This is a genomic window from Cytobacillus oceanisediminis 2691, from assembly GCF_000294775.2.
Taxonomy (GTDB): Bacteria; Bacillota; Bacilli; order Bacillales; family Cytobacillaceae; genus Cytobacillus; species Cytobacillus pseudoceanisediminis.
The window spans coordinates 2,341,501-2,572,186 of sequence record NZ_CP015506.1 but is presented as its reverse complement, the minus strand read 5'-3'; the positions used below and the strand labels follow the sequence as shown (position 1 = coordinate 2,572,186).

At 40.9% G+C, this 230,686-nt stretch carries 233 protein-coding genes, 3 pseudogenes and 1 riboswitch (2 of these 237 running past the window's edge); of the genes and pseudogenes, 116 read left to right on the top strand and 120 right to left on the bottom strand.

Features of this window, described 5'->3' with window-relative positions:
• The 3 genes from sucA to A361_RS31250 all read left to right on the top strand — a co-directional run.
• Positions 1–2,076, top strand: partial view of a 2-oxoglutarate dehydrogenase E1 component gene (gene sucA, locus A361_RS13065; protein WP_019379836.1) — the 3' portion only. 768 nt of this gene lie to the left of the window's left edge; the window shows 2,076 of its 2,844 coding nt (coding positions 769–2,844); its start codon lies beyond the left edge, outside the window; its stop codon occupies positions 2,074–2,076.
• A 1-nt stretch (position 2,077) separates the two neighbouring features.
• A complete protein-coding gene (odhB, locus tag A361_RS13060; protein ID WP_009334544.1) occupies positions 2,078–3,331 on the top strand; it encodes a 2-oxoglutarate dehydrogenase complex dihydrolipoyllysine-residue succinyltransferase in 1,254 nt (417 codons plus the stop codon).
• Positions 3,332–3,450: 119 nt separating this feature from the next.
• Complete coding sequence (locus A361_RS31250; RefSeq protein ID WP_257781262.1) at positions 3,451–3,579, top strand: hypothetical protein; 129 nt, start codon at positions 3,451–3,453, stop codon at positions 3,577–3,579.
• Positions 3,580–3,648: 69 nt separating this feature from the next.
• Here A361_RS31250 and sda read toward each other — a convergent pair whose 3' ends face one another.
• Complete coding sequence (gene sda, locus A361_RS13055; protein ID WP_009334545.1) at positions 3,649–3,780, bottom strand: sporulation histidine kinase inhibitor Sda; 132 nt, start codon at positions 3,778–3,780, stop codon at positions 3,649–3,651.
• 208 nt (positions 3,781–3,988) lie between these two features.
• Between sda and A361_RS13050 the strand changes: the two genes are divergently transcribed.
• From A361_RS13050 to A361_RS13020, 8 genes are all read left to right on the top strand, one after another.
• The gene (locus A361_RS13050) at positions 3,989–4,783 is read left to right on the top strand and encodes a VOC family protein (RefSeq protein WP_019379837.1); all 795 of its coding nucleotides are present in this window, start codon (positions 3,989–3,991) and stop codon (positions 4,781–4,783) included.
• Between the two features lie 13 nt (positions 4,784–4,796).
• Positions 4,797–5,189, top strand: a complete 393-nt coding sequence (locus A361_RS13045) for a secondary thiamine-phosphate synthase enzyme YjbQ (RefSeq protein ID WP_019379838.1) — start codon at positions 4,797–4,799, stop codon at positions 5,187–5,189.
• A gap of 240 nt (positions 5,190–5,429) precedes the next feature.
• Entirely contained in the window at positions 5,430–7,082 is a 1,653-nt protein-coding gene (locus A361_RS13040) for an AMP-binding protein (protein ID WP_019379839.1), read from the top strand.
• Positions 7,083–7,242: 160 nt separating this feature from the next.
• A complete protein-coding gene (locus A361_RS30485) occupies positions 7,243–7,401 on the top strand; it encodes a hypothetical protein (RefSeq protein WP_009334549.1) in 159 nt (52 codons plus the stop codon).
• A gap of 96 nt (positions 7,402–7,497) precedes the next feature.
• On the top strand, positions 7,498–8,367 hold the full coding sequence (locus A361_RS13035) for a gamma-glutamylcyclotransferase (protein WP_019379840.1): 870 nt from the start codon (positions 7,498–7,500) through the stop codon (positions 8,365–8,367).
• Between the two features lie 107 nt (positions 8,368–8,474).
• Positions 8,475–8,723 carry a hypothetical protein gene (locus tag A361_RS29710; RefSeq protein WP_064328215.1) on the top strand — a complete coding sequence of 83 codons (249 nt, stop codon included), beginning with the start codon at positions 8,475–8,477 and terminating at the stop codon, positions 8,721–8,723.
• Between the two features lie 67 nt (positions 8,724–8,790).
• Complete coding sequence (locus A361_RS30865; protein WP_019379841.1) at positions 8,791–9,246, top strand: hypothetical protein; 456 nt, start codon at positions 8,791–8,793, stop codon at positions 9,244–9,246.
• A 46-nt stretch (positions 9,247–9,292) separates the two neighbouring features.
• The gene (locus tag A361_RS13020) at positions 9,293–9,496 is read left to right on the top strand and encodes a DUF6501 family protein (protein ID WP_019379842.1); all 204 of its coding nucleotides are present in this window, start codon (positions 9,293–9,295) and stop codon (positions 9,494–9,496) included.
• A 41-nt stretch (positions 9,497–9,537) separates the two neighbouring features.
• Here the strand turns inward: A361_RS13020 and A361_RS13015 are convergent, their stop codons facing one another.
• Together A361_RS13015 and yidC are read right to left on the bottom strand one after the other, a co-directional pair.
• On the bottom strand, positions 9,538–10,092 hold the full coding sequence (locus A361_RS13015; protein ID WP_019379843.1) for a YhcN/YlaJ family sporulation lipoprotein: 555 nt from the start codon (positions 10,090–10,092) through the stop codon (positions 9,538–9,540).
• A 115-nt stretch (positions 10,093–10,207) separates the two neighbouring features.
• Complete coding sequence (gene yidC / locus A361_RS13010) at positions 10,208–10,996, bottom strand: membrane protein insertase YidC (protein WP_019379844.1); 789 nt, start codon at positions 10,994–10,996, stop codon at positions 10,208–10,210.
• Positions 10,997–11,536: 540 nt separating this feature from the next.
• Here yidC and A361_RS13005 point away from each other — a divergent pair.
• Positions 11,537–12,466 carry a lysylphosphatidylglycerol synthase domain-containing protein gene (locus A361_RS13005; RefSeq protein ID WP_226280724.1) on the top strand — a complete coding sequence of 310 codons (930 nt, stop codon included), beginning with the start codon at positions 11,537–11,539 and terminating at the stop codon, positions 12,464–12,466.
• A 246-nt stretch (positions 12,467–12,712) separates the two neighbouring features.
• On the opposite strand, the gene A361_RS13000 is transcribed toward A361_RS13005, so the two are convergent.
• Positions 12,713–13,789 (bottom strand): glycoside hydrolase domain-containing protein, encoded by a 1,077-nt coding sequence (locus A361_RS13000; RefSeq protein ID WP_019379845.1) that lies wholly within the window; start codon positions 13,787–13,789, stop codon positions 12,713–12,715.
• A gap of 415 nt (positions 13,790–14,204) precedes the next feature.
• Here A361_RS13000 and A361_RS12995 point away from each other — a divergent pair, with 415 nt between their 5' ends.
• Positions 14,205–15,662, top strand: coding sequence for a nicotinate phosphoribosyltransferase (locus A361_RS12995; protein WP_019379846.1), 1,458 nt, complete (start codon positions 14,205–14,207; stop codon positions 15,660–15,662).
• A gap of 27 nt (positions 15,663–15,689) precedes the next feature.
• Complete coding sequence (gene nadE / locus A361_RS12990) at positions 15,690–16,511, top strand: ammonia-dependent NAD(+) synthetase (protein ID WP_019379847.1); 822 nt, start codon at positions 15,690–15,692, stop codon at positions 16,509–16,511.
• Between the two features lie 39 nt (positions 16,512–16,550).
• Here nadE and A361_RS12985 read toward each other — a convergent pair whose 3' ends face one another.
• Positions 16,551–17,612: a hypothetical protein gene (locus A361_RS12985; protein ID WP_019379848.1), complete on the bottom strand. Its 1,062-nt coding sequence runs from the start codon at positions 17,610–17,612 to the stop codon at positions 16,551–16,553.
• A gap of 533 nt (positions 17,613–18,145) precedes the next feature.
• Positions 18,146–18,386 (bottom strand): annotated as a pseudogene (locus A361_RS31460) (pyruvate formate-lyase 1-activating enzyme); the annotation flags it as partial.
• Between the two features lie 76 nt (positions 18,387–18,462).
• On the opposite strand from A361_RS31460, the gene safA reads away from it, so the two are divergent.
• Entirely contained in the window at positions 18,463–19,089 is a 627-nt protein-coding gene (safA, locus tag A361_RS12975; RefSeq protein WP_157380239.1) for a SafA/ExsA family spore coat assembly protein, read from the top strand.
• Between the two features lie 236 nt (positions 19,090–19,325).
• Here the strand turns inward: safA and A361_RS12970 are convergent, their stop codons facing one another.
• A complete protein-coding gene (locus A361_RS12970) occupies positions 19,326–19,778 on the bottom strand; it encodes a hypothetical protein (protein ID WP_019379850.1) in 453 nt (150 codons plus the stop codon).
• 148 nt (positions 19,779–19,926) lie between these two features.
• Between A361_RS12970 and A361_RS12965 the strand changes: the two genes are divergently transcribed.
• The 8 genes from A361_RS12965 to A361_RS12930 all read left to right on the top strand — a co-directional run bounded on the left by A361_RS12965 (position 19,927) and on the right by A361_RS12930 (position 30,844).
• Entirely contained in the window at positions 19,927–21,411 is a 1,485-nt protein-coding gene (locus A361_RS12965; protein WP_019379851.1) for a response regulator transcription factor, read from the top strand.
• 171 nt (positions 21,412–21,582) lie between these two features.
• Complete coding sequence (gene hutU / locus A361_RS12960; protein ID WP_009334564.1) at positions 21,583–23,244, top strand: urocanate hydratase; 1,662 nt, start codon at positions 21,583–21,585, stop codon at positions 23,242–23,244.
• A 221-nt stretch (positions 23,245–23,465) separates the two neighbouring features.
• A complete protein-coding gene (hutI, locus tag A361_RS12955; protein WP_026041560.1) occupies positions 23,466–24,752 on the top strand; it encodes an imidazolonepropionase in 1,287 nt (428 codons plus the stop codon).
• Positions 24,737–25,717, top strand: a complete 981-nt coding sequence (locus tag A361_RS12950; RefSeq protein ID WP_019379853.1) for an agmatinase family protein — start codon at positions 24,737–24,739, stop codon at positions 25,715–25,717. Before hutI ends, A361_RS12950 begins: the two co-directional genes overlap by 16 nt.
• 46 nt (positions 25,718–25,763) lie before the next feature.
• Positions 25,764–27,107: a YjiH family protein gene (locus A361_RS12945; RefSeq protein ID WP_019379854.1), complete on the top strand. Its 1,344-nt coding sequence runs from the start codon at positions 25,764–25,766 to the stop codon at positions 27,105–27,107.
• Between the two features lie 102 nt (positions 27,108–27,209).
• Positions 27,210–28,400: a DHH family phosphoesterase gene (locus A361_RS12940; protein ID WP_019379855.1), complete on the top strand. Its 1,191-nt coding sequence runs from the start codon at positions 27,210–27,212 to the stop codon at positions 28,398–28,400.
• Between the two features lie 101 nt (positions 28,401–28,501).
• A complete protein-coding gene (locus A361_RS12935) occupies positions 28,502–29,458 on the top strand; it encodes a hypothetical protein (RefSeq protein ID WP_019379856.1) in 957 nt (318 codons plus the stop codon).
• 216 nt (positions 29,459–29,674) lie between these two features.
• A complete protein-coding gene (locus A361_RS12930) occupies positions 29,675–30,844 on the top strand; it encodes a D-alanyl-D-alanine carboxypeptidase family protein (RefSeq protein WP_019379857.1) in 1,170 nt (389 codons plus the stop codon).
• A 60-nt stretch (positions 30,845–30,904) separates the two neighbouring features.
• Here A361_RS12930 and A361_RS12925 read toward each other — a convergent pair whose 3' ends face one another.
• Positions 30,905–31,150 carry a YkuS family protein gene (locus A361_RS12925; RefSeq protein WP_009334572.1) on the bottom strand — a complete coding sequence of 82 codons (246 nt, stop codon included), beginning with the start codon at positions 31,148–31,150 and terminating at the stop codon, positions 30,905–30,907.
• A gap of 103 nt (positions 31,151–31,253) precedes the next feature.
• On the opposite strand from A361_RS12925, the gene A361_RS29395 reads away from it, so the two are divergent.
• The gene (locus tag A361_RS29395; protein ID WP_019379858.1) at positions 31,254–31,391 is read left to right on the top strand and encodes a YuzL family protein; all 138 of its coding nucleotides are present in this window, start codon (positions 31,254–31,256) and stop codon (positions 31,389–31,391) included.
• A gap of 42 nt (positions 31,392–31,433) precedes the next feature.
• Here the strand turns inward: A361_RS29395 and A361_RS12920 are convergent, their stop codons facing one another.
• Positions 31,434–33,053 (bottom strand): ABC-F family ATP-binding cassette domain-containing protein, encoded by a 1,620-nt coding sequence (locus tag A361_RS12920; RefSeq protein ID WP_019379859.1) that lies wholly within the window; start codon positions 33,051–33,053, stop codon positions 31,434–31,436.
• A 180-nt stretch (positions 33,054–33,233) separates the two neighbouring features.
• On the opposite strand from A361_RS12920, the gene A361_RS12915 reads away from it, so the two are divergent.
• From A361_RS12915 to A361_RS31245, 4 genes are all read left to right on the top strand, one after another.
• Positions 33,234–33,680, top strand: a complete 447-nt coding sequence (locus A361_RS12915; RefSeq protein ID WP_009334574.1) for an FAS1-like dehydratase domain-containing protein — start codon at positions 33,234–33,236, stop codon at positions 33,678–33,680.
• Positions 33,680–34,063: a MaoC/PaaZ C-terminal domain-containing protein gene (locus A361_RS12910; RefSeq protein WP_009334575.1), complete on the top strand. Its 384-nt coding sequence runs from the start codon at positions 33,680–33,682 to the stop codon at positions 34,061–34,063. The genes A361_RS12915 and A361_RS12910 overlap by 1 nt, the downstream gene beginning before the upstream one ends.
• Before the next feature lie 30 nt (positions 34,064–34,093).
• Entirely contained in the window at positions 34,094–36,451 is a 2,358-nt protein-coding gene (locus A361_RS12905) for a penicillin acylase family protein (RefSeq protein ID WP_026041561.1), read from the top strand.
• Between the two features lie 104 nt (positions 36,452–36,555).
• A complete protein-coding gene (locus tag A361_RS31245; protein WP_256816508.1) occupies positions 36,556–36,690 on the top strand; it encodes a hypothetical protein in 135 nt (44 codons plus the stop codon).
• Positions 36,691–36,729: 39 nt separating this feature from the next.
• On the opposite strand, the gene A361_RS12895 is transcribed toward A361_RS31245, so the two are convergent.
• From A361_RS12895 to A361_RS12885, 3 genes are all read right to left on the bottom strand, one after another.
• On the bottom strand, positions 36,730–37,329 hold the full coding sequence (locus tag A361_RS12895) for an SCO family protein (RefSeq protein WP_019379862.1): 600 nt from the start codon (positions 37,327–37,329) through the stop codon (positions 36,730–36,732).
• A gap of 142 nt (positions 37,330–37,471) precedes the next feature.
• A complete protein-coding gene (locus A361_RS12890; protein ID WP_019379863.1) occupies positions 37,472–38,956 on the bottom strand; it encodes an aldehyde dehydrogenase family protein in 1,485 nt (494 codons plus the stop codon).
• Positions 38,957–39,175: 219 nt separating this feature from the next.
• On the bottom strand, positions 39,176–40,393 hold the full coding sequence (locus A361_RS12885) for a NupC/NupG family nucleoside CNT transporter (RefSeq protein WP_019379864.1): 1,218 nt from the start codon (positions 40,391–40,393) through the stop codon (positions 39,176–39,178).
• Between the two features lie 372 nt (positions 40,394–40,765).
• Here A361_RS12885 and A361_RS29390 point away from each other — a divergent pair, with 372 nt between their 5' ends.
• The 3 genes from A361_RS29390 to A361_RS30475 all read left to right on the top strand — a co-directional run bounded on the left by A361_RS29390 (position 40,766) and on the right by A361_RS30475 (position 41,408).
• The gene (locus tag A361_RS29390; protein WP_019379865.1) at positions 40,766–40,867 is read left to right on the top strand and encodes a YjcZ family sporulation protein; all 102 of its coding nucleotides are present in this window, start codon (positions 40,766–40,768) and stop codon (positions 40,865–40,867) included.
• A gap of 146 nt (positions 40,868–41,013) precedes the next feature.
• The gene (locus tag A361_RS12880; RefSeq protein WP_009334580.1) at positions 41,014–41,223 is read left to right on the top strand and encodes a YozQ family protein; all 210 of its coding nucleotides are present in this window, start codon (positions 41,014–41,016) and stop codon (positions 41,221–41,223) included.
• Between the two features lie 23 nt (positions 41,224–41,246).
• On the top strand, positions 41,247–41,408 hold the full coding sequence (locus A361_RS30475; protein WP_019379866.1) for a hypothetical protein: 162 nt from the start codon (positions 41,247–41,249) through the stop codon (positions 41,406–41,408).
• 128 nt (positions 41,409–41,536) lie between these two features.
• Here the strand turns inward: A361_RS30475 and A361_RS12875 are convergent, their stop codons facing one another.
• A complete protein-coding gene (locus A361_RS12875) occupies positions 41,537–42,595 on the bottom strand; it encodes a sulfite oxidase (RefSeq protein ID WP_019379867.1) in 1,059 nt (352 codons plus the stop codon).
• Between the two features lie 143 nt (positions 42,596–42,738).
• Here A361_RS12875 and A361_RS12870 point away from each other — a divergent pair, with 143 nt between their 5' ends.
• On the top strand, positions 42,739–43,488 hold the full coding sequence (locus tag A361_RS12870; protein ID WP_019379868.1) for a YqjF family protein: 750 nt from the start codon (positions 42,739–42,741) through the stop codon (positions 43,486–43,488).
• A 41-nt stretch (positions 43,489–43,529) separates the two neighbouring features.
• On the opposite strand, the gene A361_RS30470 is transcribed toward A361_RS12870, so the two are convergent.
• Positions 43,530–43,667: a hypothetical protein gene (locus A361_RS30470; RefSeq protein WP_019379869.1), complete on the bottom strand. Its 138-nt coding sequence runs from the start codon at positions 43,665–43,667 to the stop codon at positions 43,530–43,532.
• A gap of 55 nt (positions 43,668–43,722) precedes the next feature.
• Between A361_RS30470 and A361_RS12865 the strand changes: the two genes are divergently transcribed.
• Positions 43,723–43,938, top strand: coding sequence for a cold-inducible protein YdjO-related protein (locus tag A361_RS12865; protein ID WP_236888036.1), 216 nt, complete (start codon positions 43,723–43,725; stop codon positions 43,936–43,938).
• A gap of 56 nt (positions 43,939–43,994) precedes the next feature.
• On the opposite strand, the gene A361_RS12860 is transcribed toward A361_RS12865, so the two are convergent.
• A complete protein-coding gene (locus A361_RS12860; protein WP_009334586.1) occupies positions 43,995–44,237 on the bottom strand; it encodes a transcriptional regulator SplA domain-containing protein in 243 nt (80 codons plus the stop codon).
• A gap of 17 nt (positions 44,238–44,254) precedes the next feature.
• Positions 44,255–44,443, bottom strand: coding sequence for a hypothetical protein (locus A361_RS12855; RefSeq protein ID WP_019379871.1), 189 nt, complete (start codon positions 44,441–44,443; stop codon positions 44,255–44,257).
• Positions 44,444–44,572: 129 nt separating this feature from the next.
• On the opposite strand from A361_RS12855, the gene A361_RS12850 reads away from it, so the two are divergent.
• Positions 44,573–45,850 (top strand): erythromycin esterase family protein, encoded by a 1,278-nt coding sequence (locus tag A361_RS12850; RefSeq protein ID WP_019379872.1) that lies wholly within the window; start codon positions 44,573–44,575, stop codon positions 45,848–45,850.
• Positions 45,851–46,036: 186 nt separating this feature from the next.
• Here A361_RS12850 and pepF (A361_RS12845) read toward each other — a convergent pair whose 3' ends face one another.
• On the bottom strand, positions 46,037–47,851 hold the full coding sequence (pepF, locus tag A361_RS12845) for an oligoendopeptidase F (protein WP_019379873.1): 1,815 nt from the start codon (positions 47,849–47,851) through the stop codon (positions 46,037–46,039).
• Positions 47,852–48,042: 191 nt separating this feature from the next.
• A complete protein-coding gene (gene yhfH / locus A361_RS29385; protein WP_009334590.1) occupies positions 48,043–48,177 on the bottom strand; it encodes a protein YhfH in 135 nt (44 codons plus the stop codon).
• 332 nt (positions 48,178–48,509) lie between these two features.
• Here yhfH and A361_RS12840 point away from each other — a divergent pair, with 332 nt between their 5' ends.
• The 3 genes from A361_RS12840 to A361_RS12830 all read left to right on the top strand — a co-directional run bounded on the left by A361_RS12840 (position 48,510) and on the right by A361_RS12830 (position 52,229).
• Positions 48,510–48,707, top strand: coding sequence for a hypothetical protein (locus A361_RS12840; RefSeq protein WP_019379875.1), 198 nt, complete (start codon positions 48,510–48,512; stop codon positions 48,705–48,707).
• 129 nt (positions 48,708–48,836) lie between these two features.
• Entirely contained in the window at positions 48,837–50,993 is a 2,157-nt protein-coding gene (locus A361_RS12835; protein ID WP_019379876.1) for a PAS domain-containing protein, read from the top strand.
• Between the two features lie 285 nt (positions 50,994–51,278).
• On the top strand, positions 51,279–52,229 hold the full coding sequence (locus A361_RS12830) for a LysM peptidoglycan-binding and 3D domain-containing protein (RefSeq protein ID WP_019379877.1): 951 nt from the start codon (positions 51,279–51,281) through the stop codon (positions 52,227–52,229).
• Between the two features lie 40 nt (positions 52,230–52,269).
• Here the strand turns inward: A361_RS12830 and A361_RS12825 are convergent, their stop codons facing one another.
• Entirely contained in the window at positions 52,270–53,307 is a 1,038-nt protein-coding gene (locus A361_RS12825; RefSeq protein WP_019379878.1) for a hypothetical protein, read from the bottom strand.
• A gap of 292 nt (positions 53,308–53,599) precedes the next feature.
• Here A361_RS12825 and A361_RS12820 point away from each other — a divergent pair, with 292 nt between their 5' ends.
• Positions 53,600–54,088 carry a hypothetical protein gene (locus A361_RS12820; protein ID WP_019379879.1) on the top strand — a complete coding sequence of 163 codons (489 nt, stop codon included), beginning with the start codon at positions 53,600–53,602 and terminating at the stop codon, positions 54,086–54,088.
• 50 nt (positions 54,089–54,138) lie between these two features.
• On the opposite strand, the gene A361_RS12815 is transcribed toward A361_RS12820, so the two are convergent.
• Positions 54,139–55,041, bottom strand: coding sequence for an aldo/keto reductase (locus A361_RS12815; protein WP_019379880.1), 903 nt, complete (start codon positions 55,039–55,041; stop codon positions 54,139–54,141).
• Between the two features lie 150 nt (positions 55,042–55,191).
• Entirely contained in the window at positions 55,192–56,121 is a 930-nt protein-coding gene (locus tag A361_RS12810; protein WP_009334596.1) for a 3'-5' exonuclease, read from the bottom strand.
• 246 nt (positions 56,122–56,367) lie between these two features.
• On the opposite strand from A361_RS12810, the gene A361_RS12805 reads away from it, so the two are divergent.
• The 4 genes from A361_RS12805 to A361_RS12790 all read left to right on the top strand — a co-directional run bounded on the left by A361_RS12805 (position 56,368) and on the right by A361_RS12790 (position 59,969).
• Positions 56,368–56,949 carry a TerD family protein gene (locus A361_RS12805; protein ID WP_009334597.1) on the top strand — a complete coding sequence of 194 codons (582 nt, stop codon included), beginning with the start codon at positions 56,368–56,370 and terminating at the stop codon, positions 56,947–56,949.
• Positions 56,950–57,065: 116 nt separating this feature from the next.
• The gene (locus A361_RS12800; RefSeq protein WP_009334598.1) at positions 57,066–57,644 is read left to right on the top strand and encodes a TerD family protein; all 579 of its coding nucleotides are present in this window, start codon (positions 57,066–57,068) and stop codon (positions 57,642–57,644) included.
• Between the two features lie 152 nt (positions 57,645–57,796).
• Positions 57,797–58,483 (top strand): hypothetical protein, encoded by a 687-nt coding sequence (locus A361_RS12795; RefSeq protein WP_009334599.1) that lies wholly within the window; start codon positions 57,797–57,799, stop codon positions 58,481–58,483.
• Positions 58,484–58,706: 223 nt separating this feature from the next.
• Positions 58,707–59,969, top strand: a complete 1,263-nt coding sequence (locus A361_RS12790; RefSeq protein WP_019379881.1) for a glycosyl hydrolase family 18 protein — start codon at positions 58,707–58,709, stop codon at positions 59,967–59,969.
• A 6-nt stretch (positions 59,970–59,975) separates the two neighbouring features.
• Here the strand turns inward: A361_RS12790 and A361_RS30465 are convergent, their stop codons facing one another.
• Positions 59,976–60,149 (bottom strand): hypothetical protein, encoded by a 174-nt coding sequence (locus tag A361_RS30465; RefSeq protein WP_019379882.1) that lies wholly within the window; start codon positions 60,147–60,149, stop codon positions 59,976–59,978.
• A 180-nt stretch (positions 60,150–60,329) separates the two neighbouring features.
• On the opposite strand from A361_RS30465, the gene A361_RS12780 reads away from it, so the two are divergent.
• From A361_RS12780 to A361_RS12750, 6 genes are all read left to right on the top strand, one after another.
• Positions 60,330–62,567: an AAA domain-containing protein gene (locus tag A361_RS12780; RefSeq protein WP_019379883.1), complete on the top strand. Its 2,238-nt coding sequence runs from the start codon at positions 60,330–60,332 to the stop codon at positions 62,565–62,567.
• Positions 62,568–62,798: 231 nt separating this feature from the next.
• Positions 62,799–63,773: a ring-cleaving dioxygenase gene (locus A361_RS12775; protein ID WP_019379884.1), complete on the top strand. Its 975-nt coding sequence runs from the start codon at positions 62,799–62,801 to the stop codon at positions 63,771–63,773.
• A gap of 131 nt (positions 63,774–63,904) precedes the next feature.
• Entirely contained in the window at positions 63,905–65,983 is a 2,079-nt protein-coding gene (locus A361_RS12770) for a transglycosylase domain-containing protein (RefSeq protein WP_019379885.1), read from the top strand.
• A gap of 107 nt (positions 65,984–66,090) precedes the next feature.
• A protein-coding gene (locus tag A361_RS12760) for an IS3 family transposase (protein ID WP_099049166.1) occupies positions 66,091–67,253 on the top strand; the annotation gives its coding sequence in 2 pieces (ribosomal slippage) (positions 66,091–66,349 and positions 66,349–67,253; 1,164 coding nt in all).
• A gap of 197 nt (positions 67,254–67,450) precedes the next feature.
• Complete coding sequence (locus A361_RS12755; protein WP_019379933.1) at positions 67,451–67,645, top strand: hypothetical protein; 195 nt, start codon at positions 67,451–67,453, stop codon at positions 67,643–67,645.
• Between the two features lie 21 nt (positions 67,646–67,666).
• Positions 67,667–68,191: an HD domain-containing protein gene (locus A361_RS12750; protein WP_009334606.1), complete on the top strand. Its 525-nt coding sequence runs from the start codon at positions 67,667–67,669 to the stop codon at positions 68,189–68,191.
• A 346-nt stretch (positions 68,192–68,537) separates the two neighbouring features.
• Here A361_RS12750 and A361_RS12745 read toward each other — a convergent pair whose 3' ends face one another.
• A complete protein-coding gene (locus A361_RS12745; RefSeq protein ID WP_009334607.1) occupies positions 68,538–69,194 on the bottom strand; it encodes an MtnX-like HAD-IB family phosphatase in 657 nt (218 codons plus the stop codon).
• Between the two features lie 164 nt (positions 69,195–69,358).
• Here A361_RS12745 and A361_RS12740 point away from each other — a divergent pair, with 164 nt between their 5' ends.
• The 5 genes from A361_RS12740 to A361_RS12720 all read left to right on the top strand — a co-directional run bounded on the left by A361_RS12740 (position 69,359) and on the right by A361_RS12720 (position 72,764).
• The gene (locus A361_RS12740; RefSeq protein ID WP_019379934.1) at positions 69,359–69,796 is read left to right on the top strand and encodes a peptidylprolyl isomerase; all 438 of its coding nucleotides are present in this window, start codon (positions 69,359–69,361) and stop codon (positions 69,794–69,796) included.
• Positions 69,797–69,896: 100 nt separating this feature from the next.
• On the top strand, positions 69,897–70,409 hold the full coding sequence (locus tag A361_RS12735; protein ID WP_019379935.1) for a mismatch-specific DNA-glycosylase: 513 nt from the start codon (positions 69,897–69,899) through the stop codon (positions 70,407–70,409).
• A gap of 199 nt (positions 70,410–70,608) precedes the next feature.
• On the top strand, positions 70,609–71,574 hold the full coding sequence (locus A361_RS12730) for a S8 family peptidase (RefSeq protein ID WP_019379936.1): 966 nt from the start codon (positions 70,609–70,611) through the stop codon (positions 71,572–71,574).
• On the top strand, positions 71,571–72,380 hold the full coding sequence (locus tag A361_RS12725; protein WP_019379937.1) for an endonuclease I family protein: 810 nt from the start codon (positions 71,571–71,573) through the stop codon (positions 72,378–72,380). Before A361_RS12730 ends, A361_RS12725 begins: the two co-directional genes overlap by 4 nt.
• A 66-nt stretch (positions 72,381–72,446) precedes the next feature.
• The gene (locus A361_RS12720; protein ID WP_019379938.1) at positions 72,447–72,764 is read left to right on the top strand and encodes an MGMT family protein; all 318 of its coding nucleotides are present in this window, start codon (positions 72,447–72,449) and stop codon (positions 72,762–72,764) included.
• Positions 72,765–72,813: 49 nt separating this feature from the next.
• Here the strand turns inward: A361_RS12720 and A361_RS12715 are convergent, their stop codons facing one another.
• Positions 72,814–73,071: a YpbS family protein gene (locus A361_RS12715; protein ID WP_009334613.1), complete on the bottom strand. Its 258-nt coding sequence runs from the start codon at positions 73,069–73,071 to the stop codon at positions 72,814–72,816.
• 261 nt (positions 73,072–73,332) lie between these two features.
• Here A361_RS12715 and dacB point away from each other — a divergent pair, with 261 nt between their 5' ends.
• Positions 73,333–74,817: a D-alanyl-D-alanine carboxypeptidase/D-alanyl-D-alanine-endopeptidase gene (gene dacB, locus A361_RS12710; RefSeq protein WP_019379939.1), complete on the top strand. Its 1,485-nt coding sequence runs from the start codon at positions 73,333–73,335 to the stop codon at positions 74,815–74,817.
• A gap of 185 nt (positions 74,818–75,002) precedes the next feature.
• On the opposite strand, the gene A361_RS12705 is transcribed toward dacB, so the two are convergent.
• Positions 75,003–75,536 carry a YceI family protein gene (locus A361_RS12705; protein ID WP_019379940.1) on the bottom strand — a complete coding sequence of 178 codons (534 nt, stop codon included), beginning with the start codon at positions 75,534–75,536 and terminating at the stop codon, positions 75,003–75,005.
• 207 nt (positions 75,537–75,743) lie between these two features.
• On the opposite strand from A361_RS12705, the gene A361_RS12700 reads away from it, so the two are divergent.
• Positions 75,744–78,320, top strand: coding sequence for a DEAD/DEAH box helicase (locus A361_RS12700; RefSeq protein WP_019379941.1), 2,577 nt, complete (start codon positions 75,744–75,746; stop codon positions 78,318–78,320).
• Between the two features lie 3 nt (positions 78,321–78,323).
• Positions 78,324–79,181 (top strand): deoxyribonuclease IV, encoded by an 858-nt coding sequence (locus tag A361_RS12695; protein ID WP_009334617.1) that lies wholly within the window; start codon positions 78,324–78,326, stop codon positions 79,179–79,181.
• Between the two features lie 45 nt (positions 79,182–79,226).
• Here the strand turns inward: A361_RS12695 and A361_RS12690 are convergent, their stop codons facing one another.
• The gene (locus tag A361_RS12690; protein ID WP_009334618.1) at positions 79,227–80,360 is read right to left on the bottom strand and encodes a zinc-dependent alcohol dehydrogenase; all 1,134 of its coding nucleotides are present in this window, start codon (positions 80,358–80,360) and stop codon (positions 79,227–79,229) included.
• Between the two features lie 209 nt (positions 80,361–80,569).
• Here A361_RS12690 and A361_RS12685 point away from each other — a divergent pair, with 209 nt between their 5' ends.
• Entirely contained in the window at positions 80,570–81,562 is a 993-nt protein-coding gene (locus A361_RS12685; RefSeq protein WP_019379942.1) for an LLM class flavin-dependent oxidoreductase, read from the top strand.
• An 86-nt stretch (positions 81,563–81,648) separates the two neighbouring features.
• On the top strand, positions 81,649–82,110 hold the full coding sequence (locus A361_RS12680; protein WP_009334620.1) for a CoxG family protein: 462 nt from the start codon (positions 81,649–81,651) through the stop codon (positions 82,108–82,110).
• A 46-nt stretch (positions 82,111–82,156) separates the two neighbouring features.
• Here A361_RS12680 and A361_RS12675 read toward each other — a convergent pair whose 3' ends face one another.
• Positions 82,157–82,681 carry a ribonuclease H-like YkuK family protein gene (locus tag A361_RS12675; RefSeq protein WP_009334621.1) on the bottom strand — a complete coding sequence of 175 codons (525 nt, stop codon included), beginning with the start codon at positions 82,679–82,681 and terminating at the stop codon, positions 82,157–82,159.
• Between the two features lie 206 nt (positions 82,682–82,887).
• Here A361_RS12675 and A361_RS12670 point away from each other — a divergent pair, with 206 nt between their 5' ends.
• The 4 genes from A361_RS12670 (at position 82,888) to A361_RS12655 (ending at position 86,273) form a co-directional block, all read left to right on the top strand.
• A complete protein-coding gene (locus tag A361_RS12670; RefSeq protein ID WP_009334622.1) occupies positions 82,888–83,331 on the top strand; it encodes a YndM family protein in 444 nt (147 codons plus the stop codon).
• Between the two features lie 176 nt (positions 83,332–83,507).
• Positions 83,508–84,899 carry a DEAD/DEAH box helicase gene (locus tag A361_RS12665; protein ID WP_009334623.1) on the top strand — a complete coding sequence of 464 codons (1,392 nt, stop codon included), beginning with the start codon at positions 83,508–83,510 and terminating at the stop codon, positions 84,897–84,899.
• A gap of 22 nt (positions 84,900–84,921) precedes the next feature.
• Entirely contained in the window at positions 84,922–85,503 is a 582-nt protein-coding gene (locus A361_RS12660) for a hypothetical protein (protein ID WP_009334624.1), read from the top strand.
• A gap of 113 nt (positions 85,504–85,616) precedes the next feature.
• Positions 85,617–86,273 carry a spore coat protein gene (locus tag A361_RS12655; protein WP_019379943.1) on the top strand — a complete coding sequence of 219 codons (657 nt, stop codon included), beginning with the start codon at positions 85,617–85,619 and terminating at the stop codon, positions 86,271–86,273.
• A gap of 55 nt (positions 86,274–86,328) precedes the next feature.
• Here the strand turns inward: A361_RS12655 and A361_RS12650 are convergent, their stop codons facing one another.
• The gene (locus A361_RS12650) at positions 86,329–86,613 is read right to left on the bottom strand and encodes a hypothetical protein (protein ID WP_009334626.1); all 285 of its coding nucleotides are present in this window, start codon (positions 86,611–86,613) and stop codon (positions 86,329–86,331) included.
• A 259-nt stretch (positions 86,614–86,872) separates the two neighbouring features.
• Here A361_RS12650 and A361_RS12645 point away from each other — a divergent pair, with 259 nt between their 5' ends.
• From A361_RS12645 to A361_RS12635, 3 genes are all read left to right on the top strand, one after another.
• The gene (locus tag A361_RS12645) at positions 86,873–87,916 is read left to right on the top strand and encodes a fatty acid desaturase (RefSeq protein WP_019379944.1); all 1,044 of its coding nucleotides are present in this window, start codon (positions 86,873–86,875) and stop codon (positions 87,914–87,916) included.
• A 95-nt stretch (positions 87,917–88,011) separates the two neighbouring features.
• The gene (locus A361_RS12640; RefSeq protein WP_019379945.1) at positions 88,012–89,148 is read left to right on the top strand and encodes a sensor histidine kinase; all 1,137 of its coding nucleotides are present in this window, start codon (positions 88,012–88,014) and stop codon (positions 89,146–89,148) included.
• Complete coding sequence (locus tag A361_RS12635) at positions 89,145–89,744, top strand: response regulator transcription factor (RefSeq protein ID WP_009334629.1); 600 nt, start codon at positions 89,145–89,147, stop codon at positions 89,742–89,744. Before A361_RS12640 ends, A361_RS12635 begins: the two co-directional genes overlap by 4 nt.
• A gap of 37 nt (positions 89,745–89,781) precedes the next feature.
• On the opposite strand, the gene A361_RS12630 is transcribed toward A361_RS12635, so the two are convergent.
• Positions 89,782–90,087, bottom strand: coding sequence for a hypothetical protein (locus tag A361_RS12630; RefSeq protein ID WP_019379946.1), 306 nt, complete (start codon positions 90,085–90,087; stop codon positions 89,782–89,784).
• 434 nt (positions 90,088–90,521) lie between these two features.
• On the opposite strand from A361_RS12630, the gene A361_RS12625 reads away from it, so the two are divergent.
• The 3 genes from A361_RS12625 (at position 90,522) to A361_RS12615 (ending at position 93,041) form a co-directional block, all read left to right on the top strand.
• Entirely contained in the window at positions 90,522–91,619 is a 1,098-nt protein-coding gene (locus A361_RS12625; protein ID WP_019379947.1) for a branched-chain amino acid aminotransferase, read from the top strand.
• Between the two features lie 115 nt (positions 91,620–91,734).
• Entirely contained in the window at positions 91,735–92,001 is a 267-nt protein-coding gene (locus A361_RS12620; protein ID WP_019379948.1) for a DUF1292 domain-containing protein, read from the top strand.
• A 128-nt stretch (positions 92,002–92,129) separates the two neighbouring features.
• Complete coding sequence (locus A361_RS12615; RefSeq protein WP_019379949.1) at positions 92,130–93,041, top strand: CBASS cGAMP-activated phospholipase; 912 nt, start codon at positions 92,130–92,132, stop codon at positions 93,039–93,041.
• Positions 93,042–93,088: 47 nt separating this feature from the next.
• Here the strand turns inward: A361_RS12615 and A361_RS12610 are convergent, their stop codons facing one another.
• Positions 93,089–94,252, bottom strand: a complete 1,164-nt coding sequence (locus tag A361_RS12610; RefSeq protein WP_026041566.1) for a glycosyl hydrolase family 18 protein — start codon at positions 94,250–94,252, stop codon at positions 93,089–93,091.
• A 209-nt stretch (positions 94,253–94,461) separates the two neighbouring features.
• Here A361_RS12610 and A361_RS12605 point away from each other — a divergent pair, with 209 nt between their 5' ends.
• On the top strand, positions 94,462–95,493 hold the full coding sequence (locus A361_RS12605) for a DUF438 domain-containing protein (protein WP_019379951.1): 1,032 nt from the start codon (positions 94,462–94,464) through the stop codon (positions 95,491–95,493).
• 27 nt (positions 95,494–95,520) lie between these two features.
• Here the strand turns inward: A361_RS12605 and A361_RS12600 are convergent, their stop codons facing one another.
• Positions 95,521–96,327 carry a hypothetical protein gene (locus tag A361_RS12600; RefSeq protein WP_386850103.1) on the bottom strand — a complete coding sequence of 269 codons (807 nt, stop codon included), beginning with the start codon at positions 96,325–96,327 and terminating at the stop codon, positions 95,521–95,523.
• Positions 96,328–96,450: 123 nt separating this feature from the next.
• Here A361_RS12600 and pepF (A361_RS12595) point away from each other — a divergent pair, with 123 nt between their 5' ends.
• The 9 genes and pseudogenes from pepF (A361_RS12595) to htpG all read left to right on the top strand — a co-directional run bounded on the left by pepF (A361_RS12595) (position 96,451) and on the right by htpG (position 106,983).
• Complete coding sequence (gene pepF, locus A361_RS12595; protein WP_009334637.1) at positions 96,451–98,238, top strand: oligoendopeptidase F; 1,788 nt, start codon at positions 96,451–96,453, stop codon at positions 98,236–98,238.
• A 169-nt stretch (positions 98,239–98,407) separates the two neighbouring features.
• Positions 98,408–99,361, top strand: a pseudogene (locus A361_RS30855) (glycosyltransferase); the annotation flags it as partial.
• 78 nt (positions 99,362–99,439) lie between these two features.
• Entirely contained in the window at positions 99,440–100,489 is a 1,050-nt protein-coding gene (gene selD / locus A361_RS12585) for a selenide, water dikinase SelD (RefSeq protein WP_226280773.1), read from the top strand.
• A gap of 344 nt (positions 100,490–100,833) precedes the next feature.
• Positions 100,834–101,736, top strand: a complete 903-nt coding sequence (gene phnD / locus A361_RS12580; RefSeq protein WP_009334640.1) for a phosphate/phosphite/phosphonate ABC transporter substrate-binding protein — start codon at positions 100,834–100,836, stop codon at positions 101,734–101,736.
• 11 nt (positions 101,737–101,747) lie between these two features.
• Positions 101,748–102,503, top strand: coding sequence for a phosphonate ABC transporter, permease protein PhnE (phnE, locus tag A361_RS12575; protein WP_019379953.1), 756 nt, complete (start codon positions 101,748–101,750; stop codon positions 102,501–102,503).
• Between the two features lie 12 nt (positions 102,504–102,515).
• Positions 102,516–103,289: a phosphonate ABC transporter ATP-binding protein gene (gene phnC, locus A361_RS12570; protein WP_009334642.1), complete on the top strand. Its 774-nt coding sequence runs from the start codon at positions 102,516–102,518 to the stop codon at positions 103,287–103,289.
• Positions 103,290–103,327: 38 nt separating this feature from the next.
• Positions 103,328–103,939: a polysaccharide deacetylase family protein gene (locus A361_RS12565; RefSeq protein ID WP_019379954.1), complete on the top strand. Its 612-nt coding sequence runs from the start codon at positions 103,328–103,330 to the stop codon at positions 103,937–103,939.
• Between the two features lie 112 nt (positions 103,940–104,051).
• Positions 104,052–104,987: a phosphotransferase gene (locus A361_RS12560; protein ID WP_019379955.1), complete on the top strand. Its 936-nt coding sequence runs from the start codon at positions 104,052–104,054 to the stop codon at positions 104,985–104,987.
• A gap of 118 nt (positions 104,988–105,105) precedes the next feature.
• Positions 105,106–106,983, top strand: coding sequence for a molecular chaperone HtpG (htpG, locus tag A361_RS12555; protein WP_009334645.1), 1,878 nt, complete (start codon positions 105,106–105,108; stop codon positions 106,981–106,983).
• 49 nt (positions 106,984–107,032) lie between these two features.
• Here the strand turns inward: htpG and A361_RS12550 are convergent, their stop codons facing one another.
• Complete coding sequence (locus A361_RS12550; protein ID WP_019379956.1) at positions 107,033–107,413, bottom strand: hypothetical protein; 381 nt, start codon at positions 107,411–107,413, stop codon at positions 107,033–107,035.
• Positions 107,414–107,597: 184 nt separating this feature from the next.
• On the opposite strand from A361_RS12550, the gene A361_RS12545 reads away from it, so the two are divergent.
• The 3 genes from A361_RS12545 (at position 107,598) to A361_RS12535 (ending at position 109,913) form a co-directional block, all read left to right on the top strand.
• On the top strand, positions 107,598–108,050 hold the full coding sequence (locus tag A361_RS12545; protein WP_019379957.1) for a YndM family protein: 453 nt from the start codon (positions 107,598–107,600) through the stop codon (positions 108,048–108,050).
• A gap of 33 nt (positions 108,051–108,083) precedes the next feature.
• Positions 108,084–108,425, top strand: coding sequence for a hypothetical protein (locus A361_RS12540; protein ID WP_019379958.1), 342 nt, complete (start codon positions 108,084–108,086; stop codon positions 108,423–108,425).
• 123 nt (positions 108,426–108,548) lie between these two features.
• Positions 108,549–109,913 (top strand): amino acid permease, encoded by a 1,365-nt coding sequence (locus A361_RS12535; RefSeq protein ID WP_019379959.1) that lies wholly within the window; start codon positions 108,549–108,551, stop codon positions 109,911–109,913.
• A 218-nt stretch (positions 109,914–110,131) separates the two neighbouring features.
• On the opposite strand, the gene A361_RS12530 is transcribed toward A361_RS12535, so the two are convergent.
• The 3 genes from A361_RS12530 to A361_RS12520 form a co-directional block, all read right to left on the bottom strand.
• Entirely contained in the window at positions 110,132–110,989 is an 858-nt protein-coding gene (locus A361_RS12530) for a DUF421 domain-containing protein (protein ID WP_019379960.1), read from the bottom strand.
• A 20-nt stretch (positions 110,990–111,009) separates the two neighbouring features.
• Positions 111,010–111,216, bottom strand: coding sequence for a DUF1657 domain-containing protein (locus A361_RS12525; RefSeq protein ID WP_009334652.1), 207 nt, complete (start codon positions 111,214–111,216; stop codon positions 111,010–111,012).
• Positions 111,217–111,284: 68 nt separating this feature from the next.
• Positions 111,285–111,488: a DUF1657 domain-containing protein gene (locus A361_RS12520; RefSeq protein ID WP_009334653.1), complete on the bottom strand. Its 204-nt coding sequence runs from the start codon at positions 111,486–111,488 to the stop codon at positions 111,285–111,287.
• Positions 111,489–111,692: 204 nt separating this feature from the next.
• On the opposite strand from A361_RS12520, the gene A361_RS31455 reads away from it, so the two are divergent.
• The 3 genes from A361_RS31455 (at position 111,693) to A361_RS12505 (ending at position 113,805) form a co-directional block, all read left to right on the top strand.
• Positions 111,693–112,298, top strand: coding sequence for a YkoP family protein (locus A361_RS31455; RefSeq protein ID WP_420480834.1), 606 nt, complete (start codon positions 111,693–111,695; stop codon positions 112,296–112,298).
• Positions 112,299–112,375: 77 nt separating this feature from the next.
• Positions 112,376–113,197, top strand: coding sequence for a metallophosphoesterase (locus A361_RS12510; protein WP_009334655.1), 822 nt, complete (start codon positions 112,376–112,378; stop codon positions 113,195–113,197).
• Between the two features lie 206 nt (positions 113,198–113,403).
• Positions 113,404–113,805 carry a hypothetical protein gene (locus A361_RS12505; RefSeq protein ID WP_019379963.1) on the top strand — a complete coding sequence of 134 codons (402 nt, stop codon included), beginning with the start codon at positions 113,404–113,406 and terminating at the stop codon, positions 113,803–113,805.
• Positions 113,806–113,875: 70 nt separating this feature from the next.
• Here A361_RS12505 and A361_RS12500 read toward each other — a convergent pair whose 3' ends face one another.
• Complete coding sequence (locus A361_RS12500; RefSeq protein ID WP_009334657.1) at positions 113,876–114,508, bottom strand: TVP38/TMEM64 family protein; 633 nt, start codon at positions 114,506–114,508, stop codon at positions 113,876–113,878.
• Between the two features lie 169 nt (positions 114,509–114,677).
• On the opposite strand from A361_RS12500, the gene A361_RS12495 reads away from it, so the two are divergent.
• Complete coding sequence (locus A361_RS12495; RefSeq protein ID WP_236888035.1) at positions 114,678–114,896, top strand: hypothetical protein; 219 nt, start codon at positions 114,678–114,680, stop codon at positions 114,894–114,896.
• Positions 114,897–114,989: 93 nt separating this feature from the next.
• Here A361_RS12495 and A361_RS12490 read toward each other — a convergent pair whose 3' ends face one another.
• From A361_RS12490 to A361_RS12370, 26 genes are all read right to left on the bottom strand, one after another.
• Positions 114,990–116,555: an alkaline phosphatase family protein gene (locus A361_RS12490; protein ID WP_019379965.1), complete on the bottom strand. Its 1,566-nt coding sequence runs from the start codon at positions 116,553–116,555 to the stop codon at positions 114,990–114,992.
• A gap of 743 nt (positions 116,556–117,298) precedes the next feature.
• On the bottom strand, positions 117,299–117,505 hold the full coding sequence (locus A361_RS30230) for a hypothetical protein (protein WP_162271988.1): 207 nt from the start codon (positions 117,503–117,505) through the stop codon (positions 117,299–117,301).
• 42 nt (positions 117,506–117,547) lie between these two features.
• Positions 117,548–118,021 (bottom strand): staygreen family protein, encoded by a 474-nt coding sequence (locus A361_RS12485; RefSeq protein ID WP_019379967.1) that lies wholly within the window; start codon positions 118,019–118,021, stop codon positions 117,548–117,550.
• Positions 118,022–118,099: 78 nt separating this feature from the next.
• Positions 118,100–118,861 carry a hypothetical protein gene (locus A361_RS12480; RefSeq protein ID WP_019379968.1) on the bottom strand — a complete coding sequence of 254 codons (762 nt, stop codon included), beginning with the start codon at positions 118,859–118,861 and terminating at the stop codon, positions 118,100–118,102.
• Positions 118,862–118,967: 106 nt separating this feature from the next.
• The gene (locus A361_RS12475) at positions 118,968–120,401 is read right to left on the bottom strand and encodes an alanine/glycine:cation symporter family protein (RefSeq protein ID WP_009334666.1); all 1,434 of its coding nucleotides are present in this window, start codon (positions 120,399–120,401) and stop codon (positions 118,968–118,970) included.
• A gap of 382 nt (positions 120,402–120,783) precedes the next feature.
• The gene (gene parC, locus A361_RS12470; protein ID WP_019379969.1) at positions 120,784–123,234 is read right to left on the bottom strand and encodes a DNA topoisomerase IV subunit A; all 2,451 of its coding nucleotides are present in this window, start codon (positions 123,232–123,234) and stop codon (positions 120,784–120,786) included.
• On the bottom strand, positions 123,231–125,213 hold the full coding sequence (gene parE, locus A361_RS12465) for a DNA topoisomerase IV subunit B (RefSeq protein ID WP_009334671.1): 1,983 nt from the start codon (positions 125,211–125,213) through the stop codon (positions 123,231–123,233). Before parE ends, parC begins: the two co-directional genes overlap by 4 nt.
• A gap of 314 nt (positions 125,214–125,527) precedes the next feature.
• On the bottom strand, positions 125,528–125,881 hold the full coding sequence (locus A361_RS12460; protein WP_236888066.1) for a CoA-binding protein: 354 nt from the start codon (positions 125,879–125,881) through the stop codon (positions 125,528–125,530).
• Between the two features lie 131 nt (positions 125,882–126,012).
• The gene (locus tag A361_RS12455; RefSeq protein ID WP_019379971.1) at positions 126,013–126,873 is read right to left on the bottom strand and encodes a GNAT family N-acetyltransferase; all 861 of its coding nucleotides are present in this window, start codon (positions 126,871–126,873) and stop codon (positions 126,013–126,015) included.
• 70 nt (positions 126,874–126,943) lie between these two features.
• The gene (locus A361_RS12450; RefSeq protein WP_009334677.1) at positions 126,944–128,281 is read right to left on the bottom strand and encodes a 5'-deoxyadenosine deaminase; all 1,338 of its coding nucleotides are present in this window, start codon (positions 128,279–128,281) and stop codon (positions 126,944–126,946) included.
• The gene (locus A361_RS12445; RefSeq protein WP_019379972.1) at positions 128,278–129,450 is read right to left on the bottom strand and encodes a M20 family metallopeptidase; all 1,173 of its coding nucleotides are present in this window, start codon (positions 129,448–129,450) and stop codon (positions 128,278–128,280) included. Before A361_RS12445 ends, A361_RS12450 begins: the two co-directional genes overlap by 4 nt.
• Entirely contained in the window at positions 129,450–130,073 is a 624-nt protein-coding gene (locus A361_RS12440) for a DUF1989 domain-containing protein (RefSeq protein WP_019379973.1), read from the bottom strand. Before A361_RS12440 ends, A361_RS12445 begins: the two co-directional genes overlap by 1 nt.
• A gap of 20 nt (positions 130,074–130,093) precedes the next feature.
• Complete coding sequence (locus A361_RS12435) at positions 130,094–130,777, bottom strand: cyclase family protein (protein ID WP_019379974.1); 684 nt, start codon at positions 130,775–130,777, stop codon at positions 130,094–130,096.
• A gap of 67 nt (positions 130,778–130,844) precedes the next feature.
• Entirely contained in the window at positions 130,845–132,656 is a 1,812-nt protein-coding gene (gene ade / locus A361_RS12430; protein WP_019379975.1) for an adenine deaminase, read from the bottom strand.
• A 3-nt stretch (positions 132,657–132,659) separates the two neighbouring features.
• Entirely contained in the window at positions 132,660–132,935 is a 276-nt protein-coding gene (locus A361_RS12425) for a EutN/CcmL family microcompartment protein (protein WP_019379976.1), read from the bottom strand.
• Positions 132,936–132,948: 13 nt separating this feature from the next.
• Positions 132,949–133,680, bottom strand: a complete 732-nt coding sequence (locus tag A361_RS12420) for a hypothetical protein (RefSeq protein ID WP_019379977.1) — start codon at positions 133,678–133,680, stop codon at positions 132,949–132,951.
• Positions 133,681–133,682: 2 nt separating this feature from the next.
• Positions 133,683–133,967, bottom strand: a complete 285-nt coding sequence (locus A361_RS12415) for a BMC domain-containing protein (protein WP_009334686.1) — start codon at positions 133,965–133,967, stop codon at positions 133,683–133,685.
• A 23-nt stretch (positions 133,968–133,990) separates the two neighbouring features.
• Positions 133,991–134,404 (bottom strand): BMC domain-containing protein, encoded by a 414-nt coding sequence (locus A361_RS12410; RefSeq protein ID WP_009334687.1) that lies wholly within the window; start codon positions 134,402–134,404, stop codon positions 133,991–133,993.
• Positions 134,405–134,509: 105 nt separating this feature from the next.
• On the bottom strand, positions 134,510–135,469 hold the full coding sequence (locus A361_RS12405; protein ID WP_019379978.1) for a hypothetical protein: 960 nt from the start codon (positions 135,467–135,469) through the stop codon (positions 134,510–134,512).
• A gap of 16 nt (positions 135,470–135,485) precedes the next feature.
• Positions 135,486–135,749, bottom strand: a complete 264-nt coding sequence (locus A361_RS12400) for a BMC domain-containing protein (protein WP_009334689.1) — start codon at positions 135,747–135,749, stop codon at positions 135,486–135,488.
• Between the two features lie 25 nt (positions 135,750–135,774).
• A complete protein-coding gene (locus tag A361_RS12395; protein ID WP_019379979.1) occupies positions 135,775–137,112 on the bottom strand; it encodes a UbiD family decarboxylase in 1,338 nt (445 codons plus the stop codon).
• On the bottom strand, positions 137,109–137,654 hold the full coding sequence (locus A361_RS12390; RefSeq protein ID WP_009334691.1) for a UbiX family flavin prenyltransferase: 546 nt from the start codon (positions 137,652–137,654) through the stop codon (positions 137,109–137,111). Before A361_RS12390 ends, A361_RS12395 begins: the two co-directional genes overlap by 4 nt.
• A gap of 34 nt (positions 137,655–137,688) precedes the next feature.
• Complete coding sequence (locus A361_RS12385) at positions 137,689–138,279, bottom strand: cysteine hydrolase family protein (protein ID WP_019379980.1); 591 nt, start codon at positions 138,277–138,279, stop codon at positions 137,689–137,691.
• 27 nt (positions 138,280–138,306) lie between these two features.
• Positions 138,307–139,767, bottom strand: a complete 1,461-nt coding sequence (gene allB, locus A361_RS12380; protein WP_019379981.1) for an allantoinase AllB — start codon at positions 139,765–139,767, stop codon at positions 138,307–138,309.
• Between the two features lie 71 nt (positions 139,768–139,838).
• Positions 139,839–141,167, bottom strand: coding sequence for a nucleobase:cation symporter-2 family protein (locus A361_RS12375; RefSeq protein ID WP_009334694.1), 1,329 nt, complete (start codon positions 141,165–141,167; stop codon positions 139,839–139,841).
• 254 nt (positions 141,168–141,421) lie between these two features.
• Positions 141,422–141,772, bottom strand: coding sequence for a Na-translocating system protein MpsC family protein (locus A361_RS12370; protein WP_009334695.1), 351 nt, complete (start codon positions 141,770–141,772; stop codon positions 141,422–141,424).
• A 164-nt stretch (positions 141,773–141,936) separates the two neighbouring features.
• A riboswitch (purine riboswitch) is annotated at positions 141,937–142,034 on the top strand.
• Between the two features lie 179 nt (positions 142,035–142,213).
• On the opposite strand from A361_RS12370, the gene A361_RS12365 reads away from it, so the two are divergent.
• The 8 genes from A361_RS12365 (at position 142,214) to ade (A361_RS12330) (ending at position 150,836) form a co-directional block, all read left to right on the top strand.
• Entirely contained in the window at positions 142,214–142,702 is a 489-nt protein-coding gene (locus tag A361_RS12365; RefSeq protein ID WP_019379983.1) for a (2Fe-2S)-binding protein, read from the top strand.
• 3 nt (positions 142,703–142,705) lie between these two features.
• Positions 142,706–143,290 carry a nucleotidyltransferase family protein gene (locus A361_RS12360; protein WP_019379984.1) on the top strand — a complete coding sequence of 195 codons (585 nt, stop codon included), beginning with the start codon at positions 142,706–142,708 and terminating at the stop codon, positions 143,288–143,290.
• A gap of 16 nt (positions 143,291–143,306) precedes the next feature.
• A complete protein-coding gene (locus tag A361_RS12355; protein ID WP_019379985.1) occupies positions 143,307–144,182 on the top strand; it encodes an FAD binding domain-containing protein in 876 nt (291 codons plus the stop codon).
• Positions 144,179–146,467 (top strand): xanthine dehydrogenase family protein molybdopterin-binding subunit, encoded by a 2,289-nt coding sequence (locus A361_RS12350; RefSeq protein WP_019379986.1) that lies wholly within the window; start codon positions 144,179–144,181, stop codon positions 146,465–146,467. Before A361_RS12355 ends, A361_RS12350 begins: the two co-directional genes overlap by 4 nt.
• A gap of 8 nt (positions 146,468–146,475) precedes the next feature.
• Positions 146,476–147,309, top strand: a complete 834-nt coding sequence (locus tag A361_RS12345; RefSeq protein ID WP_019379987.1) for an XdhC family protein — start codon at positions 146,476–146,478, stop codon at positions 147,307–147,309.
• Complete coding sequence (locus A361_RS12340; RefSeq protein ID WP_019379988.1) at positions 147,288–147,602, top strand: XdhC family protein; 315 nt, start codon at positions 147,288–147,290, stop codon at positions 147,600–147,602. The genes A361_RS12345 and A361_RS12340 overlap by 22 nt, the downstream gene beginning before the upstream one ends.
• A 90-nt stretch (positions 147,603–147,692) precedes the next feature.
• Positions 147,693–149,060: an NCS2 family permease gene (locus A361_RS12335; RefSeq protein WP_019379989.1), complete on the top strand. Its 1,368-nt coding sequence runs from the start codon at positions 147,693–147,695 to the stop codon at positions 149,058–149,060.
• Between the two features lie 39 nt (positions 149,061–149,099).
• Positions 149,100–150,836: an adenine deaminase gene (gene ade / locus A361_RS12330; RefSeq protein ID WP_019379990.1), complete on the top strand. Its 1,737-nt coding sequence runs from the start codon at positions 149,100–149,102 to the stop codon at positions 150,834–150,836.
• A 475-nt stretch (positions 150,837–151,311) separates the two neighbouring features.
• Here the strand turns inward: ade (A361_RS12330) and A361_RS12325 are convergent.
• The 3 genes and pseudogenes from A361_RS12325 to A361_RS12315 all read right to left on the bottom strand — a co-directional run bounded on the left by A361_RS12325 (position 151,312) and on the right by A361_RS12315 (position 155,060).
• Positions 151,312–152,865, bottom strand: a pseudogene (locus A361_RS12325) (glycosyl hydrolase family 18 protein).
• Positions 152,866–153,162: 297 nt separating this feature from the next.
• Positions 153,163–154,605 (bottom strand): phospholipase D family protein, encoded by a 1,443-nt coding sequence (locus A361_RS12320; RefSeq protein ID WP_019379993.1) that lies wholly within the window; start codon positions 154,603–154,605, stop codon positions 153,163–153,165.
• A 131-nt stretch (positions 154,606–154,736) separates the two neighbouring features.
• A complete protein-coding gene (locus tag A361_RS12315; protein ID WP_019379994.1) occupies positions 154,737–155,060 on the bottom strand; it encodes a DUF3243 domain-containing protein in 324 nt (107 codons plus the stop codon).
• A 196-nt stretch (positions 155,061–155,256) separates the two neighbouring features.
• On the opposite strand from A361_RS12315, the gene plsY reads away from it, so the two are divergent.
• From plsY to A361_RS12295, 4 genes are all read left to right on the top strand, one after another.
• Complete coding sequence (gene plsY, locus A361_RS12310) at positions 155,257–155,841, top strand: glycerol-3-phosphate 1-O-acyltransferase PlsY (protein ID WP_009334708.1); 585 nt, start codon at positions 155,257–155,259, stop codon at positions 155,839–155,841.
• Between the two features lie 272 nt (positions 155,842–156,113).
• Positions 156,114–157,190, top strand: a complete 1,077-nt coding sequence (locus A361_RS12305; RefSeq protein WP_019379995.1) for a sensor histidine kinase — start codon at positions 156,114–156,116, stop codon at positions 157,188–157,190.
• Between the two features lie 143 nt (positions 157,191–157,333).
• Positions 157,334–158,491 carry a CapA family protein gene (locus A361_RS12300; protein WP_019379996.1) on the top strand — a complete coding sequence of 386 codons (1,158 nt, stop codon included), beginning with the start codon at positions 157,334–157,336 and terminating at the stop codon, positions 158,489–158,491.
• A 67-nt stretch (positions 158,492–158,558) separates the two neighbouring features.
• The gene (locus tag A361_RS12295; protein ID WP_019379997.1) at positions 158,559–159,371 is read left to right on the top strand and encodes a CPBP family intramembrane glutamic endopeptidase; all 813 of its coding nucleotides are present in this window, start codon (positions 158,559–158,561) and stop codon (positions 159,369–159,371) included.
• 95 nt (positions 159,372–159,466) lie between these two features.
• Here the strand turns inward: A361_RS12295 and A361_RS12290 are convergent, their stop codons facing one another.
• Positions 159,467–159,727, bottom strand: a complete 261-nt coding sequence (locus tag A361_RS12290; protein WP_019379998.1) for a hypothetical protein — start codon at positions 159,725–159,727, stop codon at positions 159,467–159,469.
• A 98-nt stretch (positions 159,728–159,825) separates the two neighbouring features.
• Between A361_RS12290 and A361_RS12285 the strand changes: the two genes are divergently transcribed.
• A complete protein-coding gene (locus A361_RS12285; RefSeq protein WP_009334713.1) occupies positions 159,826–160,119 on the top strand; it encodes a HesB/YadR/YfhF family protein in 294 nt (97 codons plus the stop codon).
• A gap of 27 nt (positions 160,120–160,146) precedes the next feature.
• Here A361_RS12285 and A361_RS12280 read toward each other — a convergent pair whose 3' ends face one another.
• The 9 genes from A361_RS12280 to acnA form a co-directional block, all read right to left on the bottom strand.
• Positions 160,147–160,446 carry a hypothetical protein gene (locus tag A361_RS12280; RefSeq protein WP_019379999.1) on the bottom strand — a complete coding sequence of 100 codons (300 nt, stop codon included), beginning with the start codon at positions 160,444–160,446 and terminating at the stop codon, positions 160,147–160,149.
• A gap of 33 nt (positions 160,447–160,479) precedes the next feature.
• On the bottom strand, positions 160,480–160,917 hold the full coding sequence (locus A361_RS12275; RefSeq protein WP_019380000.1) for an acyl-CoA thioesterase: 438 nt from the start codon (positions 160,915–160,917) through the stop codon (positions 160,480–160,482).
• Positions 160,918–160,919: 2 nt separating this feature from the next.
• Positions 160,920–163,232, bottom strand: coding sequence for an AAA family ATPase (locus A361_RS12270; RefSeq protein WP_009334716.1), 2,313 nt, complete (start codon positions 163,230–163,232; stop codon positions 160,920–160,922).
• Between the two features lie 143 nt (positions 163,233–163,375).
• Complete coding sequence (tlp, locus tag A361_RS12265) at positions 163,376–163,618, bottom strand: small acid-soluble spore protein Tlp (protein ID WP_019380001.1); 243 nt, start codon at positions 163,616–163,618, stop codon at positions 163,376–163,378.
• A gap of 153 nt (positions 163,619–163,771) precedes the next feature.
• A complete protein-coding gene (locus tag A361_RS12260) occupies positions 163,772–163,915 on the bottom strand; it encodes an acid-soluble spore protein N (RefSeq protein WP_009334718.1) in 144 nt (47 codons plus the stop codon).
• Between the two features lie 62 nt (positions 163,916–163,977).
• Positions 163,978–164,109, bottom strand: a complete 132-nt coding sequence (locus tag A361_RS12255; RefSeq protein ID WP_026041570.1) for an FbpB family small basic protein — start codon at positions 164,107–164,109, stop codon at positions 163,978–163,980.
• A gap of 233 nt (positions 164,110–164,342) precedes the next feature.
• Positions 164,343–164,864, bottom strand: coding sequence for a peroxiredoxin family protein (locus A361_RS12250; RefSeq protein WP_009334720.1), 522 nt, complete (start codon positions 164,862–164,864; stop codon positions 164,343–164,345).
• Positions 164,865–164,919: 55 nt separating this feature from the next.
• Complete coding sequence (locus A361_RS12245) at positions 164,920–165,336, bottom strand: hypothetical protein (RefSeq protein ID WP_019380002.1); 417 nt, start codon at positions 165,334–165,336, stop codon at positions 164,920–164,922.
• A 100-nt stretch (positions 165,337–165,436) separates the two neighbouring features.
• Positions 165,437–168,145: an aconitate hydratase AcnA gene (gene acnA / locus A361_RS12240; protein WP_019380003.1), complete on the bottom strand. Its 2,709-nt coding sequence runs from the start codon at positions 168,143–168,145 to the stop codon at positions 165,437–165,439.
• A gap of 353 nt (positions 168,146–168,498) precedes the next feature.
• Between acnA and sspO the strand changes: the two genes are divergently transcribed.
• Positions 168,499–168,648 carry a small acid-soluble spore protein O gene (gene sspO / locus A361_RS12235; protein WP_009334723.1) on the top strand — a complete coding sequence of 50 codons (150 nt, stop codon included), beginning with the start codon at positions 168,499–168,501 and terminating at the stop codon, positions 168,646–168,648.
• 157 nt (positions 168,649–168,805) lie between these two features.
• On the opposite strand, the gene A361_RS12230 is transcribed toward sspO, so the two are convergent.
• Entirely contained in the window at positions 168,806–169,063 is a 258-nt protein-coding gene (locus tag A361_RS12230) for a hypothetical protein (protein ID WP_009334724.1), read from the bottom strand.
• Between the two features lie 264 nt (positions 169,064–169,327).
• On the opposite strand from A361_RS12230, the gene A361_RS12225 reads away from it, so the two are divergent.
• Positions 169,328–169,474 (top strand): small acid-soluble spore protein P, encoded by a 147-nt coding sequence (locus tag A361_RS12225; RefSeq protein WP_019380004.1) that lies wholly within the window; start codon positions 169,328–169,330, stop codon positions 169,472–169,474.
• Between the two features lie 46 nt (positions 169,475–169,520).
• On the opposite strand, the gene selA is transcribed toward A361_RS12225, so the two are convergent.
• The gene (selA, locus tag A361_RS12220; protein ID WP_019380005.1) at positions 169,521–170,924 is read right to left on the bottom strand and encodes an L-seryl-tRNA(Sec) selenium transferase; all 1,404 of its coding nucleotides are present in this window, start codon (positions 170,922–170,924) and stop codon (positions 169,521–169,523) included.
• Between the two features lie 93 nt (positions 170,925–171,017).
• Here selA and A361_RS12215 point away from each other — a divergent pair, with 93 nt between their 5' ends.
• Positions 171,018–171,419, top strand: coding sequence for an Hsp20/alpha crystallin family protein (locus A361_RS12215; RefSeq protein ID WP_009334727.1), 402 nt, complete (start codon positions 171,018–171,020; stop codon positions 171,417–171,419).
• A 241-nt stretch (positions 171,420–171,660) separates the two neighbouring features.
• On the opposite strand, the gene A361_RS29380 is transcribed toward A361_RS12215, so the two are convergent.
• Positions 171,661–171,894: an Rdx family protein gene (locus A361_RS29380; protein ID WP_341002335.1), complete on the bottom strand. Its 234-nt coding sequence runs from the start codon at positions 171,892–171,894 to the stop codon at positions 171,661–171,663.
• A gap of 131 nt (positions 171,895–172,025) precedes the next feature.
• On the opposite strand from A361_RS29380, the gene A361_RS12210 reads away from it, so the two are divergent.
• Positions 172,026–172,769, top strand: coding sequence for an arylamine N-acetyltransferase family protein (locus A361_RS12210; RefSeq protein ID WP_019380006.1), 744 nt, complete (start codon positions 172,026–172,028; stop codon positions 172,767–172,769).
• A gap of 33 nt (positions 172,770–172,802) precedes the next feature.
• On the opposite strand, the gene A361_RS12205 is transcribed toward A361_RS12210, so the two are convergent.
• Positions 172,803–173,747 carry an L-threonine 3-dehydrogenase gene (locus tag A361_RS12205; RefSeq protein WP_009334730.1) on the bottom strand — a complete coding sequence of 315 codons (945 nt, stop codon included), beginning with the start codon at positions 173,745–173,747 and terminating at the stop codon, positions 172,803–172,805.
• Positions 173,748–173,801: 54 nt separating this feature from the next.
• A complete protein-coding gene (locus A361_RS12200; RefSeq protein WP_019380007.1) occupies positions 173,802–174,992 on the bottom strand; it encodes a glycine C-acetyltransferase in 1,191 nt (396 codons plus the stop codon).
• A gap of 348 nt (positions 174,993–175,340) precedes the next feature.
• On the opposite strand from A361_RS12200, the gene arcA reads away from it, so the two are divergent.
• The 6 genes from arcA to A361_RS12170 all read left to right on the top strand — a co-directional run bounded on the left by arcA (position 175,341) and on the right by A361_RS12170 (position 183,272).
• Positions 175,341–176,576 carry an arginine deiminase gene (arcA, locus tag A361_RS12195; protein ID WP_019380008.1) on the top strand — a complete coding sequence of 412 codons (1,236 nt, stop codon included), beginning with the start codon at positions 175,341–175,343 and terminating at the stop codon, positions 176,574–176,576.
• A 121-nt stretch (positions 176,577–176,697) separates the two neighbouring features.
• Positions 176,698–178,056 carry an IS1182 family transposase gene (locus tag A361_RS12190; RefSeq protein ID WP_009336809.1) on the top strand — a complete coding sequence of 453 codons (1,359 nt, stop codon included), beginning with the start codon at positions 176,698–176,700 and terminating at the stop codon, positions 178,054–178,056.
• Between the two features lie 404 nt (positions 178,057–178,460).
• Entirely contained in the window at positions 178,461–179,918 is a 1,458-nt protein-coding gene (katA, locus tag A361_RS12185) for a catalase KatA (protein WP_019382982.1), read from the top strand.
• Between the two features lie 204 nt (positions 179,919–180,122).
• On the top strand, positions 180,123–180,329 hold the full coding sequence (locus tag A361_RS12180) for a hypothetical protein (RefSeq protein WP_019382981.1): 207 nt from the start codon (positions 180,123–180,125) through the stop codon (positions 180,327–180,329).
• Positions 180,330–180,555: 226 nt separating this feature from the next.
• Entirely contained in the window at positions 180,556–182,109 is a 1,554-nt protein-coding gene (locus tag A361_RS12175; RefSeq protein ID WP_009334734.1) for an ABC-F family ATP-binding cassette domain-containing protein, read from the top strand.
• A 308-nt stretch (positions 182,110–182,417) separates the two neighbouring features.
• Positions 182,418–183,272 (top strand): DegV family protein, encoded by an 855-nt coding sequence (locus A361_RS12170; RefSeq protein ID WP_019382980.1) that lies wholly within the window; start codon positions 182,418–182,420, stop codon positions 183,270–183,272.
• 42 nt (positions 183,273–183,314) lie between these two features.
• Here A361_RS12170 and A361_RS12165 read toward each other — a convergent pair whose 3' ends face one another.
• The 29 genes from A361_RS12165 to A361_RS12025 form a co-directional block, all read right to left on the bottom strand.
• The gene (locus A361_RS12165) at positions 183,315–184,469 is read right to left on the bottom strand and encodes a homogentisate 1,2-dioxygenase (protein WP_019382979.1); all 1,155 of its coding nucleotides are present in this window, start codon (positions 184,467–184,469) and stop codon (positions 183,315–183,317) included.
• A gap of 10 nt (positions 184,470–184,479) precedes the next feature.
• Positions 184,480–185,403 (bottom strand): fumarylacetoacetate hydrolase family protein, encoded by a 924-nt coding sequence (locus A361_RS12160; protein WP_019382978.1) that lies wholly within the window; start codon positions 185,401–185,403, stop codon positions 184,480–184,482.
• A 4-nt stretch (positions 185,404–185,407) separates the two neighbouring features.
• Positions 185,408–186,028 (bottom strand): flavin reductase family protein, encoded by a 621-nt coding sequence (locus A361_RS12155; protein ID WP_019382977.1) that lies wholly within the window; start codon positions 186,026–186,028, stop codon positions 185,408–185,410.
• Positions 186,029–186,033: 5 nt separating this feature from the next.
• Complete coding sequence (gene hisC, locus A361_RS12150) at positions 186,034–187,128, bottom strand: histidinol-phosphate transaminase (protein ID WP_019382976.1); 1,095 nt, start codon at positions 187,126–187,128, stop codon at positions 186,034–186,036.
• Between the two features lie 149 nt (positions 187,129–187,277).
• A complete protein-coding gene (gene hppD, locus A361_RS12145; RefSeq protein WP_009334741.1) occupies positions 187,278–188,393 on the bottom strand; it encodes a 4-hydroxyphenylpyruvate dioxygenase in 1,116 nt (371 codons plus the stop codon).
• Positions 188,394–188,507: 114 nt separating this feature from the next.
• Positions 188,508–189,950, bottom strand: a complete 1,443-nt coding sequence (gene lpdA / locus A361_RS12140; RefSeq protein ID WP_019382975.1) for a dihydrolipoyl dehydrogenase — start codon at positions 189,948–189,950, stop codon at positions 188,508–188,510.
• Complete coding sequence (locus tag A361_RS12135) at positions 189,951–191,174, bottom strand: dihydrolipoamide acetyltransferase family protein (protein ID WP_019382974.1); 1,224 nt, start codon at positions 191,172–191,174, stop codon at positions 189,951–189,953.
• Between the two features lie 11 nt (positions 191,175–191,185).
• Positions 191,186–192,181 carry an alpha-ketoacid dehydrogenase subunit beta gene (locus A361_RS12130; RefSeq protein WP_009334744.1) on the bottom strand — a complete coding sequence of 332 codons (996 nt, stop codon included), beginning with the start codon at positions 192,179–192,181 and terminating at the stop codon, positions 191,186–191,188.
• Positions 192,181–193,248, bottom strand: a complete 1,068-nt coding sequence (pdhA, locus tag A361_RS12125) for a pyruvate dehydrogenase (acetyl-transferring) E1 component subunit alpha (protein ID WP_019382973.1) — start codon at positions 193,246–193,248, stop codon at positions 192,181–192,183. Before pdhA ends, A361_RS12130 begins: the two co-directional genes overlap by 1 nt.
• Positions 193,249–193,322: 74 nt before the next feature.
• A complete protein-coding gene (locus A361_RS12120; protein ID WP_009334746.1) occupies positions 193,323–194,432 on the bottom strand; it encodes a Leu/Phe/Val dehydrogenase in 1,110 nt (369 codons plus the stop codon).
• 87 nt (positions 194,433–194,519) lie between these two features.
• Positions 194,520–194,909 (bottom strand): thioesterase family protein, encoded by a 390-nt coding sequence (locus A361_RS12115; RefSeq protein ID WP_009334747.1) that lies wholly within the window; start codon positions 194,907–194,909, stop codon positions 194,520–194,522.
• A gap of 166 nt (positions 194,910–195,075) precedes the next feature.
• Positions 195,076–195,870, bottom strand: coding sequence for an ABC transporter ATP-binding protein (locus A361_RS12110; RefSeq protein WP_009334748.1), 795 nt, complete (start codon positions 195,868–195,870; stop codon positions 195,076–195,078).
• Positions 195,845–196,876, bottom strand: coding sequence for an ABC transporter permease (locus A361_RS12105; RefSeq protein WP_019382972.1), 1,032 nt, complete (start codon positions 196,874–196,876; stop codon positions 195,845–195,847). The genes A361_RS12110 and A361_RS12105 overlap by 26 nt, the downstream gene beginning before the upstream one ends.
• 194 nt (positions 196,877–197,070) lie before the next feature.
• Complete coding sequence (locus tag A361_RS12100) at positions 197,071–198,081, bottom strand: ABC transporter substrate-binding protein (protein WP_009334750.1); 1,011 nt, start codon at positions 198,079–198,081, stop codon at positions 197,071–197,073.
• Positions 198,082–198,342: 261 nt separating this feature from the next.
• Positions 198,343–199,293 carry an NAD(P)H-dependent flavin oxidoreductase gene (locus tag A361_RS12095; protein WP_009334751.1) on the bottom strand — a complete coding sequence of 317 codons (951 nt, stop codon included), beginning with the start codon at positions 199,291–199,293 and terminating at the stop codon, positions 198,343–198,345.
• 144 nt (positions 199,294–199,437) lie between these two features.
• Entirely contained in the window at positions 199,438–199,938 is a 501-nt protein-coding gene (locus tag A361_RS12090; protein WP_009334752.1) for a hypothetical protein, read from the bottom strand.
• The gene (locus A361_RS12085) at positions 199,922–200,404 is read right to left on the bottom strand and encodes a hypothetical protein (protein WP_019382971.1); all 483 of its coding nucleotides are present in this window, start codon (positions 200,402–200,404) and stop codon (positions 199,922–199,924) included. The genes A361_RS12090 and A361_RS12085 overlap by 17 nt, the downstream gene beginning before the upstream one ends.
• A gap of 130 nt (positions 200,405–200,534) precedes the next feature.
• Positions 200,535–201,410 (bottom strand): phenylacetic acid degradation operon negative regulatory protein PaaX, encoded by an 876-nt coding sequence (gene paaX / locus A361_RS12080; protein ID WP_009334754.1) that lies wholly within the window; start codon positions 201,408–201,410, stop codon positions 200,535–200,537.
• Positions 201,411–201,599: 189 nt separating this feature from the next.
• The gene (locus A361_RS12075; protein ID WP_009334755.1) at positions 201,600–202,796 is read right to left on the bottom strand and encodes a thiolase family protein; all 1,197 of its coding nucleotides are present in this window, start codon (positions 202,794–202,796) and stop codon (positions 201,600–201,602) included.
• Entirely contained in the window at positions 202,793–203,659 is an 867-nt protein-coding gene (locus A361_RS12070) for a 3-hydroxyacyl-CoA dehydrogenase (protein WP_019382969.1), read from the bottom strand. The genes A361_RS12075 and A361_RS12070 overlap by 4 nt, the downstream gene beginning before the upstream one ends.
• 114 nt (positions 203,660–203,773) lie before the next feature.
• A complete protein-coding gene (locus A361_RS12065) occupies positions 203,774–204,547 on the bottom strand; it encodes an enoyl-CoA hydratase-related protein (RefSeq protein ID WP_019382968.1) in 774 nt (257 codons plus the stop codon).
• Between the two features lie 18 nt (positions 204,548–204,565).
• A complete protein-coding gene (locus A361_RS12060) occupies positions 204,566–205,345 on the bottom strand; it encodes an enoyl-CoA hydratase-related protein (protein ID WP_019382967.1) in 780 nt (259 codons plus the stop codon).
• Positions 205,338–205,646, bottom strand: coding sequence for an EthD family reductase (locus A361_RS12055; protein ID WP_009334759.1), 309 nt, complete (start codon positions 205,644–205,646; stop codon positions 205,338–205,340). The genes A361_RS12060 and A361_RS12055 overlap by 8 nt, the downstream gene beginning before the upstream one ends.
• A 184-nt stretch (positions 205,647–205,830) precedes the next feature.
• Positions 205,831–206,328, bottom strand: coding sequence for a 1,2-phenylacetyl-CoA epoxidase subunit PaaD (gene paaD / locus A361_RS12050; RefSeq protein ID WP_019382966.1), 498 nt, complete (start codon positions 206,326–206,328; stop codon positions 205,831–205,833).
• 21 nt (positions 206,329–206,349) lie between these two features.
• Positions 206,350–207,171 (bottom strand): 1,2-phenylacetyl-CoA epoxidase subunit PaaC, encoded by an 822-nt coding sequence (gene paaC / locus A361_RS12045; protein ID WP_019382965.1) that lies wholly within the window; start codon positions 207,169–207,171, stop codon positions 206,350–206,352.
• Positions 207,164–207,514: a 1,2-phenylacetyl-CoA epoxidase subunit PaaB gene (paaB, locus tag A361_RS12040; RefSeq protein ID WP_009334762.1), complete on the bottom strand. Its 351-nt coding sequence runs from the start codon at positions 207,512–207,514 to the stop codon at positions 207,164–207,166. Before paaB ends, paaC begins: the two co-directional genes overlap by 8 nt.
• A 25-nt stretch (positions 207,515–207,539) precedes the next feature.
• The gene (paaA, locus tag A361_RS12035) at positions 207,540–208,499 is read right to left on the bottom strand and encodes a 1,2-phenylacetyl-CoA epoxidase subunit PaaA (protein WP_009334763.1); all 960 of its coding nucleotides are present in this window, start codon (positions 208,497–208,499) and stop codon (positions 207,540–207,542) included.
• 34 nt (positions 208,500–208,533) lie between these two features.
• Positions 208,534–209,841, bottom strand: a complete 1,308-nt coding sequence (locus A361_RS12030) for a phenylacetate--CoA ligase family protein (RefSeq protein ID WP_019382964.1) — start codon at positions 209,839–209,841, stop codon at positions 208,534–208,536.
• A 344-nt stretch (positions 209,842–210,185) separates the two neighbouring features.
• Complete coding sequence (locus A361_RS12025) at positions 210,186–213,581, bottom strand: DUF2157 domain-containing protein (protein ID WP_236888033.1); 3,396 nt, start codon at positions 213,579–213,581, stop codon at positions 210,186–210,188.
• 351 nt (positions 213,582–213,932) lie between these two features.
• Between A361_RS12025 and A361_RS12020 the strand changes: the two genes are divergently transcribed.
• Both A361_RS12020 and A361_RS12015 read left to right on the top strand, forming a co-directional pair.
• Entirely contained in the window at positions 213,933–215,117 is a 1,185-nt protein-coding gene (locus A361_RS12020; protein ID WP_009334766.1) for a processed acidic surface protein, read from the top strand.
• The gene (locus A361_RS12015) at positions 215,114–215,710 is read left to right on the top strand and encodes a class D sortase (protein ID WP_009334767.1); all 597 of its coding nucleotides are present in this window, start codon (positions 215,114–215,116) and stop codon (positions 215,708–215,710) included. The genes A361_RS12020 and A361_RS12015 overlap by 4 nt, the downstream gene beginning before the upstream one ends.
• A gap of 53 nt (positions 215,711–215,763) precedes the next feature.
• Here the strand turns inward: A361_RS12015 and A361_RS12010 are convergent, their stop codons facing one another.
• The 3 genes from A361_RS12010 to A361_RS12000 form a co-directional block, all read right to left on the bottom strand.
• A complete protein-coding gene (locus A361_RS12010) occupies positions 215,764–215,955 on the bottom strand; it encodes a hypothetical protein (protein WP_009334768.1) in 192 nt (63 codons plus the stop codon).
• A gap of 350 nt (positions 215,956–216,305) precedes the next feature.
• Positions 216,306–217,025: a YebC/PmpR family DNA-binding transcriptional regulator gene (locus A361_RS12005; RefSeq protein WP_009334770.1), complete on the bottom strand. Its 720-nt coding sequence runs from the start codon at positions 217,023–217,025 to the stop codon at positions 216,306–216,308.
• Positions 217,026–217,216: 191 nt separating this feature from the next.
• Positions 217,217–218,170, bottom strand: a complete 954-nt coding sequence (locus A361_RS12000; protein WP_009334771.1) for a Gfo/Idh/MocA family protein — start codon at positions 218,168–218,170, stop codon at positions 217,217–217,219.
• A 168-nt stretch (positions 218,171–218,338) separates the two neighbouring features.
• Between A361_RS12000 and A361_RS11995 the strand changes: the two genes are divergently transcribed.
• Positions 218,339–218,569: a hypothetical protein gene (locus A361_RS11995; protein WP_009334772.1), complete on the top strand. Its 231-nt coding sequence runs from the start codon at positions 218,339–218,341 to the stop codon at positions 218,567–218,569.
• Positions 218,570–218,837: 268 nt separating this feature from the next.
• On the top strand, positions 218,838–220,091 hold the full coding sequence (locus A361_RS11990) for a cytochrome P450 (RefSeq protein ID WP_019382961.1): 1,254 nt from the start codon (positions 218,838–218,840) through the stop codon (positions 220,089–220,091).
• A 116-nt stretch (positions 220,092–220,207) separates the two neighbouring features.
• Here the strand turns inward: A361_RS11990 and A361_RS11985 are convergent, their stop codons facing one another.
• From A361_RS11985 to A361_RS11965, 5 genes are all read right to left on the bottom strand, one after another.
• Positions 220,208–221,323, bottom strand: a complete 1,116-nt coding sequence (locus A361_RS11985) for a thermonuclease family protein (protein ID WP_019382960.1) — start codon at positions 221,321–221,323, stop codon at positions 220,208–220,210.
• Positions 221,324–221,436: 113 nt separating this feature from the next.
• Positions 221,437–222,312, bottom strand: a complete 876-nt coding sequence (gene sdaAA, locus A361_RS11980; protein WP_026041810.1) for an L-serine ammonia-lyase, iron-sulfur-dependent, subunit alpha — start codon at positions 222,310–222,312, stop codon at positions 221,437–221,439.
• Between the two features lie 34 nt (positions 222,313–222,346).
• A complete protein-coding gene (gene sdaAB / locus A361_RS11975; protein WP_019382958.1) occupies positions 222,347–223,009 on the bottom strand; it encodes an L-serine ammonia-lyase, iron-sulfur-dependent subunit beta in 663 nt (220 codons plus the stop codon).
• Between the two features lie 85 nt (positions 223,010–223,094).
• Positions 223,095–223,775, bottom strand: coding sequence for a helix-turn-helix transcriptional regulator (locus A361_RS11970; RefSeq protein WP_226280769.1), 681 nt, complete (start codon positions 223,773–223,775; stop codon positions 223,095–223,097).
• Positions 223,776–223,941: 166 nt separating this feature from the next.
• The gene (locus A361_RS11965) at positions 223,942–224,175 is read right to left on the bottom strand and encodes a hypothetical protein (RefSeq protein ID WP_009334778.1); all 234 of its coding nucleotides are present in this window, start codon (positions 224,173–224,175) and stop codon (positions 223,942–223,944) included.
• A 161-nt stretch (positions 224,176–224,336) separates the two neighbouring features.
• On the opposite strand from A361_RS11965, the gene A361_RS11960 reads away from it, so the two are divergent.
• From A361_RS11960 to A361_RS11950, 3 genes are read left to right on the top strand one after another with little or no spacing between them, the layout of a single operon-like run.
• Positions 224,337–225,731, top strand: coding sequence for a sensor histidine kinase (locus tag A361_RS11960; protein WP_019382957.1), 1,395 nt, complete (start codon positions 224,337–224,339; stop codon positions 225,729–225,731).
• The gene (locus tag A361_RS11955; RefSeq protein WP_019382956.1) at positions 225,709–226,386 is read left to right on the top strand and encodes a response regulator transcription factor; all 678 of its coding nucleotides are present in this window, start codon (positions 225,709–225,711) and stop codon (positions 226,384–226,386) included. Before A361_RS11960 ends, A361_RS11955 begins: the two co-directional genes overlap by 23 nt.
• 3 nt (positions 226,387–226,389) lie before the next feature.
• On the top strand, positions 226,390–226,950 hold the full coding sequence (locus A361_RS11950; protein WP_019382955.1) for a TVP38/TMEM64 family protein: 561 nt from the start codon (positions 226,390–226,392) through the stop codon (positions 226,948–226,950).
• Positions 226,951–226,990: 40 nt separating this feature from the next.
• Here the strand turns inward: A361_RS11950 and A361_RS11945 are convergent, their stop codons facing one another.
• From A361_RS11945 to A361_RS11935, 3 genes are all read right to left on the bottom strand, one after another.
• Positions 226,991–227,590 carry a YdhK family protein gene (locus A361_RS11945; RefSeq protein WP_019382954.1) on the bottom strand — a complete coding sequence of 200 codons (600 nt, stop codon included), beginning with the start codon at positions 227,588–227,590 and terminating at the stop codon, positions 226,991–226,993.
• A gap of 189 nt (positions 227,591–227,779) precedes the next feature.
• Positions 227,780–228,109: a four-helix bundle copper-binding protein gene (locus A361_RS11940; RefSeq protein WP_019382953.1), complete on the bottom strand. Its 330-nt coding sequence runs from the start codon at positions 228,107–228,109 to the stop codon at positions 227,780–227,782.
• Positions 228,110–228,238: 129 nt separating this feature from the next.
• Positions 228,239–230,206 carry an LTA synthase family protein gene (locus A361_RS11935; RefSeq protein ID WP_019382952.1) on the bottom strand — a complete coding sequence of 656 codons (1,968 nt, stop codon included), beginning with the start codon at positions 230,204–230,206 and terminating at the stop codon, positions 228,239–228,241.
• Between the two features lie 329 nt (positions 230,207–230,535).
• Between A361_RS11935 and A361_RS11930 the strand changes: the two genes are divergently transcribed.
• A protein-coding gene (locus A361_RS11930; protein ID WP_009334785.1) for a YczE/YyaS/YitT family protein crosses the window boundary here: on the top strand, positions 230,536–230,686 show its 5' end (the start). The gene runs 476 nt beyond the window's last position; only the first 151 of its 627 coding nucleotides appear in the window; its start codon is at positions 230,536–230,538; its stop codon lies beyond the right edge, outside the window.

The window sequence follows — 230,686 nt, the reverse complement described above, 5'->3', positions numbered from 1 at the left end:
GCCCATGTGCTTGGAAAGCCGTATGAAATGATCTTCGCGGAATTCCAGCATGCGCCAAATAAAGAACTGGTTCCTTCCGAAGGATCTATCGGAATCAATTACGGCTGGACAGGCGACGTTAAATATCACCTTGGTCTTGATAAACAGATCAAAGATGAGAATACGACCATAGCCAGACTGACATTAGCTAACAATCCGAGCCATCTTGAATTTGTAGGTTCACTGGTTGAGGGCTATACCAGAGCTTCACAGGATAATAGAACAAAGGCCGGTTATCCTGAAGTAGATCCAAAAGCTGCTTTAGCCATTATCATTCATGGAGACGCAGCATTCCCAGGACAGGGAATTGTAGCAGAAACACTGAACCTTGGACAGCTGACTGGCTACAATACGGGCGGTTCGATCCATATCATTGCCAATAATACAATTGGTTTCACAACAGAATCACATGATTCACGTTCTACCAGATATGCAAGTGATCTTGCCAAAGGTTATGAAATGCCAATTCTGCATGTGAATGCAGATGAACCTGAAGCAGTAGTTGCAGCGGCAAGAATTGCTTGTGAATATCGTGCGAAATTCCAAAAGGATATCCTTATCGACTTAATCGGATACCGCAGATTTGGGCACAACGAGATGGACGAGCCTATGACGACTAATCCTATTATGTATAACATTATTCGCAAGCGTCCAACCGTGAAAGCGCTGTATGCTGATAAGCTTCTAAATGAAAAGATCATTTCCAAAGAGGAAGCAGAGGGCATTCATCATGAAGTACTGGAAAAAATGAAGGCTGCCTATGAAAAGGTTCCAAAAGAAAAGAAAGAGGCGGAGTTAACCAATCCACCTGAAACAGTCGAAAAGGGTCTGCCAAAAATTAAAACAGCTGTGTCTGTCGATAAATTAAAGCAAATTAACGAAGAATTATTAAAATGGCCAGAGGATTTCAAAGTGTTTGATAAACTCGGCAAAATCCTGCAGCGCAGATTGGAAGCGCTTGAAGGAGACGGCAAGATTGATTGGGGACTTGCTGAAACACTGGCTTTTGCAACCATTTTATCTGATGGTACCCCTGTCAGACTGACTGGCCAGGATTCCGAGAGAGGTACATTTGCACAAAGAAACGTTGTTCTGCACGATCATACAACTGGAAAAGCGTATTCACCTTTGCACAAGCTTTCAACGGCTAAAGCATCATTCGCTGTCCATAATAGCCCATTATCTGAAGCTGCTGTCGTAGGCTTTGAATATGGATATAATGTATTCGCTCCGGAAACGCTTGTTCTATGGGAAGCTCAGTATGGTGATTTTGCCAATGCGGCACAGGTAATGTTTGACCAGTTTATTGCTGCTGGCCGTGCGAAATGGGGCCAAAAATCAGGTCTTGTCATGCTTCTTCCACATGGCTATGAAGGACAGGGACCTGAACATTCAAGTGCCCGCCTGGAAAGATTCCTGACTCTTGCAGCAGAAAACAACTGGACAGTTGCTAATCTATCTTCTTCAGCACAGTACTTCCATATCTTAAGAAGACAGGCTGCCATTCTCGGAAAAGAGGAAGTTCGCCCGTTGGTGATCATGTCTCCTAAGAGTCTGCTGCGCAATCCGAATGTCGCTTCAAATGGACTCGAATTGAGCGAAGGAGAATTCAAGTCTGTTATTGAACAGCCTGGCTTAGGCCAAAATCACGAAAAAGTGAAACGCATCATTCTTGGAACAGGTAAGATCACAATTGATTTATCCGAAAACCTGAAAAACTACCAGGATCAGGATTGGTTCCATATTTTACGAGTGGAAGAAATCTATCCGTTCCCAATGAATCAAATTAAAGAAATTTTAACCCGCTATCCTAATGTAGAAGAAATCGTTTGGATTCAGGAAGAACCAAAAAATATGGGTGCATGGAATTTCGTTGAACCTAGACTGAAAGAAATCGCAGGCAGCGATATCGATGTCAGCTACATTGGAAGAAGACGCCGTTCAAGCCCGGCTGAAGGTGACCCGACTGTTCATAAGAAAGAACAAGCACGTATAATAGATGAGACCCTAACACGGAAGCAAGAAGGAGGAAATTAAGGTGGCAGAAATCAAAGTTCCAGAATTGGCGGAATCCATTACAGAAGGTACGGTGGCACAGTGGCTAAAACAGCCTGGTGATACAGTAAATAAAGGGGATTATGTTGTAGAACTTGAAACAGATAAAGTAAATGTTGAAATCATTTCTGAACATAGCGGTGTTTTACAGGAAATTAAAGCACAGGAAGGCGACACGGTTAATGTTGGTGAAACCATTGCTATCGTTAATGAAAGCGGACAAGCTGCACCTGCTCCAGAAAAAACGGAAGAAAAACCTGAGGCTCCTAAAGCTGAACAGCCTAAAGCAGAGGATCAGCCCGAACAGCCAGCAGCTGAAGAAAAAGCTGGCGGACAGCGTCCGATCGCTTCTCCGGCAGCACGCAAGCTGGCAAGAGAAAAAGGGATTGACCTAAGCCAGGTGCCGACAGCTGATCCACTGGGAAGAATCAGAACCCAGGATGTTGAATCCTTCAATCCAAATCAAGCAAAACAGCAAGCTCAGGCACCAAAACCGGCAGCAGCTTCTAAACCTGCTGAACAGCCAGCCGCCGGAAAAGAAGTGGAACGAATCAAAATGTCACGCCGCCGCCAGACCATTGCAAACCGCCTTGTAGAAGTTCAGCAAACTGCAGCGATGCTGACAACGTTCAATGAAGTGGACATGACAAATGTGATGAACCTTCGTAAGAACCGCAAAGATAAATTCTTTGAAGAAAATGATGTTAAGCTTGGCTTCATGTCATTTTTCACAAAAGCGGTAGTAGCAGCCCTTAAGAAAAATCCTTATTTAAATGCTGAAATTCAAGGCAATGAAATTGTCCTTAAGAAATTCTATGACATTGGTATTGCCGTGTCAGCACCAGAAGGTCTTGTCGTGCCGGTTGTACGTGATGCAGACCGCAAAAACTTTGCTGAAATCGAAAAGGATATCATGGACCTTGCGGTTAAGGCGAGAGACAATAAACTTGCTTTATCAGATCTGCAGGGTGGAAGCTTCACTATCACTAATGGCGGTGTATTTGGCTCCATGATGTCTACTCCAATCCTGAACGGACCACAGGTTGGTATTCTTGGAATGCATTCCATCCAATTGCGCCCGGTTGCAATTGATGCTGAAAGAATGGAAAACCGCCCAATGATGTATATCGCACTTTCCTATGACCACAGAATTGTTGACGGTAAAGAAGCTGTCACATTCCTGAAACGCGTCAAGGAACTGATCGAAGATCCTGAAAGCCTTCTTTTTGAAGCATAATAAAATAGAAACCAGAGCGGAATCGGCTCTGGTTTTATTTTTTTCTTTATTGAAAATTATTTGCATTAAGGAAACATTGTACTTGTTATGCATAATATATTAAAAAGCAGGTGATGAGCTTGAGACGAAGACAAATGAAGATACTGCAATACAGTACGGTTTTAAAGAAACTCGGTGTTCTCAGTGAACAGGAATATGAAAATATTAAAAAGGCTAATAATCTTTCAGCATACTTGCGGAAATATTAAAAAAAGCGGGAATAGCTCCCGCTCCTACATATTTACTAAGTATTTGGCAAATTACTATTAAGTTGAAACTTACTCTTTAAACGGCTTCAATCCCCGTTTTTGAATTTCAGTTTTTAATATCCTAATCCATTCCTTTTCAGACCCTGACTTCAATGCATCACGATACGAGACGACCAGCTGTTCATTACTCATAATTTTCATTATGCATACCTCCTGGTTAAATGGATTGAATATTCTATTTTTAATTATTGTAAAGGTTTTTTAAGTTTTTGTGAACCCTTTATAAAGAAAAGATTTATTTCATTATGATGACATTTTTTGCGGCGCATTTCAGCAGCTGATAGTGGACTCGAATACAAACCGAAGGTAAGATTTATATAAATAGATTGCTGAAAGGAGGAAGCCGCTAATGAATCTGGCACTAGACCATCTCGTACACTTTATTAAAGCTGAACCATCTGAACCAGTGAAGAAATGGGGGAATGTGGGATATAAAGCAGTATTGGGAGGAAGCCATGAGAACTGGGGGACATATAACAGCCTTTTATATATCGGGCAGTCATACATTGAATTTTTATCAATTGAATCAAATCATATTGCCGCTGCTGCTGAAAACCCGCTCATTAAACAGCTGACAGATGAACTCCCGTCAGGGGAAGGCATCGGGCAGCTCTGCTTCCGAACCAGTAATATTGAAGAGCTAAAGGCTGAATTAAAGAGGAAAGGCTTTGAGTCCCTTCCAATTTTTGAAGGAAGCAGAAAGAGGCAGGATGGAAGCTTGCTTTCGTGGAAGATGCTGTTCTTTAAAGAAAACCCACATTATAAATATCCTTTCTTTATTGACTGGGGCGTGGAAGACGATAGAAGATTTGAAGAACTGCGACATCTTGGCTTTATTGATGAAAACCTTGAAAATAAAAAAATCGAAGAAGTGTTTATAGCCTCCAATGACTGTGAAAAGTCTGCGGAGTCATGGAAGGCGATTATGCCGAATTTCATGGCTGATGTTTACATAAACAGCAATGGAAAAGAGAAGAGAGCATCCATTGGAATTGGATCAGTAAAACTCACCTTTTGCCAGCCATTACTGGATGAAGGAAGGGTTTTGGAAGTTCTGAAAAAAAGAGGAGAGAAGCCCTTTGCTGTTCAGCTATCGCCTGGCCTTGAAAAAGAAATAACCCTATTTGAAGCTGTTTATTTTTAAAGGAGGAAGCCCATTGTTAAGGAAATTCACTGTAAACACTTCTGAACGAGACCAGTTTCTCGAAATAACTTCAGAAGTACAGGCATACATTAACCAGTGCGGAATCGCTGAAGGAGCAGCAATCGTCTATTGCCCGCATACAACTGCCGGCATCACCATAAATGAGAATGCAGATCCGGATGTTAAGACAGATTTGATCCGCCGATTCGATGAAATATATCCTTGGGATCAGCAAAAAGACCTTCATATGGAAGGGAATACCGCAGCGCATATGAAAGCGGTCACTGTCGGTTCCTCACAGCATATCGTCATTACAGAAGGACAGCTGCTTCTGGGCACCTGGCAGGGTATTTACTTTTGTGAATTTGACGGACCAAGGACGAGGACATTTTATGTAAAAATTTAAGATTGAACATAAAAGAAGCTGCTCCTATATTAAAGGGCAGTTTTTTTATTATGGAGAATCCACATTAGATGAATCTATAGTTATGAGAATTGAGCCGGAAAAATTTATAAGTTATCAATATATGAAAATATTGAATATTCAGCAATATATGATAACATAAAATGTAAGCGTTTTAGATCAGCATCTTAGGGAACTCTTTACACAATGAATAGATCATCATATACCAAGGAGGATTTCTGGATGACGGAATTATTGAACCTAACAGTAGGGAAGCTCCTGGAGGAGAAAGCCGGCCTTCACCCGAATCACGAAGCAGTAGTTTACGCAGATCGCGGGCTCCGAATGAGTTATAAGGAGTTTAATGAATATTGCAGGCTTGCTGCCAAAGGGTTTATGAAGCTGGGTCTTGAAAAAGGAGAGCATATTGCCGCATGGTCAACCAATACGCCCGAGTGGCTTACATGCCAGTTCTCAACAGGCAAAATGGGGGCTGTCCTTGTAACAGTTAATACAAACTATCAAGCTGCTGAGCTTGAATATCTATTAAAGCAATCTGACAGTACAACCATTGTTCTGATGGAAAAGTTCAGAGAAACCTCCTACATAGAAATGCTATACAGTATCGTCCCGGAACTTAAGGATTCTGAGCCAGGGCAGCTGAAAAGCAAAAGACTTCCTTTTTTAAAAAATGTTATCGTGATGGGAGAAAAACGTTTTCCCGGAACTTACAGCTGGGAAGATATGATCAGGATGGGCGAATCAGTTCCAGACGCAGAACTCAATGAGCGTATGGAGAGCCTGGATCCGGACGATGCCATCAATATGCAATACACATCAGGGACGACAGGCTTTCCAAAAGGGGTTATGCTAACCCATAACAACATTGTTAATAATGGCTATAATATTGCAAATTGCATGCGTTTAACAAAAGATGACCGCTTATGTATTCCTGTTCCGTTTTTCCATTGTTTCGGGTGCGTGCTGGGAACGATGGCATGCATATCCGTCGGCGCAACCATTGTGCCGGTCCAGGAGTCCAGTCCTAAAGCCGTTCTGAAGACGGTCCAGGATGAGAAATGTACAGGCCTGCATGGGGTGCCGACAATGTTTATTGCAGAGCTGAATGATCCCGACTTCTCAAAGTATGATCTATCGACTCTCCGCACTGGCATAATGGCTGGATCCAATTGCCCTATTGAAGTCATGAAAGGCGTTATTGAAAGAATGGGTGCAAGCGAAATAACCATTGCTTATGGACAAACAGAATCCTCTCCCGTTATTACGCAGACACGGACGGATGATCCGATTGAGCTGAGAGTGGAATCTGTGGGAAGAGCACTGCCGAATGTGGAAGTAAAAATTGTGGAACCAGGCACCAATAATGAAGTACCTACTGGAGAACAAGGGGAATTGTGTACAAGGGGCTATCATGTCATGAAGGGATATTATAAAAATCCTGATGCTACGAAAGAAGCCATTGATGAAGAAGGCTGGCTCCATACAGGTGATCTCGCTGTAATGGATGAGAACGGGTACTGTAAAATCACTGGAAGACTAAAGGATATGATCATTCGCGGAGGAGAGAATATATATCCCCGCGAAATTGAAGAATTTCTTTATACGCATCCAGCGATCCTGGACGTTCAGGTAGTTGGAGTCCCAGATGCCGTATATGGTGAGGAAGTGGTCGCCTGGATAATCCTTAAAGAAGACGCTGAATTAACACCAGCCGACCTTCGGGAATACTGCAAAGGGAAAATTTCACGCCATAAAATCCCCCGCTATATTGAGTTTACTAAGCAGTATCCAATGACAGCATCCGGAAAAATCCAGAAATTCAAATTGCGTGAACAGGCTAAAGAAGTCATTGAAAAAGCAAATACATTGAAATAAAGGACATTTAACCTGTTGGGACTTTTCCAGCAGGTTTTTTTATGGAACTCCGCCTTCCCTCATTCATAAGTCTTAATAAATCTCAATCTCCCAGCCAATGTTTTACTGCGTGAAAGTATATAAAATGAGATTAAAGATAAAGTGAAGGGAGAAATGGAAAATGTATGAGGACATCTATGTCATAGAAATTTTAAATAAAGCTAAGCTTAAGGAAATTGCTGAACTAAACACGGCTGATCCATTTCAGGAAAATACGAAGGAAAAATTGTGCTGCAGGCTTCCTTTAGCAAAAAAGTTCACAGTATGCCAATGCAGCTAGGACGGGGAATATTCTCCGTCCTATTTTTTTGAAAAGAATCTTCTGAAAATGATAGTATAATAAACAAAAGAGAATAAAAAGGGGGAGCAAGTGCTAATGACAACACAAAAGCTGTTTGTTTATGGAACCTTAAGAAAACATGAGTCAAATCACTTTGTTTTAAAAGGCAGTCCCTGCATTGCCGAGCAGGCATGGGTATATGGGGAGTTATATGATACTGGACTCGGCTATCCCTCTATGAAACCATCACTTGACCAAAAAGTATATGGAGAGCTTTATGAAGTGCATTTAGATCATTTCACTGACCTGGATGAACTTGAAGATTTTATCCCGGGCAGGAAAGATAATTTATATGATCGGGTGGAACAGACTGTTCATACTGATGCAGGAGAGGCAAATGCACTAGTATACGTCTCTTGCCGGGATGATCTTTTAGCCGAACCCATTCTTTATGGAGATTGGAAGCTCTACCGTTTAATGAAGGATAAGCCCGAAAAGACCTTTTATTTTGCATACGGTTCCTGCATGGATGATGAGCGGTTTTGTGTGGCAAAGGTAGATCATCATTTTAAAAGCATTGTCGGCGGGGGGACGCTCACCGGTTATTCGATGCAATACCTATTTTCCAGGGATGATGGAGGAAGGGCGGACATTATAGAAAATGGCGGCGTCACAGAAGGAGTTCTATATGAACTTCCTTATGAAGGAGTTGAATACCTGTTCCATAGAGAAGGTTTTTATGGTCAATGGTATCGTCCTGCCTTTGTGAATGTCAAAGTTGGAGATAAGTTATATGAAGATGTCCTGACTTTTCATGTCTACAATAAAAAGGGCGAGCTTCCCCCGCCAGATCATTACGCTCTTGAAATTCTCCGGGGGGCAAGAGGCAGAGTAAGTGACGATTATTACCGGAAGCTTGAACAGCAGCTGGAAACACTGGGTGTTCAAATTAGATTGGATGCATAGCAGCATAAGACTTAAGGATGAGCATATGTTCATCCTTTTTTCTATATTGTATGGCTGCTGATTCTTCTACAATAAAGGCAGTTAATATGGAATAGGAGGACCATACCATGCATGGAGCAAAATTATATGAAGCACATCTTGATTCAGCCAACTTGGAACGAAGCATCGAGTTTTATGAAAACCTTGGCTTTAAAGCAGCGTACAGAATAGAAGACAGGAAAGCAGCATTTTTCTTTTTGGGGGAAAATAAAGAAACATGCTGGGCATCTGGGAAACAAAAGACTCCCCGATTAAGAGAAGTCATATTGCGTTTTCCGTTTCGCCAGCCAAGCTGCGGGGAACTATGCCTTTTTTAAGGAAAAAGGAATCGAGGCGAGGGAATGCTTTGGCCTACCACCGAAAGAGCCGATTGTCCATACTTGGATGCCAGCTGCTTCGGTATATTTTTATGATCCAGACGGCCATTCATTAGAATATATAGCTGTCTTAGAAGGGGAAGCAAGACCTTACTTGAATCCAACGTACTTAAGTGAATGGGAAGGAATAAAATATGCAAAATTTTTAATTGGTGGTTTGAAACAGGCTAAGCGGGTGGTATATTACCTTTGCCATCATCTTAGAAAGAAGGTCATCAAAATGAAAATTATAGCAGATAATGGCTTTTATGAAGTGGAATATGATAACGAACATTATGACAATTTAGAGTTTGTACGAATAGACCAAATCTGTGAAATTAACTATGTAACAATGAAAAACACAATAACGGGAGAAGTGTATACCTTTGAAGCGGATAAAATCAGGAGATTCCGGAAATTAATGAAGTTAATGCCAGAAGTTAAAGAGAATCTTATTGCAGACAGCAGTTCGTATTCTTTATAATAAATACTAATCAATAAAGTATGCAGACTGTGAAGGAGTGGCAATTATGATTCATTTAAAATGGCATGAACGAGAAACATTGAAAAAAGTAAAATGCGTGCATACAGATGCAGCAAAATACATTGTAAACCGGGCTTTAACAGCAGGGAATATCTATAACGTAAAAAATGAAACTGAAGAATTCTATTTCATCGAAGACAATTCCGGAAAAGTAAGCGGATTTTATAAAGACTATTTCCAGGATGCTTAATTCATTAAAGAAAACGGCCTTATGAAGGCCGTTTTCTTTTTTTACCTTTGTGCAGGGAAAATTCTGCGGACAGTTTCTGTAAATTCATCAAAAAATCCTTCGATTGGCTGACCAGCTCGAATGTCCTCTGTATATCCTGTCATTCGATCATAAAAGTCGGGGTTAACAGAAACGTATACATTATCAATATCCTGATCGACTGCTTTAACCTGATCTGAAATCTTCCCCTCGACATCCTTAGTCAAATCTCCATTTCCATCACTCAAGCGTGCGGCAACATAGGCATTATTATCTGTCACGATTACATTCGCAGTCTCAACCTCTGGAATGGAAGTAATTTTATCGGCAGCTTTATCAGCAACCTTCATTCGCGGGGATTCATTTTGATTTTCATTGTCCGTTCCTGTGCGGGTAAGATCAATCCCCGGTTCAGTTGTGCGTCCATTTTCGCCATAGTTGCTGTCGTTTACTTTTGTAGGCTCTGTCAAGTCTCTGTTTCTTTGAGCTGTTTCATTCATATCCGCGTCATTCATGCCGCAGCCTGCAAGCAATGCAGCTGACAAGGCCCCTGCCAAAAATAATTTCCTCTTGATCATTCACTTTCCTCCTTCCGTTTTCCCCCTTATCTTTCCATGAATAGGTGCTCTTATTCAGATTCTTTAATAAAATAAACAAAAAAGGAGCAGGGCATTAAGCCCGCTCCTCATATAATTATGATTCTGACATGATCTGCACAGCATCAGGTTTATCTTTTGTATATAATCTTCTGCCAAGCCATGATTGAAAAACTAAAAATATTCCGCCCGCAGTCCAATATAGCGGCAAAGCTGCAGGTGCATTTAAAGAAACCAGCATAATCATTACAGGAGATAATAAACCAATCAATTTCATTTGCTTTGGCGTTTGAGCAGTCATATTAGTTAGAGTGAACCGGTACTGAAGATAGTACACAATTCCTGCAATGATTGTGATCCAAATATCAGAATGACCAAGATTGAACCAGAGAAACGAATGTGCAGCAATTTCCTGATTTCCTCTTATGGCATAATAGAACCCCATCAGAATGGGCATTTGTATAAAGATTGGCAGACATCCTGCAGCATTCAAAGGATTTACTCCATGAGATTGATACAAACCAAACATTTCCTGCTGCAGCTTTTGCTGCTCCTGTGGTTTTTTCGCTGTTTTCAGCTTTTGCTGGATTTTTTCAAGTTCAGGTTTTAACTTATCCATTTTTTCTTTCATTAAGCTTTGATTTTTATATTGTTTGAGCATTAATGGCATTAATATCAGCCTAATCATTATGGTAATGAAGATAATAGCCAGGCCGAAATTGCCATGAAAGAAAACAGCTGTTCCATGTATTGCCAATGCAAACGGATCGACAAAATAATGATGGAAAAAGCCTGTTCCTTCTCCTCCTTGTGCCTGACAGGCAGATAAGAATATAGGCAGTACAGTAATCATGGTAATGGCTAGCAACAGTTTAATTTTTCTCATACAGGTCAAACCTCCCGCTATATTTTTTCTTTAAATAGGGGAGAGACCTTCTGGCTCATCACTTTGTTCACCTTTTTTCAGTATAAGTTTTGCAATCCAGGACTGAATCGAATCGCAAATAAAGCCCCGATCCATGCGGAACTCTGGAAGGCTTTCATATTCTCTTTGTTCATTCTCAATATATCTGCTACTGTATAAAGTCGGCTCTATTTTCCAAATGATTAACAGCTTGGCAGCTAAACCAATGATATATGTTAAATACAGAGTATATTCTGATGAAATAAAAGACGATTCAGTTATTATTTCAAAGATATTATTTCACCTCTATTCACAGATTTAAGTATAATTGAATGCTCTATTGAAAACAATTGCAGATGTAACCAATTGCAAAAAGTTATCGTTTGTCCATTCTATTGTACCTATACAGGAATATAATAGGAGAAAGTATATATATTATCGGCTTAGTTTGATACACTCTATCAGGGAGATTAATTAATCATTATCTCTAGTTCAATACATGAATGGTGGGGTATTTTGTCTTTGTTAAAACAAAAAACAATTATAACACTTTCCAAACTCCTCGTACCCTTATTCATTTTGCTGATTGTCATGGTGGAGGCAAAAGGGATATTCATTGATTTTAATTGGGCTCTCCTTGAGCTTTATATTGACCGGCTAACCTTCCAAAGGCTATTTTTTATCCTTTTATTGGGACTGGCTGCACTTTTTCCAATGTATTTTTATGATGAAATACTCCAAAGGCTTTTCAGAATTAGAGTGCCTAAAAAAAAGCTATTATTTTATTCTTTATCTGCCAATGCATTCTCTAACTTTCTCGGATTTGGGGGTGTGGCCGGAGCTACACTCAGGTCCTATTTTTATAAGGATTACCTGACTGCCAATACTCCGTATATCAAAATAATTGCCAAGCTGTCGCTTTTTTACCTAACCGGCTTGTCCATATTGTCATGGATCGTCCTTTTTACAGATTTACATTTATACGATGATGTTAAACTTATAAAGATTGCAGTCTGGGCCGTTGCAGCTTATACACCTCTGCTGCTGTGCGTTTACTTTTTTAAGTCGTCTTTTTGGAATACGAAGCACATCAAAAAAGGATTTGCAGGGGAATTGCTGGCTGTTTCTTTATCAGAGTGGCTATTTATCATCATTTGTATCTGGGGAATAGCCCGGGCACTTGAAGTATCGATTTCATTTTTTGTTCTGTTTCCCATTGTCATCATTTCAGCTTGCGCTGGCATTGCGAGTATGATCCCTGGAGGAATTGGTTCATTTGATTTTGTATTTTTGATCGGACTGGAATCACAAGGTGTTCCCACCGAATTGGGGCTCTTGATTCTCATGTTCTACCGTCTCAGCTATTATGTAGTTCCTGTGTTTATTGGCACTCCCTTTGTCATGAACCAGTTTTGGAATAACAGAATGCCGAAAAACAGCTTCAAAATATAAAAGAGCCTTTGTGGGCTCTTTTTTTGCTGTCTAGCTCCAGCGGCTCCTAGAAACTCGGGATCATAAGCCGATTCCTTTCAGAAGGAAAAACGCCTTCTCACAGGGAGCGGCTTATGCCTGAGGGACGCAGGACAAGGAAGGCTTCGTCAGCATAAACATCGCACAACCGAAAGCGGCAGCTTTTGGGAGGACGTCGCGATCTTAGTCTGCATTCCTTCGTGGGCAAGGCGCTTCCGCTTTTCTTACTCACCAAAGAACATCAAGTATATCTTTGTTGAATAAATTTGTATCAATATTGCATGCCTTCGCATCAATTCCGTACTGCCAGCCTGCAATCAATGAATTTGCAGGAGCTTCTGGTTTATATCCAGGCGCCTGTTCCTGCTTAGTAATTCCTGCAATTGGCGCAGCTGTCCATATGAATGTATTTTCAAGAAGGGAAGAATTTTCGGCTGCTGCTTGACTGAAAGATTTAGTCAGGTCCTGTTCCTTATCAAAAATCCCATATATGCCAGGATGATAGGGTGACTCCTCCATTGCTTGATACCAGCCTTCAATGAAGGCAGAATCAACAGGATAATCGGGCTCAATATCCGCGAAAATCGCTACACCCTCCGGGATTCCCAGCTCCTTTGCCAATTGGACAGCTGCATTCGCCTCACTCTGTCCATTTTCCAGGCCAGTTGCCTCATTAAATCGATTCCAAATCACGAGTAATTTAATATCATTCCTTTGCAGAAGTTCAGCCTCTTGGGGTGTAATGCCTGCAGATACACCTTCTTTTTCACCTAAATAGCGTCCCCACACTTTAGGTGACCCGAAGTTTTCCCGAACGCATGAAAGCAAGTCGCTTGTGGTGAGACTTGCAGAGTCTACACCCCAAACGACTTCATCATCCTCTGACTTGCCATCCTGGTCATTTTTCGCACCTTTATCTCCGCTGCTGTCTTTGGTGCCGCTATTTTCATTTCCATTACCTGTTTGATTGGAGTCCTGATTTTTATCAGCCTTATTTTTGATTGTATTTGTTACATTAACATCCACATTTACCTCAATGTCATTCGTAACATTATTGTCGATTTGACTATCTTCACCATTATTCAAATCGTTGTCGATTGAGTTATTTACATTAGCTTTATTTCCTTTTATATTATTTTTTACTTGATTACTGATATCACTGTCATTGCTTTTGCTTTGGCCATCTGTAGTAGTCTGGGTTTTTGGCGCGTCATCCTTTGAATCCATGAGGGAGAAAGCAAAGAGCGAAATCATTACGGCAAAAAATGCGGTCACAACGAAAGGCAAAAGGCCCCGTCTTTCCATATCCCACAGCCCTCCTTGTCAGTTCATGACATCCTATGCGGAGGGCAGAAAGTTGGTGATTGCCGTAATAGGCAAGTGCAGTCCGAGGGAATATTCCTTCATCTTATCTCAATATAATATCCCAGCATGTGACACTCGGGAAATAATTTCAAAGCGTTATAACAGGATAATATCATCATTCAATATAACGAACAGCCGCAGAAGAATGTGTAAAAAAATCCTTAACGGGTAAATAACCGTATGCCTGGAGGTTGAAAAATTTGATAAAGACGGGAAACTTCACTACTATAAAAATAATAGCCAAATTTTTCATCCATTTAAGAGGATAAAAAATTGAATGGGGGATAATGGGGATAATAGCAGATAAGATATTTTTAAAAGGGATTGTTATATTTGTCACAGGAGGTTTTCGATAATGCAGAGGGAATTTGCGGATGATAGTATAGCCTTGCATACTGATCTGTACCAAATAAATATGGCCCAGACCTACTGGGAAGACAACATACATAATAAAAAGGCGGTCTTTGAAGTGTTCTTCAGGAAGCTGCCCTTTGGCAACGGCTATGGAATTTTTGCCGGCCTGGAAAGAGTTATAGAGTATATAGAAAACTTTAGATTTACAGACAGTGATCTGCAGTACTTAAAAAACGAATTGAATTATGAAGAAGGTTTCCTCGAATACTTGAAAAATATGAGGTTTTCAGGGACCATCAAATCAATGGAAGAAGGTGAGCTTGTATTCGGCAATGAGCCCATTTTGCGAGTAGAAGCCCCGCTGGCTGAAGCACAGATTATTGAAACAGCTATTTTGAATATCATTAACTACCAGACATTGATTGCTACAAAAGCAACCCGAATCAAAGAAGTAATTGGCGATGGAACAGCCATGGAATTCGGTTCAAGAAGAGCCCATGAAATGGATGCAGCTATCTGGGGAACAAGAGCTGCCTATATCGGCGGCTTTGATGCAACATCTAACGTTAGAGCAGGCAAGAAGTTTGGCATTCCTGTTGCAGGGACACATGCCCATTCATTTGTACAGGCTTACCGGGACGAGTATACAGCTTTTAAGAAATATGCCCAGACCCATAAGGACTGTGTTTTTCTCGTCGATACGTATGACACTCTTAAATCCGGAGTCCCGAACGCAATTAAAGTGGCGAAGGAAATGCAAGGTCAAATTAACTTTAAAGGTATAAGGCTTGATAGCGGGGACTTGGCTTATCTTTCTAAAAAAGCAAGAAAAATGCTGGATGATGCAGGTTTTCCTGAAGCAAAGATTATTGCTTCAAATGATCTGGATGAATACACCATCATAAACCTGAAAGCTCAAGGAGCGAAAATCGATATTTGGGGCATTGGCACAAAACTCATTACAGCGTACGAACAGGCTGCATTAGGGGCTGTTTATAAACTCGTTTCAATAGAAGATGAAAATGGCAAAATGGCTGACACCATAAAAATAAGCGGCAACCCAGAGAAAGTGACAACTCCCGGATTAAAGAGGGTTTATCGGATTATTAACAGAGATAACCATAAATCAGAAGGGGACTACATTGCTCTGGATCATGAAAATCCTCAAGCTGAGCCAAAGCTTAAGATGTTCCATCCTGTTCACACATTTATAAGCAAGTTTGTTACAAATTTCGAAGCCAGGGAACTGCATAAAGTGATATTTCAGGAAGGCAAGCTTACCTATAAAATTCCATCTTTAAAAGACATGCAAATCTTTGCAAAGGATAATCTCAATGTATTATGGGATGAGTACCGCCGTTCCTTAAATCCAGAGGAATACCCAGTCGACCTTAGCCAGGAGTGCTGGGATAATAAGATGAAAATGATCAGCCAGGTGAAAGAAAATATAAAAGGCTGAAGCTTTAAGAAGAGGGAGGAACCTGCAATGAATCTGCAAAAAGAAATTATGGAAAGTTTAAATGTAAATCCGAATATCAATCCAAAGGAAGAAATAAAGAAAAGAATTGAGTTTCTAAAGGATTATCTTGTTAAAACAAATTCAAAAGGTTATGTACTAGGCATAAGCGGCGGCCAGGATTCCACTCTTGCCGGAAGACTTGCGCAGCTTGCGGTTGAAGAGCTTCGAAAAGAAGGGAAGGAGGCAACATTCATAGCAGTCCGCCTTCCGTACGGCGTTCAGCAGGATGAGAAGGATGCACAGCTTGCCCTTTCCTTTATTCAGGCCGACAAAGAAGTGGTCTTTAATATTAAAAATGCAGTCGATGAAGTGAAAACCGAGTATGATCGTATAATTCCGGAAGAACCCCTGAAGGATTATCATAAAGGCAATGTTAAAGCCCGCATGAGAATGATTGCCCAATATGCAATTGGCGGCCAATACGGCTTGCTGGTCATTGGCACGGATCATGCTGCAGAAGCAGTGACTGGATTCTTCACAAAATACGGCGATGGCGGCGCAGATGTCCTGCCGCTGTCCGGACTGACAAAAAGACAGGGAAAAAAACTTCTTAAAGAGCTTGGGGCAGAAGAAAGACTATACTTAAAAGTACCTACAGCCGATCTTCTTGACCAGAAACCCGGACAGGCTGATGAAACTGAATTAGGTATCTCATACGATGAATTGGATGACTACCTTGAAGGGAAATCAGTAAGTCCGGAAGCTGCAAAAAAAATCGAAAAACGCTATATGGTTTCTGAACACAAGCGCCAGCTGCCTGCATCGATGCACGATAACTGGTGGAAATAAGCACACTTAAAAAGGAAAATCCATTTAGGGATTTTCCTTTTATTTTTGGTTCAGCCTATTCAGCATTTCCCGATAAAACCGTTCTGGTTCATCCACATTCAGCACGATGCGGCTGGCCTTTCTTTTTAAGCCATACATTAATTCATAAACCTGGGGATCTTTCAGCAGAATTTCTAACATCGGCTTTTCTTGAATTAAATCAGGCACTCTGGCATCAAATAGATCATTCATTTCTTGTCTGCTGAACTTTTCAGGGCCATCATAGTACATGATTTCTTTAACATTTTCCAATGGAAGGTACATGCTTTTTGAGAATCCGGACTGCAGCAGCAAGTGAGAATCAGTAAGCACGAAAGGTGTTAAGCGAGTGGCGTTTATCTCGGCCAGAAAGTACAAAATACCATAAATATTTGCTATTAATACGATATATGCTGCAATAGCATTCCATGAATGAAGCCAATAATGCAGTCCGATTGATTCAATGGCAATCGCATGGATCAGCATGATATAAACGGCATTCACACTTGTTTTTTGATGGTAGGTAAAAGAATCGCCATACTTTATCGAAGTTTTCTTTTTCCATGAAAACAGGGCGTAATTTACCATGGCGAATTCAGTCACAAAAACAGACCCTATTTTATGGTTGGGTAAATGCTTTTCCGCAGATCTCTTGGCATTAAAGAGAAAAAGTGAATTGTTTCCACTCAGCCTGCGATATTCTCTTAAAAGTCCTGGCAGCTTAGTTAGAATCTTATAGGCAATAAACAGCTCCAACCCAATAAAAAGCATTTCGAAAAAAACAATTAAATAGGGCAAAAAGGGAAATTGCGGGAAATGCCTGGCAGGGATAATAAGATAAGCGGCAGCGTATCCTGCTAAAATGACTGCTCCTAAATACTTCAACGAATATCTCTTGCGCAGTACGAGGAAATACGCCAATAGCGGTACAACGACCAGAAAATCAAGCAGGGAGCCCAACGCCGCTACGTCTGGAACCGGATCAAAAAGGGTGGTGCTATATAGAGTATAGTTGGAAAGCAGAATCAAGCATGTAAGTACACCAAACCATAGCCATTTAGGCCTTTCCAAGGAATTTGTCATAATTATCCACCTCAATTAAATTATAGCTTAGAAAGAGGGTGAAATGATACTGAAATCAAGCTAAATTCGGACTCAGCGTGTATCTGATTACGATTTTGTGTCCGAACACCAGTCAATTTCGGACTCAACGACCATCCGTTTGCGGTTTTGTGTCCGAACACCAGTCAACTTCGGACACTACGACCATCCCTTCGCGATTTTGAGTCCGAACACCAGTCAACTTCGGACTCAACGACCATCCGTTCGCGGTTTTGTGTCCGAACCCATGCCAACTTCGGACTCAGCGAGCATCCGTTCGCGATTTTGAGTCCGAACACCAGTCAACTTCGGACTCAACGACCATCCGTTCGCGGTTTTGAGTTCAAACACCAATCAACTTCGGACTCAAAGACCATCTGTTCGCGATTTTGAGTCCGAACCCGACACCTATACTGCAAAAACCAACAAATACAAGATACAAACAAAGCCCCAACAGCAATTGGGGCAAACCACGTAAAACGCTGTATCTAAAATCATAAATCAAAACCAACTTTTTAAAACCCAGTCAAAAGCTGATATGCCCATTCTGCCATTTCCTCACTTGGCGGCTGAATCTCCTTCAGCGGATATTCCAATCCGAGTGCTTACCATTTGTATACACCAAGCTTGTGATAGGGAAGGACCTCAATTTTTTTTACATTCTTCAGCTTTTTAATGAACCCCCCCAGCTGTTCCAGATCACTATGATCATCAGATATTGCAGGCACAAGAAACGTGCCGGATCCATACAGGCACCTAATGAAGAAATTCTTACAAGCAGCGCCAACAATTACCTGTTTAATAGAATAAGAGATTTTGATTAAATATAAATATGAAAACATTATCAAAAATTTCATTCATTCTAATGTTGTCTGTCGCACTTGTCTTTGGATTCAATTTCGATGCAAAAGCATCAACAGTACATACCGTTCAGCCAGGGGATACAATGTGGAAGATCGCCCTGAAGTATCAGGTGGGAGTTCCTGAAATCATTAATGCCAATGGGCAGATTTCGAATCCGAACTTCATTTATCCTGGGCAAAAGGTGAATATCCCTGCATTATCAAAAGCTACCACAAGTGTGGAAGAGCAGGTAGTTCAGCTTGTAAACCAGGAAAGGGCAAAGTATGGATTAAAGCCCTTAAAATCAAATTGGGAGCTTGCGAGAGTGGCAAGATACAAATCTCAGGATATGATCAATAAGAAGTATTTCGATCACAACTCTCCTACATACGGAAGCCCGTTTGATATGATGAAGAGCTTTGGAATTACTTACAGAACCGCTGGAGAAAACATTGCTGCAGGTCAAAAAACACCTCAGGAAGTTGTAACAGCATGGATGAACAGCGAGGGCCACCGCAAGAACATCCTATCAGCCAATTTCACAGAAATCGGAGTGGGATATGCACAGGGCGGTTATTATGGACATTATTGGACACAGATGTTTATTGGGAGGTAAGAGAAGAAGAAAAGCGGAAGCGCCTTGCTCACGAAGGAACGCAGACTAAGAACGCCACGTCCTCCCAAAAGCTGCCGCTTTTGGTCGTGCGATGATTATGCTGACGAAGCCTTCCTTGTCATGGGTCCTCATCCCGAGGGGACAGGCTGCTTGCGCTAGAAAGTTTTCGAAGTAAAAAGTTTTCTTTTTATTTAGAAAAGCACCGGATTATCCGGTGCTTTCCCTTTTCCCATTAGTTAGTCTACTACAATATAAGCAATCATTGGTCCGCTATTATCCTTATCCGGATGAGTAAGACACACTAGACGGTAAACGCCCTCCTTATCAAATTGAAGTGGGACAACCGTTTCTTCTGCTTTTTTTACCACACCTTTAATATCAGTCCCTTCTATGATGTATGGATGTTCCATTCCATTAACTCCCCAAATCTTCAAATTTACCTTTTCATCTTTTTCCAGAAAAATAGTTCCCGGATCCCAGCGATAAGCTTCAAATTCTTTGCCATCAGGCAGCTTGGCTTTAAATTCTCCTGTAACCATATGAATTTCCCGGACTTTTTCGCCCTCCGTCTGGTTGAATACTGTCAAACTATCAGATTTTGAAAAAAACCATACTGATGCAGAAACGATGACTGAAAATATGATGACAAATGCAATGATGCTGCGTTTCTTTAATACAAGAAAAGGCATGCTCATACTCCTTCCTAATTGGTTGTCCATATATAGATATGCAGGAAGGGCATCATAACTTGTCTAATATTTCTGAGATTTTTACGATAATTTCTTTACAACTGTCAAAATATTATTTCATAATAGAATTAAAAAAGGATGTGGCAGCATGTACAAAGTACTTGTGGCCAATCGGGATGAGTACGATACGAAAGGCATAGAGTGGCTTCTTAAATCTTCTATGAACGCATGGCAGGTAGAGTCAGCACAAAATGAAGCAGGGCTTATTAAGAAGCTTGAAACTTTTCAGCCAGACCTATTGATTTTTGAACTTGATCTGATAAATGAAGAAAGTTTTGGTTCATTTTTAAAAACCACTCAGATCATAGGGCCGGATTTGATTGCCTTAACAATGGAAGCGACCTTTTCACAAGCAAAAAGAGCCATCGACATGGGTGTATCTGATTTAATACTTAAGCCGATTTCAGCAGATATTTTATTAAAATCAGCGCGAAAGATTCATAGGCGCAATCAGATGATTAGTCGTTCTGCAGAACAAAAATCCAGTCAGAAAGCTGAAAAAGACTTCAATTACCAGGATTTATTTATAGAAGAATCTAATTCGGCTGAACCACTTGTATCTATCGGAATTAAGTCCAAAAATCCTCTGGAGCTTCCAAAGCTGTTTAAATTTCTTGAAAGCTATACTTTCCAAAAAACAGTTCATTATTTTATTTTGAGTGATATGATTTTGATTATTGCTGAAAAATCTGATGTGGCCTGGAAAGAGGAGAGCCTGAGATTTATGAGAGATTGGCAGGAAACGTCGGCAGAACAAATTGCGATCAGCATTTATACTGGTAAGGAGGGCAGCGGAACCGTCAGAAGCCACTATCTTGCGAACAGGAAGCTGATGGAGTTAACTTTTTACAGGGGATTTAATCAGGTAATTGAGGAGAGCTCATTGCCTAAATGGCTATCAATTGATCCATTCTTAACCCCCGAGGAACAGAGCAGGTGGATTGATTTCCTGAATCAGTCTGATTTAGAAGCACTGAAGTCATGGTTTTACGAGGAGTTTCTTATTTTGGCAGACCCTTATCCGGAACCAGGACTCATCAGAATTCGGCTGACCAGTATTCTTGCGCAAATTCGCAGGCATATGAAGACTTTCCGGCTGGCAGACGGGGATATGGAGAAAGAGTATCTTCGTTTATTCCAGACTATCCTTTATTCCCCCTTGATCTACCAGGTCATTAACGAAATGATTAGCTTCATTTCCTTTGTTTTTGAAACCATACGCTCTGATAAAAAGCTGAAGCTGGAACTTACTGACAGAGTCCTATTCTTTATTGAGACGAATTACTGGGACCCTAAGGTTACTCTTGAAAGGGCAGCTGAATATGCAGATCGAAACCCAAATTATATCAGCTCCATGCTCGCAAAAAAATGCGGCAAGTCGTTCCGGGAGCTGCTTAATGAAACCCGAATTAGGCAATCTGCGAAGCTTTTGATGGAATCAGAAATAAGCATTAAGGAAATCGCATCTGTCTGCGGTTTTCGCAATCAGCAATATTTCAATAAAGTTTTCAGTAAGATTAAAGGAATGCCGCCAAATCAATTTAGAAAGAGCATGCATAAAACCTCCGTGTAACCGGGGGTTTATTTTTTGTTCTAATTATAAAAATACTAATATTTATATAAATTTTATAAAAATACACTATGAAAATATAACAAAATTATAAAAAATCAAACTTAATTATTATACTTTTCAGATAGTTCTCATTATAAAATCTAAATATGAGATAACATTGGAGGGATAACAATGAAAGCGGAAACAAAAAGAGAAATAAAAAACTATCAAGGCAGTGAGCTTCATGCTAAGGGCTGGATTCAGGAAGCAGCACTCCGCATGCTTATGAATAACTTAGACAAAGAAGTTGCAGAGATTCCTGAAGAGCTGGTTGTTTACGGAGGGATTGGGAAGGCAGCAAGAAATTGGGACTGCTATGACGCGATTGTCAAAACATTACATGAATTAGAAGACGATGAAACACTTCTTGTCCAATCCGGCAAGCCGGTTGCGGTCTTTAAATCACATAAAGATGCACCGAAGGTATTGATCGCCAATTCGAATCTTGTGCCAGCCTGGGCGAATTGGGATACCTTCCATGAGCTTGATAAGAAAGGCTTGATGATGTACGGCCAAATGACAGCTGGAAGCTGGATTTATATCGGAAGTCAGGGAATCGTGCAAGGAACCTATGAAACCTTTGCAGAGCTTGGCAGACAGCACTTCTCCGGTTCACTGAAACAGACTATTACTTTAACAGCAGGCCTTGGAGGAATGGGTGGCGCTCAGCCGCTTGCAGTAACAATGAATGATGGTGTCTGCATTGCTATTGATGTAGATGAACACCGCATTGACCGCAGACTTGAAACCAAATATCTGGATACAAAAGTTTATTCAATTGAAGAGGCTATTAAATTAGCAACAGAGGCAAAACACGAGGGCCGCCCGCTTTCTATCGGCCTCTTAGGCAATGCAGCTGAAATTCTGCCAAAAATGCTGGAAATGAACTTCATCCCGGATGTCCTGACTGACCAGACTTCTGCACATGATCCTTTAAATGGCTATGTTCCAATCGGCTATTCTTTAGAAAATGCAGCTGTTCTGCGAAAGGAAAATGCTGCTGAATATGTTCAGAAGTCAAAGGCCAGCATGGCTGTCCATGTTCAGGCTATGCTGGACATGCAAAAGAAAGGTGCAGTCACATTTGATTACGGAAACAATATCCGTCAGGTGGCAAAAGATGAAGGTGTTGAGAAAGCATTTGATTTCCCTGGATTCGTGCCTGCCTATATCCGGCCGCTATTCTGTGAAGGAAAGGGACCTTTCCGCTGGGTAGCACTATCGGGAGATCCTGAAGATATCTATAAAACCGATGAAGTGATCCTGCGCGAATTTGCTGATAACGAACACCTTTGCAAATGGATCAGGATGGCACAGGAGAAAATCCAATTCCAGGGCCTGCCTTCAAGAATTTGCTGGCTTGGATATGGGGAGCGCGCCCGATTTGGAAAAATAATTAATGATATGGTGGCAAAAGGTGAATTGAAAGCACCTATCGTTATTGGCCGCGACCATCTCGATTCTGGTTCCGTTGCATCACCGAACCGTGAGACAGAAAGCATGAAGGACGGCAGTGATGCAGTGGCAGACTGGCCGATCCTGAATGCACTGATCAATGCGGTCGGCGGTGCAAGCTGGGTATCCGTCCACCATGGAGGCGGTGTAGGAATGGGCTACTCACTTCATGCAGGAATGGTCATCGTGGCAGACGGCACAAAGGAAGCAGAACAGCGCCTTGAACGGGTGCTTACATCTGATCCGGGCATGGGAATTGTGCGCCATGTTGATGCAGGCTATGACCTTGCTATCAAAACAGCAAAAGAAAAAGGCGTAAACATTCCGATGATGAAATAAAGATTTTTTAATGTATTTTATAAACTTTGCAAATGATGGCGGAAAACAAGCAAAGAAAACACCAAATCAGCAAATAAGCCATGCAATTTGCAAATAAGCCAGTCAATTCAGCAAAGAAAACTCTTAAACTGGCAAATAGCCTTTTATATTTTCTAATAGGAAGCACTCCAATCCGTTATTATTTCGGATTGGAACTTCCATTTTTTAAGGAGGAGCACATTATGCACTCAAAACCTATTTTTATCAAACATGCAAATCAAATGATTACATTAAAGGGCAGCTCCGCACAGCCCTTGACGAAAGAAAAAATGAGTGAACTTCACATCATAGAAGACGGGGCGGTATGGATCGAAGAAGACATTATCAAATCAGCAGGTACAACAGCGGAACTGGGAGCTGACTATCAAAGCCGGCTTCATGATGCTGAAATCATTGATGCCTCAGGGAAAATTCTTCTCCCAGGACTTGTTGATCCGCATACACATCTAGTTTATGCAGGCAGCAGGGAAGAGGAGTTCAATATGCGCCTGAACGGGGCGACGTATATGGAAATTATGAACAATGGCGGCGGAATTCACGCCACCACTTCAATGACCAGAAAAGCATCTGAAGAGGAATTGGTAGAAGCGAGTCTTGTCCGTCTGGATCGCTTTCTTAAACACGGAGTAACCACAATAGAGGCAAAAAGCGGATATGGCCTGGATTGGGAAACGGAGCGCAAGCAGCTGACTGCAGCCCGGAAAGCGGATGAACTGCATCCGGTGGATATTGTCCGCACCTTTATGGGTGCACATGCGGTTCCTGCAGAATACAAAGAGAATCCAGACGCTTTTGTTGATTTGGTCATTGAAGAAATGCTTCCGAAAGTAGCGGAAGAAAAGCTTGCCGAATTCAACGATATTTTCTGTGAAAGGGGCGTATTCACTCCAGAACAGTCCAGAAAGCTGCTTGAAGCAGGGAAGAAGCTTGGCCTGATTCCAAAAATCCATGCTGATGAAATCGAACCATATGAGGGAGCGGAACTTGCCGCGGAAGTCGGTGCCATTTCTGCAGATCATTTGCTTAGAGCATCTGATAAAGGCATGGAAATGATGGCTGAAAAGAGAGTAATCGGTGTGCTTCTTCCAGGCACAGCTTTCTTCTTGATGGCCGAAGCCGCCAGAGGACGCCGGATGATCGATAAAGGTGTGCCGGTTGCTTTATCAACGGATTGCAACCCCGGCTCTTCTCCAACCTGCTCCATGCCTTTTATGATGAATCTTGCTTGTATGCACATGGGTTTAACGCCGGCAGAAGCCATTACTGCCGCTACAATTAATGCAGCACATGCCATCAATCGGGCAAAAGAAGTGGGAAGCATTGAAGCGGGGAAAAAGGCTGATCTGCTGCTGCTCAATGTACCAAACTACATGCAAATGCAATACCACTACGGAATGAACCATACAGACACCGTGATTAAAAATGGGAAAGTGGTCGTTAAAGGAGGAAGCTTATGCTGCCAACAATAAATTCTCCCGGGTTCTTTTGGCCGCAAGCCGAAATAGGAACTGACGTTAAGGTTAATGAATGGATACGCCAAATCCAGAGGGAAGAGGAGTTGAAAAAAGAAAAATGGGATGTCGTGCTATTTGGTGTCCCTCTTTCCCGCTCATCCATAAGCCCATCAGGAGCATCTGAATTCCCTGAATCATTCAGGAGATCCTGGAAAGGCTTTTCCACATACAATCTGGATTTTGAAAGTGATCTTCAAAAGATGAAGGTTGCAGATCTTGGCGATGTAAAAATGCATTTCACGGATATTCCTCAATGCCATTCCAATATCAAACAGACAATGAAAGATATAAGAAAACAGTTTCCTGATTCATTTCCAATTGCGATTGGAGGAGATCACTCCATTACAGCCATGCTTGTCAGCGGTCTGAAAGAACTGGAGCCAGAAAAAGAAATCGGCATACTTCAGCTCGATACTCACCTTGATCTCAGAAGCCTTGAAGACCATGGGCCGACTAATGGGACACCAATCCGCAACCTGATTCAGAACAGCATGATTAAAGGGGAAAATGTCTATAATATTGGCCTTCATGGCTTTTTTAACAGCCAGTCACTTATCAGTTATGCAAAAGAGCACAAACTCAATTATATTACGCTGAAAGAAGCCAGAAGACGGGGAATTGAAAAAACGGTTAAAGAAGCACTTTTACAGCTGGAGTCAAAAGTGGATAAAATTTACGTCACGATTGACATGGACGTGCTTGATATCGGCTTTGCTCCTGGGGTTCCTGCATCCACACCAGGCGGCATGAGCACCGAAGAATTATTCAGTGCGGTATATGCTGCAGGACTTTCTTCCAAAACTGCAGCCATGGATATAGTTTGCCTCGATCCAACAAGAGATCACCAGGCACAGCCAACGGTGAAAGCAGGCACTTACACTTTTCTGACCTTTTTGACAGCATTAATGAACAGGAGGTAAGGGGCTGATTTTGCTCCTTACCGCTAAATTACTAGGGGGAATGAGAATGGAAAAAGAAACTGTAGTGAATCAATCTCACCAGCCTGAGCTCAAGAATCCAAATGCAGCTTTGAAAAATAAGGTTAAATTTTTTCTTTTCAGCGCAATTGGCCTATTTATGTTTTTTGTTCCCGTCACCGTTAATGAGAAATCCTCCATCATGCTTGACCATATTGTCACAGCCATTCAGACTTCCATACCTGCAGCTGTCCCTTATTATGCCTTACTCGTCATCCTGCTTGGCGCCATTTATCCTTTCTATACAAAATCCTGGAACAAGAACAAGGTAAATATTGTATTTTCCATTTTTAAAGTGAGTGGGTTATTTGTCGCCATAATGATCGTCTCCGGCTATGGCCCTGACTGGCTATATGACCCGAGTATGGGGCCGTTTTTGTTTGACAAACTCGTCGTGCCTGTCGGGCTGCTCGTTCCAATCGGCTCCGTTTTTCTTGCACTGCTGGTTGGATATGGTCTCCTTGAATTTTTCGGTGTCATAATGCAGCCGATTATGAAGCCGATCTGGAAAACACCCGGGAAATCTGCAATCGATGCAGTGGCTTCTTTTGTAGGAAGCTATTCAATCGGGCTGCTCATTACAAACAGGGTATTCAAAGAAGGAAAATACAGTATTAAGGAAGCTGCCATTATAGCTACCGGATTCTCAACGGTCTCCGCAACGTTCATGATTGTTGTTGCCAAAACACTTGGATTGATGGAAATCTGGAACACATATTTTTGGACGACCTTTGCTGTAACCTTCATCGTAACGGCTATTACGGTAAGAATCTGGCCTCTTAGATCAATGAGCGAAGAATATTACAATGGACAGCTGCCTCCAAAGGAAACCTTTTCAGGGAGCCGTCTGCAGGCAGCCTGGAAAGAAGCGATGGATACAGCCGCTCAGTCCCCGGGATTATGGAAAAACATCAGAGATAATTTAAAAGATGGGTTTGTCATGACGATGTCCATTTTGCCATCCATTATGTCAGTAGGTTTATTAGGCTTGGTTCTTGCAGAATTCACTCCTGTTTTCGACTGGCTTGGATATATCTTTTATCCTTTTACGGCTCTAGTGCAGCTGCCTGAGCCATTATTAGCAGCAAAAGCAAGTGCAGTGGGGATTGCTGAAATGTTTTTGCCGGCATTGCTTGCAGCAGAGGCAGCACTGGCCACTAAATTTGTTATCGGAGTCGTTTCAGTATCAGCTATCATTTTCTTTTCTGCACTTGTCCCGTGTATTCTATCAACAGAGATCCCGATCACCATTCCTCAGCTGCTTGTCATCTGGGCAGAAAGAACAATTCTAACGATACTGATTGCTGCGCCTCTGGCCTATATATTGCTTTAACTGGAAAATCCCCGATTAATGCAGCGGGGATTTTCCGCATAGAATTTTCCTGCACAACCAAACTAGTAGAGGAATGAGTCTAAGAATAGCAGGTGATTGATATTGTACAGGCTGTATACACATAATGACCTTGATGGCGTCGGATGCGGCATCGTTGCAAAGATTGCTTTTGGAAAAGATGTCGAGGTACGCTATAACTCTGTAATGGGACTTGATCATCAGATTGAAAAATTGTTTGAAAATGAAAAGAAATTGAAGGATGACTTTTTAATTATCACGGATTTATCTGTTAATGATGAAAACTTGATAAGGCTTGATGATCTGGAAAAAGGCGGCGGCAAAGTCAGATTAATTGACCATCACAAAACAGCCCTGCACTTTAATGATTACAACTGGGGCAGAGTGAAGGTTCAATATGATGATGGCAGGCTCACAGCTGCAACCTCTTTGCTGTATGAATATCTCTTGGAACATGAACTGATTAAATCATCCCAGGCCCTGGACGAATTCGTTGAACTTGTCCGCCAGTATGATACTTGGGAATGGGACCAAAATGATAATATTAAAGCAAAGAATCTGAACGATCTATTCTTTATGGTTTCCATTGAAGAATTCGAAGAAAAAATGACGGAAAGAATCATAAACTCAGATCATTTCGAATTTGATGATTTTGAACAAAAATTACTGGAAATGGAAGAGGAAAAGATTGAGCGTTATGTTAGACGGAAGAAGCGGGAAATTGTCCAAACGTTCATTGGTGAATATTGTGCTGGCATCGTCCATGCTGAATCCTATCATTCTGAATTAGGAAACGAACTTGGCAAAGATTTTCCCCATTTGGATTATATCGCTATCTTAAACCTTGGGGGCAAAAAAATCAGTTTCAGGACAATTCATGACCACGTTGATGTATCTGCCGTCGCCGGAAAGTTTGGAGGAGGAGGACATGCAAAAGCGTCAGGCTGTTCGATGGGAAAAGATGCTTATAAACTATTCGTTCAGGATATTTTCCCTCTGGATCCCATGAGGCAGGATGCATTCAGGAACAAATACAATAATAAAAGTTCTATGCAGGGATCACTATACGAAAATAAGAAAGGAGACAAATTTTTTATTTTTGCTGCAGGCGAGGACAATTGGATTCTGGAAATGAACGGAAAGCCCGTCCGCGAACCCTATCAGAACTTTCAGCAGGCAGAAAATTATATTAAAAGAAAATACCAGGCATGGCTTGTTCATGATGATATTTATGTAGAATTTTTAAAGCGTTATTATATAAAGACAAAAAATTAGCTATCCCGCCTTATTTGGCGGTTTTTTTTGAAAACTACCCCTGCTAAATATTGTAAATTTCATATATAATTGAAACATATATATAGATTGGGGGAGGTTCTATGGAAATATTTTTGTTTATTTTTGGTGTGATTTTTGCTGCCATTTTCATTAAAGTTATAGTTACTGGTTCGAAAAGAGATCCATTTATTAAAGATGAGCCATTTCCTGAACATTTGGGAATTCAGTCCGACGACTATCTTCCAATGATTCGAAATTTAGAAAAATCATTACCTGAAGGGTACAGGGAGAATATAAAAAATCGTGTACTGAGGGAGCACCCCAAATGGAAAGACTACGCATATGATTGGACATTTTTTGAACTAAAAAGATATTTTGTGATGAATGCCATACTGAAAACAGTGCCTATGTTCAGCAGTAAAGCGGATGATATTTGGCATGAAATGCTCATGTTCACCCGTGATTATGAGCATTTTTCAAAAAACTTCTTTGGTGAATACCTGCACCATTCCCCAAATATGGACAGCACCCCTATACCAGGTGAAAGGGCTTTTTTTGACTGGGTGTATTTAAGTCTTTTTGAAGCAGGCCATAATAGCAGAAGAATTTGGGGAAGCTTTTTGCAAAATCCGATTAAAAAGGAAATACTTGATGATTTTAGAAGCATGAATGAGACTGAACTGTTAAATAAGTATTTCAGGGCAGGAAATGATTGGCTTGAACTGAAAAAGAAAATGATAGAAAAACTGAAGCATGAAATTTCTGAATCAGAATCAATGAAGCTTGGGAAGAAGGCGCTGGAATTTACGAAGCCCGCATCTGTCAGCCAATATTCCTATCTGTTGTTTCCAGCCGTGTATTTTTCGGTTTATGAACCAGATGGGTTCGAGGACAATATGAACGAACTTCTTCCCCCCGAACTCGCAAAAGACAGTGCTTCCGGAATGGTTTACTGCTCCGGCTTCTCTTGCAGCAGCCATAGTGATCATGATTCAGGAGGAGGACATGATTCAGGCGGCTCCAGCTGTTCGAGCTGCGGAGGCGGATGCTCTAGCTAAAAAGCAGTCCAATTGGATTGCTTTTTTGTTTTTCAAAATTTTAAGTTCTTGTTGTTTTGGAAAAGATAAAAGCAGGTCATTTCCTTTCATTATCAATCTTCTCAAATTACGGCATTAAATTTTCAATTATGTAACAATTGATAAACACCATATAAGTATGCATGAATTGTCTGGTACAATCAGTAATGATTATCGGTTTGAATTGGATGTGTATTCATGAAGAAATTGCTTGTATTCATCCTGCTTTTATTCAGTTTTCCAACTGCATATGCAGCAGCAGAGGAACCAAAAGACCCTGCAATTATCAGTGAAGCCGCAATTGTAACAGATTCTGAATCAGGTGCAGTTCTGTATGCAAAAAATGCGGATAAAAAGATGTACCCGGCCAGTTTGACGAAAATAGCAACTGCCATATATGCCATTGAAAATGGAGACTTAAAGGACATAGCAACTATAAGCAAAAAAGCAGCAGAGGTTGAAGGAACACGAGTTTATTTGGAGGAAGGAGAAAAAGTGCCTTTAATAAAACTCGTTCAGGGAATGCTGATTAATTCAGGAAATGATGCTGCCTGGAGCATTGCTGAGCATCTGGACGGCAATATGAAAGCATTCTCAGAGAACCTTAATCACTATCTTGAAGAGAGTGCAGGCTTAAAAAATACTCACTTTGTTAATCCTCACGGTTTGTTTGATGAAAACCACTATACAACGGCAGGGGACCTTGCAAAATTAACTAATTACGCCCTGAAAAATGAGACCTTCCGAGAAATCTACGGAACAAAGGAAATGAAGTGGGCAGGAAAGTCATGGGACACCACCATCTTTACTCATCACAGGATGCTTAAAGGTGAGGTTCCATTCGAAGGAGTGACAGGGGGAAAAACCGGTTTCGTAGATGAAGCTAAGCAGACCCTCGCCACTTCTGCCGAAAACGATTCAATAAAGTTAACGGCCATTGTATTAAAAGCTGAATTCAAGCGGGATATTTATAATGATACAAAAAACCTTTTGAACTATGGGTTCAGCAACTTTGAAACCTCGACACTGAGCAGCACTGACGTTTTTCCTTCTGATGGAAAAACCTATACAACTGGCGGTGAAAATGTAGCCATAACATTGCCAAAAGGAATCTACGAAGAAGACATTACATCAAAAGGAAAGCTGCAGATTAAGAATGAAAACGGAAGGATCATTCAATCTGTAAAGCTTCTGGAAGACAAACAGGATGAAGTGGTTTCCAGCCAGCTGAAAACAGAAAAGGAGACTGGGAAAGAGACAACTGGATACTATGGCAGAGCAGGCTTAATAATATTTTTATTTGTAATCTTTATACTAATATTAAGGAAAAATCTAAAAGCAAAAGCCAGAAGAAGAAGACGGGTTTAATGCACGTCTTTTTTTATGAAAAAAGACTAAAGAAATTCTCTTTAGTCTTTGGACAATCTTTTATTGCATTCTTTGCTCCACCTGACGGCATACCTCATCAGCCGATAGGCCGCTAGCTTCAATGACAGAAGCTTTTGTAGAAACATCCTGCATACCCATCACATTTGAATCAACACCGCTCACTACACAGCAGGAGCAGTTCTCAGCATCATGCGCCGTCTTCATATCAACCACTTCATAACCTTTTTCGCGAAGCGCTTCCGAAACATTTGTTAAGGATTGTTCAACCGCTACTCTTTTCGTCAATGTTAACACCTCCTCCGTTTGTTAGATTGGCTTTTGTACTCCATTTTTATTCCATGGATAAAATTAGCCATAACACGAAACAGTAAGAAAGGAGGTGTTTAACATGAGCAAACGCAAAAAAGACCCTTCAAAGGCTGGACTAAGTTCCCCAAACATCGAAGGTCAAGGTACAACCAATATGGAAACGGGCAGCAGAACAGCTTCTTCTGCACGCCATAAAAAGAAAAAACAAGACTTTTAACAAAAATTAAAAGCAGGAGGTTATTCCTCCTGCTTTTACTGTCTACTGATACATATCAGCAACTTGTTTTTGAATGGATGAATCTTCTAAATACTCATCATAAGTCATTTGCTTATCGACGATGCCAGCCGGTGTAATTTCAATAATGCGGTTGGCAATGGTTTGAATGAACTGATGGTCATGTGATGCAAAAATCATAGACCCTTTGAAGTTAATTAGCCCATTGTTCAATGCTGTAATGGATTCCAAATCAAGGTGGTTGGTTGGCTCATCCAGCATAAGTACATTTGCACCGCTAAGCATCATTTTGGAAAGCATGCAGCGGACTTTTTCTCCACCTGAGAGAACGCTTGCTTTCTTTAGAACTTCCTCACCAGAGAATAGCATTCTTCCAAGGAAACCTCTCAGGAAGCTTTCACTATCATCAGCAGGTGAGAATTGGCGCAGCCAGTCTACAAGATTCAAATCAGAGTTTTCGAAGAACTCCGAGTTATCTTTCGGGAAATAGGATTGAGATGTTGTAACACCCCACTTATACGTTCCTTCATCCGGCTCCATTTCACCAGTCAATATTTTAAATAATGTAGTCTTCGCCAATTCGTTTGGGCCAACTAACGCAATTTTATCATCTTTGTTCATGATAAAGCTGACATTATTCAGAACCTTTACGCCATCAATTGTTTTGCTGATGCCGTCTACTCTTAGCAAATCATTCCCGATTTCACGGTCAGGCGAAAATCCGACATACGGATATTTTCTGGAAGACGGTTTGATGTCGTCCAAAGAAATCTTATCAAGAAGCTTTTTACGTGAAGTTGCCTGCTTGGATTTTGATGCGTTCGCACTAAAGCGGGCAATAAAGCTTTGAAGTTCCTTGATTTTTTCTTCCTTTTTCTTATTGGCATCCTGAGCCATCCTTTGTGCAAGCTGGCTCGACTCATACCAGAAGTCATAGTTCCCGACGTAAATCTGAATTTTCCCAAAGTCAAGGTCGGCAATATGAGTACATACTTTGTTTAAGAAGTGACGGTCATGGGATACAACAATAACAGTATTTTCAAAGTTGATCAGAAATTCCTCAAGCCATTGAATTGCTTTGATATCCAAGTGGTTTGTCGGCTCATCCAGCAAAAGAACATCCGGCTTGCCGAAAAGGGCTTGCGCAAGAAGAACTTTCACTTTTTCAGAACCGGAAAGGTCAGCCATTTTTTTGTCATGAAGTTCTTCTTCGATGCCCAGCCCTTTCAGCAAAATAGCTGCTTCAGATTCCGCTTCCCATCCGTTCAGTTCTGCAAACTCACCTTCAAGTTCAGCAGCCTTCATTCCATCTTCATCAGTGAAATCGGCTTTCATATAAATCGCATCTTTTTCCTGCATTACTTCATACAGGCGGGCATGTCCCATGATGACTACTTTTAATGCTTCAAACTCTTCGTATTCAAAATGATTCTGTTTCAGGACAGCAAGGCGCTCGCCGGGACCTAAATGAACACTTCCCGATTGTGCCTCGATTTCACCGGATAAAATCTTTAGAAAAGTTGATTTACCGGCACCATTTGCTCCAATCAAACCATAGCAATTGCCAGGTGTGAATTTAATATTAACATCTTCGAATAGTTTGCGGTCGCCGTATCGAAGACCTACATTACTGACAGTTATCATATTATTTTTATTCCTCCAAATACATAATCCTTAAAAGTATACCACTTTTAGCGCGTAATCGCGAATTCTTCATAATGCAATTTGCCGTCTTCTTAAAAGTTCAGAAAATTAAAAGGAAGCAGAAGGTAAAAGTCGAATACATAAAGATTATAAACATGATGAGAGGAAGTGCTTTTTGTAATGGAATCTCTTTTAAAAGAAGATGTAAAACTAAAACCTTTCCGCTTCACAATTGAGAGGGGGAAAATCAAGGAATTTGCTATGGCAATTGGAGACAGAAATCCTATTTATTATGATGCGGACATCGCGAGAAAAGAGGGATACCGTGACATCCCCATTCCGCCTACATTTCCGACGGCCATAGAGATGTGGGGAGGATTGGATTTCGAAACCCTAATCAGCCTATTCGGCCTTGACCCGCTTAAGGTTCTTCACGGAGGACAGGAATATCGCTATATGGGGGAATTATGCGCCGGCGATACAATAACTGCCGCTCCTCAGTTAATCTCAGCATTTGAAAAGAGGAATCTGCGTTTTATCACTATAGGAATTCATTATAAAAACAGTGAAGGAATCAAGGTTCTATATTCGGAATCTACCATTATCGAAAGAAGGGGAACAGAATAATGAGCGAATTAACAGCGATTCATAAACCCGAGATCACACATACACAGCTGGTCAAGTATGCAGGCGCATCCGGGGATTTTAATCCAATTCATACAGTAGTACCGATTGGGGAAAAAGCGGGATTGGACGGTGTGATTGCCCATGGGATGCTCATTATGGGAATGGCAGGCGAAGCACTGGCTGATTGGTTTCCGAGAAAAAACCTGAAAAAGTTCAAAGTGCGCTTCAGCAAAATGACGCGTCCTGGCGAGAAACTGACAATAGAAGGAAAAGTGACAGGGGAGAGAATGGAAAAAGATGAGAAGAGACTGACAGGAGAAGTTTCAGTTAAAAATGAAGCTGGTGAAGTGAAGCTTTCCGGACAGTTCGAAGTAAAAATATAATATAAAGGAAGGATTTCTATGGGAGGTCATATTGGGGTCCAGCTCAAGCCAAAATCAAAGTGGAAGAAATATTCACTATGGACCTTTGCAATCATATTAGTGTTATTGGCTGCGGCATTTTTCGTTATGTTTGGTTATTTATCGCTCTCAATCCCTAAAACTGAAGGAGAGATCAAAATTGGATACATCTCTGCTGATGTCAGGGTGAATCGCGACGGCAATGGCGTTCCCCACATACTTGCGGATAATGAACGAGACCTTTTTATTGCACAGGGATATGTGCAGGCTCAGGATCGCCTATTTCAAATGGATTTAAGCAGGCGGCAGGCATCTGGCAGATTAAGTGAAGTGATCGGGGAAGGGGCGGTTGAAAATGATAAATACTTTAGGACACTTGGACTGAGAAGGGCCGCAGAAGCATCCTATGAAGCATATTCCCCGGAAGCAAAAAAGATTTTAGGCTGGTTTGCGGAAGGAGTAAATCTTTATATTAAAGAGGTGAAAGATACCGGAAAATGGCCGCCTGAATTTTCCATACTTGGCTATAAGCCTGAAGAATGGACTCCCGTGGATTCACTTACTATCGGCAAATATATGGCATATGATCTTGGAGGACACTGGGAAAGCCAGGCATTCCGATATTATCTCCTTCAGCATTTTCCGGAAGATAAAGCGTATGAATTATTCCCCTCATATCCGGAAGAAGCCCCTTACATAATAGGAAAACACAACTTAAATATTGAAGAAAGCTTTGCAAATGCAATCACTCCACCGGAATTCAACGGAAGCAATAACTGGGCTGCAGCAGGCAGCAAAACGGCATCCGGGAAGCCAATTCTTGCGGATGATCCGCATTTATCACTCAGCACACCTTCCATCTGGTATCAGATGCATTTGCAATCCCCGGAGATGAACGTCAGCGGAGTCATTTTTGCCGGTATTCCGGGCATTATTCTCGGTCACAATGAGAACATTGCATGGGGAGTAACCAATACAGGACCAGATGTCCAGGATTTGTATATTGAAAAAAGGAATCCTGCCAATAAAAATGAGTTTCTATTCAATGAAAAATGGGAAAAGGCAGAAATAATTGAAGAACCAATTAAGGTAAAAGACAAGGAGACAATTAGCTATCAAGTAACGATTACACGCCACGGACCTGTAATTTCGGAATTTGCTGCAGACAGCGGCAAAGATACAGTTCTTTCTTTGCAATGGACTGCCCTTGAACCTTCAAAAGAACTGGAAGCCATTCTAAAAATGAATAAATCATCGGACTGGCATCAATTTGAAGAAGCATTGGAGTTATTTCATACACCCGCACAGAACTTTGTATTTGCCTCGCCAGATGGAACAATAGCTTATAAAGCAAACGGTAAAATCCCCATCAGAAAGAAAGGAGACGGGCTACTGCCAGTACCTGGCTGGTCGGATGAATACGGCTGGGAAAGCTATATACCTTATGATCAACTGCCAAAAGCGATTAATCCAAGAGAAGGATACATCTCAACTGCAAACAATAAGGTTATGGATGACAGCTACCCTTACCATATAAGTCATGATTGGGCACAGCCGTATAGGCAAATGCGCATCCAGGAATTCCTGAAAAGCAAGGATGAACTTACAGCAGAAGACATGATGTCTCTGCAGATGGATCAGAAAAACCTGCAGGCCGAGGAATTTATACCCATTTTCCTGTCTGAAATTAGAGAACCATCTTCCAATCTTGAAAAGGAAGCTTTATCCGCCCTGAGTAAATGGGATTATAACGACAGCAAAGATGGAGCAGCCCCTCTCATTTTCAATCTTTGGATGAAAAGCATATCCGATGTTCTTTTTGAAGATGAGATAACACCAGAAATGAGGAAGCTCTTTAAAGGACAAAAGCAGGCAGTGGATGAATTATTGAGAAATGCAGCAAAAGGCAGGGTAAGCCGCTGGATAGAAGAAAAGGGAGGACTGGAGGAAGTCCTTTCACGATCATTGAGTTCAGCCGTAAAGAAAGCTGCAGATCTTCAAGGAAACAACCTGTCTGAGTGGAAATGGGGAGACTATCACCAATTAGCCTTTTCCCATCCGCTTTCAAGTGTAAAACCTTTAAACTTCTTGTTTAATAGAGAAGGGCGGATTCCTGTTGGAGGAAGCTCAGTCACTGTCCAGGCAGCAGCTAATAAAGAAGATGGCACAGTAAATCATGGGGGCTCGTGGAGATTTGTAATGGATACGCAAAACATGAATACTGCCTATCACCTTGTGGGACCAGGACAATCAGGACATCCTCTAAGCCAGTGGTATCATGACCAGTTGAACGGCTGGGCAGAAGGGAACTATCATAAGACAGCTCTCAATGAAGAGAGGACCAAGCATACACTTTTATTAAAACCTTGAAAAAGCTTCCCAAAAATCATAAAATGTTTCTTTTTGTTCATAGTTTTTTCATATTTTTCATGTACAATATTAATCATACAGGCAGGGAAAAAGGAGTTTTTCAAATGGCTAAAAAGCAGCTGGTTGATTTGGTAAACAGATTAAAGAAATCCGGTATTAAAGTAAGCTTTTCAAAGCCAAGATCAAAAACTTTAATACTCATTAACCAAAACAAAAATTTATCTTCTTCTGCGAATTAGGTTAAAAAAGTGGCGGATCCAGAGTCCGCCACTTTTTTATTATATTTGCTTCATAATCTTATTGAAAACATCATTCTTATCAAAATCTTCTCCCATTGGGAACTTCTTAATAAACTTATTATTTTCGTCAAGCAAATAGACAAAGGTGCTATGAACGTAGAAACCATCACCGGGATCACGGTATTGAAATTGAAACGTGTTAGCGAGCTCCTGAATTTCAGACTGATCTTTTTTCAGTTTATCAGGCTCTGCAGTAAGAAAGACCCAATCCCCATCATTTTCGATTTCAAAGGTATTTCTATATTTTCGAAGGACCTCTGCGGTGTCTCTATAGGGGTCGATCGTTACAGTAATGAATTGAACCTTCTCCCCAAAAACACCCTCTTTGCTAAGATCACCTTTCAGCAGATTCATCCTTTGTGTAGTAGTCGGACAGATATCCGGACAGTGCGTATAAATAAATTCAACAAGCTTCAGCTTTTTATCCGATTCTGCAAAGTCATATAACATCTCATCATCGGTTAAAAGTGTAATATGATCAGGAATCTTGGCTGTCATATCACGAATAATAAAAAAAGAAATTCCGGCTGCTATGCCTAATATTACAATAATAGCGGATATAATATAAACTTTTTTCATTATTTCCCCTCCCAATATAAGGATAAATAATATCCATCAAAATTCCTATGGATAATCTGTGAACTTATTCTTAATACAGGGGAAATTAAAGTGAAGCAACAAAAAAAAGGAACCCCGCAAGGTTCCTTTTTTGGTTCGGTTATTATTTCATTGAAATCCAAACACTCTTAACTTCTGTATAGTTTTCCAAAGCGTATGATCCCATCTCACGGCCGATTCCGGATTGCTTGTAGCCGCCAAATGGAGATGCAGCGTCAAAGGCGTTGTAGCAGTTCACCCAAACTGTACCTGCGCGGAGTTTGTTGGCCACATAGTGTGCATTTGCCACATCACGAGTCCAAACACCTGCAGCTAAACCATATTCACTGTTATTTGCCCGGTTAATTAATTCGTCTAAGTCATCATAAGGCATGGCCGAAATAACCGGTCCGAATATTTCTTCCTTCGCAATCGTCATTTCGTCACGAACATCAGCAAAAATAGTAGGGGAGACGAAGTAACCTTGCTCTTGCGGTTTGTCGCCTCCTGCTACAAGCTGGGCACCTTCGCTAAGGCCTTTTTCAATGTACCCAAGAACGCGGTTTTGCTGCTCAGCAGAAACAAGCGGGCCAATTTCTGTGTCAGCATGAATACCGGCACCTTGTTTAATTTTTTTGGCATGTGAAGCCATGTCAGCTACAACATTATCAAACTGCTTTTTTTGTATGAAAACACGGGAGCCGGCACAGCACACCTGACCCTGGTTGAACATAACACCGTTCAGAGCTCCTGGAATAGCCTTTGATAAATCAGCGTCTGGCAGAATGATATTTGGAGACTTACCGCCAAGCTCAAGCGTAACGCGCTTTAAGGTTTTTGAAGCATTGGACATAATCAGTTTGCCTACTTCAGTAGAACCAGTAAACGCTATTTTATCTACTAAGGGATGATCGACAAGCGGCTGGCCAGCTGTTTCTCCGAAACCTGGTACAATATTGACAACCCCTGGAGGGAAGCCGGCTTCATCCATTAGTTCAGCAAGATATAGAGCAGAAAGAGGTGTTTGCTCTGCTGGCTTAAGAACAACCGTACATCCTGTTGCAAGGGCAGCACCCAGCTTCCACATTGCCATAAGAAGAGGGAAGTTCCAAGGGATGATTTGTCCCACCACACCAACTGCCTCATGGCGAGTATAGTTGAAGAATGGCCCGCTGACAGGAATAGTCTGGCCGACAATCTTCGTAGACCAGCCTGCATAATAGCGCATATGTTCAACAGCCAGAGGAATATCGGCATTAGTTGTTTCACGAATCGGCTTACCATTATCCAACGTCTCAAGCTGTGCTAATTCTTCACTGTTTTCTTCCATAAGATCAGCAAGCTTATACATCAGGCGGCTGCGCTTAGAGGCGCTCATTTTTGACCATTTGCCTTCATCAAAAGCCTTTCGGGCTGCTTTTACTGCAAGATCAATATCTTCTGCACCGGCTTCAAAAACAGAAGCAAGAACTTCCCCTGTAGCCGGGTTATACGTATCAAACGTTTTCTGTGATTTGCTTTCAACAAATTCACCATTAATATATAATTTCTTCTTTCCGCTTAAAAACTTTTCCACCTTTTCTTTTAAACCTGCAGTTAGCTGACTCATATAATTCCTCCTTAAAATAGTAGTCTATGTATTTCCATGGTGCAAAACTTTTAGAAGAATACTTATGGTAACGCTTACAACAATACTTTAACATTAACAAAAATATAAAATCAACTCTGAATTAAAATAATTTTCAGATAATGTTCGACAAATCTCGCCTGTTCCCAAAGTTAATCAATAAAAAAGCATACCGGATTAATCCAGTATGCTATAAAACTATTAAATTAACATTCCTGCAATTGCTGCACTTAATAGAGAAGCAAGTGCTCCAGCTATTACTGAACGAATTCCAAGCTTAGCTATATCGTTCCTGCGGTCAGGGGCAAGGTTGCCCAGTCCGCCCAGAAGAATGGCCATAGAGGAAATGTTGGCAAATCCGCAAAGTGCGAAACTCACTACTGCAACAGTCTTAGGAGACAGGCTGCTGATTTCCGGTGCGAAAGCTGAATAAGCAACAAATTCATTCAATACGAGCTTTTGGCCGATATATCCGCCAGCCTGTACAGCTTCAGCCCATGGAACACCTACTGCAAATGCAAGAGGGGCAAAAACAAAACCAAGAATGGTTTCCAGTGTAAGATTTTCAAATCCGAAAAGCCCGCCTGCAAATCCGATAATTCCATTGATAAGAGCAACCAGAGCGATAAAAGCTAGAAGCATAGCACCGATGTTTAATGCAAGCTGAAGTCCCACACTTGCACCGCGTGCAGCAGCGTCTACCACATTTACAGATTCAGTATCTTTTTCAATAGTTATGTCGTTTGTTGTCTCTGATACTTCTGTTTCAGGTATCATAATTTTAGCGAGGACAAGGCCGGCAGGTGCAGCCATGAAGCTTGCAGCAAGCAAGTATTCCAATGGTACCCCAAGAAGGGAGTATCCTATAAGTACTGAACCGGCAACTGATGCAAGGCCTCCGGTCATAACAGCAAACAGTTCAGATTTCGTCATTTTATTCAGGAAAGGGCGGACAATTAATGGAGCTTCCGTTTGTCCGACAAAAATATTGGCTGCTGCAGACATGGACTCTGCCTTGCTTGTTCCAAGCAGCTTGGACAAACCTCCGCCAATGACCTTTATAATTATCTGCATAATCCCGGTATAATAAAGAACAGAGATAAGGGAAGAAAAGAAGATAACTGTAGTCAGCACCTGGAAGGCAAATACCATTCCTACTCCTGAACCTTCCTGGAACAAGCCTCCGAATAAGAAATTTATTCCTTCATTGGCAAATCCGACAATATCATTTACTGCAAATGTCATTTTTTCTAATACTTTTTTTCCAAGTTCCCATTTGAGAACTGCAAAGGCAAATGCAAACTGGATAGCCAATCCGCCTAAAATTGTACGGAGATTGATTGCCTTTCGATTTGATGAAAGGAGGATAGCAATCCCCAATACAGTAAGAACTCCTAATAAACCCCATATAAAACTCATGTTGACACCTCATTTGTTGAATTTAGAATAATGAAAACGTTTTTACGAAACGCCAAAAATATAGACCTCTCTTCTAAGAGGTTTGTGAATAGACGTCAGACATCTAACTTGATTACATGTCCATTTTACCATGAATCCGTTTGCAGTAAAGAGTTTTTTTCCTGCTAATTGAAATTTGTTGAATAACCTCCTATTTTTGTTCAGATTTTAAATGATTTAATCTCTTCCAAGAGGGCAATAACTGAAAAACATCTTATAGAGCCAAATTAAATAAATGAATCTTCGATTTTATTTTCATCCCTCCGTTATAATTGCCCATTCGGGACAAACATCATTTTCATACACTGTCACTAGATGTCAGGAGGTGTTGGAATGGGTGCAGGAGCAGGGTATGGCGGCGGTTTTGCTTTAATCGTTGTCCTGTTTATACTTCTAATCATTGTTGGTGCTGCTTTCGTTGGCGGAGGCTACTAATTATCTAAAAAAATGACAGCGCAAAAGATCTGCCCGTATTTGGGCAGATTTTTTGTTTTCAGCCTTCCTGTTTGCAATGGAACAGTATGATAATCAGTTAAATGTCCAAAATAAAGATAGTTCTAAATTAGAAGGAGGGATCCCATATGAATAAAAAGGACAAAAATGATGGCACAGATATTGCCGGCAGATATTATGAGACTGAAGATTATAACAGGAATGATCAGCTTTCATCTGGCCTGGCGACAACACATGAACAAGTGAGTGACGCATACATGGAAGGACAGGCGGATGCGGTAATTGAAGACGTTGTCGGGGTGGATATTTCCATTCCGCGCAAAGGGTATGATGAATAACACAATAGCAAGGAGGCAATGCAATGGCACCAAAAGATGCTCAAGATGATCTGGGCCAGTACAAAATGCCAAAAGTTCTCAGAAAAAAGAGGACTTCCTCCTATCGGGTGGGATACCAGGCTACAACAGGGAACCAGACGCCTGGTGAACCTGAAGCAGGTAAGAGAACAGATCAAGAAAATTAAAATCTGGTCCGCATGGATTGCTGATTGAGGATTGCAGCGGTGATAAAATTTAAAATTAAAAAGAGAGGATGCCAGGTCATCTTCTCTTTAGTTTATGACTATATTTGGGGCCTGCACCTGAAAAAAGATTATTCCACTCGAATTTTTATTTTTTGCACAGCATTATATCCATAACCTTTTCTGTTCCAGTAAGGCTTTATTGGCTGGATATTGCCCTCTGAATCACTGGCCCTCACAAGAATGGTATGCTCACCCTTATATGCCTCCCAATCAAAATGCCACTTAACCCAGGAAAACTTCTCGTTTTCCCTGTGTTTGAGTGAGGTCTTTCTCCATGTATCCCCATGATCAATGCTTATTGCCACCTCATTAATTGCTCCAGTGCCAGTCCAGGCAATCCCTCTTATTGTGTGAAATCCTTCTTTAATAATGGAATAATTCAATGGCTGCTGGATTGTGCTATTAACATTAATGGCTGTAACAGGCCTTTTATCCAGATCGCTGTCTTTATAAGGATAATATACATAATCTTTTGATTGAAAAGGCCCATTAAATTCATGCTGAATAATAAAAATATTCCTAAGCCACTTAACGGAGGCCATTGCATACCATTGGGGCACGATTAGCCTGAATGGATAACCTTGCTTATACGGTAGGGGCTTGCCGTTAAACTCATAAGCTACTATCGTATCTTCGTGGAGTGCCTTTTCAATTGGCAGGCTTCTGGCAAAGTAAAAGGATTCATTCAAATCTTTTCGCTCACCAAAATCCAATCCTGCGAACACAGCTTCTTTGCTTCCATCCAAAAGTCCGGCTTTATTCAGCAGTTCCTTCAAAGGCACTCCCTTCCATTTCCCCTGACTGACTGCTCCTTCTTCCCATTGCTCACCAAAAACCTTTGGTTTAAATTTCGCTCTGTTATTGCCAGCGCATTCCAGAGGGACCAGAATGGTTTTGGATGGGAAGCGGTAAAGTTCACTTAAAGATATTTCCATCGCTTTATTCACGTTCCCGCTAATGGACAAAAATAAATTCTGAGGGTTAATTAGCGGGTAGGAAAAATGGTTTCTTAAATAAAAATATTCTTGCGGTGTTTTCCAGCACTCCAAAAAATGAATGGGAGACTCCTGATTTTCAGGAGACAGACTTAGTGTTTTCAGATAAGGTGCTGAAAGCTGATTATTCATGAACCATCACCTCCATTCATAAATACAATGCAATCCCCAAGGATAGAACTATAAACATCAACAATTCATTTATACCAGCTAAGTTTAATACTCGCATTATGAGGAATAATCATTTATATAACATACTGAAGGGCGGTAAGGGAATGAAAGAAGAATTGAAGATAACAGGACACAGGCCATTTCCGCTGCCTGATAAACCCTGGGTTATGGAACAAATATGGAATGATGTTTTATTTGCTCATTGGCCAGTGCCAGCAGAAATATTGGAAAAACACATCCCTTCACAGTTAACATTAGATACATACAATGGTACAGCATGGATGGGGGTAGTACCTTTCTGGATCAGTAAAATGAGGGTGCGCGGCTTTCCGCCATTGCCGATTATGAAATCAATGAATGAATTGAATGTAAGGACTTATGTGGAATATGAGGGCATGAAAGGCGTATATTTTTTTAGCCTGGATGCAGACAACTTTTTAGCCGTAACAGGGGCCAGAATGTTGTATTACCTTCCGTATATGAATGCCGAAATGCAAGTTAGTAAGTCTCAAGGACTAGTTAATTATGAAAGCAGGCGAACACACGGCCATTCAGAGAACGGCCAATTCAAAGCAAATTATAAGTCAATATCAAGCCCCTTCAACTCAAAACCCGGAACACTTGATGAATGGCTGACTGAAAGGTATTGCTTATGGGTAACAAAAGGTGAAAAGGTTTTTCGCGGGGATATTCATCATACAAAATGGCAGCTGCATGAAGCTTCTTGCACGATACATCAAAACACTTTAGCTTCATTTTTGCCCCGAATTTACTTTAAAGGCGAACCGATCTTACACTACTCTCCGGAAAAACATGCTTATTTCTGGCCTTTAATAAAAGTTTCTTCATCATAACTAAAGAGTAATCCTATTAATGATGTAACCCATTCACTACCTCATTTCTTAAAGTAGATTTCTGCAAGCAGTTTTTTTGCTTCGTTATATGAAAGCCCTGATTGACTGTTCAGCCTTTTTACTTCATCAATATCAGTTCCTGCTATAGTAAGGTTTCTCTTTTTCTCTCGGCGGTCCATTGAATCACCTCCTATTCAAAATTGTTTAAAACATTTTCAATAATTTTTACCTTTCTTGTCCATACTAAGAAAAAAGGGGGCGTTTCCTATTTTTTTCAATAAAAAAGGCCAAGATGACAAGCCGGAAGTTGTAATGCTGGATACAGAGGTGTATTCCTGCAATAGCTGCAATGGCTGGATGAGAAAAGATTTTGCCTCTTCAGATTTAAAATGCCCATTATGCGGTGATGAAACAACTGCCGAGATGCGGGAATTGCCGCAAATTTTGTGATAATTAATTTTAGAAAGACTGTTGTCACCTGATAACAGTCTTTCTTATTTAATGATCTAAAAGTCTCCATACAATTCATGAAAGGCCTGTTCTGCATCATGTTCAGACGAAAACAACGCATCATCTTCTTCTATTAAATGGAAGGATTCATTAAGGAAGAGGGCCACTGCATTAGGGTCTTTAGGATGCGGTACAATTTCTGCCGGCCTGACATTTGCAACACTTGGAGTATGAGGGTTATGATAAATAACAAAAACCTCATCACCAGATTTAACCTTTTTAGGATCGATTGTCTCCATTCCATTCACTCCTTTTATTACAGGTTTTCGTTTTGCTGTCCAATTTCTTTCGCACCTATAATAGCATTTGCCGTTTCCTGCTGTTCATGTTCATCAACTGAATCCCCAGCTGCATGTTTTAAATTTGGAAAACTGCCACCCGTTTCAATGGTTACCATCTCTTCTTTTGGTGCATATGTCAGGTATTTTTCATCGTTATCTTTCATTATTAAAACTCCTTTTGTTATAGATATTCGAGCACCTTTCTTTAAAGTTTTCTCTCCGCATAGGTCTTATATTCAACCATATTAATCCTAATTCAAATGGGCAAAGTAACTATATAGGTCTTAAATGAGGTGATAAAAATAAAAGAAAATAAGGACTTGATAACAGCTATTCAAAAAGAAGCATTCTCTTTCACCGATTCATCCGGGCTTGACCGGATTATTCAAGCAGCCGGGGAAGCGAAATTTGTTTTATTGGGGGAAGCTTCTCATGGAACATCAGAATTTTATACAGTAAGAGCAGAAATATCCAAAAGACTGATTGAACAAAAAGGGTTCAACTGTATCTCTGTTGAAGGAGACTGGCCTTCCTGCTTTACCATCAACAGGTATGTTAAGGGTTATGTGCATCTGAATCCCCTTGATGCACTCAAAAATTTTAACAGGTGGCCGACATGGATGTGGGCAAATGAGGAAATTAAAGATCTAATAACCTGGCTTTATAATCACAATCAGCTGATTGATAAACATGGCCTAAAGGCTGGTTTCTATGGCATCGATATATATAGCTTATGGGAATCGATGGATGAAATAATAAAACTTCTGGAGACAAAGGAAGCTGCAGAACTGGAAGCTGCTAAAAAAGCATTTGCCTGCTTTGAGCCTTTTCATCGGACACCTGAAAATTATGCAGTTTCTGCGGCATTTTATGGGGAAGGCTGTGAAAAAGAAGTAGCCGAACTTTTACTTAAAATAAAAAACAAGTGGGGGCATACCAGGAGCTACGAAGAAGAATCACTGAACCTTATGCTAAATAGCCTTGTTGCTGTAAATGCAGAAAACTATTATCGAGCAATGGTAAAAGGCGGGCCTGATGACTGGAATATTAGGGATCATCACATGGTAAGTGCCATAGAGGAGATCTCCAAATATTATGGAGAAGATGCCAAGGTCATCGTATGGGAACACAATACTCATATCGGAGATGCAAGAGCAACAGATATGAAAGAAGAGGGACTTGTTAACGTTGGGCAAATCCTTCGCGAGAAATATGGGGAAGATCAGGTTTTCGCACTCGGGTTTGGTACACACTCAGGCACTGTTATCGCAGCGGAACAATGGGGGAATGAGCTACAAGTTATGGAAGTACCTCCAGCACAGACAGGAAGCTGGGAGGATACGCTTCGCAAGGCTGGCCCTGGAGATAAAATTTTGTTGTTCACCGATGATAACAGGGAATTATTTAATGAATCTATCGGTCATCGAGCCATTGGAGTCGTATATAACCCTGAATATGAACAATACGGGAATTATGTGCCTACGAAAGTCTCACTCAGATATGACGGTTTCATTTATATAGAGAAAACCCGTGCCTTAAAGCCAATTAACATACCAGTAACAATATTATAATTGCAATTACAAACAAAAAGACCCACTATCTCATATTTACCCTCCATGAATTCGAGGATGTGCTTAGAGGTTACTGATCCTCATATAAACCGATTATTTCTATATAGCCAGAGATCAAAAAAAGCCTCTAATGGAGTATGTATATTTAACCTGAAAACCCCTCCGGAATATCGGAGGGGCTTATTGCTACATGTAGCTGTTTTCCAATTCATCCACTAAGGTCCCCACATAGCTTACGGCTTTGCGGATTGGATCTGGCTTGGACATATCAATGCCTGCGCTCTTAAGGAGATCGAGCGGCTTTTTCGTTCCGCCAGCTTTTAAAACATCAAGCCAGCGTTCAATGGCAGGCTGGCCTTCCTCTTGAATGCTCTGTGCCATAGCTGTGGAAGCAGTCAAACCAGCTGAATAAGTATATGGATAGAGTCCCATATAATAATGAGGCTGTCTCATCCAGGTTAAAGCCGCCTTATCATCCAGTTCAACCGTATCACCCCAGAATTCAGCAAGTGTTTCTATCTTTTGATCTGAAAGTGTTTTTGCCGTTAACGGAATCCCTTGATCAGCAAGATTATATATTCTTCGCTGATATTCTCCCTCGAGAAGGTGTGTGACAAAGTTGTGATAATAAGTTCCCAGCAGCTGAAGAATTACCCAGCGCTTCATTCTCATATCCTCAGTGCCTGCCATTAAATGCTGTCCAAGCAGCAATTCGTTAAGTGTTGAGGGAGCTTCTACAAAGTAGGTTGATGGGCGGGTATTCATTATACGCTGATATTTATTGGCCAAATAGAAATGACCCGCATGCCCAAGCTCATGAGCGAGAACAAAAGCACCGCGCATCGTGTCTGTCCATGTAATCAGGATGAATGGATGCGATCCATATGGACTTGAACAAAATGCACCTGTAGATTTCCCTACATTGTCAGCCAAATCAACCCAGCGTTCAGTCAAGCCTTTCTTCATTATATCCGTATACTCAGGTCCCATTACTTTGAGAGCCTCTAATATGACTTTTGATGCTTCTTCAAATGTTGTTTCAGGATTGAACTCCGGATCAAGAGGAGCCTTCAGGTCACAAAAAAGCATCTTATCCAATCCCAGAACTTTTCTCTTTAACTGAGCATATCTGCGCATATGGGGGGCAAGCTCTTTTTGGATAATATTCAGCTGATTGTTGTACATTTCCTCTGTAACATGCTGGGAATCCAGGAGCATTTGTGTGGCTGAACTGTACTTCCTCAGCTTAGCAAGTGTTACCTGTTTTTTCACCTCGGCAGAATAGGCAGAGGCAAATGTATTCTTATAGTTTTCCAGTGAATCTGTAAATGAGACATAGGCATTCCTTCTGATGGCAGTATCTGACGAAAACTCATAACGATCTTCGTAAAGAGCAAAAGAGTTTGGCAAATCGTTTCCTTTACTGTCTTTAAAAAAGGAAAATGGCATGTCAGCAAGTTTTGCAGCCTGATACATATTATAAGGAGCTCCAAATACTTCACCCAATGCTGCCAGGGCTTCTTCCGTCTCTGGAGAAAGCCTGTGCGTCTTCGATTCAAGAAGATCTGTCAGCTGTTTTCTGAAAGGTTCAAGGCCGCTTTCATCGTCTATGTATTTTTCAATCGTGCCTTCAGGTAAGGACATTAATTCAGAGTCAATAAACGAAAGAGCAGAGGCTGCTTTTGCTTTTAAAGATGCAAGTATGGATGAATTTGCCTGATTGCGCGGATTTGTTCCATCCTCCGACTGGCGCAAGCTAGCATACGTTCCAGCTTGAACCAAACGGATGGAGAGCTTTTCCTGAGCGGAAAGGCAGCCCAGTAATATTTGCGGGCCTTCATGGAGCTTTCCCTTGTACTGCTCAAAAACAGCAAGATCTTCATCTATACTTCTCACTTCTTTATGCCAATCTTCCTCTAAAGCAAATAAATCCTCCACTTTCCATGTACGATCTTCCGGTACTTCAACACGCTTTAATCTGGTTACTGCTGTTTGAACCATTTAGCGATCCCTCCTATTTCGATTCTCTAAATATAGAGTTTATGGAACAATTATACAGGATGGCCTTATAAATTTATAGACTTTTCAAACATTTTAAGTTTCACTGTACTATAACATCCCGAGTTTTCTTGTTAGTGGCCATATAGCAGTAAATAAAAAGGCGGAGGGCCTGAAGCCTTCCGCTGATTGTGCTATTCCATTTTTTTTGAAAGACAGCGATCACATTCCATCAGATAAGATTCGGCCTGTTCCTTGACTGTTTGGCCGCACTCCGGACATACCTTTTTGGGAAGAGTTCTAAAAAATTCAACTGGACTTTTAATCATGAAATTTCCTCCTTTTTATAATACAGTTAATCGTGTTTTCATCTGTTGTAGTACAGTATATACCAAACAAAATTAAATGTGAAGTGGTTTGATTAAATTTTTTAAAAATTTTATCTATTATATTTATTGGTGCAAATTAAGATTTTGGATCGATTTGGACAGAGGGGATATGAATGACGAGTCCGAAGTTGGTCAGCATTCGGACTGGTGAAGGGGTAATCCGTAGGAGCGAGTCCAAAGTTGGACAGCATTCGGACAGAAGTAGGGGATATCTGGAGGAGTGAGTCCGAAGTTGATCATCATTCAGACAGAAGAAGGGGTAATCCGGAGGTATGAGTGCGAAGTTAGTAACCATTCGGACAGAAGAAGCGGAAGTCTGGAGGTACAAGTCCGAAGTCGCCACCCATTCGGACAGAAGAAGGGGTAATCCGGATGAGCAAGTCCGTAGTTGGTCATCATTCGGACAGGAAAAGTGGATATCCATTGGGGTGAGTCCGAAGCATGAGGTAAAATCATCTAATAATTTCTAGCCATACAGCAAAAGTTCTATCTGTACTAATGAACTTCTGACTTTATTTCGCCGGGCCTCTTCCAAGGCTGTTATGATTGCATTACAATCATATTTAATACAGTAATAATGAGGAGGCTAAAAGCCTGCGATGACTGAGATAATTGAATCTTTTAATCCAATATTAATATTTGTAGCGGTTATACTAACCATTATGGCTTCCTATACAGCATTAGATTTATTTACATTGATTAAACCATCTGAGAGAAACCAGAAGTTTTTGTTCTTAGGCGGAACTTTTTCCCTTGGAATCGGGATATGGATTATGAACTTTATTGGCATGATCGCCATCAACATAAATGCTTCAGGAAGTTATAATATTCCGCTTACCTTATTGTCCATGATTTTTGGCATTTCATTTACCGGTATGGCCTTTAATAGAGTAATCGACAGGCAGCTGAAAACAGGCAATCTATTTGCGGGAAGCTTCTTTTTAACTATGGCAGTCCTATCTATCCATGTAACAGGTATGTTTGCTGTGGGGATGAATGTGCAGTTTTCCCCCAGCATATTCCTCATTTCAGCACTGATCATTTTTGTTTCTTTTTTATTTTCACTATGGATGCTCTTTTATTCGAAAAGTCTTTCGTACTCCAGACCTATCTGGATCAAGCCCTTAAGTGCACTCATATTCACCGGAGCCATTGTGGAGGGTTATTTTCTGCTGATCCGATCGTCATCATTCTATTCAAATGGGGAAATTAGCAGGGGAGGCTCTCCGGAGACTTCTCTGATTTATCTTGTATTTTTTGCAGGGATTCTTATCCTGAGCGGGCTTATTGCTTCAAGCACTTTAATCAGCAAGAGGCTGGAAGCAAGCGACACCCATTTACATGATATTCAGGCTGCTCTTGATGAATCATCTATAGTGGCTATTACAGATCCAAAGGGCGTTATCACTTATGTGAATGATAAATTTGTTGAGATATCTAAATATGAAGAACATGAACTGCTTGGCAAAAATCACAATATCTTAAATTCGGGTTTTCATCCGCCGGAATTTTTTCAAGATCTATGGAAAACAATTGGATCAGGGGAAATATGGAAAGGGGAAATACGCAATAAAGCGAAAGACGGAAGCTTTTATTGGGTTGATACTACAATTGTCCCTTTTCTCAATAAAAAGAATAAACCCTATCAGTATGTTTCCATCCGGACAGATATATCGGCATTGAAATCTGCTGCAGCCAGCCTTAAAAGTTCCCTGAAAGATGTAAACGATATTAAATTTGCGCTTGATCAGTCTTCTATTATTGCCTTTACAGATGAAAAAGGAACAATAACCAATGTAAATGAGATGTTTTGTGAAATCTCCCAGTACAGCAGGGAAGAACTGATAGGACAGAATCATTCCATCTTAAATTCAGGACTTCATTCAAAAGAATTCTTTAAGAACTTATGGAAAACAATTGGCCAGGGAGAAGTCTGGAAAGGAGAAATACGCAATAAAGCAAAAGACGGATCTTATTACTGGGTTCATACTACGATTGTGCCGTTCCTGAATGCAAACGGAAAACCTTATCAATACTTATCAATAAGAAACGATATAACTGAGAGGAAAAAAACTGAAGAAGTATTGCATCAGCAGGATAAACTGGCAGCAGTGGGCCAGCTTGCTGCAGGGGTTGCACATGAAATCCGCAATCCGCTCACAACCATGAAAGGATATACAGAATTCCTGCAGCTGGAAGAGACACATGAAGAGCGGCAGGAATACTTAAGCATCATTTTGGATGAAATTGACCGGGTAAATAATATAGTAGAAGATTTTATGGTTCTCGCTAAGCCGAAAGCCGCAGAACTGAAAGAAAGAGATATCATACCCATTATAAAAAATGTCGTTTCTTTTTTGGAATTTGAAGCCCGAAATAGAAACGTGAAAATTGGTTTCGAATATCAACAGGATATCATTCAAATTGAATGTGACGAAAATCGGCTAAAACAAGTCTTGCTTAATTTTATCAAAAATGGAATTGAAGCGATGCCTGATGGAGGGAACATCACCGTTAGAGCTGGTATCATAAATAACCAGGTTCAAATTGCAATAAAGGATACAGGAGTAGGAATCCCGCAGGAAAAACTGAAAAATATCGGAGAACCTTTTTTTACAACCAAAAAAAATGGGAACGGCTTAGGCCTGATGGTCAGCTTTAAAATTATCGAAAGCCATAACGGAAAAGTATTTATCGAGAGTGAATTAAATAAAGGTACAACATTCAATATTGTTCTGCCTGCGAAATCTGCATAGCCAATCCCAAAAGGATTGGCTTTTTTGTTAGAAAATAATTCCTGTCCTGTTTAATAATTGATTTTCCAATATATAGGAAAAATATCATAACATTGGAGAGATTCCCATGATATCAAGGAAAAACATGAATTTGGCTTTATAGTGCCCTTTTCTCTGAAATATGTTTGTTATCGTTCTGTTATGTGCGTAACGGGATTATTATCTGTTTGTTCTTTTTTAGTAAAGATTCCATGTTATTATTAATCCCGTTAGCTAAAAACGAGCTATACGGGAGGTTTTAACAACATGAAAAAATCAATTTTATCTTTTGTAGCTGCTGCGGCAATCACCGGAACAGCAGGTGCTAATGTACAAGCAGAAGAAGTGACAGTCAAAAAAGGCGATACTCTTTGGGATTTTTCCCAAACATATAATACACCAGTTGATATGATAAAAGAATGGAATGGGTTGTCTTCTCATATCATCCATCCAGAAGATGTACTTAATGTATATCCGGAAAAGAAATACATAGTATCAAAAGGCGATACTCTTTGGGATATAGCAACAGAACATAACGTCACAGCAGAGGCAATCAAAGAATGGAACAACTTAAGCTCTGATTTAATTCTGCCTGACAATGAATTAATCCTTTACCCGAATGCTAAAGCTGTTAACGCTGCAGTTGCTGAGGCTCCATCAACATCAGCTAAACCTGCAAAAACGGTTTCAGCTCCTGTGCAAAAGTCTGAACAGACTGTAGCAAAAGAAACACAGCCAGCTGAAAAAGCTGCACAGCCGGCGCCAGAAGCAAAGCCACAAGCAAAGTCAAATCCAGAACCAGAGCCTGCGAAACCTGCTGCGGAAGCTAAGCCTGCAACAGAGCCGGCCAAGGCTGAAGCGGAATCCAAGCCTGCTGCCGAAGCTGAAGCAGAAGCACCCGCTGAAACTGCAAATAATGAAACAGCTCAAAATGTGCTGAATATGGAAGCAACAGCCTACACAGCCGATTGTGAAGGCTGCTCAGGAATTACTGCTACAGGAATCAATTTAAAAGAGAATCCGGATCAAAAAGTAATCTCTGTGGATCCTAATGTGATACCACTGGGAACTAAAGTCCATGTTGAAGGTTATGGTAATGCTGTAGCAGGTGATACTGGCGGAGCCATTAAAGGCAACAAGATCGATATCTTCATGCCATCTCAGGAAGACGCAATCAATTTTGGCAGAAAAACAGTTAAAGTTACAATTCTAGATTAATACTAGAAAAGAAGGCACCTTTTTGGGTGCCTTCTTTTCTTTACTCTTTATCATTGCTTCCTCTTGCTTTTTCCTCCTGATTTACAAAGAAACTATGGACTGGTTTTGCCAGCTGTTTAAAGCTTTTTTCAAATCGTTCAGAAAGGTGAGAGGCCCGCTCGTAAACAACCGATTTAAGATTGTCTAATTGCCTGCTGATTTTTTCTGTGATTGCTTCCTGCCGGTTTAAGCGTTCCATTATCGACTTGCTGGCCTGTTCCTGTACACCAAGCTTCTTGTTTAATTCTTCTTTCATTTGCTCCTGTGTATTTAACTTTTTCTCAGCTTCCTCTGAAAATGCTGCAAACTGCTGCTCTAGACGTTCTATAACCTTATTATGATAAACTTCCTGTAAACCAAAGTTTTTATTTATTTCTTCTTTTATTTGCTCCTGTATTCCATAATTCTCAGCTTTTTCCTCCGAAAATGCAGAGAACTGCTGTTCTAAACGTTCCATTACTGTATTATGAAATACTTCCTGAACATCAAGCTTTTTGCTTAATTCTTCTTTCAGTTCTTCCTGAGCTTTAAAATTTGAAACAGCTTCCTCAGTAAAAGCGTCAAATTTATCAAACTTCCGGGAAAGTGCCTGAGTTGCCGCTTCCTGGAATGATACTTGTTCTAGTATCTTCTGATTTACCTGCTCTTCATTTTCAAGAGTTTCCATTATTGCTTTATTTAGTTCCTCCAGTGCAGCCAGCCTTTTATTCAAAGTATCATTTTCCTTTTCGCGCTGGTTCATCATTTCCATAAAACTTATTAAAAAAGCATCCTGCTTTTCAAGCTTAGCTGCCAAATGCTCAATATGATAATTTTGTTTTCCAGCTGCTTTTTTTACAAGTTTACTCAAGTCAGAAAAGGAATCATCGAGCTGATTTTTCATATTTTCATATGTTTCGGATATACGGGTATTAACAGTTTGCTGTTCTTTCAGTACTTCCTGGAGAAAGTTCAGCCGATAAGTACCCTGATTGGAAACAGTGTCAGAATGGCTTAGATAAAGCTTAGGGTTTCCATCCGCATTTGATTGTTTGGCCATAGGAACACTCCTCAGTTTTAACTTTTATAATAGCCTATGCCAGCCCTTTTGAGAGGGATGGGCACTATCCTATAAAACCTGAACAATTCAAATTTGATGCTGATAAGCATAGTGAGCATGAGGGTCCCGATTCCACGAAATTTCGCAAATCGTACTAAAAAGTGTTGCAAAAAATTGAAAAAATAGGTAAATTATTAATTGTCAGTAAATTGGCAGGCGATGTCATGGATCTGAATACATAGGGAGTCAACCAAAACTACCTCTAAAACAAAAAGAAAGAGAGGACCATCACATGAAGAAATTATCTTTCTTGATTTCAGCAGCTGCACTGACATTAATGCTTGGAGCATGCTCAAACGAAGAGGCTTCTAAAGGGGATGAAAAGGAAGAGGCCACAGCTGAGACGACTGAGGCCGCTGATGAAGGCAAAGAAGTGCGCTCGGCTCTTTTAAGCTATCAGGGAGAAGTGACAAAGGTAATTCGAAACACAGATGCAAACTTGACCGCTGAAGGTCAGGATCCAGCTGAAGCAGCTGCAGCTTTTGAAAAGGAAGCGAAAGCCGTGTCTGTACCAGAAGAATTAACAGACTACACTAAGGATATTGAGGCGGCGGTTGATAGCCTTTCTCAATACTATGCTAAAAAAGCTGAGCTGGTAAAAGCAGGATCCCAGGATATGTCGGAAGCAGAGCCATTTAAAGAGGAATATATCAATTCAATGACTAAAGTTTTTGAAGAAGTGGAACTATCTGCTCCAGCTTTTAACAGCGTTTTCCAATAAATGCCCAGCAAACAGCCCTATTCGATTTTGAATAGGGCTGTTTGTATATATTAAGGCACATCATGCCCCATTGAACTTTGAAAAATCTCAAACCACTGATCCCTGTTAAGTTTGTAAGACAATGAACCGGCTGCACGTTCAATTCTTTCAATCTTGCCGGACCCGACAATTGGCATGATTCGGGCAGGATGATTTAAGAGCCAAGCAAATAAAACTTCATCAATATCACTTGCCCCGATTTCCTCTGCGACTTTATGTAATGCCGCTTTAAGGCGTTCCGGTTTTTCTTCAGTACCGCTGAAAATTTTCCCGCCAGCCAAAGGGGACCAGGCCATCGGTGCGATTCTTTTTTCCATGCACAGATTTAATGTGCCATCCTCATAGTTCTCCAGATGATAGGCAGAAAGTTCAATTTGATTTGTAATCAGATCCATATCAAGATATGACTGAAGCATCGTAAACTGATGGCGTTTAAAATTGGATACCCCAAAATGCTTTACCTTACCAGCAGCCTTTAAAACTGAAAATGCCTCAGCAACTTCTTCCGGATCCATAAAAGGATCAGGACGATGAATGAGCAGGGTATCTATGTAATCTGTTCTCAGATTTTGCAAAGATTTCTCAACCGAAGCAATAATATGTTTTTTTCCTGTATTGTAATGATGGGATTTATGCTCAGGGCGATTTGGTGACTGGAGTACAATCCCGCATTTCGTTACAATCTCCATTTTTTTGCGGAGCTCCGGCTTTTTCTCAAGAGCCCTTCCAAACAGGCTTTCACATGTATAGCTGCCATATATATCGGCATGATCAAATGTCGTTATTCCCAGCTCCAAACACTTTTCTATTAAGGTGATTAATTCTTCATCTGATAATTTCCATTCAGCCAGTCTCCATAGACCATGTACGATTCTTGAAAACGACAGATCCTCTGCCATCTGCACTCTATCCAAAAGTATCATCTCCCAATTTTTTTCGCACTGTTATTATCTCTGAAAATGCATAGAATACCAAGCTAAACGTTCTTCGGCATTGCAAAGGGTGCTGGATCATCATAAATTAGAGGCATAAAAATAAGAGGCAACTGTTTTGTCACCTCATTTTTATCCGCATATTTTCTGCAGCGGTTCAACCATTTGTTCATGCAGAATCATAATTTTTGATGGGTATGAACAATGCTCTTTATAAGCTGTTTGAAGTTCGTGATAAAAAGTGGTTAATTCCTCAACATTGGAAATCAATTCTTTATCAAAAACGCCTGACCGGCTGAGAAGGATATTCTCATATTTTTCAACAAGCTTTTTAGTTTTCTTTATCAATTTCCAAGCATCTTTCATACGAAAAGCATCATTTAAATGGGAATAGAATTCTATCAAGTCTTTTTGGAAAATATTCTTAAGTTCCTGGCTGAGCCTTTCAATAGGAGGAAGTTCAGCTTCCTGAAATATAAACTGCTGCAGCATAATGAAATCGGTCTTTACATTCTGTTCTTCAAATGACTGATATATCCGTAAAGTATTATAGGCGTCATACATGGGATGATGGGGTTCTCCAATAAAAGAAAGGTCATAGAAAGACAATGCTTTTTCCACTGAAGCTGCAGTCCGGGAAGCTCTTTTTGTGAAAATAGCCTGAAAATCGACATATCTTTTGGTAATCTTATCAATCGTAGCTTGGGGAAGATTATGCCTGAAAGCATCGGCTTTTAATCTTAAGATGTCACTGGTCGACCAGGAATAGAATCTTGCTTTTTTAACTCCGCCGACCCAAAAGAGAAAATCTTTAAACACCTCAGAAAAGTCATCTGCTGTTTTTAAATCAGAATCGGATATCCCCGTCAATTCTTTGCAGAATGGGCTAAGCGGCGAGTCCTGCTGCGGACGAATGAACCTGTCAAATCCAGTTACCTTACCTGTTTCAAGTTCAACTTTTACAGCACCAAGGCGAATGGCCTCCATATCTTCAAAAAGCATACCATTTTTGCTGCATAGCATTTCAAAATCAAAGAATATCAGCTGTTTTAGCTCGGCCATACGCCTTCCCCCCTTTATAATATCCAGCTATCCAACAAGATATTATAAAGAATGACGGGCAAAAAAGGAAGGAACAGAATTATCCATCAAGATATTTGGCAGGAATGAAACTTTTTTCCCAGTGCAATGGCAAATCGGTTTACGATTTCTTTTGAAACGTTTACACTTAAAGGGTACATAGTTTTCAGTCGCAAATATGATAGCGATTTCTCTAAAAATTATTGAACTTGAAAGGATGGATGAAGGATGGGTATTTCTTTATCGAAAGGGCAAAAAATTGATTTAACAAAAACTAACCCCGGGTTGTCTAAAGTAATAGTAGGACTCGGCTGGGATACGAATAAATATGATGGTGGCTTGGATTTCGACCTCGATGCCAGTGTGTTTTTATTAGATGCAAATGGCAAGTGTGCATCTGATAAAGATTTTATTTTCTACAACCAGCTTGAAGGCGGCGATGGCTCAGTCCTGCATACAGGTGATAACAGAACAGGTGAGGGCGATGGCGATGACGAGCAGGTTAAAGTTAACCTTAGTGCTGTTCCTGCCTCCATTGAGAAGATTTCTTTTGTCATTACGATCCATGATGGGGAAGGCCGCGGTCAAAACTTTGGTCAGGTCTCAAATGCATTTGTAAGAATCATTAATGAAGAAACAAATGAAGAATTAATCCGTTATGATTTAGGAGAAGATTTCTCCATTGAAACTGCCATTGTTGTAGGAGAATTATACCGTCATAATGGCGAATGGAAATTTTCTGCCGTGGGTTCAGGCTATCAGGGAGGACTTGCCCGTATTGCGACAGACTTCGGTTTGCAGGTAGGTTAACTTCCATTATTCCAGGCAGAGCAGCAGCTTTTCCCTGGCTTTCTCTTTAGGGTGTATTCCCCTCATATTGATGACCTGCCTAAAAAAAGGACCTGTGTTATGAAGGAGTGATTATCTTGGGTATACAATTATCAAAAGGTCAAAGAATTGATCTGACTAAAACAAATCCTGGCCTGACTCGAGCCATTATCGGGCTGGGCTGGGACACGAACAAATATAGCGGCGGTCATGATTTTGACCTTGACGCATCTGCATTTCTTGCAGATGAAACCAGTAAATGTGTAAATGACCATGATTTTATTTTCTATAATAATCTGCAGCATCCAAGCGGAGCAGTTATACATACAGGAGACAATCGTACAGGTGAAGGAGACGGAGACGATGAGCAGCTTGTTGTCGACTTTACCAAAATACCTTCACATGTTCATCGTATTGGCATAACTGTAACTATTCATGATGCAGAATTAAGGCAGCAAAATTTCGGCCAGGTTTCCAATGCATTCGTAAGATTAGTGGATGAATCCAATAATCAGGAGCTGCTGCGTTTTGATCTAGGAGAAGATTTTTCAATTGAAACAGCAGTCGTTTTCTGTGAATTATACCGCCACGGGAATGACTGGAAGTTCAATGCCATTGGCAGCGGCTTCTCAGGCGGCTTGGCAGCTCTTTGCCGCAACTATGGACTGCAGGTTTAATTTTCCTTCATGGCACCCAAATGGTTTGGGTGCCTATTTTGTTTGTCAAGTGAGAACCCTCAGCCAATGCTGATGGTTATTAATCCCATACTTAAAAAATTGCGAATGGGCAAAATAGGTGTGAGAAAAACCTTGAGAGGAAGGGATGCAGTATGTCACTTGAATGGTTTGACAGGGTAAGCGGTGAGTTGCAGGACCATCTTGAATCGATTTGCAGTAAATATGATCAGATTGGCCATATGTCGATTGACCGGGGTGCCAAGCATCCCAGAATGGAGTTTTTTATTGAAACCAGTGATAATGACAGAGAGTATTTTTGCACTCTATTCTTTGATCCGCATAATGAAGAATTCTATGTAGAAGACTTTGATTTTGAGCTGGGACATACTTCTAAAACCATGCTTTTTGATATTGAAGACATAATCGATACAGTCCACGAAAGCCTTCACGATTATATGAATGGCGAGGATGAAGATCATTTTGCATTTGAAGATGATGAAGAAATATATGTTTCAGAAGAGGAAGATTTCGACATTGACGACGAATATGACCTTGATGGCGAAGATGATATCTTTGAAGAAGTAGATGTAGAGTGGGAAACTCCTGAAGTAACTGCCTTTTTCAAGGAAGACGAAGTGGAGGTATCCTATCAGTTTGGAGTGGTCCAGGAAACCGGTGATGGAGTCCTTCGCAGGGTTAACCGCATTTGGACAGATGACGAAGAAATGATCAAAGATGAAGATCACTTTATCTTCAGCAAAGAAGAGGCAAGCACAATCATTGCCATGATCGCCAGCCACATGGATTCCCTGAGCGGGCATGAGGCTGATTATCAGTAATTATTCATACCGAAATGAACAAGTGGCTATCAAGAATTCTTGAAGCCACTTGTTTTTGTCATCAGCAGAAAAAGAAATAACTCGTTCACCCTTCAGCCAGCACCGAATCACTCCCCTAATAAAAATCTTTTAAAATTTTACAATTGACTGTATTTCTCTGTTGGTACTAATCAGGCTTGACTCCCCCATAAACTGATTAAAAGCAGGTGAAAAGAGGTGCATCATGGGGATTCATATCGTTCAGGCAGGCGATAGCCTTTGGGCCATTTCTCAAAAGTATAATGTTCCTACCCTGGATATAAGAACGGCTAATGGCCTTGAGAACGGACCTGGTATCATCCCTGGTTTAGCGCTGTACATTCCTGAAAGCGGACCAGTTATCAGGTCTTATCTGGTAAAGCCGGGAGATACATTATGGAGCATTTCCCAGCGTTTTCAAACTACAATTAATCTTATCCTGTCAGCAAACCCGGAAATAAGGCCGGAGGGTCTATATATCGGGCAGAAGTTAAATATTCCATCACCAAGCAGATTAGTCATGAAAACATTAGGGTTCATAGTCCCGTATTCTCCTGATACTTTTTTACCCGCTTTCAGGGAAACAGCAAAGAACTTAACCTACATCGCCATTTCTGCCTATTCTTTAACAAGGGAAGGTTACGCATATATTGAACTTGACGATTCAGCCATATTGGCAGAAAGCCGCCGGCTGGATGTCATTCCGCTGCTGATGATCAGAAATCTTGCACAAGGTGAATTTAATGCAGAACTGATTGGCGGGGTGCTTGAAAGTCCGGCAAATAGGAGGAACTTAATCTTAAGCCTGATGAATTTTGTCACTCAAAAAGGTTATGGAGGCATCAGCCTGGATTTTGAATTTATCCCGCCGCCAAGGCGCCAGGATTTCAATTCATTCATTAGAGAATTAAAAAATGCCTTAGGTCCAAAAGTGCTTCATGTCAATGTACATGCTAAGACAGAAGATCTCCCGGCAAACCGGATAATAGGGGCATATGATTATAAAGCAATTGGGGAGGGCGCCGATATTGTTGCAGTCATGACCATGGACTATGGTTATCCCACTGGTCCTCCTAATCCCGTCGCTCCACTATGGTGGGTTGAAGAAGTCATTCAATATTCGATCACCCAGATTGACCCGAAAAAACTGCAAATAGCTTTGCCGTTATATGGATATGACTGGAGAACTGCGGATAATCTAACCCGCTCATTTTCCATGCAAGCCATTCAGAATTTAGCATTAAGCAGAGGAGCAGTTATTCAATTCGATGCTTATGCAGCATCCCCATGGTTCCGATATTGGAACGGAGAAGAAGAACATGTGGTCTGGTTTGAAGATATCCGCAGCATTACTGAAAAATATAAATTAATTGACCAGTATAATCTTTTAGGGATGACATACTGGCAATTAAGCTTGCGATTTCCTCAGAACTGGGCATTTGCGGATAAAAATTTTACTATTCTATAGCCCTTTTTAAAGAAGCTCCTTCATTTCTTCTTCAAAATAAAACATTTTTGGTTTTTCTTTAATCGTATATGTGTATTTCTTCATTTTCGCCACATAACAGGTTTTGTTGATCGTAACTTTCTCTCCCGTGTCAATCAGAATAACAATATCATTATGCTCAAACTTATTTCTGCGCTTCACACTGATCCCTCTTTCTTTACACATATAAAGTGTTATTAACACATTATCTCATACTTTTGTGGAATTAACCCTATTGATGTTAATGGAATCATTCAGGTTCCATTATTTTTTTTTGCATATCGCCAAGTAAATGATATATTAGTCTAATTGAATACCATAGTGAACAAAGGAAGATACAAAATGACATCAACACTTGGCTTTATAAGAGAGTGGCAAAAAGCCATCCAGGCTGAGATCTTACATTTAAAAAAATATGGGAGTTCCCGCTACTTAATAATAAATGGACGGCAGCTTTCAAAATCAGATGCATATACCTATTTTTTTGATACACTTTCTGCCATTAAAATTCCAACTGGATCGTCCATAAAAATCGAATGGGGAAGAAAGAGAGTGGAAGGAAGAGTCCTATCTGCGGAAGGAAATAATGTCATAGTGGCATTAGAAGAGGATATTGGAATCGAGCTATCGGAAGCATATTTGCTTCATGATCCCTGGGAGCTATTGGATCAGCTTTTTCAGCGCTTAGAGGACATAAAAGACAGTAAAAGAAAAAGAAATAGGATAAAAAAATTGATGAATCCTTCCATGCCACCAAAGCACCCTGCCGATAAGGTAAAGACTGGTGCCCATGAATTGATTTTGCGTTCTAAGTACAATCCAGCCACTTATGTCTGGGGACCGCCAGGCACAGGAAAAACCTATACACTGGCACGTGTGGCCGCTAACAAATACTTTAAAGGACAAAGTGTTCTCATTCTGGCCCACTCAAATCAGGCAATAGATGTCCTAATGGCAGAAATTTCATCCTTTGCATCATGCAAACGAAAAATTCCTGATGGAGATCTGCTTCGTTACGGGTCACAAGTCGGTCCAGCACTATTCGATCATCATTCATTAACAGCCGAATATCTTTTAAATAAGCAGCATACAAATCTCTCGGAGCAAAAAGCTGCTCTATTTGAGGAACGCCGCCTGCTTAAACAGGATTTATCCCGATCCTTCAGCAAGAGAGATTCCGACCATCTTATTGAAATAGAAAAGAAGCTATCTGGAGTACTTGAAAAGATCAGGCAAAAAGAAATAGAGTTTGTAAAAAATGCTTCTATTATTGGAACAACACTGGCAAAAGCCGCAAGTGATCCGTCAATTTACGAGAAAAATTTTGATTTAGTCATCATCGATGAAGCCAGCATGGCTTATGTTCCACAGGCTGCCTTTGCAGCTTCACTTGGCAAAAGAGTCATCATTTGCGGGGATTTCAAACAGCTTCCTCCTATTGCTGCATCAAGACATAAATTGTCCGAAAAATGGCTAAGGGAGGATATCTTTCATCACTCTGGCGTGTCAGACGCAGTTAAGGATGGACACTTGCATCCGCACCTTTTTCTATTAAAAGAGCAGCGCCGTATGCACCCGGACATTTCAGCATTTTCGAATAAACATATCTATCATTCTCTTGTTGGTGACCATCCGGATGTTTTGGCTGCAAGAGCTGATATCGCTGCCTGCACGCCTTTTCCCGCCAAAGCCTCGATCCTGCTCAATACAGCCGGATCAGGTGAATATGGCATGAAAGATGGCAGTTCGAATTCAAGAATCAATTTATGGGATCTTTTGCTGGGATTTCAGTTAATACATGAAGCTTATACAGGAGGAAGCAGGTCCATAGGTTATGTCACCCCGTATCGGGCACAGGCATTATTAATGGAACAGCTTCTGGGTGAGCTATACGAGCAGGAAAGGTCTGCAGCTGATATTATCGCTGCAACAGTTCACCGTTTTCAGGGAAGTGAACGGGATGTCATGATTTTTGACTCTGTAGATGCTCCGACCCATGAGAGAGCTGGAATGCTATTAATCGGGAAAGAAAGCGAAAGATTATTGAATGTTGCCATAACTAGAACCAAGGGGAAATTTATTCATATTTGCGATTTGGAATTTATACACAACAACGTATTTAAAAACAAAACGTGGCGGAAGCTGGCAGACCACCAGCTGCACAATGGACAGGCCATTCATCCTGATCAGATTGGCAGATGGATCAAAAATCAGCATCCACGCCTCCAATGGCTGCATGCAAGAAAGCTGGAAAAAGTGTTTGAGGATATTTCTAAAGCTAAAAAGGAGATTATTATTTCCCTGCCTGATGGCAAGGAACTGGGGAATGAGTGGGGTCAGGCACTTTCAGGGAGGCCTCCGCAAACGAAGCTTACCATGCTTGCCGAGCATTCTATCCCTTCCGCTGCTCCTGATGAAATATTGCCAAACGGCATTCCATTTCCCTGCGTCATAATTGACGGACATATTTTGTGGCTGGGCATGCCGGCAGAGAGCCATAAAAGCGCACGGCCCCCATATGTAGCTGCAAGGCTTCAATCAACAGCTGTATGCTCGTATCTTACATCTCAATTAAAATAAAAAAGACGCCCCAGAGAGGCGTCTTTTTATACGTATTGCGGCGACCCGACTGCACTCCACATAGTGCATTGCCAGTTAGGCTTGTCAGTCGTCTTATGCAATTAGCTCATCGCTTTACTAATATAGCATTATTCTATAAAAGAAACAAGAGTTTTTTGTGCTCTTCCGTTGCATTCCTTTCATTGTTCAATCAAAATATACCTAAAATACATTGATTAGGGTTGTGATCATATGAATATGAAACCATTAAAAGGCCAGCATCATGTCTCTGCCATAACAGCCAATGCTCAGAAGAACTATGAATTTTTCACCAGAATCCTTGGAATGCGGCTTGTTAAGAAGACAGTAAACCAGGATGATACCACGATGTATCATTTATTTTATGCGGATGAAAGGGGTAACCCTGGCACTGACTTAACGTTTTTTGAAATCAAAAATGCTGGCCGCACTTACAGGGGGACGGACAGTATAACTTGTACATTTCTGCGTGTGCCATCTGATGAATCGCTTCTTTATTGGAAAAAGAGACTATCAGAACAAGAAGTTTTACATGGAGAAATAAGAGAAGCAAACGGAAAGAAGATGCTGTTCTTTGAAGATTTCGAAGGGCAGCGTTTGGCCCTGATTTCCGATCAAAATAATAAAGGAGTAAAAGGCGGGAAGCCATGGGATCGAGCTGCCGTTCCTCCAAACCACGGTATAATCGGGCTTGGACCCGTAATGCTCACCGTCTCTGAACTCGGACCCACCGCAAATCTGCTTACAGAAGTAATGGAATATCGGAGAATAGGAGAATATTCTTTGGATGAAGATACTGTAGTTGTATTTGAAACCGGTGAAGGAGGAAACGGGGCAGAAATTCATATTAAAGAAAGCCATGACTTGCCCAAGCAGCGTCCAGGCCGCGGAAGTGTCCACCATGTTGCTTTTCGGGTGGAAAATGAAGATGAATTAAGAAACTGGGTACGAAAACTGAAAGAATTACGGATTGCAAGCTCCGGTTTTGTGGAGAGGTATTATTTCAAATCTTTATATTTCCGGGAACCAAACGGTATTCTTTTTGAACTGGCAACAGACGGACCTGGATTCGAAGCAGATGAACCTTTCGAGCAATTGGGAGAAAAGCTGGCACTACCCCCATATATTGAAGACAGCCGGGAGGAAATCGAGGCAAAGATTACACCACTGGACACGAAAAGTGAATAGAATAGTGTTTAGGGATGAACAAAAGTGTTCGTCCCTTCCTTTTGAAGTTGAAACTTTTTATGGAGTTTGTTCGTTTAATATATAATAAGGGGATATAATAATGGAACTTAAAGAATAGAGAAGGAGTCATCATGGAAAAATTTCAGCGTTTCAAAGAAGTTTTTGCTGGGTTTTGGCGAAAAAAACACCTGACACAAATCCTGCTTCTTTTAACACTAACAATAATACTTTTAACCATTCTATTTTTTGCATTTCTGGCAGCTACAGCAAACGTGGAGACCTTAAAAGAAGGTTTAAGGCAGTCAACTGTTATTTACGATAAAGATGGCGATGCTGCTGCAGGACTTGCCGAGAATAGGGCAGAGGGTGCAAATATTGAAGAATTGCCGGATCATGTAGGCAATGCCGTAATTGCGATTGAAGATGAACGCTTTTATAAGCATAACGGATTTGATATTAAAGGAATTGCCAGAGCCTTTTTTGGCAATTTATTTGCTGGTGGCATAACGGGCGGGGGAAGTACGATTACTCAGCAGCTGGCCAAAAATGCTTTGCTTTCCCCTGAACAGACGTATAAGCGAAAAGCTGAAGAGCTGTTTCTGGCCGTAGAAATCGAAAAAAATTATAAAAAAGATGAAATCCTGCAAATGTATTTAAATCAGGTATACTTCGGAAGCGGTTCATGGGGAATCGAACAAGCATCCAATAAATATTTCAGCAAAACCCCAAAGGAACTGAGCATAAGCGAAAGCGCACTGCTTGCAGGGCTGCTCCAATCGCCTTCTGCGCTCGATCCTTACAATCATTACGAACGGGCAATGAAAAGAAGAAATGTTGTACTTGGAAAGATGAAAGAGCACAAGATGATTTCAGCCGAAGAGTATAAGGACGCTGTAAATGAAAAGATCCAATTAAAGGAAGGGACACGAAGCAAGCAAGAAAGAAAATACCCCTACTATGTTGATGCCGTACTGGATGAAGCTATAAATAAGTACGGATTAACCCAGGAAGAAATCTTTACTAGAGGATACAAAATATATACGGAAATGGATCAAAATCTGCAATCAAGCCTGGAAAATGTTTATGAAAAGGACTCAATCTTCCCTCCAGGAATGAACGGAGAGATCGTCCAGAGTGGAGCTGTCCTTCTTGATCCTGCTTCAGGGGGTGTCAGAGGGCTTGTCGGAGGCAGAGGTGAACATGTATTCAGAGGATTCAACAGGGCCACACACATCAAGGCCCAGCCTGGATCAACACTTAAGCCACTAGCTGTCTACACACCAGCACTTGAAGAAGGCTACTCACCAACATCCATGCTTAAAGATGAAAAAGTGACATATGGAGATTACACACCAGCTAATGCATCCGGACAATACGCGGGCGAAGTGTCCATGTATAAAGCTGTGGAAGACTCTATCAATGTCCCAGCGGTTTGGCTCCTTAATGAAATTGGACTTGATAAAGGTCTGGATGCACTTGACAGGTTCGGCATACCGCTTGAAAAAGAAGATGAATATTTAGGGATTGCCTTAGGCGGGATGAGAAAAGGCGTCTCACCCTTAAAGATGGCAGAAGCATATGCTGCATTTCCAAATGGCGGAAAGCGGCAGGATGCCCATTTAATTACGAAAATAGTAGGCCCAACAGGCAGCATCATTGCCGAACGCGACAAAGAAACAGTTAAGGTTACGACAAAAACAGTATCGAATCAAATGACTTCCATGCTGTTAAATGTGGTTGAAACGGGTACAGGAAGCGCAACAAAGATAGAAGGAGTTCAAATTGCCGGAAAAACGGGATCAACCCAGCTCCCATATAAAGACATTAACGGAACGAAAGATCAGTGGTTTGTTGGCTATACGCCGAATTTGGTTGGCGCCGTTTGGCTGGGGTATGACCAGACTGACAGGGAACATTATCTGTCAAAAAGCAGCTCTGAAACAGCAGTACCTGTATTTAGAGCGATTATGGAATCAAGCCTGCCATATATGCAGGAAGAGGAATTTACTACTAAATCGATAAATGAAAAGCTGGAAAAAAAGGAATTAACAGAGGAAATTGGACAAACCATTAAAGAACAGGCGGAAAAATTTGAAGGCAAATTGAGGGAGGATCTTCCCATTTGGAAGGAAAAATTGAGCGAAGGCAAGCAGGAACTTGAGGAATTCGGCAGATACCTGAAAGACAAATGGGATCAATTCAGCAATTAAAAGAAAAGAGAGAATGGCCAAAATTGTTATTATCCCCTTCAGGTAGACAGTAAAAAAAGAGAACATGATATGATGTTCTTACTAGTCTACTTGGAGGGGTTTTTTCTATGGCCAAAAAAGGACAAACCTTTAAAACCTATACAGAGGGGTTTAAGCGAGAAGTTGTTCGTTTGAAGTTGGAGGAGAAATGGTCTTATAAACAGCTTCGAGAACATTTTGGTATTAAAAGTGATGCCCAAATTGCAAATTGGGTTAAAAAAGTACGAAACGGAGAATCATTTGATGACCAGCGTGGGCATTGGAATAAGAAAAACTTTAATAATTTGGAAGAAGAGAATGCCTATCTGAAAGCGCAGGTGGAATACTTAAAAAAGCGCAATCCAAATCTACATGGGAAGGAATGGTCCTAAAAGCAGATCGATTTCAAATTATTGATAATTTAAGGGAAAAGTATCCCCTTGCGTGGCTACTGAAAATTGGGGAAGTTTCAAAAGCAGGATATTACAAGTGGCGCAATACAAATCCTATACGAAGAATCCGTCTTGAGGAGAATATTTTAGTAAAAGAGCATATCTTAGCCATCCACAAAATGCATCCTTACTACGGATATAAACGAATGACAAGGGCTCTTTCCCGGGAGGGAATTGTAGCTAATCATAAACGGGTCAGAAGATTAATGAGGGAATTAGGTATTCGTTCTGTCATTCGCAAGAAACGTCCATTCTATGGACGAAAAGGATCCGTTTTATTTCCCAATGTCTTAAATCGGGAGTTCTTTGCTGAAAAACCGTATGAAAAACTCGTCACAGATATTACTTACATCCGAGTTGGGGATGAGTTTGTCTATCTGTCAGCTGTTTTAGACTTATATAACAATGAAATTGTTTCATGGCAGTTATCTGAAAGGAACGATCTTAAGTTAGTCATAGATACTATAAAACAGCTAGAAGGCAAGCAGTTCGCAAAAAATGCTTTAATCCACTCAGATCAGGGGTTTCAATATACAACCAAAGCATACGAAAAACAAGTGAAGGAGGACCTCCAAGTTATAGGCAGCCATTCAAGAAGAGGAAACTGTCATGATAATGCTTGTATAGAGTGTTTCTTTTCTCATTTAAAGACGGAGAAAGTTTATTTAGTACGTCCCAAAACAATGGAAGAAGCTTACGTAGCAATTCAGGATTATATACATTTTTACAATCAAGACCGTTTTCAAAGTAAATTAAACGACCTTTCCCCGATAGAATATCGAGAAAAGGCCGCAGCTTAGTATACTCTTTTTTCAATGTCTACTTGACAGGGTTATGTGCAAATAGCCATTCTCTCTTTTTGTGTTTCAAGTAAACTTTATACTGGAATAATTCAGGAAAACAGTGTAATCTAAATATTTATAGCACACACTAACAAAACGACAGCATATGCTAGCGCGTTGCTAGCTTTCAGATATTAATGGCTAGGAGGATTCAAATGAGTGGAGAAACCCGTATTCAGCTTAACGTCCGCATAACAAGAGAGACTTCAAATATGCTCGATGAAATTGTTGATTATTATCAGGAAAACACGAAACTCGGCAGGATTTATAAAGGCGACGTTTTAACAGATATTATTGAAAAATCATATGAAGTAATGAATAAGCAAAAACAACTCAATAAGAAATTTTAATCCTGATTGGAGGGGGATTACATGAGAGATGTAAAACTAACCGACATATATCAGCATCGGATCGCACAGAAATATATTACACGCTCCGGCATCGCTCATGCTATTGCAGTTGCCTATCATGCTTTCCAGCTCGCACAAGAATCCGGAGAAGACGTTGATTCCGCGGCTAAAGCAGGTTTCATGCATGACATTGGCCATTATACCTGGTACAAAAATGGAAAGTGGGATTACGACCTTTACCGGCTGAATGACATTCATGCCATTAAAGGTGCTGAGCGGGCACACAAACTCCTAATCAGGCTTGGAGAAAACCCGATTAAAGCTAAAGAAATAGCCTTAGCCATCCTTTTTCACACGGATTCATTTCTGCCTGGCGGTGAGGTTGTAAGAACTCCGCTGCAATCCATAGTCAAATTGGCAGATGAAAAAGATGAAGAACCCGGAGGAGCGCATCATTATCGTGAACTCGATTTTGGGCGGGCTATGAAAAGCCTCGAAATACTCGATAATAAGATTGATGATTACCTTAAGAAAAAAGAAGAATAACCTAAATTTCTGTCATGTTATGCGCTTCCCCAGGAAATCCGTTACTTATAAACTGTTATTTTTTGAAGGGAAGCGCCTATTTCATGAAGAAATATAATTTATGATAGAAATAATCCGATTATCAATATTATTATGTCCAGGGATGGTGTTGCGGCAGTGAGAGCAAGGACTCGAAGACAACAGTCATTTAATGTGGAAGAAATCAAATTTAAATTAACAACTGTATTTCTGCATCTCTCATTTTATGCATTTATCATATTTATCCTAATATTATTCTTGGAGCTATTTGGTTAAGTACATACAAACATGCCAGGGCAATAAAAGCGGATTTGCCCTGGCGAGAAGATTATGCATTTGGCAATATGCCTTTTTCCTTTAAATAATTTTCCACTTCTCTAAATTCTTCTACCGGCACAAATGCTATGTCTTTTTTCCGAAGAAGATCCTGAAGCCCATTTTTGGCAAAAGTAATGTCAGCATACTCCGCGGGGTGGGAATCCGGTTCACTGTCCCCAATAAAAAACACAGTTTCATATTCCTTCTTTAAGTCCTGAATGACCTTCGATTTATCAATGCCATATCTTTCAGAGTAATGCTGATGATTCTCATCTATATTCATGTGCACATTCTTCTCATGATAATGCCCTTCATTCGAAAAAACCTTTACATGTTCCACTCCATATTTTTTTAATAGGTGATAAATATAATAGTCTGTGCCAGCACTCAAAATATAAAAATCTCCGCCGTTCTGCTGAACCTTTTTGATAAAGTCAGGTACATATTCATCAATTTCTATTGAATAAATATCGTTTACAATTTGTTCTTCATCCTGATTGATGGAAGTGAAGACTTTATTCAAAAAGTCGATATCCTTTATCTCCCCAGCCTTCCATTTGGGCATCAGCTTGCGCCCCTCCGGAAAATATTTATCCATCATAATCAAATAGAAGTCTCTTTTTGATATTGTTCCGTCAAAATCTGAGACAAAAGCCCACTTTTTCATTCTATAAACCTCCAATAAGACATTTCTGCTTTTTATGCTGCTATGCTATTTTAACTTTACCCTTTGTTATTTATTTTCAATCAGTGAAAAAACGTCTTTTAATTTTATTCCTGGAGAGATTAATGGTATTATTAATTTGATTTTTACATAAGGAGATGATTAGTATGGCAGAAAAAGGATACATATTAATGAAAAACGGTGAAAAGGTTGAATTTGAACTATATCCTGAAGCGGCACCAGGGACAGTTGAAAATTTCAAAAAGCTTGCGAACGAAGGCTTTTATAATGGTTTGTCTTTCCATCGTGTAATTCCTGGGTTTGTAAGCCAAGGAGGCTGCCCTAATGGAACAGGAACTGGCGGACCTGGATATACAATCAAATGTGAAACAGAAGGCAACCCTCATAAGCATGAAGAAGGTTCACTATCTATGGCACACGCGGGCCGCGATACAGGCGGAAGCCAGTTCTTTATCGTTCATGAGCCACAGCCTCATCTAAACGGTGTTCACACTGTTTTTGGAAAAGTAACTTCAGGCATTGAAGCAGTCAAAGCGATGAGAAATGGCGATGTTATGGAGAAAGTTGAAATTTTTGAAGGATAAATAGTTCAGCAAAAAGAGCCGAAATGGCTCTTTTTTGTTTTATACCCAGGTGATTTTATATAATATAAAAGTACCTTGCCAATAATGAAAGGATGATTATATGGAGCCTATAAAAGATCATTTAAAAGAAAATCTTGATTTGCTTTTTGTCGGCTTCAATCCGAGTATCCGTTCAGGAGAAACAGGTCATCATTTTGCAAATCCTAATAACCGGTTTTGGAAAATTCTCCATGAATCGGGGTTAACTCCCAGAAGATACAGCGCAGCGGAGGACTATAAATTATTGGATCTGGGATATGGGATGACAAATATTGTTTCCAGGCCAACTAAAGCAGCGGACGAAATAACAAAGGAAGAATATAAAGAAGGCAGAGAAGAACTGATTAAAAAAGTAGTTGAACTTAAGCCAAAAGTCATTTGCTTTGTTGGAAAAGGAGTATATCAGGAATACAGCCGCAAAAAGAAGCTGCCATGGGGAGTACAGGAGGAATCTGTGGTTCCCGGAACAATTGATTTTGCTGCTCCTTCGTCTTCTGGACTGGTCCGAATGAAAATGGATGAAATCATTCAAATCTATGCGGAGATTCCGAAGCTATTAAAAACTCTCATATAAAACCAGTTACTTGAATGGTTTGCCGCCTGGTCAGCCTAATGCCATTTCATAGGGCAAATAGCACACATTCTTCCTTTTTCACAAACATTATTCTAGTAATTTCCCCTACCAACGGTACTGTTAATTAATATTCAGAATTGTTAAAATAGATTCAACAGCAAGAACCAGCTTCAATTTAATCTCTTAAGGAGGGAAAGAAATGGAGCAATATGTTCGTGTTATTCCTTTTAAGGTGATTCGTCAGGAAGAGGAAGTTTTGGAAGTTCCAAAAGGCGTGGATTTAATACAGGCGCCAAAAATGTGGAACGAAACAAAAGGAAAAGGAATTAAAATTGCTGTTTTGGACACCGGATGCGACCTAAGCCATGCTGATCTGAAGGATCGAATAACAGGAGGACGGAATTTTACAGATGACGATAACAGCGATCCAAATATTTTCAAAGACTATAATGGCCACGGCACACATGTTGCTGGAACTATCGCTGCGCATGAAAACGATGCTGGTGTCATTGGGGTAGCTCCTGAAGCAGATCTCCTTATTGTGAAGGTCTTAAATAAGGATGGTTCCGGCCAATATGAATGGATCATCAATGGCATTCATTATGCCATCGAACAAAATGCTGATATCATTTCCATGTCACTTGGCGGACCAGCCGATGTTCCTGAACTGCATGATGCGATAAAAGCGGCTGTTAAAAAGAATATCCTTGTCGTCTGCGCAGCAGGAAATGAAGGGGATGGGGACGATTCTACAGACGAGTTTGCTTATCCTGGCTGCTACAATGAGGTGATTAGTGTGGGTGCTGTAAACCTTGAGAGGGATTCTTCCGAATTTACAAACTCACATAATGAAATTGATTTGGTGGCACCTGGTGAAGAGATATTATCTACCTTCTTAAACGGGAAATACGCAACGCTTAGCGGCACTTCAATGGCAGCACCACACGTTTCAGGTGCGCTGGCCCTAATCAAAGATTTAGCAAACAAGCAATTTGAAAGAAAGCTTTCAGAACCAGAACTATATGCACAATTAATCAGAAGGACAGTTCCATTAGGCAATTCGCCTAAACTGGAAGGAAACGGTCTTGTTTATTTAACCGTACCTGAGCATTTAGCCGGGATCTTTGACCAAAAATTCAAATCCATGGTCCATAATGCTATATGATTAAAGTGAACAATATTTCAGCCGCATGGGCAGAGGCTCAGTCAAAGTATATTGAAAATGCTCAGAATGAACCCTATTACGATGCTCAGAAGGATAAAATCAATCTGGAGGATTACTACAGCACCCTTGATTTAGAAAAAGAAGACATCCCAGAACAAATCCATACTCTGGTGGTTCGTACCCATAACCGGCAATTGGATTACTCACCCCACCAGTATGTATATCCATGGGTGGATCTGCAGGAAAATCTCAAGCTAAAAAGTTTATATTCCGGGAAAGGGATGGACCCGCTTAAAGCCATTGACCAGGATCTCAAGCTTCTGCAGTCGATTCAGGAAAGCGGCTATAGCAGCATTAAAAGAGTAATTTTTAATACCGAACATGTCATTCCACAATCCTGGTTTGAGGAAAGGCAGCCAATGAGAGGGGATCTCCATCACCTGTTTGCCTGTGAACCGGCATGCAACAGTATGAGAAGCAACTTCCCCTACTTTGATTTTGAAACCTATGCTCCGGATTTCGAGGCTGAGAGTATCAGGAACGGATGCGGAATGGCAGAACAGGAAAAGTTTGAGCCTGAATATGGAAAGGGTATTGCCGCAAGAGCAGTATTCTATTTTGCTGTCAGATATAAAAAAGTAATTAAAATCGAAGAAAAGATGGATATGCAGATTTTGCTGAGATGGCATGCAGAATATCCAGTGACTATATATGAAAAGCATAGAAACGCTGCCATTCAAGAACTCCAGGGAAACCGCAACCCATTTATTGATTTTCCGGAACATGCTAAGAAAATGTTAGGATAATAAGAGAGCCCGCCTGAAACTCAGGCGGGTTTGTTTTATAATATAAGATAAAAAAGGAGCAATCATGTGCAGCCATTCACAGAAAAAGTTATAAAAATCATTAAAAACATCCCAAGAGGAAAAGTCATGACATACGGGCAAATCGCAAGGCTGGCCGGGAGCCCCCGAGGAGCTAGACAGGTGGTCCGGATCCTTCATACCCAAAGTGAAAAGCATCAGCTTCCGTGGCATCGGGTTGTGAATGGGAAAGGGGAAATTGGGTTTAAAGACGGAGATTTGCATGACATTCAGAGAGAACTATTAGAAAATGAGGGGATACATTTTAATATAAATAAAAGACTTGATTTGCAGGAATTTGCCCACGAATCCTCACAGCAAATATAAAGAAGCGTGCATTCAATTAGAAGTCACGCTTCTTTATGATCATAAGTACCTATTTTGTCTTTGATGCATATTCCTCAATCATCTCAATTGTTACATACTTTCTAGCAGGTATAATTCCCTGTTTAGAAAGTTCATTGATTTCAGCAGTTACTTCATTTATCTTATCCGCAGAAAAAGGAAGTCCTCGCCTGCATAGATCCAATGCTTGCTCAATATAGTATTCGCGCTGCTGTTCCAGGGCAGCAAATTTCGTTATAATCTTATTCTGCTTTCCTACATGTTCTGAAATTGCTTTATGTACACTCATACTTTCCACCCCTTAAAAAATTCACCTGCTTTTATCATACCATTTTCTAATACCATTTTAAGAATAAATCTTCTTAGTAGGATAATATTTATTTTAGAAAAAATTAGAAATAATAGCCAGTCCTCATAACTTCTGCAGTGGAGAATAAAATAGTTAAGTAAATTAAAAATTGATTCTTTTTCCTCATTATGGAAATAAAGGAAACACACCTTTCTAAGGAGAAAAGGTTAAGAAACAAAAATGGAAGGTGGTTTAATACATATGAAAAAGAGTGTAAAAATAAATATCAGTTTATTGCTGGTATTTATGCTGGCACTTGTTCCTTTTGCTCAGCCTGAATCGCCTCAAGTCCAAGCAACGGAAGAAGGCAGCGAACTTGTACAGCAGTTAAACCAAATGCTTAATAATGATCCAATTCTTCAGGGGGGGCTTGCAGGAGTCAGTATACGCAATGCAGAAACAGGCGAGCTGGTATACGACCATATCGGGGATATACGTTTAAGACCGGCTTCTAATATGAAGCTTCTGACAGCAGCAGCGGCTCTAGAAACATTGGGAGAAAATTATCAGTTCACAACAGAACTTCTTCATACAGGTTCAATAAAGGGAAAGACACTTCAAGGTGACTTGATCTTAAAAGGAAAAGGAGACCCAACCCTTTTAAAGAAGGATTTTGATTCATTTGCCGTTAAAGTAAAAGAAGCAGGCATTAAAGTTATTCATGGCAGCCTGATCGGTGATGACACGTGGTATGATGATATACGCTATTCCACCGATCTATCATGGAGCGATGAATCATGGTATTATGGCGGACAAGTTTCGGCACTTACAGCCTCCCCCAACGAGGACTATGACGCAGGCACAGTAATTGTAGAGGTTTATCCCGGAGAAAAAGCCGGGCAGGAACCGATTGTAAAAATGGAGCCGGAAACAGATTACATAAAGATCGTCAATAAGGCTAAAACCGTCTCTAAAGACGAAAAGAAGGATATCCATATTGAAAGAGATCATGGTACGAACACAGTTACAATTGAAGGAGAAATTCCAGTTGAAGGCAGCCGTTCAAGGGAATGGATCGCTGTATGGGAGCCTACTGGCTACGCGTTGGATCTATTGAAGCGCTCTCTCGCTGAACAAGGCATTAAAATCAAAGGGAAAACTGAAGCTGGCACTGCTCCAGAAGACGCAAAACTATTTGCTGAGCATAAATCCATGCCTATCAAAGATTTGCTCATACCATTCATGAAATTAAGCAATAACGGCCATGCGGAAACATTAATCAAGGAAATGGGCAAAGCTGTAAAAGGAGAAGGCAGCTGGGAAAAAGGGCTCGAGGTATTAGAAGAACAAGCAGAAGCCCTTGGAATAAATAAGGAAACCCTCGTGCTCCGGGACGGTTCCGGAATCTCACATGTAAACTTAATTCCGGCAAATGAAATCTCAAAACTTCTTTTCGAAGTCCAGGACGAAGAATGGTTCAGCTCCTATTTGAACTCATTGCCGATTGCCGGCAATACAGACCGGATGGTGGGGGGAACTCTTAGAAATCGCATGAAAAACACCAATGCCGACGGAAATGTCAAAGCAAAAACAGGTTCCATCTCAACAGTCAGTTCATTATCAGGATATGTTAAGACGGCCAGCGGGGAAGAACTTATCTTTTCTGTTATTCTGAATAACTTAACTGATGGCGGTCAAGGTAAGGTTATAGAAGACAAAATTGCCACGTTATTAGCCGATCAATAAACAGTATAGAAAAGCTGAAGCCGTCCGCCTATCGGCTTATGACCTCAAGCTTTTAAAAGCCCGAAACTAGACACGCTTAGACCCGGGAGCCGAGACAATTATCTAACTTCAGAATTTGCACATTCTTAACTATTTAGAAAAAGGGCAGGTTACCATTTCGCCGGTATACCTGCCCTTTTTCTGTCTTATTCTGCTTTTGCTGCCTGTATCTGCAGGTCAATTTTCACTTTATCTCCAACAAGTACTCCGCCTGTTTCAAGGGCTGAATTCCAGGTTAAGCCATAGTCGCTTCGTTTGATTGCTCCAGCAGCAGTAAAGCCGACTTTTTCATTACCCCATGGATCTTTGCCTGATCCTTCATATGTCACAGTGAAGGTTTCTGTTTTTGTTGCACCATGAATTGTAAGATCGCCGGTAACATCATATTCATCATCACCCTTGCTTACAATGCTTGTTGATTTAAAGGTCATTTTCGGGTGGTTCTCAACATCAAAGAAGTCCGCAGAACGCAGGTGGTTGTCACGATCTTCATTGCGTGTATCAACACTTGAAAGTGAAACATTGAATTTAATATCAGCAGTTGTTAAATCTGCAGGATCTGCAGTTATTTCTGCATCAAAGCTATTAAAGCTGCCTTTCACGTTTGCGATCATCATATGCTTGATAGAAAAATCCACACTGCTGTGCGCAGGATCAACTGCCCATTTTGTTTTAGCCATATTTTTCTCCTCCAATAGTTCGAATTCATTTGTTTTGAATTCAAGATATTTTAATTCTAGATAAATTATATGCCGGTTTAAGTTTTATGTCAATGATATTTTTTCAAAAGATGGTAAAATGAAGACTACTTAAATTATCAATATCATACATAACCTAAGTCATAATCATTACATTACGGTTTAGTGATGTTTAAAGGGGAACGAACCATGAATCAGCTTGAACAGATTTACAATAATGCTGCAGAGCATACAAAAATAAAAATCCTGGAGGATGCCGACCGCTATCTGGGCAGTAAAGAGTCGATGCCCTCCTATAAGGAATATCTTTCTGAAAGATTTCATTATATCGATCAAATCTGGGTAAATGTATGGCTGAATAAAATCACTGCCAAAATATCCAAGCATGAAAAAAAGAAATATCTAAGTGAAAAAGGGTACGACACCGAAAATGTTGACAGGAAAATAATCAATCACTTATTCCGGACTGAAATAAGGGATTATCAGCCTTTTAACAGTTTGGACTGGCTTAATGACCTCTTTGAAAACAATAATGAAGCATGGGCTGGGCGCTATGAGAATGCACGGGCTCATTATCTGCATAAAGCAGAAGAGGAGCTGCTTCAGCGAAAGAAGTATCGAATCCGCGAAGATATTGAAAAGAATATTGATGAAATTATTGAAAGAGATTATAGCCTTCTTTATCTTCATGTCAGACATATGGCTTCAAAGCAGCTGGTTTCCGATTTTAGAAACAAGATAAGATATCAAAAAGCGGATACCTTTGCTCTGGAGGAAAAGCTTGAAGAGACAGGCAGCTTTGATGCAGGTGATTATACTGTAATGGGGGAATTCCTTGATGAGCTGACAGGAAATATCCATAAAGCATTGTATGGAGGTAAAGGTTACTTTGAATATGAAGCCTATTACTATGTCTATAAGAACCATATATCAGGATATCTGTCCGATTCTCTGCAATCGCTCGTCCTGCAGAACCTTCCGCATCATTTATTCGAGGAATATGAAGACGCTTATCAGAAACCGCTGACCGGTAAGTCGGTGAAGAAGTTAATGGCCCATACCCTTCAGGATCTTGATGAAAGCTTTTTTGAAAGCATTCAGGAGGAATATATTGAAGATCTGCTGAGGCTTGCGGATATACCGTTTGACCCTGAAGTCCATAAAGATCTGCTCGAGAAGGATATTGCTGACAGAGAAAGAAAAATAGCAGAAGAATTGGCTGAGCAGCAGCGGAAGAAAGAAGAAGAGGAACGCATGCTCGAATATATATTCGGGCAGGAATACAGCCCCTCTGTGGAACGGGCCAAAAGGTATGTACTTCATATTGGTGAAACCAATACAGGGAAAACACATCATGCCCTTGAAGGAATGAAATCAGCCCAAAGCGGCATGTATCTGGCACCTTTAAGGCTGTTGGCACTGGAAGTATATGATAAACTGAACCGCGAAGGTATACCCTGTTCTTTGAAAACCGGTGAAGAGGAAAAGGCAGTTGCCGGTTCTGAGCATCTTTCCAGCACGGTTGAAATGTTCTACGAAAAGGACTATTACGACGTCATTGTCATTGATGAAGCCCAAATGATCACGGATAAGGACAGAGGCTTCTCTTGGTATAAAGCCATTACCAAGGCAAATGCAAATGAAGTCCATATCATTGGCAGCCGCAGCGCTAAAAGCATGATGCTCCAGCTTCTTGGCGAAGCAGATATTGAATTGAATGAATACAGCCGGGATATACCTCTTGAAGTCGAAGCAAAGGAATTTAAATTCAGTCATGTACGAAAAGGCGATGCACTCATCTGTTTTTCAAGAAAGAGAGTGCTTGAAACTGCCTCAAGGCTTCAGCAGGAAGGGCACTCAGTAAGCATGATTTATGGAGCGATGCCTCCTGAAACCAGAAAAAAACAAGTCCAGCGTTTTACAAAGGGAGAAACTTCCGTCATCGTATCCACTGATGCCATTGGGATGGGACTCAACCTGCCTATCCGGAGAATTGTTTTTTTGGAAAATGATAAGTTTGACGGAACGAAAAGGAGAACCCTTACTTCACAGGAGGTTAAGCAAATTGCTGGAAGGGCAGGGCGAAAAGGGCTTTATAACATTGGAAAAGTTGCTTTTACAAAAGATATCAAAAGAATGAAGGCCTTGCTTGAAATGGAGGATGCCCCGGTCCACAGCTTTGCCATAGCCCCAACAAATACAGTATTTGAAAGATTCCAAAGGTATTACCGCGATCTCGGATCATTCTTTGAGCTTTGGGATAAGTTTGAGAGCCCCAGAGGAACCAAAAAAGCGGCATTAACAGAGGAGAGAGACCTATATGAAAGGATACGCGGAACAGAAATTGAAGCAAAGCTTGGACTAATGGACCTGTATGGTTTTCTCCATCTGCCATTCTCAAAAAAAGAACATGATCTTGTCCGTCAATGGGAAGAGACCATGTATGCCATTATTGATGGCGAGGAGCTTCCAGAGCCCAGAATTAAGAACCGTAATCTGGAAGAGCTGGAATTGACTTATAAAGCAATAGGCCTGCATTTGCTGTTCCTGTATCGTCTTGAGCAGAGAACAGAAGCGTTATATTGGGAAAGATTAAGGGAAGAAATCAGCGATCATGTTCACGAAAGACTAAAAACCGATATAAAAGAGCTCTCAAGAAAATGCAGAAAGTGCGGCAAAAAACTGCCCTGGGAACACGAATATCAAATCTGTGATGAATGTCATTCTTCACGTTCAAGGAGAAGATATAATTATTATAGAAGGTAATGAATGGATGGGATCAGGATGTTATTTGGCTGTCACGTAAGCATAAGGGAAGGATATTTAGGAGCTGCAAAAGCTGCAAAGGCCATGAATGCTTCTGCCTTTCAGTACTTTCCGAAGAATCCAAGAAGCTTGAGTGTAAAGGATTTTAATCGGGAGGATGCAGCTCTTTGCAGGGCGTTTTGCAAAGAGCATGAAATCTTTTCGATTGCACATACTCCATATCCAACCAGCCTCACACCGCAGCCGGAGAAGCAAGAGCTGACGATTAAGTCTTTGCTGAATGATCTGGAAATTGCCAGTGCCTGTGGCTCGGCAGGAGTGGTTGTACATTTCGGAAACCCAATCAACAAAAAGGATCCGCTTGCAGGATATCATTTAATGATCGAGATGCTTAATCAAATCCTCTCTCACTGGGAAGACCCTTGCTTGATCCTGCTTGAAAACACTGCTGGCCACCCCGGGTCAATGGGTACAACGATGGAGGAGCTTGTTCAGGTTCGGAGCCTGTGTGAACACCGGGATCAGATTGGTTTTTGTCTGGATACTTGCCATGCCTTTGCCAGCAATCTCTGGAATGGAGAAAATCTAAATGATTTTCTTAAAAAAGGGGAAGAGTTGGGCTATTTCAATCATCTTAAAGCCATTCACTTAAATAACTCCAAATATCCTGCAGGCTCAGGTAAAGACAGACATGCCAATATATTTAACAAAGGTCATATTACTGCGAAACAATTTGATCAGGTTGTCAATACCGAACCATTTCAAAGATTGCCATTAATTCTGGAAACACCTTCTGGTGAAGGAATTGAACATCATGAAGAAGTTGAACTTCTAATTAAAAGATGGGGAAAACAGCCATGACTAAAAAAGCCTGCTATTATACAGCAGGCTTTTTAGTCGTGTCAATTAAGGCTTTAATACTACCTTGATGCAGTCGTCCTCATGTCCATTGAAAATTTTGTAGCCATGGCTCGCCTCTTCCAGGTTAATCTTATGAGTAATAATGTCTTTCGGATCAAATTCTTTATTAACAATTTTCTCATAGAGCATTGGCATAAATGGTATGACAGGTGCCTGTCCCATCTTAAGTGTAATGTTTCTGGTGAAGAAGGCACCGAGAGGGAACATATTATAGTTTGCTCCATAGACACCGGTTATTTGGACTGTTCCTGTTTTTCTTACAGCCTTTGTCGCAATTTGAATGGGACCAAGAGTGCCGCCTTGAAGCTTTAATTTTTGCTCTATAAACTCAAGGGGCGACTTTTTCCCGTCCATGCCTACACAATCGATTATTACATCAGCGCCTCCATGGGTAATTTCCTTTAAATGCTCCCCCATATCAGGATATTTGGTGAACTCGAAGACTTCCACTTTGTTTGCTGCCTTTGCGTGATTGATCCGATAATCAAGGTAATCAACTGCAATAACACGCTCCGCGCCTTCCATCCATGCAAACTTCTGCGCCATTAACCCAACAGGGCCACAGCCAAGGACAATTACTGTATCACCCTTTTTAACACCGGCGTTAACAACACTCCAATAGGCAGTCGGAAGTACATCTGACAAAAATAATAGAGATTCATCTTCCAATTCACAGGATTCAGGAACCAGAAACGGCGTATAATTGCCAAAAGGGACTTTTAAATATTCCGCCTGCCCGCCTGGATGATTTCCGAATTTCTCTGTGTATCCAAAGTATCCCCCTGAATCATAATGGGGGTTGGAATTATCACATTGGCTGGTTTGATTCTGCTGACAATAAATGCACTGGCCGCAGGATACATTGAAAGGGATTACGACTCTGTCCCCTTTCTTTACTTTTGTTACATCCGGTCCTGTTTCCTCCACAATGCCCATTGGTTCATGGCCAATAATATAACCCTCTGGAAGAGGCATGTTGCCCTGATATAAATGCAGGTCAGAACCGCAGATCGCTGTGGATGTAATTTTAACGATAATATCATCTTTCTTTTCTAGCTTAGGGTCATCCACATTGGTAACAGCTACACGATTAGGGCCCTGATAGGTGACCGCCTTCATATTCAACACTCCATTAATTAAGTTTTTTTAGCAGTATAAAATATCAATAAAACGATAAAGAAAATTTGGTTTGTTATACTTTTTAAAGATTCATCTTATACAAAGAGGCCATAATATAAGTTTCACTCATCAGCATTTTATTATTCGTTTTACATTTTAAAATGGCCGCAGTCTTAGGAAACAAGCACATTTGAAAGAGGGGATAAACCTTGAAAATAAGCATTTTGGATCAGGCTCCCATTTCATCGGGATATTCACCCAAAGAAGCATTGGAAGCCTCTGTACAGCTGGCACAGTCAGCAGAGAGGCTGGGCTACACAAGATATTGGATTGCAGAACATCATGATTTATCAGGCTTTGCCTGTTCAGCTCCTGAAATCATGTTGAGCTATATCGGTGCTAAAACAAAAAATATACGGATTGGTGCAGGTGCCATATTGCTGCCGCATTATAAACCATACAAAATTGCGGAGTCGTTCAATATGCTTGCTACATTATTTCCTAACAGAGTGGATCTGGGAATCGGAAGGGCACCAGGAGGATCAGCAGAAGCGTCTATGGCACTTTCCGATAATTTCTTGGAAGGTGTCCGCAAAATGCCGGATAAGGTGATGGAACTTCTTCAATTTTTATATAATCATTTTCCTGAGGATCACATGTTTGCTAAAATATCCGCTTCACCTCTACCTGCAATTAGCCCGGAACCATGGTTATTGGGAACAAGCAGGAAAAGTGCTTTAATGGCTGCTGAGTCTGGAACTGCTTATGCATTTGGCCAATTCATGAGTGAAAAAGATGGGGACGACATCATAAAACAATATAGGGAAAACTTCATTGAAAGGGGAATTATACAGAAACCAAAAGTCATTTTAACAGTCTCTGCTATATGCGCTGACTCAACACAGGAAGCTAAGGAGCTGGCACTCAGCAGTATGCTTTGGAAGATAAGAGCAGAAAGCAGGGTACGCAATGAGGGGATTCCTTCGATTGAAGAAGCAAAACACTATTTCCGCAGCCTGGATGTGGAGCCATTTAACAATAGAAACCGCGTTATTATTGGAAATCCGAAAGAAGTCTCCGAGCAGCTGAAAGATATGAAGCAGCGGTACCAAGCAGATGAGATTATGATTGTTACCATTGTTCACCGTTATGAGGACCGTTTGCGTTCATATGAATTGATCGCCAAAGAATTGATCAAATAAATATAAAATTAATGAATCTTGCCCTATAAATTTGAATACATATTCATGGAAACCAACTATGAAATTTTTCAAAAGGGGCGGTAAAAATGGCAAGCTGCACACATCAGGCAGAAGTGAACGTTCCAATAACGGCAATATGGAATTTTGTCAGTAATATTGGAAACTGGGCTCCCTTAGTACCCGGTTATATTACACATGAGGTACTAAGTGAAAAAGAGTCTACCTGGAGCTTTAAAAGCGATATGGGGATCATTAAGAAAAAAATCGAATTGAAGGTGGATATAACAAGCTGGCAGGAACCAACCAAGGTAACCTTTCAATTAACAGGGCTTAATGAGAAATTTACCGGCGATGGGTATTTTCTTGCTTCCAAAGGAAGGAATAATACTAACTTGATGACAGGCGCTCTTCAAATTACCGCTGAGGGTATGATGGCTAAAGTGGCCAATTCATTGCTTAATACATCTCTTCCGGAAATTACTGCTGAGCTTACAGAAGCTGTTGCTTTGAAGCTGGAACAGAATTATAAAGAGCATGCAGGCGTATAGTTTTAAGTGCAATGCAAAGAACTCATTAACTTGAGTTCTTTTTTCCTTATTTCGTATATCGATTGGCATAGCTGGATGCAACGAATGCTTCCGGCTTAATTTTTGGCTCGAGACCGATCGATTCTATTCTCGATACCATTTCACTTACAAATTCCCTGGTCTTATTCCTTTTCCCAGAACCGATATCCATATGTCCTTCCATGGAGAAGGAACCGCCTTTATAAAGAAATGGAAGTACGATATCAAACATTTTATCTTTGCATTCCTCAGTAAATAAAGAGACGACTTCTTCCGTCAGCGAGGTTTCAAATGAGATTCTCTCATGCAGATGCACCATTTTCCTTGGAATGATGGTTTTCCTAATACATGCCCAGGCGCCCTTCCGTTCATTTTGAATAACTATTCCGGTTATGAACACTGTTCGATTGCAATGAACCTGTGAATCAGTCCCAATCATTAAACGGAAGTTCCCATCAGGATTTCGCCTCATAAAAAGTAAAATACGATCGAATACCTGCTCAAACGTCAAATTGCGCTCCTGGAGATTTTGAAATTTATATTCAGCACTCACTTATTATCACCACATTAAGTAATTTGTCTGGGAGTAACACTCTTCCACAACCTTTAACTTAAGATGTTAGACTTTTACTACCATTATATTGAGAGGCTCCGAACAAGTTGTTTATTTTTTGAAAAAATTATACTTAGCATTGTTTAAAGGCTGGATGAATGGGAATGCGCAGATTGATAAAAACTATGGGCAAAGGAGGATCACATATGAATAAAACATTAATTTTTGTACTTAAATTTGTATCAAGCATGATTGCTTTTGCCATAGCACTTGATTTATTTTTCGATGCAGCATTTGCCGATATTGTTTCTTTCAGCCTGCTGGTAACGGTTATGTCATATATGCTTGGTGATCGGATTATTCTCCCCCGCCTGGGAAACCGGAATGCCCTCATTGCTGACTTTTTCCTGGTTTATGCATCTGTATGGGTTTTTGGGAGTGTATTGCTTAACAGTTACTTGCAAATAGCGTGGGGAAGTGTCATTGCAGCAGGAATTATCACTCTTTCCGAAGTCTTTGTGCACCGCTATCTGCAGAAAGGGGCCGATGTCAGCCAGGAGGAAAATCGCAAAGAAGCGGCCTTGAATCCGCGTCTGGCGTATGGAATGGAAATGGCCGAAGAAAAAGAGCCAACAAGGGACTGGGATTGACTGAATAATAAGCAACTAAACCCAATGCAGACTTATCCGTCGGTATTGGGTTTTTTAAAACAGAATAAGAATACCTTGCTATTTTGCCATCAAACATCCAATATTAATAAGGGTGAAATTTCTTTAAAACTTCACCTGAGCCTCTAATAAAGAAAGTGAAGAAAGCAGGGAATTATTTGCAGGATTTTTTAACACTGGGTATTTCAAAAAAACTAACAAATATATTGCTGAGCCATGGCATTGGAAAACCAACTCCTATTCAGGAGCAGGCAATACCCGCCGTGATGGAGGGCAGGGATATTATTGCACAGGCACAGACTGGAACTGGCAAAACATTTGCCTTTATTCTGCCGATTCTTGAGAAGCTTGACCCGGATGCTGTCCATATTCAAGCTCTCATTGTGACACCGACAAGAGAATTAGCTCTGCAGATTACAGATGAAGTTCAAAAACTGACTGCAGGCGATGATGATTTAGAGGTATTAGCCGTTTATGGGGGCCAAGATGTGGACAAGCAGCTTAATAAGCTTAAGAAAAAGGTTCAAATTGTCGTTGGTACGCCTGGCCGGCTTCTCGATCATATTAAGAGGAAAACAATTGATTTATCACAAGCAGATTTTTTAGTATTGGATGAAGCCGATCAAATGCTCCATATTGGCTTTTTGGATGAAGTGGAAGATATTATTAAAGAAACACCAGGCAAAAGGCAGACCATGTTATTTTCTGCAACGATTCCAGCAGAGATCAGGAATCTGGCAAGGAAACATATGAAAGAACCAGAGTATATGCAAATCGAAAAAACACAAGGGCCAGCACAATCAGTCAAGCAAATCGCCATACATACGATCGACCGTGCCAAGCAGGCCACACTCATGCAATTAATTCAAACTCATAGACCTTATTTAGCCGTCATCTTTTGCCGGACCAAACGCAGGGTCAGCAAGCTTAATGACGTACTAAAATCAAATGGCTTCCAATGTGATGAGCTTCACGGAGATTTGTCTCAGTCCAAACGGGAACAAGTGATGAAACGATTCAGGGATGCCGAATTACAGCTATTAGTAGCAACTGATGTAGCAGCAAGGGGACTTGATGTGGAAGGTGTCACACATGTATTTAATTATGATATTCCACTGGATCCGGAAAGCTATGTTCACCGAATCGGAAGAACGGGAAGGGCTGGCATGAAGGGGATGGCAATCACTTTTTATTCATCCGCAGACAAACCGCTTCTTGAAGCAATTGAAAAAGGACTGAACATTACGATCTCCAAGCAGAACCTTGGCAATAGCCAGGAAAGGCAAAAGCCTTCCAGGTCATCAGAAAAAAACTCTCAAGTGCAAAAAATCCCAGCTTCATCCGGAAGAAAGAAAAATGATAATCGGGAAGATGCAGACAGAAAAAAGACTGAAGGCAAAACCTCCCCAGCAAAGGGCAGAAAAGGGCAAAGGAAAAACTCAAAACCATTGAATTCAGCTGGTCATGTAAACCGCAGTAAATCACCATCAAAAAAGAAGACTTCAGCGCCTAAATCTGTGAGTAATAGGTCAAAAAGACGCGGAAGGTAACCATAATTAAAGGAGTAGCGAAATGTTAAAAGAACGGATTGAAAACCATCTCAAGGAACCAGGAAACGAAATATACAAAGAAGAAAAAGAATTTGCTGAAAAGCATCAGCTATTATCAAATGCTGAATCTTTAATAGTCAAAAATCCTGAAACCCGCTTTGCAAATGCTTATATAGAGAGAGGAAACAAGGAAACAGAAGAAGTCCTCTCACAGGAGACACCCGAATTTCTAAACCAGCCTATTGATTATTTTGTGAAAAATATTAAAGAGTTTATGTACCTTGAGTCTGAATGGTTTGGGATTATTGGTGCAGACGCCATCTCTTTTGAATTCGATGATCTGTTCCGAACCTATGATGTCATGCTTGGACTTAAATTGCCTAAAAAGAAAGCAGAAACAATAAGGTCATATTTAAAAAGAACATTACAAGGTGATTCAGCAACATTTGACCTAATGTTTAACCAGCAAGATGGGTTATGGGAACTCAATTTTGCTTTGGATGACTTGGAGGGCTTTAAAGAAGACATGACCATAAACGATGCTTACATTCTAATTTACAGATATCTATTCTTACTGGCAGAAACGATTGAGGAAGTCAACTAAAAAAGCAGTTCAATCGAACTGCTTTTTTTTATTTATTTTTTTTACCATCCCATGGATATTTCTATTTAAAAATCTGCATGATAAAGATTGTTATTAAAAAAGGAGGAATCGAAATGGAAAATCAGCCTAACCAGATGCATCAAAATATGCATACAGGAAATATACCCCAGCAGCTCAACCATGGAGCACATGAAGTTCTTGATGTTCAAGAGGTTTTATCAGGTACAGTCGGCACCTTAAACACATACTCATTATTGCGGCAGCACGTACAAGATCAGGAACTGGCAGGTATAATGGACCGCCAATATCAATTTGTGCAAGAGGAATACAATACTACACTGGAATGCTTCCAGACAGGTAAAGATCCTTCTAAACCAACACAGAGCTATAAAATGAACCAGGATAATGATTTTATTTATGGCTTAAAGCCTTCTCAGCCAAAAAAGCCAATCCAATCTGTCTCCGAAATGAATGAAGAAACAGTTTCCGGCTGCCTTCTGGGAGCATTAAAATCGACCGCTTCCATGAAAACAATGGCTGCACTCGAAACAACAAATCCAGTTGTCCGGAGAGTACTGGCTGATTCTGTCCCAAATTGCATTGAGATGGCTTATGAACTTTCGATTTATCAAAACAAACATCATTATTACCAGGTACCTCAGTTTACACAGCAGGATATGCAGCAAATGTTAAATGCATATGCTCCTGCACAGGGGCAAATGCCAAATGCTGCTCAAGGGCAAATGCCAAATTCTAATATTCCTCATTAAAAGAGAGCCCCTTGGTAATATGCCAAGGGGCTCTTGCATTCTTTTGCATATGTGGTTATTTAAAGGTCTCATTCGATAATGGAGAGCCAGCAGCTGTATGCTGATTCATCCAATCAAGAGACACTCTGGAAACCGCCTGCCAATCCGGAATCTTATCTTTATATTTCTCAACCCAGCTCATTGCGAATTGGGAATCAATGCCTTTTTCCTCACATTGACTTAAGAAATCCAGTACGGCTGATTGATTGAATTGATCCCAGCCTCTGCATATATTCTGCCAAATCTGCTCAATTGAAGCTTGGATGGGTGAATCGATATCTGTTTTGCCGTGTTGATTCATACAAAAAACTCTCCTTTTAATTTAATATCAATTTCATTATGTCCTAAGGAATTAGAAGTCATGTGTAAGGCAAAATAATCCTATAAAATAAAAAAATTTTTAGGGAAACATAAAAATTATAGCCTGTTTATAGGATCTCATCTTAATTTTTTCTGCAAACCATGACATTTATCATGGTTTGGACATGACACTCATGTCTACAAAACCTTCTGAAAACCCTTTATCATAAAGTTAACGTCATGAAGAAGGGAATTAAAAAATGACTTCTAAACAAAAACAACTCAACTTAAAAAAACAAATGGCACCCTATGAAAAATCCGATTTAACACGCAGCATCATGCAGCTGGTCAATACTCTGGGACCTTTTTTCCTGCTATGGTTCCTTGCTTATAAGAGCCTGAGCTTTTCTTACCTGCTGACGCTTGGCATATCTGTCATTGCAGCTGGCTTCCTGGTCAGGATCTTCATCATTTTCCATGATTGCTGCCACCATTCCTTTTTCAAAAATCGCAAAGCAAACAAAATTGTTGGCACATTCACAGGGATACTTACCATTTTCCCTTATCACCAATGGCAGCATGACCACAATGTTCACCATGCAACAAGCGGTAATCTGGACAAGCGTGGTACAGGAGATATCTGGACACTGACAGTGAAAGAATACCAGGATGCGGCTTGGTCGACACGCGCAGCCTATCGCATCTACCGCAATCCGTTCGTCATGTTAGGTTTAGGCCCGATTTATGTATTTTTGTTAAAAAATCGATTTAACAGAAAAGGGGCAAGAAAGAATGAACGCATCAATACTTATCTTACAAACGCAGCCATCGCTGGTTTGTATGCGTTCATGTGCTGGGCCATCGGATGGGAAGCATTCCTGATGGTGCAGGGACCTATCTTTTTAATTTCCGGAGCAGCGGGGATTTGGCTTTTCTATGTACAGCATACATTTGAAGACTCCTATTTTGAAGAAGATGATAAGTGGGAGTATGTAAAAGCGGCAGTAGAAGGAAGCTCCTTTTACAAGCTTCCAAAAGTACTTCAGTGGCTAACCGGGAACATCGGGTTCCATCATATTCATCACTTAAGCCCGCGCGTGCCTAACTATAATCTCGAAAGCGCACATTATAATACAGCTGAGCTTCAGAATGTACCGACGATTACTTTTTCGACCAGTCTAAAGTCACTTCGATTCCGCTTATGGGATGAAGATGCCCAGGACTTCACTGGATATGGAGCAGCCAGGCAGTCTGCCCTCAGCAAAAAACAGAGCAGAGCGAAAACGGCATCTGTGAAGCCATAAACTAAGTCTATAATCTACTGAAGAACAGCTCCTTTGTGATATGATAACAAAGGAGCTGTTTCATTATTTTACGAATAAAAAAGAGGGTACCTCACATGTTTAAAAAGTATTTCACCACATTGAAAAGTTCAGGCATTTCTCCTTATATATGGAGTGTATTCAGCATTTTGCCGTTTTATTTCATCTTCAGGTCCACCTCTAAAATCGCCATAGCCGTAGGCATTATCCTGACCATTTTATTTTTTATATCATTGCGTTTTGCCTTTATATCGCGGAAGTGGCCTGTCTATCTATGGACTGGCATCTTAATCAGCATATCGATTACGATGACCATTCTGTTTTCGTTTATTTATTTTGCTTTTTATATTGCTTATTACAATGGCCATATCAAAAACAGGATTGCATTTTTAACGTTATATGTCATCCATCTTGTTGCAACCACCATCTCAATAAACATTAATTTTGTCACACAGAAGCCATTATTTCTCGAGCAGATACCTTTTATCATTATCATCTGGATCAGTGTGATTTTGCTTCCTTTTAACATTCACAATAAGAAAAAGCAGGAAATGCTTGAAGAACAGCTCGAAGATGCCAACAAAAGGATTGCGGAGCTTGTCAAACAGGAAGAAAGGCAGCGGATTGCCCGAGATCTTCATGATACACTCGGACAAAAATTGTCTCTGATCGGGTTAAAAAGCGATCTGGCCCGTAAGCTTATCAGCAAGGATCCTGACCAGGCAAAGGAAGAACTTATAGACGTTCAGCAAACGGCCAGAACAGCATTAAACGAAGTAAGAAAAATGGTTTCCCAGATGAGAGGAATCAGGCTGAAGGAAGAAATTATACTTGTTAAGCAAATCTTAAAGGCAGCCTCAATCGAATTCATCGGGGAAGAAGATATCAAATTAAAGAACGTGTCGCTATTCCTTGAGAATATTCTAAGCATGTGCATGAAAGAAGCTGTGACAAATGTAGTAAAACACAGTAATGCTACAGAATGCCGCATCAGCATTGAACAAACCTGGAATGAAGTTAGCATTACTGTCCAGGATAACGGGGTCGGCATGAATCCCGCAACAGATGTCGGCAAGGGGTCAGGACTGCTTGGATTAGGAGAGCGGCTCGACTTTGTCAATGGAAGTCTTGATATCGTATCTGAAAATGGAACAACGATTACAATGAAGGTGCCAACAGTCGTAAAGGAAACAAATAAGGAGGAAAAGGCATGATTAAAATCGTCATAGCTGAAGACCAGCGGATGGTGCTTGGTGCTTTAGGATCCCTGTTAAATCTCGAAGACGATATGGAAGTCATTGGCAAAGCATCGAATGGCAAGGAAGCCATATCTCTTGTCCAAACGCTCAAACCGGATGTATGCATCATGGATATTGAAATGCCGGAAAAGAGCGGCTTGGAGGCGGCGGAAGAATTGAAAGGCATAGGCTGCAAGGTTATTATTCTGACAACCTTTGCAAGGTCAGGGTATTTTCAGCGTGCCCTTAAGGCCGGTGTAAGGGGGTACTTATTAAAAGACAGCCCAAGTGAAGAGCTCGCCAGCTCAATCAGAAACGTCGTAGAAGGAAAGCGCATCTATGCACCTGAATTAATGGATGATGTATATGGAGAAGAAAACCCGCTGACCGACCGTGAAAAAGAGGTGCTTGAGCTGATTGCAGACGGCAAAAACACCAGGGAAATTGCCGACCAGCTCAGCATTAAAACAGGAACCGTCCGTAACTATATCTCTGCTATTCTAGACAAGCTCGAAGTTACGAATAGGATTGAAGCCATTACCCAGTCCAAAGAGAAGGGCTGGTTTAAATAAAAGTGTTTCTTGCATAAATGGGCAGCAGCCAATTGGCTTAGCTGTCCTTTTTCATTTTCTTTAATTCTTCCATAACGACGAAGGCCAAATCATCATTTCCGAACATTGAGAGAACACCAAGCAATGTCTCATCAGGCACATCGCCCGCTTCTTCTTTTGGAACTGTCAGCTCCAGCGCTTCCTGCAGTGAAATATTTTTGCTTTGATCAGGATATGCCTTTAAATAGATTTCCTCGGGATCTAAATTGTGATTAATACACCACTGGGCAAAAACGAGAATCATCATTTTTTCTTCGCCCTGATAGTTTTGAATAATTCTTTCTTCAAGCTCTTTGCTGTTCATCTTCATAAATCTCCTTATGTATTTATATATTGATTATAGATTTAAATCCATGATTTTTCATCTTAATTGCCATTTCTTTTGCAAATAGAATTTTCAGTAATTCGAATTAATTCTAAATTTATTGTTAATTCATATTGACAATTAAATAGGAGAATATCATAATATTAGAAAAACTTATAAAAACTTTAACAGATAACTGCACTACTGCCTTGAAGTAGAAAAGAGCGAAAGGCAACCTTTTCAAAAACAGCATATGAGTCTTAATATAATGACTATAAGCAGCTGTTGAACATCCATATTGGTTGTTGCCGGGAAGCAAGCCCTTTCGTCCACGCTCGGAGGATGACTGGGCGTTTTTATTTATCCTCTATTAAGAGCAGCAGGAAAAGCAGGCATGAGGTTTTTAAATCATCTACAGATAGGGAGTTTTGACAATGACTGAATTTAAAATTGAAATCAATCGCACACCTGAGAAAAAACAAAAACCTGCATTTGATAACCTGGAGTTTGGCAAAAATTTTACCGATCATATGTTTGAAATGGATTATACTGCCGGCCGGGGATGGCATGATCCAAGAATTGTACCTTACCAGCCGCTTTCACTTGATCCCGCTGCAATGATTTTCCATTATGGGCAAAGTGTCTTCGAAGGGTTAAAAGCATATCTTACAATCGATAATGAGGTATTGCTGTTCAGGCCAGAAAAGAATATGGAGAGATTGAATAAATCCAACTCCAGATTATGCATTCCTGAAATTGATGAAGAGCTTGCTCTTTATGCCTTAAAAGAATTAATATCACTCGATCGTGACTGGATTCCCAATGTTGAAGGAACTTCACTGTACATCCGTCCATTTGTCATTTCAACTGAGCCATACCTTGGAGTGGCACCATCAAAGAAATACAAATTCATCATTATTCTTTCTCCAGTAGGCGCCTACTATAAGGAAGGCATCAACCCTGTTAAAATTGCTGTTCAAAACGAATATGTCCGTGCCGTTAAAGGGGGAACAGGCACCGCTAAAACCGGAGGAAACTATGCAGCGAGTCTGAAAGCACAGGAGCTTGCCAGCTTAACTGGATATTCACAGGTTCTATGGCTGGACGGAAAAGAAAATAAATATATTGAAGAAGTGGGAAGCATGAACATTTTCTTCAAAATTAACGGTGAAGTTGTAACACCTGAGCTTAATGGAAGCATCCTAGAAGGAATTACCAGAAACTCTGTACTCGAGTTGCTGAAATACTGGAATATCCCAGTGGCAGAGCGCAGAATCTCCATTGAAGAAATCTACCAGGCACATGCGGATGGACAGCTTGAAGAAGCATTTGGAACTGGCACTGCTGCTGTTATCTCTCCAATTGGCGAATTTTTCTGGGACAATAAGAAAATTGAAATCAGCGGCGGGATCACCGGCGAATTATCTAAGAAAATCTATGATACTTTGACAGGCATCCAAAAAGGAACCGCGCCAGACCCGTTTGGATGGAGTGTAAAAGTGGAAAAAAAAGAGGCAGCAGGCATTAAGTAATCCTCAATGCAGGCAAGGATCGGCACATAAAGCCGATCCTATTTTTATTTTAGGCATGAAAATCTGCTAAAACGGGAAAATATAGAAAGAACCTACTATAGAGAGGAGATAAAAAATGGACAAGATAGAAGTTGGAGAAGTATTTACAATCAGTGATGAAAATGATCAGGAAATGGAAGTGGAGGTCCTCGCTTCTGCAGAGGTGGATGGCCATCAATATGCTGCTGTCAGCTTCGTAGAAGATCTTGAAGAAGACACAGAAGAAGATATCGACGTGTTCTTCTTAAAACTGGATGAAGACGGCGACTTTACCCCCATTGAAAGCGACGAAGAATTTAACAAGGTCTCTGCTGTATTCGAGGAAATGATAAACGAGGAATAGAAGAGAAGGAATCATTCCTTCTCTTTTTTTACATAGGAAAAGGCATTAGCTCCTAATCTTCAGATAACGTAATTTCCCCAATAGTAATGGGCAAATATCACAAAAGGAATGAAACAGCAGGTGATCCAATGAAAATATTATGCATCGATGGCGGTGGAATACGCGGTGTCTTTGCTGTCAGCATTTTAAAAGCTCTCGAAGAGGAACTGAATCTGCAAGCCGGCGACTATTTTGATATGATTGCTGGCACAAGCACCGGATCGATAATTGCCGCTTCACTGATCCTGAAGAAAGATATGAGCGAGGTCTTGAAAGGATACGAGTCATTCGGGAAAAAAATATTTGTAAAACAGGCAAAGGTTGGCCTCTTTAAAAGTGTATACAGTGATAAGTACCTGCGGCGTTTTATCCGCAAAGCTTTTGGTGAAACAGAGCTTTCCGATATTAAAAAGCCGCTTTTAATTCCTGCTGTCGATGTGACCCATGGCAAGCCATTTATCCACCGTTCCAATTACGGCAGTACTGGAAATGAAAGTTTATCAATGAAGCTTTGGGACGCAGTACTATCCTCCTGTTCAGCACCTGTATATTTCCCTCCTAATAACATCAGCAACAGTTATTTATCGATAGACGGAGGGCTTTGGGCGAATAATCCATCACTCGTCTGCATTACGGAGGCTATGCATCACTTCAAGGAGGAGCTGCAAAAAATAAAAATCCTTTCCCTTGGAACCGGTCTTCAAAAAATTGACTTTACGATTGACAATAATAAATACTGGGGTGTAAAACATTGGCTGCCTTTCCAGCTCCCGTCCATGAAAGTGACGCCGAAGCTTTTGGACCTGGCCCTTCATTTATCCTCCGAATCTGTTACCTACCATTGCAAGCATCTGCTCGGAGAAAATTACTTGCGCATAAATGAAGAACTGGGGGAAGAAATGCCATTTGATGAAATAAAGTTTGTGGAGGAATTGGTTATGCTTGGAGAGAAGGTCTATCAGGACCGGCGGAAGGAAATAAAAAAGTTTATACTATCGTGATTTGAAATAAGAAAAAAGAGCAAGGGTGCTGCCCATGCTCTTTTTTCTTATTTGGTATTTTTCAAGGAATAATACTTCACGGGTTCTTCTGTATTTTGGAGAGCTTCAGCAATCGTTCCCAAAAGGCTGTATGGTCCTTTGGCGTCATGGCCCACTTCCCAGATCATCATTCCGCCGAATCCGTGATTGAGAGCCAGGGCTGTTTTCTTTTTCATCGTTTTGGCACCATTATAGTAGTAGTCGGTGCCATTTAGGCTGATCTTATCCTTTTCTGCGTTTTCAGGGTTATCGTTTATGATTGCATTATATGATACCGGCTTAATAGCAGGATCTGCTGGCTGAGCATAAAGCGGAACCCCCAGAACCAGCTTATCTTTTGGAATACCCTGTGAATCAAATAATTGTCCCCAATAGTTTGCTATATTCTCTGTAAAGGAGTACGGAGAAAGATTGCGAGCATTGTAACCGCCATCCCACTGGCCGTCATAAGCCATAATATTTACATAATCAACCTTCATGAACATAGAAGGCTCATATACGACATAGCCCGTCTCTGTCCCGGTTACACTATGAATTTTGGCATGGACCGCAACAGACAGCACTTTGCCGTTTGCATGAAGCATTTCGCTAAGCTTATGGATAAAGACTGCCAGGTATTTTGCATCCTCTTTAGAACGCGGATGCTCAAAATCAATGTCAATGCCATCAAGGTTTTCGTTTTGAGCCAGTCCCGCCAGTTCTTTTACCAGCCTATCTCTCGAGGATTCATCAGCTATGGCTTGTTTAAAATAATCATAAGATTCCCCGCCATTGATATGAAACCATCCCCCTACAGCAAGTATGGCCTTTACATCTTGCCGGTGTGCATTTCTTACCACTCTTCTCAGATTATTCAGGGCTGAATCACCATTTAAAGAAATGCTGCCGTCCTTCTCAGGATGAGCGAAAGAAAATAGGATATGTGTCAGATTTGAATAATCGATCGATTTTGGATCACGGTAATCCTGGATATAACCCATCAGCACTTTTTCGGGAATCTCCGAAAGCTCCGGGATTCCTTTTTTGACCAGAAGTTTGCTGGATTGTGAAACCGGCACAGGCTGTTTTAAAGGCTGGCTTTGATCGGTGATGTTTGTATAGTAAATGCCTGCAGCAAAACCGCTGGAAAATATAAAAACAATCAATATCAGCATTCGGTGTATTCTTTTCACAAATAGTAAACCTCCATCATTCAATCCTTTAAAAGTGTATCAAAAAAGAGAACAAGGAGGGGGTGGTAATTTATTGCTTGCATTCCATTCTTAAATAAACCAATAAACTTTCAATAGAATATGATTCTCATCACATCCCAAACTTTTCCCCCATGGTACATTCCTTATAAGCAATTTATATAGCCTGGAAAAAGAGGAGGAAATGTACAGTGAGCGAATTGATTAATAACCGTGAACATCAGGACCATCACAGCAGTCCTGCTCAGAACAATAATGGCGAAACTGCTCTTCCCAAGCCGGAAGAACAGCCCGGACACCCCATACATACATTTATCCGGGAGAATAAGGCAATTGATAAGCATCTGAGGGAAAAGGTAAAAGTCCATCTCGAAGCGTTCATCCAGGAGGATAACGGGGAAAATGCATATAAACTATTGGAAGACTGCATCCTGCTGCTTGATCTTGATAAGCATTACAGCCGGAAGGAAAATCTGCTTTTCCCATACTTGGAGAAGTACGGAATCTATGGACCAACAAATAATATGTGGAGCATCGATGACTATATCAGGGATGGAATCAAGGATGCCAAAAACCTGCTCGAGGATTACGATGGGGACAAGCAAAAGGTCACCAATGCCGTGCGTTTCATTTTCAATGAAATAAGCGCTATGATTTACAGGGAGGAAAATATCCTTTTCCCTATGGCCTTAAAGAATCTTACAGAAGATGAATGGGTTAAGATTGCCCATGAGAGCGACGAGATTGGCTTCTGCCTGACCGGCCCGCAAGGAGAATGGAAGCCCGAACGCAAAGGGATTGATGGGAATGCAATATCAGAAGGCTATATCAAAATGGAAACTGGCATTTTATCATTGAAACAGCTGGAGCTATTATTCAATCATTTGCCTGTTGATATCACATTTATTGATCATGAAGACGTAGTCCGCTATTTCTCTCACGGAAAGGAAAGAATCTTTGCCAGAACCAAAGCCGTGATAGGGCGAACCGTGCAGAATTGCCATCCTCCCCGCAGTGTCCATGCTGTGGAAGAATTGCTGAAGGATTTTAAGGCAGGCCGAAAGGACTCTGAAGATTTCTGGATAAAATTTAAAGATAAATATGTTTATATCCGTTATTTTGCTGTAAGGGATGAAAACGGAAGCTATGCAGGAACCCTGGAATTCACACAGAATATCAATCCAATCCAGGAAATCGAGGGAGAAAAAAGAATTCTTTTATAATCATAAAAAAGCTAAGAGCGTCCACTCTTAGCTTTTTTTGATTTTTGAAGGATTATTAATCTTATATGTCACTGCTTCTTCTACAATGAATTCCTCGTCACAGTCTTTCCCTTTAGGCAGTTTCTTTTTAACAATTTTCCCATCAAATTCAAGGCTTTCCCCTGGCTTAAGTTCGAATTTCTTCAGCGTTTTTGAGTGGGAGCACCAGCCAAGTCCCACTTCAATCGGTTCATTCTCTTCAATGACAACATCTTCTAAGACGATGACTTCATCATTTTCTTCATTGAAATGGTTCCAGCTCAAGGCAAATTGTTTTACTTTAGCAGTAAAGTGGGCCTTTTCTGCTGGCAGTTCCAATGCAGGCTGTTTTTCCTTCTTGGCTTTTTTTGCTGAAGGCTTTGTCTTATTGCTGTTTTCAGACGGATTCTTAGTAACGTCTTCAGACTTCTCACTGTCTTTTTTAGGTGCTTCCTTTTCAGAAGGAGCAGAGAAACCAGCAGTCAATGCTTTTCCAAAGCTTGGCGACTGCATCTCTTTAAGATAAGCCGGGTGTATGCAGCTCAGATTTCCGTCCTGAAATTCGATTATGATTGTATAATAATCATCAGACTCACCGTATGCCTGATAACCTTTCACAGTTACAAGCCGCTGCTGTGATTTTTCTTTATACCAGAATTCCTTCTTAACTTCCCTTGTAGTTGATAAGCCCCATTCCCTGACTTTCTCTTCATAATGAGCATCATCCTGAAACGTTTCAAATTTCCCCACTGGAGGAAAATATACCGTATTGTTTGAGTCTTCAATATGAGGCAGAGTTATTGCCAATCCGTCCACATCCTTTCAAGATTATTTTAATGGCCGTTCATGATAAAATCAAAAATGAGGAAGGGTTTTTCCGATAACTTTTGAATATAGTTAATAAATGAATGACAGTTTTGCTGTAAAGGAGGCTATAAGATGAAGACATACAAAAACAGAAATGATGTTCCGCTAAATGAAAAATGGAATCTGGAAGACATTTATTCCAGTTTGGAAAAATGGGAGGAAGATTACCAGAGGATTGAACAATTAGCTGATAAGCTGAAGACCTTTGATGGGCAGATTCAAGATGGTTATTCCCTGTATCAATATCTTGAGCAAAAAGAAAAACTTTCTTACATATTTAATAAGCTATATGCATATGCGATGCTAAAAACAGATGAAGACACACGGGTGTCTGATTCACAGGCTTTTGTGGACAGGGCAAAGCAATTAGGCGTTAAAATCAGTTCTTCCACTTCTTTTTTTATGCCTTTTCTTTTAAGTCTGGATGAAGAAACCCTAAAAAGCTATATTGCTGAGGAAAAGGGCTTGAAATACTTTGAGGAAGATCTGCTCGAATCTTTCCGCTATAAGCCTCATGTCCTTAATAAGGACCAGGAAGAAATTCTGTCCCGCCTTGGCGAAGCACTTTCGGTTCCAAGTCATACATTTGGAATGATGAATAATGCTGATATAAAGTTTGGCGATGTAACAAAAGACGATGGCGAAAAGGTTGAACTGACACGCGGCATGTATGCAAAAATTATGGAAGAGGAAGACCGGGAAAAGAGAAAAGAAGCGTATAGGGCCTATTACCAGCCTTATGTGCAGCTAAAGAATTCCATTGCTTCCACCCTTTCTGCTGCGATAAAAAACAATGTGAGCATGGCCAAAATCCGGAATTATCCTTCAGCCCTTGAAAAAGGATTATTTGGAGATAAGGTGCCCAAGGAAGTATATGTAAATCTTATTGAGACCACTAAAAAAAATATCGGGGCAATGCATCAGTATACCAGGATCCGCAAGAAACAGTTAGGCCTTGACGAGCTGAGGCAATATGATTTGAGTGTTCCATTAGCAGAGGGTGTAAAACCTGATATATCATATGAAGAAGCTTATGAAACGATGTGTAAAGCATTGGAGCCTCTTGGAGAGGATTATATTAATATTCTCAAGGAGTTTAAGTCAGGGCGCTATATTGATGTGCGGGAAACTCCAGGGAAGCGGTCAGGGGCGTATAACCTGGGCATCTACGGCGTTCATCCCTATATCCTCCTGAATCACCGGGATGATCTGGACAGCCTTTTCACACTTGCACATGAATGCGGACATGGTGTCCACAGTAAGCTGAGCTCTCAGCACCAGCCGCAGATTACCGCCCGATATAGCATCTTTGTAGCGGAAGTGGCTTCAACAGTAAACGAAGTGCTGCTGATTAATTATTTGCTGAACAGGGAAAAGGATAAACAAGTCCGCAGGCATCTCCTTAATCATTTTATTGATCAGTTTAAAGGAACCTTCTTCACTCAAGTCATGTTTGCTGAATTTGAGATGAAAACGCACGAATTAGCTGAAAAGGGAGAACCGCTTAACGCTGAAGTTTTCAGCGGAATCTATGAACGCTTATTCCGCGAATATAATGGGGATGAAATAGTCTTTGATGAAGAGGTAAAATTCGGCTGGGCTAGGATCCCTCATTTTTACCGTCCATTTTATGTTTATAAGTACGCTACCGGATTTGCGTCTGCCATTCATTTGGCAGCGAAAATTCTTGAAGGGGACAAAGAAACGCTGCAAAGCTATCTTGAGTTCTTAAAAAGCGGAAGTTCCGATTATCCGCTTGAGCTGTTAAAGAAAACCGGAGTGGATCTGACTTCCCCATATCCAATTGAAAACTCACTTCGGAAATTCAGAGAACTTGTAGAAGAATTCGGAAACCAATAGAAGAATCCGGCCTGTTTCTTGCCTTAGAAACAGGCTTTTTTACTGTCATAATTAAAAGAACAGCTAGCTGAAATACAATTAATGGACAGGATGAAATATTCCTGCAATAATTGATGCAAACTTTAATTAAAACGAAGATAGTGCAAATATAATTGTGAAGGATGAAAGGATGAAAGTAATACTGGCAAGCCCAAATTTTCACCAGGCAAGAGGAAATACGGTTACCGTTCAGCGTATTTCTGATGGACTTAATAAGCTTGGCATCGAGACTAAAATCATTAATATCACAAACGATTACGAATTCACTTACCTGCCAAAAGCTGATATTGTGCATGGCTTTAACGCTTACAGGTTTGGCCAATTTATTAAAAGGCTTGCTAAAAGGCCTGAAAGATATGTCGTAACCATGACAGGGACGGACTTAAATATCGATCTTTATGATCCGGAAAAAAAAGCCGTTGTTTCGGAAACCATCCTCCATGCCGAAGCTATACACGTATTTGATGATGAAGCCAAGCTGGTACTCTCAAAAGAACTTCCCGAAGCAAGAGATAAAATCAGCGTTATCCATCAGGGCACTGTAATATTTCCTGAACCTGGAGGTGATTATAAGAAAGAACCTGGCACTTTTTTATTTTTGCTGCCGGCAGGGATCCGCAAGGTGAAAAATATTCCTTTTGCCATAGAAAAGCTTAAAATCATTTACGAAAAAAATCCTGAGATACGACTTTGGCTGGCGGGCCCTATTATTGAAGAAGAAGAGGGGTATATTGTAAAGTCCCTTGCAGAAGAGAATAAAGAGTGGATTCAATATCTTGGTCAAATCCCCCATCATCATATGGGGGAACTATACAGGCAAGCTGATGCCGTATTGAATACATCCCATTCTGAAGGCCAGCCTGCTGCTATTTTAGAAGCAATGGGATATTGCCTTCCAGTACTTGCAGCCAATAACCTGGGAAATCGAAATATCATTGACCATCAGGAAACCGGTTTAATCTATACAAATCCGGTCGAATTTCTTGATTATGCAGACAAACTAGTGAATAATTACGAGTTGAGGATAAAATTGGGGCGTGCTGCCAAATTCTATGTTGAATGCAGCCATTCTTCAGAATATGAAGCTAAAACACTTCAAAAAATGTACAAAACCATTTTAGAAAAGTCCCAAGTAAATAATCATAGGCAAGGAGAGAGAAATATGTCGAGAGAAGAAATCATAAAACTAACTTCTTTATCTACAAAAGGCGGCTGAGGATGCAAAATTGGTCCTGAAGACCTGGCGCAGGTTCTGCGTCATTTGCCAAAGTCTGTACCTGACCCCAACCTTTTAGTAGGACTGGATACTTCTGATGATGCAGGTGTATATAAAATAAATGATGAAACTGCCCTGGTGCAGACACTTGATTTCTTTACTCCTATCGTGGATGACCCGTATATGTTCGGGCAGATTGCCGCAGCCAATTCACTTAGCGATATTTACGCTATGGGCGGAAAGCCGATAACCGTTATGAATATTGTAGGTTTTCCAATCAGCAAATTGGATAAAAACATCCTTGCAGACATTCTGGCTGGCGCATCCGATAAAGTTAGAGAATCCGGTGCTGTTTTAGTTGGAGGGCACTCCATTGATGACCAGGAGCCAAAATTCGGTTTATCTGTGACTGGAACAGTACATCCTGAACGAGTTAGAACAAATGCAGGAGCCAAACCTGGTGACAAACTGATTTTAACCAAGCCGATTGGCGTGGGCATTCTTACTCAAGCGATTAAAAGGGATATGCTGGATCAGGAAGGAATTGACCGTGTAATGGAAGTCATGGCTGCCTTAAATAAAGACGCAGCTGAAGCTATGGATAACTACCAGGTCAATGCCTGTACAGACATTACCGGTTTTGGCCTTCTAGGCCACGCAATGGAGATTGCGGAAGGAAGCGGCACAGGCATTACCATTGAAAGCAAAGCCGTTCCAATCCTTCCAAAAACAAGAGAGCTTGCTGAACAGAATATTATTCCTGGAGGCTCCAAAAAGAATCATAAATGGCTGTCCGGCCGAATTCAATATGAAAATATTGATGATGTGGACCAGGTGATCCTTTGTGATGCCATCACTTCAGGGGGACTTTTAATAACCGTTCCTGAAACAGAAGCTGAATTGCTCCTTAAAGATCTTAAGGTAAAAGGAGTAGAATGGGCTTCCATCATTGGGACTGTCACAGATCAGAATCCTGGAAAGATTACTGTTATCTGAAAAAAGGACTCGAAAAGAGTCCTTTTTTACCTTTACAAAATTAAGGCTGTTTTCGTTAGAGTTTTTACTTGCAACTAAATCTAACAATAGAGTTGATTGTAGCGGAGGGCATTTGATCCTCGAAAATGCATCCGCATTTCTTCGTACGGTGTTGATTCAGGGAAGTTTATTCAATGTCCTGCGGGAAGCCAGGGAAGTGAGAGGCGCAGGCGTAGCCGAAGAGGATCTCATCTCTCCCCGCGGGTTCGCTGCGTGCATGCAGCCAAAGATCAACGAACAATATTCACAAGCTAACCGACATTTTGTAGCAATAGAGCCAAAATCAAAAACAAGGAAGTGCAAACATGAAAAAATTCTTAATGCTCATAACTATCTTTTCACTGATGCTTTTGTCAGCATGCGGCGGAAATGAAACAGATAACACAGACGGAAACGGAAAAGAACAATCGAAAGAAACGTTCACCATTGGGGTCATTCCAGTTCAAACAGAGGGATCCATGGAAGCTGCCATGGAGAAACTTCAGTCCACTTTATCTGAAAAACTCGATAGGGATGTAGCTGTCGAAGTATATCCGGATTATAACGGGGTAGTGGAAGCCATGAACTACGATAAAATTGATATGGCTTATTTCGGCCCGTTAACATATGTTGTTGCACATGAGAAGAGCGGCGCAAAAGCCATCATTACACAGCTGATTGATGGAGAGCCATTCTATTATTCATATATCATCACACATAAAGACAATCCATGGAATTCACTTGAAGATTTACTGAAAAACAGCAGTGAATCTGACTTTGCTTTCGGTGATATCAATTCAACTTCAGGATCTCTAATCCCATCCATTGAATTGAAGGACCGCGAAGTTTACAAATCAGAGGACGACCACAGCTTTAAGTCCGTCAGATTTACAGGCTCGCATGATGCTACTGCATTGGCAGTTCAAAATAAGCAGGTTGATGCAGGTGCGATCGACAGCGCCATTTACAATCAATTAGTGGATTCAGGAAAAGTAGATGGAGATCAGATTAAAACGATCTGGAAATCAGAAAAGCTTTTTCAGTACCCATGGGCTGTACATGAGAACACCGATGAAGAAACGATTAAAGCATTAAAAGAAGCATTTCTGGCGATTGAAGACCCGGAAATTCTGGATGCTTTCGGGGCAAGCGGATTTACAGAGGCAAGCAATGAAGATTATGAAAGCATCCGCCAGGCTGCCCTAAAAGAGGGACTTATTAAAGAATAGGGCTGATAAGATTGTGGTTTAAAAAACGCAGCATATTAACATATTTCGTGTTGGCTTTATTCGTTTATCTTAGCATGAGGCTAACGGAATTCGATTTATCGAAATTCAAAGACTTCCGCAATATGATTGACTTTCTGTCCCATTGGTTCCCGATGGATTTTTCTCTTCTTCCAAAGATACTTGAAGACAGTCTGGAAACATTGGCCATGGCTTTTTTGGGAAGCTTTTTCGGGCTTATCATCGGACTCCCCTTAAGCTTTATGGCAGCCAAAAACACGTCCGGCTCTAAACTTATTTACCATTTAACCAGAGTCGGCCTCAGCTTTGTCCGTTCCATCCCTGAAATTGTTTTCGGTCTGATTCTTCTTACGGCTCTTGGACTTGGTCCTTTTCCTGCTGTCCTGGCCATTATGTTTCATAATATTGGGGTTCTGGGAAAACTGATCTCAGAACTCATTGAAGCATCCGATCCCGGCCCGCAGGAGGCCATGAAAGCAGTTGGTGCTAAAAGCTGGTTTGCTTCCCTGTTCAGCATCCTGCCTCAAATATGGCCAAATGTATTGTCGAATTACTTCTACCGGTTTGAGGTTGCCATTCGAACTTCTCTTATATTGGGGTTTATTGGCGGTGGAGGTATTGGCCAGAGACTTTTTAATGATTTTAAAACATTCCAGTACAGTTCAGTTTCGCTCGATGTACTGGTTATAATGATCATCGTTGTTCTTGTGGATCTTTTCGGAAGCTATGTTAGGAACCGAGTGATATAAAGGAGGCCTGAAATGCTTGAGATTCGAAATATAACAGTCCGTTATCCCGGCATGAAGCATAATGCCCTGAATTCTATAAACCTGACCATTCATCCTGGTGATTTTGTTTGTGTGTTAGGTAAAAGCGGTGCTGGAAAATCCACTTTGATCCGCTGTTTAAACGGCTTGCAGACACCATCATCCGGGGAAATCATCTGGGATGGCCAATCCTTTTCTGCACTGAGTGATGAACAGCTTCGAAAAATCCGCAGGGAGATGGGAATGATCTTTCAGCATTTTAATCTAATTCCCCGATTGACTGTACTGCAAAATGTTCTGACAGGCATGTTCGGCTTCAGGAGCAGCTTCAAGAATCTTATTGGATGGTTCACAGATGAAGAAAAGGCACAGGCTAAACAAGTCATTGCAGAGGTGGGCTTAGCCGATTTTGCCGATCGCAGGGTCGAGCATCTTAGCGGAGGGCAAAAACAGAGAGTTGGCATTGCAAGGGCTCTCCTTCAAAATCCAAGTTTCCTTCTAGGCGACGAGCCTGTTGCAAGCCTGGATCCTGGAACTTCAGACCGGATATTCAGCTTGCTTCAGGAGATGCATGAGCGGCATAAGCTTCAAACCATTATTAATGTCCATGATGTTCAGTTAGCTAAACGATATGCAACCCGCATTATCGCTTTAAAAGATGGGGAAGTCGTTTTTGATGATAAACCAGAGCAGTTTACAGACGATATGTATGTATTTACATATGATGCAGAAAGTTATGGCGAGAAATCATATATCCGTTCTACTTAAAAAAGGAGGCAGAGGAAATGGCCAATTGTCCATGAGTTGTGGATAGCTCGAACGTCGTGTACGTTTCGAATGACCCTGATATCAAACTATTTAATGAGGGCCATGCATCGAAGAAAACAGTGGTGTTGACCTTTGATGATGGACCCGGTAGAGTTCTTCCGGAAATATTGGATATCTTGAAGAAAGAGAATGTTCCAGCTGTATTCTTCTGGCAATCCAGGCTTTTATACCCTCAGCGTCCGTGGAAAAGAGTCATAGAAGAAGGTCATCAGATAGGTACCCACTCTTCAAAGCATTCCAATTATGTTAATTTGAGTCCACATGAACAAGTCCAGGATCTCAGCAGCAGCAAAACTAAGATTGAGTCGATCATCGGCCAGGAAGTGAAGCTATTTCGGCCCCCATTTGGGCAGTACAATGAACACACTATAGCCGCAGCCAAACAGCTTGGGCTATCAACCATCATGTGGAGAATCTCGGCAATGGACTGGGAGCTAAAAGAACAGCCTGAACAAATTATCGCAAACGTCATAGAGAACCTGGAAGAGGGAGCGATCATTCTTTTGCATGAATTAACCCAGACTGTTGAAGCTCTCCCTGCTTTAATTGCTGAGATCCGAAATAAAGGCTATGAATTCAGTTTGCTCTAAAAAGTATCCTTGCGCAGGATACTTTTTTTGTGCAGTGAAAAAAGCAGTATTTTTTTAAAGCAGATTGATATATATTGTGGAGATAGGATGCCTATTAAGGGGGAGCTCCAGCTTGTTTACTAATATTGTGACTGAAAACGGGACTCTAAATGACCGTTACATTTTAAGAAGAGAGAACTTATATCAGGGAGCGAACGGCCGGTTTGTCGAGCGTTTTTTTATTGATGCGTCAAAAAGCTTTATTTTCAAACCTCTGACAAACAATACTCAGCTGGGAAAAGAAGTGTGGATTTTTGAAAATGTACTGTCAGAACTCCCGCTAAAGTTTCCAAAAATCCTGTCGTACTCCGTCCAAAACAAACTAAGCGTTAATTGGATTATTTTAGAAGACCTTGGCACCATTACACATACATTTGATTCAAATATTGCACTGGAACTAACTGCATTAATGGCCAAATGGCACTCTCTGCCCGCTGAGCGGTTTTCCCATGCACAGCTGAAAGGTCCTAAACCGCCTATTGAGGAGATGGCAGACCAAATCCTGCAGAACAAAGAGAAAGTGTTTTCTATTTTCAAGTTACATAATATTTCAGATCGTTTAGGCAATAAAATTTTCAGCGCATTTACCAGTAAACCCTTTTCCACTGTGAAAGTTCTTTGCCATGGGGATTTGCACCAGGGGAATTATGGGTATGCGGGCGATAAGACGGTGGTTCTGGACTGGGAACATTGCCACATGAACACACCTTTTTGGGATTTGTTTCATTTAATCGATATTTCACATCCGGATTTCCCTAAGCCTAATAACCATACTATGCGAAATATGATTCTGGACTGTTATTGTAAAGAAATTCAAATTTCTGCTCCAGACAGGGAGAAGTTCAAACAGGAATATTATGTGTTTTCAGCTGTTTTTTCGGTTTGGATGATGATGCTAATACAATCAGATCTGGACAATCAGAGAGCGAAATGGACTCCAGAACAGCTGTCGAGGCAATTAAAAGAGACAATACACAATCTTGTTGAATGTGCAGAAGAAATCATTTAGAACGAAAGTCAGTTCATGCTGATTGACACAAATTGACTAATATGATATTTAAATATTGTTTAGCACTCTTAAGGTTTAAGTGCTAATGTAATGAAAATTTGAAAGGGGAGAGACTAACATGGAAACGAAACAGTTTAAGGCAGAATCCAAGAGATTATTGGAAATGATGATCAACTCCATTTACTCTCAAAGAGAGGTGTTCCTGAGGGAGCTTATTTCCAACAGCAGCGATGCGATCGATAAGATCTACTATAAAGCACTTACAGACGATTCCTTAACGTTTGACAAAGAGAGTTACTACATAAAGGTCGTTCCTGATAAGGAAAACAGAACATTAACAATCAAAGATACTGGCATTGGAATGACAAAGGAAGAGCTGGAAAATAACCTTGGCATCATTGCTAAAAGCGGTTCTCTCGCTTTTAAGAAAGAACAGGAGATTAAAGATGGCCATGATATTATTGGCCAATTCGGAGTAGGATTTTATGCGGCATTCATGGTCGCTGATGTTGTAACTGTGATCAGCAAAGCCCTTGGCAGTGAACAGGCCTACAAATGGGAATCACATGGGGCGGAAGGATATACGATTACGCCATGTGAAAAAGAGGCAGTCGGTACTGATATTATCCTTAAAATAAAAGAAAATACGGAAGATGAAAGCTTTGATGAATACCTCGAAGAGTACCGCTTAAAATCGATCATAAAGAAATACTCAGACTTCATCCGCTATCCAATTAAGATGGATGCAGCAATCAAAGAACCAATAGAAGGTGCTGAGAATGAATATAAAGAAAGCACCGAAGAGCAGACCATCAATAGCATGGTTCCGATTTGGCGGAAAAATAAAAGTGAACTGACAGACGAAGATTATGAAAAATTTTATCAGGAGAAGCATTATGGCTTTGACAAGCCGGTAAAGCATATCCATATTCATGTGGATGGCACAATCCGCTATAATGCAATTTTATATATTCCTGAGAATATTCCATTTGATTATTATTCAAAGGAATATGAAAAAGGCCTGGAGCTTTATTCAAATGGCGTATTAATTATGAATAAGTGCGGAGACCTTCTTCCAGATTATTTCAGTTTTGTAAAGGGGATGGTGGACTCTGAAGATTTATCACTTAACATTTCAAGAGAAATGCTCCAGCATGATCGGCAGCTGAAGCTCATTGCTAAAAACATCAGCAAAAAGATAAGAAACGAACTTCACAGCCTGATGAAAAATGAGCGGGAAAAATATGAACAATTTTATAAGTCGTTTGGAAGACAATTAAAATATGGTGTATACAGCGATTTCGGAACCCATAAAGAAATGCTCCAGGATTTATTGATGTTCTATTCTTCAAAAGAAAAGAAACTGGCATCACTTGATGAATATATATCAAGGATGAAGGATGACCAGAAATATATTTATTACGCAGCAGGAGAGTCACATGAAAGAATAGAAAAACTACCGCAAACTGAACTTTTGGCTGACAAGGGTTATGAAATACTATATTTTACAGAAGATATTGATGAGTTTGCCATTAAGATGCTTATGACCTATAAAGACAAGGAATTCAAGTCTGTATCAAGCGGCGATCTCGGCATAGAGAATGAGGATGAAAAGGTATCCGAATCAGAAGAAAAAGAACATAAGGAATTGTTCAGCAGCATGAAAGAAATTTTGTCAGGAAAAGTGACGGATGTACGAATTTCCAAAAGGCTTAAAAGCCACCCGGTTTGCCTGACAGCTGATGGAGAAGTTACCATTGAAATGGAAAAAGTCCTTAGCAGCATGCCGGATAATCAAGACGTAAAAGCAAATAAGGTTTTGGAAATCAATTCAAACCATGAAGTCTTCCAAGCCTTAAAAAATGCTTTAGAAAACGATAAAGAAAAATTAAATCTGTATACAAACCTCCTATATAACCAGGCTTTGCTGATAGAAGGCCTTCCGATCAGTGATCCTGTTGAGTTTACGAATGATATTTGCAAAGTAATGGTTTAACATACCGTTTTAACAGCCCGAATCAATCGGGCTGTTTTTTTGTACTCAATTATTTCTGGCGGAAAGTTCCTGCATAATTGAATTGAGAACCAGTCTGAAATTGGCTCTGGCTATTAAAAGGCTGCTGCATTGCTGAAAGACTTCCTCCAGCCATTTCTTGCCCAGTAAGCTGTCCCTGCATTTGATTGCAAATGTGTACGACTTCCTGGCATCGCTGAATGGCTAAGTCATGGCTTTGCAGGCTTTGTTCAATTAATTGGGCAGCCTGCTTTTCACGCTGAAGAATCTGCTCAAGCATCTGAATGTTCTGCTGTTCCTGCAGCATCATCATACGATATTGCTGGCTTCCTTGCTGTGTCTGCTGAATCAGCTGCTGAGCTAGCTGCCTGGCTTGATTTGCCTGCTGTACTCCATGTTGAGTTGTATGCATATTAACAGCCTCCTAATAATTATTCAGGGACATTTGCCCCTTTGATCTATTTCTCTTTGCCCATCACCTTCACACTAGAAAATTAAATCAATAAAAGGAATCTTTTTCTTAAATTGATGTACAGCTATATATGGGAATAATTTTTGTGCTAATAAACAAACTAACAATGTAAAGGAGGGAGATTATGCAGCATTTCAAGGCATTAGCTCTAAAATTTCTCGCAAGTGTTGTTCTCTTATATATCATTCTCGGAATATTCTTTGGAATGAGCTTTGTAAATGTATTTATAATAACAGCCATTCTGGGCATTACAGCTTATATCCTTGGTGACATGGTGATACTCCCAAGGAGCAGCAATATGATCGCAACGGCAGCCGACTTTGGATTGGCTTTTTTGCTCATTTGGTTTTTGAGTTCAATTCTAATCAATGGTGATAATCTTATTGCAATGTCAATAGCCGCAGCTCTTGGAGTCGCATTATTTGAATATCTATTCCACTTATATTTGCTTAGAAATATGACAGAAGCAAGTAATGAAAAAGGCACTATTAACCAAGGAAACCTTCGCTATAATACTGAAGTTTCCGAGGATTTAACACCTGTAAGACCGGATGTAAGAAGCGAAGAGGATAAATAACACATTCTGAAAACTCTTGGGAAGGGGATTATTATGTCAGTTTTCGTTTACCAGACATTTGAAGTGAAGCAGGACCATTTTGTTGAAGCGTTAAAAAACGTGAGAATGATCCAAAGCTACCGAAACGAGAATTATCAGCATGAGGTTGAGCTATTATCGCCCATTTCAGGACAAGACCATACCTATGCTTTTCTTTCCAAATATGAAGGTCTTGCTGAAATGGAGCTTCAAAACAGGAAGATGTTTGAAGATGAAGAATATAAAAAGCTAATCGAACAATTCTTCCTTGAGGATATTGTCCAGGGCAGCATGAACACACAGCTATTCAGATCTGTTACAGGATTAAAAAGCGACAGTTCAGAACAAAAGAAATAAATGCTTTGGCACCATCCTTTGCAGATTTGAACGGAAGCCGATCACCAAAAGGAATCGGCTTATTTATTTGAATGAAAGCAATAGCACGTTTAACAGCTATAGGAGATAAACAGGAGGTACACCATGGACTTTTTTCTTCCCAGCGGAAATTCCTCAAAAAAAAGTGAATCCGGTGACCTAAAATGGTGGCAATTATCATTAATTGGTGTTGGCTGTACCATTGGGACCGGTTTCTTTCTCGGTTCAGCCATTGGCATTAAGATCACCGGACCTTCCATCGTTTTTTCATTTATGTTAGCGGCACTTGGAACCTATATCGTCTATAACCTTTTGGCTAAAATGACAGCTGAAGACCCTCAGGAAGGATCTTTTTGCTATTACGCCAATAAAGCCTATGGAAAGTGGGCAGGTTTTAGCTGCGGCTGGAATTACTGGTGCTCAAATATACTTATCATGGGAAGCCAATTAACCGCGCTCTCCATTTTGACAAGATTTTGGTTTCCTCATGTGCCCCTTTGGGTTTTTGCAGCGGGTTATGCCATACTCTCCATTATAGTGGTATTAACAGGAAACAAAGGCTTTGATAAGGTGGAAAACCTGTTTGCAGTTATTAAAACAGCAGCCATTATTATGTTTATCATCCTCGCAGCAGCTGCTTTGTCCGGAGTGATTAATGGAGATGCCAGGCATCCCGGATTCCCCGGTTCTTCTGGGGAATGGTTTCCTGAAGCCTTTAGGGGCTTTTGGTCATCGTTGATTTATGCTTTCTATGCATACGGAGGAATTGAAGTGATTGGGCTAATGGCAACAAGATTAAAAAAGAAGGAGGATGCACCTAAGGCGGGCATCATCATGCTTATCGTCCTTGTCATCATCTATGTCATTTCCCTTGGCTTAGCCGTTTATATGGCTTCACATGGTGCTTTTAATGAAAAAGAGAGCCCATTTGTAACTGCAATGGATAAGTATAATCTGGCCTTCTTCCCGCACGTTTTTAATGCAGCAATCATTATTGCCGGCTTCTCTACGATGACAGCTTCACTGTTTGGAGTAACTGCATTACTGGTTACGTTGGCTGATGACGGCGATGCTCCAGCGGTATTTTCAAAAAAGATAAAGAAGTGGAAGGACCTTCCTTTACCTTCGCTGGGACTGGCTACAGCGGGTTTAATTGCATCCATCGTAACCGCCTTATTGCTGCCTGGCAAAATATATGAGTATATCACTACTGCTGCTGGTATATTAATTTTATTCAATTGGTCATTCATCATCATTTCAGCTCTTCGGATTTTGGAAAATAAAGTGTTCGGAAAGATAATGGCTGCGGTGGGATTGCTTCTGATCCTGGCTGCGGTAAGCGGCACATTAATTGAAAAGTCCATAAGGTTTGGATTTTTTGTCAGTTTAATATTTGTGGCATTAATAGCGATTGTAGCCTTAATCATGCAAAAAAAAGTATGGAAAAAAGAAGGCGGGAGCAGCTGTTAACAATAAAAAACAAACACCAGTCTTCATTCTGGTGTTTGTTCAGTTTTTAGACGCTGTAATTAAGTTTTTTCTTATTCCTTTTTAAGGAGCCCTATAAATAGGCGGTCGGTTTATTTAAAATCAGCAAGGACCAAAAGGGTGATTAAAGGAATTCACTGCAGAATTCTAATATAGGGAGAGTGCGGACTATGTTTTTGAAGTCCTGCTGATGGACAAGCTTACTTTAAATATGGGGATAATTTCTGTATGATTTGATTCAGCTTTTGAGTATTTTTTTCATACATTTCCTGTGCCTTTTTGGAATCAGTCTGCAGGGAAAACACTTCAAGGTCAGCAGCACACTTTTTTATCATTGCCATAAGCAGAGGACGCTGCTGTGATGCAGGAACCTTAAGTGAATCATCAAATATATCTACAGTCAGTTCTCCATAAGAATCAATTTGACCCAAAAAAATGTTATCAATGGTCAAACCCAGTTTTTCTATCTCCATGTCAAGCCATTTTCTCGATTTCCCTGACTCAGCAAGGGGATCGTTTAGAATTTTCCCATCCATAATAACCGTTTGCGGCTCTTTTTCCTGAGGTAAATTCAATTGAAGATCCTTTGGGGTAAGCGGCTGGTTTTCTTTCTTCAGCATGATGCTAAGATCTCCGCGCGGCTCTAAAACAGCAAACTCCACATCTGCTGTTTTAAAGACATTTTTTTGGCGAAGCAGGGAGGATAAATCATCAATCGAGTATCTTTCTTTTTTTAAATTATCTTCTAATATTTTCCCATCTTTAATAAAGATTGTTCCTTTTCCTTCAAAGAAATCACGGAAGCTTTTACTCTTAAGCGAAAGAATATCAGCAAATAATGTAACAAGACCAAAAATCAAAATAGAAAGGATTCCGCTGGCCCAGTGGTTATCAAGCCCCATAATTATTTCACCGGCTATACTTCCGATTGTAATTCCTGATACATATTCAAAAAATGAAAGCTCTGATATTTGTTTTTTTCCTATCAGTTTGGTTATAGCGAATAAAACACCTGCGAATAAAATAGAACGTGCACCAATAAGAAGCCATTCAGGCATATTTTCATCTCCATGTTCAGTTAATTTGGTTTATATTGGGGTTCCTCAAACTCTATAACCTTTTTTCGGTGTTCAAGATCAGTTTTTATCTCGCTAATTTCCAGCATTGATTCATGGAATAGGCGCTTTGCTTCTTCATCCATTGAGGTTAAAGCCAGGTTTGATAACTGTGCTTCTATAGAACGAATTGCTGCAAGACATTGATTTACATTCGAAGCAATTGTCATTGAGATCACACCATTTCAAGATTTAAATTTATAATTGTAATAGGGCTGGCATATGCCAGCCTGAATGTCTACTGATTATATTGAGGTTCCTCTTGCTGAATCTCTTGAAGCCTTGGTTCAAGGCTGTCAATGATCGATTGTGTTTGCTGTGCGGCATTCTGGTACAGCTGTTTAGCATTTTGGTTTTCCGTAGCAAGTGCAAACGTTTCAAAGCTGGCCTGAGCGCTCTTCAAGCCAACAATTGCTTGCTTTACTTGAGTTCCAACTGTCATATTTAATTCCTTCTTTCAAATGAAAAATAAACTACACAATGTATTATTACTTTTTATTGAATGCTTATGTAATAAACTTCATACCAAATTCAGTAACTTATCATATAAGGTGATCTGGATCTCGCTTTGTATGACCCGGCTGCGAGCTGCCATATTTAAAAAGGCACTATATCCGTTCATTTCCATAATTAAAATTTCCATTAGATTAACATCCTATTTACTATAGCGCAGGAAGGAGGAGACCTAAAAAACAAGTTCCGCAATATTTTATTATCAATATGGGTATTCCTGGATCCTCTTTATTATCCTTTTACCCGGCTACAGCATCTTACAGCAGATCCGGAAAAGGGAGGAGTTTTTCGTGTAAGGCTGACAAAATATAAAGGAAATGACATTCAATTATCTGACGGAGTTATCATAAGAAAAAATGATCTTTTACTTAAAATCCATCTGCATAATGTCAGGCTGTTAAAAGATTTTAACTATATGAAAAATGAGTTATTAAAAGGGAGAGCCATCTATAAACGTGTTAAGGAATCTATGCCGCTTTTGACTGCATTTATCCTCAGCCATCCGGAAGAAACGAAAATAAAAGGGGTTATTGGCATCACCCTTATAAACAAGGGATTCAGCACGCTTGGATTTGAATGTATATCTCCAAAAAATAAATTATACTGCTGGTTTAAAAAAACATTTCAATTGCCTATATATTTTTTATCGTGTTCAAAAATTTCTGCTGCAAATTTAAAAAAGCATCGCACTGTTTACTTATTGATGTCTAAAGAAAACCTGATTAATAAATATAAATAAATGATGCAGACTGTTTCCTCTAACTCCCACTAGGACTGTCCCCTCAATCCCCTTATACTTTGAAGGAGGGAGGGGATATGAATATGGCATTATTTTTCACCTTAATCTTGTTCACCGTTTTCTGTTATCTTATTTACAAAGCCAATAAAAACACTAAGAATGTAACTATAAATTCAATTTCTGTTTCCCGTCCTAATATCTCAGTTTCGGGAGATAACATAAAAATTCTTCATATATCTGATATGCACCTCGAAAATATTTCTGTCAGTCCGGATGAATTATTTGAGATGATCTCAAAGCAACCAGTGGACCTAATTGCCCTTACAGGCGATTTTCTTGACCGCAAACGAAGTATTCCTAAGCTTGCGGGCTATCTCCATGCACTGAACAAGACAAATCCAAAGCATGGCATCTATGCAGTCTTTGGCAATCATGATTATGTCTTAAAAGGTCATAACTTTGAAACATTGAAAAACACTCTAGAAGAAAATGGCTGTAAAACACTTCAAAATGAGCATGTGTCGATACAGGTTAATGGGGAAAAATTAAACATCATTGGAATTGATAATTACAGCACCAGACACAGTGATGTAAAAAAGGCCTATGAAGGAGTAATTGAAGGCTGTAATCTAGTTTTGACCCATGATCCCAATGTTGTATTAGAGATGGAAAATGTTCCTTTTGATTATTTATTATCAGGGCATTTTCACGGCGGACAGATTCATTGGCCAAAGCCATATCATTTGATAAAAATGGGCAGGCTTGTCCGGATGAAAATGGTGAAAGGCCTTCATTATCATAGCGGAAAACCTTTTTATATAAGTGAGGGACTAGGCCAGACAGGGGTCAATATCCGTATCGGCAGCCGACCTGAAATCACTTATCATGAAATATCATAATACATTCTAAAACCCTTGCCATTGCAATAGGCAAGGGTTTTAGGCGTATAATAACCATGTACAATCAGTACTATATAGGTATACACAAATATTATTTACAAACCCAATAAAATTTTTGCCAGCATATTCGAATCCCTAAAAGTAAAAATTATATAAGGGAGGAGACATATGATTCCTTCTTATTACTTAAAGGGGAGTGCTTAAACTTGAATAACTGGATAAATGCGATTTTTAATACGGGCAAAATGAAGCCGTTTTTAAATATGTTTGGCAAAAAGAGAAGAAGAAACAGAGGAATGCTGTGGGGATCTTTAATTAGCCTGGGTTTAAGTGCAGCTGCATATGGCTTTACTAGAAATCGCGGCAGAAATATGGCTCGCCCGTTTCAAAATTTAATGAATAATACAGCCCAAATGACAAATTTCCAGAAGCCAAATATGGCGGGGTTAACTGAGTTTGCAGAGGAATTAACATCAAATAAGAACCCGATAAACAACAAATTCAATAATACAGCCCAAACGAAAAACTTCCAAAAGCCAAATATGGCGGGGGTAACTGAGTTTGCGGAGAAATTAACATCGAATAAGAACCCGATAAACAACAAATAACGCATAGCAGCCCACGTATTTTGTGGGCTTTTTTTTATTTTCATAATTTTTATTTCAGCATTCGATCAGATCATCTTTTTGATTGATCCAGCTTGTTATGGAACCATAATTTATAACAAAGGAACAAGCAGAGGAGAAATAGAAGGTACCAAATTACTCCCAGCAAAAAATTATGAAGTGATAAAAACAATTGCTCGCCGCTGTATGCAAGCATAAACATAGGAGGCAGCATTCCAATTGCAGTAGCTATGAAAAAATGCCTAAATGGAATATCTGCTATTCCACAATAGATATTAAACACCTGAGGAGGGATGATAACAATCATTCGGCCAAACAAAATTGCCATAAATGCATTATTTTCGAACAGGTACTGAAATTTATTAATGGCTTTATACTTTCCCAAGTAGGCGGTGAAATAATTCCTGAAATAGTATCTTGATAAAAAAAAGTAAATTAACGAAGTCAAAAGAATGCCAAACCAATTGATCAGCAGACCGACCATCGCACCAAATTTGACTCCCATTATTCCTGCAAAAAGAGTAAATGGCAAGAAAGGAATAGACGCAATCAGTACAGAAAGTAAAAACATTGCAGGAAGCCAAGATGGATCACTTGTTCGCAGCCATTCTAATAAGTAATCTTTATTGGTCATTCCAACGATCAATAAAATGACATATGCTAATCCAATCCACCATCTGCGCATAAAATTGCTCCTTGCCTATATCCCTAATCATTCGCGGCTGCCTTAATTTCAGTATGCTTATATTTTTGAAAAGAAATGTATTCACCTGGACAAAAATCATTTCTGAAGAATCCAACATAAAATAACATCAAGGTAAAAAATGGGGGAGGCAGCTGTAAAAATGCACTATATGAATTATGGTTACTATATTCCATACAGAGATTTAAAAAACGAAACCTTAATGATGGTAAAGCCATTTGTGAATTATGGCTTAACAGAAGCAAAATTCACTTCAGTTTCCCATGCAATGACTGAGGTTGCAGCCATTGCGTACTTGCTGGGAAAAGGCTATAATCCGCAAACAGCATATAAACTGGTGGAATCCTGGGAGGTTAATGAATCATTTTAAATTTAGCATACTGAACTGATTCAAAATAACTGGTGATTTAAACTAAACATAAACCTTCGCTCAGGTATTTGCTGAGAGCAGGTTTATGTTTTTTCAATTCCAAAAATCCATAATCCATTGTTTCAAATCTACAATCCGCAGGTGCTCGATACTTTTATTGGTTCCTGTAACAATGATGGGGATTAGTGAATCATCTTTATGCATGGAGCCATGGGCACCGCCACCGGAATGTTCAGGTGAACTTTCACCAATGAATTCATACCCGGGTTTTGCGTCAACGACAAGAAATTCACCTTCCTGAGAATACATAGCTCCATATAGCCTTGCTAATCCATCAGGATAATCCCCATAATGAATATTCTTGTTCTTTAAGGTTAAATCGAGAATGGAGGTATTTCCTTTTATAGACCATGCTTGATTATAAACATCACGATAGGTTCCACCTGAATTAAAATCAAAGGAACCCTCATGATCCCCAGATATCACATGTATTAATTCTTTTTCCTTCCATGCAATCCAGGCAATCCTCTGATCTTTTTTTAACCTTTCGGCAATGTTTTTTACTGAAATACTTCCATTAATTTCATAGACATAAGCCATTCGTTCATTTGCTGTAATGACAATTTCATCTTCTTTTCCAGCAGGCTTGCCGAGCTTTAAAATCCTATATTCAGAAAGGATTTCTTTTAAATCGATTAAAGCTTCTTTTTTCGATTCAATGACAGGTGATTGTTTACTGTCTCCAACAATAACCCAATTATAATTTTTAAGGGCATCCTCCCATTTCGGAAAACTATTCAAGACCTCCTGAAGATACTTATCAAGTTTTTCAATTCCTTTTATTGTTTTTGGCCCTTTCCTATGTACAGTAAAGTCATTTCCTGAAATATACAGGATTGTAAATTCAGGGATAATATTTTTTTCCAAAAGGTATTTTAATTCTTGAACCGCGAAGGCATCATTAAGTCCTAAACGATTCACAATGTGATTATTCTTTTTGTCCTGTTGAATAAATGTACCTAAAGACAGCATTTTCGGCCCAACAGTTTCGTATTCCCCAGGTAAATTACTCACTTTTGTTATCAACTTGGGTACTTTAAGGGTATGATGATAATTTCCCCGATAAATAAATGCGTTAATGGATGCTGATTCCTTTTTAATTCTGTCCAGATCCTCATGGATGGTGCTTACATTTGGACTGAGGTCAACATTATTATATTGATGCATGATACTTTCAGCAAATTGGGAAACCCCAATTTTCATTATTTCAAAAAGCCCATTTCCATAAGTGATGATTTGCTTCTTATCATTATTAAACCAAACGAGTCCAGGAATCTTAGTCTCATCCGGGTAAGCACCAGTTATTAAAGAACTGTCGATTGTAACCGACATGGTTGGATAGGAACTTACTACATTTTTACTATATTGTCCGTGTTTTAAAAAGAAGGCCAGAGCAGGAGCTTTTTTCTCTTGTATTGCTTTTTTTAAAGGCTCATCCATCAACGAATCGATAACAAGAAGTATAACTTTAGGTGAAGACTGACTTTCTGTTTGAATAGCAGCTGCTTTCTTATCCTGTTCATTTGAATTTTGACCACTGCTGGCGCAGCCGAATAGGAGAATAGAAATAGCTATTATACAAGGAAGCAAACGAATCAACAATTTTCACCTGCGCTTTGAAATATAGTCTATATTAACTTTATGCAATAAATAAATTGAGGCGGGAGCATTTGATTCTCAATTGCTATTCAAAGAAATAATAATGAGACAAAAAGGAAATAACAGAGGAGAGGGCGGCAAGGTATAGAAATCACTAACCAGCATCGAATCATTTTTCATTCCCATTATTTATCAAAACATAAACACAAATTTTTGGTTATAATACCAACAGAAACTTTACTATCAGTATGCTTATTTTTTTGTAATTAATGTATTCTTTTTAAAATCCATCATTATTAAAGGGTTAAAACATTGGGATTGATCCAAGAATTTATTGTCAGCATGGAGGAGAGTAATGCCCAATAAAGATTATTAAAAGAGAGATATGTGGGACAATAATTTTTTTCTAGTTTACATAATATATATTATAGGAAGTAGTGGGTTAAAATGAAATTGTTGTCTCATTATCGAAGTATACTTAAGATAGTGAGACAACATGAAAATTTTCAGTCAAATATTACTTAAATGGTTTAATCTGCGAAAATTGAATTGAATCATTTTCAAATTTATTTTTAAAGAACTAATTCATGTTTTTCTTGCTGAAGCTATGGATAAATATTTGTTCAATCAATTCTTAAAAAACGATATTTCACAGATATTCAATGATCCCTCTTAACTGATACTTTTTTCATCTAGTTTACATAACATTTTTATACACAACCATATGTCTAAATCCATTTAATTTATTCACTATCCTGTGTAATATTAAAAAACATATCATCTTGTTCTTTATTATCCTTAATATTGCTTTTGTTTTTTTCCCCCATCTCTCCATCCGATTCATAACTCAATCCAAATGTTTTCTCCTGTTCTTTCTTCATTCTAATCGCTCCTTTGCTTTTATGATAAAATACAGCTTCTTTTACATTTGTTGCTGCGTTTAGAGCCATTTTTCACAAAACGGAACACACGTTCCATCACGCGCATTTTTTTCATACTGGCTGCAATGCAGCACTTAAATATTTTCTGGGAGTTCCGTAATAAAGCAGCTTGCTGAACTCCGGGTAAACGGATTCAAAATATATAAAGATTGGCGAATCAAGCAGCCAGGGATAATTGGTAAAAAAGCATCTATCTCCATAAACCATCGCTGTCAGCGCCAGATCCAATTCTTTTTGGAAGATAAGAAACCTTATTTTTGCGTATTGCTGATCGAATTCTCCGCCGCTGATATACACCCTTCCGCTCAGAACATACTGCCCCATTTGGGGAATCCATTCAGCAAATGCTTCATCGCGGAACTTACGATTGACTGCATTAAAATCATAGCATTCACCTATCGCCAAAAATAATTCTCCTGTTGCATCTGAGTGTGTAAGTGTATATTTCCTGCTGTCTACGGGCCTGAATTCCGTCGCAGGAGGCAAATATTTAACCGACAGCTTAGATGGATTAAAATTACTCATAATAAGCGCCCCCATATACAAATTTCCATATGCCCAGTATATGGGGTGCTGAAAGAAACGTGACAAATGCCCATATCGTTAACGCTTGCGGGAATTCATTTTCATCACTTTGGTGTCTTTTAACATCCATTTCCCTTCTTCATACAGCCAGAAAGATTCTACAAATGCGATTGTATCTGCATTATAAGCACCGCTAATTCTCTGAACTCCCAATAATCCGTTTTGTCCTTCAACAGGGATGATCTTCAGCGTGCTATAAGGATTTACCATTAGTTCAGTGGGTTCACTTAGTTTTCCGTTTAAATACAGACCAAGCCGTTCATATTCCTCGCTCCGGTCCCTTAAATCAAACGTATATGATTGTTTGGTTTCTTGAATGCTAATATTGGCTTTGTAGCCATTTTCGAATTGGCTATTGATCACTAAAGGGTCTGGAACTGCCAGTTCTGTTAACATGAAGTCCTTTAACGTATATAAATAAAAATTCGACAGACCGCCGCTTCCCCCTGTTGGAATACTTATAAACATATCTTTAATGGAATCATGATTTAAATCCTCAAACTGTATTTGAGGTTCATAGCCTCCTGCAAGCTCTGCTTTATATATTTTACCGTCTGAAGCCTTTATTTCGAGTGATATTTCCTTTAAAAAGGACGCGCCTTCCTCATAATAAACACCCTTAATATAGACGGTATCCGCCTTATTATCACCTGTTACATCCACTTTATCTTTTGACACCGTTACAGCTCTTTGTTCTTCCTCACCAGCATATACACCTGTTATGGCGGATAGAGACATAAAAAAGAAAGCCGCAAACGCAAAAAGCAATTCTTTTTTCATTTACTAATCCTCCCTAATTTTTTATTATCTTGCCCATTTATGGAAATAACATGTAAAATCACAAAAAACCTCCTATCCTAAGGATAAGAGGTTTTGCAGAAATAAATTATTTAGCTGCCTTCTTCTTTAATGCATTTTCCTTGGTTTCCCATGATTCAATCCCTTTTAGACCCGGAATAGAGTCAGCATAGAACACAGGATCTTTTCCTTCTTTTCTCTGTGCCTTATAGTCCTTCAGGGCTGCAAAGGCAATTTTAGCGAGCAATACAATTGCAATAAAGTTAATGATGGCCATTATACCCATGAATAAATCTGCAAGGCTCCAAACAATTGCTAAATCTACTACAGATCCGAAAATAACCATTCCCAGTACGGCAATGCGATAAATAAATAACGCAGAGCTACTTTCTTTAATAAATTCAATATTCGTTTCACCATAATAATAATTTCCGATTACAGATGTGAACGCAAATAAGAAAATAGCAACAGCTATAAATATTGGTGCCCATGATCCAACATGTGTGCTAAGGGCTGCCTGTGTCAATTCAATGCCTGTAAGGTCAGAATTAGCATATTCACCTGATAGCAGAATAATAAAGGCTGTAGCAGAACAGATTAATATCGTATCTACAAATACCCCAAGGGTTTGAATCAATCCTTGTTTTACAGGATGGGATACTGAAGCTGTAGCAGCCGCATTTGGCACGCTTCCCATTCCTGCCTCGTTTGAAAAGAGACCCCTCTTAATCCCCATCATCACTGCGGCACCCATTGCTCCGCCAGCAGCCTGATCGAGCCCGAAAGCTCCTTTAATTATGCTGCCAATCAGATTAGGGATTTCTGTAATGTTCATTATGACAATTACAATGGCAACCGCCAAGTATATAACCGCCATAATCGGCACAACGACTTGAGATACATATGCAATTCGTTTAACACCGCCGAAAATGATGATCGCTGTTAATGCCGCCAGTACAAGTCCAATAGATAGACGGCTGGCACCAAATGCTTCACTAAAGGCTAATGAGATGGTGTTTGATTGAACAGAGTTAAAAACCAACCCAAAACAGAATGTAATAATGATTGCAAAAATTATTCCCATCCAGCGTTTATTTAGCCCTTTTTCCATATAGTAGGCCGGGCCTCCGCGGAAACCATCCTTATCTTTCACTTTATAAATCTGAGCCAGAGTACTTTCAATGAAGCTGGAAGCCCCGCCAATGAGTGCAATGAGCCACATCCAGAAAACTGCACCAGGTCCGCCGGCCGCTATGGCAGTTGCTACACCTGCTATGTTACCAGTACCTACACGGGATGCTGCACTAATAGTAAAAGCCTGAAATGATGATATCCCTCTCTTGCCTTCTGCAGATACCATCGCTTTATCGCCCAATATTCTGAACATTTCACCTAAATATCTTAATTGGACAAACCGGCTTTTGAAGCTGAAATATAAACCTAAAATGATTAATGCGGCAATCAAAATGTAAGTCCATAATAGATCATTCAGAAAGCCTACGATTGATTCCAAAAAGCCCATACTATTCCCCCTAATCAATTCTTTTGTTATTTCACAAAAACAACACACTCCTTATAATCTATCAAAAGAATTTTTAATAGACAAGTCGAATATTCATTCCATTTCGATAAAATACATTAAAAACCTTGATATTAAGCGAAAAATAATCGATTTTGCCAATTAATTTAAATATTTTTAATCGTTTTCATTTAAGTTTGAATAAATTTTTTATACACTTTACCTTTCTAAAGAATAATATTCTTCTGAATTATTAATTTGCAAGAACCTATCGGATTCAGTCCCTCTAAAAAATCGGGAGCCATTAAAGAGCACGAACTACTTTCCCTATAACATAATTCTAAGTAGACAAAAAACCCCTGCATTAACAGGGGGTTTTTTAATCTTATTCAGTCACGTGGCTGTCATCTACTTCCTTGACTTCAGCCCTCCAGATGCATTTTGCTTTACCGCTTTCGGATTCGTCAATGATGAACGATCCATTGGAATATCTGTCATTAAAGCGGATGGATGAAGCAATAACTGCTTCAATATGGCCTTTTTCCGTTTCAATGTATATTTCATCTTTGCTTTTGACAATCACACACCCAACAATACGGTGAGGGTTAGATTTCAATTCACGAAGCATCACTACACCGCGCTTGGCACGGGAAGTCCGTTCAAATTCGCTCATCTTCATTTTTTTTATAGATCCTCGCTGTGTAACAATCACGACAGACTGCTCTTTCTGATCCTCAATTAGCTGAGCACCTGCGACAAAATCGCCGTCTTTAAGGTTAATGCCTTTAACGCCTGCTGCCCGGGCACCAACGATACTTACTTCCTCTTCATGGAACCAGAGGCCGAATCCCTGGTAAGTGGCAAGGAATATTTCCTTCGTGCCATCTGTTAAATAAACGTCGAGAACTTCATCAGTGCCTTTTACATTAACTGCCACAAGCGGCTTGGAATATCTTTGAGCTTTATAAGCTTTTAGCTCGGTTTTCTTTACCATTCCATTTTTCGTCATAAAGAGCAGGTATTCTTCCGTTTCAAAATCTTTAACTGGAATAGCCCGGACAATCGATTCATTCCGGTCGATCGGTATGATATTGGCAATATGCTGTCCAAGGTCCTTCCAGCGGATATCCGGCAGCTGATGTACTGGACAGTATAAATAGTTTCCTTTATTCGTAAACACAAGGAGAACATCGGTCGTATTCATATCAAGCTTTGCAATCAGCCTGTCTGAATCCTTCATGCCAAAATCCTGTCCGTTTGAGGCGGCAAACGACCTCTGGCTTGTGCGCTTGACATAGCCTTCCTTTGTTACCGTTACAATCACATCTTCACTGGCTACCAGAACTTCAAGATTGATCTTGATTTCTTCGATCTCCGCTTCAATTCTCGTACGGCGTTCATCGGCAAAACGCTTTTTGACATCTCTTAGCTCTTTTTTTATAACAGAGAATAGCTTCTTCTCACTTTCCAAAATGGATTTCAGTTCGCCGATTAGCTTAGCAAGATCCTCAGCTTCTGCTCTTAAGGCAGTAATGTCTGTATTGGTTAAGCGATAAAGCTGGAGGGAAACAATTGCTTCAGCCTGAGGTTCAGTGAACTCAAACTTTGCAATCAGATTATCTTTTGCATCCCGCTTATCTTTAGATGCCCGGATTGTAGTAATCACTTCATCCAGGATGGAAAGAGCCTTCATCAGGCCTTCAACGATATGCTGACGCGCCTCAGCCTTTTGCAGCTCAAACTGAGATCTGCGTGTAACAACTTCTTTACGATGGCCGATATAGGCATCCAGAAGCTCTCTTAAACCCATTAATTTCGGGTGACGATTGTGGATAGCAACCATATTGAAGTTATAAGGGATCTGCAAATCACTGTTTTTGTACAGATAATGAAGGACGCCTTCAGGATCTGCATCCTTTTTTAACTCAATCACAATCCGAAGGCCTGTCCGATCCGTTTCATCACGGACTTCGGCGATGCCTTCGACTTTCCGGTCCAGTCGGAATTCATCAATCTTCTTTACCAGATTGGCTTTATTCACTTCATAAGGAATTTCAGTTATGACAATTTGCTTTTTGCCTCCGCGCAAATCTTCGAATTCGGCCTTTCCGCGGACAATAATTTTTCCTCTTCCTGTTTCATAAGCTTTTTTAATTCCATCGACTCCCTGGATGATGCCTCCAGTAGGGAAATCAGGTCCTTTAATATGCTCCATCAGATCATCGATAGAACAATCCGGCTTATCCATCCGTAAAATAACCCCATCAATAATCTCATTTAAATGATGAGGCGGAATATCCGTTGCATATCCAGCAGAAATACCTGTTGAGCCATTGACTAGCAAATTCGGATAGACAGCGGGCAAAACGGTTGGCTCACTGGAAGTATCATCAAAGTTCGGGATAAATTCAACGGTTCTTTTCTCAATATCTCTCAGCAATTCGGAAGAAAGGGCCGATAATCGAGCCTCTGTATAACGCATGGCTGCCGGAGGATCTCCATCGATGCTCCCGTTATTGCCGTGCATTTCAACAAGAAGGTTTCGAACCTTCCAATCCTGGCTCATCCGCACCATGGCGTCATATACAGAAGTATCGCCATGCGGATGATAATTGCCGATTACATTTCCGACTGTTTTAGCAGACTTTCTAAAGCCCTTTTCGTGTGTATTGCCTTCTACATGCATGGCATAAAGGATCCGTCTTTGAACAGGCTTTAATCCATCACGAGCATCGGGAAGGGCACGATCCTGAATAATATATTTACTATAACGCCCAAAGCGGTCGCCTAATACATCTTCAAGAGGAAGGTCCCGGAATTTTTCAGCAGAACTCATGATTCATCACCCTCCTCCTCTAGCACTGAAATATTCTCATTTTCAAGTATGCTTCCATCTTCTTCAAGGCCGAATGCCACATTGGACTCGATCCATTTGCGGCGCGGTTCAACCTTATCACCCATCAATGTGGTCACACGGCGTTCAGCTCTTGCTGCATCATCAATCTTAACGCGGATCAGTGTGCGCGACTCTGGATCCATAGTCGTCTCCCATAGCTGATCGGCGTTCATTTCGCCAAGCCCTTTATAGCGTTGAAGCATATATCCCTTACCCACTTTTTTAATGGTATCCTGAAGATCATCATCACTCCATGCATACTCAATCACTTCTTTTTTGCCTGAACCTTTGCTGACTTTGTATAAAGGAGGCAGCGCAATGAATACCTTGCCCGCTTCAAGCAGCGGTTTCATATACCTGTAAAAGAAAGTAAGCAAAAGCACCTGGATATGTGCTCCATCGGTATCGGCATCTGTCATGATGATTACTTTATCATAGTTGACATCTTCCAGATTAAAATCTGAGCCAACGCCTGCTCCGACTGCATGGATAATGGTATTGATTTCTTCATTTTTAAAGATATCCTGGAGCTTTGCTTTTTCCGTGTTGATTACTTTACCTCTAAGCGGGAGCACAGCCTGGAAGCGCCTGTCCCTGCCCTGTTTAGCAGATCCCCCGGCAGAATCGCCCTCAACCAGGTACAATTCGTTTCTTTGCGGGTTGCGCGACTGTGCTGGTGTAAGTTTTCCTGAAAGCATGGCTTCAGATTTTTTCCGCTTCTTCCCGCTTCTTGCTTCCTCACGTGCTTTGCGGGCTGCTTCTCTCGCCTGGAAAGCTTTTATCGCTTTTTTAATTAATAGAGAGCTTGTCTCAGGGTTTTCTTCAAGGAAATAAGACAAATGCTCGGAAACAACTGAATCAACAGCCGACCGTGCTTCACTGGTCCCCAGTTTGCCTTTCGTCTGGCCCTCAAACTGCAAAAGCTCCTCCGGAACACGAACAGAGACGATAGCTGTGAATCCTTCCCGCAGATCCGCTCCATCCAGGTTTTTATCTTTTTCCTTCAGAAGATTCACTTTGCGGGCATATTCATTAAAAGCCCTTGTCATCGCTGTTTTGGACCCAGCCTCATGCGTACCGCCGTCTTTTGTGCGGACGTTGTTAACAAACGAAAGGACATTTTCCGAATATCCATCATTGAATTGAAAAGCAAAATCCACTTCAATTCCATTGCTCTCGCCTTCAAAGCTTACTACAGGGTGAAGAATATCCTTTTCTTCATTTAAATATTCAACAAATGCTTCTATGCCATTTTCATAGTGAAAAACGTCATGAAAGTCATTACGTTCATCTATGATTTCTATTTTCATTCCTTTTAGAAGGAATGCAGACTCACGAAGCCGCTCGCAGAGTGTTTCGTAATTATACGTGGTAGTCGAAAAAATCGACGGATCTGGCTTAAAGTGGATGGTAGTTCCTGATTGATTTGTCTTGCCCACTTTTTCGAGCGTTGTAACCGGCTTTCCGCCCAGCTCGAAACGCTGTTCATACACAAAGCCATCACGTTTAATTTTAACAACAAGCCACTCTGAGAGGGCGTTGACTACGGATGCACCAACACCATGCAGCCCGCCGCTTGTCTTATAGCCTCCCTGGCCAAACTTTCCCCCTGCATGAAGGACAGTTAATATGACTTCTGGAGTCGGCTTGCCCATTCTGTGCATACCTGTAGGCATACCGCGTCCTTTATCTTGAACACTAATTGAATTATCTTTATGTATTTTGACAATGATATGATCCCCGTAACCTGCCAGCGCTTCATCGACAGCGTTATCGACAATCTCATATACAAGATGGTGCAAACCCCTTGCATCCGTACTTCCAATGTACATCCCAGGGCGTTTTCTAACAGCTTCAAGCCCTTCGAGTACCTGTATGGCATCATCATTGTAGTCAAAAGCTTCCTGATTTCTTGCCACGAACATACCCCTTTCATTTCCTGCAAAAACACATGCCGTCAAAATCTCGGCACTAAGAACACCCGTATGAGAATTCAGCTTTTAAGTCCATTTCCTTTGATATCCCAAGGCTAGAACAGATGTTCTGTATTCATATTTTACCATATAATTTAGGATGGTCTATGCTTTATTTTATCTATTTATTTGGTTTTGGCAAATAAGATCTTGGGATTTAAAAGATTTATCCTGATTATTTCCGTTACACAAACCCTTTATTTACAGGGATTCTATAAAAAATAAAAAACATGAGATCTTAAGCAGACCTCATGCTGAGTTTACTTCGTTAGTGCGTGTTCAACTTTAATGCAGCGGTCCATGATGACAGTGCAGCCTTTTTCTTTTAGAAAATCATATGCTTCCTGGTTTGCCACTCCAAGCTGAGCCCAGAAGATATCAGCATCTATTTCGGCAAACTCCCGAGCAATTTCCGGAAGAAACTCTGAACGCCTGAATACATTGACGATATCTACATGCCCCTCGATCTCTTTAAGACTTGCTACAGCCTTTACACCAAGTACCTCATCAACAGCGGGATTAACCGGGATAATTTCATAGCCGGCTTTTTGCATCGCCTCTGACACCATATAGGATGTGCGTTCAGGATTTCCGCTTAACCCCACAACAGCAATCCGCTTTGCCTTTTTTTATAGAACACCGATTTGGTCCCTGCTTGGATTTTCAATAGCCATTTTGTTCCCTCCAATTTTTCTGGTTAATTATATTTTACCTAAAATCTTAAAAGCGCACTAACTTATTGCTCTTATTCCCAAATATACAGCTTATAAAAACTCAATGACCTTTCAACTTTAAATCCTGCTTTTTTATAAAGAGACAGGGCTTTCTGGTTGGTTGTTCCCACACAAAGCTTAATGCTTGCGGATCCAGCATTCACAAAAAGGTCATGAACCGCCATATCAAGCAATTTTCGTCCAATGCCCTTCTTGCGTTTACAGAATTTCACACCAATGAATTCAATGCTTCCTTCTTTTTCATCACGATTGTATTCAGCATATAAATAGCCATTTAATCCATCCGCATCACCAGATGTATAAACTTTGTGTTCGTCACTCAATCTTCCGATAATCTCTTTTCCTGAATAATATGTATGGGGAAACAATGTATCATGCAAATGGATAAACTCGCTATGGCTGTGAGGCGGCAATAAACTGATATCTCTTAATTCATTACTGGGATTTCCTTTCAGTTCCATGTATGTCTGAGCAGATTGCGGCTTGAATCCGTTACTTAAAGCAAATTCGGCAGCAGTATGGTTGGCTGTATCCGCAAACAGAAAGTAAGAATGCAGGTTTCCTTCAAAATAATGAAGTGCTTTTTCCCATAAAAGTCTCATAAATTCAAATTCCTGAACAAAAGGACCCCATAATTCTGCTGTCCCTTTATTAAGATCAGCATCTACTCCCAGAAAACCTGCAATTGCGCCATCCTTCCAGACAATAAATGCAGCTGATTCGGCATCACTATTCATTTCTTCCAGACTATGAAGAATATCGTTTTGGCTGGTCCCCAAATACCCTATATGACACTGGCGCAGAGAGTTCATTCCTGCAATAAACTCGGATGCCTGCACTAGATTTGCATGATCCAAAATGCCGGCTTTCACATCATCACTCCTCTTTACTATATTTTACCATAAAAAAAACGGCTGATTTGCTTTCAGCCGAATTAGAAGATTAATAAACGGCTGTCTCTAATCTTTTAAGCAGCCTCTTTATGCTGATGTTCGCTTCTCTTAACACCATTTCTTTATCAACCGTTTTTAGCTTCCTATTTTCCATGACGATTTTCCCGTTTACAATGGTTATTTCTACATCTGCTCGAGTGGCTGAATAGACAATCCTCGAGATGGTGTCGATATCAAATGACGGATACACATGAAAATCATTCAGATTAAGAATAGCAAGGTCTGCTTTCTTTCCGGGCTCAAGGCTTCCGATTTCCTTTTCCATTCCAACTGCTTTAGCTCCGCCGATCGTAGCCATTCTGAAGACTGTTCTGGCATTCATTGCTGTTGGTCCATGTACAGGCTTCTGAATGATTGCAGCCAATCTCATTTCATTGAACATATCCAGATTGTTATTGCAGGGAGCACCATCAGCACCCAGGCTGACAAAAGCCTGCTGATCCAATAAAGAAGGAATTTCTGCTACACCTGATGCCAGCTTTAAATTGGATCCCGGACAATGGCTGACCTTTACACCACGCTCTTTGATGATCCTTTTTTCTTCTTCATCAAGCCAAACACAATGCGCAAGAATCAGCCTTTCATTGGCAAGCCCAATGCTGTCCAAGTAAACTACATTCCGCATGCCTAATTCTCTTTCAACAAGCAGAATTTCATTGGCATTTTCCGATGCGTGCGTATGGACTCTTACATTGTACTGTGCAGAAAGATCCCTGACACTTTTCAGCAATTCCTCTGTGCAGGAAACTACAAAACGGGGACAGAAGGCATATTGTATTCGTCCATTATCGCTGTTATGCCATTTCTCAAGCAGATCTGCGCTTTGCTGGATGGACTTTAAGGTATTTTCCCTTAACGGAACTGGAACTTCATCCCCCTTATCCATCATGACCTTTCCGGCAAGTGCCCGTATGCCGCTCTCGGCAATTGCCTGAAATGCATATTCGGTATGATTGACCGTTTCCATGTCCACCACAGTTGTTGTTCCGCTTTGAAGCAATTCACCAATCCCCAGCATGGCAGAATAATAGATGGATTCTTCATCATGCGAAGCCTCCAGCGGCCAGATTTTCTGTTTCAGCCAATCAAGCAGTTCAAGATCATCAGCCTGTCCTCGGAATAATGTCTGGCATAGATGTATATGTGTCTGGATAAATCCCGGTATGATTGTTTTTCCTGAAGCATCCATTACTTTATCAGCTTTATGTGTTAAATTCTGGCCAATTTCCACGATGCGGTCATCCACAATATAAAGGTCGCCGAAAACGATTTCTTCAGCTGCGTTCATCGTGATGATTTCAGCATTTTTTATCAGTATACTGCTCAACTTCTTCCTCCCCCTTGTACAGGACTTGCTTCTCCTGGCTCCAGTTTTCCATATGTCATGATAAGCTGCTTGTAAAATTGAATGGAGCGCTGATAAGCCGCCAGACTCACCCACTCATTTGGCTGATGGGCAAGCTTTTCGTCTCCCGGGCCGTAAATCAGGGTAGGAATCTCACTCCTTGGATTAAGAACGGCACCATCTGTATAGTAGGACACCCCGTAATGGTTTGCTGGCGATTCGCCTTTGATCATTTGCGCTATTTGAATAATGTCCTCAGCAGGATCCGTTAAAATAGATGGACGGTCCAGGATGGTTTCAACACTGTATTTATAAATCTCTTCCTGATCCATCAGCAGATCAAGTTTGGATTTCAGCATGTTTATAAAACTGGAATGGGATTGAGGAGGGACGGTTCTTATATCTGCTCTGATGCTGCATTTATCTGGAATGACATTGGTTTGCACTCCGCCTTCAATCATGGTAACAGCCAGGCTGCTTTGTCCGAGTGGCTTCCTATCTGTCATCCATCCAATTTTCATTTCATCCAATAGCCGGACTATTTTAAGCATATGATCTACTGCATTTATTCCCTGTTCCGGCATCGAACCGTGAGAGGTTTTTCCATACGCTGTTATTTCAAGCCAAAGAGCTCCCTTATGGCCAATCACAATTTTTTCATTTGTCGGTTCGGCAATGATTAGTGCATCTATTTTTCTGCAGTCATTCTCCTTTATAAAAGCCCTTGCCCCGCAGCTGTCGACTTCCTCCCCGGCTGTTGCCAAAAAAGTAACGCCAGCAGGGGGTACAGTACTCGTGAGATACAGCTCTTCCAATGCCAGGAACATCGCTGCAAGACCGCTTTTCATATCAGATGCTCCTCTGCCATATATGCGTCCATCTGCGATTTCACCTGAAAATGGAGAGTAAATCCATTCTCCCGTTCCAGGAGAAACGGTATCCATATGGCCGCATAAGACTAGCTGTTTACCGCTTTTTCCCGGAAGCGTAACTTCAAAATTGCTTCGAGTCTCATCAAGTATTGTCACTTTAAACGGCAGACAATTTTGTTTGCATCTGTTAATAAAAGCTTCAGTCACTAAATGTTCGTTTCCTGGCGGATTAGAGCTGTCGATTTGAAGCAGCTGCTGAAGAAACTGAATGTCATTCATTAATCCGCCTCCACTATTTGCATTTTAATAGGGGTCACTTTAAACCCATTAACCGGTGCCATGTCCTGGGAACAGGTTGTACAGGCAATGACAACATCGCACAATGCTTTCAGCCTTATGTAATCACCAGGCTTGGAAAGAGGCTCGGTAATGACATAATCACCAGCATCATCAAGGACATTATTCATAAATATATTGATGGGATCCGGAATGACAGGGGGGTGAATATCATACTTTTTCAAAGCAGCCGCAATATTATCATGGCAATTTGGGTGATCCTCCTTGCCAAAATCAACTTTATAGCGGTAATAATCACAAGCAGGAAAGAAGAAATCATGTTTTCCAACAGTGTCTTCCACTAGCTGCATCAGCGGGCGGCGGCGGTTGCTGTAAAGCCAATCTCCCGTTTTAAGCCGAATGCTGCTTAATGAGGCACGCATATGAACAGGTGAAACATGTTCCTCAGGATCTTTATAGTTAAAACAGACAAAATCCCCCACTTGTTTTCCTTCCATATCAATAATTATGAGCTCTTCTCCTTTGTGAATCAGGGCGCTTCTTCCTTCATAAGGGGGGATAATCATTTCGTCTCTGATCTTCCCCTTGTTAAAAACCTCTTTCATTTGATCACCAACCTTTGTTGTTATTCAATGAAAACGGCTACAGCACGAACTGGAGATCCCGTTCCTTTTCGAATCTTGAGCGGCAGTCCGAAATATAGAAATCGCATTCCTGCAATCTGATCGAGATTACAGAGATTTTCCGTATTGGTTATCCCATATTCCCGGCAAATGAGGTGCCCGGAATACTTCGGATCATCCGGATGGTCAATGGCCGGGGCATCGATGCCTATATTGACCGCACCTTTTTCAGCCAGCCATTTGGCTGCTTGATAATTCAGGCCCGTGTAGGTTGTGAGCCATTTGTCTGTACCATAAGAGCGATTATAGTGGCCGGTATAGAGGAGAACGATATCTCCTTTTTCAATAAACTGCTGTGATTTTCGCAATGCCTCCTCGAGATCACGGTCTGTAATATATCGATCAGGCTGGATGTGGGACACATCCAGGCAAACTGCGGGCCCGTAAAAATATTCAAGCGGCATTTCATCGATGTATTTGCCGTTTGGATCATATTCATAGGTTGCATCGCTATGGGTAGGGCCATGTTCATTGATTAATAGATTATTGGTTGCAAACATAAATCCCACTTGCTTTTCACTTTCTTCGTGAGAGATATTTGGGAAGATCATTGTTTTTTGATGAAGGGGAAAAACAGGCATTCCCTGATAAATTTCCTGCGTTAAATCGACTAATTTAACTCCCATGCTATTCCTCCTTGCCCTGCTAATTTTTTTACTATATGAAAAGCGGCAGAGAACGCCGCTTTTAAGTTCAATTAATAATGGTCGGAATGACCTCAAATTTATCTACATCGATCAGTCCCATATCTGTAATTTTCCACTTAGGGCTTGTTACCAGTGACCAGAATGATAAATGCATAAACGGAACCTCCATGCCACAGCCAAGAACATCTTTTGCAAGCTGCGACAATTCGTCTACCTTTTCACTCATTTCTTTTCCAGTTAATTCGTCTGTCATTAAACCGCCAATCCTCAATGGCAGGTCACCGACTACTTTGCTATCCTTTATCATCGCTATTCCGCCATCCATTGCAATTACACGGTTCACCGCAGTTACCATATCTTCGTAGTTTGTCCCTGTTACGATGATATTGTGTGTATCATGGGCGACGCTTTCTGCAATGGCACCGCTTTTCAAATCGAAGCCATGCAGGAAAGTCTTACCGATTTTTCCTGTTCTGCCGTGGCGTTCTACAACCAGAAGCGGCAGCACATCCTGCTTAAGGCAAGGCAGCACAATGCCGTCTTTGACATTCAGAGTGAACTCGCTTCCGCCAGTTAAGTTCTGAAAAGGTATAGCTTCAATTGCCCTTACTTTTGCTCGGCTGCCTGAAGCCTCAATAGCCAGCTCCTTGAGTGTTACAGGTTTTCTCCTCACTGACTTTTTCACACTTTCCGGATATATGTAAGGAGCAATATCTATGGTTAATTCGCCTTTTTCAGCTGCTTTTTTTCCTGCAAGATATACCTGGTCAACGGTCATATTGTTCAGGTCGCTGATCACGACAACGTCTGCCCGTTTGCCTGGTGCAATTACCCCAACATCTTTAAAGCCAAAATGGGAAGCCGGATTTATGGTCGCCATTTGGATGGCCTCCACAGGATCAATGCCTACAGCAATAGTTCTGCGGACAATATCATTCATATGTCCGTAATTTAACAGATCAGCAGGCACCATATCATCTGATACAAGGATTGCACGGCGGGAATCGAGCCCATCCTCTGTTATGGCACGGATACAGTCTGCCATATTTCTTTGGGAAGAGCCTTCACGCATGAACACACTTACACCATTGCGCAGCTTTTCGACAGTTTCTTCTTTTGTCGTAGTCTCATGGCAGGACACATGGTTCCCGCCACTGATAATATGGGCGGCAAGCTCTTTGCCAAACAATCCTGGTGCATTCCCTTCAACCGTTTTTCCTATGCTGTTTGCATACGAAACTGCGGCAACAAGGTCGTCTATTAATTCCGGGGCATGCTCATATACCGGCCTGATATTGCTGAAGCTCTGTATCTCTCCAATTCCCTGTACATTTGGGTCAGCCAATAGCTCTTTCATATCCTTGGAAGTCACATCAAATCCGGAGGTTTCAAGTCCGGGAGCATCAGGCACCGCGCAGGGAACCGTGAAAAGGATCCGGTTTGGAAGTGTCTTTGCTTCTTCAATCATCGCCTGCATCCCGTGAACCCCCAGGACATTTCCAATTTCATGCGGATCTCCAATCAGCGTGGTGGTCCCAGTCGGAATGGAAAGCTTGGAGAATTCCGTGCAAGTCAGCATTGCACTTTCAAAATGCATATGAGAATCAATAAACCCGGGACATACGAATTTCCCCTGAATGTTTTCCACTTTCGTTTTTGGCCCGATTAAGTCTTTTGCATCTCCCGCCATTAAAATATATTCACCTTTCATCGCAACGTCTGCTTCATAGATCTCCCGGGTGATGACATTGATGAAGTATCCTCCTTTCAGGACTACATCAGCAAACTGGCTGGAATCAAGCAGCACGTCAATAAGCTTGCGGTATTGCACTGCCTTTTTTATGTCTATTGCATCCATTTATTAACCCCCTGTCTCCCCTTCTACACTGTCAATAATTCCGATAATGGCCGCATCTATAGGAGCATCTTTATTTTGGACGGCTCTTGATGCCATGCTTCCAGTCACATATATGACCTTCTCTCCTATTCCGGCACCAACAGTATCAACGGTTATAATGGGGTTCGGTAACAGCGTGCCGTCCAATCCTACAGGCTGGGTAATTAATAATTTTGTGCCCACAAGATTATCATCTTTTCTTGTGGCAGTTACACGACCAACCACTATTCCCATTTGCATAAAGACCTTCTCCTTAATGTAGAATGATTTCGATCTTCAGTTCCTTTGCTGTATCTCTTGCAAGGGGGGTAATGATAGCCCCTTTTGGAACAGCTATTTGATCAAGCTTACTAAAACGGGCAAACCGGACTGATTCATCGGTAATAACCGTTTTCTTCACATGCTGAACATCAAATTCTGCTTGTTGATGGAAATCTATTAATCTGATTCCAAGCATCTTCAGTTCTGTCATCTGCTCATTGAGCTTCCTTTTTAACATGTCGGGGCCTTTATCCATTCCTTTCAGTTTCCAATATTGGCTGAAGGGATCACCTCCAGCCTTTAAAGCCGTGATCCGTTTTCCCTTCAATAAGCCCTTTAGGATGATCTGCACAATTGGTCTCTTTTCGTTAAGGGACAGTATGTCTGTTATTAAAGAAAAGGATAGAATAGGCAAAAAGATCTCATCGAATTGATCAATTGGCTGGGCATGAAACGCTGTCGGAGAGATCCAATCGTCATTTCCAGTCAGATTAACTAACTCCTGAAGCGGAAATTGTTTTAGCATTTCCTCCTCAGCAGCCATTCTGAGTGTAATATCTTTCTTTGTTAACTTTTTCAAGTAAGAAAATCCTGGTTCCATCCCTATCATATGAGAGGTTAATAGAGCCAGGATGTGAGGTTTTCTGTCTCTGCAGCTGTCATTTCGCAGGTAAAGCTCCTGCAGAGTGTTTTTTGCCATAACACTCTGCTTTTTGCTGCTCATGCTTATTCACCGATATTTTTTGATAAAAGAGCTCTTTCAACTTCGCTGTGCGGCCTTGGGATGACATGTACCGAAATGAGTTCTCCAACTCTGCTGGCCGCTTCCGCACCTGCATCGGTGGCTGCTTTAACTGCTCCAACATCTCCTCTGACCATAACCGTTACAAGACCAAATCCCACTTTTTCATATCCGCAGATCTCCACATTAGCTGCTTTAACCATTGCATCCGCTGCCTCTACTGCGCCTACAAGACCTTTTGTCTCGATTAATCCCAATGCTTCACCCATTGTGTGTTTCCTCCTTAAATTTATTAACCTGATGATTTGTCTGTATCGTTAACATTAAAGTTGCTGCTCTCTTTTGCTTGCTTTTTTCTATTCGGGTTAACCTCTAGTCTGTTACCCCCTTGAGCATCATTTCCAGGATGCATATCTTCCAGCTTAAAATTCGGAAGCAGCTTCCCTGCTACTTCACTGTGGGCACGCGGGATGACATGAGCAGAAATTACTTTTCCAATTCTTTCTGCAGCACTAACACCAGCATCGACAGCAGACTTCACTGCCGCTACATCCCCGTTAAAATGGATTGTAACCCCCAGATAGCTCTCCACTCCTATTACTTTTTCAATTCCTACAATTTCTACATCTGCTGCTTTTACGGCTGCATCTGCTGCAGAAACTGCTGTTGAATAACCAACGGTTTCAATCAGTCCCAATGCTTGCAACTGGTAAATCCCCCTCCTATGAAATAGACAAATCATCTCTCCATGCCTATAAGATGCTTCCGGGATGAATAGTTTCTGATCTGTGACAGAGATGCTGGCTTACAACTAATTAATTCTGTCGAATTCCTTATGAAGCTGATCAGAGATGCGTGAAACATCATCATAGTGTCCATGAAGCAGCAAGTATTTCTTCTCTATTAAAAAATTGAAATGTTCAGAAGTGCTTTTTTTCATGTAACGGTCAAGGATCAAAATACCCGAATAATAGTCGATCCCTTCAATGACAGCCACACCGCCGATTGAAGAGTTCAGCCCCAATTGTTTAGTAAGCCATGGACTGGGGGATTTTTCTCTATAGATTTGAGTAGTTTTAAAGGATTTTTGGGAAAGTTTTTTAAAGAAGCTCTTTAAGGCGTTTAATAGTATCCCATGATTCTCTTCATATAGCTCCAGCGAAAAAGATTTCCCGCTGTTTTTGTCCCATGTCAGGCAATATCTTAAAGAAGGAAACTCTCTTAAAAGGTCATTCAGCATAAATAACTGCCCTGGCGTGCATTTTTCTGAAATGACTACACCGATTGAGGCTGTTTTTAATTCCCGCTGAAAAGAGCTTTCAAGAGCTGGATGAAGCTCTGAGAACAGCCAGACTTTTACACCCTCCGGCGTTTGTCCGATAAGCTGGCTTTCTCTTGCATTACGGTCAGGTTTTATATCAGCAAAGCCAGCATTGGAAGAAACCGGATGTTTCCCCTGTACCAGGGATAGGGTTTGAAGCTGTGCAATTTTTTCCTTAGCTGAAGACTTGGGTGCAGAATGAGAAACTGGTTGCCTTTTAAGGTTTTGATGTGGCTCTGCAGTCTTGACCGGTACTGAATGATGAACTGATATTCTTTTATTCATTTTTTCCTTCTGGTAATTAGGCCGGGTAATGCCCGGTATATTCTTCTTCGTTCCCTGCTGCCTGCTTGGGGGGGACTGGTTGGAAACCCCATTAATAGGATTTACTTTTGACTTGCCGTAAGGCTTCATCACTTCTTCTACAACACTTTTAATAAAGTCAGACACACATTATGCACCTCCTTTAAAGAATTTTGCGAAGTTCTGAATGAGGGCGGGGAATAACATTAGCCGAAACCAGTTCTCCTCCTGTCATGGTGTGTGCAGTCTTCCCAACCTCAACAGCTGCAGACACTGCTGCGACATCGCCCTCAATAATGACGGTGACAAGGCCGGATCCGACTCTCTTTAAATCAACTAAACTGACATTTGCCGCTTTTGCCATTGAGTCCAGCGCTTCAATAGCCGCTGTCAACCCCCTAGTTTCAATCAAGCCTATTGCCTTCATTTTTGACCTCCTCTACTGCAGAAGCTTAAAGATAGTCTTCGAGATTCACTTCAATGGGGATTGAAGTCCTTTTAAATAACTCTTCTTTTCCAAGAGGATAGGTTGCGTCGATGCCCATCTTATCACTGACTCCTTTTAGATGATGGGAAGACTCGAGCGGCGATCCCTTTGCACCCTGAACGATAAATATGTCATCACCAGCCTGGACTCTTGTCGCAATGGCCCATTCAACATCATCTGAATCAAAAATATCGACATCATCATTCACGACAACCACATGCTTTAAATCCTTATCGCTTGCAAAAGCTGCAAGTGCTGCCTGCTTGCCGTCACCATCATGCTTCTTCTCAATTTGAATGACTGCATGATAGCGAGCCACCCCGCCCATCGAGATATGTACAGCTTTTATATTTGGAACCACTTGCCGGACGGTGCTTAAAAGCGTAGCTTCCCTTACAAGCGCCATCGGCAGCCTTTCTTCATAGCTTGATGGAAAAATAGTCTGTGAGATAGCATTATCACGATAAGTAACGGCTGAAAACTCTACAACCGGCTGAGGCGTTCTGGTGCCATAATAACCTGCCAGTTCGCCAAACGGTCCTTCCAGTTCTCTTTCATATGGCAGCATTCTGCCTTCCAAAACGATTTCCGCCTCAGCCAATACTTCCAGATCGACCGTTTTGCATTGAACAACATCAAGGGATTGGCCGAGCAGTGCACCGGCAACATCCAATTTGTCGGTATGATACAAATGTGTACTAATCTGAGAACTTAATACAACTGCTGGAACCACTCCAAACATAACAGCCACTTCCATCGGTTCGCCAATGCTTTCATAATGGACATATTGCTCCATCAGCTCTGGAGAGGTTATGAGAATATTCGTTCGATTCCCGCCAAGATATTGCATTCTGCGAATGGAGGTATACCTTTTTCTCCCCGATAAATCTTTAACCACCAATATTCCTGAAACATAATAGGCACCTGAGTCTTCCGCGTGATAGGTTGGGATAGGAAACAAGTCTGCAAGATCGAATTCCCCGCTCACCAGATTCTCCTGAACAGGGCCAGTTTGCCTTAACGTGGTTGGAATAGGGTTAACAATTGAATCGATGATTTTAGGAATAAGTTCGGCAGACTGGATTCCCATGCTGTCAGCCATCAGCTCTCTGTCACCTCCCAAACCGGCCGCCATGGAAGATTGATAGCCTTTAATTTTTTCAAATAAAAAAGGCTCTTTTCCTTTTTTGGCATTAATCACTGCCCCCAGCTCGTGCATCGGATCCACTTCTTTTTTCACCCGATGAAGAAGTCCCATGCTTTCCCATCTATCCAGCAATGCCCTCATTGTTACAGGGTTCATGCCTTTTCCCCCCATCTCTCCAGCAGCTCATGGTCAATATCCAGCATGTCCAAGATCCTTGCCACCATAAAGTTGGCCAGCTCCCATATTTCCGTCGGCTTATGATAGAAGCCTGGTGATGCAGGCATTATACATGCTCCACTCTCAGCAAGAAGAGTCATATTGCGCAAATGAATCAAATTAAAAGGTGCTTCCCGAGGAACAATAATGAACTTTCGATTCTCCTTCAAGACAACACTGGCAGCCCTGCTTAGTAGCGTATCACCGACCCCATTCGCAATAGCTCCCAATGTATTCATCGAACATGGCACGATAACCATTCCGTCTGTCTTAAAGGATCCGCTGGCAACCGCAGCGAAAAGATTTTGGTTGCTGTGGATAGTGGCATACTCCTTCAGCTCGTCCATCTTGACCCCGCATTCAAATTGCATTACTTTTTCTCCCATCTCCGTAGCAATTAAATGCGTTTCGATCTCTAATTGATGAAGAGCGCGGATCAATGTATAAGCATACAATGATCCGCTTGCTCCGGTAATGCCCACTAAAATCCGCTTTTTCCTAGTCCCCAGCGAGGAGTTAGACAACAGATTCGTCTTGGGAGAATTTCTTTTTAGCAAGCATTTTGTAATTTTCTGTTGATAATATATCTCCGAAGATATCAATGTCTCTTAAACCTGATACATGCATATCGTCATCCTGAGAAGCGGTGGCATCTGAAATGCAAATGACATTGTAGCCGTGATACAAAGCATCAGAAGCAGTACTGCGAACACATACATTGGTCCAGACTCCAGTCAGCACGACGGTATCAATTTCTTCTTCTCTCAAGAAGAGATCAAAATCGGTGTAGCTAAACGCACTATGCCGCCTCTTTTGAACCACATAATCCCCTTTGCTCTCATCAGGCTGAAGCTCTGGAATGAATTCCGAACCCCAGGTTCCCTTAACTGCATGGACAGGCCTCACGCGAAAATCCCGGTCATTTTTTCTGTGTGCTTCCTGAACATGCACAACCTGGATATTGTGCTCATGAGCGAATTGAATAAGCTCTTGAATTTTGGGAACTATTTTTTCGCCATTTTCACACCTTAATGCTGCTTTTTCGCCGATAAAGTCGTTTAACATATCAATAATGACCACACAGTGCTTTTTTCCCCTAAGTTCCAATCCGGTCAGCCTCCCTCTATTAACTATTTATTGCTGTGCTACTGGGTCTTTTGTTTTTGCTTTTACCGCTTCGTATTTTTCATACTTGAATGTTCTCTCAAGCCTCTGAATGCTTTGGCGCGGAACATACTCACCATAGCCCGCTTCTCCTACGATGCCTTTATCTTCATCGAAAATCACGTTTCCGCGAATGATCGTTTGGACTGGCTTTCCTTTAAGCTTCATGCCATGCAGAGGGTTATATTTAGCCATTGATTCTGTTTTTTGCTCGTCTATTACATATTCTTTCTCAAGATCAATAACAGTGAAATCAGCATCACTGCCAATTTCCATTGATCCCTTTTTAGGGTAAATGCCATAGTGAATGGCGGCATTGCGGCTCGTTACCTCGACAAATCTTGATAGGGATAAACGGCCTTTATTTAAACCTTCACTGACAAGGATCGGCACCATCGTTTCTACCCCGGGTATGCCAGGGAAAGTGTTCCAGATCGTTGCCCCAGGATAATCCTTTTCTGTGGCAATTTCATATGGAGCATGATCTGTACCGACAAAATCGATGGTTCCGTCAGCCAGAGCCTGCCAGTGAGATTCGTTATCCTCTTTTCCTCGTAAAGGAGGAGCAATCTTTGCATAGGAACCGCGCTCTGACATGGAGTCCTTTGCATTAAGTACAAGATAGTGAGGACAGGTTTCTGCTGTAACCTTAACACCACGCTTCTTGGCTGCTTTTACCAGCTCGACGCCTTCTTTTGTGCTCATATGTACCACATGTACACGTGCGTCTGTAGCTTCTGCAAAGCTGAGAATCAATTCAATGGCCACCTTCTCAGCGAGGCTTGAACGCGCTTCCGCCCATGCTGGTCCGTCAAGGCGCCCTTCCTTTTCAAGTTTTTTGGAATAGAATGTGCAGATATCATAGTTTTCAGCATGTACACCAATTGGGAGTCCGGTTTTTGCAACGTTACTGAAAATTTCCAGCATCTCTGCGTCCGATACTTTAGGGAAGGTAGGTACAGAAGGAGTCATGTAAACTTTAAAGGCAACAACTCCCTGGTCAATCTGCGGATAAATATTATCAATCCAGCCTTCACGAGCATCTTCTCCAGTCATGCCTCCCCAGAAACAGTAATCAATATAGGCCTGATCCCTGATTGGTCCGATTTTTTTATTGAAACTCTCCCCATCACGAACGGATGGCTTGCTGCAGCAAGGCATATCTATAATGGTTGTTAAGCCTCCGGCTGCTGCAGAACGGCTGCCAGTAGCAAAGGTTTCTCTATGAGTGAAGCCTGGATCCATAAAATGAGTATGCGGATCAATACAGCCTGGAACGACTAATTTTCCTTTAATATCAATTACCCTGGCTGCATTTAGAAAAGAAATGTCATTAGTGTAGCCAACAATTTTTCCCTCGTTTACCAGAATATTTGTTAAAACCTGACGATCTCCCTGGGGAATGCTTGCATTTTTCAAAATTAAATCCATTTCTCCTGCTCCTATCTATTATTTGGATTTCTGCCTCCCGAAGAAGAGGCAGATGGTTTCAGCAATTGCATTTAAATCGCTTCAGCTGAATGATCTCCTTTCAGCTGTTCGATTCTTTCACTTTCACTTATATTTAAATCTTTATAATTAAATACCAAATTTAATAAAATTGCTGTGATGCTTCCCAGCACGATCCCATTTTCAACCAGCAAGCGTGCGCTTGTTGGAAGACTTTCAAAAATTTGCGGGACAACTGCCGAACCAAGTCCGATTCCTATGGAACAGGCAACGATAAGCAAGTTTTCATTTTTGCTGAAATCAACAACAGAAAGCATTCTGATTCCGGATGAGATAACCATTCCAAACATTGGAATCATTGCTCCGCCAAGAACAGCCATAGGGATAATCGTGGTCAGAGCTGCCACTTTAGGCAAAAGCCCCAAAATCATTAATATAACGCCAGCTGCGATAACTACATTTCTCGTTTTTACTTTAGTTAGCGCTACAAGTCCCACATTCTGTGAAAAGGACGTATAAGGAAATGCATTAAAGATTCCTCCTATTACCACAGCCAGCCCCTCTGCACGCAGCCCTTTTTTTATGTCTTTGGAGTCCAGCTTTCTCTCGCAGACATCTCCGAGGGCCAGAAATACCCCAGTAGATTCAATCATGCTCACAATAGCTACTAAAGTCATTGTAAGTATGGCCGAGGCATTGAATGTCGGGAATCCGAAATAAAATGGCTGAACGACATGAAACCAGGAAGCCTGGCTGACTTCGGCAAAGCTGACGAGCCCCATAAAATAAGCAGTGATCGTTCCGGCCACCAATGAAAGCAGCACAGATATAGCTCTCATATAGCCTTTAAAGAACCTGTTCATTAAAATAATGAGAACGAGTGTAAATGCAGCCAGGAATAAATTCTGGGCACTCCCATATTCTGGGGAACCAAGTCCTCCTGCAGCATTATTCATTGCAACAGGGATCAAGGAAACCCCGATAATAGCTACCACTGAACCGGTTACGACCGGCGGGAAAAATCTCATTATTTTACTCATAAATTGAGATAAGATCATTACGATGATTCCCGAAGCAATAATGGCCCCGTAGATGGCTGTAATGCCCTGCAAATTCCCGATGGCAATCATGGGTCCGACTGCTGTAAAAGTACATCCAAGAATCACCGGCAGCCTTATGCCAAAATGCCTCCCCCCTATTACTTGAAGCAATGTAGCAATCCCGCAAGTAAATAAATCAATTGAAATTAAGTAAGCAAGCTGCTGGGCCGTGAGCCCTATTGCCGGTCCAACAATCAGTGGAACAATAACAGCACCTGCATACATGGCCAGCACATGCTGAAATCCCAAAGTCCCTACTTTCCAAGGATTTAGCTTTTCCAAAGACTTCCCCTCCAGGTTTAATTCTTTGTTATGCCTCAGCCTGACTCCAGCGGATAAAAACAGGCATCACCTCCCAAAAGAAAAATGAGTATAAAAAAAACCGCAGCAATAGATAACATCAAAGTACACATAGATGCTCTATTACTGCGGTTTCATTCAGCTTCCGTTAAACAAAAGGCAAAGGAACCGCTCCGATATTCAGGTTTAAGAAAAACTGCGGCATGCACAGCTTCCCCAAACATATTGTAAAACTGCTATTCTTCAAAATAAATAACTGTGCATGCTTCTTCGGTATCAGGATCGTAATCTTTTAAAATCGTTTTGACTTTCAAATGGAGAGAATTTTCAATCAGACCCTTTAAAAGCGATTTAAATTCAACAATTAATGCTGAATCAACCGATATGGTAAGGTGATGAAAATTCTGGCTTAGCATATGCAGTGCCTGTACACGCTTATGCTGAGCAAATATGATGACTCTATCATCAAAAGTTTCAAGACGCTGTTTCTTTACGCCTGTACCGTAGATCTCCTGATTGACACGATTATAAAGAAAAGCGAGATCTTTTTTTAATGATTGATGGAATTTTGAGGTTATTACAGTCATGTAGTCCTCCTGTTATTCACTATATTAAACAAGGCAGTTTTATAAGTCAATACCATTTATCAGAAAATTCTTACTTGACAAAATATTAGCTTAACTATTACACTACAAATCAACTCCCCCTCTATTTCTATAATTGTCTTGATAATACCTCCCTCCAGCACACTGAAAAATCAAATAGAATTTTTCGTATAACCTCAATAATCGGTTTGAGGGTTTCTACTGGGAACCGGAATTCCTATCTACGAAAGGCTTTTTCCTGTGGATAGCATCCAGGAACCTTTTGTGCAGGAATTTTTTTGTGCTTATTAGTCTATTTAGAAGAATATGCATAATATCATAATTTAAATACCTCTGCTTGCTCGCCAGACTATTATCCCTTAATACTCACACAATTTCTCATTGTCATTTTTAAGTTTCAAAGCTCTATGAGGAGGCGAAGATTTGAAAAGTATTAATTTTATTGTTAATGGAAAGGAACGTACGGTCGTTTGCCCGCCTGCTAAAACACTCCTGGATGTCTTAAGGGAAGATTTAGGATTGACTGCCAGCAAGGAATGCTGCGGTAAGGGAGAATGCGGATCATGCTCTGTACTAATCAATAAAGAGGTTGTATGCTCCTGTCTAGTCCTCGCTGGCCAGGCGGAAAACCAGGTGATCACAACTTGTGAAGGAGTCGGCCTATCACCAAATCTCGATGTAATTCAGGAATCATTTATTGCTGAAGGGGCAACACAGTGCGGTTACTGTACTCCGGGTATCATCGTATCAGCTAAAACATTTTTAGATAAAGTTGACACGATCCCATCTGCAGAGGAAATTAAAACAGCATTAGGCGGCAATCTATGCCGCTGTACAGGCTATACAAAAATTATTAAGGCAGTGCAGACAGCTGCTTCAAAAAAAATATCCGAACCGGAAGCAGCCAAATAGTCCATGACACATACAGCTATTGTTCTTGCTGCAGGCCGATCCAGCAGAATGGGCACTTTAAAAGGACTGCTGCCGTGGCAAGGAACGACATTATTCGAGCATCAGCTGCAAAACCTCATGGAATCCGTGTTTTCTGACATTGTTGTCGTTTTGGGTTACAAAGCCGAAGAATTTATTCCTATCGCAAAGAAATACCCTATCAAAATCATAATGAATGAACAATTCCATGAAGGAAAATGCTCATCAATCATTTCCGGAGTTAAAACCGCAGTCAAGTCAGCAGAAACGATTCTTATTACATCTGTTGACCAGCCGCTTCAGTCTTTCACCGTTAACAGGCTTGCAGAATCTCTTGCAAAAAGCGGCGGCCTGATTGCAGTTCCCAGCCATCAATGCAAAAGAGGTCACCCTATCCTCTTTTCCGCCCAATTGAGAAGCGATCTTTTATCTATCAAGGAAGAAAGAATGGGCCTGAGATTTGTAATTCAAAAGCATGAAAAAGCTCTTCTTGAAGTGCCCGTTGAAAATGATGAGATTCATCTCAACCTGAATAAACAGGCAGATTATATAAATGCCCTAAAAAAATGACTTGGGAGGTAAATCAATGCTCGTTTCAGAAATTGATATGATTACCCCTTCCTCACTATCCGAATGTCTGACCCAGCTATCAAAGGAAGACAGGAAACATAGATTGATAGCCGGCGGGACAGATGCAGCAGTCCGGATGAAGGAAGGCAAATGGCGGCCTGATACATGGATAAATATTAAAAACTTAAAAGAGCTGCGCTATATCAAAGAAAGTGAAGATTTTATCCATATTGGCCCCTTGACCACACATACCGATATGATTCAATCACCGCTTCTGCAGAGAAAAGCGGATGTTCTCGTGGAAGCAGCCCGTGAAGTCGGAGCCACCCAAATGCAGAATATGGGAACAATCGGGGGAAATATTGCTACTGCTTCCCCTGCGGGCGATACCCTTCCGGCTTTGTATGTTCTCGGTGCCATGCTCGAACTCACCTCGCTGACGAATAAACGGACCATTCCAATCGAAGAGTTTATCACTGGTCCCGGCAGGACAGTTTTAAAAGAAAATGAAATGATTACAAATATCCTAATAAAGCCGCAAAAATCAAATGGTATAGGCATTTTCCAAAAGCTCGGCCCCCGAAAAGCACAATCCATTTCCATTGTGAATGTAGCCATTTCACTCACAATGGACAATGACCGCAATTGCACGGAAGGAAAAATTGCCTTCGGTTCTGTGGCGCCGACTATTATCCGTGCACGTAAGTGTGAATCAATGCTTACCCTGGGGCAGCTTAACGAGGAATTAATCCAGAATATTGCCAAAATTGCCTGGAAAGAGGTCATGCCCATTTCAGATGGAAGAGCAACTGCTACATATAGAAGAGATATGGCAAGCGCTTTACTGGAAAGAGGGTTATATCGTCTAATCAGGAGGTGGGAAAACCAATGAACACCAAATGGGTTGGAAAAAGAGTCCAAAGAATTGATGGCCTGGAAAAAGTAACAGGAGAATTAAAATATATGACCGATTACCAATTTGACAATATGGTTTGGGGCAAAGTCCTGCGGTCTGAATATCCGCATGCCAAAATAAAATCCATTGACACTGAAGCAGCTAAAAACCTCCCAGGTGTTATTTGTGTACTTACCCATAAAGATATTCCCGGCTTTAATGGATTTGGGATTGTTGTTCCCGATCAGCCTGTTCTGTGCTCAGATGTCGTACGGTGCACAGGGGATGCTGTAGCACTGGCTGCAGCAGAAACTCTGGAAATCGCCGAACAGGCACTGACGTTAATCAAAGTGGATTATGAGCCTTTGGAAGTTGTTGCTGATGCTGAATATGCCTTAACCGATTCTGCTCCAAAGCTTCATCCTGATGGCAATTTGCACAGCCATGTGAAAATAAAAAACGGAAACATTGAGGAAGCCTTCGAAGAAGCTGACATCATTGTTGAGAATACCTTCTACTCCCCCCGCCAAATGCATGCATTTATTGAAACAGAAGGCGGCTGGGGAGTTATGGATGAAGAAGGATTCCTCACGATTCGCTGCCCTGGCCAATACGCGTACCGTGATCGAATGCAGATTGCAAGGTCCCTGGCTTATAACCCTGAAAGAATCAGAGTCATTTCAAGTCCTATTGGAGGAGCATTCGGCGGGAAGGATGAGATTACGGTTCAAATTTATCTGGCTCTCCTTGCCATGCATACAAACGGGCGGCCGGTAAAAATTCATTTAAGCCGTGAAGAGTCTGTCATTGCCGGCATAAAAAGGCATCCATTTAAAGTCAAAATGAAAACAGCTGCCAAAAAAGACGGCACATTGATCGCTAACCAGGTAACTGCCATAGGAGATACCGGGGCCTATGCTTCCCTGGGTGGGGCAGTCATCGCTCTGGCAATCGAGCATTCTTGCGGCCCTTATAAAATTCCAAATGTGGATCTCGAAGGCTTCTGTGTTTATACCAATAATGGCATTGCCGGTGCCTTCAGAGGCTTTGGCGTCAACCAGGTATGTATGGGAATTGAAACCCATATGGATATGATTGCAGAAAAACTGGGAATGAATCCAATTGAACTTCGCAAAAAAAATGTCTATCATCAGGGCGAAGTTTCAAGTGTCGGCCACATTGTCAAATCCAGTGTGGGCACCTATAAAACACTTGAAACCGCAGAAAATTGCGATCTGTGGAAGAACCGTGAAAAATATAAATCCGAAGTGAGTGAGCCATGGAAAAAACGGGGGGTGTCCCTCGCAACTTCCTTTCATGGCATTGGAATGGGTATTGGCCTGCCTGATTATGGAGCCGCCTCTATCGAACTTCAGTCAGACGGTAAATTTCTTGTAGGTGTCGGATGCGAGGAAATCGGCGGAGGCAATAGCACTGTGTACGCCCAGATAGCGGCTGAGATGCTGAACTGTGATATCAGCAATATTATGGTTGTTCAAGGAGATACACAGAAGACACTTGATGGCGGTACTGTAACTGCCTCCCGCTCCACCTACACCGGCGGAAGAGCTGTTGCGGCAGCAGCACCCAAGATGACTGAGCTTCTTATCCAAACAGCTGCTGAAATGCTGAATTTACAAGCATCAAGAATTGACTTAAGACCAAACCATATTTCAGCCGATGGACAAATCATACCCTATAAGTCTATATATAAGCACCTTTATGATCAACATCAGTCTGCCAGAGTAGAAGGACACTTCTACCTTCCAAAAGAAAAGGAAGAAATCAAAGGCTCAGGCGGCGCCCCCCATCATTTATACGGATATTTAACCCATGTCGTGATGGTTGAAGTAGATACTTTAACTGGTGAAACGGATGTTTTGCGGGTTGTTTCCATCCCTGATGCTGGAAAAGTCATTAATCCGCAGGGGTTAGAGGGCCAGGCTGAAGGGGGAGCAGTAATGGGAATCGGCTATACCCTTTTTGAGGATGTGCTGATAGAGAATGGTTATCATAAGACACGGAATTTCACTGATTATATCATCCCCACTATTCGCGAGACGCCTTTAATTGAGACCTTCCCTGTTGAAGAGCCCGAACAATCAGGGCCTTTTGGGGCAAAAGGAATTGGTGAAGTAGTGATGATTCCGATTATCGCTGCTATCATGTCGGCCATATATGATGCAACAGGAGCTAGAATCTTTCAACTGCCTGCTACTCCTGAAAGAGTTTTTAATGCATTGAAAGATCTAAAAAAACAAAAAGTCCAATCTGCAAGGTGATGCAATTGATGAGCCGCAATTTATTTGCCAAATTAGAAGAGTCCATCAATAACCGAAAAGACACATTTCTCCTTACCATTACAGACTATCCTGATAACAAAATCCTCGGAGCCAAAGCGTTATTATGGCCAGATGGAGGCCTCTGTACTGAAAACTCACTGCTGCCGCAGGATGTGAAGGATCTATTAATAGCACAATGCAGTATACTTGTCGCCAAAAAGCGGTCCGGCGCAGTGAAATTTGTGTGGAAGGACAGCATAATTGAATGTTTTGCAGAATACTTCCCTGCTCCGCTCCATTTGATAGTCGCCGGGGCGGGCCATGTGTGTGAACCCGTGGCAGAAATGGGGCGTATGCTGGGATTTTTCGTCACAGTAATAGACGATCGGGAAGAGTTCGCAAACAGGGAACGCTTTCCATTTGCCAATGAAGTGGTTTGCCAATCCTATCTGCATTATTTCAGGGATGTGGATATTTCGGAAAAAACCTATATTCTCCTTCTTACCAGGGGACATAAATATGACGTGCTCAGTTTGAATGAACTTTTAAAAAGAAACAGTCAGGCAGGATATATAGGCATGATTGGCAGCAGAAGGCGCATTTCAGGTGTTTTTAAAGAACTTCAGCAGGATTTTCCGGATGAAAGCTTTGACAATTTATACACCCCTGTAGGACTAGATATCGGAGCAGAAACACCTGCAGAGATAGCAGTCAGTATTATGGCAGAAATTCTGAAAGTAAAAAATCAAAAATCTGGAAATTCTTTAAGTACACAGATTAAAAAGTATGCGAAGATGGGTTTCCATGAGGGGGCCGGCAAATGGACCAAATGCAGCTCATAAAGCGAGCCATGGAAGTCAGGAAAGGAGGTGAGAAAGCAGCGCTCGCCACAATTATTCGCACCAAAGGGTCCACTCCGAGAAAAACTGGAAGCCGAATGATTGTGTTTCCCTGCGGAAGAATTGAAGGTACAATTGGCGGGGGCTGCGGTGAAGCAGAAGTGATTGAGAAGGCCTTCGAAGTCATCCAATCGAATACTCCAAGTCAACAGCGCGTTGATTTAACGAAAGGGCTATTTTTTGAAGATGGAGGAATCTGCGGCGGAATTATGGATGTCTTTATTGAACCAATTTAACCAAAATAATGTATAACTCCCGCCTATTCCATGGTCAAGTCAGTTTGTATGGCAGAATGGACATTTACCATGAAGAAGGAGTGACTTTTCATGTCGATAATCGAAAAGGATCTTGGTTCAGGCCTCCCGCCTGCCTCTGGTGCGAACCTCTTAGAACGGCTCTTTAAGCTATCCGCACGAAATACCAATGTAAAGACAGAACTTCTTGCGGGCGTTACTTCGTTTATGACAATGAGTTATATTATCTTTGTCAACCCGATTATCTTAGCGGACGCAGGAATACCAAAAGAAGCCGCACTGGCTGCAACCATATACGCAAGTGTCTTCTGTACTCTTCTAATGGCACTGTGGGCAAATTTCCCTGTTGCGGTTGCCCCTGGCATGGGGCTGAATGCTTTTTTTGCTTATACAGTAGTCCTTGGTCAGGGACTTTCCTGGCAAACAGCCCTTGGAGCTGTATTTATATCGGGAATTGTGTTTTTAATTTTAACAGTTACAGGAGTCCGCCAAAAGATCGTAGATGGTGTCCCGGATGTTTTAAAGTCAGCTATAGGTGTTGGGATTGGATTATTCATTGCTTTTATTGGCTTAAAAAATGCAGAACTTGTGGTCGCAAATGAATCTACATTTGTCGGCTTAGGAAGCATAACAAGCCAAGGCCCGCTTCTTGCCCTTTTTGGATTAATTATTGCCGCCCTCCTCATGGCGAAAAAAGTAAAAGGCGCGCTGCTGATTAGCATATTGGGTACAAGTGCGCTGGCCATGATTGTTGGCTTTATTGCCTATCCAAAGGCCGTAAGTGATATCGTATCCCTCAGTCTTCCAAGCATGTCTGACACGTTTTTAGCTATGGATATTATGGGAGCAGTAAAATATGGCATCATCTCAGTCATTTTCTCCTTTACTATTGTAGAATTATTTGACAATTTAGCTACCCTCATCGGATTATCAAGAAAAGCTGGCCTCACTGATGAAAATGGAAAAATTGAAAATCTGGATCGTGCACTTCAGGCAGATGCAATTGGCACGATGGCAAGTGCAGCCTTTGGAAGCACTGCCTTAAACGCATATGTGGAAAACGCAACCGGGATCTCGGAAGGCGGACGCACTGGCTTAACTGCTTTAACTGTAGCTGTTTTATTTTTTCTGTCGCTCATTTTTGCTCCGCTCATTTATTTCATACCATCTGTAGCCACAGCACCTATCCTTATCCTCGTTGGTGCCTTAATGCTCAGTGAAATAAAACATATAAGCTTCGATGACTTCACTGATGTCATACCTGTTTTTTTAACAATCGTTCTTATGCCTTTAACTTTCAGTATCGCCCAGGGGCTGGCATTCGGCTTTATCTCTTACACACTGCTTAAGCTTCTTACAGGCAAGCATCATCAAATTCACTGGATCATGTATTTTGTCAGTACAGCCTTTATCATTAATTTCATTATGGGCGGACATTAAAAAGATGTTTGTCATTTTCAAAAAAAGCGAGGAGTTTACATGAAGCTAACCATTGAAAATTTACGAAAAAGAATAGACGTGGCAGCCAAAAGGACTCCTGCCGATCTGGTTATTAAAAACGGGAAGGTAATAAATGTATTTACACGCGAAATCATTGAGGAAGACATAGCCATTGCCGATGGAATCGTAGCTGGCTTAGGAAGCTATGAAGGGAAGGAAATCATTGATGCCGGGGGCAGCTATATAGCCCCCGGGTTCATTGATGGGCATGTCCATATTGAGTCAGCGATGGTTACCCCTGCTGAATTCAGCAATGTTGTTCTCCCGCACGGAGTAACGACTGTCATTGCAGACCCTCACGAAATAGCCAATGTCAGCGGAACAATAGGCATTGATTTCATGCTGGAATCTTCAGAAGAGATCCCGCTTGATGTATTTTTTATGCTTCCATCCTGTGTGCCTGCAACTCCATTTGAAAATGCCGGCGCTTCTCTCAGTTACAAGGATCTTGAAAAATATTACGGTCACCCGAGAGTGCTCGGTCTTGGTGAGGTAATGGATTACCCTGCTGTTATGAACAATGATTCAGAAATGCTAAAAAAACTGGAAGACGCTCATAGCAAAGGAAAATGTATCGATGGGCATGCAGCAGGACTTAATGCAGATGAAATTAATATATACATGGCCGCCGGGATTAGAACGGACCATGAATGCATAAACCCTGAAGAAGCGCTGGACCGAATGCGCAAAGGGATGTATGTTATGCTGAGGGAAGGATCGGCGGCCAGGGACTTATTAGCACTTCTCAAATCTGTCAGCGAACATAACGCACGGCGCTGTTTATTCGTAACGGATGACAAGCATCTGGATGACCTGATCAATGAAGGCAGCATTGACCATAATGTCAGAATGGCCATTAAGGATGGGATGGATCCTATTCTTGCCGTTCAAATCGCTACGCTGAATGCAGCAGAATGCTTCGGCCTGAAAAATAAAGGGGCTATTGCTCCCGGTTATGAAGCCGACCTGATATTTCTTAGTGATCTTAGGAATGTAAAGGTTGAGAAAGTAATGAAAAGCGGAATACTTGCTGCAGAAAACGGGGTCATTAAGGATCCAGTTCCTAAGAGCCTCGAACCTGTAACTGCCATTTTGGACAGTGTCAAAATCGGCAGCCTAAACGGTGAGGATTTAAGCATAAGAATGGGAACTGGGAATGCCAATATTATTGGCATTATACCGAACAGCATTGTGACCAGGCACCTGGTGGAAAAGGCCGATTCACTTAATGGCTATTTCCAGCCTAATTCTGATAAAGATTATTTAAAATTGGCTGTGGTAGAGCGGCATCACCTCACTGGAAGCATCGGGCTTGGCATAATTAAGGGGCTGGGGATTACAAGAGGAGGGATTGCCTCAACGGTTGCCCACGATTCCCATAATATTGTGGCAGCAGGCACCTCTGATGAAGATTTACTGGCGGCAATTAAGCATACGGCATCAATGAAAGGCGGCCTGGCTGTTGTCCAGGATGGAAAGATCCTTGCGGAACTCCCCCTGCCTATTGCAGGGCTCATGAGTGATCGGGATTCTTCATTTATTTTCGGACGTTTGTCTGAGTTGAATCATGCACTTAGAACAGTCGGATGCAGCATGGAATTCAACCCGTTTTTGACGCTTTCATTTTTAGCGCTTCCAGTAATACCTGAGCTCAAGTTAACTGATAGAGGATTATTTTCCGTCAGCTCCTTTAGCCACATTAATGCAGAATCATAGAAAAGCGGAAGCTGCCCGCCTATAAAGGAACCCATACTTAAAGCGCTACGTCCTCCCAAAAGCTACCGCTTTCGGTCGTGCGATGTATCGCTGCCGTAACTTTCCTTGTCCTGTGGCAGCGTCTGCATGACCCGCATCCTCCCAAAAGCTGCCGCTTTTGGTCGTGCGAAGATTACGCTGACGAAGCCTTCCTTGTCCTGCGGGCCTCAAGCATAAGACGAGCCGGCTAAATGGCTGTACTTAAACCATTTGGACGGATTGATAGAAATGTTGAGGCGACTGTCCAGGGACGACAAGCATAAGGCGGTTTTTCCTTCTGGAAGGGAACGGCTTATGACCTAGAGTCCCTAGGAGTCGTAACTAGACACGCTTAGACCCGAGACCCGCTGGCGCATGGAGCTAGTCAATTATCTAACTTCAGAATTTATACATTCTTATATTTTAAAATAAGGCCGGGGTTTTCTCCAGCCTTATTTCATTTCTTAGTGACTTCCTTATTATCTAATGTTAATGCTGCCCAAGCTGTTTCATCTGCAAAGTACCTGCTCCAGCTTGCCACACCGGCCAAATTATATTTCTTTGCCAATTCAGTCCGTTTGGTTAATGATAGTTCATCTTCAAGCCACACTTTATATGTGATTTTATCTTTTTCTGAAAAATGCTCCGCATAATTTTGCCCGCTTTCCGGATCATATACTGGAGTAACGTTATTCTGACTGAGCCACTCTTTTACTTTGCTCATAGAAAGTGCTTTAGAAGAAACATCCCCGTTTGATTTTTGTTCCCACAGTCTTGTATATAAAGGCACTCCCAATATTAATTTTTCATTAGGAACAATCTCCAGCAGATGTTTCAGGTTTTCTTCAACCCACGGCAGGCTCGCTACGCTTCCTGCAACCTACGAGCTTCCCCAATGTTCATCATAAGCCATGACAACCAAATAATCTGCTATCCCGGCAAGTTTATCCCTTTCATAAAAAGCCGACCAATTACCGCTCGATGAAATGAATGTGATATCCATAGACACAACTAAACCTGCTTCATGAAAGTACGGAGTGGCTTCCCTCACAAACTGTGTTATTAATGGCCCATCCTCCGGATTAACATTTTCAATGTCCAGATTCACCCCATTTAATTCATACATTTGACTGAAATGCATAAGCTGCCGAATCATATTCTTCCTTGATTCAAAAGAACCAAATGCTTCATGTGTTAAATCAGGGTCAAATGCATTTGAAAACAAGCCCCATATTTGGTATCCCTGTTTTCTTGCCCACATTGAATATTCTTTCGATCCCAGGTTTTTGATGGAACCTTTTCCGTCCGCAAGCTCAAACCATGTTGGAGAAATGACATTAATACCCGGCATCTTCGGTATTTTTGAAGTATTAGGGTTCTTTGTATATACCGCTTCCCAGGTCAGCTGTATAGGACCTTCCAGTTCCGGCACTGTATACGCAGATTCTTCAAGGGAAATAGCAATCTGTTTGTTCTCACCCTTTTTTATGTATTGTTTCTTCAAATAACCAGCTGTACCGTCTTCTTTTCTAATAAAATAGTAGTCTCCTTTTTCTTGTTCTACTAAAACTTCTTCATTTGGAGATACTGAAGCCGTATACGGAGATTCCAGACTGTCTTTCGTCCTCAGCCGAAGCAATTCTTCATGAATATCTTTTTCCTTCACCTTGCCGGAAACCATTGACTCTCCATCTTTGTGAACCCATATTGCACCTGTATCAGAGAGAATTGAATAAGTAATAGGATAGAAAGCCAAAAGCGGCTCGATAGCCAAATATCTGTCTTTTCCTATCTGTTTAGCAGCTGTAAAATCCAGTTTCATAGGCTTATCATTCACATAATAGCTCAAAGATTCCAATGGCATCTGCACTACTTTATTTTTTGTGGCGATAATGATGGATTGTGAGTGTTCATCAAGAATAATGCCTTCATCGACAAATTCCTTCAAAAACGTTAATGGCAGGTAGATCGATTCACCTTCTATATAAGCATTGCCCGCCTGTTTGCCCATAAACAATATCGGATGTTCTCCTTTAAAGTAAGACACCTTTTCCTTTGAAGCAAAAGGATATAAAATCATGAAAATGCTTGAAATTATCAGTGTAAAAGCAAACAAAAGCCCCGCAAAGATAAGTTTTTTAGCGGCAGGCTTTTGTGGACTTGTTTCAATTTTATACATTCCTTTTCCTCCCTTAATTCCATCGTATCGAAATAAACAGAAAATGGGAAGAAAATTTAGAATACCTACAACTTATTTCCACCCTTCCTATATTAACGGAATGAAAACAGGAAAGGTTTCAGGTTTTTATCAATATGTTGTAAAGTGAGTAAGATTCTGCAATCTGTAAGTAATATATTTTACCAAAGGCATTTTTTCATTGGAAGGATAGTTTTTCGTATAAATTGCACCGTTATTATTCCAAAGCTTATTAAAGTAGCTGTCGACATCCTTCATAACCTGGGATTGGTCAGGAGCGCTGATTTTTAAATTTGTCTCCAGGTTTAAATCATCCAGATTTCTCTTTGTAAAATTGGCTGAGCCAGCAATGATCATACTATTTTCTTTGCCGGTTACATACATGATTTTCGAATGGTATTGCTCAAATCCCGTATTGTACCATCTGATTTTTATGTTTTCGTGGCCTAATTTGTCTAATTCAGCTGCGACAGGTATATTCGGAAGCCCAATTTTCTCAGAGCCGAAAGCATTCTGATTTGGATCCAGGATCATTTTTACTTTCGCTCCCCGATCAGCTGCCTTTTTTAGAGAATCAACCACTTTCCGGTCAGCAAGATAGAACATGCCGAGCCAGATGGTTTCACCTTTGCCGGATTTATTAATTTCTTTAATAATGTGTTTATAGATTTTCCCTTCAGTCAGCACCTGGGCCTTTACAGTCCCAGTTTTTTTGCTGTCTTCAGGCTTAAAATCTGTCAGTTTGCCTGATGCTGAATAATCGACCACCGCCTGCTCGGTTTTAACGAGATCAGCCAGGATTGGCCCTTTTACTTCAAACGCGATATTAGAATGATACCCACTGGCATTGTGGGGATTTCCGGATGTTACAATCCCTGTTTTCTCCGTTACAAAAACCTTCCGGTGATTTGCTTTAATATTCATGAGATCGAGATATGACCGAAATGTCACTTCAGGAGCATTTTCTGCGAGCGGATTGGGAAGCCAGCCATTGCCTCCCTGTCCAAACCACTGTATAAATACACGCCAAAATGCCGAATAAATTGGATTAGAATCTCTCAAAGGGACTAATGAAGTATAAACTACATTTATTCCATTCTCCTTCAGCTTCTTGAATTCGGGTACATCATGTGATCCATATGTGCTGTTAATCCGATCTGTGATCACTGTAATATCCATATTGGGGTGGCTCTGTTTTTGTTCGATGAGCTTATCAGTTATTTTACCGCTAATATCCGGATAATCTTTATCCCCATCAGTAAAACCATTGAATAAAAACATATCCATCACGATAAAATCCTCCGCCTCACCAATGGCTTCTAATATCCGCTTAAAGATCTGATGATCGCTTTCTCTTCTGCCGTTACCTTTTTCAAAATTCAAATCGTATAAAAACTTAATATCTTCTACAGTGTAAACTTCGCCTTCGAAAGAAAGGCCTTTTGGCAATGGTTTATTGGACTGATAGATAATAGTTGCTGCCAATACCAGCACAAGGCTCAAAATGGGTATCCCTACCGTTTTTCTATTTAACTTTCCCAGAACCTTTTTCACCAGGACTCCCCCTACCCGCTAGACTGCGATAACTATATATAGACCATTTTTGACTATTGTAAACTCATCTATACGCCTTCACTCAATATAAAAGACGAAGGCCTGCGCCTTCGCCTTTAAAGATATATATTTTAACCTACAAGCTTTACAAGCATATGAGATAGTTTATGCTTTTCTTCTTCAGTTCCTACCTTCCACAATTCCTGCAGAAGCTTTTCTTCCCTGTTTCTTGGATCTTCTTTGGAAGCCAGATAATCGCCTACCTTTTGAGCTGTGTTCGCGAGCTGTTCCTCATCCATGCCCATTTTCTGGCCCAGGGAGACCTTTCCGCTTAAATATTCTTTAAAACCGTCAAAGCTTGAAAGAATTTCATCTTTCTTTTCGCTTCCCATATTACTGAGTTTTTCCTCTACATTGCCTGCTTGTCCATTTACGTTATTCACATTCTGTTCCATGCTTGAATCTCTCCTTTATATAGATTTGATTGCTGTGACAGTCTACTAATACCCGCTGTTAATCATGTCAAACACAAGCCAGAGAGTTTGAAAAACCTCCCTGAAATAAATTGGACAACTTTTTATTTGCACATGGTATGCAGGTTTGCTCACATGGTACAATATACTAACATAGAAAGTATGAAGGAGAGTTTTTATGATTTATGGAATTATCATTATTTTAGCTTACTTACTGGGCTCCATTCCTTCTGGTTTAATAGTAGGAAAACTTTTTTATGGAGTGGATATCCGTGAGCATGGCAGCGGAAATTTAGGCGGAACTAATACTTTCCGGACCCTTGGTGTTAAGGCCGGCATGATTGTGACCATAGCAGATATCTTAAAAGGCACCCTTGCTGCATCCCTGCCCTTTTTCTTTGGATCGGACATGCATCATCTTGCTGCAGGAGTTTTTGCAGTTATTGGGCACATGTATCCGCTGTTTGCCGGCTTTCGCGGTGGTAAAGCAGTCGCTACATCGGGGGGAGTGCTGTTAGCCTATGTTCCCTTAATGTTTCTTATCATATTGGGTGTTTTCTTTCTAAGCCTTTACATAACCAAGTACGTGTCCTTGTCCTCTATTCTGGCAGCACTGGCATCCATCATTTACGCACTAATTATATGGGACATTCCACTAATTATAGTAGTATCTATACTTGGCATCTTTGTTATTTACAGACATAGGGAAAATATTAAACGAATCAGGGACAAAACCGAGCCCAAAATAAAATGGCTTGGCTGAAAACCAGCCAGCCTGCAATGCAGCAGACTAGATCTGCTGTATTTTTTTGTCTAATTTTCTAATTCTTAAATTATTTTCTGATATTTCAGTCTAGTTTATTTGAATAAAGTGTTAAAGGAATATTATACTGATTACAAAGGCCTAGAAACATATACTATAAAGCCTATATAACAATTTTTATACATAAAGAAACATAAATTGATATCTTTCGCCATACATTAGTTTAGGCTAAAATTTCAGCCAAAAACGTTAAAGTTAGGATGAAGAATTAAATGGATAAAACTCAAGGCCAACTGGAAAATGTTTCCTTCCCGTACTTTTTCATTGATCATAACCTAAGAATACTCACTTCATCATTAATAAGTGCTGAAGGAGTGTTTACTGAATTTTTGGCAACAGAAGATATTAGCAGATTCAACAATCTATTAAAGAAAAATGAATCTGGCATTTTTAAACTTAAAATAGGTAATAGCATTCTTCCATATAGAATTCATCTAGAAAAAAGTGATGCTGCGCACTATCATCTTTTTTGTTTTACCCTCTCTTCAGAAGATGAGGAATTAAGAAAGATGGCGGAGCACATGCAAAAAAGGCTGCACCGCGTTAATTACCAATTAAAAGAAAAAAAGAAACACTTAAATAAAGCAGTGAAAGAGAATAAAGAAACTGTTTTGATATCTGACTATTCAGCTGATGCTGGACAGTTAGCGGGGATTGCACATGAGATCCGGAATCCCCTAACAACTGTAAAAGGATTTTTACAGCTTTTGAAGCCTTATTTATTAGAAATCGGAAAAGAACAGTACGCTGAGATTGCAATTGAAGAAATTAATCGGGCAAATGATATAATATATGAATTCTTAAATGCATCAAAACCTCCTCAAAACAAAAGAACGGAAATAGAAGTCAACAGATTAGTTAAGGAAATGAAAATATTCTTTGAAAGCGAGGCGCATATTAGAAATATTAACCTTTCTGTATGCCTTTGCCCTAATAATCCCATTTTCTATGGTGATGTGAAGCAGATAAAGCAGGTCCTCATCAATATTATTAGAAATGCAATGGAAGCATGTGAAAGCATTCCTGCTCCAGAAGGAAAAATAGATCTTAAAGCAAAAGCCCTTAACCAAAAAGTATCCATCACCATCCAAGATAATGGATTGGGAATGTCAGAAAAAACAATAAGCAAATTGTTCGTCCCATTCTATACAACAAAAGAAAAAGGAACCGGCATCGGTCTATCCATATGCCAAAAAATAATTGAAGAGCATGATGGCAAGATAAATGTTTATTCGAAAATGTCACAGGGCACTATTTTCGAAATTGAACTTCCGTTAATTAGTAACTGAATTTATTAAACCGATTTCAAAATAAATCAAATTATGCCATGTAAAATTGAAAAAATGCAGAAATATGATGAAAATTGAAAAATTTCATATTAAAATTAGACTATTAATATATCTTTATACTCTATATTAAGGGGATAATTTTTATGAAGTTCAGTAATGCCTTCTTACTATCCACAGTCATCTGTACAATGTTAATTATTTGTTCGGCTTTATTCATCTATCAATTGCACACAGAGAATAAAGCGGAGGCAGCTGAAGCAAAACCTGCTCAATTTCATATGGAAAACAGAGAAACCACCGCGGTTAATAAAATGCTTATAGAGAAGGCGACATTGGGAGCAATTGGCGACATCCTTATTCATGACAGGGTATATAATGTTGCAAAAACAAAAACAGGCTATGATTTCAAACCAATGTTTGAGCATGCAAAAACGCTATTAAAAACGCCCGACATCCTGCTTGCCAATCAAGAAACTATTTTGGGAGGTCCGGAAATAGGAATTTCCAGTTACCCCATGTTCAACAGCCCTCAGGAAGTGGGAGACGCCCTCATTGAGGCTGGTGTTGACATAGTTTCAACTGCCAATAACCATTCACTCGATAAGGGAGAAAAAGGATTGAAAACATCCCTGGATTATTTGGATCAGATAGGATTGCCGCATGTGGGAACAAACAGAACACCCAGCGAACAGCAAACCTTGAAGGTAATAAACAAAAACGGAATTAAAGTTGCTTATCTTTCTTACACATATGGTACAAACGGAATTCCCGTTCCGGCAGGAAAAGATTATCTCGTTAACCTCATTGATAGAACAGCAATGAAAGAGGAAATTAACCGGGCAAAAGATGAAGCTGACGTAGTTGTTATGAGTATGCATTGGGGAAATGAATACCAGCTTCAGCCCACAGAGGAACAAAAGGAACTGGCAGAGGTCCTCGCAAATGATGGTGTGGATATTATTTTCGGACACCATCCACATGTACTGCAGCCAATGGAATGGATTGACAGGAAAGACGGACGGAAATCTCTTGTTGTATACTCTCTAGGCAATTTTTTATCCGGCCAGATTAATGATTACAAGGACATAGGCGGTATTGCAACTGTGGAGATTACGAAATATATTGATCAAAACGGGGTCGATATTGAACTTTCCAATCCGCGGTTCATCCCAACATACGTAAGTAATAAACAGCCAAAATATCGGGTAGTACCATTGAAGGATGCTGGCGGCTATGGCCTTCCCAATGCAGAGTCGAAATACAGCGAAATTATGGCACATATGCTCGATCATGTTCAATAAAGCGCTTTTTGGCGCTTTTTTTGTGTAAAAAATGGTAAAATATTTTGTAGGCAAAGGAGGTCTGATCATGAAAACCGCTTATGTTAATAAGTCTTTTCCTTATTTGCAATTATGTATATTCACAGCTGCAATATTGCTTTTTCAATACAAACTTTTTGCTTTCGCTTTCATACTTTGTTTTGGGCTTATCATTTTTTTACTATTGACTTCAGAGCAGGAACGTGTTTTTCCCTGGATCATTGCAGGGTATTTAACAGGCAGTCTACTGTTTCTTTACGGCGATAAAATGCTAGATGCACTGTCTTTTCAACACTCCATTTTAATGATTTTCAATCGGATTCTACTGTTGATCCCTATCCTTCTTCTTGTTTATATCTCAAAAAAATTTAACAAAACTGCCATTCCTTTTTGGCGGAAGCCGGATTGGAATTCCCAGATATTTTTTCCATTCATATGGAGCGGCTTCCATTCATTAAAAATAAAACATTTTCTTGTGGTTGCTATCATGATTAATTTTGCTTCATTTGCGTATTCAATTTTTTTAGCTGAAAACTCCTTAACCAGGGACTTTATCATATTCCTGATTGGCTTCTCCATCATTAATGGAATGATGGAAGAGCTCTTATGGAGAGGAATCATCTTATCCAGAATGTCGGAGATTTCAGGAGAAAAGACAGCTGTCCTTTTTTCTGGGCTGGCGTTCGGTTTTTCCCATATAATGCTAGGCTACTCTTTTATCTCATGTCTGCTGTTTGCTTTTGGCGGAGTTTTTTATGCCGCCATTACAGTAAAATCCCGAAGCATTTTTCCGGCTGTCATATGGCATATTGCCATGAATGTATTTATGATTCTAAGCGGATTCATCCCTTTTCCAGGTTAAAAGCAGGACTTCTGACAGCAGCAAGTCCTTTTTATGTATAGGATTAAAGTAGCTTAATAAGCATAGCTGGATACACATCCTACTTTGCCAAATTATTAATGTCCTCCTCCAAATACCAGCTCCTGAAGAAAAACCATGCCAACAGATAGCAGAACCAAAACTGCCATCAGGGGGACGAAAAGATTTTTGCTTTTATGAAAGATAAATGTAAGGGCAAAATACAATAGAGCTGATACAGTTAAAAAAATCCCTGATTCAGTTAATTTTTTAGTACCATCCGTTTGAATGAACACCTGGAGGGCTATGCCTGTAAACAGAGCGGCACCTAAGATATTAAAAAAACGAAATGAATTCATCTAATCACCCCATCAATTCATTTTATGAAAACATTATATTCGCGCATAAAGAAAAACTAGCCTATAATATGACTATCACCCAGGAGGAGGAATTTCAAATGAACATACATATTGAAGATCAGGCTGCCCAATGGTATCAGGAGGAAATGCTCTTGAATAAGGGTGACTTCGTCCGCTTTTTTGCAAGATATGGCGGGTGCAGTACTGTCCAGCAGGGATTTTCATTAGGAGTCTCTAATGAACACCCACATAACGCAGGAGTCCAGACTGAAAAAAACGGAATTACTTATTTTATTGAAGAAAAGGACTTATGGTACTTTGATAATCATGATTTATTGGTGACATTTAATGAGAAAGCACAGGAACCTGAATTCAAATATAACAATGGGTAAAAGAAGCAGATCCGGCCTGCTTCTTTTTCATTTCAGCCTTTCCAGCTGCTCCCAAAGCTTTTCCTTTTCAAGGATTTCTTTCTGCCTGGCACCAATCAAATCATAGTGCGAGTACCCATCATTCCGATAATCAATCCACTCAGGCTTTAGGCCATGTGTTTCTCCCCATTCTATCAATTTCTTCAGATCCGAACATCCGACCTTTGTGACCGTTTTACAGCCTGGGAAACGATCATCTATCCAATAATGGGTTAAAAAAGCAATTTCTCCATGATCAATTTTCATCTTCCATTCCTGAAGATCTTTTCTGCGAAGACCGAATGCCATATATTTTCTCCATCCTTTAAGCAGCAGGCAAAATTATTTGACAGCACTCTCAGGCTGCTTTTTAGCTTCTTCATATGCTTCATGCCAATCAGGATATTTCTTTTTAATTGATATCGGCCGGAAATTATCCTTTTTGACGCAAACATGCTTGGACAAGCCTGTTACTGCAAGGTCTCCTTCATCATTGTATATTTCATATCCATAGCTGACGCGGAACCCGTCATACTCTTCAATCCACGTTTTTATCGTCGCGGTTTTACCGTAGCGCAATGGTTTCTTGTAGGAAGCCAGGATATCCAGAACAGGCGAAATGATGCCATCCTTCTCCATTTCAGCATAACTGAATCCAAGGTCTTTTATGATCTGTGTCCGGCCAAGCTCCATCCAAACCAGATAATTGGCGTGATACACGACTCCCATTTGATCTGTTTCTGCATACCTTACTTCTATTTCTTTTGTTGAAATGAGCATACCTATTCCCCTTTGCTTATCTTATTTAAAGCGATTTCGAAATCTTCTTTTTCCAAAATGCTAACCTGCTCAATATCCTCATCAATTGCTGATACAATTCTCATTGCCTGTGCCTGAATCGCCTCATCCGCAAGGTTGGCGGCAAAACGTCCGTTCCCATTTATTTCGATCTTTGATAAAGTGCGGTTAAGGTAGTCCCTCGCTTCTTCCGTAGGCGTATATTCATATTGTCCAGCATACGAAATGATTATTTCCAAGAGCTCTGCCGTTGAATAATCCTTAAAATGAAAGAACTTTTTAAATCGGGACTTTAACCCGGGATTGCTTGACAATAGCTTCTCCATTTCATTTGGATAGCCTGCTAAAACAACGACAAGATTTTCGTTATGTTTTGTCATTTCATCCACTAATGTATCGATGACTTCTTTTCCGAAATCTCCTGATGTCTGGGAAAGAAGTGAATAGGCCTCATCGATGAATAGGACGCCACCTAATGCCTCTCTTATCTTTTTCTTTGTTTTGATGGCGGTTTGGCCTACATAGCCAGCTACAAAATCCGCACGGCTCGCAACCATCAAATGTCCTCGTTTAAGAAATCCGCATTCCTCCAGCAATTCTGCATAAATCTTGGCTACAGTCGTTTTCCCTGTCCCCGGATTACCGGTAAATACTGAATGCAGCTGGATAGGGACTACAGGTAGCCCTCTTTCACGGCGCAGCTGCTGCATCTTAACAAATGACACTAAGTTTTGAACTTCTGTTTTGACTGTTTCAAGTCCGATTAACTGGGCAAGCTGCTCTTGAGGATTCATTACCTTTTCTTCTTCTTCACTTTCAAAATCTTCTTTTTCCAGGAGTGTATATGACATGATGTTTTCGTTCATTTTAGCTTGGGAGCCTTTTCTAAAAATGGCATCAAGAACAATGTTTCTGACGGTCCTGGCATTTCCGAACGTATCATCAACCCGCTCTTTTTCAATTCGTTTGCCCAGTTCCTGCTTTGCTCCTTCCGTAAGGACATAATCATTATCCGCAGACAGCTTTTCAGCAATCTGGAGAAGCTCCACATTAGAATAATCAGGCAGTGCAATAAAATTTGACTCTGGAAAACGGCTCCGAAGGCCAGGATTGCTGTCCAGAAATTGTCTCATCTCTTCTGGATAACCGGCCATGATAACCGCAAACTTCCCCCCATATTCAGTCCCGGTCATCAGCGATACAAGAGTATCAATGGCTGTTTGTCCATAATCGCTGCCTGTCTGTCCCTCACGCTTTAAGCTGTACGCCTCATCAATGAACAGCACCCCACCGATTGCCTTTTCAACTGCCGCCCTGACATTTTCCTCTGTTTGCCCGACAAATCCGCCAACCAGCTGTGACCGATCTGCTTCAATCACTTCTTCCCGCGGCAATACACCCAGGCTATGATAAATCTTTGCTAAAAGCCGGGCAATAGTTGTTTTGCCTGTACCTGGATTGCCAGTTAGTATCATATTGAGGCTAAGTTCATCTTTCGTTTGAAAACCAAGTGACTTACGTTCGTTTTGATATTTTAAAAAACGGTAAAAGTCATGAACTCTGCTTTTGACCGAGTGCAGGCCAACCATTTCATTAAGTTCATCCAAGGGATCTTTTGATAAATCAGATTCTTCTTCCTCCGCATCAAATATCTCTTTCCATTCACCTTTAAGTCTGTTAATGGCATTCAAGTGCTTTTTCATATCGGTGTAGTAGGTTGAAGTATGAAAAACACCGGATATAGATTGCTCATATTCTTCAGATGCTTTTAAAAGAAAAGCTGTTTCTTCAATAGCTTTTTCAAGTATTTCAGTCAGCTTCCGGTATTCCACATCCTCATAGGCATGCTGCTTTTTCTGCAGATCTTCTAACTCATCATCTGATTTGTTGATAAAGCTTCTGCAAATTTCTATAAATTGCTCAGCTGTCTTCTTTTTTGCTGCCCTGTTATCGGTCTCCCGAATCGGCGGGAAAGTCAGGGTTTCAAGAAGATTGCTTTTATTTTTCCATTCCGATTTTCCCAATTGGGCAGCCGCCATACTATTGCCATTGTCCAGTTCAACAGCTTTTTGCAGCCATGCACTGGCAAGAGTATCATCTGTATACCTGCTTAACCGTGAAATAGCGGCAATGGTCAGTAATTCCGAAAGCAGTCCGGGATCTGCCTTTTCATTGATGTTTTTAATAACATTAAGCAATTCTGCTTCATTTTGTATGTATCCGTATTGATCAAGCTCATTTTTCCAATGATATGCCTGACCCTCTGCCGGTTTTGCCTGTCTTTTCTGCTGTGTCATCGATTATCACTTCTTCTTCTTAGTTTCCACAACTTATCTTACCATATTTCTGTAATTATCTATAAGGATGAGCTTCTTATCATGACCTTCCAGCAGAAAAAGACCTAATCACACTGGATCAGGTCTTTATAGGATGCTAATACTTATTGTTCAACGTTATTGCCGTTCTGCTGTGCCTGATATTCGTCCTTTATTTCTGAACGGAATGAAGCAAGGCTTTCCCTGCGGCGTTCATTTTTTGCTTCAATCCTTTCAAGATCTTCTGCATTTGCATACTTCATTGATTCTTCAGCTTCGTCCATATTCTCGATAGTATGAACGATCATGGATTGAAGCTTTTCAACGTTATCGCTGCGGTCATCTGGATTTGGTCTGTTATGTGCCATGGTTTGTTCCTCCCTTTATTAGGTGATGGTACAAAATTAGTTTGTGAAAGAACAAGAAAAATATTGGCGGTAATGTGTGGGCAGCTTGCCTGTGGTATGCCTGACTTTTGAAACAAAAAACCTGCCGAAAATGAAACGGCAGGTTAATTACAATTATTCGCCTTTAGTTTGAATTACTTGTGCATGCTGTCCGGATTTGTCCTGCATTTTTTTGCCTTTGTTGCCGCCAAATCCGCGTGATTGTGTACCAATATGGTTCGGAGCAAAATGATTAGGGTGTCTTTTTTGATTACTCATTGATATCCCTCCTCATTTTAAGTATGGTCAAATGCAGAGAGTTTCATGAATGGCAAGTAATTCTATTCGGCCTTATTAAGACGTTTAAGCTCGAGGCGTTCTTCGATTTTTTCCATTGCATCTTGGTCTTTAAGAAGCTGGCGTTTATTTTCTGAAACTAATTCAGCAAAGGAGCGTTTTCTAGGCTTTCTCATAAATCTTTCACCTTCCTTTAATACCATTGTAACAGTCATTATCTCCAGAAACTCTTTAAATTATTACAACTTTTCGAAAATTTAATCCGCATATATCCACAATACGTGAAAAAAGTACATAAGGTTCGCTTTTATTGGTAAAATATTCATAAAAATCACTCTTCTAATTTCATTTCCTTTTTTATAGCGGTGTAAACCTATACATAAAAAACATCTGCTCTTTGCAGATGTTTTTACATTTCATCTATATACTGATTCATAATCTCCAGGGACATTGCACTTAAGTATTTATTCCGGATAATTCCTTCTTCATCAATAAAAAAAGTGGTAGGAATCGTCATTATCTGATAGGCATTAGATACTTTTTCATCTACATCAAGCAGTATGGGAAAATTCACGTGCATTTCTTCCGCAAAACCGGCAACATCAGATTGTGGATCAATGTTCACTGCTAAGATAGCAACTTGATTTCCCTTTTGAGTATAGAATTTTTGGATGTCAGGCATTTCAGCTTTACATGGAGGACACCATGTTGCCCAAAAGTTAAGCATAACTTTCTTTCCTTTATAATCTGAGAGCTTTACTGTTTCCCCCTGAAGGTTTTTCAATTCAAAATCTGGGGCTTTCAAGCCAATTCCTAAACCAGTCTGATTAACGGGATGACTCTCGACTTCATCTTTTTCAACTGCCTGCACTACAAATATTGCAGTAGTAATTATTAATAACACAGCTGCTGCAAATAATTTTTTGAACATGCTGTTTTCCCTCCCGGCTATTAAAACCTTTTTGCTTCCTTGATTGTATTTTAACCTAGAAAAGCAAAATTAATAAGGTTCTGAACAGCCAATAAGACAGCATAAATGTGACAGATCCGTAAACAATTCCATACATCCATTTTTTGAACGGATATTTGTATTTCTTAATTTCCATTACTATATAGATAAGTGCCAATAAAGTCCCTAAAATGGCTCCTTTCCTTCCACCTGAGAAATATAAAATCCCTATAGGGCTGCTTAGAATATTTTCGGTTTGAAAGAGAATTGAACTAAACTTATAAGTGAAAAAGCCAAAGAGCATTGAATTGAGCATGACATTCAGAAAGATTTTTTTATATTCCTTTTGGTCTCTTAATACATTTGCAATAGTAAAATAAGCAACGATACCTGATAGCAGGACTAAAACCCATTCATACTTTACTATTAAAGGTCCAATCAAAAAAGCATCCAATGTCAGCCCCCCAAAGTTAATATACATTTAAGATACCTAAGCCCGTATATTTTGTAAATAAAAAACCGCTATGTGAACGAGCACATAGCGGTTTTTTAAATTAATTTGCCAATTTATCACGAAGAACCATTTGCAGGATTCCGCCGTGACGGTAGTAATCAATTTCAACTTCAGAGTCGAAACGAACAAGAGCTTCAAAAGTAGTCTGATTGCCGTTTTCATCTGTAGCTGTAACCTTAACAAATTCACGCGGTCTAACATTTTCGTCGATTTGAACATCGATCGTTTCTTTACCTGACAAGCCAAGAGTTTCTGCACTTTCGCCTGCCTTGAACTGAAGCGGCAGAACACCCATTAGAACAAGGTTGGAGCGGTGGATACGCTCATAGCTTTCAGCAATAACTGTTTTAATTCCAAGCAAGTTCGTACCTTTTGCAGCCCAGTCACGGGAAGATCCCATTCCATAGTCTTTGCCGGCAAGAACTACTAAGCCAGTTCCATCTTCCTTGTATTTCATGCATGCATCATAGATGGAAGTTACTTCGCCAGTTGGCCAGTATGTTGTGAAGCCGCCTTCTGTACCTGGTGCGATCTGGTTGCGGATACGGATGTTTGCAAATGTACCGCGCATCATAACTTCATGGTTACCGCGGCGGGATCCATAAGAGTTAAAGTCGCGTGGTTCAACACCGTTCTCGCGAAGGTATTTTCCTGCTGGTGTATCCTTGCCGATCGCACCTGCCGGAGAAATATGGTCAGTTGTGACAGAATCACCGAACTTGCCAACAACACGCAATCCTGATAAAGGTTTAACTTCATCAGCATTAGGAGTTAAGCCTTCAAAGAACGGAGGATTCTGGATATATGTTGAATTATCATCAAATGAATATAACGGCTCATTGCTTGTCTGGATTTGGTTCCAGCGGGCATTGTCATCAAATACATGCGCATATTCTTTACGGAACAATTCAGGTGTAACAGTCTGTTTAACCACTTCATTAACTTCAGCAGTAGATGGCCAAATGTCGTTAAAGAAGACATCGTTGCCATTCTTGTCTTTTCCGATTGGCTCGTTTTGAAGATCGATATCGACTGTTCCAGCTAGTGCATAAGCGACTACTAATGGCGGAGAAGCCAGGTAGTTAGCTTTTACAAGCGGATGGATACGCCCTTCAAAGTTACGGTTACCGGAAAGAACAGATGTTACAAGAAGATCGCTTTCAGCTACAGCCTTTTCGATTTCTTCTCTTAATGGGCCTGAGTTACCGATACATGTTGTACAGCCATACCCTACAAGGTTGAATCCAAGCTGTTCCATGTATGGAAGAAGTCCTGAATCACGCAGGTATCCAGTAACAACCTTAGATCCAGGAGCCAAGGAAGTTTTTACGAACTTAGGAACTTCCATTCCAAGTTCAACTGCCTTTTTCGCCACTAAACCTGCACCAACTAAAACATAAGGGTTTGAAGTATTTGTACAGCTAGTGATTGCAGCAATGGCAACAGCACCCGTTTTCATCTTGGTTGAATCGCCATTTGCAAACTCAACAGTGATTTCTTTGTCGATTTCTTTCTTATCCAAACCGAATCCCTGGTTGCCTTGAGGAGCTGTGATAGCCTCATTGAATTCCTTTTTCATAGCTGAAAGCGGAATTAAGTCCTGTGGACGCTTAGGACCTGAAAGGTTCGCTTCGATTTCGGCAAGATTGATTTCAACTACATTCGTATATACTGGCTCTAGAGATGGATCAAAGAACATTCCATTTTCTTTGCAGTATTTTTCCACAATTTTGATTTGCTCTTCTGGACGTCCAGTCAGGCGCATGTAATCCAGAGCTTCCGCATCAACAGGGAAGAATCCGCAAGTAGCTCCGTATTCTGGTGCCATGTTAGCAATTGTAGCACGGTCAGCCAATGGAAGCTGTGTAACACCAGGACCGAAGAATTCTACAAACTTGCCAACCACTCCCTGGCTGCGCAGTACCTGGGTTACCTTTAATGCAAGGTCAGTAGCAGTTGTTCCGTTAGGAAGCTCGCCAGTAAGCTTAACCCCTACAACTTCAGGAACAGGGAAATATGAAGGCTGTCCCAGCATACCTGCTTCAGCTTCAATACCTCCTACACCCCATCCAAGAACGCCGATACCGTTGATCATGGTTGTATGGGAGTCAGTACCTACAAGAGTGTCAGGGAAAGTTTCAAAATCACCTTCCGTTGTTTCAAGAGCATGAACAACATTCGCAAGGAACTCAAGGTTTACCTGGTGAACAATACCTGTTGCAGGCGGAACTGCACGATAGTTGTCAAATGCTTTTTGTGCCCAGCTCAAGAACTGGTAGCGCTCAGCATTGCGCTCGAATTCAAGCTCCATGTTGGCTTCAAGAGAATCAGGTGTACCATACTTATCTACCTGTACAGAGTGGTCGATAACTAGATCAACCGGCTTCTCAGGATTGATTTTGTCAGGGTCCCCACCCATGTCAGCCATTGCCTTACGCAATGAAGCCAGGTCAACTACTGCCGGAACTCCAGTGAAGTCCTGCAGAATTACACGTGATGGTTTGAAAGGAACATCTACTTCTTTTACTTCAGAAGTTCCCCATTTTGCAAGGTTTTCAACATGCTCTTTTGTAATTACACGGCCGTCATATTGACGAAGTACTGATTCCAATAATACCTTAATAGAATAAGGCAATTTGGAAACATTACCTACTCCAGCTTCTTCCAGAGCGCCTAAATGATAGTAATGATAGCGCTTCCCGTCCAGATCAAAGGATTTGCGGGAATTGAACACATCATTCTTTGCCAAATGTATTACCCCCTCTTTCAATAAACATCATATACCAAGTGTTAGGTAATTGTCGAAAAGTTTGAATTTTCATCCATCCTTACTTTTCTCACAATTCCTATATTAATACAACCTGTTATATAAGTAAATAACAAGAAAGTTATTGTTTTTGATAAGTTTTTCTTATCACAAATTCTTATTTACTACAATTAGCCTTTTAAACGCCCTAATTGATAGCGTTTTTCAATTAGAGGATAAAACCCGTTCTAGCTTGGTTATTATACTGATAAAACGAAAAAGAGAAATCTCTTGTCTAAAAAACAACATAAATTGACATCATTCACGGAAAAATAATAATACGGAGGTGATTCGCTATGGCTAAAAGAAAGGCTAATCATATTATAGAGGGTATGAATGATGCAAAAGGGCAGGGCATGGGCACCGGATACAATGAGGAATTTGCCAATGAACCCCTAACAGAAGCGCAAAAGCAAAATAATAAAAAGAGGAAGAAGAATCAGTAAATAAGGAAAGCGGAAACGCCTTGCCCAACTCAGGACACCTCGAGAAGGCAGGCTCTTTGCGAGACCAAAATGTTGTATCTGATTTTAAATTAAATTACCCGGCTGGTCGCAGCCGGGTTTTTAGGAAAAAATTTTATTCCCTTCAATTCATAACATTCTAGTATTGGTTCACATCATCAACCATGGATCGCAAGTCCTGCTGGAATCTCTCCAATTGTGCCCGCTGATGATCGGATGCAACCTCAAGTGCATTTTCAATTTGAGCGTACGCTTCATTTACCTCCTGCTTAAGATGTTTAAGCTGATGGCCGTAACTGGCAGAATCTTTTACAATTTCAGCATAAAGCTCCTGTGCATCTTCCATTCCCTGCTGCGCTGCCTGAAATGCCTGCTGTTTATCTTTATGATATGGCATGCTTTTTCACTCCTAATAAAATTTGTACCATTAAATTGCGCAATAGAACCATAAAATATTCCGCCAAATCACTCAGGTGGAAATCTTGAATTTCAGCCACAATTTGCAAGGCAATTTTCCATGGAAAAGAGCCACACTAACACATGAGAGGAAGATGAGTTTCACCTTCTATCTTGGTTACCCAGAGCCTTAAGACGGCAGCACAGTATGGACGCTGCCTGGAGCGGAAGTCAGCATCCTATATTATGAGGAGGGCATCAAAAAATGAATAAAAACAACAGCAAAGACATGCGAAAAAATGCACCCAAAGGGCATAATAACGATGGACAGCCTGAACCTTTAAGCGGCTCAAAAAAAGTGAAAAACCGGAACCATACCAGACAAAAACATAATTCCCACCATGATATGTAAAGTTTAATCAAAAAGCAGCTGCCTTAAAATCAGGCAGCTGCAAGAATTAAATAGCAGTTAATGCTTTTATAATGATGTCCTCTTCATTTACAGTTACTGCCCGCAGGTCAATCAGTACTTCTTCTTTATGTATCCTCACTATTATGGAAGGAGTACAATTAATTCTTAACTGTCGGCCAATATGTTCCGGTGAGTAACGCCAGTGCTTTAAAACGGCAACCCAGGAAGGCAGTTCAACATCAGGCATTGTTCCTCCCCCAACTTGCCCTGTGCTTTTTCTCATAGAGCATTCATAATCATTCGCAGCTGCTTGTAATCTGTGAAGAAATTGTGCAGTTCTCGTTTCGAGTTCCTCACTTGTCGTCATTACATCATGGACTACCGGAATATTTTTCAGCCCCTCTTCCCCTTTTAAGTAATCAATAAGCGTGCCTTCGAGCGCTGCAATTGTCATTTTATCAACTCGAAGTACCCGGGCAAGCTGGTGTTTCTTCAGTTTTTCGATTAAGTCCTTTCTCCCGGCAATAATGCCTGCCTGCGGGCCGCCTAAAAGCTTGTCCCCGCTAAAAGAAACGATATCTGCCCCCATTTTTATCACATCACTTACGGTTGGCTCATTACCGATTCCTTTGCTTTTAAATTCAAATAGTGCACCGCTGCCCAAATCTTCATAGAATATGATATTTTTTTCTTTAGATAGCTGGGCTAGTTCGTCAGTTCCAACTTCTTTGGTAAAACCTATTATTTTAAAATTGCTCGTATGTACCTTCATAATCATGGCTGTATCTTCATTGATCACTTGTTTATAATCTTCTAAGTGGGTTTTATTCGTTGTTCCCACTTCAACAAGCTTTGCACCGCTCTCTTCCATTATGCTTGATACCCTGAAGGAGCCTCCGATTTCAACAAGCTGACCGCGGGAAACTATTACTTCTTTTTCTTCCGCAAGAGCTTTTAGGATGATATAAACGGCAGCAGCATTATTGTTAACTGCCATCGCTGCTTCTGCTCCTGTCAGCTCTTTGACCAGGCTTTCCAGGTGACTATGCCTGGATCCCCGGGCTCCTTCGCCCAGGTTATATTCCAAATTGGAATAGTTCATGGCAATTTCAAGCATATGTTCAGCTGCTGATTTGCTTAAACGCGCTCGGCCAAGATTAGTGTGAAGAATAGTGCCAGTGGCATTGATAACCCTTTTAAGAGTGTATCCATACCGAACATTGATTACCTCTTCTGCTTTTTTAAATATATCTTCCGTAAATTTTTCCGTACCAGGCTCCTCGCCCGTCCAATTCCCGTCAAGAATGTTATTCCTGATTTCAGAAATTACCTCTTTTAAAATATTTGTTGTATGTATAAAGTCAAGTCCATACTGTTTCATTAAATGGGTAAAACGCCGGTCTTTTTGCAGTTCATGAACCGGTAAAATATTTCTGACTGTACTTTTCATTAAGATCCCTCCAGCACTTGCCTGATTATTATATCATTTTTCACTATTTTGCATGAAATGAATACTATAGATTGAAACAAGGGGGTTTTGAAATTGAACAAAAAGGAAGATTTCCATCCATTTAATTTGGATGAATTGGAAAAATGGATGGAGGATTATTATCTGGACCCGCTGTCATCGTATTTGGATCAAATTACTTTTCGCATCGACTTATATGATACGGAAGCGGAAATTATTGTTGAGGCGCTCTTAACAGGATGCGTTTCAAAAGATGTAACCGTTTCCTTAAAGGAAAACACGGTGATCATTAAAGCGGTTAAAATAGATGAAACTGACCCGATTCGCTGCGGCCAGCCATGTATGCGGAAAGTTAAGCTGCCTTTTTCAGTTATTAAAAACAGGGTAAGTGCAAATTTTTCCAATGAGATATTAGAGATTTTTATAAATAAAAAGGAAGCTGGGCCAGGATGCGATAGAGATATCAGCATCAATTGAAAACTGAGATAGAGGTAGCCTTTCTGCCCTTTGTTTACATATAGTGAAACTTCAATCAGTGGGGTTTTATCCCCCACTGATTGTTAGTTGAACCAATCGGGCCTTTACGGGCAGTTTGACCCCCACTTATTCTCCATTGATTCCTCTGAGTCTTGAAGTGGGAGTCTTACTGCCCGTTAGACTGCGATAAAATGTTATGGATCAGTAAAAAACCTCCTCCCTGGGGAGAAGGTTTGGCAGGTTATCCCTGCATCTTATCAATAATTTCTTTGGTTTTAGGAAAAATGCCAGTATCGAGCTTAGAATAAAGCTTTTCTCCATTTACTGTCACTTCAAAAGCTCCGCCTTTACTTGGAACCAGTTCCATTTTTGAAATATCAGAGCGAAAATGTGTAAAAAGTTCTTCCGCGAAACTCGCGGCTTTTGGTGCGTAGTTTCACATCATGCAAAATTCAACAGTTACTTCATATGCCATATTTAAACCCCCGTGTGTAATTTGCTAAAATGTAAATATAATGACATTTTAGTATAACTATTTCATTACTGCAAATTGATTTGTTTTTCCTTCTTAATCGCTAAAAAAGAAAAAATTTATGGAGTGATCTTATGGATGCAGAGAAATACTTAAAACGCATTGCAGTATCGGCTGAACGTAATCTTGATCTTGAATATCTGAAAGAACTTCAGAGCAGCCATATGCACAAAATTCCTTTTGAAAACTTGGATGTAACAAGAAAAATTCCTATTATGCTTGACACAGATGCGTTTTTTGAAAAAATTCTTGAAAGAAGCCGGGGAGGCTTTTGTTATGAATTAAACGGTCTATTTCAACATCTGCTGTCAGAACTGGGATTTCAATCCCACTTGATTTCCTGCACCGTCAAAAAGCCGGATGGATGGGTCAGAGAAGATTCCCATGCAGCCATACTGGTTTTATTAAACCAAATTCCTTATTTGGTGGACGTAGGATTTGGTGATTCCGTCAGGCAGCCTTTACCTTTAACGGGTGAGGAAAAAACAGATGTAAGCGGAACTTACCGGATAAGAGAGTCCGGTGAAGGAATTTATGATCTTCAAAGACTTGAGGATGGTAAATGGAGAATTCTTTACCGTTTTTCTGATAAGCCAAGGCAGCTGAATGACTTTCATGATGCATGTTTTTTCAATCAGACTTCTCCTGAATCCCATTTTACACATGGCGACCTGGCCACTATTGCGACAAAGAATGGCCGTGTTACACTCTCAGGATTGACTGTCACTAAGTCTGAAGCGGGCACAAAAGAAAAATATGAACTAACCGAGGAGGAAAAAAGGGAATTCCTCCGCAAGCAATTCAATATAAAACTATAAAAGGGACAGCCATACGGCGTCCCTTTTGCTTTATCATAATTTTGTTCTTAGTTTATCAAGCATATCAGCAGTCATCTTGGCTAAATCGAAGTCTGCTTTAAATCCCCACTCTTCTTTTGCTGCACTTGCATCAATCGAATTTGGCCAGCTGTCGGCAATCGCCTGGCGCACAGGATCAACTTCATAGGAAATTTCAAACCCAGGAATATGCTTTCTGATCTCTGCAGCAATCTGTTCAGGTTCAAAACTCATTGCAGTTACATTGAAGGAGTTGCGGTGACTGAGTTTATCTGCATCGGCTTCCATTAAATCAACGATAGCATTTAATGCATCCGGCATATACATCATATCCATATATGTGCCCTGGTCGATATAAGAAGTATAGCGGCCATTTTTAATCGCTTCATAGTAGATCTCAACAGCGTAATCAGTCGTTCCGCCCCCTGGAGGAGTAACATAAGAGATTAAACCAGGGAATCGCAGGCCTCTAGTATCAACACCAAACTTGTAATAGTAGTAATCAGACAGTAATTCGCCCGCAACCTTGTTCACGCCATACATAGTAGTTGGGCGGTGAATAGTATCCTGCGGTGTGTTGTCTTTTGGCGTAGAAGGACCAAAAGCGCCAATGGAGCTCGGCGTAAAGAATTGTGCGCTGCACTCTCTAGCCGTTTCAAGTGCATTCATAAGACCCCCCATATTTAAATTCCATGCAAATACTGGGTTGGCTTCAGCTGTTGCTGATAACAGGGCTGCCATATGGATAACTGTATCCACATTATATTTTTTAGCCGTATCCAGCATTGATTTTGCATCAGTAACATCAACCATTTCAAACGGTCCTGATTGGGCAGCTTCAGACTCATTTTTTCTGATGTCTGTTGCAATAACATTGTCTGTTCCATAGATTTCTCTTAATTTCAAGGTTAGTTCAGAGCCAATCTGACCTAAAGCTCCAGTAATCATAATTCGTTTCATTTTATTCCTCCAACATTTCCTCTTTGCCTTATAGATTTTGCTTTATAGTCAAACTTAAATAATTCCCATTTCTTTGCCGACTTTTTCATAAATTGCAATAGCCTGATCCAGCATTTCTTTCGTATGTGCTGCAGAAGGCATATTTCTGACACGTCCCGTTCCCCTTGGGACAGTCGGGAAGACGATTGATTTCGCATAAACGCCTTCTTCATTGAGTTTTTTGCTGAATTCCTGTGTTTTTACTTCATCTCCAACAATACAAGGAGTGATTGGTGTTTCACTGTCGCCAATATCAAATCCTAATTTTTCCAGACCATCCTTAAGGTAATTGGCATTTTCCCATAACTTTTCATTCAGCTCTGTGCTTTCCATAAGCAGCTCAATGGCTTTCGTGCTTGCTGCTACATCAGCAGGTGTTAAAGATGTTGAGAATAGGAATGGTCTGCTGCGGACTTTCAGCCAATCAATCAAATCCTTTTTGCCGGCCACATATCCACCAACAACACCTATTGCCTTAGAAAGTGTTCCGATCTGGAAATCGATTTTATCGGAAAGGCCGAAGTGCTTTACAGTCCCTGCTCCTTCTCCAAGTACTCCTGAACCGTGCGCATCATCCACATAAGTGATCAGATCAAATTCTTCGGCGATCTCCACGATCTCAGGAAGCTTTGCGATGTCCCCATCCATTGAGAAAACGCCGTCAGTAATGATCATGATTTTGTTGTACTGTCCAGATTCTTTTGCTTCCTTCGCTTTTGCCCGTAAATCTTCCATATCAGAATGATTTACTCGAATAATCTTAGCTTTCGATAGACGGCATCCATCAATAATGGACGCATGGTTTAATTCATCAGACAGAATAGCATCATTTTTATCCATAACAGCTGAAATAGCCGCCATGTTACAATTAAAACCAGATTGGTATGCGATGGCTGCTTCTGTTTGTTTGAACTCAGCAAGCTTTTCTTCAAGTTTTGTGTGAAGTTCAAGCGTTCCATTTATAGTACGGACAGCACCTGCTCCAACCCCATATTTCTCAATTGCTTCGATGGCAGATTTTTTAAGTCTTTCATCAGTTGCCAAACCTAAATAGTTATTGGATGAAAGATTGATTAGTTCTCTTCCATTGATTTTGATTATAGGGCCATTTGGGCTTTCAAGAGGGTCGATTACGTTGTAAAGTCCTCTATCCTTTAAATCCTCCAGGTTTTCCTGTAAAAAAGAATCTAAAATTTTGCTGGTCATCTCAGTATCCCCCAGTTCATTTTTATTGAATGTCGCCAACTCATACACAACTGTATTTTCAGCACGGACATTATTTCGTTAAGCAAATAAAGCTATGTAAAGGTTTTTCAATTTATACTTTAACACATTTTTTCAATTTGTACACTTATGAAGGACAGATTTTCTTTGAGTTTCATTAAGAATGCCTGATATGTAGTTTGCCCTTTTAATTTGAAAAAATTTACCCGGCACATTTTTGCTGTATTGAATAAATATGCGCAAAATTGATCTGTTTACTCTATGAATACACAGGGAACCAATCAAACATAGAACAATAGGTCAGGCATTTAGCCTTTGGAGGCATTAATAATGAAACATCCGTTAAATGTAACTTCGGAAATTGGAGAATTAAAGACGGTCCTTCTGCATAGGCCGGGTAAGGAAATTGAAAATCTCACACCTCAATATTTGAAAAGACTTTTATTCGATGACATCCCCTTTTTGCCTGCCATTCAAAAAGAACATGATTATTTCGCCAATATACTAAGCAATCGGGGAATTGAGGTCTTATATCTCGATAAATTGATGACAGAAGCCATACAGCTAGACGAGACAAGAATGTCTTTTATTGAAAAGGTCTTATGGGAAAGTCAATCGAATATAAATGGTTCCTACGAAACTGTAAAAGATTATCTCTTATCTCTTCCGCCTGATGAGCTGGTAAAGAAAGTGATGTCAGGTGTCGTAAAATCGGATATTGATCAGGATAAGAAAATTCATCTTCATGAACTGATGCCTGATCATTATCCTTTTTATCTGGACCCAATGCCCAACCTTTATTTTACCCGGGATCCTGCTGCGGTAATAGGTGAAGGCATTACCATTAATCGAATGCATGAACCCGCAAGGAGACGGGAGTCCATTTTTATGGACTACATCATGAATCATCATCCCCGTTTTAATAAACATGAAATTCCTGCTTACTTTAAACGTGATGATCTTTACTCACTAGAAGGTGGAGATGAACTGATATTGAGCGATGAAGTAGTCGCCATTGGCGTCAGCGCAAGAACTTCTGCACAAGGGATAGAAAAACTTGCAAGGGAACTATTCACCCGCCAGAAATCCATTAAAAAAGTTGTGGCAGTTGAAATCCCCAAAATCCGTGCATTCATGCACCTGGATACTGTATTTACAATGATTGACCACGATAAATTCACCTACCATCCTGCTATTGAAGATAGAGATGGCAGTATGAAGATTTACATACTGGAACAGGAGGAGAATTCAGATCTTCTTAAAATTACAGAGAAAAACTCTTTGAAGGTAACATTAAAAGAAGTTCTTCATCTTGATGAAATAGTGTTAATCCCTTGTGGAGGAGGCTGCCCGATTGCATCGGCACGCGAACAATGGAATGATGGATCCAATACACTCGCCATCGCTCCCGGTGTAGTTGTAACTTATGACCGGAATTATGTCTCAAACGACATCCTCCGTCAAAATGGGGTTGAGGTCATTGAAATTCTCAGCTCAGAACTCTCAAGAGGACGGGGTGGCCCAAGATGCATGAGCATGCCGATAATAAGAGAAAATATTAGCTAGTAAATCGGGCGGTTCCTTATACCGCCCGATTCAGACTGTCGACAAACTCGATGAAAATCGTGCTTGTCTGCAGTCTTTTTTATTTTAAAATAGAAGTAATACAATGCTTGAGGTGATTTAAATGCTTTCAAAACATAATCCAATTCAACGGGATCAAATTGAAATGGTTGCTTTAGACGAACTTGTACCGGCGGACCATTTGGTCCGCAAAATTGAAGCGGCGATTAATTTCTCATTCATCTATGACTTGGTAAAAGATAAGTATTCAGAAAAAGGCCGCCCAAGTATTGACCCTGTAATATTAATTAAACTCACATTTATTCAATATACCTTCGGTATTCGCTCCATGCGTCAAACAATTGAAGAATTGAAAACGAATATGGCTTATCGATGGTTTTTAGGATATGGCTTTCACGATAAAGTTCCTCACTTCTCAACTTTCGGTAAAAATTATGAGCGCCGATTTAAAGACACCGATCTCTTTGAACAAATATTTTACCGAATCTTAAAAACCGCAGCTGAAAAGAATTTAATTAGTGCTGAACACGTTTTTGTAGATTCTACTCATGTAAAAGCGAGTGCAAATAAACGCAAATTTGAAAAGAAAGTTGTTCGAAAAGAAACCCGTGCTTATCAAGAACGCCTTCAAGAGGAGATTAACCAAGACCGCGAGGATCATGGAAAAAAGCCGTTTCCACCAGATAAGTTTGATAAAGAAGAATACAAAGAAATCAAGGAAAGTACAACAGATCCAGAGAGTGGCTACTATGTAAAAGATGAGCGTACAAAACAGTTCGCTTATTCTTTCCATGCGGCCGCAGACCGCAACGGCTTCGTGTTAGGCGCAATTGTAACCCCTGGTAACACGCATGATAGTCATATTTTAGAGCCATTGGTAGAACAAGTCATTGAGAAAGTTAGTAAACCAAAAGCTGTTGCGGCAGACGCAGCCTATAAAACACCTGCTATCACGAGCTACTTATTGAAAAACGACATCACACCTGCTTTACCTTACACACGACCTCGCACAAAAGAGGGTTTCTTCAGAAAACATGAGTATGTTTATGATGAGCATTTTGACTGTTACATTTGCCCAACTGGTGAGATATTAAAATATACTACAACTACAAAGGAAGGGTATCGTCAATATAAATCAGATCCTCGAATTTGTGCTGGATGCCCTTTCTTGTCTCAATGCACACAGAGTCAAGCACATCAAAAACTGATTCAACGTCATGTGTGGGAGGAACATGTGGAAGAAGCAGATCATCTTCGCCACCATCAAGACGTCAAACCGATCTATGAAAAACGCAAAGAAACAATTGAACGAGTATTCGCAGATGCAAAAGAAAAGCATGGCATGCGTTGGACAACCCTCAGGGGACTTAAAAAAATGTCGATGCAGGCGATGCTTACTTTCGCTGCCATGAATTTGAAGAAAATGGCCAACTGGACTTGGCAAGGTCCAGAAATGGCCTAAATGATAACCTCGGAGAGGTCTGCAATTCTCTGTAATTACTTGAAGTCCTACAAAAAATGACAAAAAGAGTTCGGAATGAGACTATTCCGAACTCTTTTTGTCTACAAACTGAATCGGGCGGTTCCTTATACCGCCCGATTTTTTCATATGGATCCTCTAAATTTACATGAACATCCCCCTTCTGCTCCCATCCTTCCGAAAAAACCAGTTCTTTTAAGAAAAAACGCAAATATAAATATACTAATGCCGTTAAAAACAAGCATTCTCCTCCTCTTTTTATAAGAGATTCTTCTTAAGAACTTATCTTTATTTATAATAATTATAAAAAAGTATTGATTTTACATTGAGAAATGTTATCATTATGAATGTAGCAAGCTATTAAACTTTTATGAGGTGATTATAGAATGACAAATAAGAATAATCTAACTACAAGCTGGGGCGCCCCTGTTGGCGACAACCAAAATTCAATGACAGCTGGCTCTAGAGGGCCTACTTTGATTCAGGATGTACACTTGCTGGAAAAACTGGCCCATTTCAACAGAGAACGCGTGCCTGAGCGGGTAGTTCATGCCAAAGGTGCTGGCGCACATGGCTATTTTGAAGTTACTAATGACCTCACTAAATATACAAAAGCCGCATTCTTATCAGAAGTAGGCAAAAAAACTCCTTTATTCGTCCGTTTCTCAACTGTTGCGGGTGAATTGGGCTCTGCTGATACTGTACGCGACCCACGCGGTTTTGCGGTTAAGTTTTATACAGAAGAAGGCAACTACGACCTTGTAGGGAACAATACGCCTGTATTCTTTATTCGGGATGCAATTAAATTCCCTGACTTCATTCATACACAAAAGCGTGATCCAAAGACACATTTAAAAAATCCGACAGCCGTTTGGGACTTCTGGTCCTTATCACCTGAATCGCTGCACCAGGTAACCATCTTAATGTCAGACCGCGGCATACCTGCAACCCTTAGACATATGCACGGATTCGGCAGCCATACATTTAAATGGGTAAATGAACAAGGTGAAGGTGTCTGGGTTAAGTATCACTTTAAAACGGAACAGGGCGTTAAAAACCTTAGCGTGGACGCTGCAGCGAAAATGGCTGGAGAAAACCCTGATTACCATACAGAGGATTTATTTAATGCAATTGAGAATGGCGATTTCCCATCATGGAAGCTATGCGTGCAAATCATGCCGCTTGAAGATGCGAATACTTACCGGTTCGATCCATTCGATGTAACAAAGGTATGGTCACAGAAAGACTATCCATTAATCGAAGTAGGACGCATGGTACTGAATAAAAACCCTGAAAACTACTTTGCTGAAGTTGAGCAGGCTACTTTCTCTCCTGGAACGCTCGTGCCGGGGATTGATGTTTCACCTGACAAGATGCTCCAGGGCCGTCTGTTCGCCTACCATGATGCACACCGCTACCGCGTAGGTGCGAACCATCAGATGCTGCCAATCAACCGACCTAAGAACGAAGTGCAAAACTATCAGCGTGACGGTCAGATGCGCTTTGACAACAATGGCGGAGGCTCTGTTTATTACGAGCCGAACAGCTTTGGAGGACCTACTGAGGCACCGGAGCACAAGCAGGCTGCATACCCTGTTTCCGGTTTAGCCGAAAGTGTTGCATATGATCATAACGATCACTACACACAAGCCGGTGATCTATACCGCTTAATGAGTGAAGAGGAACGCTCCCGTCTTGTGGCAAACATTGTTGCTGCCATGAAGCCTGTAGAAAAAGAAGAAATTAAGCATCGCCAGATACAGCATTTCTTTAAAGCGGATCCTGATTATGGTACACGTATTGCTAAAGGTCTTGGCCTGGCAGTTCCGCAGGGAGTTAAGTGAACCATTAAAAATAGCGAAAGGTGCCAATAACCTAATTGGCACCTTTTTTCCGGGTGAAGTGTTAGTGTGCCCCCCCTATTTGCTGATCCCCAACATAACTTCCTTCCTGGTTATCCTTTGTCTTCCTTGTGTAAGATTGGCTTCATGTCCATCTAAAGAAGCTTCCTGTCCCCCCTGCCCATTACAAGCAAGAGGAGGAACTAAATGAAGCAACAGCCAAAATGGCAGATGCCACCCCTTAAGAGCATGAGGAGCATCTTGAAAAAATGGGCGAAGTCCAGGAGCATCTTGATGATGGCGGCTTTTTATTCTCTGGATATTAAAATTGAGAAAGCAGCGCGGGTGGTCTCCCTTTGGAAATGGTCCTTCAAGGTTAATTTGGGAAATAGAAATAATAGAAATAATAGCTAAATCAGGGAATTATATGGATTCCATGATTTAGCAGATTCTTTCCGCCTATATTTCAATGCCATAAAATCAACACCCAGCTTTAATAGAGCCTTTAATTAAGAAAGGGCAGACTCCAACTTATCCCAATAATCGAATTACATTTTTCACAAGAAATAACTTTAGATAGAAAAAACAGTATAAATCTAGTAAGATATCCACATGGAATATTAGAGAAGGGGTAAAAAAAATGAGCGTATTAAATGTACAAAATTTAAGTCACGGTTTCGGTGATCGTGCGATTTTCAATGATGTGTCTTTTCGACTTTTAAAAGGTGAACACGTTGGACTAGTTGGGGCAAATGGAGAGGGTAAGTCTACTTTCATGAATATTGTTACCGGGAAGTTACAACCCGACGAGGGGAAAGTTGAGTGGTCACGAAAAGTTCGTGTTGGTTACTTAGATCAGCATGCTGTACTTAAAAAGGGCACTACGATGCGTGACGCTTTGAGTACTGCTTTTCAATATCTTTTTGATGCTGAATCAGAGATCAATGAACTTTATGCAAAAATGGGTGATGAAGGTGCTGATATCGATGCATTACTTGCAGAAGTTGGCGAGCTGCAAGAAACTTTAGATAGTAATGATTTCTATCAAATTAATTCAAAAGTTGAGGAAGTTGCTCGTGGCCTAGGATTAGACGATGTTGGACTTGATCGTGATATAGATGATCTCAGCGGTGGGCAGCGTACGAAAGTTTTACTAGCAAAGCTTTTGCTGGAAAAACCTGAAATCCTATTACTAGACGAGCCTACAAACTATTTGGATGAACAGCATATCGAATGGTTGAAGCGCTATTTACAGGAATATGAGAATGCATTTATCTTGATTTCACATGATATTCCATTCTTGAACAATGTTGTTAACTTGATCTATCACATGGAAAACCAAGAGTTAAATCGCTATGTTGGTGACTATGATAACTTCTTAAAAGTATATGAAATGAAAAAGCAGCAGCTAGAGGCTGCATACAAGCGTCAACAACAAGAAATTGCTGATTTAAAGGATTTCGTTGCTCGCAACAAGGCAAGTGTTGCGACTCGTAATATGGCGATGTCTCGTCAAAAGAAGCTCGACAAAATGGAAATTATTGAATTGGGGAGAGAGAAGCCGAAACCAGAGTTTATTTTCAAAGAAGCTCGTGCAGCTAGTCGCTGGATTTTCACGACTGAAGATCTTGTTATTGGTTACAATGAACCACTTTCACGCCCTCTGAATTTAAAAATGGAACGCGGACAAAAAATTGCATTCGTGGGAGCTAACGGTATTGGTAAGTCTACTCTTTTAAAAAGTATTCTTGGATTGATTAGTCCCATTTCGGGTAAAGTGGAACGCGGTGAGTATCAATACATCGGTTACTTCGAGCAGGAAGTTAAGCAGGCCAACTACAACACTTGTATTGAAGAGATTTGGAGCGAGTTCCCAAGTATGAATCAGGCTGAAGTTCGTGCTGCTCTGGCAAAATGCGGATTAACGACGAAACATATTGAAAGTAAAATCGAAGTCCTTTCTGGCGGCGAAAAAGCCAAAGTTCGATTGTGTAAAATTTTAAACACAGAAACGAATTTATTAATTCTAGACGAACCTACCAACCACTTGGATGTGGAAGCAAAAGAAGAGTTAAAGCGAGCTTTAAAGGCATATCGCGGAAGTATCTTGATGGTATCCCACGAACCTGATTTCTATCGTGAAATTGCGACCGATATTTGGAATTGTGAGGATTGGACTACGAAAGTTTTTTAATTTCAATAAACAAGTTTAAATGGTATTAGGTCAATAAAGTAGATACAATCACAATCCCCTGCGGCGCAGGGGGTTTTTTCATTTCAGGTCGCCATTTTATCAGGTTCAAACATTGTTCACAAAAAATTCTTATTTACCTTCAAGTGCTACATATAAACATTCTATTAAGATACTCTGGCCATTTCCTATATATGGATCACTCAAAAGCAATACAGGCAATGATTTCTTCGTGTATAATAAGGGAAGTTTTCAATAATGGAAGCGGTTAATTTTGGTGAAAAATAATTGGCAAAGGACTTATAACATCCATGACAAAAAAGAAGATTGCCTGGATAACAGACAGCACTGCTTATATTTCTGAGGATCTGCTCGAACACCCTGATGTTTATATTGTGCCTCTATTAATAACATTCGGTGAGGAGTCATTTGAAGATGGTATTGATTTAAACACAGATCAGCTGTACAGCCGGATCCGGACTGAAAAAGAAGTTCCTAAAACTTCACAGCCTTCTGCCGGGAGATTTGCTGAACTATTTGAAACATTGAAGATTGAATATGATGCTGCGGTCGCTGTACATGTTTCCAGCAAATTAAGCGGTACGATGAACAGCTGCCTGGCCGGATCTGAGCTGGCAGGGTTCCCTGTTTCGGCAGTTGATTCAAAATGCATGTCTTATGCTATTACGTCTTTAATCTATAAAGGATTAAAGCTTGCTGAGAATGAAATGCCAGTACATAAGATTGCTGAAATCCTTCAAAGTGAGGCAGACAAATCTGAGAATTATATCTTGCTTGGCAGCCTTGAGCAATTTTATAAAGGCGGCAGAATGTCAGGAACACAATATCTGCTGGGAAGCATATTAAAAATAAAGCCAATAATCCGCATTAACCGGGACGGTGCGTTTGAATTGTTTGATAAAGTCCGTTCGGATAAAAAAGCAATTAAAAGAATGATAGAATTGCTCGGGGATGCTTACGAAAGCCACACCATTCCTCAGGTTCAAATCATGCATGGGAATGTGCGGGGCAAAGCGGAGGAACTGGCAGAGGAAATCAAATCACACTTTCCCCGCCTCGATATTATCATTGGTGAAATAAGCTCAACCATTGCTGCCCATGCAGGCGAAGGTACAATCGCCATCATTTGGCAGAATGAAAAGTAGAAAAAAGCACTCTCCCTACGGAAAAAGGGAAAGTGCTTTTTTCTATTCAATCCATGTATACATGTACTTTTCATCTTCTATTAACTTAGCTTTTTTCACCAATTTTAATGGCCTGAATGTATCAATCATAACAGCAAGCTCAAGAGTTTCCTTTTTGCCAATGCTTGCTTCAGTCTTCCCGGGATGAGGGCCATGAGGAATCCCGCTCGGATGAAGAGTGATGGAGCCTTCCCTGATACCCTTTCTGCTCATAAAGTTGCCTTCCACATAATAAAGCAGTTCATCACTATTGACATTGCTATGATAGTAAGGGGCAGGGATGGCCTCTGGATGGTAGTCATATAATCTGGGAACAAAAGAACATACAACAAAATTATGTCCTTCAAATGTCTGATGAACTGGCGGGGGCTGATGGACCCTCCCAGTAATCGGTTCAAAGTCTTCAATATTAAATACCCACGGATAGAGATAGCCGTCCCAGCCTTCCACATCAAGCGGATGATGATTCAGGATATGAGAATGCAAATATCCCCTTGTTTTCGTAATGACTTCATGTTCCCCTTTTTGATCATATGTTTCCAAGGTCTCTGGTCCCCGAATATCTCTTTCACAGAAAGGACTATGTTCGAGCAGCTGCCCATATTCATTTCGATATCTTCTTGGTGTTGTAATTTGGCTGAAGGACTCCACCAGGAGTACTTTTGTCAATTGCTCATGGTCCGGAATCACCCTGTAAATAGTGCCTATCGGAATTATGACATAGTCCCCCGGACGATAGGTTAAGGTTCCGAACATAGTCTCAATTTTTCCTGTTCCATAGTGAATGTAAAGCATCTCATCGCCATCACCATTCCGGTAAAAGCTCTTCATCGGCTCTGTAATATTTATAGTGCCTATTAAAAGATCATCATTCCCAAGCAGATATTCCCGGGCTGAAAGTGCATTTCCTTTCTTTTCGATTTGATCTGTGAACAAATGGCGGTGCTTCAAGCTTTCCTGCTCCTCATACTCGGGAACATATTTTCCTATCAGCTTAGTACGTGCTACTTCTGTCGGCATGTAGTGATGATAAAGAATGGATTGGGTGCCGGAAAAACCTTTTGTCCCCATAACCTGTTCCCTGAAAAGGGTTCCATCCGATTTTTTGAAAGTCGTATGCCGTTTGTGCGGGATTCTTCCCATTTGGCGATAAAACATGTTTTCCACCTCACTTGTTTGCAATTCGATTTTTTAAGACTCCCAGATTTCCAATCTCAAGCTCAACTTCATCCCCTTGTTCAAGCCAGCGGTGCACATCTGTGCCAAGCTCAAGGATGCAGCCGCTGCCAACAGTCCCAGAGCCTATCATTTCACCAGGGCAAAGGGTTACACCGTCAGAAGCCCGCTCAATCATTTCGTAAAAAGAATAGTAGAGATCCTGCATATTCCCCTCTGAGAGAAGAGTTCCATTTACTTTTGCTGTCATCGGCAAATCATAGCCGTTTTCAACACGGAAATGCTCCAGCTCATCTTTTGTAACGATATATGGCCCTGTACTAGTGGCAAAATCCTTCCCTTTTGCAGGGCCAAGACCTACCTTCATTTCTTTGCGCTGAATGTCTCTTGCGCTCCAATCATTCAAGATGCAATAACCAAAAATATAATCATCCGCTTCAGAAGCTTTGATATCCCTTCCTTCTTTTCCAATGATACAGGCAATTTCCAGCTCATAATCAAGCCATTTGCATTGACTGGGGCGTGAAATTTCTTCATTCGGCCCCTTGATGCTTAAATGATTTGAGAAATAAAAAACTGGTATGTCATACCATTCGGGTATCATATCAAGTCCGCGGTTAGCTCTTGCCGTTTTTACATGTTCCTCGAAAGCATAGAAATCCCGGAAGCTTTTTGGATTGGGAAGTGGTGCTTTTAAGGTGACTTCCGATAAAGAATATACCCCTCTATCAGTGTCCTTCAGTTTTTTGCTGGTTGATAAGTATTCCATAAAAAATTCATGGTTCTCCAGGAATGCCAGCATGGTTTTGGGAAGAACACCATTGGTCGCTTCATGCATATCAACGGCATACTCCTTATTCTTCAGCCAGCCAGCTCTAATGGATCCATCTGATTTTTGAAAAGTTATGAATTTCATAGCATCACCTTGGCTCTGTTTTTCGGATTAATTCAAATACATCCGTCATCGGCCTGGTATAAATATGTCCTGCCATTCGGCCAACTGGCTTTAGTTTCTCAGAATTAATCCTTCCATTTTCATATAGCTCTTCAGCAACATGCACATGCTCCACTTTACCAATCACCAGGCTTCCTGAGCCAGGTCGTTCTCCAAAATGAAGTACCTGATGGAGACTGCATTCCAAGTGAACTTTTGATTCTTTCACCCGAGGAGGATTCACAGCGGCACTTTTTTCTTTAGTGAGCCCAGCGGCAACCAGTTCGTCTGTACCAGCCGGGTAATCCGCTGCACAAATATTCATCTTTTCGGTAAAGTCTTCACTGACTATGTTAATAACGAATTCCTTTGTTTCTTCGATATTGGCAAGCGTGTCTTTCTTAGAGCCATCTGTCCCTTTTCGCATCGGAGAAAAACAAATCAGCATCGGATCTGCACATATGGCAGTAAAAAAGCTAAATGGAGCTGCATTTACATTTCCATCCGCATCCATAGTGGTAACAAACGCAATGGGACGCGGCAGGATAGAACCAACCAGCAGCTTATAAGCGTCATTCCATTCCAGACTGGCAGGATTTAATTCCATACACCTTACACCGCCTTTTCATTTAGAAGTTTGTTTATCACATCCATGGCTGCTTCATTATCTTCCCTTGTGCCTAAAGTCATCCGAAAAGCATCAAGATATCCCTCAAGCTTCATTTGCCGGACAACTAAGCCATTGGCAATCAAGTTCTCCGCTATTGGATACTGACTAAAAATATAAATAAAGTTGGTTTGGGAAGGAAAAAAGCGAACCTGTAAATCATTTAACTTCTGACTCACAAATTTCATCTCTTTGGCATTTTTTTCAGCACATTCCCTTATAAAGCCTTGGTCATGTAATGCCGCTGCAGCGGCTGCCTGTGCTAGATGATTGACATTAAAAACATCTTTCACCTTATGAAGCTCATTCACTATCTCGAAATCCATGATTCCATAGCCGACACGGAGACCGGCAAGACCGTAAATTTTGGAAAAAGTCCTCAGAATGATTAAATTCGGCTTCTTTTCCAAAAGTGAAATAGAGTCAAGATAATCTGAAGATTGCACATATTCATAGTAAGCTTCATCTAGAATAATCAAGATATTCGAAGGAACTTTTTCGATGAATTGCAGAAGTTCTGTTTTACCGACTATGGTTCCTGTAGGGTTGTTGGGATTGCAGATAAATATCATTTTTGTTTTTTTGCTGACCTGTGCATACATGGCATTTAGATTATGTGTGCCATTTTGCAGCGGGACAGTAATAGCACTGCCTCCTTCAATCAGGACGTTTGTTTCATAGCGAGGAAAGGTCATCTGTGCCATAATAGCCTCGTCTCCAGTGCTTATGTATGCTCTAGTCAATAAACGGATGATTTCTTCTGATCCATTGCTTACAAGAAATTTATCTTGATTTATATTGTAGAATCCGGCCAGTTTGCGCTTGAGCAGGGAAACAGTTCCGTCCGGATAAAAATAAAGGCTATTCATCGCCTTGCTGATGCTGTTCTTTACTTCTGGTGAACAGCCATACACATTTTCATTATCAGACATTTTCCGGACAGCCATTAAATTGAACTTTTCTTTGATCTCTTCCGGCGAGCTGCCAAGCGGATAAGAAACAATCTTCTCCACGGCGCTTTTTGTCTGGATTCTGGCCATCTGTGTTGCCTCCTTCTTAATTATTAAAAAAGGGAGAAAGTATCTCCCCCTCAAAAATAAAAAATACATAATCTTGGAATTCCATTACTGTTTAACTGCTGCGCCTACCCCCCTCATGGTGAAGGGGGCGGGGCATTCCTCTTTTCTATTTATAAGTTTCCCCGTCTTTCCTGCTCGCGTTCAATTGATTCGAAGAGTGCTTTAAAGTTGCCTTCACCAAATCCCCGTGCACCTTTACGCTGAATGACTTCAATGAATAGGGTCGGACGGTCTACAATTGGCTTAGTGAAAATTTGAAGCAAATACCCTTCGTCGTCACGGTCGACGAGAATGTTTAATTCTTTCAATTTATCAATCTCTTCATCAATCTTTCCTACACGTTCAGAAAGCATTTCATAGTAAGAATCAGGTGTACTTAAAAACTCCACCCCATTCTTGCGAAGGATGCTGACAGTGCTGACGATATCCTCTGTCAGGATCGCCAGATGCTGCACACCAGGCCCGTTGTAGTATTCCAGATATTCCTCAATCTGGGATTTGCGCTTCCCTTCTGCAGGTTCATTAATCGGAAACTTTATCCTGCCGCCATTATGCATAACCTTGGACATCAGTGCGGAATATTCTGTTGTAATGTCTTTATCTGTAAAGTGTTTCATTTCCTTAAAGCCCATTACATTTGCATAATAATTAACCCATTCCTCCATTCTTTCTACGTTTCCAACCACATGGTCGATTCCGATAAAACCGGCATCTTCAAATGGAACTTCAGTTTGATAAGGCTCAAAGCCAGGCATAAATACCCCTTTATAGTCATTTCGTTCGACAAGTGTGTGAATTGTATCCCCATATGTACCAATAACTGCTTTTTTTACTGTGCCATGCTCATCCTTTATCTCAAAAGGCGGCTGTATTTCAATTGCGCCTCTTTCGACTGCAGCATTGTAGGCTGTTTCAACATCATCGACTGCTAAAGCAATATCTTTTACGCCATCCCCATGCTTTTTAATGAAATTCGATACTCTGGAACTGTCATTTAAAGTTCCGGTTATAACGAGGCGGATCTTTCTTTGCTGAAGAACATAAGACACCGTTTCCCTATTGCCTGTTTCCAAACCAGAATATGCAACTGGCTTAAAGCCGAAAGCCGTGCAGAAATAATGGCAGGACTGTTTCGCATTCCCAGAGTAGATTTCTAAATAATCTACCTCCTTCACTGGAAAGAAATCGGCTTTCTTTTGCTCCCTTAACATTTTTTCATCTTGCATACTAACGCCTCCATTTCAAATATTAGTAATATTTTGAATTTATCATATATGAAACCTGCAAACGTTCTCAAGAGTTCAAGTTAAAGCTATAATGCACTTCTGCATTAAAGTAAGTTACACTTTTAATTTTTGCTCATTTATGCTTTTGGGCGGGATGTGAATAGCCTGATTCCTTAAAGCTTCTACAGCTTCAAGCAAGCCTTCATTTACACTGGGATGGGGATAGTTCGGGAAAATTAGATCTTCATCCCTGGCAGCCATTTCCAATGCCGTAATGCCGGCTGAAATTAGCTCTATTGCCCCGGTGCCTACCATGTGGATTCCCAGAAGAACTTGCTTTTCCTTGCAGCTGATCACTTTTATAAATCCTTCTTTTTTTCCGGACAAAGTGCTGAATCCGTTGGCAGACAATGAAAATTGGCCAATTTCAATATCGTTGCCCAAGTTAATTGCTTCCTTTTCCGTTAACCCGGCACTCGCAATAGCAGGCTGTGTATGAGCTACTATCGGGATGAAATGGAAATCTGATTGAGATTGAATCCCTGCAATCGCTTCTGCAGCTGTTTTTCCTTGTTTAATTGCTTTAACAGCAAGTGCAGGGCCTTCTGTAACATCGCCGACAGCAAAGATATGTTTCTGTGTTGTCCGGCTTTGAGCATCCACCTTAATAAACCCCGCTGCACATTGTTCAACCCCTATTCGGGAAAGACCCAGCTGATTGGTGTTTGGTCTGATTGTAGTTGAAACAAATAAATGTGTGCCTGAAATTGTTTCTATTTTTCCCTTCAATTCAAAAGTTACTGTAAACATGTCCTCCTTAAACTGTAATTCCAATACTTCCGAATTTCTTACAACGTCTATCTTTTTCTTTTTTAAAATCCTCTTCAGTTCCCGGCAAATGGATTGATCGAAATCAAAATCCTCTTTCCCATCATCAAGGATCATAGTTACTTTGGATCCCAGGGCCTGAAAAGCCATACCAATTTCAAGCGCAATATAGTCACTGCCATAGATTAATAGTTTATCGGGTATTTCACTCAAATCCGAAATGGAATGCTGATCAAATACCAGTTCACTTAACTCTCTGGTCCAAGGTGGTTTTTCTGGTGTTCCGCCGGTCGCAATGATTGCATTCCTGAATCTGAAAACATCAAATTTGTCTCCTTTTTCGATGCCAACCTTATCCTCAGACAGAAAAAAAGCTGACCCAATAAGTATTTCAATTTTATTGGCTTTACAGAGCGCTTCAACTCCTGTGCGGAGCTGTTCAATTTTCTTCTGTTTGTATTGCTGAAGCTTATTGAAATTAAACGATATATCTCCTCCTTCAAGCCCCCAATTTTTCCCCTCTAGAAATGAAGTGAATTTTTCTGCAGACTGTGTAAGGATCTTTGAAGGTATGCAGCCTTTATTTAAACAAATCCCGCCAAGCTGGTCCTGTTCAACCAAGGTAACACTGCGTCCAAGCTGAGCGGCACGGATCGCAGCATGATACCCTCCGGGGCCGCCTCCGATAATGATGACATCGCGCTCATGTGCCAGTTCTCCAACTACCATTTATACCATCTCCAGAACAAGCATTTTTGGATTTTTAATCAGTTCAGCAAACCGGTTAGTAAAGCGAACAGCTGTCGCCCCGTCTGCAACTCTATGATCAAAAGACATAGAAATATTCATCATTGACCGGATCACAATCTGGTCATCGTCTGTGACAACAGGCAACTTTTTTGTTTTATGAAATGATACCAGTGCGGTTTGCGGATGCTGAATAATCGGTGTCGCTCCAAAGCTTCCGCCCAGGGGTCCCACATTGCTGATCGTGAATGTCCCGCCAGATATTTCTTTTACAGAAAGCTTATTTTCCACCGCCTTTTCTGTGAGCTGTTTCATTTCCGCATGAATTTCTCTGATTGTTTTGTTCTCAACATGCTTAATGACCGGAACGATGAGCCCCTCATCCGTATCAACCGCAATACCGATATGGTGTACACTTGCTAAATGTATTTCTTCCTTTTCTTCATGCAGGACTGCATTGAACACAGGAAATTCTTTCAGGCATATTGACAATGCCTTCAGGAAAAAGGCTGTTGCAGATATATTTTGGTTTTGGTTTTTTAGTTCTTTTCTGAAAGTGATCAGCTCGGTTACATCGATTTCTTCAAAATGGGTGCAATGTGGAATGGTATAGAGGGATTGTGCCATTTTTCTGGCAATCTGTTTCCTTCTGCCCCTAAACGGAATGATTCCTTTTTCAGCAGGAGGGCTTAATATTGTATCCATCGAAACCGCTGGCTCCTGTTCAGCTGGGTCAGGCTTACTCTGTCCGGATGCTAAGTATTGATAGATGTCTTCATCCAAAATACGTCCGGCAGGACCTGTCCCTGTAATATTCTCAATGTCTATCGAATTTTCCCGTGCTATTTTTCTCGTAAATGGAGATGCAAGCACCCGTTTTCCTTTGAATGAGGCAAAAGATTGCAATGGCTCATTCAGCTTATGAGAGTTTGCAGGATGAGAAGTGACCTTCACTTTCTCCATGCCATCATGTCCCGACGCCTCTAAAATTAAAATGGTCGTCCCCACTGTAATCGTCTCGCCGGGCTCCACTTTAAATTCCTTAATAATTCCCGCTCTGGGAGCAGGTATTTCAGCAGTCATTTTATCAGTCTGTACTTCAACTAGCGGATCATCGGCTTTCACTGCATCCCCTGGTTTGACTAAAAAGCAATTGATTTCTGCTTCTGTCATGCCTTCTCCAATATCGTGAAGTTTCACTTCCATGGCTTCTCCTCCTAAAACTTCATAACTTTTTCTATTGCTTGCTGGATCCTTGCCGGAGTTGGCAGGTAATGGTCCTCAAAACCGAAATATGGCACTGGTGCATCAAATCCAGTAACCCTTTCAACCGGTGCTTTCTGATATAAAAACGATGTATCATTAATGATGGCAAGCACATCATTTCCTACTCCACCGGTAGCATGAGCTTCATGGACAATGACTGTTCTCCCTGTCTTTTGGACAGATTCTGCGATCATATCTTTATCCAGAGGGAAAAGGGTCCTTAAATCAATCACATCACAATGAGTGTTCTTTTCTTTCATCAGCTCTGCCGCTTTCATAGCCTCAGGCACCATGGCTCCCCACGTAATGACCGTCACATCATCACCCTCCATGAGCTTATTGCCTTTTCCAATTTCAATGCTATACTTCCCTTCAGGAACTTCCTCCTTGGCCGAACGATAGCAGCGCATGGGCTCAAGAAACAGAACTGGATCCGGGTCTTCAATGGCAGCAATCAGCAGTCCTTTCGCATCATAAGGACTGGATGGGCAGACTACCTTAATGCCAGGCATATGTGTAAAAATGGCTTCCGTTGAATCACAGTGAATTTCAGGAGCCCTTACACCTGCACCATACGGAGCCCTTATAACCATCGGAACAGTAAAATGTCCCATCGTCCTCATTCGGATCCTCGAAGCATGAGTCATGATTTGTTCATATGCAGGATAAATAAAGCCCAGAAACTGAATTTCAATCACAGGTAAAAACCCATTTACAGCCATGCCAATCCCCGCTCCGACAAAACCCGCTTCACTTAAAGGAGTATCAATAACACGGCCTTCGCCATACTTAGCCTGAAGACCATCAGTTGCACGAAAAACACCACCGTTCTTTCCGATATCTTCGCCCAGCAGCAAAACCTCTTCCTTTTCATTCAGCATAATATCCAGGGCATCGGTAATGGCTTGAACCAATGTCATGGTTTTTGCTTCAACTGCCGTTTTCATTATTGGCCACCTCCTATCAGCTTCAGGTACTCTTCTTTCTGCTGCTTGATTTGCCATGTCGGCTCTGCAAAGACATGATCAAAGATAACTGCTGGATCGGCAGGAGGGAAATCTTCCATTTCGGCAATAGCCTTATCTATTTCATCTGCTGCTTTCTTTTCAATGGTCTGCACCCATTTCTCATCAAATCTCCCCATATTCTTCATCCAGCGCTCTAGTCTTAAAATGGGGTCAGTCTCCTGTCTTCTATTGCTGCTTTCGGATTGATCACGGTACTTAGATGGATCATCTGCAGTGGTGTGTGCCCCATACCGCCACGTAACTGCTTCGATTAGTGTCGGCCCTTCACCTTTACGGGCCCTTTCTAATGCATTTAAGGTTTCAAAATAAACCATGAAAACATCATTGCCATCGATTCTGACTCCCGGAATATCATATGCCAGGGCTTTTTGGGCGATTGTTTTTGAATTCATTTGCTTGTTAAAAGGAACAGAGATGGCGTATTGATTGTTTTGATTAAAAAAGACAACCGGCGCTTTAAAAACGCTGGCGAAATTCAACCCCTCATGAAAATCCCCTTCGGAAGTAGCACCATCTCCAAAATAAGCAATAGCAGCATTTGCTGTGCCTTTTTTCCTTTCTGCGAATGCAGCTCCTGCTGCATGAGGGATTTGTGTCGCAATCGGGATGGCCGGAGGAAAAATTTTCTTTCCGTCAGGCGGAACACACCCTTCATTTCTTCCGTTCCAGAACAACAGGATATTTCGCAGTGAGTGGCCAAAGGTCATAGCTGCTCCGTGGTCGCGATAGGTAGGAAACATCCAATCGTTCTCCCTTAGGGCAGCAGCAGTTCCGACCTGGGAAGCCTCCTGTCCTTCATAAGGTGCATATGTGCCTATCCTGCCTTGGCGCTGGAGTGAAATAGCCTTGCGGTCAAAAATACGGATTCTTACCATATTTCTATAAAACTCTTTTACAAGTTTTTCAGTTATTTTTTCTTCATAATCGGAATTGATGATGTTTCCATTTTCGTCCATTATCCGCCTGATCGGAAAGTGATTTTCCATCTTCTCACCCTTTGGCTATTTAATTATTTTTATCACTTTTATAAGGTACATATATTGTTATCCAAGTAAAAAAATTAGGTTCTTACTGACCACTTCGGGCGTTTCATATGGGAGAAAAAGCTATTTCTGCGTGTACGCGCTTCAATACGGCTCTCGCAGAATTGGTTGGATGCTTCCACGGTTGTTATACCATTTGCTTCAGCATGTTCGTAGATGTTCAGAAGAGAGTTATAAATAGCTTTTGTTTTGCGGAGTACCCTTTCTTTATTAGGTGTGTATAATTCGTCTGCGACCTGGATTAATCCCCCTGCATTCACAATATAATCGGGTGCGTATAATATGCCCTTATCTTTAAGGATTTGACCATGGCGCATATCCTTAAGCTGGTTATTGGCAGAGCCTACGATTGCTTTTACTTTAAGCAAACCGATTGTGTCATCATTAATGATCCCGCCCATTGCACATGGAACAAAAAAGTCTGCCTGGGCCTCATATATTTCATTGCCGGAAAGTACCTTCACCCCGGCACCAATTTCTTTCGCTTTACTGAGAAGCTGGTCGATTGCCTGCCGGCTGATATCTGTCACAAATAAATCTGCCCCTTCCTCCAGCAGTCTTTCTGCCACTTTATATCCAACTTTCCCCAGTCCCTGAATGGCATAACTTTTGCCTGAAAGGTCGTCTGTACCAGTCAGTGCTTTATTGGTTGCCTGCAGACCATAAATAACTCCATGCGCAGTTGGGACCGAAGAATCGCCGCTTCCTCCATAAACCTCATCAACACCTACAATGCAATTCGTTTCCTTTAGGGCATGAACAAAATCTTCTGTAGAAGTACCCATGTCTGTTCCTGTATAGAAGCGCCCGTTCAAGGATTCTACAAATTGGCCAAAAGCACGGAATAGTTCGGGTGTTTTATCTTTTAATGGATCCCCGATAATTACAGCCTTCCCGCCTCCAAAGTCACAATCGGCAGCTGCACATTTATAGGTCATGCCTTTTGATAATCGGAGGACATCTTCAAGGGCCTCATCCACACTGTTGTATGGAAACATACGGCATCCTCCCAAAGCCGGCCCCAATCTAGTGCTGTGGATTGCAATGATAGCCTTTAAACCGGTTGATTCATCGTTGCAGAAAACAACTTGTTCATGATCTTTAATTTTTTGAAACATATCTGTCATTTCATTCTCCCCTTTATTCATGATAGCGCTTACAATAAAATTAAATAAAAATGCCTTTTTTGTTTAGGCTCAGCTGCATCTAATCTTTTAATCTCTCTTTAACATTTCTGCAATCCTGCTTTTCTTCAGAATTACCTGTTTGACTTCACCTTCGCCAGCCAGTATTTTTCCATTATGGACTGTAACAGTTGAGTAAACTGAATTTCCATCCAGCTTGGATACGGTAGCCGTTATGATAATGGATGAGCCTTCAGGTGAAGGGGATAAATGCCTGGCAGAAACAGCTCCCCCGATCCCTTCTTCTTCCTCATCCAAGTAGGGGATGATCAGCAGGCGTGATGCCCATTCCATGTGATAGATCATCGTTACGGTTGAATAGGCAGGATGAATGACCTCCCCTTCAAACTGTGCGAACATCTCAGGGGAAACCACTGCATGGACAACTGCCTGGTTCCCAATTTGCAGCCCAGGTTTCATACCATCCCTCCTGTAATACATAAAATATGTATGACGTTTATTTAACGATATGATAACATTACGTTAAATAAATAGTCAATAAATTGTAAAAACTTTAAAAATTCTTTTGATTCCCTTCCATGCAAAAAGGATTAACCAGCAAAATTGGCTAATCCTTTTTATTTTTCTAAGAAAGCAAAGCACGATCACTTGCCATTTTTGTTCCGCGAATCCGCTGAAATTCGTTTAGCAGCTGTTCAATTGTCAGATGCTGTTTCTGTTCATCATCTACTTCAAGAATAATCTGGCCTTTATCCATCATAATCAGCCTATTACCTAAATCCAGCGCCTGCTGCATATTATGAGTGACCATTAAAGTGGTTAAATTGTACTTTTTAACAATTTCTTTTGTCAGATTCGTTATAAGCTCTGCACGAGCCGGATCAAGAGCAGCGGTATGTTCATCGAGCAATAGAATGGATGGCTCTGTGAAGGTAGCCATTAGTAATGAAAGTGCCTGCCGCTCTCCTCCTGATAATAAACCAACCTTTGCATTTAGACGGTTTTCAAGGCCGAGATGGAGGGTTTCCAGAACTTCTCGAAAATAGTCTTTGCGCTTTTTCGTAACTCCTTTTTTTAATGATCTTGTTTTATTTCTTGAATATGCCATGGCAAGATTTTCTTCAATTGTCATGGACGGAGCGGTACCAGCCATCGGATCCTGAAAAACCCGGCCTATGAGCTTTGCCCGATTATATTCAGACATGCCCGTGACATTTTGGCCATCGATATAAACGGAGCCGACATCAGGAATCATGACACCGGAGATAATATTCATTAAAGTGGACTTCCCTGCGCCATTACTTCCAATTACGGTGACAAAGTCCCCCTCATTTAATGTGAGATTGATCGTATCAAGTGCAATCTTTTCATCTGGAGTCCCTTCATTGAAGACTTTATGAATCTGATTTAATTGCAGCACCAGTCTCACCCTTTCCGCCTGATGGCAATTCACTTATGTTCATGCTTCCTGCCAGTCTTTTGGCTTTCCGTTTCTTCTCCTTAGTGCGGTCAATAATCTTCGGCATTATTAAAGCAAGGATTACAATTGTTGCTGTAATCAGCTTCATATCACCCGGTTCCAGGAACTCTACCCTCAGTGCCATGGTCACTACAATGCGGTAGATAATTGCTCCGCCAATAACCGCGAGAGTAGTTCTGGCAATGGTTTTTGTGCCAAATAACGCTTCACCGATGATGACTGAAGCAAGCCCAATGATAATCATTCCGATACCCATACCAACATCGGCGAATCCTCCCTGCTGGGCAATCAATGCTCCGGAGAAAGCGACCATTGCATTGGAAAGGCCGAGCCCCAAAATCACCATCATGTTGGTGTTGGCAGAAAGACTGCGGATCATTCTCTTGTTGTCGCCTGTAGCCCTTAAAGCTAAACCAATCTCCGTCTGAAGAAACCGATCTGTCAAAAATTTTATTGCAAATGTTACAACTAACATAAATATGATAATGCCCCATGTTCTCGGGAGGCTGCCGCCAAGTCCCGCCATGGTCAATAGACTGTTGAAAAAAGAATCAATTCCTGTTTTATCCCAAAAATCCCTGACATGTGTAATAGCAGTTTCTGTGTTCAAGAGCGGAACATTTGATTTACCCATGATACGAAGGTTTATTGAATACAGAGCAATCATCATAAGGATTCCTGATAAAAGCGCATTGATTTTTCCGAAAGTATGAATAATACCAGTAAGGCAGCCGGCAATAAAACCTGCAAATAAGGCAGTAATCGTAGCCAAAAAAGGATTAGCACCGCTGACAATCATGGTTGCGGCTACCGCCGCTCCAGTCACAAAACTTCCATCGACTGTTAAATCAGGAAAGTCAAGGACCCTGAACGATAAATAAACTCCAAGTGCCATAATTGCGTAAATAATACCTGACTCAAACGCACCGAATATGGCTGTAAACACTAAGAATCACACCCTTTATAAATTGAATAAGAAATTAAAACATGCCGTCACTCGACTAAAAGCGATAGCTTTTAGTAGGAGCGCCGCCCCCCTCAAGGTGTTGAGGATCGGCAAGGCGCTTCCGCTTTTCTTCTTGGCTAATAGCTTAGAAAGCAGCCGGCTGGATATTGCATTGTCAGCCGGCAGATTTACATTTACTCTTCATGGAACTCAGCGAAATCAGCCCATTCTTCTTTTACTTCCAGTCCTTGTGCTTCAGCTGCTTTTTTATTGATCACCAGTTTGAGGCTTCCAGGAAGCTCAACAGGAATTTCAGATGGCTTTTTATTTCCTTTTAAGATCTCAGCGGCCATTTTGCCTGTCTGATAACCTAGATCAAAATAGTTGAATCCGCTGGCTGCAATAGCCCCGCGTTTCATGGAATCCAGTTCACCCACAAATAAAGGGATCTTTTTGCTGTCAGCGACAGATATAACCGATTCAAGCGCAGACACAACCGTGTTATCTGTTGGGATATATATGGCGTCTACCCTTCCAACAAGAGAGTCGGCCGCCTGCTTAACTTCAGCAGAGGTTGAAACAGATGCTTCAACAATTTTTGCTCCTTTTGGTTCTGCAAGTTCTTTTACCTGCTTAACCTGTACCTCGGAATTTTGCTCTCCAGAATTGTAAATGATGCCAATATTCTTAACACCCGCTTCATCAATCATAAAATCAATTGTTTTTGAAGTTCCTTCCGGGTGGTTATCTGTAGTACCTGTAATATTGTCTCCAGGCTGATCAAAGGATTCAACAAGGCCGGCTCCAACAGGGTCTGTAACAGATGTGAAAAGGATAGGAATGTCCTTCGTCGCATTTAGAGCACTCACGGCACTCGGAGTAGCATTTGCAAAAATCATATCCACTTTATCGCCGACAAAATTATTAGCGATCGACTGCGTGTTATTCATGTCAGCCTGAGCATTTTGGAAATCGAATTTTACATTATCGCCTTCTTTAAAGCCTTCATCTTCCAATGCTTTTTTAAATCCCTCTGTCGCAGCATCTAAAGATGGATGTTCAACAAATTGTGTGATGCCAATTGTGTATTGCTTCTTCTCATCTCCTTCTGAAGAAGAACCACTGGATTTTTCCTCTCCGCAGCCGCTTAAAACAAGCATTCCTGCAGCCATTAATAAGGAAAGAGCTTTTAACGATTTTTTCATTATATGACCCCCTATTCAAATTTATTAACTATCAGCTTGCTGATAGTTTAATCCTGCTATGTATGCGCTTACATCTCGAAGTGGAAAACAGTACGCAAAATGGTTTTCACCATTTATATGATATTTACTTTCAATATCGTAAATACAACGTTATATTATCACCCTAAGCATTTGAGTGTCAATAATATTCTAAAAATTTAATATATTTTAATAAGTTATAATGGCATAAAGAAAACAAGCAGGAATATAACTGCCTGCTTGCTAGTTTAATAGCTTTTTAGCCTTATGAAGCTGAAGTTTAGCATCCTCTATCATATTATCCAAAAGCTCCTTTACGCTTGGAAGATCAGCAATCAGGCCAGCTATCTGCCCGCTGTTCATAAACCCTTCATCACCGTTTCCATTTATTGCTCCAATTTTATGATAGTCTTCTGAAGTAAGTTTATTAAACTCATCAAGACTGATGCCCTGTTTTTCGTAATCCAGCAATTTATTGGCATACCCGGTGGAAAGCACTCTTCTTATTCTTCCAACTGAACGCCCCACTATAAGGGTTTCATGATCGGATGCTTCAATAATTTTCTGTTTATATTGCGGGTGGAATGGTGCTTCCTTGGTTGCTATGAATCTAGTGCCCATTTGCACACCGCTTGCCCCCAGGGCAAGCATGGCAGCAAGCCCTTTGCCATCACCGATACCCCCGGCAGCCACGACAGGGACTGACACCACTCCTGTAATTTGAGGGATTAATACGAGTGTAGTGGTTTCAAGAGAACTATTGATTCCTGCTGCCTCATACCCTTCAGCAGCAATAATATCCGCACCGGCTGTCTCTGCTTTCAGCGCCTGTCTTACTGAAGCAGCTACAGTTATAACTTTCACACCTTTTTCATGCAGCTTAGGGATAAAAGGAGTCGGGTTTCCCGCCGAAAGGGATACGGCTGGAATCTTATGTTTAATTACAAGGGAAAGGATTTCCTTTACATAAGGGGAGACACTTAATGCTACATTAACTGCAAATGGCTTATTTGTTAAACTTCTTGTTTCCTCAATTATCTTCTCAACATCCTCAGGAGGCATTGTTCCTGCTCCGATGGTGCCCAGCCCTCCAGCTTCCGAGACTGCCGCTGTTAAAATGGCATTGCTGATATTCCCCATGCCGCCCTGAATAATTGGATATTTAATATTTAAAATGTCCGTTAATATATTCAATCAAATTCCTCCTTCGTTAAAATAATGTTATACTAATTTTAATAGTTTGACAATTAGGAGCACATATACTTAACAATGAAGGATGCAGTCAATGCCTCAGGTAAAATACCCTTTCATTCACATCGCCGTTTTGCAGACAGGCCTCTATTCATTCCCCTTTTCCATTTTCAGCGAAATTTTATAAAACATTATTTGCAGGGTCTGAACAAATGCATATATAGGGAAAGACCAGGCCATCTGATAGCCCTTTTCATAATGAAATATGCCGAGCTTAACAGAGAACCATTCAATCACTACAGCCAAAATAGACCAGAGTGTGACATACAGGATATTCATATATCCCTTTAGATTTAATTTCACATATAAATAAATGAAAAAGTAACTGTATGGCCCGTACATAATATAGCTTAAAAAATCAATGAATTGATATTTTGATGTATCATTGACATCATAATAATCCCACGCCCCGACACTTATGGTGTGATCGAAGAACATCCCGATAAATATGCCTATGGTGATATGTACTGCCGTTTCCAAGCCAGAAAATTTTTTAGGCAGTTTCCATATAAGAATTAGCGATACCAGTAAATTGGCCAATACAAACCATTCATTTGCGTCAAAAGCTCTTTCATAAACCTTTACCATAATTAGTAGACTCCTGCATTAGATACATTAACACCTTGGATAATCCGAGGCCGGCAATCAAGAAAGCAGTATTACCTATGCCAGCTTTGAGTAAATTCCAGTTTAAATATGTAATTACTCCAGAAGTGCTGCTGAAAAGATCCATACCAAGAAGACAGATTAAGAATAAGGCGAAGACAGTTATCCTTTTTACACCAGATGGAGTTTTCCAATAAATATTTATAAACATAAGAACTAGAATGGGGCCAATAATTTCACGATGAATCAAGAATACAATAAATAAAATAGAATCTTCTGTAATATGAATCCACTTTAATTGAAGAGCAAGTATGGTTGTGTAATTTCGGGCTGCAATTGAAATTAGCATAAGAACCAGAGAGTTTTGCAAAAAGGAAAGCTTTTTTTCTATAAAGAAAAAGAAACTTAGTGTATAAAATGCAATTACAATTGTCGCAGGCAGAATCATTAAATCACCTTATGAGGCTTATTTTTAAATACCATCATACATTTAATATTGTTTTGGTAAGATGCATTTATTCATTAATCCTATGATTGTATAAATGAAAGAGCCATCCTGCCTGCAAGATGGCTCTTTCTCACTCAACCATATAGGGATGATTTAATGCGTCATAATCAGCATCCCTGTTTTTAAGTTCATTTCCTTCCTTAAAAACACTTTCAAAAAACCTTGATGCCGGTTCTGCCAGTTCTTTATAATATTCACTGAATAAAGCAGCAGCATGACCGCCCAGCCATTTATCAGGAAGAAGTTCTTCGGGAAGCCCCGGATCCACAAAAAGGAATTTCCGGTATTCATGCACAAGCTTTGTTCTTTCCACAAAACATTCTGCATCAGTCATATTCCCCTTCTGGATTTTATTTTTATCAATGATATATTTCTGGCTGTATTCCGAAATAAACTCCTGGTATCTTTCATTGATTTCTGTCAGGTTCCAGCTTTTTTCAACAATTTCGATATTCTTATGCGGACCTGCATACCTGGCAATAAAGAAATCAACATAGTCGGCAATTTCATATTTCTCAATCAAATCAAATACTTGTTTCTCAAGATTATTAGCTGAGATCCAGCAGCTGCTGGACATGGAGCCAAAACCGCTCCAAACTAGTTCCTTCCGCAATTCATCACGCACATTGCGGATTTCTTCCGGGATGGTATACATAAGCATTCGCCACTTGCCATCCCACTCTTCAGGCTTTAATTTAAAGATACGCTTAGCCGCTTCCTCAATCCTTTTCTGCCCTCTTGGCGTTAAGGAATAATAGCTTTTATTGCCGATCTTTTCTGCACTTACCCATCCCTGCTTATTCATTCTTGAAATAGCAGCTCTGACAGACTGATCATTATGCCCAAATTCGCTTAAAAGCTTGATAAGGCTGCCAATCCAAATGTTGCTTCCATAATGTGAAATATAATCGCCATAAAGTGTGAAAATCATTGACCTTGTATTCAACTTGCATTCATCCTCATTTCATCATGTGGGTTGAACGGAAAAAATTCGTTATATACAATTGTACTAAAATTAGATAGTTTTGAACAATACTTTTTCGGCATACTAAATAATTTGACTGCCTCTGCCTTCATTCTATACCGCCCAAGTCTTTATAAACCATAAAAACCGTAGAGTAAAAAGTCTCTATGGTCATCGCTCGACGATTGTAGAAATCCCCTGCCCAACTCCCACACACATCGTTGCCAGGCCGTATTTTGAATTCCTGCGCTTCATTTCATGCAATAAAGTTGTCAGAATACGGGCACCGCTCGCCCCAAGCGGGTGGCCAAATGCAATCGCTCCGCCATTTACATTTACCCGCTCCGAATCGGCGCCAAGTTCTTTAATGCAGGCAAGGGATTGTGAAGCAAAAGCTTCATTTAATTCGGTTAAGTCTATATCATTCATCGTAAGACCAGCCCTCTTCAAGGCTTTCTGAGTGGAATAAACAGGACCTGCCCCCATAATCGAAGGCTCAAGCCCTGCTGTTGCGGAAACAATATAAGTTCCAAGGGGCTGTAATCCAAGTTCACTCGCTTTTTCCTCTGACATCAGCAGCAATACAGATGCACCGTCGTTAATACCTGAAGCATTGCCTGCTGTTACAGTTCCCCCCTGAAAAATGGGTTTTAAGCTTGAGAGCTTATCAAAAGTAGTTTCCGGACGGGGATGCTCATCACATGAAATCGTTATTTCATCCCCTTTTTTATCCATGTATGTAACAGGAATGATTTCATCGTCGAATTTGCCTTTTTCAATAGCTGATTTTGCTCTCTTCTGGCTTTCTAAAGCAAACAGATCCTGCTCTTCACGCGATATGCCATACTTTTCTGCAACATTTTCTGCTGTCTTGGGCATGCTTTCAGCACCGTACATTTTCTCAAGCCTGCTATTTGTAAATCGCCACCCGATGGTAGTGTCATACATCTCCATATTCCCTCTTGGAAACTCGCTGCTTGGTTTTGCCATGACAAATGGGGCACGTGTCATGCTTTCCGTACCGCCTGCAATAAAAATATCTCCTTCTCCGGCTAAAATGGCCCGTGCAGCATAATTAACAGCATCTAAACCAGACCCGCAAAGCCGGTTAACAGTTGAAGCAGCCACTTCGACAGGCAAACCGGCAAGCAAAGCTGCCATCCTGGCTACATTGCGATTATCTTCTCCTGCCTGATTGGCATTTCCCAGTATGACCTCTTCAATTTCTGCAGGATTCACCATCGGATTTCTATCCAGCAGAGCCCTAATGACGATAGCTCCCAAATCATCCGGACGAATATCCTTTAACCCGCCTTTATATCTTCCGATCGGAGTCCTGACAGCATCCACAATTACTGCTTTTCTCATTGCTTAACTCCCTCTCTGGCAGTGTAATCAAAAACACCCCTGCCCGACTTGCGTCCAAGCCTTCCAGCTTTTACATATTGTTCAAGGAGCGGTGCCGGCCGGTATTTTTCTCCCAGCTTACTGTGAAGGTATTTTAAATTATTCAGGCGTGTATCGAGGCCGACAAGATCGCCAAGCTCGAATGGCCCCATTGGATAATTCAGCCCAAGCTTAATTGCCTTATCAATTTCTTCAGGTGTGCCGAGACCTTCCTGCAGCATATAAAATGCCTCATTACCAACGAGCGCACTGATTCTGCTCGTTACAAATCCTGGAAACTCATTAATAACTACTGTTTCTTTCCCCATTTGCTCAGCAGCACGTTTAATTGACTGTGCTGTTTCTTCGCTGGTTTCAAGCCCTTTAATAATTTCAACAAGCGGCATTTTTTGGACGGGATTAAAGAAATGCATGGCAATCACTTTGTCCGGACGTTTTGTAAATGATCCAATCTCGGTTGGACTCATGGTAGAGGTGTTTGTTGCAAAACAGCAGTGCTCAGGTGCGTGCTGGTCAATCACCTCAAAAATATTTTTCTTAATATCCATCACTTCAGGGACTGCCTCAATAACAAGATCAGCTGCACTTACATGCTGAGCAAGACTTACAGAATAGGTAAGACGATTTTTGCCTGCTTCCATATCAGCGGCTGTTATTTTATTCCTGGCGAGTCCTTTTTCAAAGATGCTATCAATCTCTCTTTCCGCACGGGTCAATTGTTCCCGGCTGATATCTACAAGAGTGGTGTAAAATCCTCCGATTGCACTGACGTACGCAATCCCCCGCCCCATCACGCCTGAACCGATTACGACTATATTTTTCATGGTGTAATCCCCCTTTCAGTTTATAAAAATGCGAGCACCCGAAACGAGATGCTCGCAAGAAGAACATAAAACGGGCAAATATTTTAATAGGATTCTAATTTAATCCAGCAAAGTCTATTTCCCTTGAAACACAGGCTTTCGCTTTTGCATAAATGCGGCAACACCCTCTTTATGGTCAAGAGTAAGGCCAGCCAGCCGCTGTCCCTGTGCGTCTCTCTCCAAACATTCTTCTAAAGTGGATTCCCAGCTCGCTTTCAGGTTTTTCTTTATTATCGCAATGGCCGCTGTCGGCATGCTGGCAAGCCTTTCTGCAAAAGCAGTTATTTCATCCTGCCATTTCTCCATAGGAATTACCTTAGTAGCCAGGCCAAGCTCTTTGGCTTCCTGAGCATTAACCTTTTCACCGAGCACTGCAAGCTCCATGGCTTTCGCATGACCGATCAGCTTTGGAAGAAAGTAGAGATTCCCGGCATCAGGCACCAGCCCGACATGGACAAAAGCTTCTAAAAAACTGGCTTTATCAGATAGAAGCCTGAAATCGCATGCTAATGCGAGACTCATGCCTGCACCTGCTGCCACCCCATTGACCGCTGCGATAACCGGCTTCTTACATTTATGAAGCTCCAATACCATTGGATTATAGAATCGGCGGAGTACCTCGCCGTGATCCATATCCTCATTTACTCCCTGAAGGTCCTGGCCAGAGCAAAATGCACGTCCTTCGCCTGTGATAACAAGACATCTGACTTCTTTATCCCGGCTTGCCTGTTTTATGGACTGCTGAACCTCTTTATTAAGCTGTTCTGTGAATGCATTCAGTTTATCCGGGCGGTTTAATGAAATCCAAGCAACACCCTTTGCGACCTCATATTTCACCGTTTCAAACATTTGCTATGTACACCTCCTCTACTTCCCTTTAAATTGCGGCTTGCGTTTTTCAATAAAGGCATTCATTCCTTCTTTTTGATCTTCTGTCGAGAATAATAAATAAAAATTCTTCCGTTCGAATTCCATTCCCTCATTTAATGATGTATCAACTGCCTTAAGGACTGCTTCCTTTATGAGGCGTATCGCAATTGGCGCCTGATTGGAAATTTGTTCAGCCGCTTTTATCGTTTCTTCCAAAAGAAGCTCTTCTGATATAAGCTGGTTGACGATGCCATGTTGAAGCGCTTCTTTGGCCGTGATTCTTTTGCCGGTAAAAAGCCATTCCATTGCTTTCGTTTTCCCAACAAGCTTAGTAAGCCTCTGTGTGCCGCCTGCGCCAGGCATTACTCCCAGGTTTACCTCAGGAAAGCCAAATTCCGCATTATCAGCGGCAAAAAGCAAATCACAGCATAAAGCAAGCTCAAAGCCCCCGCCAAGGGCAAAACCATGAACCGCCCCTATAATCGGTTTCTTGATCATGGCAAGGCGATCCCAATCTTTAAATTGATTGCGAAGCTCAAAATCTATTGTCTGGTCGTTTGCCATCTCATCAATATCTGCTCCGGCAGCAAATGCTCTGCCATTGCCGCATAATACGATAGCCTTAATGTTGCTGTCAGCCTCAAACCCTTCCATCGCATCCAGAATCTCTGAAATCATTGAGCGGTTGATTGCATTTAAGACTTTTGGGCGGTTTAAAGCAATTAAGCCAAGCTTTCCATGCTGTGAAACTTCAATAGCTTCATAGCTTTTACTCATCTGCTTCCTCACCAATCATAAGAGTGATAATATCACCTGCAAATTTCATGGCGTCTTTTCCTGATGCCTTGCCTTCATCTGTTCTCATAGCCTCCTGTAAAGCTTCATGGCTGTCATAGTACATTTCGCACATCAAATAGTACTTCCCTTCGCCCCCCATAGGACTGCCAACAATTTTTGTAACCTCCATCTTGCGGAGACCCGGAATTTTGGCTGTAAGCGGCGCGTGCGTATTAAAATAATGGTCATCAAATGCCTCCTTATTTTCAGGGTGCTTATAAAGAGCGATTAATTTTACCATTTGTCAACTTCCTTTCAGGTTTAGTGGATTTGATTCATTTAATAGTATTCCTGGAGCCGGATTCATATGTTATTTGTGTTATCTCCAGGAATTTATCAATAAAGAATTAACAGTTTATCCAGCATCTTAAAATAGCATTAGACACAATTTGACCGGTTTTTATAACAGATTCGAAAGTCCTTATCTACATCATCGTTGATACAGGCTTCATAGCTTCAAAGGGGTTCCTGCAGGATTTGCAGTATAAAATACTGCGGCAGGCTGTAGGACCAAACAGGTTTTCCATTGTCGTATATGTGGATCCGCAAAAAGGGCAATCCACATGCCATTCACCTGTTTCACTTATTAATTTTGGAGGCGGCGCAATCCCGAATTCCTTTAGCTTTAACCTTCCTGTTTCTGTTACCCGGTCAGACGTCCAGGGCGGATGATAGATAAACCGGACTTCTATTTTTTCAAATATCCCTGCCTTGTCTATTTCGATTTCCACGTTTTTTCGAATGATATCCAGTGCAGGGCATCCCATAAAAGTAGGCAGGAGTTTCACCATTACTGAATTGCCCTCCACCTCAATATGCTCCAGCATTCCTAAATCAACAATAGAAATGGTATCTATTTCAGGGTCCATAACATTATGAAGCGCCTCCAACGCGGTTTTTATCAACATTTGATCCTGCTCCATTTACATCACCCTTTAAAGAACTTACCAGCTTGCAGCTGGATTTATATTATACACCTCGCTCAAAGTGGCTAAAGCAGCATCAAGGTCGGCTGTATGCTCTCCTATACGGCCATTGCCATTTTTCATTGCAAGGTCTGCCTCTGAGACTGCCAGATTGATAGATTCAAAAACAGGCTTCATGATAAGCAGCCATCGCTGCTTTAACACCTCTTCCGGTTCAATAAGACCATGTTCCGCCATATCTTTTGCCAGCGGTCCCAATGTTATAACTCCTTCAAAATCGGCTAAAACCTTCCCAATGGCTGATTCCATTCTCGTTCTGGCTTCCCCGCCAGCCTTCATCAGCTGGTTAAACCATGTTTTCCAGTGAAGGAGATGATAATAAAGCTCCATATTAACCTTTAATGCCACCTCGGCTAAAGGCTGATAAGAAGAATTTTTCAGAGAGTCCAATCTGATTTTTTTTGATTGGATATAAAAATAATTTCTTGCTACTGCGAATGCCCAGTCATATTGTGCTGTAGACAAGTAATGACCTGGACCATTTACCGCTTCCAAAAGGACAGCATTTCTCCTTTCGGCCGCTTTTCTCGCATGGGCAAGACTGTCTACAGTGCCTTCTCCAAGATCCTCCAGCAGCTGATAAAACATGGCGGCGTGACCCATGGTATCCTGGCTGATGGATGAAAAGGCGACATCCTCCTCTATATGAGGCGCCAGCCCAAGCCACTCTGAACCCCGGTAAGCAAGGATGAAGTCATCGTCAGCAAGCTGATATAATAATGATGTCAGTGCCGGCTTTATCCCAGCGCCGATTGGCATTTTATTAACTGGCTCAGTCATCTTTCTTCATCCCTCCCCATGATAGAATTTCCTTCTCATCAAGCATTTCCTGCTCGTAGTGGCGCCACTTTTTCTTCAAATATCCGTATCCTTTTGTCGTGCGGTACTCTTTGTTATCCAAACGCTGAAGTGATTGCTTTTCTTCCGGTGTCAGCTTCCGGATATCAGAGCGTTTGACGACCCAGATATCAGCAACCGGTTCTCTCCGCATAAAATTTTCCTGTGCCATGACGAGTGCAAGCTCGCGATTTGGTGCCAGCAGGGAAAATTGATATTGCAGAGGCGAGGTATCGGTTCTTTGACTAAAGACTTCGAATTCCTGATAAAATCCTTCGTTTCCCAAAGGAGACCCCTCCCATCTGAACGGTTTAGTTTGCAGTATTGAGAGCTTCGCGCACCCATCTGTTAGTCTCATAAGCTGTGCGGCGAAGCCCGAGTCGCTCCTGAGATTTTGGCCCATTATTTTTAATAATGTCCTTGAACTTATTCCAGTCAGGCTGCCTATAGACCCAAAGCTCCTGATTCTGGTCAAAATGCATTGTCTCATCCGGCAGTTTAAGGCCAAGCGAGAGAACGCGCGGAATATACTTTGTAAAAAAGTCCTGCCTTAAGTCTTCGTTCGTCTTTGTCCGGATTCTATATTTTATCGTTGTATCCTGTTTGGAAGTGCCGGTAGTAGAGGCATCACCAGGGCCAAAGAACATTAACAGCGCTTCCCACCAGCGGTTAACCGCATCCTGAACCATCGCTTTCTGCTCCGCCGTTCCTTCAGCCAGTGCCATGATGATTGCTTCACCATGCTGGGCATGAAAAACCTCTTCCGCGCAAATCCGTTTAAGTGCTCTTGCATAGGGCCCATATGAAGCATTAAGCATATTGGTCTGGGTAATGATAGCAGCACCGTCAACCAGCCAGCCGATCAGCCCGGCATCCCCCCATGTTGGAGCCTCCATATGAAAAACATTGTGGAATTTCAGTCTTCCGCTAAATAAATCCTGCATAATATCTTCGCGGGTTTTCCCAAGAGGCTTCATTAAATCCTCTGCAACACGAAGCAGCAGCTGTCCATGCCCCATCTCATCCTGCACCTTTGCCATGATACCCAGCTTGCGTTTTAATGAAGGGGCTTTCGGCACCCATTCCTTTTCAGGAAGTGCTCCCATAATTTCACTGATACCATGCATCGAAATCAATTTGATTAATGTCATTCGGTAATCTTCAGGCATCCAATCATCCGCTTCAATTTTCTCTCCTGCATTTATGCGTTTCATGAACTGCTCGTATTTTTGTTCTTCCGTCATCTCTTGAAAGAAAAGAGCCTCTGACATGTGATTCACCCCCGTCGAGTTAAAAATTACTGATTCAGGTTACCGCATTTTCCACTGCCGGATTTACAATTCTGACAGCTTTCCCATCCGATCTTGGCAGCGTTTTAGGCGGATGGAGAACAAGTCCAATGGTAATAAAGCAATTTTGCTTCACTGCTTCCTTGATCTTCTTTTTTACATGTTCTGCTTCTCCCATATCTCTATAAAACTCTTCGCTCCATTCAGCATGAAGCTCCAAAACTTTTAAACTTCCCTTGTTATACACTTGGATATGGTAGTGGGGAGAAAGCTCAGGCATCTGAAGAATGCACCGTTCGATTTCGGAAGGAAAGACGTTTACACCATTTACATTAAGCATATCGTCTATGCGTCCTTTCACACGGCTCATTCGAAGCGTTGTTCTCCCGCAAACACACTTCTCTTTAGAAAGGGAGGCGATATCACCCGTTCGGTAGCGAATCACCGGAAAAGCTTCCTTCGTTAAACTTGTAAAAACAAGCTCCCCTTCCTCTCCGTTTGGAAGCGGTGTCATTTTTTTCGGATCGATTACTTCTGCATAAAAATGATCCTCTGCAATGTGCAGGCCGTCCTGGGATTCATGGCATTCCATGGCTACACCTGGTCCAAGAACCTCACTTAGCCCATAAATATCGCATGCTTTAATCCCAAGCTTAGCTTCTAGTGTTTTCCTCATTTCTTCGGACCAGGGCTCTGCACCAAAAATACCATACTTTAATGATGTATCAGCCGGGTCCATTCCCCTCTCCTCCATCTTCTCTGCTAAATTAAGGATGTAGGAAGGAGTTCCGCAAATAACTTCAGGCTTAAAGTCTTGAATCAGCATAATTTGTCTGTCAGTATTTCCTCCAGAAACGGGTACGGTAGCCATGCCAAGCTGTTCGCTGCCATAATGCAGTCCCAATCCACCTGTAAAGAGGCCGTATCCGTAAGCATTATGCAATGTCTGACCAGGTTCGCCTCCTCCGATGGAGATTGCCCTGGCTATCAGATTGCTCCACATTTTGATGTCATTTCGTGTGTAGCCCACTACAGTCGGCTTTCCGCTCGTTCCCGATGAAGCGTGCAGACGGACAATTTCTTTTTTATCCACAGCAAAAAGCCCGAATGGGTAATGTTCCCGCAAATCTGCTTTAACAGTAAAGGGCAGCTTTTGAATATCATTCAGGCTGTTAACGTCTTCAGGTGCAATATTACTTTCCAAAAACTTTTTCCGATAAAAAGGCACATGATTAAATACTCTTTCCACTGTCTGCTTGAGCCGGTCCAACTGCAATTGTTCTATAAAATCGCGGCTTTCCGTTTCAATATCATGCAGAATCAAGACATGACCTCCCAGATTTTCATCATATTAAGATAGTAATTTTATATAACGTTAAAATATCGTTAGATGAAATAAGTGTTATATATTTAACACAAAGATACCGTGTAAACAGGTAAAAGTCAACTTATTTTCTGAAAATTTACTCATTTTTTTAAAAGCGGAAGCGCCTTGATCACCACCGACAAGCACAAGACGAGCCTTCCGGAAAGGAGTTTTTTGCCTTTTTGGGAGGATTGGCTTGTGACCTCGAGGGGGTAGGCGCTGAAGCTAGACAGTTATCGACGTACAAATTTATACATTCTGAAGTAATAAAAAGACCTAGCCCGAGGGCTAGGTTAACTTTCTTAGGACCATTCTTTTAATTTATTCTTTATGCTATTTTTCCATTTAGATATTAAAGGCTCCTCACCTTTAGCTGTCTTTTGCTTCTGCCATTCATTATAGCTTGCTGCAGAAATGAGGATAGATCCTGCAATTAAAAGATACGCCCACCAAGGAAGATTTCCCCAATAAGGTCTTGTTTGCAGCAGCACATTCAGGAGCAGTACCCCAGATCCAACAAAGAAATAGGACTTTATTCTCAGGAAGGAGCCAGCTAGCATTGAAATCAGGGAGAGCGTGCCAACTATAAGTGCATCATAAACCGTATTGCTGGCAAGGCCATCCTGTACGAGCAGCAGGGAAACCGTTATTAGAACTGACCACTGAATTTTGTTAGTCGGTGCTGCGTATTGCCCTTTAAGCACTTTCTTGACAAAAATAATCAGGATAATCCATGGAAGCACGTATGCCTCCCTTATGAAAAGGTCCGGCAGCTCAATATTCTTTAGTAAACTATAATAAGGCTCCAGCAATACCGCTCCCGACAGCAATCCAGGCAGCCATACGTATTTTGATGCCATTCTGCCCCTCTGTAAAAATAAAAGTGTGCTGATCAGGAGGCCAGGGAGAACTTCCGCCCATAGGGAAACTGCCGGAAAAAGATAGGCGGTAAGGAAAAATAACAGCGAGAAAATAGTGTAGCTATCAGCTTTTTTATTCATAAGAATTTTGGCATATACCATTTTGCCGATGATTGCCGATGCCAGGCCGAAACCAGCTACAACCAAAATTTTCATATCTGGAGCGATTCCGTTAATGAACAGGAATTTGAGTACTGCCGTACATATTAATAACAATGGAACTGCAGTCAATATATCAAGTTTAGTTCTATGCAAATATACGATAAATCCTGCAGAATAGATAATAGAAACGAAAAACGGCACATCCCCAAAGGGATATGAAGTTAAAAATGCCAGGATCCCAATCACAGACCAGGGTATAAGAAAGTAAACACTTCTCATTTTATCTTGAGTTTTTCCGGTTAGCCAGAATAAGAATACGGCACAGCTGACTAAAAGAACGGCATACTCACTGAAGTTCTCTTCCCATACATGATTCATTCCCGTTAAGATTACCATGAACAAAGTTAAGAATGAGCTGTAGAGGAATATCTTTACCTTCCACTCTTTAAAAGAAACCCTGAAACTGATCCAATAGGCTGCCAGGGTGACCAGGAAGGACCAGAAACTATTTTCCCTATAGATAAAAAATGTCAGGATCATGGCAAACGGCATGAAAATATGGCCAATCCAGCTGAACCCTCTTGACAGGACAAAGTCTTTATTAGAAATATAGAAAGCCGCACCAAGCAGAATCCATGCCCCTAGGGGAAATTGCACCCAATTAAAAAATGTAAAGTTAAATGGCAAACCAATCAAGATCATAAAATAAGCAAAAAGTGAAATCGATGCTGACACAAACGGAATCCAGCTTTGTTTATGGAATCGATACAGGGCAAGATACATCATAATGCCGCCTATAAATACTGCCGGTCTCATCCAGACTTCATTGATTGACAAAGCAACTGCTGTAAATAGTGAGATTGTATAAAATCCCAATGAGATTAAAAACACGTTTCCGGCTTGAGTTTTGTGCCCTTTCTTAGAAAGAGCGCCATAAAGGATAAGCAGGGCAATACTTGCCATTACGGTATTCATGGCCATACCTAACTCATTCTGATAAAAGCTTGAGCAGCTTCGCAGATGTTCACCATAAAACATAAAGGCAAACCCGATTGACAAAGGAATGGCCCAGGGAATTGCTTCTGTATAAAAAACCCTATTTTCAGCCTTATTCATGAGGTACATGACAAAGCTAAAGATTAATAGCATGGAGCCTGCAGCGAGCCAATCAAGTAATCCTGCTGCAGTCACAACTGAAAATAACATAATACTAACAGCCACATCTCGTGAGCTTGATTCCACCACTTTTAAGAGCGGATACTTCAGCAGATACCCTAAACTTATAAAAAGCACAAAGCCAATGAAGAAAACAGGTAAAGATAGATTATTGAACGGGGCGGCTTTATCCAGCATTAATACTAGTTCAAATAGAGCAGAGGCTAAAAACACGGGTGCCAAGTAAGCAAATAGCCCGTTTTCCATAACATTTGCCAAATATAGAAACTGCACCGCAAGAATAATGTAAGCCAGCAGCAGTGCTGCAGAGGGTTCGCCGGCCATTAACAGGAGACCTTCAACTGAAATATAGAGAAAAGCAAGTATGGAAACCGCTGCACTGGTCAGTCTAAATATCTTATCCCAGGAATAGTGCTTATCCATAACTCTAGGAACAAACAGAAAACCAATCCCTATAAGCGCAAATAAAACTGGTCCTGCCAAATGTAGAATCGTATTTTCAATCAGCTGATAGGCACCATAGACAATCAGTAAGCTGAAGACAAAATGAAACTCCTTCCTGCCTGTTACATACACCATTGATAAGTAAACGGCTGCCGTCAGCAGAATATTCAGACTGTATAAAACATGGCTATTGAAAAATACAAGCATCAATAATGTAGAGATTACTAAATTGATTTGAGCAAAGTAAATCAATTCTCCCGAAAACAGTTTAAGGGAAGCCTGTTTTTTCAGGCGATGATAGGCTGCAGATAGCAGCGCATTGAAAATTATCAAACCAAGATAAAAACTGTCATTTTCAAGATTGAATGCTGCCAGGGTATAACCTGCCCCAGCAGACAGGGCAATATAAGCAAACCATACAAAAAGACGTGAGCCCAGCTTCTGTGCAAATATACTGTATACTGGAACGACCAGTAAACTGCCAGCTGCTCCGAGTATAAAGCGTCCTTCCCCATAAAAAGAAAGATAAGGGCCAAGCAATTGAAACCAGCCTATGGATAAAATAAATATTGGCAAGAATAAACTCCCTAGAACAATAAAAGCAAACGACGTTCTTTCTATCTTTAATAACTTACCCGAAATAAAGGCAAAGCCATAGAAAATAAGTGAAACAACAGCAATGGATGCACTTTTCATGAAATTTGACATTGTATCCCAATTGCTTGTTGCCACAAAAAGTCCGCCGATAAGGAGCAGGATGACTCCAACATTCAGCAGCCAGGAAATGTTTCTTTCACGGATTTCTTCCTGAGATAATTTCTTTTTCACTGTTTTTTTTGCTGTCTGAATGGGCTTTTGCTTGATTTCTTCTGCAGCTTTTGCTGCCTTAACCTGCAACTGCTTCAGCTCTTCAAGGTCCTGATAGTACTGATAGTGGGCTTTCAAGGTGATTTCATAATGTTCTGATGTTATATAATCTTTATCTTTCAATTTCGTAAGTTCAACTTGAAATATGTTCTGATGATATTTTTCTGTTTCGGGCTTCAAGGGATCCACCTCTTTTAAATCGAATAATATTCGATTGTTTCTATTAGTGTAATTTTACACATTTTAAACTAATTAATCAATCCCTGTTTTGGCATTTGTTACTTCTCAAGGATGTTTATATAAATATTATTTAATTACAGGAAGAAATGGGATTTTAAGGAGATTCGCGCGCGCTTCTTGCCCAAATTATCCCACTCCAATTTTTAAACCCCTTGATTAACCTGCGTTTTCCCCTTCCCTTTCTGCTGCAAAAAAATCCAAATATTATATCTAATAAAATGTTAAATAACAATTCTATCCGAAAAATATTTTTTCCATTATATTATTCTAGAATTTATTACTTATATGGAGGAACTATCATTGAAAAGACTAAGTATAATTATTGCGTCCATCTTATTGTTAAGCTTGTTTCCGGCTGTCAGCCTTGCAGCACCAAGTGAAGATGAAGTGGCTGAATTCGTGAAGGAAACAAATTGGTCTGAAGAAGGATTAATTGACCACCTGGAATATTTTTGGGATATGAATATCGAAGATTTCGATACGTTGGAGGAAATGATCGAATATCTGGGTGAGCCTATTACTGAAGAAAATCTCCAGCAGCTCTTAGCTGAATATGATTTTGAAAATGAGGAAGAGTTAGTGGCACTGCTTGCGGAGAATGGAGAAATGGAAACGACTGATGATGTTCGGGATGTTTTCCGATATATTGATGCCCTAGATTCCACTGTATCTTTTTTAACATATACAGGCACTGAAATTAACGAAGAAACTCTTAAGCAGCTATTAAATGATTACGGGCTTACAAAAGAAGAGCTCATTTCCCTGCTTGAGGAGAACGATGACTCCCTTGAAAACTACGAATATATTGAGGACCTTGATATCATGGTTTCCATTTATTTAGGTGGAGATGAATTGCCTGGTGAAGACGAAATGAACCAAATACTCGCAGATATAGATCTTACCGATGAAGAACTTGAAGCATTATTTGCACATTTTATGACTTTGGATTTCGAGAACCCAGACTTGCTTGATAAAATGATGGACCTTGAAAGCCGTTTAATGGCATTTGGCGAGTTTGATAGTGCCGGGGATTTAACAGAAGCAGAAATAGCTGAACTTATCAGCATTATGCAGGAAATGATGGATCTATTCCAGCTTGATGCCGAGTTTTATCTTGTGAAAGATGGCGAAAAAACCCATTTAACAACAGCTGAAATGGTTGCTTTGGAAGAAACAAAAGGCCATGACCTGCTTATTGAACTTTATAATACTCAAGGCCAGTTCCTGGCAGATATGATTATTACAGCTGAGATGTTCAGTTCAGAGCTAATTGAAGACACAGTGACTGATTTGAATCAGGCGGAAACTGTTATCAAAAAGCAGGGTCCTGCTAAAGTCAAACCAGTTTCCAAACCCCCAAAAACTGTAAAAGGCGGAAAACTGCCAAACACAGCAGGCAACTATATTGAAGGAGTATTAGCAGGCATCGGTCTGATCCTTATAGGAATGGCCATTTTACACAGACGGAAAGTGAGAGATGCGTGAAAAGGAAACTTACATTAAAAGGAGCTATTGGTCTAACGTTTATTTTGGGTGGAATTTGGATTGCCGCTTCAAATTTTATGCCATATTTGAATAGCCAAAAAACTTCAGCCCATATAGATCCCTCCAGCACTGGAAAAACAGATGTGAAGACTGAACAAAAAACGGAACAGCATAGCCTATACACTGTCCGTCCTGAAATGGGAGAAGAAATGGGCGTACTATCAATACCTAAGATATCGGCCCATCTTCCAATCTTCCATGGTACGGACGAAGATGAGTTAGAAAAGGGAGTTGGCCATTATGCCGGCAGCGTCCTTCCAGGAGAAGAAGACAATTCAGTCCTTTCCGGCCACCGGGATACAGTCTTTCGCAAACTTGGAGAAGTAGACATTGGCGATTTGCTTGTCGTGAACACTTCTGCTGGTGAATTTACCTATAAAGTTCGTAAAGTAAGAATCGTCGATGCAGACGACAGAACCGTAATTGTACCTAAGCCGAGAGCAACTCTTACTGTCACAACCTGTTATCCTTTTGACTTTATTGGCGATGCACCACAGAGATATATCCTCATTGGAGATCTTGTAAGAAAATGAAAAACCCGCTAACCAGGCGGGCTTTTAGAGGGAGGCCGTTTTTGGCCTTCCTTTTATTCTGTAATTGTGACTAACTTTACATCTGCAAAATCAAATCGATGGTAGTGGCCTTCAGTACATGTTAGTTCTACAAATCCTTCCAGGTCTTTAATGCTTCCAATTACTTCGGATTTATTTTCTGCTTCAACCTCTTCTGTTACGGTAACACCTTTTTCAAAAGTATAAATAACCTTAAACGTATTCATGTGTGCTTAACTCTCCTTTCCCCATTCATGTTCCCGTGTACACAGTGTTTAAACACAGAAATTTCTATTGCAGTAATTTTCTATTAATCAGATTTAACTCCAATGTATCTCTGGATGGGAAGTTAGGGTCAACACTTACATCCGGCGGGGAAATAGCACTTGATAGCATAGTGCTATTCGACAGATATCGTCTGATATCATCATAAAACCACATTTATTTCAGCAGTTTTTCAAAAGAGAGTAATTCAGAATTCCTTTTCTTCCATATGCATAATACTCGTTTATTAGTTAACATAATAAAATTATTTTACAAAAAAGAAGTCCAGCAATTAAGTGGACTTCTCTTTCCGTTATTCACCTAGGTCTGCATTATGATAAACTCTCTGGACATCTTCCAGATCTTCAAGGGCGTCAATCAGCTTTTCAAATTGAGCCTGTGCATCAGCCTCAAGGGTGACTTCATTTTGCGGGAGCATTGTTAATTCAGCAACAGCAAACTCATTGATGCCTGCTGACTTGAATGCTTCCTGAACTGCATGAAACTGATCGGGTTCTGCATAAATGATTACCGTATCATCTTCTTCCAGAATATCACGTGCATCTACGTCTGCTTCCATCAGGATTTCCAGGACTTCTTCCTCCGATTTGCCTTCAATGCCGATAACTGCGGTTGAGTCGAACATATAGGAAACGGATCCGCTCACGCCCATATTCCCGCCATTTTTTCCGAATGCAGCACGTACGTTAGAAGCTGTGCGATTTACGTTATTAGTCAATGCATCGACTATTATCATGGATCCGCTAGGCCCGAATCCTTCATAGCGAAGCTCATCATAGTTTTCTTCCGCTCCGCCTTTTGCTTTTTCAATTGCACGATCAATGATATTTCTTGGCACGTTATATGTTTTTGCACGTTCGAGCACAAATTTTAAAGCCTGGTTTGCTTCCGGATCAGGCTCCCCTTGCTTGGCAACCACATATATTTCAAGTGCAAACTTGGAATATACACGGCTCGTATTTGCGTCTTTTGATGCTTTCTTTTCTTTAATATTGTTCCATTTACGGCCCATATGTCCCACTCTCTTTCAACTTTGGATCTATGAAATTTATGATTAGTAATAGAGTCTTCTTTACTGGGAAGAACTCTCACCTGATTATTATACATTAAAACACCTGATTTTTTCGAGTATTGTTTCATAAGAAGAAGCATGGGACTTCCAGGGTAACGATAAATAAAAAAGAGACACAAATGTGCCTCTAATTAGCTTAATAGGATTTTTTCCAGTACCTTCTGCACCTGATACCCTTCTTTAAAGGAAACCAATAATGCGTGTTCTCCTCTTATTGCTTTGCAGAGTTCTGCAGGCAGACTGTTTTCCGGCTCATCAAGCCTTAAAATTTCTCCGCTGTTTTCGGACGTACTCTGTACAAGAACACTCCAGTTCTGCATATCCAACGTGCCCTTTTCACCAAAAACCTTAAAAGACAGATGTTCTTTTTGTCCAATTCCCGCTATACCGTTTAATAGAACAGGAATGCCGCCTGAAAGCTTCAATGATGTGGTAAAGCTGGTTTCACATAGATGTTCATTATCCGGATATTCCACAAAAGAACGGACATGGAGCAGCTCTCCGAAGGTGTCCAGAATCATATGAACAAAGTGAGGAGCTACTTCCCGGATAAAGCCTCCCTGTTCCCTGCTGGAAATCCAATCGTTCTGCTGCCATTCACGCGGCCATTGTGTAAATTGCAGGTGCAGTTCTACCTTCTTAATCTCACCCAGTTCACCATTCTGTATCTTTTCCCTAAACATTTTAAAGGCTGGGCTGTATGCCATTGGAAAATTCATGGTATGGATGATTCCTGCATTTTCAGCAGCTTCATACATTTCCTTCGCCTCTTCAATGGAATTGGCCAGGGGCTTTTCACAAAGAAGATGCTTGCCGCTCTTTATAATATCCATGCTAATTGAATGATGCCATTTTGGCGGAACACCTAAATAGATGAGTTTTATGGTTTCGTCCTTGAGCAGATCGAAATGATTGGTATGTATCGCTGCATCCGGCAGCTCAGCTTTAAATTTATCTAATCGATCGGCTTTTCGATCACAAAGCGCTGCAATCTCAAACTCCTCATGCTGCCGAAATTGACGCAGTATCCTTTCCCCTACGGCACCCATTCCTATTAATCCAACTTTAATCTTTTCCTTCAACATACTTCACCTGCTTGTTTAATTTCATAGTTCTCAATTGAATTATACAGTTTATTATAAAAATTCTAAAGTTGCAAATTCTCTAATAAGTTAATAAACAAAAATATACTGGCCAATAATTGGATAGAAAGACAATGAATGGGGACATTAAAAATAATTAAGCATTAGGAGGTGTCATCATTGAACCTTGATAAGGACATGCAATTTGAAATCAAAAGTACTTTCGCGCCGAATCTTAACCGTTCCCAAACACTTAGAATTTTAGAGGTGACTCAGAACAGCGTTGTCATCCAGATGGACAGGTCAAATGGACGCGGTGTTTTCCCGGCAGATAATTTTCATTATTGGATTAAAAGAGGTTCCCTTATTAAATTGAATGACCATCATAAAAGAACCTCATAGAACACTGGGCAGGAGCCAGTGTTCTTTATTTTTTGGATCCGTCTATTAAAACTTTATGACACTACCCTTATCTTTCTGCTTCAATCAGGCAGATCGCTGCCTGCAGGATAACCAGTAATCATTTACCTGCAGCCGAATCTATCCATTATCCCCCCTGTATACATATTTAATATTATAATGCTGGATCCTGAACAGGTTTAAAGAAATGAAATTAAGTAAATAGCCTAAAAGAATGGATTAATAATATTGAGACAAGGAGTATTGATAGATGACTAATCGTAACATCCCCCATGACAAAAACCTTGATAACAGCCTCACATTATTACAGGAAGGGTATCTATTCATTAAAAACAGAACAGAAAAGTACCAATCTGATCTATTTGAAGCACGCCTGCTGGGCGAAAAAGTTCTTTGTATAAGCGGAGAAGAAGCTGCAAAGGTATTTTATGATGACAGTCTATTCCAGCGAAAAGGTGCTGCGCCCAAAAGGATACAGAAGTCACTTTTTGGCGAAAATGCTATTCAGTCGATGGATGGTGAAGCACATATTCACAGAAAGCTTCTGTTCATGTCACTAATGACACCTCCACATCAAAAAAGGCTCACCAAGCTTGCCATACAGGAGTGGGAAGCATTAATCCCAAAATGGGAAGGAGCCAAGCATGTCGTTCTTTTTGATGAGGCGAAAAAGCTATTAACCCGCATTGCATGCAAGTGGGCAGGAGTCCCCCTTAAGGAATCGGAATTAGAGGAGCGTGCTGAAGATTTTTATGCGATGGTTGATGCTTTTGGTGCTGCAGGGCCTCGTCACTGGAAAGGCCGGAGAGCTCGATCCCGTACGGAAGAATGGGTAAAATCGATTATGGAAGGTGTACGCAATGGTGCATACAGTGCAGAAAAAGGTTCCGCACTGTATGAAATGGCTTTTCACAAAGAACTTAACGGCAGACAGCTTGATGTTCAGATGGCTTCGGTTGAATTAATTAATGTGCTGCGTCCAATTGTGGCCATTGCAACCTTTATTGTCTTCGCTGCCGTTGCTGTACATGAATATCCGGAAGTGAAACAGCAGCTGCAATCCGGGCCTCCGGAATATCTTGAGATGTTTGCTCAGGAAGTAAGACGCTATTATCCGTTTGGTCCTTTCCTTGGTGCAAGGGCCAGAAAGAATTTCACATGGAAAGAAGCTGAGATCACAGAAGGAATGCTTGTGCTGCTTGATATGTATGGTACAAACCATGATGAGCGGCTTTGGTCGTCACCGAATGAATTCAGGCCAGAAAGATTTAAAGATTGGGATGGAAGCCTTTTCGATTTTATTCCCCAGGGCGGTGGCGATCCTGCCAAAGGACACCGCTGTCCAGGTGAGGGCATTACGGTTGAGATTATAAAAACGAGTATAAATTTTCTGGTGAATTTTTTAAACTACAATGTTCCAGTTCAAAATTTAAACTTCAGCCTGTCCCGAATGCCTTCATTGCCAGAAAGCGGATTTGTCATGGATAATATTAGAAAGAAGTAAAAATAGGGGCATCCTGCTTATTAAAATGACAGGATGCCTCTTAATATGGTTATTTCGCTATTAAGCAGTTGAACTTTAATATAAGTGGATGCAGGTTAATAATTGCTTAAAGTTAATCAGCGTTCACAGGCATAATTGTCCTTGTCTCTATCATGTTTTGAGTCATAGGCAGGATGTGTAGAAGGCACACCACTTGGATATACCTTCCTTAACTCGGTACAGTTTTGGTAGGACTCAGTGCTGCTGCCTGTACTGCTGGCTGTCCCACTGCTGTCATTCGACCCGCTTCCGCTGGCATTCCCCGAACTTGACGAAGAACTGCTGGCTGCTGCAGAATCCAGGTCCCCTTTAGTTGTTCCCTCATCCCCGAGAGCCCATAACCCTTTATTGGCTTCCCTTGCTTCCCTTCCAAATTCTCTGAAGTATTCACTGTATTTTACATCAGGATTATAGGTGGATGGCTCGGCATAACCATTCAGAACCAAGTGTGCATTGAACATTTTTTCACGTATTTCATTTTCGTCCATATCATCAGTGGGGATGTCCACCCAAACAATTCTAAGCAGGCGGCCATACCGGTCTGTGTCAGAGACATCCTTTTGCATCCAGATTTTCTTGCCAGACAGCTCAGATGTGGTAAATTGGCTTGCTTCTTTTCCGTATTCTTCCACTCTCGTTGTTGATTCGGGAGTGTTCACTCCAATCAGGCGGACTTTCCTCCCGTCTGATGTTTCAATTGTATCACCGTCTACTACTCTGCCAACGGTAACTAGTTCCAGGCCCAAGCTCTCTGCAGCCTGATTTTGATCCTGTTCCTGTTTTTGCTTTTCAGCCTCTTCTTGTTTCTGTTTTTCTACCTGTTCTGCTTCCAGCCGGGCTTGCTCCTCTGCCTGCTTTTTGGCTTTCTCTTCTTTAGCCTTCTCTTCAGCAAGCTTTTCTTCTTCAGCCTTACCTGCTTCACCCTGATCTGTTACTATTTGTTTTTTCTCAGGCTCATTTACAGTTTCTGTTGCATCTGAATCTGCAGTTGCTAAAAAAATGGATAACACAAAACCTGCAGCCATAATCCAGCCAGATCTTTTGAAATTTATCTTATATTTTCGGTACTGATTATTTAAATATAATCCAATAAGAAAGACAGCTAACCCAATAAATGCGGCAGGAGCTGCAATTCCCAGTAACAGCATAAACACAATAGCAATAGTGATAATAGTCCATCTTATAACTTTCAAACTCTTTTTTCTCTCCCCTTTTTAAAGTTAACCTAAATTAGCATAAACTTTTTTCCACATAATTATAAACACCAATTCACTAAAGAATTGGTGTTATAACCCAATAAACTAATTTACCGTTTTTTCCCAAAAATCTCTTCCTGCAGTCTTCTTCCGGTTGGCGTGGCAGCCAGCCCTCCCTCAGCTGTTTCCCTGAGTGCTGAAGGCATGGATTGCCCGATAAGGAACATTGCGTTGATGACTTCATCACATGGAATTCTGCTTGTAATTCCGGCGAGGGCCATGTCTGCTGCTGTCATGGCGTTGGAAGCACCCATGGCATTTCGCTTTACACATGGAACTTCTACTAGTCCCGCAACTGGATCACAAACAAGGCCCAGCATGTTTTTAAGTGTTATTGCCATCGCTTCAGCCGCCTGTTTTGGTGTCCCGCCTGCCATTTCTACAATAGATGCTGCCGCCATGCCGCTTGCAGACCCTACCTCAGCCTGACATCCTCCTGCTGCACCGGATATGGAGGCATTGTTTGCCACCACAAAGCCAAATGCTGCTGAAGTAAACAGAAATTCTATCATTTCCATTCGTGTTGGATTGAGAACTTCTTTTACAGCGAACAGTGTGCCTGGCACCACGCCAGCCGAACCTGCTGTAGGGGTGGCACAGATTGTACCCATTGCAGCGTTCACTTCATTGGTTGCAACTGCTTTGCTGACAGCATCCAATAAAATATTTCCTGATAAAGCCTTTCCGCTCTGAATGTACTTTTGCAGAAGGACTGCATCACCGCCAGTCAGACCCGTAACAGACGTGACACCTTTCAGTCCTCTCTCGACAGCCTGTTCCATGACTGTCAAATTGCGGTCCATTTTGGCGATAATTTCATCACGAGTCAAACCAGTTACTTCTATCTCCTGCTGAATCATGATTTCAGCAATTTTTACACCTTTATTTTCAGCGAGCTCAACAAGCTCAGCAACATTTCTAAACAACATTAGACTTTCCCTCCTGATGACCAGCTAACTATTAGTCAACCATTCTGATAATTTGAGTGATATTCGGAAGCCCTTCAAGCTCTGTCATCACATCATGGCCGATCTTCTGATCCACTTCAATGACCATAATTGCCATTTTCCCTTTTTCCTTGCGTGAAACTTCCATATGTCCAATATTAATCTGGTGCTTTGATAAAATATTCGTAACAGCGGAAATAACTCCAAACTGATCGTTATGCACAACTAAAATGGCAGGATGTTCGCCAGATAACTTTAGTTCAAAAGAATTCAGTTCGGTTATTTCTATTGTCCCGCCGCCGATGGATATCCCCACAAGTTCAAGGTCACGATCTCCTTCGGTAAGCTTGACCCGTACAGTATTAGGATGGTCTGTAACGGTATCTTCAACTGTAAAAATGACTTCAATCCCTGCTTCTTCAGCTAATTGAAGAGCAGAAGGAATTCGCTCGTCAAAAGTATCAAAGTCGAGGATTCCGCCAACAATGGCAACATCCGTACCATGTCCTTTATAGGTTTTTGCAAAAGAACCGTATAAAGAAATCTTGGCTTTGGACGGCTGTTTTCCGAAAAGAGTCCGGGCAACACGCCCAATGCGTGCAGCTCCGGCTGTATGTGAACTTGAAGGTCCGATCATAACCGGTCCAATAATATCAAACGCGGATCTGTATTTCATTTTTTATGCCCCTTTACTTTTAAGGTCTTTTAATTCATATAGCTGCAATGAAAATTACAGCAAGCAGGCTTTTCCTCAAAATTCTTTATTTATGCTCCACAGCTTCCGGCTGCAGCTCATTAATCGTTCTGATTTTCTGCAGGTAATTATAGATGGTGAATTTGGAAACCCCAAGCACAGATGCAACATAATCAGTTGCCCCTTTAATGAGGAATGTCCCTTTATCTTCAAGCTGGCGGACACATTCAACTTTTTCTTCGAGCGTCATCAATGAAGGTGCCTTCCTAAAGCCTTGAAGTACTTGATCCACCATCTCGTGAATAACATCCTGGACGGAATTAAAAAAGGTCTCCGATTTAGAAGAATGTTCATCAAAGCTGATAAACTCTTCAATCTCTCCTCCAAATTGCATGAGCAGACTAATATCATAATTAAGGCACAATGCACCAATTACTTTATTTTCATCATCACGCAGAAAAATCGTGGATGATTTCATGACATTCCCTTTTTTGGATTGTGTTTTATAATTGGCTATATCATTAACTTCGTTTTTATGTTTGGCTAATTCATTCAATACAAGATCTGTAATGGGTGAGCCGATTTTCCTGTCCGTTATATCTCCTGCTATATGAATAAGCGATTTTTTCAAGTCGCTGAAATCGTGCACGGCCACTTCACAGCGGGAACCAAACATTCGAACCAGCATATCTGCGGTTCGGATCGCCAAGTCAAAAACAGGTCTATGGCATTCCTTCAACTTTGTCACTCCCTTTTGTGAAATCGCTTTCATTATTATACTACTCTATATTTCTTTATAATTTCATATTAACATAAAAACATACATTGTTAAAATAAAATTTTAATAGCTACAAAAAAATTGTAAGACACATAAAAAATTGCCGCAACAATAAATCAGATGCGGCAATTCTATATTATACATTTTTTAATACAAGATAAAGCCTGTTGACTCGCTCAGTTCGTTCCTCCTCGGAAGCAAGATCAAATTTTTTCAGTAAATGGAATACCTCATTTAAAATATCCTGTGTATGTTCCTCCTGAAAAAAAGATTGAAACAAAGAACTCATATCATCCGGCAGAAATTCTTTCTGCTGTTCAAACTTATTTTGTACATCTTCCGGTGTGTGATCCAGTTTACATTCACTCATAAAAAAACCTCCAGTATGACTGTTACTTACTTTTTTCATTATGATAAATCATTATTCTATTTTACCTTCTACAGTCCTATTAAAACATATACCTCTTCTGCATAGTTTCTTCAAACATTTCGACTATAATAGAATTAATTGATTTGAAATGAGTGAGTTCTTTGAATAAACTTTCCATGAAGCTGGGCCTGTTGTTCTTTCTGATCCTTTTTGGGCTTGAAACAATTATGTTCTTCTTTTTACATAGTACCCTTGTTGAATCACGTGTGGAGGAAGAGCTGATAGCTCTGCAGACACGCGGCAATTCACACCGTGCTATACTCGAAAAGCATTTTGATGAAAATACGATTTCCCATGTGGCTCTGATGGAATCTGAAGCAAATACAGATGTAGTTATTACAAATACGAATAATGAGATCCTTGGTGCTTCTGTTGATAGCAGTTTGATCCAAAAGTACATAGAAAGGCCGCTAATATCTTCTATAAGGGAAGGCAAAACCATCGAGGACAATTGGAAAGAGGAAGATTATATCTCAACAGTCAGCCCGATCGATCAGAATGGAGTGCTGACTGGCCATGTATATATGTTTCAGGATACAGCTTGGATTCAGTCGTTAATTTCACGCTTAAATGAACAATTTTTAATCGCCGGTTTCATTGCCGTCATTTTTACCATTACTATCATCATCTTTTTATCAAAGGCACTGGCAAAACCGCTGATTAAAATGAAGGAAGCCACCTCACAAATTAGCAGCGGTGATTTTTCAGTTTCCCTTCCTAAAACCGGTGACGATGAACTTGGGGATTTAGCTCGGTCCATTCAGTTATTGGCGGATGACCTGAATTATCTCAGAGAAGAACGCAATGAATTTTTATCCAGTATATCGCACGAACTTCGCACTCCTCTTACTTATATAAAGGGGTATGCGGATATAGTTCAGAAGCGGAACCTGAGCCCGGAAGAAAGAAATCAATATTTATCAATTATCCTGGAGGAAACCAACCGGCTTTCAGATATGGTTAAGAATCTTTTCGATTTGGCTAAAATTGATAAAAATACCTTTGATATAAAAAAAAGATCTATTGACCTGAAGGATTTTATGAAAAAAATTGAAACAAAATTCTCACCGGCATTCACCGAAAAAGGTATGCTGCTGTCTGTTATTTGTCGTGAATCAATCACTATTTCTGCGGATGCATCAAGGCTGGAACAGATCATATTTAATCTTCTGGATAACTCCATTAAGTATTCCACAGCTGGAGATAAAACAACAATTAATATAAACAGGACCAAAAAACATGTCATCATTAACATAAAGGATACCGGAAGAGGAATCTCTGAAGAGGAACTGCCCTTTATCTTTAACCGGTTTTTCCGAGTGGATAAATCACGTGCAAGAGCTCTTGGAGGGACTGGTCTCGGGCTTGCCATTGTTAAGGAACTTGTCCATGCCCATGGAGGGACTATATCGGTCTGCAGCAGAGAAGGTGACGGCACAGAATTCGAAATTGTTTTTAAGGGAGAAACGGAAAGTGAAAACAATACTTTTGGTTGACGATGAAACAAGAATGCTTGATCTAATTTCTTTATATTTAACACCCCTCGGCTACAATTGCATTAAATTGGCATCAGGCTCAGATGCCTTGCTTTACTTAGAAACCCATTCAGCAGATCTCGTCCTTTTGGATGTTATGATGCCTGAAATGGATGGATGGAAAGTATGCGAGGAGGTAAAAAAATATTGGGATATTCCCATCATTATGCTTACTGCGAAAAGCGAAAAGCCGGACATTGTAAAAGGATTGAACATCGGAGCAGATGATTATATTTTAAAGCCATTCGATGAAGAGGAGTTATCTGCAAGGATTGAAGCAGTTCTGAGAAGAAACAAAAAAGATGGAAAAACCAAAACCTTTAAAGGGCTGGAACTTAAAGAAGATTCTTTTGAACTTTGCTATAAAAATAAGGAAATCCTTTTGACTCCCAAAGAGTTTTCAATGTTAAGCCTGTTCCTCTCAAACCTGAACAGAGTTTTTTCACGTGAGCATTTAATAGGCTCTGTATGGGGCTATGGCGTTTCAATCGAAGACCGCACCATCGATTCGCATGTCAGAAATTTAAGGGAAAAATTAAGAAAAGCCGGGTTTCCTGCAGATCAGTATCTGACGACTGTCTGGGGTTTAGGCTATAAATGGGCCGGAAAGGATTAATGGATGTTTTCTGATATCATAGGATGGCTTTCAGATGAACCGATATTGGCAGCTTTTTTTAGCATATCCATGAACATTGCTGCCGCGATAACGGGTTTCCTCCCAAGTGCCTTTATTACTGCGGGCACAGTTGCTGCTTTTGATCTGAAAATGGGGCTAATCCTATTAATCATCGGAGAAGCAGCTGGAGCAATTATAAGTTTTATTCTTTATCGTAAAGGAATCACTGCGCTTACCTCCTCTTTTCCTCAGCTTAAGAATAACAAATTATTTTCTAAGCTCCAAAATGCGGAAGGGCCGGCTGCCTATTTCATGGTTGTTTTGCTGAGGGTATTGCCGTTTGTCCCATCAGGTGCAGTCACACTGGCAGCAGCATACAGCAGGATGAGGCTTCTGCCCTTTGGCATTGCCAGCACCATCGGAAAAATACCTGCTTTGTTTATTGAAGCCTTTGCGGTTTCACATGCACTAAAATTAAAAATGGAGCTGCAGATGGCCATTTTCCTTTTTACTGCTTTTTCCTTTTTGGTTTACTATTTATTAAAAAAATATAAATTAAGTTAAGGAGCTTATCTTCGGCAGATAAGCTCCTTAACTTACAGTATTATTCAGATGGAGAAAGCTCGTTTTCTGTTACCCACATGTGGTTTTTTACTTCCTGACCGTCAGCTGTAGTAAAGTCAACTGTATAGACAGTTGTTTTCTGCACAGAATCGATTACAGCTGCTGCTCCGTCCATCCCCTCCATGTGGCTTGCATTTATTTTTACCTCGGCGCCTTCTTTATATGGCTCCTCTCCTGCATCGGCAATCTCTTCATGAACTACCCATTTATGATTTTCAACTTTTTTTCCGCCAGTGGTTGGTGTATAAGAGACCGTATATACAGTAGTATCATATGCACCTGTAATTGTTGCTTCGGCTCCCTCCATCCCTTCCATATGTCCTTCTGTTATAAAGGCCTGGCTTCCAACTTCATATTTTGGATTTTCAGCTTCCTTTATTCCTTCAGGAACTTCTCCGGAGCCGGAATGGTCCATGCTTGAATGGTCTCCTGAGTGGCCGCTGCTTTCATTATTCGTTGTGCTTTCTTCAGTGCTGGTACCTTCCTGACCGGCATTCCCATCATTTCCGCCGCAGGCAGTTAATGTTATCGCTGCAGTTAGAGAAACCAGCCAAATCGCAAATTTTTTACTTGTCAGCATATCTATTCCTCCTTTTCTTCATGAAGTTAGTATGGCAATAAATTGTGCAGAAATTATGGAACAGGCATACAAAAGGCTAATTTAATTTCCCTTCAATAATGGAAAATATGTACAATTATTCATAACCGGGGATTGTAACTAAAAAGGATTGAAACAGACACCCTGCTGGATGTCTGTTTTGTCACTAAATTAAGAAGCCATTTTACGGCATTCTTCCGCACACATAAAGCAGGCTTCAGCACAGCGCTTGCAATGGCCGTGATCATGTTTTTTGCACTCATTTCCGCATGCTTCACAAATTTCTGCGCATAGGATACAAATTTGCTTGGCAAATGGGCTGTTTGACTGCAACGCCTTAGCTGCATAGGCACAGATATCAGCACACTCCCTATCCAGGCGGATACATTCCGCCATCATTTTAACATCCTCTTCTCCTAAGCATGCATCATAGCATACATTACAGGCTTTCATGCATTCTAAACAAGCCTGAATGCATTCTTCAAAAGATTGGCTATACATTCTATCATCCTTCCTTTTATCTCTTTACAAAGATACTCTACCCGTGCCTACTTTTAGTAAACTGCATATTTCCTGCATAGTTTGCGGGATGCAAAAAAGAGCAGAGAGTTATCTCTCTGCTCCTAAATCTTACTTCTGTATACCCGGCCCATTTCTTTCCTCTATAAATGGCACCTCTTTTTTTACATATGAGTAATCATTCCGGTTGACTGGAATAAATCCTTCCGGTTTATAAAAGCGCAGCAGGTCTTTGTAAACAATGTTGTCTGACATTTCAAGCTCTTTTTTCGCCTGATCGGAAAACGGCTTACAGGCATTAGCTTCAGCTATTTCGCCGGTTTCAGTAAAATAACAGGTCTCTTCAATCTGTGTATATTCAGGGGAAATGAAGTTGCCGTTTCGGAACGGGACTACTTCACGGTGCTTATCTGATAATAGATCTGATCCCATCTCCAGGTGATTTTTTGTATCAATGCCCAGCAGGTGAAGTAATGTCGGGCGCACATCCACCTGTCCGCCAACATTATGGACAATGCCGCCATCCACTCCTGGTACATGGATGAATACTGGCACTCTTTGAAGCTTGGCATATTCAAATGGTGTAATCTCTTTTCCGATTACTTCCGCCATAGCTTCATTGTGGTTTTCGGAAATTCCGTAGTGATCGCCATACAGAACAACGACTGTATGATCATACAGCCCGGACTCCTTTAAATCATCAAAGAACTGCTGGAGTGCCTGGTCCATATAATTCGCCGACTGAAAATAGTGGTTCACCACATCATTATCCGTTTCGCCAGAAGGGAAATCAGTATCCCACTCATCCATTTTAAAGGGGAAGTGATTAGAAAGAGTGATGAATTTTGTATAAAACGGCTGAGGAAGACTGGTCAGCATAGGCATGGATTCCTTGAAAAACGGCTTATCCTTCAACCCGTAGTTCTTAGTATTTTCATCGCTCATATTGTAATACTCAGCATCAAAAAACTTGTCATAGCCCATGGTTTTATACATTTCGTTACGGTTCCAGAATGTCTTGTAGTTTCCATGGAAAGCTGCTGAAGTATAGCCTTGAGACTTTAAAATAGCAGGTGTGCCATGGAAGGTATTTTGCGCTTTTGTTACATATACCGCTCCCTGTGACATTGGATATAGCGATGTATCCATGATAAACTCTGCGTCAGAAGTCTTTCCCTGCCCGGTTTGATTCACAATATTATCAAAATAAAATGTCTTGCCGCTGTGTGCAAGTGAGTTCAGGAATGGAGTAACTTCTTTTCCATTCAGCTTGTAGTCAATAATAAATGTCTGAAGAGATTCCATGGATACGTAAATAACGTTCATGCCCTTAGCTTTTCCGAAGTATTCAGGGTTCGGAGGTGCATACTTGGCTTTCACATAGTTCTCCACTTCAGTCACATCATTATTATCCGCAAGAGCCCTTTGACTGGCAGACTTCGCATTTTGCACAATATCATATACGGTGAAATTGTATGCTCCAAGGTATTTCACCAAATAATTGCGGTCGAAGGAACGTGTAAGCAAATCAGGCCGGTCATTCTCTGCAACCTCAAGATTGATGAAGAATACAATGATGCCTGCAGCGATTACAGCCAATGCGGGCTTTCGGCTCATTTTCTTTCCTGGTTTGTACCATTTCCTGACTGCCAGGAAAAGAAGCAGAAGCGTATCTGTAAAATAAAAAATATCCCAAGGAGACATTAAAGACAGAGCACTATCTCCCAGCTGCCCCCCATTAACTTTTGCCTGCATTAGTACGGGAACAGTAATAAAGTCGTTGAAGAATCTATAATAAACGACATTTGCATAAAGCAGGAAAGATAAAAATAAATTCAAGCCAATAAGCATGCCTGATTGCCATTTTCCTTTGAAAAACAAAGCAAATCCCAGGAATACCAATGTAGAACTTAATGGATTCAAAAACAGCAGAAATCGCTGTATGTCATTATTGATCCCTAAATTAAATTCGACGCGGTAGGCTATATATGTTTTTAGCCAAAAAAGGATAACAGTCAGAAAGAACACAGCAAGGCTGTTTTTCGCCAATTTCCTTGGCGATTTTAATAACTTTCCCATAAGTGTGGTTTCACCTCTTAAATTGTAAACATGCGAAAAACTTAGCAGCGGCTAAGTTTTTATATGTAAAAAATATGTAAAGCCAGCATTAATAAATGATGAATGAATGTAAAATAATATAGCACAGTTTGAGATGAATGAAAACTGATATCATCTTAATATCTTTCGCCTTTTTCCTGCAAAATCCAACAACTTTTCATAAAAATTTTCTGTTAACCCATGCAATCTGATGATAAAATGAATTTTCCCTACATAATTTCTGTGCTGCAGGAGTATTGATCTTAAAAAGGGCAAGCTAAAAATTAAACATAGATGATTGGAGAGTCTTCATGAAAGAACGTTTCTTATTTTTTATTATTGGGATGCTTATCCTGACAATGGGTGTAGCCCTAATTATCAGGTCAAACCTTGGAGCTTCTGCATGGGATGCCCTGGCTGTTGGTGAATCTCAAATGTTTCACTTAACAGTTGGCACCTTTG

Coding starts and splice junctions, on each gene's coding strand:
- A361_RS12550 (WP_019379956.1), bottom strand. CDS start 107,413: ATGCATACAACTCAACATGGAGTACAGCAGGCAAATCAAGCCAGGCAG.
- A361_RS11965 (WP_009334778.1), bottom strand. CDS start 224,175: ATGAGTGAATGTAAACTGGATCACACACCGGAAGATGTACAAAATAAG.
- paaA (WP_009334763.1), bottom strand. CDS start 208,499: ATGTCAGAGGCTCTTTTCTTTCAAGAGATGACGGAAGAACAAAAATAC.
- phnD (WP_009334640.1), top strand. CDS start 100,834: ATGAAAAAATTCTTAATGCTCATAACTATCTTTTCACTGATGCTTTTG.
- A361_RS12085 (WP_019382971.1), bottom strand. CDS start 200,404: ATGATTCTGCCTGCGACAATTGTAATTGCATTTTATACACTAAGTTTC.
- A361_RS12300 (WP_019379996.1), top strand. CDS start 157,334: ATGAAGTTCAGTAATGCCTTCTTACTATCCACAGTCATCTGTACAATG.
- A361_RS12635 (WP_009334629.1), top strand. CDS start 89,145: ATGATTAAAATCGTCATAGCTGAAGACCAGCGGATGGTGCTTGGTGCT.
- A361_RS12930 (WP_019379857.1), top strand. CDS start 29,675: ATGAAGAAATTGCTTGTATTCATCCTGCTTTTATTCAGTTTTCCAACT.
- A361_RS12715 (WP_009334613.1), bottom strand. CDS start 73,071: ATGAGTGTACATAAAGCAATTTCAGAACATGTAGGAAAGCAGAATAAG.
- A361_RS12650 (WP_009334626.1), bottom strand. CDS start 86,613: ATGAATCAACACGGCAAAACAGATATCGATTCACCCATCCAAGCTTCA.
- plsY (WP_009334708.1), top strand. CDS start 155,257: ATGATTTATGGAATTATCATTATTTTAGCTTACTTACTGGGCTCCATT.
- A361_RS12340 (WP_019379988.1), top strand. CDS start 147,288: ATGGACCAAATGCAGCTCATAAAGCGAGCCATGGAAGTCAGGAAAGGA.
- A361_RS12695 (WP_009334617.1), top strand. CDS start 78,324: ATGGATGGGATCAGGATGTTATTTGGCTGTCACGTAAGCATAAGGGAA.
- A361_RS12130 (WP_009334744.1), bottom strand. CDS start 192,181: ATGAAAACGGCAGTTGAAGCAAAAACCATGACATTGGTTCAAGCCATT.
- htpG (WP_009334645.1), top strand. CDS start 105,106: ATGGAAACGAAACAGTTTAAGGCAGAATCCAAGAGATTATTGGAAATG.
- A361_RS12360 (WP_019379984.1), top strand. CDS start 142,706: ATGACACATACAGCTATTGTTCTTGCTGCAGGCCGATCCAGCAGAATG.
- A361_RS12445 (WP_019379972.1), bottom strand. CDS start 129,450: ATGAATGACATTCAGTTTCTTCAGCAGCTGCTTCAAATCGACAGCTCT.
- A361_RS12910 (WP_009334575.1), top strand. CDS start 33,680: ATGAGCGAATTAACAGCGATTCATAAACCCGAGATCACACATACACAG.
- A361_RS12010 (WP_009334768.1), bottom strand. CDS start 215,955: ATGAATACGTTTAAGGTTATTTATACTTTTGAAAAAGGTGTTACCGTA.
- A361_RS12730 (WP_019379936.1), top strand. CDS start 70,609: ATGGAGCAATATGTTCGTGTTATTCCTTTTAAGGTGATTCGTCAGGAA.
- A361_RS12400 (WP_009334689.1), bottom strand. CDS start 135,749: ATGAAGGCAATAGGCTTGATTGAAACTAGGGGGTTGACAGCGGCTATT.
- A361_RS12230 (WP_009334724.1), bottom strand. CDS start 169,063: ATGCCATATCATAAAGATAAACAGCAGGCATTTCAGGCAGCGCAGCAG.
- A361_RS12115 (WP_009334747.1), bottom strand. CDS start 194,909: ATGAAACCTGGGCTGCAAATTGGGAACCAGGCAGTTGTCCATGCAGTG.
- nadE (WP_019379847.1), top strand. CDS start 15,690: ATGAATCTGCAAAAAGAAATTATGGAAAGTTTAAATGTAAATCCGAAT.
- A361_RS12615 (WP_019379949.1), top strand. CDS start 92,130: ATGAAAATATTATGCATCGATGGCGGTGGAATACGCGGTGTCTTTGCT.
- A361_RS12520 (WP_009334653.1), bottom strand. CDS start 111,488: ATGACAGTTGGAACTCAAGTAAAGCAAGCAATTGTTGGCTTGAAGAGC.
- A361_RS12120 (WP_009334746.1), bottom strand. CDS start 194,432: ATGACAGATATGTTTCAAAAAATTAAAGATCATGAACAAGTTGTTTTC.
- A361_RS12355 (WP_019379985.1), top strand. CDS start 143,307: ATGCTCGTTTCAGAAATTGATATGATTACCCCTTCCTCACTATCCGAA.
- A361_RS12680 (WP_009334620.1), top strand. CDS start 81,649: ATGGCAAGCTGCACACATCAGGCAGAAGTGAACGTTCCAATAACGGCA.
- safA (WP_157380239.1), top strand. CDS start 18,463: ATGAAAACATTATCAAAAATTTCATTCATTCTAATGTTGTCTGTCGCA.
- A361_RS13015 (WP_019379843.1), bottom strand. CDS start 10,092: ATGATCAAGAGGAAATTATTTTTGGCAGGGGCCTTGTCAGCTGCATTG.
- A361_RS12335 (WP_019379989.1), top strand. CDS start 147,693: ATGTCGATAATCGAAAAGGATCTTGGTTCAGGCCTCCCGCCTGCCTCT.
- A361_RS12830 (WP_019379877.1), top strand. CDS start 51,279: ATGAAAAAATCAATTTTATCTTTTGTAGCTGCTGCGGCAATCACCGGA.
- A361_RS29390 (WP_019379865.1), top strand. CDS start 40,766: ATGGGTGCAGGAGCAGGGTATGGCGGCGGTTTTGCTTTAATCGTTGTC.
- pepF (WP_019379873.1), bottom strand. CDS start 47,851: ATGGTTCAAACAGCAGTAACCAGATTAAAGCGTGTTGAAGTACCGGAA.
- A361_RS12775 (WP_019379884.1), top strand. CDS start 62,799: ATGAATATGAAACCATTAAAAGGCCAGCATCATGTCTCTGCCATAACA.
- A361_RS12315 (WP_019379994.1), bottom strand. CDS start 155,060: ATGGAACAGAATGTGAATAACGTAAATGGACAAGCAGGCAATGTAGAG.
- sda (WP_009334545.1), bottom strand. CDS start 3,780: ATGAAAATTATGAGTAATGAACAGCTGGTCGTCTCGTATCGTGATGCA.
- A361_RS12420 (WP_019379977.1), bottom strand. CDS start 133,680: ATGAGCAGCAAAAAGCAGAGTGTTATGGCAAAAAACACTCTGCAGGAG.
- pepF (WP_009334637.1), top strand. CDS start 96,451: ATGAAGACATACAAAAACAGAAATGATGTTCCGCTAAATGAAAAATGG.
- dacB (WP_019379939.1), top strand. CDS start 73,333: ATGAAAAAGAGTGTAAAAATAAATATCAGTTTATTGCTGGTATTTATG.
- A361_RS12970 (WP_019379850.1), bottom strand. CDS start 19,778: ATGCCTTTTCTTGTATTAAAGAAACGCAGCATCATTGCATTTGTCATC.
- A361_RS12345 (WP_019379987.1), top strand. CDS start 146,476: ATGAGCCGCAATTTATTTGCCAAATTAGAAGAGTCCATCAATAACCGA.
- A361_RS12795 (WP_009334599.1), top strand. CDS start 57,797: ATGTCACTTGAATGGTTTGACAGGGTAAGCGGTGAGTTGCAGGACCAT.
- A361_RS12350 (WP_019379986.1), top strand. CDS start 144,179: ATGAACACCAAATGGGTTGGAAAAAGAGTCCAAAGAATTGATGGCCTG.
- parC (WP_019379969.1), bottom strand. CDS start 123,234: ATGAGTTCTGCTGAAAAATTCCGGGACCTTCCTCTTGAAGATGTATTA.
- A361_RS13000 (WP_019379845.1), bottom strand. CDS start 13,789: ATGGAAAGACGGGGCCTTTTGCCTTTCGTTGTGACCGCATTTTTTGCC.
- A361_RS12525 (WP_009334652.1), bottom strand. CDS start 111,216: ATGACAATTGCTTCGAATGTAAATCAATGTCTTGCAGCAATTCGTTCT.
- A361_RS12735 (WP_019379935.1), top strand. CDS start 69,897: ATGGAGCCTATAAAAGATCATTTAAAAGAAAATCTTGATTTGCTTTTT.
- A361_RS12275 (WP_019380000.1), bottom strand. CDS start 160,917: ATGCTCATTTCAACAAAAGAAATAGAAGTAAGGTATGCAGAAACAGAT.
- A361_RS12835 (WP_019379876.1), top strand. CDS start 48,837: ATGACTGAGATAATTGAATCTTTTAATCCAATATTAATATTTGTAGCG.
- A361_RS12770 (WP_019379885.1), top strand. CDS start 63,905: ATGGAAAAATTTCAGCGTTTCAAAGAAGTTTTTGCTGGGTTTTGGCGA.
- A361_RS12305 (WP_019379995.1), top strand. CDS start 156,114: ATGGATAAAACTCAAGGCCAACTGGAAAATGTTTCCTTCCCGTACTTT.
- A361_RS11935 (WP_019382952.1), bottom strand. CDS start 230,206: ATGGGAAAGTTATTAAAATCGCCAAGGAAATTGGCGAAAAACAGCCTT.
- A361_RS12965 (WP_019379851.1), top strand. CDS start 19,927: ATGTACAAAGTACTTGTGGCCAATCGGGATGAGTACGATACGAAAGGC.
- A361_RS12480 (WP_019379968.1), bottom strand. CDS start 118,861: ATGAAAAAAGAATTGCTTTTTGCGTTTGCGGCTTTCTTTTTTATGTCT.
- A361_RS12890 (WP_019379863.1), bottom strand. CDS start 38,956: ATGAGTCAGCTAACTGCAGGTTTAAAAGAAAAGGTGGAAAAGTTTTTA.
- A361_RS12075 (WP_009334755.1), bottom strand. CDS start 202,796: ATGAGAAAAGCAGTAATTGTGGATGCTGTCAGGACTCCGATCGGAAGA.
- A361_RS12805 (WP_009334597.1), top strand. CDS start 56,368: ATGGGTATTTCTTTATCGAAAGGGCAAAAAATTGATTTAACAAAAACT.
- A361_RS12510 (WP_009334655.1), top strand. CDS start 112,376: ATGAATATGGCATTATTTTTCACCTTAATCTTGTTCACCGTTTTCTGT.
- hisC (WP_019382976.1), bottom strand. CDS start 187,128: ATGGCCAGAATCCAGACAAAAAGCGCCGTGGAGAAGATTGTTTCTTAT.
- A361_RS12885 (WP_019379864.1), bottom strand. CDS start 40,393: ATGAGTTTTATATGGGGTTTATTAGGAGTTCTTACTGTATTGGGGATT.
- A361_RS12875 (WP_019379867.1), bottom strand. CDS start 42,595: ATGAATAATCAGCTTTCAGCACCTTATCTGAAAACACTAAGTCTGTCT.
- A361_RS12895 (WP_019379862.1), bottom strand. CDS start 37,329: ATGAAAAAAGTTTATATTATATCCGCTATTATTGTAATATTAGGCATA.
- A361_RS12090 (WP_009334752.1), bottom strand. CDS start 199,938: ATGGTAAAGGTTTATGAAAGAGCTTTTGACGCAAATGAATGGTTTGTA.
- hutU (WP_009334564.1), top strand. CDS start 21,583: ATGAAAGCGGAAACAAAAAGAGAAATAAAAAACTATCAAGGCAGTGAG.
- A361_RS12915 (WP_009334574.1), top strand. CDS start 33,234: ATGGAATCTCTTTTAAAAGAAGATGTAAAACTAAAACCTTTCCGCTTC.
- A361_RS12950 (WP_019379853.1), top strand. CDS start 24,737: ATGCTGCCAACAATAAATTCTCCCGGGTTCTTTTGGCCGCAAGCCGAA.
- A361_RS12530 (WP_019379960.1), bottom strand. CDS start 110,989: ATGCCTGAATGGCTTCTTATTGGTGCACGTTCTATTTTATTCGCAGGT.
- paaC (WP_019382965.1), bottom strand. CDS start 207,171: ATGACTGAGCCAGTTAATAAAATGCCAATCGGCGCTGGGATAAAGCCG.
- A361_RS12255 (WP_026041570.1), bottom strand. CDS start 164,109: ATGAGAAAGCCTAGAAAACGCTCCTTTGCTGAATTAGTTTCAGAAAAT.
- A361_RS12825 (WP_019379878.1), bottom strand. CDS start 53,307: ATGGCCAAACAATCAAATGCGGATGGAAACCCTAAGCTTTATCTAAGC.
- A361_RS30485 (WP_009334549.1), top strand. CDS start 7,243: ATGTATGAGGACATCTATGTCATAGAAATTTTAAATAAAGCTAAGCTT.
- A361_RS12870 (WP_019379868.1), top strand. CDS start 42,739: ATGAAAGAAGAATTGAAGATAACAGGACACAGGCCATTTCCGCTGCCT.
- A361_RS12820 (WP_019379879.1), top strand. CDS start 53,600: ATGAAGAAATTATCTTTCTTGATTTCAGCAGCTGCACTGACATTAATG.
- A361_RS12750 (WP_009334606.1), top strand. CDS start 67,667: ATGAGAGATGTAAAACTAACCGACATATATCAGCATCGGATCGCACAG.
- A361_RS12935 (WP_019379856.1), top strand. CDS start 28,502: ATGGAAATATTTTTGTTTATTTTTGGTGTGATTTTTGCTGCCATTTTC.
- A361_RS30230 (WP_162271988.1), bottom strand. CDS start 117,505: ATGGCTCTAAACGCAGCAACAAATGTAAAAGAAGCTGTATTTTATCAT.
- A361_RS11940 (WP_019382953.1), bottom strand. CDS start 228,109: ATGTATAGCCAATCTTTTGAAGAATGCATTCAGGCTTGTTTAGAATGC.
- A361_RS12755 (WP_019379933.1), top strand. CDS start 67,451: ATGAGTGGAGAAACCCGTATTCAGCTTAACGTCCGCATAACAAGAGAG.
- A361_RS11945 (WP_019382954.1), bottom strand. CDS start 227,590: ATGCTGACAAGTAAAAAATTTGCGATTTGGCTGGTTTCTCTAACTGCA.
- A361_RS12165 (WP_019382979.1), bottom strand. CDS start 184,469: ATGTTTTATCGCCAAATGGGAAGAATCCCGCACAAACGGCATACGACT.
- A361_RS30470 (WP_019379869.1), bottom strand. CDS start 43,667: ATGGACCGCCGAGAGAAAAAGAGAAACCTTACTATAGCAGGAACTGAT.
- A361_RS12055 (WP_009334759.1), bottom strand. CDS start 205,646: ATGGTAAAATTAATCGCTCTTTATAAGCACCCTGAAAATAAGGAGGCA.
- A361_RS12995 (WP_019379846.1), top strand. CDS start 14,205: ATGCAGAGGGAATTTGCGGATGATAGTATAGCCTTGCATACTGATCTG.
- A361_RS12225 (WP_019380004.1), top strand. CDS start 169,328: ATGAATAAAAACAACAGCAAAGACATGCGAAAAAATGCACCCAAAGGG.
- A361_RS12205 (WP_009334730.1), bottom strand. CDS start 173,747: ATGAAACGAATTATGATTACTGGAGCTTTAGGTCAGATTGGCTCTGAA.
- A361_RS12790 (WP_019379881.1), top strand. CDS start 58,707: ATGGGGATTCATATCGTTCAGGCAGGCGATAGCCTTTGGGCCATTTCT.
- A361_RS12540 (WP_019379958.1), top strand. CDS start 108,084: ATGTCAGTTTTCGTTTACCAGACATTTGAAGTGAAGCAGGACCATTTT.
- A361_RS13020 (WP_019379842.1), top strand. CDS start 9,293: ATGATTCATTTAAAATGGCATGAACGAGAAACATTGAAAAAAGTAAAA.
- arcA (WP_019380008.1), top strand. CDS start 175,341: ATGAAACATCCGTTAAATGTAACTTCGGAAATTGGAGAATTAAAGACG.
- A361_RS12485 (WP_019379967.1), bottom strand. CDS start 118,021: ATGAGTAATTTTAATCCATCTAAGCTGTCGGTTAAATATTTGCCTCCT.
- A361_RS12475 (WP_009334666.1), bottom strand. CDS start 120,401: ATGGGCTTTTTGGAATCAATCGTAGGCTTTCTGAATGATCTATTATGG.
- A361_RS12495 (WP_236888035.1), top strand. CDS start 114,678: ATGAATTATGGTTACTATATTCCATACAGAGATTTAAAAAACGAAACC.
- A361_RS29710 (WP_064328215.1), top strand. CDS start 8,475: ATGCATGGAGCAAAATTATATGAAGCACATCTTGATTCAGCCAACTTG.
- lpdA (WP_019382975.1), bottom strand. CDS start 189,950: ATGGTAGTTGGAGAACTGGCACATGAGCGCGATGTCATCATTATCGGA.
- allB (WP_019379981.1), bottom strand. CDS start 139,767: ATGGATTTAATTTTGAAAAATGCAAGCATTCCCCAGGGAGATCGTCAG.
- A361_RS12840 (WP_019379875.1), top strand. CDS start 48,510: ATGAGTGCGAAGTTAGTAACCATTCGGACAGAAGAAGCGGAAGTCTGG.
- A361_RS12160 (WP_019382978.1), bottom strand. CDS start 185,403: ATGAAATTCATAACTTTTCAAAAATCAGATGGATCCATTAGAGCTGGC.
- A361_RS12810 (WP_009334596.1), bottom strand. CDS start 56,121: ATGGCCGAGCTAAAACAGCTGATATTCTTTGATTTTGAAATGCTATGC.
- A361_RS12640 (WP_019379945.1), top strand. CDS start 88,012: ATGTTTAAAAAGTATTTCACCACATTGAAAAGTTCAGGCATTTCTCCT.
- A361_RS12690 (WP_009334618.1), bottom strand. CDS start 80,360: ATGAAGGCGGTCACCTATCAGGGCCCTAATCGTGTAGCTGTTACCAAT.
- A361_RS12065 (WP_019382968.1), bottom strand. CDS start 204,547: ATGTTTGAAACGGTGAAATATGAGGTCGCAAAGGGTGTTGCTTGGATT.
- A361_RS12435 (WP_019379974.1), bottom strand. CDS start 130,777: ATGGGAGTTAAATTAGTCGATTTAACGCAGGAAATTTATCAGGGAATG.
- A361_RS12250 (WP_009334720.1), bottom strand. CDS start 164,864: ATGTTCAAAAAATTATTTGCAGCAGCTGTGTTATTAATAATTACTACT.
- A361_RS12500 (WP_009334657.1), bottom strand. CDS start 114,508: ATGCGCAGATGGTGGATTGGATTAGCATATGTCATTTTATTGATCGTT.
- A361_RS12070 (WP_019382969.1), bottom strand. CDS start 203,659: ATGAAAAATATAGTCGTAATCGGTTCAGGCGTGATGGGGCGGGGGATT.
- A361_RS12135 (WP_019382974.1), bottom strand. CDS start 191,174: ATGGAAGTGAAACTTCACGATATTGGAGAAGGCATGACAGAAGCAGAA.
- A361_RS12200 (WP_019380007.1), bottom strand. CDS start 174,992: ATGACCAGCAAAATTTTAGATTCTTTTTTACAGGAAAACCTGGAGGAT.
- A361_RS11990 (WP_019382961.1), top strand. CDS start 218,838: ATGACTAATCGTAACATCCCCCATGACAAAAACCTTGATAACAGCCTC.
- A361_RS12780 (WP_019379883.1), top strand. CDS start 60,330: ATGACATCAACACTTGGCTTTATAAGAGAGTGGCAAAAAGCCATCCAG.
- A361_RS12725 (WP_019379937.1), top strand. CDS start 71,571: ATGATTAAAGTGAACAATATTTCAGCCGCATGGGCAGAGGCTCAGTCA.
- sspO (WP_009334723.1), top strand. CDS start 168,499: ATGGCTAAAAGAAAGGCTAATCATATTATAGAGGGTATGAATGATGCA.
- A361_RS12285 (WP_009334713.1), top strand. CDS start 159,826: ATGAACATACATATTGAAGATCAGGCTGCCCAATGGTATCAGGAGGAA.
- ade (WP_019379975.1), bottom strand. CDS start 132,656: ATGGATGCAATAGACATAAAAAAGGCAGTGCAATACCGCAAGCTTATT.
- hutI (WP_026041560.1), top strand. CDS start 23,466: ATGCACTCAAAACCTATTTTTATCAAACATGCAAATCAAATGATTACA.
- A361_RS12535 (WP_019379959.1), top strand. CDS start 108,549: ATGGACTTTTTTCTTCCCAGCGGAAATTCCTCAAAAAAAAGTGAATCC.
- A361_RS12740 (WP_019379934.1), top strand. CDS start 69,359: ATGGCAGAAAAAGGATACATATTAATGAAAAACGGTGAAAAGGTTGAA.
- A361_RS12705 (WP_019379940.1), bottom strand. CDS start 75,536: ATGGCTAAAACAAAATGGGCAGTTGATCCTGCGCACAGCAGTGTGGAT.
- A361_RS12700 (WP_019379941.1), top strand. CDS start 75,744: ATGAATCAGCTTGAACAGATTTACAATAATGCTGCAGAGCATACAAAA.
- A361_RS12655 (WP_019379943.1), top strand. CDS start 85,617: ATGGAAAATCAGCCTAACCAGATGCATCAAAATATGCATACAGGAAAT.
- A361_RS12660 (WP_009334624.1), top strand. CDS start 84,922: ATGTTAAAAGAACGGATTGAAAACCATCTCAAGGAACCAGGAAACGAA.
- A361_RS12270 (WP_009334716.1), bottom strand. CDS start 163,232: ATGACACAGCAGAAAAGACAGGCAAAACCGGCAGAGGGTCAGGCATAT.
- yhfH (WP_009334590.1), bottom strand. CDS start 48,177: ATGATTAAAAGTCCAGTTGAATTTTTTAGAACTCTTCCCAAAAAGGTA.
- A361_RS29395 (WP_019379858.1), top strand. CDS start 31,254: ATGAGCAAACGCAAAAAAGACCCTTCAAAGGCTGGACTAAGTTCCCCA.
- A361_RS30475 (WP_019379866.1), top strand. CDS start 41,247: ATGGCACCAAAAGATGCTCAAGATGATCTGGGCCAGTACAAAATGCCA.
- A361_RS12745 (WP_009334607.1), bottom strand. CDS start 69,194: ATGAAAAAGTGGGCTTTTGTCTCAGATTTTGACGGAACAATATCAAAA.
- A361_RS12260 (WP_009334718.1), bottom strand. CDS start 163,915: ATGAGTAATCAAAAAAGACACCCTAATCATTTTGCTCCGAACCATATT.
- selA (WP_019380005.1), bottom strand. CDS start 170,924: ATGAAAAGTACAGTCAGAAATATTTTACCGGTTCATGAACTGCAAAAA.
- yidC (WP_019379844.1), bottom strand. CDS start 10,996: ATGAGAAAAATTAAACTGTTGCTAGCCATTACCATGATTACTGTACTG.
- A361_RS12060 (WP_019382967.1), bottom strand. CDS start 205,345: ATGAGTAAAAGCTATGAAGCTATTGAAGTTTCACAGCATGGAAAGCTT.
- A361_RS12100 (WP_009334750.1), bottom strand. CDS start 198,081: ATGAAAAAATCGTTAAAAGCTCTTTCCTTATTAATGGCTGCAGGAATG.
- A361_RS12425 (WP_019379976.1), bottom strand. CDS start 132,935: ATGCAAATGGGAATAGTGGTTGGTCGTGTAACTGCCACAAGAAAAGAT.
- A361_RS13035 (WP_019379840.1), top strand. CDS start 7,498: ATGACAACACAAAAGCTGTTTGTTTATGGAACCTTAAGAAAACATGAG.
- A361_RS12670 (WP_009334622.1), top strand. CDS start 82,888: ATGAATAAAACATTAATTTTTGTACTTAAATTTGTATCAAGCATGATT.
- pdhA (WP_019382973.1), bottom strand. CDS start 193,248: ATGGAAAATCACTTTCCGATCAGGCGGATAATGGACGAAAATGGAAAC.
- A361_RS13040 (WP_019379839.1), top strand. CDS start 5,430: ATGACGGAATTATTGAACCTAACAGTAGGGAAGCTCCTGGAGGAGAAA.
- A361_RS12180 (WP_019382981.1), top strand. CDS start 180,123: ATGAAGCAACAGCCAAAATGGCAGATGCCACCCCTTAAGAGCATGAGG.
- tlp (WP_019380001.1), bottom strand. CDS start 163,618: ATGGCACATAACAGACCAAATCCAGATGACCGCAGCGATAACGTTGAA.
- A361_RS12280 (WP_019379999.1), bottom strand. CDS start 160,446: ATGGCATTCGGTCTTCGCAGAAAAGATCTTCAGGAATGGAAGATGAAA.
- A361_RS12000 (WP_009334771.1), bottom strand. CDS start 218,170: ATGTTGAAGGAAAAGATTAAAGTTGGATTAATAGGAATGGGTGCCGTA.
- A361_RS30865 (WP_019379841.1), top strand. CDS start 8,791: ATGCCAGCTGCTTCGGTATATTTTTATGATCCAGACGGCCATTCATTA.
- A361_RS12370 (WP_009334695.1), bottom strand. CDS start 141,772: ATGACTGTAATAACCTCAAAATTCCATCAATCATTAAAAAAAGATCTC.
- A361_RS12620 (WP_019379948.1), top strand. CDS start 91,735: ATGGACAAGATAGAAGTTGGAGAAGTATTTACAATCAGTGATGAAAAT.
- paaD (WP_019382966.1), bottom strand. CDS start 206,328: ATGGAGCAGGATCAAATGTTGATAAAAACCGCGTTGGAGGCGCTTCAT.
- A361_RS12860 (WP_009334586.1), bottom strand. CDS start 44,237: ATGGAGACAATCGATCCTAAAAAGGTTAAATCTGGTGATGAGGTTTTT.
- A361_RS12170 (WP_019382980.1), top strand. CDS start 182,418: ATGACAAAAAAGAAGATTGCCTGGATAACAGACAGCACTGCTTATATT.
- A361_RS12005 (WP_009334770.1), bottom strand. CDS start 217,025: ATGGGCCGTAAATGGAACAATATTAAAGAAAAGAAAGCATCAAAAGAC.
- A361_RS12395 (WP_019379979.1), bottom strand. CDS start 137,112: ATGAACCCTGTAACAATGAGGGCATTGCTGGATAGATGGGAAAGCATG.
- A361_RS12290 (WP_019379998.1), bottom strand. CDS start 159,727: ATGAATTCATTTCGTTTTTTTAATATCTTAGGTGCCGCTCTGTTTACA.
- A361_RS12155 (WP_019382977.1), bottom strand. CDS start 186,028: ATGGAATTAAATCCTGCCAGTCTGGAATGGAATGACGCTTATAAGCTG.
- A361_RS31245 (WP_256816508.1), top strand. CDS start 36,556: ATGGCTAAAAAGCAGCTGGTTGATTTGGTAAACAGATTAAAGAAATCC.
- A361_RS12190 (WP_009336809.1), top strand. CDS start 176,698: ATGCTTTCAAAACATAATCCAATTCAACGGGATCAAATTGAAATGGTT.
- A361_RS12880 (WP_009334580.1), top strand. CDS start 41,014: ATGAATAAAAAGGACAAAAATGATGGCACAGATATTGCCGGCAGATAT.
- A361_RS12175 (WP_009334734.1), top strand. CDS start 180,556: ATGAGCGTATTAAATGTACAAAATTTAAGTCACGGTTTCGGTGATCGT.
- A361_RS12210 (WP_019380006.1), top strand. CDS start 172,026: ATGGATGCAGAGAAATACTTAAAACGCATTGCAGTATCGGCTGAACGT.
- A361_RS12625 (WP_019379947.1), top strand. CDS start 90,522: ATGACTGAATTTAAAATTGAAATCAATCGCACACCTGAGAAAAAACAA.
- A361_RS12630 (WP_019379946.1), bottom strand. CDS start 90,087: ATGAACAGCAAAGAGCTTGAAGAAAGAATTATTCAAAACTATCAGGGC.
- A361_RS12855 (WP_019379871.1), bottom strand. CDS start 44,443: ATGAAAGATAACGATGAAAAATACCTGACATATGCACCAAAAGAAGAG.
- A361_RS12920 (WP_019379859.1), bottom strand. CDS start 33,053: ATGATAACTGTCAGTAATGTAGGTCTTCGATACGGCGACCGCAAACTA.
- A361_RS12415 (WP_009334686.1), bottom strand. CDS start 133,967: ATGGGTGAAGCATTGGGATTAATCGAGACAAAAGGTCTTGTAGGCGCA.
- ade (WP_019379990.1), top strand. CDS start 149,100: ATGAAGCTAACCATTGAAAATTTACGAAAAAGAATAGACGTGGCAGCC.
- A361_RS13050 (WP_019379837.1), top strand. CDS start 3,989: ATGAATCTGGCACTAGACCATCTCGTACACTTTATTAAAGCTGAACCA.
- A361_RS12945 (WP_019379854.1), top strand. CDS start 25,764: ATGGAAAAAGAAACTGTAGTGAATCAATCTCACCAGCCTGAGCTCAAG.
- A361_RS12645 (WP_019379944.1), top strand. CDS start 86,873: ATGACTTCTAAACAAAAACAACTCAACTTAAAAAAACAAATGGCACCC.
- phnC (WP_009334642.1), top strand. CDS start 102,516: ATGCTTGAGATTCGAAATATAACAGTCCGTTATCCCGGCATGAAGCAT.
- A361_RS12545 (WP_019379957.1), top strand. CDS start 107,598: ATGCAGCATTTCAAGGCATTAGCTCTAAAATTTCTCGCAAGTGTTGTT.
- sdaAB (WP_019382958.1), bottom strand. CDS start 223,009: ATGAAATACAGATCCGCGTTTGATATTATTGGACCGGTTATGATCGGA.
- A361_RS11950 (WP_019382955.1), top strand. CDS start 226,390: ATGTTTTCTGATATCATAGGATGGCTTTCAGATGAACCGATATTGGCA.
- A361_RS12295 (WP_019379997.1), top strand. CDS start 158,559: ATGAAAACCGCTTATGTTAATAAGTCTTTTCCTTATTTGCAATTATGT.
- hppD (WP_009334741.1), bottom strand. CDS start 188,393: ATGCAAGATGAAAAAATGTTAAGGGAGCAAAAGAAAGCCGATTTCTTT.
- A361_RS12985 (WP_019379848.1), bottom strand. CDS start 17,612: ATGACAAATTCCTTGGAAAGGCCTAAATGGCTATGGTTTGGTGTACTT.
- A361_RS12440 (WP_019379973.1), bottom strand. CDS start 130,073: ATGAAAGAGGTTTTTAACAAGGGGAAGATCAGAGACGAAATGATTATC.
- katA (WP_019382982.1), top strand. CDS start 178,461: ATGACAAATAAGAATAATCTAACTACAAGCTGGGGCGCCCCTGTTGGC.